Origin of the sequence: Exiguobacterium sp. RIT341, from assembly GCF_000632205.1 — a bacterium.
GTDB lineage: Bacteria > Bacillota > Bacilli > Exiguobacteriales > Exiguobacteriaceae > Exiguobacterium_A.
Genome location: NZ_JFYW01000008.1, coordinates 173,015 through 402,582, shown reverse-complemented (window position 1 = coordinate 402,582; position 229,568 = coordinate 173,015). Strand labels below are relative to the sequence as shown.

General features: G+C 46.9%; 225 protein-coding genes, 2 tRNA genes, 1 rRNA gene, 1 pseudogene and 4 riboswitches. Of the genes and pseudogenes, 166 read left to right on the top strand and 63 right to left on the bottom strand.

Annotated elements, in window-relative coordinates; translation table 11 throughout:
* Window positions 1–108: ribosomal RNA gene (rrf, locus tag BW42_RS10970) — 5S ribosomal RNA — on the top strand; the annotation flags it as partial.
* A 118-nt stretch (window positions 109–226) separates the two neighbouring features.
* Here rrf and BW42_RS10965 read toward each other — a convergent pair.
* Window positions 227–696, bottom strand: a pseudogene (locus BW42_RS10965) (NUDIX hydrolase).
* A gap of 129 nt (window positions 697–825) precedes the next feature.
* Here BW42_RS10965 and BW42_RS10960 point away from each other — a divergent pair.
* The 6 genes from BW42_RS10960 to BW42_RS10935 all read left to right on the top strand — a co-directional run bounded on the left by BW42_RS10960 (window position 826) and on the right by BW42_RS10935 (window position 4,171).
* Window positions 826–902, top strand: a tRNA-Met gene (locus BW42_RS10960).
* Between the two features lie 119 nt (window positions 903–1,021).
* Complete coding sequence (gene tsaE / locus BW42_RS10955; protein ID WP_035410846.1) at window positions 1,022–1,471, top strand: tRNA (adenosine(37)-N6)-threonylcarbamoyltransferase complex ATPase subunit type 1 TsaE; 450 nt, start codon at window positions 1,022–1,024, stop codon at window positions 1,469–1,471.
* On the top strand, window positions 1,468–2,121 hold the full coding sequence (tsaB, locus tag BW42_RS10950; RefSeq protein WP_035410843.1) for a tRNA (adenosine(37)-N6)-threonylcarbamoyltransferase complex dimerization subunit type 1 TsaB: 654 nt from the start codon (window positions 1,468–1,470) through the stop codon (window positions 2,119–2,121). The genes tsaE and tsaB overlap by 4 nt, the downstream gene beginning before the upstream one ends.
* A gap of 13 nt (window positions 2,122–2,134) precedes the next feature.
* A complete protein-coding gene (gene rimI / locus BW42_RS10945) occupies window positions 2,135–2,569 on the top strand; it encodes a ribosomal protein S18-alanine N-acetyltransferase (protein WP_035410841.1) in 435 nt (144 codons plus the stop codon).
* Window positions 2,566–3,573: a tRNA (adenosine(37)-N6)-threonylcarbamoyltransferase complex transferase subunit TsaD gene (tsaD, locus tag BW42_RS10940; RefSeq protein ID WP_035410838.1), complete on the top strand. Its 1,008-nt coding sequence runs from the start codon at window positions 2,566–2,568 to the stop codon at window positions 3,571–3,573. Before rimI ends, tsaD begins: the two co-directional genes overlap by 4 nt.
* Before the next feature lie 28 nt (window positions 3,574–3,601).
* Complete coding sequence (locus BW42_RS10935; protein WP_035410835.1) at window positions 3,602–4,171, top strand: hypothetical protein; 570 nt, start codon at window positions 3,602–3,604, stop codon at window positions 4,169–4,171.
* 46 nt (window positions 4,172–4,217) lie between these two features.
* On the opposite strand, the gene BW42_RS10930 is transcribed toward BW42_RS10935, so the two are convergent.
* From BW42_RS10930 to BW42_RS10920, 3 genes are all read right to left on the bottom strand, one after another.
* Window positions 4,218–4,877 carry a haloacid dehalogenase type II gene (locus tag BW42_RS10930; protein WP_035410831.1) on the bottom strand — a complete coding sequence of 220 codons (660 nt, stop codon included), beginning with the start codon at window positions 4,875–4,877 and terminating at the stop codon, window positions 4,218–4,220.
* Between the two features lie 69 nt (window positions 4,878–4,946).
* A complete protein-coding gene (locus BW42_RS10925; RefSeq protein WP_035410828.1) occupies window positions 4,947–5,402 on the bottom strand; it encodes a flavodoxin in 456 nt (151 codons plus the stop codon).
* Window positions 5,403–5,508: 106 nt separating this feature from the next.
* A complete protein-coding gene (locus BW42_RS10920; RefSeq protein ID WP_023469609.1) occupies window positions 5,509–5,829 on the bottom strand; it encodes a helix-turn-helix domain-containing protein in 321 nt (106 codons plus the stop codon).
* A gap of 183 nt (window positions 5,830–6,012) precedes the next feature.
* On the opposite strand from BW42_RS10920, the gene BW42_RS10915 reads away from it, so the two are divergent.
* Both BW42_RS10915 and BW42_RS10910 read left to right on the top strand, forming a co-directional pair.
* Window positions 6,013–6,411: a DoxX family protein gene (locus BW42_RS10915; protein WP_035410825.1), complete on the top strand. Its 399-nt coding sequence runs from the start codon at window positions 6,013–6,015 to the stop codon at window positions 6,409–6,411.
* A gap of 19 nt (window positions 6,412–6,430) precedes the next feature.
* A complete protein-coding gene (locus BW42_RS10910; RefSeq protein ID WP_035410823.1) occupies window positions 6,431–7,024 on the top strand; it encodes a flavin reductase family protein in 594 nt (197 codons plus the stop codon).
* A 145-nt stretch (window positions 7,025–7,169) separates the two neighbouring features.
* On the opposite strand, the gene BW42_RS10905 is transcribed toward BW42_RS10910, so the two are convergent.
* Together BW42_RS10905 and BW42_RS10900 are read right to left on the bottom strand one after the other, a co-directional pair.
* Window positions 7,170–7,592 (bottom strand): hypothetical protein, encoded by a 423-nt coding sequence (locus BW42_RS10905; RefSeq protein ID WP_035410820.1) that lies wholly within the window; start codon window positions 7,590–7,592, stop codon window positions 7,170–7,172.
* Window positions 7,592–9,493 (bottom strand): ABC-F family ATP-binding cassette domain-containing protein, encoded by a 1,902-nt coding sequence (locus tag BW42_RS10900; protein WP_035410903.1) that lies wholly within the window; start codon window positions 9,491–9,493, stop codon window positions 7,592–7,594. Before BW42_RS10900 ends, BW42_RS10905 begins: the two co-directional genes overlap by 1 nt.
* 167 nt (window positions 9,494–9,660) lie before the next feature.
* Here BW42_RS10900 and BW42_RS10895 point away from each other — a divergent pair, with 167 nt between their 5' ends.
* From BW42_RS10895 to BW42_RS10855, 9 genes are all read left to right on the top strand, one after another.
* A complete protein-coding gene (locus BW42_RS10895; RefSeq protein ID WP_023469604.1) occupies window positions 9,661–10,320 on the top strand; it encodes a redox-sensing transcriptional repressor Rex in 660 nt (219 codons plus the stop codon).
* A complete protein-coding gene (locus tag BW42_RS10890) occupies window positions 10,320–10,517 on the top strand; it encodes a twin-arginine translocase TatA/TatE family subunit (protein ID WP_029342825.1) in 198 nt (65 codons plus the stop codon). The genes BW42_RS10895 and BW42_RS10890 overlap by 1 nt, the downstream gene beginning before the upstream one ends.
* Before the next feature lie 7 nt (window positions 10,518–10,524).
* Window positions 10,525–11,304 (top strand): twin-arginine translocase subunit TatC, encoded by a 780-nt coding sequence (gene tatC / locus BW42_RS10885; protein WP_035410816.1) that lies wholly within the window; start codon window positions 10,525–10,527, stop codon window positions 11,302–11,304.
* Window positions 11,305–11,408: 104 nt separating this feature from the next.
* A tRNA-Ala gene (locus BW42_RS10880) sits at window positions 11,409–11,484 on the top strand.
* 224 nt (window positions 11,485–11,708) lie between these two features.
* Complete coding sequence (locus tag BW42_RS10875) at window positions 11,709–15,455, top strand: S8 family serine peptidase (protein WP_035410813.1); 3,747 nt, start codon at window positions 11,709–11,711, stop codon at window positions 15,453–15,455.
* 127 nt (window positions 15,456–15,582) lie between these two features.
* Entirely contained in the window at window positions 15,583–15,741 is a 159-nt protein-coding gene (locus BW42_RS16445; protein ID WP_034801002.1) for a hypothetical protein, read from the top strand.
* Window positions 15,742–15,861: 120 nt separating this feature from the next.
* Window positions 15,862–16,314: a hypothetical protein gene (locus tag BW42_RS10865; RefSeq protein WP_035410810.1), complete on the top strand. Its 453-nt coding sequence runs from the start codon at window positions 15,862–15,864 to the stop codon at window positions 16,312–16,314.
* Window positions 16,315–16,327: 13 nt separating this feature from the next.
* Window positions 16,328–16,837 carry a hypothetical protein gene (locus BW42_RS10860; RefSeq protein WP_052019116.1) on the top strand — a complete coding sequence of 170 codons (510 nt, stop codon included), beginning with the start codon at window positions 16,328–16,330 and terminating at the stop codon, window positions 16,835–16,837.
* Complete coding sequence (locus BW42_RS10855) at window positions 16,804–17,271, top strand: hypothetical protein (RefSeq protein ID WP_035410806.1); 468 nt, start codon at window positions 16,804–16,806, stop codon at window positions 17,269–17,271. The genes BW42_RS10860 and BW42_RS10855 overlap by 34 nt, the downstream gene beginning before the upstream one ends.
* A gap of 53 nt (window positions 17,272–17,324) precedes the next feature.
* On the opposite strand, the gene BW42_RS10850 is transcribed toward BW42_RS10855, so the two are convergent.
* The 4 genes from BW42_RS10850 to BW42_RS10835 form a co-directional block, all read right to left on the bottom strand.
* Window positions 17,325–18,329: an iron ABC transporter permease gene (locus BW42_RS10850; protein WP_197026239.1), complete on the bottom strand. Its 1,005-nt coding sequence runs from the start codon at window positions 18,327–18,329 to the stop codon at window positions 17,325–17,327.
* Window positions 18,329–19,330, bottom strand: a complete 1,002-nt coding sequence (locus BW42_RS10845; protein ID WP_035410802.1) for an iron ABC transporter permease — start codon at window positions 19,328–19,330, stop codon at window positions 18,329–18,331. The genes BW42_RS10850 and BW42_RS10845 overlap by 1 nt, the downstream gene beginning before the upstream one ends.
* 77 nt (window positions 19,331–19,407) lie before the next feature.
* A complete protein-coding gene (locus BW42_RS10840) occupies window positions 19,408–20,319 on the bottom strand; it encodes an iron-hydroxamate ABC transporter substrate-binding protein (protein WP_035410799.1) in 912 nt (303 codons plus the stop codon).
* A 3-nt stretch (window positions 20,320–20,322) separates the two neighbouring features.
* Window positions 20,323–21,114, bottom strand: a complete 792-nt coding sequence (locus BW42_RS10835; protein WP_023469594.1) for an ABC transporter ATP-binding protein — start codon at window positions 21,112–21,114, stop codon at window positions 20,323–20,325.
* 185 nt (window positions 21,115–21,299) lie between these two features.
* On the opposite strand from BW42_RS10835, the gene BW42_RS10830 reads away from it, so the two are divergent.
* From BW42_RS10830 to BW42_RS10820, 3 genes are all read left to right on the top strand, one after another.
* Entirely contained in the window at window positions 21,300–22,358 is a 1,059-nt protein-coding gene (locus tag BW42_RS10830) for an NAD(P)/FAD-dependent oxidoreductase (protein ID WP_035410794.1), read from the top strand.
* A 179-nt stretch (window positions 22,359–22,537) separates the two neighbouring features.
* Window positions 22,538–23,833 carry a cation:dicarboxylate symporter family transporter gene (locus tag BW42_RS10825; protein ID WP_035410792.1) on the top strand — a complete coding sequence of 432 codons (1,296 nt, stop codon included), beginning with the start codon at window positions 22,538–22,540 and terminating at the stop codon, window positions 23,831–23,833.
* A 236-nt stretch (window positions 23,834–24,069) separates the two neighbouring features.
* Complete coding sequence (locus BW42_RS10820) at window positions 24,070–24,366, top strand: DUF2089 family protein (RefSeq protein WP_035410791.1); 297 nt, start codon at window positions 24,070–24,072, stop codon at window positions 24,364–24,366.
* Between the two features lie 41 nt (window positions 24,367–24,407).
* Here the strand turns inward: BW42_RS10820 and BW42_RS10815 are convergent, their stop codons facing one another.
* Together BW42_RS10815 and BW42_RS10810 are read right to left on the bottom strand one after the other, a co-directional pair.
* Window positions 24,408–24,641 (bottom strand): DUF4305 domain-containing protein, encoded by a 234-nt coding sequence (locus BW42_RS10815; protein WP_023469589.1) that lies wholly within the window; start codon window positions 24,639–24,641, stop codon window positions 24,408–24,410.
* A gap of 21 nt (window positions 24,642–24,662) precedes the next feature.
* Window positions 24,663–25,355 carry a CPBP family intramembrane glutamic endopeptidase gene (locus BW42_RS10810; protein ID WP_035410790.1) on the bottom strand — a complete coding sequence of 231 codons (693 nt, stop codon included), beginning with the start codon at window positions 25,353–25,355 and terminating at the stop codon, window positions 24,663–24,665.
* 219 nt (window positions 25,356–25,574) lie between these two features.
* On the opposite strand from BW42_RS10810, the gene groES reads away from it, so the two are divergent.
* The 4 genes from groES to BW42_RS10790 all read left to right on the top strand — a co-directional run bounded on the left by groES (window position 25,575) and on the right by BW42_RS10790 (window position 29,352).
* The gene (gene groES, locus BW42_RS10805; RefSeq protein WP_023469587.1) at window positions 25,575–25,859 is read left to right on the top strand and encodes a co-chaperone GroES; all 285 of its coding nucleotides are present in this window, start codon (window positions 25,575–25,577) and stop codon (window positions 25,857–25,859) included.
* Window positions 25,860–25,892: 33 nt separating this feature from the next.
* Window positions 25,893–27,533 carry a chaperonin GroEL gene (gene groL / locus BW42_RS10800; RefSeq protein ID WP_029342811.1) on the top strand — a complete coding sequence of 547 codons (1,641 nt, stop codon included), beginning with the start codon at window positions 25,893–25,895 and terminating at the stop codon, window positions 27,531–27,533.
* 223 nt (window positions 27,534–27,756) lie between these two features.
* Complete coding sequence (locus BW42_RS10795; protein WP_035410789.1) at window positions 27,757–28,377, top strand: LysE/ArgO family amino acid transporter; 621 nt, start codon at window positions 27,757–27,759, stop codon at window positions 28,375–28,377.
* A 36-nt stretch (window positions 28,378–28,413) separates the two neighbouring features.
* Window positions 28,414–29,352 carry a HEAT repeat domain-containing protein gene (locus BW42_RS10790; RefSeq protein ID WP_035410788.1) on the top strand — a complete coding sequence of 313 codons (939 nt, stop codon included), beginning with the start codon at window positions 28,414–28,416 and terminating at the stop codon, window positions 29,350–29,352.
* 107 nt (window positions 29,353–29,459) lie between these two features.
* Here the strand turns inward: BW42_RS10790 and BW42_RS10785 are convergent, their stop codons facing one another.
* Window positions 29,460–31,250: an LTA synthase family protein gene (locus BW42_RS10785; protein ID WP_035410787.1), complete on the bottom strand. Its 1,791-nt coding sequence runs from the start codon at window positions 31,248–31,250 to the stop codon at window positions 29,460–29,462.
* A gap of 298 nt (window positions 31,251–31,548) precedes the next feature.
* Here BW42_RS10785 and wrbA point away from each other — a divergent pair, with 298 nt between their 5' ends.
* Window positions 31,549–32,151: an NAD(P)H:quinone oxidoreductase gene (wrbA, locus tag BW42_RS10780; protein WP_035410786.1), complete on the top strand. Its 603-nt coding sequence runs from the start codon at window positions 31,549–31,551 to the stop codon at window positions 32,149–32,151.
* Between the two features lie 61 nt (window positions 32,152–32,212).
* Here wrbA and BW42_RS10775 read toward each other — a convergent pair whose 3' ends face one another.
* Window positions 32,213–34,645: an ATP-binding protein gene (locus BW42_RS10775; protein WP_035410782.1), complete on the bottom strand. Its 2,433-nt coding sequence runs from the start codon at window positions 34,643–34,645 to the stop codon at window positions 32,213–32,215.
* A gap of 214 nt (window positions 34,646–34,859) precedes the next feature.
* Entirely contained in the window at window positions 34,860–35,882 is a 1,023-nt protein-coding gene (locus BW42_RS10770; RefSeq protein ID WP_035410780.1) for a zinc-binding alcohol dehydrogenase family protein, read from the bottom strand.
* Window positions 35,883–36,062: 180 nt separating this feature from the next.
* Here BW42_RS10770 and BW42_RS10765 point away from each other — a divergent pair, with 180 nt between their 5' ends.
* Window positions 36,063–36,488 (top strand): hypothetical protein, encoded by a 426-nt coding sequence (locus tag BW42_RS10765; protein ID WP_035410778.1) that lies wholly within the window; start codon window positions 36,063–36,065, stop codon window positions 36,486–36,488.
* 71 nt (window positions 36,489–36,559) lie between these two features.
* Here BW42_RS10765 and BW42_RS10760 read toward each other — a convergent pair whose 3' ends face one another.
* The 4 genes from BW42_RS10760 to BW42_RS10745 all read right to left on the bottom strand — a co-directional run bounded on the left by BW42_RS10760 (window position 36,560) and on the right by BW42_RS10745 (window position 39,642).
* On the bottom strand, window positions 36,560–37,072 hold the full coding sequence (locus tag BW42_RS10760; RefSeq protein ID WP_035410775.1) for a PCYCGC motif-containing (lipo)protein: 513 nt from the start codon (window positions 37,070–37,072) through the stop codon (window positions 36,560–36,562).
* Window positions 37,073–37,148: 76 nt separating this feature from the next.
* Window positions 37,149–38,066 carry a metal ABC transporter substrate-binding protein gene (locus BW42_RS10755; RefSeq protein ID WP_035410772.1) on the bottom strand — a complete coding sequence of 306 codons (918 nt, stop codon included), beginning with the start codon at window positions 38,064–38,066 and terminating at the stop codon, window positions 37,149–37,151.
* Window positions 38,063–38,908, bottom strand: a complete 846-nt coding sequence (locus BW42_RS10750; protein ID WP_035410769.1) for a metal ABC transporter permease — start codon at window positions 38,906–38,908, stop codon at window positions 38,063–38,065. The genes BW42_RS10755 and BW42_RS10750 overlap by 4 nt, the downstream gene beginning before the upstream one ends.
* Window positions 38,905–39,642, bottom strand: coding sequence for a metal ABC transporter ATP-binding protein (locus BW42_RS10745; RefSeq protein WP_035410766.1), 738 nt, complete (start codon window positions 39,640–39,642; stop codon window positions 38,905–38,907). The genes BW42_RS10750 and BW42_RS10745 overlap by 4 nt, the downstream gene beginning before the upstream one ends.
* A gap of 231 nt (window positions 39,643–39,873) precedes the next feature.
* Between BW42_RS10745 and mgtE the strand changes: the two genes are divergently transcribed.
* Window positions 39,874–41,226 carry a magnesium transporter gene (mgtE, locus tag BW42_RS10740; RefSeq protein ID WP_035410763.1) on the top strand — a complete coding sequence of 451 codons (1,353 nt, stop codon included), beginning with the start codon at window positions 39,874–39,876 and terminating at the stop codon, window positions 41,224–41,226.
* Window positions 41,227–41,281: 55 nt separating this feature from the next.
* Here the strand turns inward: mgtE and BW42_RS10735 are convergent, their stop codons facing one another.
* The 3 genes from BW42_RS10735 to BW42_RS10725 all read right to left on the bottom strand — a co-directional run bounded on the left by BW42_RS10735 (window position 41,282) and on the right by BW42_RS10725 (window position 43,490).
* Window positions 41,282–41,932 (bottom strand): hypothetical protein, encoded by a 651-nt coding sequence (locus BW42_RS10735; RefSeq protein WP_035410760.1) that lies wholly within the window; start codon window positions 41,930–41,932, stop codon window positions 41,282–41,284.
* A gap of 13 nt (window positions 41,933–41,945) precedes the next feature.
* Window positions 41,946–42,275 carry a potassium channel family protein gene (locus tag BW42_RS10730; RefSeq protein ID WP_035410757.1) on the bottom strand — a complete coding sequence of 110 codons (330 nt, stop codon included), beginning with the start codon at window positions 42,273–42,275 and terminating at the stop codon, window positions 41,946–41,948.
* A gap of 381 nt (window positions 42,276–42,656) precedes the next feature.
* Window positions 42,657–43,490, bottom strand: coding sequence for an SDR family oxidoreductase (locus BW42_RS10725; protein ID WP_035410754.1), 834 nt, complete (start codon window positions 43,488–43,490; stop codon window positions 42,657–42,659).
* 127 nt (window positions 43,491–43,617) lie between these two features.
* On the opposite strand from BW42_RS10725, the gene BW42_RS10720 reads away from it, so the two are divergent.
* The 3 genes from BW42_RS10720 to BW42_RS10710 are packed head-to-tail and all read left to right on the top strand — an operon-like array spanning window position 43,618 to window position 45,877.
* Window positions 43,618–44,373: a DeoR/GlpR family DNA-binding transcription regulator gene (locus BW42_RS10720; protein ID WP_035410751.1), complete on the top strand. Its 756-nt coding sequence runs from the start codon at window positions 43,618–43,620 to the stop codon at window positions 44,371–44,373.
* Window positions 44,370–45,419 carry a Gfo/Idh/MocA family oxidoreductase gene (locus BW42_RS10715; protein WP_035410748.1) on the top strand — a complete coding sequence of 350 codons (1,050 nt, stop codon included), beginning with the start codon at window positions 44,370–44,372 and terminating at the stop codon, window positions 45,417–45,419. Before BW42_RS10720 ends, BW42_RS10715 begins: the two co-directional genes overlap by 4 nt.
* The gene (locus BW42_RS10710) at window positions 45,407–45,877 is read left to right on the top strand and encodes a heme-degrading domain-containing protein (protein WP_035410746.1); all 471 of its coding nucleotides are present in this window, start codon (window positions 45,407–45,409) and stop codon (window positions 45,875–45,877) included. The genes BW42_RS10715 and BW42_RS10710 overlap by 13 nt, the downstream gene beginning before the upstream one ends.
* A gap of 387 nt (window positions 45,878–46,264) precedes the next feature.
* Here the strand turns inward: BW42_RS10710 and BW42_RS10705 are convergent, their stop codons facing one another.
* From BW42_RS10705 to BW42_RS10690, 4 genes are all read right to left on the bottom strand, one after another.
* Entirely contained in the window at window positions 46,265–46,744 is a 480-nt protein-coding gene (locus BW42_RS10705) for a DMT family transporter (RefSeq protein ID WP_035395771.1), read from the bottom strand.
* Window positions 46,745–46,756: 12 nt separating this feature from the next.
* Window positions 46,757–47,185 carry a DMT family transporter gene (locus tag BW42_RS10700; RefSeq protein WP_035410744.1) on the bottom strand — a complete coding sequence of 143 codons (429 nt, stop codon included), beginning with the start codon at window positions 47,183–47,185 and terminating at the stop codon, window positions 46,757–46,759.
* Between the two features lie 65 nt (window positions 47,186–47,250).
* Window positions 47,251–47,568, bottom strand: coding sequence for a helix-turn-helix transcriptional regulator (locus BW42_RS10695; protein ID WP_035410742.1), 318 nt, complete (start codon window positions 47,566–47,568; stop codon window positions 47,251–47,253).
* 45 nt (window positions 47,569–47,613) lie between these two features.
* Entirely contained in the window at window positions 47,614–48,057 is a 444-nt protein-coding gene (locus BW42_RS10690; protein WP_035410739.1) for a GNAT family N-acetyltransferase, read from the bottom strand.
* Window positions 48,058–48,227: 170 nt separating this feature from the next.
* Between BW42_RS10690 and rpoE the strand changes: the two genes are divergently transcribed.
* Both rpoE and BW42_RS10680 read left to right on the top strand, forming a co-directional pair.
* Complete coding sequence (gene rpoE, locus BW42_RS10685) at window positions 48,228–48,752, top strand: DNA-directed RNA polymerase subunit delta (RefSeq protein WP_035410737.1); 525 nt, start codon at window positions 48,228–48,230, stop codon at window positions 48,750–48,752.
* 267 nt (window positions 48,753–49,019) lie between these two features.
* Window positions 49,020–50,627, top strand: a complete 1,608-nt coding sequence (locus BW42_RS10680) for a CTP synthase (protein WP_035410734.1) — start codon at window positions 49,020–49,022, stop codon at window positions 50,625–50,627.
* Between the two features lie 90 nt (window positions 50,628–50,717).
* On the opposite strand, the gene BW42_RS10675 is transcribed toward BW42_RS10680, so the two are convergent.
* Complete coding sequence (locus BW42_RS10675) at window positions 50,718–51,227, bottom strand: DUF2529 family protein (protein WP_023469555.1); 510 nt, start codon at window positions 51,225–51,227, stop codon at window positions 50,718–50,720.
* 94 nt (window positions 51,228–51,321) lie between these two features.
* Here BW42_RS10675 and BW42_RS10670 point away from each other — a divergent pair, with 94 nt between their 5' ends.
* The 5 genes from BW42_RS10670 to glpX all read left to right on the top strand — a co-directional run bounded on the left by BW42_RS10670 (window position 51,322) and on the right by glpX (window position 55,759).
* Window positions 51,322–51,696, top strand: a complete 375-nt coding sequence (locus BW42_RS10670) for a response regulator (protein ID WP_035410731.1) — start codon at window positions 51,322–51,324, stop codon at window positions 51,694–51,696.
* Between the two features lie 132 nt (window positions 51,697–51,828).
* The gene (gene fba, locus BW42_RS10665; RefSeq protein ID WP_035410728.1) at window positions 51,829–52,683 is read left to right on the top strand and encodes a class II fructose-1,6-bisphosphate aldolase; all 855 of its coding nucleotides are present in this window, start codon (window positions 51,829–51,831) and stop codon (window positions 52,681–52,683) included.
* 154 nt (window positions 52,684–52,837) lie between these two features.
* The gene (fsa, locus tag BW42_RS10660; RefSeq protein WP_023469552.1) at window positions 52,838–53,485 is read left to right on the top strand and encodes a fructose-6-phosphate aldolase; all 648 of its coding nucleotides are present in this window, start codon (window positions 52,838–52,840) and stop codon (window positions 53,483–53,485) included.
* A gap of 28 nt (window positions 53,486–53,513) precedes the next feature.
* Entirely contained in the window at window positions 53,514–54,761 is a 1,248-nt protein-coding gene (gene murA / locus BW42_RS10655; protein ID WP_035410725.1) for a UDP-N-acetylglucosamine 1-carboxyvinyltransferase, read from the top strand.
* A gap of 32 nt (window positions 54,762–54,793) precedes the next feature.
* A complete protein-coding gene (gene glpX, locus BW42_RS10650) occupies window positions 54,794–55,759 on the top strand; it encodes a class II fructose-bisphosphatase (RefSeq protein WP_035410722.1) in 966 nt (321 codons plus the stop codon).
* Between the two features lie 399 nt (window positions 55,760–56,158).
* Here glpX and BW42_RS10645 read toward each other — a convergent pair whose 3' ends face one another.
* Window positions 56,159–56,836, bottom strand: a complete 678-nt coding sequence (locus BW42_RS10645; protein ID WP_035410719.1) for a C40 family peptidase — start codon at window positions 56,834–56,836, stop codon at window positions 56,159–56,161.
* Between the two features lie 355 nt (window positions 56,837–57,191).
* Here BW42_RS10645 and rho point away from each other — a divergent pair, with 355 nt between their 5' ends.
* Complete coding sequence (gene rho, locus BW42_RS10640; protein ID WP_035410716.1) at window positions 57,192–58,565, top strand: transcription termination factor Rho; 1,374 nt, start codon at window positions 57,192–57,194, stop codon at window positions 58,563–58,565.
* 91 nt (window positions 58,566–58,656) lie between these two features.
* The gene (locus tag BW42_RS10635) at window positions 58,657–58,902 is read left to right on the top strand and encodes a type B 50S ribosomal protein L31 (RefSeq protein WP_023469546.1); all 246 of its coding nucleotides are present in this window, start codon (window positions 58,657–58,659) and stop codon (window positions 58,900–58,902) included.
* Between the two features lie 35 nt (window positions 58,903–58,937).
* Here BW42_RS10635 and BW42_RS10630 read toward each other — a convergent pair whose 3' ends face one another.
* Window positions 58,938–59,588: a DedA family protein gene (locus tag BW42_RS10630; RefSeq protein WP_052019115.1), complete on the bottom strand. Its 651-nt coding sequence runs from the start codon at window positions 59,586–59,588 to the stop codon at window positions 58,938–58,940.
* 183 nt (window positions 59,589–59,771) lie between these two features.
* On the opposite strand from BW42_RS10630, the gene BW42_RS10625 reads away from it, so the two are divergent.
* A complete protein-coding gene (locus BW42_RS10625; protein WP_035410895.1) occupies window positions 59,772–60,386 on the top strand; it encodes a thymidine kinase in 615 nt (204 codons plus the stop codon).
* Window positions 60,387–60,468: 82 nt separating this feature from the next.
* On the opposite strand, the gene BW42_RS10620 is transcribed toward BW42_RS10625, so the two are convergent.
* The gene (locus BW42_RS10620) at window positions 60,469–61,227 is read right to left on the bottom strand and encodes a carboxylesterase (RefSeq protein WP_035410713.1); all 759 of its coding nucleotides are present in this window, start codon (window positions 61,225–61,227) and stop codon (window positions 60,469–60,471) included.
* A 67-nt stretch (window positions 61,228–61,294) separates the two neighbouring features.
* Window positions 61,295–61,396: riboswitch (SAM riboswitch) on the bottom strand.
* Between the two features lie 249 nt (window positions 61,397–61,645).
* Window positions 61,646–61,749: riboswitch (SAM riboswitch) on the top strand.
* An 86-nt stretch (window positions 61,750–61,835) separates the two neighbouring features.
* Here BW42_RS10620 and BW42_RS10615 point away from each other — a divergent pair.
* The 10 genes from BW42_RS10615 to BW42_RS10570 all read left to right on the top strand — a co-directional run bounded on the left by BW42_RS10615 (window position 61,836) and on the right by BW42_RS10570 (window position 72,224).
* Entirely contained in the window at window positions 61,836–62,864 is a 1,029-nt protein-coding gene (locus BW42_RS10615) for a methionine ABC transporter ATP-binding protein (protein WP_035410710.1), read from the top strand.
* A complete protein-coding gene (locus BW42_RS10610) occupies window positions 62,854–63,504 on the top strand; it encodes a methionine ABC transporter permease (protein WP_023469541.1) in 651 nt (216 codons plus the stop codon). Before BW42_RS10615 ends, BW42_RS10610 begins: the two co-directional genes overlap by 11 nt.
* A 19-nt stretch (window positions 63,505–63,523) precedes the next feature.
* A complete protein-coding gene (locus BW42_RS10605; protein WP_035410708.1) occupies window positions 63,524–64,342 on the top strand; it encodes a MetQ/NlpA family ABC transporter substrate-binding protein in 819 nt (272 codons plus the stop codon).
* A 22-nt stretch (window positions 64,343–64,364) separates the two neighbouring features.
* Window positions 64,365–65,570 (top strand): M20 family metallopeptidase, encoded by a 1,206-nt coding sequence (locus BW42_RS10600; RefSeq protein ID WP_035410705.1) that lies wholly within the window; start codon window positions 64,365–64,367, stop codon window positions 65,568–65,570.
* Window positions 65,571–65,753: 183 nt separating this feature from the next.
* A riboswitch (FMN riboswitch) is annotated at window positions 65,754–65,898 on the top strand.
* 158 nt (window positions 65,899–66,056) lie between these two features.
* Window positions 66,057–67,097 carry a bifunctional diaminohydroxyphosphoribosylaminopyrimidine deaminase/5-amino-6-(5-phosphoribosylamino)uracil reductase RibD gene (ribD, locus tag BW42_RS10595; protein WP_035410701.1) on the top strand — a complete coding sequence of 347 codons (1,041 nt, stop codon included), beginning with the start codon at window positions 66,057–66,059 and terminating at the stop codon, window positions 67,095–67,097.
* Window positions 67,082–67,708, top strand: a complete 627-nt coding sequence (ribE, locus tag BW42_RS10590) for a riboflavin synthase (RefSeq protein ID WP_035410699.1) — start codon at window positions 67,082–67,084, stop codon at window positions 67,706–67,708. The genes ribD and ribE (BW42_RS10590) overlap by 16 nt, the downstream gene beginning before the upstream one ends.
* Entirely contained in the window at window positions 67,708–68,898 is a 1,191-nt protein-coding gene (locus BW42_RS10585; protein WP_035410696.1) for a bifunctional 3,4-dihydroxy-2-butanone-4-phosphate synthase/GTP cyclohydrolase II, read from the top strand. The genes ribE (BW42_RS10590) and BW42_RS10585 overlap by 1 nt, the downstream gene beginning before the upstream one ends.
* Entirely contained in the window at window positions 68,895–69,353 is a 459-nt protein-coding gene (gene ribE, locus BW42_RS10580; protein WP_035395821.1) for a 6,7-dimethyl-8-ribityllumazine synthase, read from the top strand. Before BW42_RS10585 ends, ribE (BW42_RS10580) begins: the two co-directional genes overlap by 4 nt.
* A 212-nt stretch (window positions 69,354–69,565) precedes the next feature.
* Window positions 69,566–70,387 carry a DUF6612 family protein gene (locus BW42_RS10575; RefSeq protein ID WP_035410693.1) on the top strand — a complete coding sequence of 274 codons (822 nt, stop codon included), beginning with the start codon at window positions 69,566–69,568 and terminating at the stop codon, window positions 70,385–70,387.
* 478 nt (window positions 70,388–70,865) lie between these two features.
* Complete coding sequence (locus BW42_RS10570; RefSeq protein ID WP_035410691.1) at window positions 70,866–72,224, top strand: sodium:alanine symporter family protein; 1,359 nt, start codon at window positions 70,866–70,868, stop codon at window positions 72,222–72,224.
* A gap of 235 nt (window positions 72,225–72,459) precedes the next feature.
* Here BW42_RS10570 and treC read toward each other — a convergent pair whose 3' ends face one another.
* From treC to BW42_RS10530, 8 genes are all read right to left on the bottom strand, one after another.
* Window positions 72,460–74,100, bottom strand: coding sequence for an alpha,alpha-phosphotrehalase (gene treC / locus BW42_RS10565; RefSeq protein ID WP_197026234.1), 1,641 nt, complete (start codon window positions 74,098–74,100; stop codon window positions 72,460–72,462).
* 21 nt (window positions 74,101–74,121) lie between these two features.
* Complete coding sequence (gene treP / locus BW42_RS10560; RefSeq protein WP_035410688.1) at window positions 74,122–75,561, bottom strand: PTS system trehalose-specific EIIBC component; 1,440 nt, start codon at window positions 75,559–75,561, stop codon at window positions 74,122–74,124.
* A gap of 182 nt (window positions 75,562–75,743) precedes the next feature.
* Window positions 75,744–76,451 carry a trehalose operon repressor gene (gene treR / locus BW42_RS10555; protein ID WP_035410685.1) on the bottom strand — a complete coding sequence of 236 codons (708 nt, stop codon included), beginning with the start codon at window positions 76,449–76,451 and terminating at the stop codon, window positions 75,744–75,746.
* A gap of 128 nt (window positions 76,452–76,579) precedes the next feature.
* Window positions 76,580–77,227, bottom strand: coding sequence for a hypothetical protein (locus BW42_RS10550; protein ID WP_035410682.1), 648 nt, complete (start codon window positions 77,225–77,227; stop codon window positions 76,580–76,582).
* Between the two features lie 11 nt (window positions 77,228–77,238).
* Window positions 77,239–78,597: an alkaline phosphatase gene (locus BW42_RS10545; protein WP_035410679.1), complete on the bottom strand. Its 1,359-nt coding sequence runs from the start codon at window positions 78,595–78,597 to the stop codon at window positions 77,239–77,241.
* A gap of 169 nt (window positions 78,598–78,766) precedes the next feature.
* A complete protein-coding gene (locus BW42_RS10540; RefSeq protein WP_035410676.1) occupies window positions 78,767–79,744 on the bottom strand; it encodes a hypothetical protein in 978 nt (325 codons plus the stop codon).
* The gene (locus tag BW42_RS10535) at window positions 79,737–80,603 is read right to left on the bottom strand and encodes an ATP-binding cassette domain-containing protein (RefSeq protein ID WP_035410673.1); all 867 of its coding nucleotides are present in this window, start codon (window positions 80,601–80,603) and stop codon (window positions 79,737–79,739) included. Before BW42_RS10535 ends, BW42_RS10540 begins: the two co-directional genes overlap by 8 nt.
* Entirely contained in the window at window positions 80,597–80,965 is a 369-nt protein-coding gene (locus BW42_RS10530; RefSeq protein ID WP_035410669.1) for a GntR family transcriptional regulator, read from the bottom strand. The genes BW42_RS10535 and BW42_RS10530 overlap by 7 nt, the downstream gene beginning before the upstream one ends.
* Window positions 80,966–81,121: 156 nt before the next feature.
* On the opposite strand from BW42_RS10530, the gene prfA reads away from it, so the two are divergent.
* From prfA to mreB, 27 genes are all read left to right on the top strand, one after another.
* On the top strand, window positions 81,122–82,180 hold the full coding sequence (gene prfA, locus BW42_RS10525; protein WP_035410665.1) for a peptide chain release factor 1: 1,059 nt from the start codon (window positions 81,122–81,124) through the stop codon (window positions 82,178–82,180).
* Window positions 82,180–83,028, top strand: a complete 849-nt coding sequence (prmC, locus tag BW42_RS10520; RefSeq protein ID WP_035410661.1) for a peptide chain release factor N(5)-glutamine methyltransferase — start codon at window positions 82,180–82,182, stop codon at window positions 83,026–83,028. The genes prfA and prmC overlap by 1 nt, the downstream gene beginning before the upstream one ends.
* Window positions 83,025–84,023 (top strand): L-threonylcarbamoyladenylate synthase, encoded by a 999-nt coding sequence (locus tag BW42_RS10515; protein WP_035410658.1) that lies wholly within the window; start codon window positions 83,025–83,027, stop codon window positions 84,021–84,023. The genes prmC and BW42_RS10515 overlap by 4 nt, the downstream gene beginning before the upstream one ends.
* Before the next feature lie 17 nt (window positions 84,024–84,040).
* A complete protein-coding gene (locus tag BW42_RS10510) occupies window positions 84,041–84,556 on the top strand; it encodes a low molecular weight protein arginine phosphatase (RefSeq protein WP_035410655.1) in 516 nt (171 codons plus the stop codon).
* 5 nt (window positions 84,557–84,561) lie between these two features.
* On the top strand, window positions 84,562–85,002 hold the full coding sequence (gene rpiB, locus BW42_RS10505; protein WP_035410653.1) for a ribose 5-phosphate isomerase B: 441 nt from the start codon (window positions 84,562–84,564) through the stop codon (window positions 85,000–85,002).
* Window positions 85,002–85,541, top strand: a complete 540-nt coding sequence (locus BW42_RS10500; RefSeq protein WP_035410650.1) for a TIGR01440 family protein — start codon at window positions 85,002–85,004, stop codon at window positions 85,539–85,541. The genes rpiB and BW42_RS10500 overlap by 1 nt, the downstream gene beginning before the upstream one ends.
* A 111-nt stretch (window positions 85,542–85,652) precedes the next feature.
* Window positions 85,653–86,912 (top strand): serine hydroxymethyltransferase, encoded by a 1,260-nt coding sequence (glyA, locus tag BW42_RS10495; RefSeq protein WP_035410645.1) that lies wholly within the window; start codon window positions 85,653–85,655, stop codon window positions 86,910–86,912.
* Between the two features lie 77 nt (window positions 86,913–86,989).
* Complete coding sequence (locus tag BW42_RS10490) at window positions 86,990–87,658, top strand: response regulator transcription factor (protein WP_035410642.1); 669 nt, start codon at window positions 86,990–86,992, stop codon at window positions 87,656–87,658.
* Window positions 87,655–89,010: a HAMP domain-containing sensor histidine kinase gene (locus tag BW42_RS10485; protein ID WP_035410640.1), complete on the top strand. Its 1,356-nt coding sequence runs from the start codon at window positions 87,655–87,657 to the stop codon at window positions 89,008–89,010. The genes BW42_RS10490 and BW42_RS10485 overlap by 4 nt, the downstream gene beginning before the upstream one ends.
* Window positions 89,011–89,085: 75 nt before the next feature.
* Entirely contained in the window at window positions 89,086–90,114 is a 1,029-nt protein-coding gene (locus tag BW42_RS10480; protein ID WP_035410638.1) for an ABC transporter permease, read from the top strand.
* Window positions 90,111–90,779 (top strand): ABC transporter ATP-binding protein, encoded by a 669-nt coding sequence (locus tag BW42_RS10475; protein ID WP_035410636.1) that lies wholly within the window; start codon window positions 90,111–90,113, stop codon window positions 90,777–90,779. The genes BW42_RS10480 and BW42_RS10475 overlap by 4 nt, the downstream gene beginning before the upstream one ends.
* Before the next feature lie 154 nt (window positions 90,780–90,933).
* Window positions 90,934–91,890 (top strand): hypothetical protein, encoded by a 957-nt coding sequence (locus tag BW42_RS10470; protein ID WP_035410634.1) that lies wholly within the window; start codon window positions 90,934–90,936, stop codon window positions 91,888–91,890.
* Between the two features lie 72 nt (window positions 91,891–91,962).
* Window positions 91,963–92,592, top strand: a complete 630-nt coding sequence (upp, locus tag BW42_RS10465) for a uracil phosphoribosyltransferase (protein WP_023469504.1) — start codon at window positions 91,963–91,965, stop codon at window positions 92,590–92,592.
* A gap of 126 nt (window positions 92,593–92,718) precedes the next feature.
* On the top strand, window positions 92,719–93,852 hold the full coding sequence (wecB, locus tag BW42_RS10460; protein ID WP_035410633.1) for a non-hydrolyzing UDP-N-acetylglucosamine 2-epimerase: 1,134 nt from the start codon (window positions 92,719–92,721) through the stop codon (window positions 93,850–93,852).
* Window positions 93,853–94,625: 773 nt separating this feature from the next.
* A complete protein-coding gene (locus BW42_RS10455; RefSeq protein ID WP_023469502.1) occupies window positions 94,626–94,844 on the top strand; it encodes an AtpZ/AtpI family protein in 219 nt (72 codons plus the stop codon).
* Entirely contained in the window at window positions 94,841–95,227 is a 387-nt protein-coding gene (locus BW42_RS10450) for an ATP synthase subunit I (protein ID WP_035410631.1), read from the top strand. The genes BW42_RS10455 and BW42_RS10450 overlap by 4 nt, the downstream gene beginning before the upstream one ends.
* Window positions 95,228–95,235: 8 nt before the next feature.
* Window positions 95,236–95,979 carry a F0F1 ATP synthase subunit A gene (atpB, locus tag BW42_RS10445; RefSeq protein WP_035410629.1) on the top strand — a complete coding sequence of 248 codons (744 nt, stop codon included), beginning with the start codon at window positions 95,236–95,238 and terminating at the stop codon, window positions 95,977–95,979.
* 75 nt (window positions 95,980–96,054) lie between these two features.
* Window positions 96,055–96,267: a F0F1 ATP synthase subunit C gene (atpE, locus tag BW42_RS10440; protein WP_023469499.1), complete on the top strand. Its 213-nt coding sequence runs from the start codon at window positions 96,055–96,057 to the stop codon at window positions 96,265–96,267.
* A gap of 127 nt (window positions 96,268–96,394) precedes the next feature.
* The gene (gene atpF, locus BW42_RS10435) at window positions 96,395–96,928 is read left to right on the top strand and encodes a F0F1 ATP synthase subunit B (RefSeq protein ID WP_035410626.1); all 534 of its coding nucleotides are present in this window, start codon (window positions 96,395–96,397) and stop codon (window positions 96,926–96,928) included.
* Entirely contained in the window at window positions 96,928–97,461 is a 534-nt protein-coding gene (locus BW42_RS10430) for a F0F1 ATP synthase subunit delta (RefSeq protein WP_035410623.1), read from the top strand. The genes atpF and BW42_RS10430 overlap by 1 nt, the downstream gene beginning before the upstream one ends.
* 19 nt (window positions 97,462–97,480) lie before the next feature.
* Window positions 97,481–98,989, top strand: a complete 1,509-nt coding sequence (gene atpA / locus BW42_RS10425) for a F0F1 ATP synthase subunit alpha (RefSeq protein WP_023469496.1) — start codon at window positions 97,481–97,483, stop codon at window positions 98,987–98,989.
* Between the two features lie 42 nt (window positions 98,990–99,031).
* Window positions 99,032–99,883, top strand: a complete 852-nt coding sequence (gene atpG, locus BW42_RS10420; protein ID WP_035410620.1) for an ATP synthase F1 subunit gamma — start codon at window positions 99,032–99,034, stop codon at window positions 99,881–99,883.
* A 36-nt stretch (window positions 99,884–99,919) separates the two neighbouring features.
* Window positions 99,920–101,338 carry a F0F1 ATP synthase subunit beta gene (gene atpD, locus BW42_RS10415; RefSeq protein ID WP_023469494.1) on the top strand — a complete coding sequence of 473 codons (1,419 nt, stop codon included), beginning with the start codon at window positions 99,920–99,922 and terminating at the stop codon, window positions 101,336–101,338.
* Between the two features lie 26 nt (window positions 101,339–101,364).
* Window positions 101,365–101,778: a F0F1 ATP synthase subunit epsilon gene (locus BW42_RS10410; protein WP_023469493.1), complete on the top strand. Its 414-nt coding sequence runs from the start codon at window positions 101,365–101,367 to the stop codon at window positions 101,776–101,778.
* Between the two features lie 317 nt (window positions 101,779–102,095).
* Window positions 102,096–102,329 (top strand): DUF1146 family protein, encoded by a 234-nt coding sequence (locus BW42_RS10405; RefSeq protein WP_029342736.1) that lies wholly within the window; start codon window positions 102,096–102,098, stop codon window positions 102,327–102,329.
* Between the two features lie 251 nt (window positions 102,330–102,580).
* Window positions 102,581–103,885: a UDP-N-acetylglucosamine 1-carboxyvinyltransferase gene (murA, locus tag BW42_RS10400; protein WP_035410617.1), complete on the top strand. Its 1,305-nt coding sequence runs from the start codon at window positions 102,581–102,583 to the stop codon at window positions 103,883–103,885.
* A gap of 217 nt (window positions 103,886–104,102) precedes the next feature.
* On the top strand, window positions 104,103–105,083 hold the full coding sequence (mreB, locus tag BW42_RS10395; RefSeq protein WP_035410615.1) for a rod shape-determining protein MreB: 981 nt from the start codon (window positions 104,103–104,105) through the stop codon (window positions 105,081–105,083).
* A 480-nt stretch (window positions 105,084–105,563) separates the two neighbouring features.
* On the opposite strand, the gene BW42_RS10390 is transcribed toward mreB, so the two are convergent.
* Complete coding sequence (locus BW42_RS10390) at window positions 105,564–106,433, bottom strand: hypothetical protein (protein ID WP_035410612.1); 870 nt, start codon at window positions 106,431–106,433, stop codon at window positions 105,564–105,566.
* 180 nt (window positions 106,434–106,613) lie between these two features.
* Between BW42_RS10390 and BW42_RS10385 the strand changes: the two genes are divergently transcribed.
* From BW42_RS10385 to BW42_RS10375, 3 genes are all read left to right on the top strand, one after another.
* Window positions 106,614–107,813 (top strand): multidrug efflux MFS transporter, encoded by a 1,200-nt coding sequence (locus BW42_RS10385; protein WP_035410609.1) that lies wholly within the window; start codon window positions 106,614–106,616, stop codon window positions 107,811–107,813.
* Window positions 107,814–108,092: 279 nt separating this feature from the next.
* Window positions 108,093–108,881: a flagellar hook-basal body protein gene (locus BW42_RS10380; RefSeq protein ID WP_035410606.1), complete on the top strand. Its 789-nt coding sequence runs from the start codon at window positions 108,093–108,095 to the stop codon at window positions 108,879–108,881.
* A gap of 12 nt (window positions 108,882–108,893) precedes the next feature.
* Window positions 108,894–109,676, top strand: coding sequence for a flagellar hook-basal body protein (locus tag BW42_RS10375; protein ID WP_035410604.1), 783 nt, complete (start codon window positions 108,894–108,896; stop codon window positions 109,674–109,676).
* Between the two features lie 50 nt (window positions 109,677–109,726).
* Here the strand turns inward: BW42_RS10375 and BW42_RS10370 are convergent, their stop codons facing one another.
* Both BW42_RS10370 and BW42_RS10365 read right to left on the bottom strand, forming a co-directional pair.
* Window positions 109,727–110,575 (bottom strand): NAD(P)-dependent oxidoreductase, encoded by an 849-nt coding sequence (locus BW42_RS10370; RefSeq protein WP_035410601.1) that lies wholly within the window; start codon window positions 110,573–110,575, stop codon window positions 109,727–109,729.
* A 99-nt stretch (window positions 110,576–110,674) separates the two neighbouring features.
* A complete protein-coding gene (locus BW42_RS10365; RefSeq protein WP_035410598.1) occupies window positions 110,675–113,215 on the bottom strand; it encodes an ATP-binding protein in 2,541 nt (846 codons plus the stop codon).
* Window positions 113,216–113,465: 250 nt separating this feature from the next.
* Between BW42_RS10365 and BW42_RS10360 the strand changes: the two genes are divergently transcribed.
* Both BW42_RS10360 and BW42_RS10355 read left to right on the top strand, forming a co-directional pair.
* Window positions 113,466–114,623 (top strand): AI-2E family transporter, encoded by a 1,158-nt coding sequence (locus BW42_RS10360; protein WP_035410594.1) that lies wholly within the window; start codon window positions 113,466–113,468, stop codon window positions 114,621–114,623.
* 66 nt (window positions 114,624–114,689) lie between these two features.
* Window positions 114,690–115,013 (top strand): helix-turn-helix domain-containing protein, encoded by a 324-nt coding sequence (locus BW42_RS10355; protein WP_035410591.1) that lies wholly within the window; start codon window positions 114,690–114,692, stop codon window positions 115,011–115,013.
* A gap of 215 nt (window positions 115,014–115,228) precedes the next feature.
* On the opposite strand, the gene BW42_RS10350 is transcribed toward BW42_RS10355, so the two are convergent.
* Both BW42_RS10350 and BW42_RS10345 read right to left on the bottom strand, forming a co-directional pair.
* Complete coding sequence (locus BW42_RS10350; protein WP_035410588.1) at window positions 115,229–116,161, bottom strand: class F sortase; 933 nt, start codon at window positions 116,159–116,161, stop codon at window positions 115,229–115,231.
* Window positions 116,162–116,253: 92 nt separating this feature from the next.
* Window positions 116,254–117,624: a hypothetical protein gene (locus tag BW42_RS10345; RefSeq protein WP_035410585.1), complete on the bottom strand. Its 1,371-nt coding sequence runs from the start codon at window positions 117,622–117,624 to the stop codon at window positions 116,254–116,256.
* A 405-nt stretch (window positions 117,625–118,029) separates the two neighbouring features.
* Between BW42_RS10345 and BW42_RS10340 the strand changes: the two genes are divergently transcribed.
* The 6 genes from BW42_RS10340 to BW42_RS10315 all read left to right on the top strand — a co-directional run bounded on the left by BW42_RS10340 (window position 118,030) and on the right by BW42_RS10315 (window position 121,893).
* Window positions 118,030–118,323: a DNA-directed RNA polymerase subunit beta gene (locus BW42_RS10340; RefSeq protein ID WP_035410582.1), complete on the top strand. Its 294-nt coding sequence runs from the start codon at window positions 118,030–118,032 to the stop codon at window positions 118,321–118,323.
* Between the two features lie 28 nt (window positions 118,324–118,351).
* Entirely contained in the window at window positions 118,352–118,774 is a 423-nt protein-coding gene (gene fabZ, locus BW42_RS10335; RefSeq protein WP_029342716.1) for a 3-hydroxyacyl-ACP dehydratase FabZ, read from the top strand.
* Between the two features lie 7 nt (window positions 118,775–118,781).
* Window positions 118,782–119,204 carry a hypothetical protein gene (locus BW42_RS10330; RefSeq protein ID WP_035410579.1) on the top strand — a complete coding sequence of 141 codons (423 nt, stop codon included), beginning with the start codon at window positions 118,782–118,784 and terminating at the stop codon, window positions 119,202–119,204.
* A gap of 96 nt (window positions 119,205–119,300) precedes the next feature.
* Window positions 119,301–119,615: a four-helix bundle copper-binding protein gene (locus tag BW42_RS10325; RefSeq protein ID WP_035410576.1), complete on the top strand. Its 315-nt coding sequence runs from the start codon at window positions 119,301–119,303 to the stop codon at window positions 119,613–119,615.
* Window positions 119,616–119,750: 135 nt separating this feature from the next.
* Window positions 119,751–121,352, top strand: coding sequence for an SdrD B-like domain-containing protein (locus BW42_RS10320; protein ID WP_035410573.1), 1,602 nt, complete (start codon window positions 119,751–119,753; stop codon window positions 121,350–121,352).
* Between the two features lie 115 nt (window positions 121,353–121,467).
* Window positions 121,468–121,893 (top strand): helix-turn-helix domain-containing protein, encoded by a 426-nt coding sequence (locus BW42_RS10315; protein ID WP_035410570.1) that lies wholly within the window; start codon window positions 121,468–121,470, stop codon window positions 121,891–121,893.
* A gap of 68 nt (window positions 121,894–121,961) precedes the next feature.
* Here BW42_RS10315 and BW42_RS10310 read toward each other — a convergent pair whose 3' ends face one another.
* Window positions 121,962–122,213 carry a hypothetical protein gene (locus BW42_RS10310; RefSeq protein ID WP_231496907.1) on the bottom strand — a complete coding sequence of 84 codons (252 nt, stop codon included), beginning with the start codon at window positions 122,211–122,213 and terminating at the stop codon, window positions 121,962–121,964.
* 111 nt (window positions 122,214–122,324) lie between these two features.
* On the opposite strand from BW42_RS10310, the gene BW42_RS10305 reads away from it, so the two are divergent.
* The 12 genes from BW42_RS10305 (at window position 122,325) to BW42_RS10250 (ending at window position 138,806) form a co-directional block, all read left to right on the top strand.
* Window positions 122,325–123,566, top strand: coding sequence for a UDP-glucose/GDP-mannose dehydrogenase family protein (locus BW42_RS10305; RefSeq protein WP_035410567.1), 1,242 nt, complete (start codon window positions 122,325–122,327; stop codon window positions 123,564–123,566).
* A gap of 169 nt (window positions 123,567–123,735) precedes the next feature.
* Entirely contained in the window at window positions 123,736–124,044 is a 309-nt protein-coding gene (locus tag BW42_RS10300; RefSeq protein ID WP_231496904.1) for a hypothetical protein, read from the top strand.
* 497 nt (window positions 124,045–124,541) lie between these two features.
* A complete protein-coding gene (locus BW42_RS10295) occupies window positions 124,542–127,841 on the top strand; it encodes a hypothetical protein (RefSeq protein ID WP_035410564.1) in 3,300 nt (1,099 codons plus the stop codon).
* 202 nt (window positions 127,842–128,043) lie between these two features.
* Window positions 128,044–130,722 (top strand): glycoside hydrolase family 70 protein, encoded by a 2,679-nt coding sequence (locus BW42_RS10290; protein ID WP_035410561.1) that lies wholly within the window; start codon window positions 128,044–128,046, stop codon window positions 130,720–130,722.
* A 124-nt stretch (window positions 130,723–130,846) separates the two neighbouring features.
* The gene (locus BW42_RS10285; protein WP_035410559.1) at window positions 130,847–132,421 is read left to right on the top strand and encodes a S8 family peptidase; all 1,575 of its coding nucleotides are present in this window, start codon (window positions 130,847–130,849) and stop codon (window positions 132,419–132,421) included.
* A gap of 137 nt (window positions 132,422–132,558) precedes the next feature.
* Window positions 132,559–134,118 (top strand): S8 family peptidase, encoded by a 1,560-nt coding sequence (locus BW42_RS10280; RefSeq protein ID WP_035410556.1) that lies wholly within the window; start codon window positions 132,559–132,561, stop codon window positions 134,116–134,118.
* A 17-nt stretch (window positions 134,119–134,135) separates the two neighbouring features.
* Window positions 134,136–134,819: a hypothetical protein gene (locus BW42_RS10275; RefSeq protein ID WP_052019113.1), complete on the top strand. Its 684-nt coding sequence runs from the start codon at window positions 134,136–134,138 to the stop codon at window positions 134,817–134,819.
* Between the two features lie 44 nt (window positions 134,820–134,863).
* A complete protein-coding gene (locus BW42_RS10270; RefSeq protein ID WP_052019112.1) occupies window positions 134,864–135,562 on the top strand; it encodes a hypothetical protein in 699 nt (232 codons plus the stop codon).
* 30 nt (window positions 135,563–135,592) lie between these two features.
* Window positions 135,593–136,285, top strand: a complete 693-nt coding sequence (locus BW42_RS10265) for a hypothetical protein (RefSeq protein WP_052019111.1) — start codon at window positions 135,593–135,595, stop codon at window positions 136,283–136,285.
* Between the two features lie 15 nt (window positions 136,286–136,300).
* Window positions 136,301–136,990 carry a hypothetical protein gene (locus tag BW42_RS10260; protein ID WP_035410553.1) on the top strand — a complete coding sequence of 230 codons (690 nt, stop codon included), beginning with the start codon at window positions 136,301–136,303 and terminating at the stop codon, window positions 136,988–136,990.
* Between the two features lie 14 nt (window positions 136,991–137,004).
* Window positions 137,005–137,718, top strand: coding sequence for a hypothetical protein (locus BW42_RS10255; protein WP_035410550.1), 714 nt, complete (start codon window positions 137,005–137,007; stop codon window positions 137,716–137,718).
* Between the two features lie 161 nt (window positions 137,719–137,879).
* Complete coding sequence (locus BW42_RS10250) at window positions 137,880–138,806, top strand: LCP family protein (RefSeq protein WP_035410547.1); 927 nt, start codon at window positions 137,880–137,882, stop codon at window positions 138,804–138,806.
* A 37-nt stretch (window positions 138,807–138,843) separates the two neighbouring features.
* Here the strand turns inward: BW42_RS10250 and BW42_RS10245 are convergent, their stop codons facing one another.
* Window positions 138,844–140,004 carry a hypothetical protein gene (locus tag BW42_RS10245; RefSeq protein ID WP_035410544.1) on the bottom strand — a complete coding sequence of 387 codons (1,161 nt, stop codon included), beginning with the start codon at window positions 140,002–140,004 and terminating at the stop codon, window positions 138,844–138,846.
* Between the two features lie 199 nt (window positions 140,005–140,203).
* On the opposite strand from BW42_RS10245, the gene BW42_RS10240 reads away from it, so the two are divergent.
* The 16 genes from BW42_RS10240 (at window position 140,204) to BW42_RS10165 (ending at window position 157,267) form a co-directional block, all read left to right on the top strand.
* Complete coding sequence (locus tag BW42_RS10240) at window positions 140,204–140,935, top strand: YveK family protein (RefSeq protein WP_035410542.1); 732 nt, start codon at window positions 140,204–140,206, stop codon at window positions 140,933–140,935.
* The gene (locus BW42_RS10235) at window positions 140,928–141,623 is read left to right on the top strand and encodes a CpsD/CapB family tyrosine-protein kinase (protein WP_035410538.1); all 696 of its coding nucleotides are present in this window, start codon (window positions 140,928–140,930) and stop codon (window positions 141,621–141,623) included. The genes BW42_RS10240 and BW42_RS10235 overlap by 8 nt, the downstream gene beginning before the upstream one ends.
* 11 nt (window positions 141,624–141,634) lie before the next feature.
* Window positions 141,635–142,399 carry a tyrosine-protein phosphatase gene (locus BW42_RS10230; protein WP_035410535.1) on the top strand — a complete coding sequence of 255 codons (765 nt, stop codon included), beginning with the start codon at window positions 141,635–141,637 and terminating at the stop codon, window positions 142,397–142,399.
* A 191-nt stretch (window positions 142,400–142,590) separates the two neighbouring features.
* The gene (galU, locus tag BW42_RS10225) at window positions 142,591–143,478 is read left to right on the top strand and encodes a UTP--glucose-1-phosphate uridylyltransferase GalU (protein ID WP_035410532.1); all 888 of its coding nucleotides are present in this window, start codon (window positions 142,591–142,593) and stop codon (window positions 143,476–143,478) included.
* A gap of 40 nt (window positions 143,479–143,518) precedes the next feature.
* Window positions 143,519–145,369 (top strand): nucleoside-diphosphate sugar epimerase/dehydratase, encoded by a 1,851-nt coding sequence (locus BW42_RS10220; protein ID WP_035410529.1) that lies wholly within the window; start codon window positions 143,519–143,521, stop codon window positions 145,367–145,369.
* Between the two features lie 19 nt (window positions 145,370–145,388).
* On the top strand, window positions 145,389–146,015 hold the full coding sequence (locus BW42_RS10215) for a sugar transferase (RefSeq protein ID WP_035410526.1): 627 nt from the start codon (window positions 145,389–145,391) through the stop codon (window positions 146,013–146,015).
* 3 nt (window positions 146,016–146,018) lie between these two features.
* A complete protein-coding gene (locus BW42_RS10210) occupies window positions 146,019–146,858 on the top strand; it encodes an NAD-dependent epimerase/dehydratase family protein (RefSeq protein ID WP_035410522.1) in 840 nt (279 codons plus the stop codon).
* Between the two features lie 2 nt (window positions 146,859–146,860).
* The gene (locus BW42_RS10205) at window positions 146,861–147,625 is read left to right on the top strand and encodes a glycosyltransferase family A protein (RefSeq protein ID WP_035410518.1); all 765 of its coding nucleotides are present in this window, start codon (window positions 146,861–146,863) and stop codon (window positions 147,623–147,625) included.
* The gene (locus BW42_RS10200) at window positions 147,622–148,938 is read left to right on the top strand and encodes a nucleotide sugar dehydrogenase (RefSeq protein ID WP_035410513.1); all 1,317 of its coding nucleotides are present in this window, start codon (window positions 147,622–147,624) and stop codon (window positions 148,936–148,938) included. Before BW42_RS10205 ends, BW42_RS10200 begins: the two co-directional genes overlap by 4 nt.
* A gap of 25 nt (window positions 148,939–148,963) precedes the next feature.
* A complete protein-coding gene (locus BW42_RS10195; RefSeq protein WP_035410511.1) occupies window positions 148,964–150,073 on the top strand; it encodes a glycosyltransferase in 1,110 nt (369 codons plus the stop codon).
* The gene (locus tag BW42_RS10190) at window positions 150,070–151,212 is read left to right on the top strand and encodes a glycosyltransferase (RefSeq protein WP_035410508.1); all 1,143 of its coding nucleotides are present in this window, start codon (window positions 150,070–150,072) and stop codon (window positions 151,210–151,212) included. Before BW42_RS10195 ends, BW42_RS10190 begins: the two co-directional genes overlap by 4 nt.
* A 4-nt stretch (window positions 151,213–151,216) precedes the next feature.
* Window positions 151,217–152,530: a lipopolysaccharide biosynthesis protein gene (locus tag BW42_RS10185; RefSeq protein WP_035410505.1), complete on the top strand. Its 1,314-nt coding sequence runs from the start codon at window positions 151,217–151,219 to the stop codon at window positions 152,528–152,530.
* Complete coding sequence (locus tag BW42_RS10180; protein WP_035410502.1) at window positions 152,523–153,692, top strand: glycosyltransferase; 1,170 nt, start codon at window positions 152,523–152,525, stop codon at window positions 153,690–153,692. The genes BW42_RS10185 and BW42_RS10180 overlap by 8 nt, the downstream gene beginning before the upstream one ends.
* 17 nt (window positions 153,693–153,709) lie before the next feature.
* On the top strand, window positions 153,710–155,071 hold the full coding sequence (locus BW42_RS10175; protein ID WP_035410499.1) for an O-antigen polymerase: 1,362 nt from the start codon (window positions 153,710–153,712) through the stop codon (window positions 155,069–155,071).
* Window positions 155,064–156,086: an NAD-dependent epimerase gene (locus tag BW42_RS10170; protein ID WP_035410496.1), complete on the top strand. Its 1,023-nt coding sequence runs from the start codon at window positions 155,064–155,066 to the stop codon at window positions 156,084–156,086. Before BW42_RS10175 ends, BW42_RS10170 begins: the two co-directional genes overlap by 8 nt.
* Before the next feature lie 14 nt (window positions 156,087–156,100).
* Window positions 156,101–157,267: a nucleotide sugar dehydrogenase gene (locus BW42_RS10165; protein WP_035410493.1), complete on the top strand. Its 1,167-nt coding sequence runs from the start codon at window positions 156,101–156,103 to the stop codon at window positions 157,265–157,267.
* A 284-nt stretch (window positions 157,268–157,551) separates the two neighbouring features.
* Here BW42_RS10165 and BW42_RS10160 read toward each other — a convergent pair whose 3' ends face one another.
* Window positions 157,552–157,995 (bottom strand): hypothetical protein, encoded by a 444-nt coding sequence (locus BW42_RS10160; protein WP_035410491.1) that lies wholly within the window; start codon window positions 157,993–157,995, stop codon window positions 157,552–157,554.
* Window positions 157,996–158,234: 239 nt separating this feature from the next.
* Here BW42_RS10160 and BW42_RS10155 point away from each other — a divergent pair, with 239 nt between their 5' ends.
* Window positions 158,235–159,053 (top strand): tyrosine-type recombinase/integrase, encoded by an 819-nt coding sequence (locus tag BW42_RS10155; RefSeq protein ID WP_035410489.1) that lies wholly within the window; start codon window positions 158,235–158,237, stop codon window positions 159,051–159,053.
* Here BW42_RS10155 and BW42_RS10150 read toward each other — a convergent pair.
* Together BW42_RS10150 and BW42_RS10145 are read right to left on the bottom strand one after the other, a co-directional pair.
* On the bottom strand, window positions 159,034–159,864 hold the full coding sequence (locus tag BW42_RS10150; RefSeq protein WP_231496903.1) for a tyrosine-type recombinase/integrase: 831 nt from the start codon (window positions 159,862–159,864) through the stop codon (window positions 159,034–159,036). The two genes, BW42_RS10155 and BW42_RS10150, sit on opposite strands and share 20 nt — an antisense overlap.
* On the bottom strand, window positions 159,864–160,298 hold the full coding sequence (locus tag BW42_RS10145; RefSeq protein WP_029342674.1) for a sigma factor: 435 nt from the start codon (window positions 160,296–160,298) through the stop codon (window positions 159,864–159,866). The genes BW42_RS10150 and BW42_RS10145 overlap by 1 nt, the downstream gene beginning before the upstream one ends.
* Window positions 160,299–160,879: 581 nt before the next feature.
* On the opposite strand from BW42_RS10145, the gene BW42_RS16035 reads away from it, so the two are divergent.
* The 11 genes from BW42_RS16035 to uhpT all read left to right on the top strand — a co-directional run bounded on the left by BW42_RS16035 (window position 160,880) and on the right by uhpT (window position 174,535).
* Window positions 160,880–162,121, top strand: a complete 1,242-nt coding sequence (locus tag BW42_RS16035) for a transglutaminase domain-containing protein (protein WP_052019110.1) — start codon at window positions 160,880–160,882, stop codon at window positions 162,119–162,121.
* Between the two features lie 266 nt (window positions 162,122–162,387).
* Window positions 162,388–164,787, top strand: coding sequence for an Ig-like domain-containing protein (locus tag BW42_RS10135; protein ID WP_035410483.1), 2,400 nt, complete (start codon window positions 162,388–162,390; stop codon window positions 164,785–164,787).
* Between the two features lie 335 nt (window positions 164,788–165,122).
* Window positions 165,123–165,548 (top strand): hypothetical protein, encoded by a 426-nt coding sequence (locus tag BW42_RS10130; RefSeq protein WP_035410480.1) that lies wholly within the window; start codon window positions 165,123–165,125, stop codon window positions 165,546–165,548.
* A 71-nt stretch (window positions 165,549–165,619) separates the two neighbouring features.
* Window positions 165,620–167,077 carry a hypothetical protein gene (locus BW42_RS10125; RefSeq protein WP_035410476.1) on the top strand — a complete coding sequence of 486 codons (1,458 nt, stop codon included), beginning with the start codon at window positions 165,620–165,622 and terminating at the stop codon, window positions 167,075–167,077.
* Window positions 167,078–167,081: 4 nt separating this feature from the next.
* A complete protein-coding gene (locus BW42_RS10120) occupies window positions 167,082–167,732 on the top strand; it encodes an ATP-binding cassette domain-containing protein (RefSeq protein WP_035410473.1) in 651 nt (216 codons plus the stop codon).
* 35 nt (window positions 167,733–167,767) lie between these two features.
* Window positions 167,768–168,844 carry a hypothetical protein gene (locus BW42_RS10115; protein ID WP_231496902.1) on the top strand — a complete coding sequence of 359 codons (1,077 nt, stop codon included), beginning with the start codon at window positions 167,768–167,770 and terminating at the stop codon, window positions 168,842–168,844.
* Between the two features lie 334 nt (window positions 168,845–169,178).
* Complete coding sequence (locus tag BW42_RS10110; RefSeq protein WP_029342659.1) at window positions 169,179–169,850, top strand: response regulator transcription factor; 672 nt, start codon at window positions 169,179–169,181, stop codon at window positions 169,848–169,850.
* Window positions 169,847–171,232 (top strand): HAMP domain-containing sensor histidine kinase, encoded by a 1,386-nt coding sequence (locus tag BW42_RS10105; RefSeq protein WP_035410467.1) that lies wholly within the window; start codon window positions 169,847–169,849, stop codon window positions 171,230–171,232. Before BW42_RS10110 ends, BW42_RS10105 begins: the two co-directional genes overlap by 4 nt.
* 95 nt (window positions 171,233–171,327) lie before the next feature.
* A complete protein-coding gene (locus BW42_RS10100; protein ID WP_035410464.1) occupies window positions 171,328–172,104 on the top strand; it encodes a DUF3919 family protein in 777 nt (258 codons plus the stop codon).
* Entirely contained in the window at window positions 172,101–173,090 is a 990-nt protein-coding gene (locus BW42_RS10095) for an ABC transporter substrate-binding protein (RefSeq protein WP_052019109.1), read from the top strand. The genes BW42_RS10100 and BW42_RS10095 overlap by 4 nt, the downstream gene beginning before the upstream one ends.
* A 35-nt stretch (window positions 173,091–173,125) precedes the next feature.
* Window positions 173,126–174,535 (top strand): hexose-6-phosphate:phosphate antiporter, encoded by a 1,410-nt coding sequence (gene uhpT / locus BW42_RS10090; protein WP_035410461.1) that lies wholly within the window; start codon window positions 173,126–173,128, stop codon window positions 174,533–174,535.
* Between the two features lie 44 nt (window positions 174,536–174,579).
* Here uhpT and BW42_RS10085 read toward each other — a convergent pair whose 3' ends face one another.
* On the bottom strand, window positions 174,580–175,026 hold the full coding sequence (locus BW42_RS10085; protein ID WP_035410459.1) for a hypothetical protein: 447 nt from the start codon (window positions 175,024–175,026) through the stop codon (window positions 174,580–174,582).
* A 201-nt stretch (window positions 175,027–175,227) separates the two neighbouring features.
* Between BW42_RS10085 and BW42_RS10080 the strand changes: the two genes are divergently transcribed.
* The 3 genes from BW42_RS10080 (at window position 175,228) to BW42_RS10070 (ending at window position 178,676) form a co-directional block, all read left to right on the top strand.
* Entirely contained in the window at window positions 175,228–176,754 is a 1,527-nt protein-coding gene (locus BW42_RS10080; protein ID WP_035410456.1) for an FAD-dependent oxidoreductase, read from the top strand.
* A gap of 234 nt (window positions 176,755–176,988) precedes the next feature.
* Window positions 176,989–178,008, top strand: a complete 1,020-nt coding sequence (locus BW42_RS10075) for a fatty acid desaturase (protein WP_035410452.1) — start codon at window positions 176,989–176,991, stop codon at window positions 178,006–178,008.
* Window positions 178,009–178,163: 155 nt separating this feature from the next.
* Window positions 178,164–178,676, top strand: coding sequence for a VanZ family protein (locus BW42_RS10070; RefSeq protein ID WP_035410449.1), 513 nt, complete (start codon window positions 178,164–178,166; stop codon window positions 178,674–178,676).
* A 52-nt stretch (window positions 178,677–178,728) separates the two neighbouring features.
* Here the strand turns inward: BW42_RS10070 and BW42_RS10065 are convergent, their stop codons facing one another.
* Complete coding sequence (locus BW42_RS10065; protein ID WP_197026233.1) at window positions 178,729–178,923, bottom strand: hypothetical protein; 195 nt, start codon at window positions 178,921–178,923, stop codon at window positions 178,729–178,731.
* A 387-nt stretch (window positions 178,924–179,310) separates the two neighbouring features.
* Here BW42_RS10065 and BW42_RS10060 point away from each other — a divergent pair, with 387 nt between their 5' ends.
* The gene (locus BW42_RS10060; protein ID WP_035410444.1) at window positions 179,311–180,744 is read left to right on the top strand and encodes an ankyrin repeat domain-containing protein; all 1,434 of its coding nucleotides are present in this window, start codon (window positions 179,311–179,313) and stop codon (window positions 180,742–180,744) included.
* Window positions 180,745–180,806: 62 nt separating this feature from the next.
* Here the strand turns inward: BW42_RS10060 and BW42_RS10055 are convergent, their stop codons facing one another.
* Window positions 180,807–182,915 carry a 5'-nucleotidase C-terminal domain-containing protein gene (locus tag BW42_RS10055; protein ID WP_035410442.1) on the bottom strand — a complete coding sequence of 703 codons (2,109 nt, stop codon included), beginning with the start codon at window positions 182,913–182,915 and terminating at the stop codon, window positions 180,807–180,809.
* 371 nt (window positions 182,916–183,286) lie between these two features.
* Between BW42_RS10055 and BW42_RS16640 the strand changes: the two genes are divergently transcribed.
* From BW42_RS16640 to BW42_RS10045, 3 genes are all read left to right on the top strand, one after another.
* Window positions 183,287–183,409, top strand: a complete 123-nt coding sequence (locus BW42_RS16640; protein ID WP_255344369.1) for a hypothetical protein — start codon at window positions 183,287–183,289, stop codon at window positions 183,407–183,409.
* Window positions 183,410–183,731: 322 nt separating this feature from the next.
* Window positions 183,732–184,541, top strand: coding sequence for an ABC transporter permease (locus tag BW42_RS10050; protein WP_035410437.1), 810 nt, complete (start codon window positions 183,732–183,734; stop codon window positions 184,539–184,541).
* Between the two features lie 15 nt (window positions 184,542–184,556).
* Window positions 184,557–185,510: an ABC transporter ATP-binding protein gene (locus BW42_RS10045; RefSeq protein WP_035410435.1), complete on the top strand. Its 954-nt coding sequence runs from the start codon at window positions 184,557–184,559 to the stop codon at window positions 185,508–185,510.
* A 152-nt stretch (window positions 185,511–185,662) separates the two neighbouring features.
* Here the strand turns inward: BW42_RS10045 and BW42_RS10040 are convergent, their stop codons facing one another.
* Window positions 185,663–186,244, bottom strand: coding sequence for a TIGR00730 family Rossman fold protein (locus BW42_RS10040; protein WP_035410432.1), 582 nt, complete (start codon window positions 186,242–186,244; stop codon window positions 185,663–185,665).
* 78 nt (window positions 186,245–186,322) lie between these two features.
* Here BW42_RS10040 and BW42_RS16325 point away from each other — a divergent pair, with 78 nt between their 5' ends.
* The gene (locus tag BW42_RS16325; protein ID WP_155960186.1) at window positions 186,323–186,496 is read left to right on the top strand and encodes an LPXTG cell wall anchor domain-containing protein; all 174 of its coding nucleotides are present in this window, start codon (window positions 186,323–186,325) and stop codon (window positions 186,494–186,496) included.
* A gap of 293 nt (window positions 186,497–186,789) precedes the next feature.
* Complete coding sequence (locus tag BW42_RS10035) at window positions 186,790–187,053, top strand: hypothetical protein (RefSeq protein ID WP_035410428.1); 264 nt, start codon at window positions 186,790–186,792, stop codon at window positions 187,051–187,053.
* 3 nt (window positions 187,054–187,056) lie between these two features.
* Here BW42_RS10035 and BW42_RS10030 read toward each other — a convergent pair whose 3' ends face one another.
* On the bottom strand, window positions 187,057–187,935 hold the full coding sequence (locus BW42_RS10030; protein WP_035410425.1) for a helix-turn-helix domain-containing protein: 879 nt from the start codon (window positions 187,933–187,935) through the stop codon (window positions 187,057–187,059).
* 147 nt (window positions 187,936–188,082) lie between these two features.
* Here BW42_RS10030 and BW42_RS16320 point away from each other — a divergent pair, with 147 nt between their 5' ends.
* The 4 genes from BW42_RS16320 (at window position 188,083) to BW42_RS10015 (ending at window position 190,697) form a co-directional block, all read left to right on the top strand.
* Entirely contained in the window at window positions 188,083–188,229 is a 147-nt protein-coding gene (locus tag BW42_RS16320) for a hypothetical protein (RefSeq protein WP_155960184.1), read from the top strand.
* A 79-nt stretch (window positions 188,230–188,308) separates the two neighbouring features.
* A complete protein-coding gene (locus tag BW42_RS10025; protein ID WP_035410423.1) occupies window positions 188,309–189,514 on the top strand; it encodes a hypothetical protein in 1,206 nt (401 codons plus the stop codon).
* Window positions 189,507–190,244 carry a hypothetical protein gene (locus BW42_RS10020; RefSeq protein ID WP_035410420.1) on the top strand — a complete coding sequence of 246 codons (738 nt, stop codon included), beginning with the start codon at window positions 189,507–189,509 and terminating at the stop codon, window positions 190,242–190,244. Before BW42_RS10025 ends, BW42_RS10020 begins: the two co-directional genes overlap by 8 nt.
* A 141-nt stretch (window positions 190,245–190,385) precedes the next feature.
* Entirely contained in the window at window positions 190,386–190,697 is a 312-nt protein-coding gene (locus BW42_RS10015; protein ID WP_035410417.1) for a hypothetical protein, read from the top strand.
* A 37-nt stretch (window positions 190,698–190,734) separates the two neighbouring features.
* Here BW42_RS10015 and BW42_RS10010 read toward each other — a convergent pair whose 3' ends face one another.
* Window positions 190,735–191,154: a helix-turn-helix domain-containing protein gene (locus BW42_RS10010; RefSeq protein WP_035410414.1), complete on the bottom strand. Its 420-nt coding sequence runs from the start codon at window positions 191,152–191,154 to the stop codon at window positions 190,735–190,737.
* Between the two features lie 207 nt (window positions 191,155–191,361).
* Here BW42_RS10010 and BW42_RS10005 point away from each other — a divergent pair, with 207 nt between their 5' ends.
* Window positions 191,362–191,886, top strand: coding sequence for a VanZ family protein (locus BW42_RS10005; RefSeq protein WP_035410411.1), 525 nt, complete (start codon window positions 191,362–191,364; stop codon window positions 191,884–191,886).
* Window positions 191,887–191,903: 17 nt separating this feature from the next.
* On the top strand, window positions 191,904–192,899 hold the full coding sequence (locus BW42_RS10000; protein WP_035410409.1) for an ATP-grasp domain-containing protein: 996 nt from the start codon (window positions 191,904–191,906) through the stop codon (window positions 192,897–192,899).
* Between the two features lie 65 nt (window positions 192,900–192,964).
* On the opposite strand, the gene BW42_RS09995 is transcribed toward BW42_RS10000, so the two are convergent.
* A complete protein-coding gene (locus tag BW42_RS09995) occupies window positions 192,965–193,723 on the bottom strand; it encodes a homing endonuclease associated repeat-containing protein (protein ID WP_035410407.1) in 759 nt (252 codons plus the stop codon).
* 29 nt (window positions 193,724–193,752) lie between these two features.
* On the bottom strand, window positions 193,753–195,021 hold the full coding sequence (locus BW42_RS09990; RefSeq protein ID WP_035410403.1) for an O-antigen ligase: 1,269 nt from the start codon (window positions 195,019–195,021) through the stop codon (window positions 193,753–193,755).
* Between the two features lie 338 nt (window positions 195,022–195,359).
* Between BW42_RS09990 and BW42_RS09985 the strand changes: the two genes are divergently transcribed.
* From BW42_RS09985 to BW42_RS09925, 13 genes are read left to right on the top strand one after another with little or no spacing between them, the layout of a single operon-like run.
* Window positions 195,360–195,995: a YveK family protein gene (locus BW42_RS09985; RefSeq protein ID WP_231496901.1), complete on the top strand. Its 636-nt coding sequence runs from the start codon at window positions 195,360–195,362 to the stop codon at window positions 195,993–195,995.
* Between the two features lie 21 nt (window positions 195,996–196,016).
* Window positions 196,017–197,882 (top strand): nucleoside-diphosphate sugar epimerase/dehydratase, encoded by a 1,866-nt coding sequence (locus tag BW42_RS09980; protein WP_035410399.1) that lies wholly within the window; start codon window positions 196,017–196,019, stop codon window positions 197,880–197,882.
* 14 nt (window positions 197,883–197,896) lie between these two features.
* Window positions 197,897–199,156, top strand: coding sequence for an oligosaccharide flippase family protein (locus BW42_RS09975; RefSeq protein WP_035410397.1), 1,260 nt, complete (start codon window positions 197,897–197,899; stop codon window positions 199,154–199,156).
* 12 nt (window positions 199,157–199,168) lie between these two features.
* Window positions 199,169–200,455 carry a glycosyltransferase family 39 protein gene (locus tag BW42_RS09970; RefSeq protein ID WP_035410394.1) on the top strand — a complete coding sequence of 429 codons (1,287 nt, stop codon included), beginning with the start codon at window positions 199,169–199,171 and terminating at the stop codon, window positions 200,453–200,455.
* Window positions 200,445–201,479, top strand: coding sequence for an NAD-dependent epimerase (locus BW42_RS09965; RefSeq protein WP_035410391.1), 1,035 nt, complete (start codon window positions 200,445–200,447; stop codon window positions 201,477–201,479). Before BW42_RS09970 ends, BW42_RS09965 begins: the two co-directional genes overlap by 11 nt.
* Window positions 201,469–202,818: a phenylacetate--CoA ligase family protein gene (locus tag BW42_RS09960; RefSeq protein ID WP_035410388.1), complete on the top strand. Its 1,350-nt coding sequence runs from the start codon at window positions 201,469–201,471 to the stop codon at window positions 202,816–202,818. The genes BW42_RS09965 and BW42_RS09960 overlap by 11 nt, the downstream gene beginning before the upstream one ends.
* Window positions 202,819–202,830: 12 nt before the next feature.
* Window positions 202,831–204,174, top strand: a complete 1,344-nt coding sequence (locus BW42_RS09955; protein WP_035410385.1) for a nucleotide sugar dehydrogenase — start codon at window positions 202,831–202,833, stop codon at window positions 204,172–204,174.
* The gene (locus BW42_RS09950) at window positions 204,162–205,271 is read left to right on the top strand and encodes a glycosyltransferase family 4 protein (RefSeq protein ID WP_035410382.1); all 1,110 of its coding nucleotides are present in this window, start codon (window positions 204,162–204,164) and stop codon (window positions 205,269–205,271) included. The genes BW42_RS09955 and BW42_RS09950 overlap by 13 nt, the downstream gene beginning before the upstream one ends.
* Window positions 205,272–205,286: 15 nt before the next feature.
* Window positions 205,287–205,907 (top strand): sugar transferase, encoded by a 621-nt coding sequence (locus tag BW42_RS09945; protein ID WP_035410380.1) that lies wholly within the window; start codon window positions 205,287–205,289, stop codon window positions 205,905–205,907.
* Complete coding sequence (locus tag BW42_RS09940; RefSeq protein WP_035410377.1) at window positions 205,888–206,958, top strand: GNAT family N-acetyltransferase; 1,071 nt, start codon at window positions 205,888–205,890, stop codon at window positions 206,956–206,958. The genes BW42_RS09945 and BW42_RS09940 overlap by 20 nt, the downstream gene beginning before the upstream one ends.
* On the top strand, window positions 206,955–208,106 hold the full coding sequence (locus tag BW42_RS09935; protein WP_035410374.1) for an aminotransferase class I/II-fold pyridoxal phosphate-dependent enzyme: 1,152 nt from the start codon (window positions 206,955–206,957) through the stop codon (window positions 208,104–208,106). Before BW42_RS09940 ends, BW42_RS09935 begins: the two co-directional genes overlap by 4 nt.
* A 23-nt stretch (window positions 208,107–208,129) precedes the next feature.
* Window positions 208,130–208,873, top strand: coding sequence for a hypothetical protein (locus BW42_RS09930; protein ID WP_035410371.1), 744 nt, complete (start codon window positions 208,130–208,132; stop codon window positions 208,871–208,873).
* Window positions 208,874–208,902: 29 nt separating this feature from the next.
* Complete coding sequence (locus BW42_RS09925; RefSeq protein ID WP_035410368.1) at window positions 208,903–209,793, top strand: LCP family protein; 891 nt, start codon at window positions 208,903–208,905, stop codon at window positions 209,791–209,793.
* Between the two features lie 275 nt (window positions 209,794–210,068).
* Here BW42_RS09925 and BW42_RS09920 read toward each other — a convergent pair whose 3' ends face one another.
* The gene (locus tag BW42_RS09920; protein ID WP_035410364.1) at window positions 210,069–210,674 is read right to left on the bottom strand and encodes an AmiS/UreI family transporter; all 606 of its coding nucleotides are present in this window, start codon (window positions 210,672–210,674) and stop codon (window positions 210,069–210,071) included.
* Between the two features lie 145 nt (window positions 210,675–210,819).
* On the bottom strand, window positions 210,820–212,073 hold the full coding sequence (locus tag BW42_RS09915) for an SH3 domain-containing protein (protein WP_035410361.1): 1,254 nt from the start codon (window positions 212,071–212,073) through the stop codon (window positions 210,820–210,822).
* Window positions 212,074–212,245: 172 nt separating this feature from the next.
* Between BW42_RS09915 and BW42_RS09910 the strand changes: the two genes are divergently transcribed.
* Entirely contained in the window at window positions 212,246–213,157 is a 912-nt protein-coding gene (locus BW42_RS09910) for a Gfo/Idh/MocA family protein (protein ID WP_035410358.1), read from the top strand.
* Between the two features lie 67 nt (window positions 213,158–213,224).
* Here the strand turns inward: BW42_RS09910 and BW42_RS09905 are convergent, their stop codons facing one another.
* Both BW42_RS09905 and BW42_RS09900 read right to left on the bottom strand, forming a co-directional pair.
* Window positions 213,225–213,845 carry a hypothetical protein gene (locus BW42_RS09905; RefSeq protein WP_035410356.1) on the bottom strand — a complete coding sequence of 207 codons (621 nt, stop codon included), beginning with the start codon at window positions 213,843–213,845 and terminating at the stop codon, window positions 213,225–213,227.
* On the bottom strand, window positions 213,842–214,531 hold the full coding sequence (locus tag BW42_RS09900; RefSeq protein WP_035410353.1) for a hypothetical protein: 690 nt from the start codon (window positions 214,529–214,531) through the stop codon (window positions 213,842–213,844). Before BW42_RS09900 ends, BW42_RS09905 begins: the two co-directional genes overlap by 4 nt.
* 133 nt (window positions 214,532–214,664) lie before the next feature.
* Here BW42_RS09900 and BW42_RS09895 point away from each other — a divergent pair, with 133 nt between their 5' ends.
* Together BW42_RS09895 and BW42_RS09890 are read left to right on the top strand one after the other, a co-directional pair.
* Entirely contained in the window at window positions 214,665–215,738 is a 1,074-nt protein-coding gene (locus BW42_RS09895) for a glycerate kinase (RefSeq protein ID WP_052019108.1), read from the top strand.
* A 63-nt stretch (window positions 215,739–215,801) separates the two neighbouring features.
* Window positions 215,802–216,371, top strand: coding sequence for a hypothetical protein (locus BW42_RS09890; protein WP_035410350.1), 570 nt, complete (start codon window positions 215,802–215,804; stop codon window positions 216,369–216,371).
* A gap of 46 nt (window positions 216,372–216,417) precedes the next feature.
* Here the strand turns inward: BW42_RS09890 and BW42_RS09885 are convergent, their stop codons facing one another.
* Window positions 216,418–216,897 carry a glutathione peroxidase gene (locus BW42_RS09885; protein WP_035410348.1) on the bottom strand — a complete coding sequence of 160 codons (480 nt, stop codon included), beginning with the start codon at window positions 216,895–216,897 and terminating at the stop codon, window positions 216,418–216,420.
* 170 nt (window positions 216,898–217,067) lie between these two features.
* Between BW42_RS09885 and BW42_RS09880 the strand changes: the two genes are divergently transcribed.
* From BW42_RS09880 to BW42_RS09860, 6 genes are all read left to right on the top strand, one after another.
* On the top strand, window positions 217,068–217,262 hold the full coding sequence (locus BW42_RS09880) for a hypothetical protein (protein ID WP_023469379.1): 195 nt from the start codon (window positions 217,068–217,070) through the stop codon (window positions 217,260–217,262).
* A gap of 241 nt (window positions 217,263–217,503) precedes the next feature.
* Window positions 217,504–217,657: riboswitch (cyclic di-AMP (ydaO/yuaA leader) on the top strand.
* A gap of 221 nt (window positions 217,658–217,878) precedes the next feature.
* Window positions 217,879–217,959 (top strand): potassium-transporting ATPase subunit F, encoded by an 81-nt coding sequence (locus tag BW42_RS16695; protein ID WP_081780413.1) that lies wholly within the window; start codon window positions 217,879–217,881, stop codon window positions 217,957–217,959.
* A 23-nt stretch (window positions 217,960–217,982) separates the two neighbouring features.
* The gene (gene kdpA, locus BW42_RS09875; RefSeq protein WP_035410345.1) at window positions 217,983–219,623 is read left to right on the top strand and encodes a potassium-transporting ATPase subunit KdpA; all 1,641 of its coding nucleotides are present in this window, start codon (window positions 217,983–217,985) and stop codon (window positions 219,621–219,623) included.
* Between the two features lie 17 nt (window positions 219,624–219,640).
* Window positions 219,641–221,710: a potassium-transporting ATPase subunit KdpB gene (gene kdpB, locus BW42_RS09870; RefSeq protein ID WP_369792032.1), complete on the top strand. Its 2,070-nt coding sequence runs from the start codon at window positions 219,641–219,643 to the stop codon at window positions 221,708–221,710.
* Window positions 221,711–221,724: 14 nt separating this feature from the next.
* Window positions 221,725–222,246, top strand: a complete 522-nt coding sequence (gene kdpC, locus BW42_RS09865; RefSeq protein WP_035410343.1) for a K(+)-transporting ATPase subunit C — start codon at window positions 221,725–221,727, stop codon at window positions 222,244–222,246.
* On the top strand, window positions 222,243–223,331 hold the full coding sequence (locus BW42_RS09860; RefSeq protein WP_035410341.1) for a universal stress protein: 1,089 nt from the start codon (window positions 222,243–222,245) through the stop codon (window positions 223,329–223,331). Before kdpC ends, BW42_RS09860 begins: the two co-directional genes overlap by 4 nt.
* A gap of 331 nt (window positions 223,332–223,662) precedes the next feature.
* Here BW42_RS09860 and BW42_RS09855 read toward each other — a convergent pair whose 3' ends face one another.
* Both BW42_RS09855 and BW42_RS09850 read right to left on the bottom strand, forming a co-directional pair.
* Window positions 223,663–227,250, bottom strand: a complete 3,588-nt coding sequence (locus BW42_RS09855) for an SH3 domain-containing protein (RefSeq protein ID WP_035410339.1) — start codon at window positions 227,248–227,250, stop codon at window positions 223,663–223,665.
* A 201-nt stretch (window positions 227,251–227,451) separates the two neighbouring features.
* On the bottom strand, window positions 227,452–229,482 hold the full coding sequence (locus BW42_RS09850; protein ID WP_035410336.1) for a thioredoxin domain-containing protein: 2,031 nt from the start codon (window positions 229,480–229,482) through the stop codon (window positions 227,452–227,454).
* Between the last annotated feature and the right edge of the window lie 86 nt (window positions 229,483–229,568).

Below are 229,568 nucleotides of genomic sequence, written 5' to 3'. Positions count from 1 at the left end.
CGATAGCCAAGTGGTCACACCCGTTCCCATGCCGAACACGGAAGTTAAGCACTTGAACGCCGAAAGTAGTTGGGGGCTTCCCCCTGTGAGGATAGGACGTTGCCAGGCACTTGACCGATCTGCAGATTGCAGGTCGGTCTTTTTGTGTGTAGTCCCGAAAGAAATAGAAAAACTGACAAGTGAACGTCAATCCGTCATCAAGTCAGTTTTAAGACAAGCATCTAGATTAAAAAGAAGGTGTTGTATCAAGAAGGCGAGACTTGATTTGACGTAATAGCGCTGCAGCACGCGCTTCAAGAGGTGCTGGTAATTGATTTAAGGAGAAATATTGTAAGTCGAGACTCTCTCCATCTGTCATTTGTAATGTACCGGATACGTCTTTTGCTTGAAAGAGATGAATCACACTGTAGGTTTGGTCACCATTTGGATAACGGAAGAAGTAATCAGGACCAGAAAAGACGTCTAGCAGTTGAACGCTTTGTGCTTGAAGTCCGGTTTCTTCCTGCAACTCACGCATCGCGACTTCTTCAAGTGTCTCACCCGGTTCCATTGAACCACCGGGAGCCCCCAACTGTGCGTATCCGAACGATATTGAAATAGCAGTTCAAATTGTGAATTCATGACGAGTACGGTCGCGCCTACACTGATCAACGGTCGATTTCCTACGATTTTTCGTAAATCTAATAAGTATCCCATCTGTTCACTCCTTTCGTATCAGTATAGAAGAATATTCATTAGGACAGTTAGTAAAAAGAAATGAGGCAAAAAGACTTGCCAATTTAAAAAACACATGTTATATTAATATCTGTCGAAACGTTATATCATCGCGGGGTGGAGCAGTCTGGTAGCTCGTTGGGCTCATAACCCAAAGGTCGTCGGTTCAAATCCGGCCCCCGCAACCAATTTTAAACTTAACTTCAACTTTACTACGAAACGTTCAGCGTTTCGTATTTTTTTTTGCCTTTTTCGTCCGGTACAATAGAGAAGGACGAACAGTACGTATTAAAGGAGGAGACATCGTATGATAGAACTGGAAATGAACAGCTTGGAAGAAACGACTGCCTTAGCTCTTGAACTCGGACGACGTGCTGAAGCAGGGATGGTCATTACGCTTGACGGAGATTTAGGTGCTGGGAAAACGACCTTTACTCAAAGCTTTGCGAAAGGATTAGGTGTGACGCGTCATGTCAATAGCCCTACCTTTACGATCATGAAAGTCTATACGGGACGTCTCCCTCTCTATCATATGGATGTTTATCGCCTGGAAGGTTCCGGTGATGATATCGGACTTGAAGAATATTTGAATGGTGAAGGCGTCGCCGTCGTCGAGTGGTCTGAATTGATTGCGGACAGCCTTCCACCGGAACGGTTGGCAATCACGATTACACGAACGGGTGACGATAGCCGCCGTTTTGAGCTGACACCGATCGGAGAACGATACATTACATTATGTGAGGGATTGAGATCATGAAAATCGTAGCTATTGATACATCGACGAAACAATTATCGGTCGCTCTTTCAGACGGAAAACAGATCGTAGCAGAAGCTTCTTACGTCACGTCTTTGAATCATGCGACAAAACTCATGCCGTTACTTGAGCGCTTGATGGCGGAAGCGAAGTGGGCACCATCCCAACTGACACGCGTCGTCGTTGCTGACGGTCCTGGTTCTTATACGGGATTACGGATTGGAGCGACGACAGCGAAGACACTTGCCTATACACTCGGTATCGAGCTCGTTGCCATCTCGACACTTGAACTGATGGCAGCTTCGACAGGTCATACGGGACGCGTCGCAGCGATTCAAGATGCGCGACGTGGTGCAGGTTTTGTCGGAGTATACGACGCCGGGAAACGAATCGGTGAAGAACAACATGTCGAAATCGCCTCTTTTGTGAAGACGTTAGCGCCAGATACGCTCATCACAGGAGACGTCGATACATTTGAAGAACTTCTTCAACCATTTGAAAAGGCGGCTCCTGCGTTTCGGACGCCGCGTGCCGGAGTGCTCGCCTTACTCGGTGCAACACGCGAGACAGTCGAAGCGCATGCGTTTGAGCCACGTTACCTGCGTCTGGCTGAAGCAGAAGCGAAATGGATCGAGGCACAGCGTCATGAGTAAGGGGATTCGTCGCATGACCGTAAACGATGCTGCAGGTGTTCACGCCGTCGAACTCGAATCGTTTGCGACACCGTGGACACTGGATGCCTTCGAAGCAGAAATGACACAAAATCCGAATGCCTATTATGTCGTTGCCGATCAAGATGGTATCGTCGGGTTTGCTGGTCTGTGGCATATTGCGGATGAAGGACATATTACGAATATTGCCGTCAAGCAGTCGCACCGCGGACAAGGACTTGGGGAAGACTTGCTAACGGCATTGATCGCGGTCGGTCGTGCACTCGATTTGCGGGCGATGACACTTGAAGTACGTGTCTCGAACACACCGGCGCGAACCTTATATGAAAAACTCGGATTTCACTATGTTGGTATCCGAAAACGATATTATCAGGACAACAATGAAGATGCTGCCATCTATTGGCTGGAGCTGGAGGGAGAAGACTTATGACACAACCATTGATTCTAGCAATCGAATCGAGCTGCGACGAAACGGCGGCTGCCGTCGTTCGTGGAGGAACCAACGTCTTATCGAATGTCGTCTCGTCTCAAATTGAAAGTCATAAACGATTCGGTGGAGTCGTGCCTGAAGTGGCATCACGACATCATGTCGAACGAATCACATACGTCATCGATGATGCGTTGACGGAAGCAAACGTAACGATCGACGATATCGATGCGATCGCTGTCACGGAAGGTCCCGGACTGGTCGGGGCATTACTCGTTGGTGTCAGTGCGGCAAAGACACTTGCTTTTGCGCATAATAAGCCTTTGATCGGTGTTCATCATATCGCAGGTCATATCTACGCGAATCGTCTCGTACAAGAGCTTGAATTCCCGCTCGTCTGTTTGATTGCATCAGGTGGGCATACGGAACTGATTTACATGCCAGAAGACGGTGTATATGAAGTCATCGGTGAAACACGAGATGATGCAGCAGGGGAAGCCTATGATAAAGTCGCTCGAACATTGAAGTTACCGTATCCAGGTGGTCCACGAATCGATCAGTTGGCACAAACCGGTCAGGATACGTTCCATTTTCCACGCGTCTGGCTCGAGAAGGACTCGTATGACTTTAGCTTCAGCGGTTTAAAGTCAGCGGTCATCAATGCCGTGCATAACGCTGAGCAACGGGGAGAAGTGATCATCCCGGAGGATTTAGCTGCGAGTTTCCAAGCGAGCGTCGTCGAAGTCCTCGTGACGAAGGCGATCCGTGCCGTGAAGGATAAAGGGGGACGCCAACTGCTGCTTGCTGGTGGTGTCGCCGCCAACAAAGGATTACGTAACGGTCTCGAAGCAGCGTGTGCGAAGGAAGGAATCGATCTCGTCATTCCGCCGATGCACTTGTGTGGAGACAATGCGGCGATGATCGGAGCGGCTGCGATTCATCCATATCGCGCGTTACGCTATTCGACACTTGCCATGAATGCAGAACCTGGGCTAGATTTAAAGTAAGGAATCCGAACAACTTGGGGGAAATGGAATGAAAAAAGTCATCATCGCATTGTTAGCGGTACTGGTCATCGTCGCGATCGGACTTCAGGTCCGAGAAATCGTCAACGCATACCAAGTCGCCTATAAGGAAGAACTCGTACCCGATAAGAAAGCGGTCGAGACGAACACGAAACAACGTCCACTTTACGAAATCGGACGAGCAGAAGGGGAAAAAACCCGGATTCAAAAGTTGTACGCTTTTGATCAGACAATCAATGGGAAGCTCAGTAACGTCGTCATCGTCGATCGGAAGTACGGTTTAACGAACAAGGCGAGTGATGATTATTTCATGATTGCTCCCGGAACACCAGTGACGAATCAAGAGAAGAAGTCATTCGAACCGATGATTCAAAAGATGGATGCGGAACAAGTCCAAGCAGAAGTGATCTCGAAGCACGAGGTGACAGCTGTTGAAAACAATAAAAAACGGACTGTGACGTTATTTAAGGTCTTTTATAAAGATACGGATCAAAACGAATACCTCTTCTTCATCGAAAAAGAGGGCGGGCTGAAACTCGATCTATTCAAGAAGGGCTACTCACGTCTTTCCAATTACTAATCCATTAAAACAGCGGATTCCTAAAAAGGAGTCCGCTGTTGTTCGTTCATTGCCATTCAGTGATACCGGTCAAGTCATCATAGATGCGATCCGGATCAAGATTTAATTCTTCGACCGGAAGTCCGTTTCGATTGATCCATGCCGTTTTGAAGCCGAAACTCTTTGCCCCGGTGATGTCCCAACCGTTCGAGGACATGAAGAGGATCTCCTCGCGTTTTAAACCGAGTGTGTTCAACGCATGCATATAAGAAGCAGGTGCTGGTTTATAGTGTTTGATGTCATCAACACTGACGAGATGTTCGAACCGATCGGCTAAACCTGACTGTTCGATCAACGGATCGAGCATATCATGGGAACCATTCGAGAAGACGACCAAACGCTTATGCGCCATCGTCTCGAGAACAGAGCTAACTTCTGGGTACACATCAAGTGTCAGGTACGTCTCCATTAAAGTCGTGATTTGTTCCTCGGTCACATGGAGCTTCAGTTCGAGTAACGTATAACGGAGGGCATCTTGTGTCACTTGGCTGAACGGCACATATTGTCCGTTCAATTGTCGCAAGAAGGAGTACTCCAGTTGTTTCTCTCGCCAGCGTTTACTGATCGCTTCTCCGTGTCCCGGATACAGCTCCTCTGCTTGCTCTTTGACGGAATGGACATCGAATAATGTACCGTAGACGTCAAAGACGAGTGCTTGAATCGTCATAAAAACATTCATCTCACTTTCATAGAGTCTGTTTTAAGAATTCCCTTACATGACGGATTCAAACGATACTTATGAATGCACCTGCTGCAAAAAGCGATGAAACGTCTGTGCGAACGCGCGACAAGCGGCTTGTTTCTCCGGTGTGTTCGGATCAAACTCAATCTTCAAGCCATCCGTGACGATGGTCGCCCCAGCTTCTTTTAATGCGTCTTCAATCAAATCAACGGCTGCGCAGTACTTCGGATAATCAAGATCACCCGAGCCAAAAGCAGCAGCCGGCATCCCGTCTAAAAATTGTTCCCGTAGCTCCTCGACGAAATCTTCTGCTTCATACGGTAAATCACCGTCTCCCCATGTATATGAGCCGAGTAATAGACCATCAAAACGTGATAGATCCTCCCCGACGAATTGATCCAGTTCTGTGATCGTCACGTTGACATCGTGTTGCTCGAGCTCACGTTGAATGATCGAGACGATATCTTCTGTATTACCGGACATACTGACGAATCCAATTGCAATCTGCATGCATGTTCCTCCTTTCGCTGTACTTCCTTACTTTAATTGATAATGATTATCAATGTCAAAAGATCATATAAAAAAACACCTTCCGAAGAAGATGCTTTTTCATACATTAGTCTTGTAGTTCGGCCCATTCCTCAATGGAACGAATGACCGGTTCGAGTTGACGCCCTTTGTCGGTCAAACTGTATTGAATCTTAATCGGACGATCGGGAATGACAGTCCGGATGACGATGCCTTCCGCTTCGAGCTCCTTCATACGTTCCGTGAGCATACGACCTGATAATTCGGGGATGGCATCTTGAATCTCATTGAAACGACATGTCTTCGTCAACAAGTGACGTAAAATCAGACCTGTCCATTTCTTACCTAAGATTTCAAAGGCATGTTCGACTTTGGGACAAAGAGCCGGTTGGATTGCGACTTCTTCCATCAGCACTCATCCTTTCTATAGTTGTAGTATACCCGCTTCTGCTAAAAAAATCGAATCATTTTACTTAATGTAAAAAAAAGAACTAAAACAAATCTATTTACTTTTAGTAAGTGATAAGATATAGTCTGTTTATCGAGTTACTTAAAGTAACTTAAAAACATTAGGTAAAAGGAGAAGAGAGAAATGATGGATACAGGACTTTTAATCATTCGTTTAATCATCGGTTTAACATTTGCTGCACACGGTACACAAAAATTATTTGGTTGGTTTGGTGGACACGGCATCGCTGGAACAGGCGGTTGGTTCGAATCAATTGGCATGAAGCCAGGAAAAGCACTCGCGATTACAGCGGGTCTTGCTGAATTAATCGGTGGATTATTGTTTGCAGGCGGGGTATTCCTCTGGATCGCTGCAATCCTCATCATCGGTTCGATGCTTGTCGCGATCGTTAAAGTACACGGTGCGAATGGTTACTGGGTGACGCAGAACGGGTACGAATACAACATGGCATTGATCGTTATCGCCCTTGGAGTGGCGATGATTGGTGCTGGAGACTATTCACTCGCTGCACTCATCGGGTGAGGAAAAAGGTGGGTCATTCATGAAGTTCGAGGCATCAACGCTTAGCGCAAAAGACAATTATAAATTACTGATCGGAAGCATCATTCCGCGTCCGATTGCCTTCGTGACGACACTAGGGGAAGACGGGACGGTCAACGCCGCCCCCTTTTCCTTCTTTACGGTCGCATCAAGTAGTCCGCCACAACTGGTGATTGCCGTACAACGGACGGATCAGGGGCAAAAGGATACGGCACGTAATATCCTAGCAAAACAAAGCTATGTCATCCATATCGTCAGCGAAGAAATCGTCGACGCAGTCAATGAGACGGCTGCGCCACTCGCTTACGGTGAAAGTGAACTCGAACGGACGGATTTAACGCTCGTCGATAGCGATGCAATCGACGTGCCCGGAATCGCGGAAGCGAAAATCCGGTTCGAGATGCGCTTGACGCAGCATGTCGAGCTAGAAGGTGCCGATCTGTTGATCGGGGAAGTACTGCGCTATCACGTCGCGGATGAACTCGTAGAGTCGTTCCGGATCGATGCGGCAGGATTGAAGGCTGTCGCTCGTTTAGCGGGAAATGATTATGCGACGATCGGGAAGACGTTTACGATTGCTCGACCGACAAAATGATAGAAGTGTGAATGCTTGATTCACTGTACGATCCATGTTGACGACGAACGTTTCGATTCAAATAAAAAGGAGTGGAGAGACCGGTCTAGCTACCGGAATCTCCACTCCTTTTTTCATATCGCGCATCTAGTTCATCGATCGGACTTCAAGGTTGTGAATCGATTTCGTTCGAAGAACCTTCGAGACCGTGACGTTTACTATACTGATAACCATCGAGCAAATAAAAAATGATTGCCAGCGCCCAAACCCCGACACAACTGATCAAAAAGGCGGTCAATGGAGTGACGCTACCATAATAGGATATGATCAATGGATCATTGAGTTCGACGAACAGTTGTGTCGTTAGAAGCGTACAGCATAGTCCAGAGAGTAGACTGACGAGAAGACCGCTCCATGTCTGGATGACAAGTCCGATCATGCAAGAAATCAGAAGGAACAAAGGAAGCGCAGCATTAAAGGCATCCGGGCGGATGAAGGCGGACACGTAATCCGCATACATCGGAACGAAATAAAGAATACCGGATAACAGTCCTTGAATCAGGTTGATGAAAAAGCTTTTCGTTCGCATCAGTGTTGGTTCTCCCATCGTTCCATCAATTCGAGTAGATCGACATCGATCTGGTCCCGTTCCGCAGATAACGCTGTCGCTTTTGGAATATCATTAAAGACTTCCGGTTCGCAAAGCAACTGTTCGATTTCCGCTGAACGCTGTTCGAGCCGTTCAATATCTTGTTCGAGTTGTTCGATTTGCTGACGGCGTTTTTTTTCTTCTTTCTGTGCTTCTTTGTCGATCGTCTTCGATGCCGTGACTTTTGCCGCTTTTGCCTCTTCGGCTTCAAGGCGAGCGATTTCTTCTTGTTCGGCCTTCTTCTCTGTGTAGTACGAATAATCGCCGAGGTATTCTGTCACACCAGCTTCACTCATCTCGATGACGCGTGTCGCGATCCGATCGATGAAGTAGCGGTCATGGGAGACGAAGAGTAGCGTACCTTCATAGTCGACGAGAGCGTTCTCAAGGACCATCTTCGAATCAAGATCCAAGTGGTTCGTTGGCTCGTCAAGGATGAGGACGTTAGTCTTCCGGAGTTTCAGTTTTGCGAGCGCGAGACGTCCGCGTTCGCCACCAGACAATTCATGAACGATTTTGAAGACATCGTCGCCGCTGAACAGGAATTGTCCGAGCACAGAACGGACTTCTTGTTCGCGCATCAGTGGCCATTCGTTCCAAATCTCATCGATGACACGGTTCCGGTCATTGAGTTCCGCTTGCTCTTGATCGTAATACCCGATCGAGACGCCGGTGCCGAAACGGAAATCACCGAAGAGAGGACGTAAACGACCGACGAGGACTTTTAAGAGCGTCGACTTCCCGATTCCGTTCGGTCCGACGAGTGCCAGTGATTCACCGCGTTGCAAGCGGAACGTGATGTCTTTTGAGACAGCTTCTTCGTAACCGATTGCCAATTGATTGACTTGAAGAACGTCATTCCCGCTCTGTTTTTCGATTGGGAAGGACAGGACCGTACTGCGTTCATCTCCATCTGGTCGATCGAGCCGGTCGACCTTCTCGAGCCGTTTTCGAACGCTTTGAGCACGCTTTGTCGTCGTCGCCCGAGCGATGTTTCGTTGAATGAAGTCCTGCATCTTTGCGATTTCTTCTTGCTGCTGTTCGAACTGTTTCATTTCTTGATCGTACAATGCCGCTTTTTGCTCGAGGTACTTCGTATAGTTCCCCGTGAACTTACGACAGACATTACGAGAGAGCTCATAGACGACATTGACGACTTGATCGAGGAAGTACCGATCGTGCGAGACGATCAGAACGGCACCACGATAACCACCGAGGTAACTTTCAAGCCAAGCAAGCGTATCGATATCCAGGTGGTTTGTCGGCTCATCGAGAATGAGAAGCTCTGGTGCTTGCAGGAGCATCTTCGCTAAGGCGAGCCGTGTCCGTTGACCTCCGGACAATGTCTGGATCCGGCGTGAGTAATCGTCTGGATAAAAGCGCATGCCGTGCAGGACGGAGCGAATATTCGCCTCAAACTGATAACCACCTGCTTCAGAGAAGTCATGTTGCGCTTGATCGTACGTCTTCAGAAGTCGATCGTAAGCGACCGGGTCGTTCAAGATGTGCTCCATGCCCATCTCGATTTCCATCCGGCGCAGTGTCCGTTCTTGTTCTTGCAGATGTTCAAAGACGGTCAGCATCTCGTTCCAGATCGTCTCATTCGATTCGAGACCACTGTCTTGCGCGAGATAGCCGATTTTGACATCTTTACCTTTCATGATATCGCCCGAGTCATGACTGAGTTCACCAGCGATGATTTTGAGCAAGGTTGATTTACCGGCACCATTGCGACCGACGAGCGCAATCCGGTCGCGCTCTTGTACTTCCAATTTGATATTTTCTAAAATCGGCTCGACGCCGAATGATTTCGAGAGTTGGTTGACTTGTAAGAGTATCATTTCCATCCATCCTTCCACCCTTTAGTCTATCACGAACAAAAGCGCGAGGTCCTGCGGAATATATTATTTGTGACTCTATGTGAAGTGGTTTACAATCAAGGAGAGTAGAAAGCTTTTTGCAAAGATTTGGGTGCCACGATGGATGTGGCCGAAGGGGGAACTGCAGGATGAATGGACCAGACACAAAAATTCCACAAGCGACAGCAAAACGGTTGCCGCTATATTATCGTTTCATCCAAAGTTTATACAATTCAGGTAAGCTCCGCGTCTCTTCTGCTGAGTTAAGCGAGGCGGTGAAGGTTGATTCAGCAACGATTCGTCGCGACTTTTCCTACTTTGGGGCACTAGGGAAGAAGGGGTATGGATATAACGTTCAACATCTCTTAACGTTTTTCCGGAAAACCTTGAATCAAGATGAGGTGACGAATGTCGCCTTGATCGGGGTCGGTCATCTCGGAACAGCGTTTGCAAATTATAACTTTTTAAAGAATAATAGTACTCGGATAGTCGTTGCGTTTGATGCGGACGAAGAGAAGGTCGGAACAACGACGCATGACGTTCCAATCTATCATGTTTCGGACATGAAAGAACAAATCGAAGCGAATCAGGTCGATGTCGCCATCTTGACGGTTCCATCCCAGTTCGCACAGTCAGTAGCGGATGAGTTAGTCGAGTATGGTGTGACAGGCATTCTGAACTTCACGCCTGCACGGTTGAACGTGCCAGCGAGCGTTCGGGTTCATCACATCGATTTATCGATCGAGTTGCAGTCGTTAGTTTATTTCATGAAGCATTATTCGCAATCAGCTGAAGGAGTGAAATCATAATGGAAAACCTTATCCCGCTCACGTTAGGTATCGGACCTGCGAGTATCGGATTAATTGCTGTCGTCGCGTTGATCATCTTTGGACCGAAGAAGTTACCGGAATTCGGTCGTGCTGCCGGTCAAACATTGAAAGAGTTCAAGAATGCCACGAACGGCATCATGGACGACGATAAAAAGGACGAACCGAAAGAGAAGTGATTGAATCATGACGGTTGATCAAGAACAAAGCATGACGTCGCACCTAGACGAACTGCGTAAGCGGATTGTCTGGTCGCTCCTCATCGTCGTCGTCCTGTTCGCTGTCGCATTTCCGCTCGTCCGACCGCTCGTCCGTTTTCTGCAAGCGGACTTAAAAGAGCTCGGTATCGGATTAAATGCCTTCAACGTCGCCGATCCTTTAATGTTGTATTTGAATCTTGCGTTCATCATCGCGCTGATTTTAGCGTCACCGTTCTGGATGTATCAACTGTGGGCATTCGTCCGACCAGGGCTTTATGAAAAGGAACAAAAAGCAACACTGACATATATTCCAGTCATCTTCTTTCTATTTTTGGCTGGTGTAGCCTTCTCGTATTTCTGGTTGCTTCCTTTCTTGCTCGAAGTCTCAACGGATCTCGGGAAAGAATTGGGGATCGAGCAAGTCATCGGGGTCGAAAACTACTTCAGTTTCTTGATCCGGTTGACGATGCCGTTTGGTCTTCTCTTCCAATTGCCGGTCGTGACGATGTTCCTGACACGTCTTGGTCTTGTGACGCCATATTTCATGCGAAAGAATCGGAAATATGCGTATTTCGCGCTGTTCGTCGTTGCGGCATTGATCGCACCGCCGGACGTGACGTCACACTTGATGATCTCAGTGCCGTTGTTCGTTCTCTATGAAATCAGTATCTTGATTTCTGCGCGGACTTATAAAAAGGTCTTGATCCTCGAGCAACAGGCAGAGCTTGAACGACAGGCGGATTTGATGCGTGAATTGAATAAATGAATCGTGAATTCCTTCCAGCAATTTCGGGAGGAATTCTTTTTTATGAAAGCGTTATGTTTATATTGATAAAGCAGTTAGCGGTGCGTATACTAAAGATAATTCATGGGGGCTTAGCTCAGCTGGGAGAGCGTTTGGCTGGCAGCCAAAAGGTCGTCGGTTCGATCCCGATAGTCTCCACCAAGTTCATACGTTCAACTCCTCGAGTGCTCGAGGAGTTTTTTTTTATGTTCCCAGTTAAATTCCTTCCAAATATAAAATGTCACCAAAAAGAAATAAATTTAAAAAATAGACAAATATAAATTGTTTATTTCCATTAACTTCATTAAACTAAAAATACAGAATTTTCTTTAAACTGTTTTATTAGTATTACTACTATGGTTTTACAGAAAAGGGGAAACGAACGCATGAAGAAGAAGATTGCACTTATGGCAGCCGTCTTAATGACGTCTTCCAATCTAGTCAGTGCGCAAGGTGCACTGTCCTCGCAAGATAAAGCGACGGGTCAAAAACCGCAGGCGCTCTCACTGAAGAAATCGGGGCAAGAAAAGAACTACAAACAATCGGATAAAGTTCGAGTCGTCATCGAGATGGAACAAAAACCGGCGATTCAAATCGCCCAAGCTCAAAACAAGCGGTATAGCACATTGAGTAATGCCGAAAAGGAATCGATCAAGGATCGACTCGTCAGCGTCCAAAAATCAGTCAAGTCAGCTATCGCTAAAAAGGCGATTCCTGTTACATATAAAGAAAGCTTCACAACCGTCATCAATGGATTCAGTGGTGAAGTGAAGTTCGGTGACATCGAAGATATCAAACAACTCGACGGAGTCAAAAGTGTACATATCGCGCACGAATATGCGCGCCCAACCGTCGATAAAGGTGCCAAGCCAGACATGCTGTACAGCAAGGACATGGTCAATGCGAAGGAAACGTGGCAGGACTATGGCTTTAAAGGGGAAGGAACCGTCGTCGCGGTCATCGATACGGGGATTGATCCATCGCACAAGGACATGGTCTTGAGTCCAGAGACAAAGGTGGATTTAACCTCTTCGAAGGTCGAGAGTACGAAAGAAACAAAAGGCTTAAAAGGAAAGTACTTCACGGAAAAAGTACCGTACGGCTATAACTATGCCGATCACGACAGCGAAATCCGTGACTTAGGTGCGGGGGCATCGATGCACGGGATGCACGTCGCAGGTACGGTCGGAGCAAACGGGGATGAAGCGAACGGCGGCATTAAAGGGGTCGCTCCAGAAACACAGCTCCTTGCGATGAAGGTCTTCGGTAACGATCCAGGGATGCCATCGACATTTAGTGATATCTACATCAAAGCAATCGATGATGCCATCGCACTTGGAGCGGACGTCATCAACATGAGTCTCGGTTCGACGGCATCGTTCGTCAACGCAGATGATCCGGAGCAACGCGCGATCGTCAACGCGATGAACAACGGTATCTTGTGTGCGATCTCTGCTGGTAACTCGGCGTTTGCAGGTCATGGTGCGGGTAATCCATATACAGCAAACCCGGATATCGGTGTCGTTGGTGCACCAGGATTGACGAGCCAGGCGCTCCAAGTCGCGTCACTCGAAAATACGAAATTGACGCTTGAAGGCATGGCGCTGACGATCGACGGTCAGGATGTCGGTTATTTGGCATACCAAAAACAAGATTCGCCGAATCCGATTGCCGTCTTCGATAAAGAGAAGAAGGATGTCGTGTATGTCGGTGACGGTCAAGCTTCGAACTATGAAGGTAAAGACGTCAAAGGGAAAGTCGTCTTCGTCGTGCGAACAGGTGATTTTAACTACAGCATGATTCAAGCAGAAGCTGAGAAGCAAGGCGCAGCAGGTGTCATCGTCCGTGGTAAAGTCGATCACGGGGATTACGTCAGCATGGCGCTCAACAATCCGACGATTCCACTCGTGACGCTTAGCATCGCGGACGGGAATGATCTCGAAGCAAAAGCAAAAGAAGGCAAGGCAATCGCAGTGACATTTGACGGAAAAGCGGTCTCAACCGATAACCCGGTCGCAGGACAAATGTCTGACTTCACGTCATGGGGTGTCACGCCAAGCCTTGACTTCAAGCCGGAAATCACGGCACCAGGTGGGAAAATCTATTCGACGCTTAATGATAACGAGTATGGCGTCATGAGCGGTACATCGATGGCAGCACCACACGTCGCTGGAGGAACAGCACTCGTCATGCAACGGATTGCGAAGGACTTCAAAGTCACTGGTGCAACACGCGTTAAACTCGCCAAAAACATCTTGATGAATACATCGCGTCCGCAACTCGATCAAGGAAAATACAACGCACAATTGAAAACAGGCAACTTCTACTCCCCACGTCGTGAGGGAGCTGGACTGATGGATCTTCGTGCTGCGATGAAGACACCAGTCGTCATCACAGAGACAAAGTCAGGTGAAGGCAAGGCATCCTTGAAGGAAGTCGGCGAGAAGTTCACATTCACGCTTGATTTAAAAAACTACAGCAATGAAAAAGTGACGTATAAGCTAGCGGGAACGGTTCAATCAGATCTCGGTGCAAAAGGATCGAACTTCCTTGAAGCAAATGGAATCTTCAAAAAAGGAACGATCGGTACGGTAGATGCCAACACAGGCACATACCCGATCTCATTTGCAGTCGGCTCGAAGAAAGCGAGTTCAGTCTCGATTAATCCGAAGAGCTCAACGAAAGTCAGCGTGTCAGTCGATTTGAAGAACACAACTGACTGGGCGAACGAGCTTCCGCTTGAACAAGTCTTTAAAAACGGCTACTTCGTCGAAGGATTCGTCCGTCTGATCGATACGAAGAGCAAAAATCCAGAACTGACAGTTCCTTATGTTGGGTTCAAAGGAAAATGGGATCAAGCTCCGATTTTAGATGCACCATTGTACGATAAAAACAACACGTTCTATGGATTGACAGGTCTAGCGACTGAAGTGAAGGATGATTTCGAATTCCTTGGTACGAATGCCGCTGGAAAAGTTGTCGCGAACAAAGTCTCGTTCTCACCGAACAACGACGGTAGCGCAGATGAAGCTTTCCCGATCATCTCATTCCTTCGCAATGCGAAAAAAGTCGAGTATTCGATTCTTGACCGGAATAAAACAACACTTCAGAAGCTTGATATGCAAACGGACGTCGTCAAGAACTACTACGACAGCGGTTCAGAGGACGGCTACACACCAGTCACAAGCGCTGCTTGGGACGGAACGATCAACGGGAAACCGGTCAAAGATGGTCTTTACTACTACAAAGTCAAATCGGTGATCGATTATCCGAACGCAAAATGGCAGACGAATCTCTTCCCAGTCTATGTCGATACGAAAAAACCAGCAGCTACTGTGAAATGGGATGCTGCGAAATCAACACTTTCATGGACAGCAGGCGACCAAGGAACAGGAGTTGCGTCATACGATATCCTCGTCAATGGCAAGAGTGTCTTAAAGCAACCACTTGCCGCAACAGAAAAAGCGTACACGTTGACGGATCTGCCGGAGCGCGCGAAGATTGCCTTCGTCGTCAAAGACTATGCTGGAAACAGTGTGAAAAAAGACGTCAACACGACAGGCGTTGATAAAGCCGTACCAAATGTTCAAATCGATACACCGGTCGCTCTTGGTCTTGCAACATCAAAAGTCATCAACATCGCGGGTCATGTCTCTGATGAGTCAGGTATCAAATCGTTCAAGATCAACGGAAAAACTGTTAAACTGCGTTTCGATGCAGCCCAACAAAACTATGCGTTCAGCCATGACGTGACGTACACGACAGATGGCGTCAAGTCATTCAAGGTCGAAGCATACGATGGAAAAGGAAATCGTGTGGCGTTCAACCGTCAAGTCATCATCGACACAGAATTACCAACGATTCGCGTCACAGCACCAAAAACCGTCTCAAGTAAAACAAAAACAGCTGAGATGAAGATCGTACTTCGCGATAACTACAGCGAATTACGCTTCGACTTCAATGGTAGCGCGGAATACCGCCGGACGTTCAAAGAACCGTACGTCATGAAAGCCTTCAAAAAGACGATCACGAAAAAAGTGACGCTCAAAAAAGGAAAAAACACGTACAACTTGAAACTGAAGGATCTGGGTGGACACGTCGTTACGAAAACAGTCGTCATCACGAAAAAATAAGTTAACAATGAACAAGCCAGGCGGAAATCCGTCTGGCTTTTCGTTGTGTGTCGAAGCGCCTTGAAGGGTTTATGAGACGAGTGGAGGGGGAAATTTAAGAGCAGAAACAATTAGAGGGGGAACGACCATGAATCCGTTTACGACATTAATCGCCTTCATCGTAGGGTGTCTCGTTTTATATCTCGGTATCCGTGACAAAAATGGCTGGCTGATCGGTGTCGCGTTGATACCGCTCGCGATCGTTGCTTATAGTGTCATCTATCTGATCATCCAGGTCAGTGCATAGTCTCTAATGAAAGATGTCTTGTCCGAAGCGACAGGACATCTTTTTTTTGAAAAATCGCACTACAGGTGAAACCGATACAGTAAAATGTAAGTATATGACAGTATAGAGAGGTGGGAGATCATGGAACACGTACATACACAAACGGAAGCATTAGCGACGTTATACGAAGAGATGCACCAAAAGACAAAGACCGGCATATGGGTCATGCTTGCAGCATTTTTAGCACTCAGTAACACACTGGAGAAGCCGGTTTATGCGATGATCGTCCCATTATTGTATTTTGGCTATGACATGCTCGTACAACGCAAGCGGTTCGCGCTTGTCGCGAAATATTCATCAGAGGCATCAGCAAGACGTCTCTATCAGGTGCATGTCTTGATCGGCATCTTACAATACGGAGCGCTTGCCGCCCTGATTGTCTGGGCAGCTGATCGCCCGAACATGTCTTTCTTAATCGGTCTGATCATCGTCGTCATTCCGTTTTACTGGATCTGCCGAAAAACGCTAGAGTTCGTCTCACGAAAGATCGATCCAACGTATGTGACGGAAAAAGAAATTCATCAAGCTTGCTAAAGGAGACGATGTCATGCAAACGGATCGAGAAGAACGTCTACAAAAACTTGCCCTCGCGTACCGGGACGTCGAATGGCTCGGTACACGCTGGTATTGGAACATGTTTCTGTTCATAACAGTCGGTATCTTGATTGAATGGAAGGATCTCCCGATGCTGATTTTGGCGATTCCAGCCATTTTTCTCGCCTCCGATTTTCGTTATCAACTAAAAAAACGAGAAATTTTAGAAGACTATCTCTCAAACGCACAAGTTCGCCGGCAATTTCTACTCCGTATCGGTAGTCATGTTCTGTTGTACGCCGTCTTGACGGTCGTCATCATTCAGACGATCGATAGACCATTCTGGCAGATGTTTGTTGCGATATTTGCGATCTTAACACCGCTCTACTTCATCAGCGAATGGATCATCCGACGTGACGGAAAGCGTGATCCAGATTATATCAGTGACGTTGAAGTTGCCCGCTTCGTCAGACAGAAAGGAACATCGCAATGGAACACCTATTCGAGCGACAAGCACGTCTGAACCTATTGGTACGTCCTGTGCGTTCCGTCGCCTATTTCTTTTTGGTCCCTGGATTGATTTTTGCGTTACCTGCTTGGTTTATGCCGACAATTACATCCGTCTTTCTTCAGATCATGCTCTTTTGTCTTTGCGCGACAGCAGTCTCTCGAGAAATTGTCCGTCTACGGCTCATGAAGTCATATTTAACACCAACTATGTATCAACAAACCGTTCAAAAGGTCGCTCGTCTGACAATCATCGGGTATGTCGTTGCATGGCTGATCGCCGTCGTCATGCTGTCGATTCCAAGTGCTCCTGGTTATTTATTCGTCGTCTTCCTCTTTTGGATTGGTGGGTTTAGTCTTGGTGTCACTCGAATGAATCGGTTAGCCAAACAAATCGATCCAGCCTACGTCTCGATGGGGGAAATCGAACGTGCGTGGTGGAAACGATAAAGCAAAAAATCCGCATCAATCAGCGAAAGACGCTGTTTGATGCGGATTTTTGATTATTTCTTCAACAAGAGATAGATAAAATAAGGTGCTCCGATCAAGGCGACGACGATTCCAGCTGGCACGCCGTCCGGTCCCGCAATGTTGCGTCCGATCGTATCAGCGAACGCAAGCAACCATCCGCCGAGCAAGAGGGCAATCGGCAAGAAGAACTGATGCCGTGGTCCAACGAGCGCGCGGGCGATATGTGGCGCCATCAGACCGATGAAGGAAATCCCACCGGTGACAGAGACGGCAGCAGCGGCAAGTGCGACGGCTGTCAACAAGAGTTGGATCCGTTCTTTTTCAAGCGCGACGCCGACACCGATTGCGACCGGTTCATTCAAGGCAAGGAGATTGAGTTTATTCGCCTTATAGAACGTCAGCGGAATCAAGACGAGTAACCACGGTAACAGTGAGTAGACGAAGATCCAGTCCGTCCCCCAGATGTTACCAGCGAGCCACTTAGCGATGAAGTCGACCTTTTCACGACGCGTCGACGAAATCAGAATGACCATGATTCCGGAAAGCGCCATCGAGAAGCCAACACCAGTCAAAATCAAGCGAATCGGTTGCAGTCCTTGCACACGATCGTATGAGAATAGATAAATCGCCATCGCGGTCACGAGTGCACCGAGAAAGGCAGCGATCGGTAACAGATAAATGAATGATCCGACATCGACCGGGAAGTACAGGAAAAACAAGGCGACGGCGACACCAGCTCCGGTATTGATGCCGATGATACCAGGATCAGCGAGTTCATTGCGCGTGATCCCTTGGAGGATCGAACCGGATAAAGCGAGTGCCATTCCTGCCATGACGGTGATGAGCAGTCGTGGTAAGCGGAGCGAATAGAGGACGAACTCCTCTTTGAACGAGCCGTTTCCAAGTAACGTCGGCAACAAACGATCATAGGATAGGGAAGCAGGTCCGAGACCGATGCTGACGACGAGTGTTGCGATCAATAGTGCCAGTAACGTCCAAAACGTCAGTTGCTGGCGACGACGTAAACGAGATTCCATCATGAGAAAGCACGCCCTCCTTTCCGAACGATCAAGAGGAAGAATGGTAGTCCGAGCATTGAGACGATCGCGATGACCGGAGTCTCGTAGGGAGCATACAATGTCCGACCGATCGTATCGGCAAGTAACATGAACGTCGCACCAAAGATCGCGGTCATTGGCAGGATGAACCGATAGTCCGTCCCGACGATCGCGCGGACGATATGTGGAATCATCAGCCCGATGAACGCCATGTTACCGACGAGTGCAACAGCAGCACCTGCAAGCAGAATGACGACAACATAAAGTACTGCTTTGATCCGCTGGATGTTCTGCCCGAGTCCGAGCGCGACTTCTTCCGATAGACTGAGAATCGTCAATTGTCGGGAGAAGATGAAGGCAATCACAATCCCGATCGCGATGACCGGAGTGATGACTTGCAGTTGTCCCCATGTCGACCCGACGAGTCCACCGGACGTCCATTGTGAGACATCTTGAGCGATCTTGAAGTAGATGCCGATGCCTTCCGCAATCGCATACAGAAAGGCTGAGATTGCAGAACCGGCAAGGACGATCCGGAGTGGCGAAAAACCACCTTTTTTCGAAGCACCGATTCCAAAGACAAGTGCTGCCCCAAGTGCTGCTCCGAAGAAACAAGCAATCATGATACCGAAGTACTCAATTTTCGGGAACAGGACGATGACGAGTGCAAGTGCTGCGTTCGCACCCGCCGTCAGACCGAGCAGACCAGGATCGGCGAGGGGATTGCGTGTCATCGCCTGCATGATGGCACCAGAGACACCGAGTGCCGCTCCGACGAGGATTGCTGCTAATTCCCGTGGCAGGCGGATTTCCTGGACAATTTTTGCTTTTTCATTCAACGGTCCGAACGTCAAGGCGTTCCAGACTTCGCGGATCGTCGTATCGGCAGCGCCGAACGTCATCGCGATCCAGAACATCCCGAAAAAGAGGACAAGACCGAGTGTGATTTTTATGCCGAACGGAATTCGACCAGCTGACATGAATGTCGCCTCCATTTCTGATTCAGGGAGTGAGCCGCAAAAAAGGAAGGGATCCCGCAGGTTCCCTCCCTTATTTATTATGCACCAAGGAAACTTTTCTTGAAGAACTCGAGTTGACGTTCGAGTGTGAGAGGATCATTGAAGTAGAACTCCTTCGAATCGACTTCGAAGACATGATCGTTTTTGACGGCTGGAATGTTTTTAAACGTATCCGTTTTCGTGAATGAGTTGTCCGCTTCTGCGCTCTTGCTGAAGACGAGGTAGTCGCCTGCATATTCAGGGAGGACTTCTGGTGACAACGCATAGTAACCATCTTTTAATGCCATCTTCGTGACTTTATCCGGCATTTTTAATTTCATTTCTTGATAGAGAATCTCTGTTCCACGACCCCAGTTGTTGCCGAAGACGTAGAGTTGTTTATCGAAACTTTCGATGACAGAAACAGTAGCATCTTCACCGATTTTTGCTTTGATGTCTTTACCGGCAGCAGCGGCACGTGTTTTGAAGTCTTTGACCCAATCGCGTGCTTCCTGTTCTTTGTTGAGCAATTTACCGATTTCGATATGTTGCGTCAAGTAGTCGACTTTTCCGTATGTGTACGTGACCGTCGGAGCGATTTTTTTGATTTTGTCGAGGTTTTTCGTTGTCGAGTAGCCGATGATCAAGTCAGGATCGAGTTCGATGATTTTTTCAACGTTCTCTTCCGAAACTTCCGTGACATCTTTTAGTTTATCGAACTTCGGATTCGCTTTTGACCACGAATCAACACCAACGACAGGAACGCCGAGTGCCATGACGTTGCCGGCAAAACCAGCGAGGACCACGACTCGTTTTGGATGAGCTGGAACTTTAATGTTTCCATTTTCTGATTTATATGTGATCGTTTCGTTTTTCGAACCAGATGCTGCGTCGTCTTTTTTCTCTGTATTGCCACACGCTGCGATGACGAGCGTGAGAATGAGTAGAACCGGTACAAGTAGTTTCTTCATGATTTAATCTCCCTTGATTAAGTTGTAGGTGATACACATCGGCTTGTTCGTCCGCGGATCGCGTCCGATTTCAGCATCGATATGGAATACTTCTTGTAAGACATCTTTTGCGATGACTTCCTCACACGTTCCGGCTTTGACGACTTCGCCGTTTTTCATGGCGATGATATAGTCGGCGAAGCGTGCCGCTTGATTCAAGTCATGCAGGACCATGACGATCGTCCGTCCTTCGGTCCGGTTGAGGTGTTCGAGCAGTTCGAGCACCTCGAGTTGGTGGGCGAGATCAAGATAAGTCGTCGGTTCATCGAGAAAGATGATATCCGTCTCTTGGGCGAGTGCCATCGCAATCCAGACCCGTTGACGTTGACCACCAGACAGCGCATCGACCGGACGATGTTTGAACGCCATCGTATCCGTTGCTTCGAGTGCCCAATCGATGATTTCATAATCGTGTTTCGTCAAGCGTCCGAATCCTTTTTGATAAGGAAAACGACCGTATGAGACGAGCTCTGCGACCGTTAGACCACTTGCACTTTCCGGAGTTTGTGGCAGGATAGCCATCTTCCGAGCAAGCAGCTTCGTGCTTTCCTTCGCGATATCAAGACCATCGAGCAACGCCCGCCCCGATTGATGGGGAATGATCCGTGTCATCGCTTTCAGCAAAGTTGATTTGCCGCATCCGTTCGCGCCAATGATCGTTGTGATTTGACGATCGGGAATTTGGACGGACAAGTCTTTGACGATGGGACGATCACCGTAGCCGATATTGATTTCTTCTGTTGCTAGACGTACCATACGCGACGACTCCTTCGTTGTTCTCTCCATTTTTCAATGATAATGATTATCACTATCGTCTCATTAACCATACCAGTCTCATAAAAACGCTGTCAACATTTTTTCTTGTGTTCAAGAGATGTTCACGTTATCATGAGAGAGTGAGAATGATAATCAATAACAATCAAGGATGAGGAGTGAGTGAGATGAGGGAACAGGAGTTGTTCGACGTAACGATCATCGGTGGAGGACCAGCAGGGTTATATTCGACGTTCTATAGTGGTCTTCGAGGTATGAAGACGAAATTGATCGAGTATCAAGCAGAACTCGGAGGAAAACTGCACGTCTATCCGGAAAAGATGATCTGGGACGTCGGTGGACAGCCGCCGATCACTGGTGAAAAACTCATGGCTCAACTCGTCGAACAAGGACTGACATTTCAACCGACTGTTCAATTGAATGAAAAGATCATCTCGATCGCAAAAGACGTCTTCGGTAACTTCGTCTTAGAAGCGGAATCGGGGCAGATTCATTATTCGAAGACGGTCATCGTCGCGGTCGGCGGTGGCATCCTCAATCCACAAAAATTAAAAGTCGAAGGCGCGGAACGTTTCGAAGTGTCAAACTTGAACTATACGGTTAAATCGATTGAACGCTTTAAAGGAAAGACCGTCATCGTCTCAGGTGGTGGGAACTCAGCGATCGATTGGGCAAACGAACTCGAACCGGTCGCGAAAAAGGTCTACGTCACGTATCGGCGAGATTGTTTTTCAGGGCACGAGGCGCAAGTTGATCAACTTGTCAAAAGTTCGGCGGTCTGCCTCCTCAATACGACGATTCACAAATTAATCGCCAGTCCCGATCACCAACGGATCGCGTCGGTTGAATTGATCGACTGTCAAACAGATGAGGTCGTCGAGATTCCAATTGATGAAGTCATCATTAATCATGGGTATGAACAAAATGCGGCGCTACTTGACGCGTGTGACCTCGATATTGCACGGGTCGATGACTTCTACATCGCCGGGAATGCCGCGAGTGAATCGAGTGTACCGGGACTATATGCAGCAGGAGATATTCTTTCGCACGACGGGAAGGTCCATTTGATCTCGGGTGCGTTCCAAGATGCGGCAAACGCCGTCAACCGGGCGAAACGCTTCATTGAGCCGGAAGCGCCAAAAGTGGCGATGGTGTCGTCACACAATGAGGTCTTCAAAAAACGCAATCGTGCGTTGATTGAGGAACGCGTTAATCAACAATCTTAAAAATTATGAAAACGTCCAAAATGCTTGAAAACAAGCGGATTTTGGACGTTTTTTCGTACAGAATTCGGTTTTGTACTATAACAGATGGATTTGACAATGTGCTGTATTTAGGACAAAATTCTATTTATGTTCCACTACATGTAGGATACAAGTAAGACGGATGTATAAGGAGGAAGCGTATGACAACTACGAAACGTAAGCCCATTGGCCTTGCCTGGCAGATTTTAATCGGCTTGATTCTCGGGATCACAGTCGGTGGTGTATTTTATGGGAATCCCCATGTCGCGGAGTGGCTCAAGCCAATCGGTGATATCTTTATCCGGATGATGAAAATGATCGTCGTCCCAATCGTCTTTACGACGATCGTCCTCGGTGTCTCATCGGTCGGTAGTCCGAAGAGTCTCGGACGTCTCGGCGTCAAAACACTGGGTTACTTCACGATCGTGACGATGATCGCCATCTTCACGGGGCTATTTGCAGCCAATCTGATTGAACCAGGTGCTGGCATTAATATGTCGACACTGGATAAAACGGATATCTCATCATATGTCGCAACGGAAGAGACGACAAAAGACGAAGGACTCGTCGAAAAAATCGTCAATATCGTACCGACGAACATTCTCGATGCGATGGTTCGCGGTGATATGCTCGCTATTATTTTCTTCTCAGTCTTATTCGGACTCGGTGTCGGTTTTGCAGGAGAGAAGGGTCAACCGGTCATTCGTTTCTTCGAAGGTGTCGCAGCAGCAATGTTCAATCTCGTCAACATCGTCATGAAGTTCGCACCAATCGGTGTCTTCGCCTTGATTGGTGTGACGGTCTCGACGTTCGGGATTGACTCGCTTGGTTCGTTATTCAAGCTCATCGCGACATTGTATGTCACAGCGCTTCTCTTCATGATCATCGTCTTCGGCGGCATCATGAAGTGGGTTGGTGTTCGGGTCTCAGACTTCGTCCGCGTCTTCAAGGATGAATTGCTCTTGACGTATTCGACAGCCTCTTCAGAAACGGTTCTTCCACGGATCATGGAAAAACTCGAGAAGATGGGCGTGCCGAAATCAATCGTCAGCTTCGTCGTACCGACGGGTTATTCGTTTAACCTCGATGGATCAGCACTCTATCAAGCACTTGCTGCCTTGTTCATCGCACAGATGTACGGGATCGACCTCTCGATCGGGACGCAGATCACACTTGTCTTCGTCTTGATGCTGACATCAAAAGGAATGGCTGCCGTTCCAGGCGTTTCGTTCGTCGTATTGCTCGCAACACTCGGTACGGTCGGTATCCCGGCGGAAGGACTTGCCTTCATCGCGGGGATTGACCGAATCATGGATATGATGCGTTCCGTCGTCAACGTTACAGGAAACACGCTCGCTTCACTCGTCATCGCGAAGTGGGAAGGTGTTCTTGATGAAGACCAACTCGATACGTTCATGTCGACAGAAAATAAGAAAGACGACATCCGCAGTGCGTGATTGTCGTAAGTATGGGGAAGGACTGAATCATCAGTCCTTCTTTTTCGTTTGCGAAAATGTATTAGGGTAGTTACTCGTCATTGGTATTGTTGCAGTCTGTATCGTACAATTTTACTTAGCAAGATTTGAAAGAGCTTAGAGTCCCACGATTGGACTCTGGATTTATGGCTATTAAGAAACAGTACATACACCGTGGTCGAGATTTAGTATTTATTAGAGAGAGGTGAGGGAACACGATGGAACGACAAGACGTACCCGCTTGGGTACTGGCACTCGAACAGGAGCATCTCGAGTTCATCCGAAAGTTCGTCTTGAGCTCCGGTTCGTTGAAGGACATGGCAACGGCCTATCAAGTATCCTATCCGACCGTCCGGGCGAAGTTGAACCAGTTGATCGAGCGGATTGATTCGGTGCAGCAGGAAGATGTCGAATTCATCAACATGATCAAGAACTTGGTCTTAGATGAACGGTTGAGTCTCGATGTGGCGAAGACGATCATCGATTCCTACCGCAAGGGTCAAGCGAAAGAATAAACCAAAAAACGAGATTCCCGCTTGACGGAAATCTCGTTTTTTTATTGTTTATCGTTCTTTTTATCCTGTTCCTTCTTGATCATCTTCTTTGCTGCTGCACGGAAGCGGAAGATCAAGTAGAGACGGTAGAAGTCGATTGCGGCGAACAACGTCAGCAGGATCGTCCAGAAGTTGAAGACCGTTCCCGCCTCGACTGAGTTATTGTAGGCAAGGAACATGAAGAGAATACCGAATATGGCATAGAACACTGCCATGAAGTTCGAGCTTTGACGCATGAAAACACGACCTTTCGTAAATTAAGACATCGCGTAGATGGCGAGTACGACGATTCCGTTGTTAAAAACATGGATGGCGATCGGAGCAAGGATCCGGCGCGTCTTGACGAAGACGAGCGAGAAGACGAAACTCATCGCGACATAGATTAAAAATTTGTTGTCTTGGTGAATCAGTCCGAACAAGGCACCCGTCAAGATGAAGCTGAAGAAGAAACCAAGCTTCGATGAGAGATTGCCGAACATGATATGCCGGAACAAGAACTCTTCCATGATCGGTCCAAGCAAGACGACCATGACTTGCAGGAGCGGGATGACTTGAATCGCTTGAATGATTTGATCCGTATTTTGCGATTTCGCGACATTTTCGATCCCGCCTGCCATCCAGGCATCGATCAAATTGACGCTGATCAAGAGTGCATACAAAAGCGCAATCCCGATCCCGATCCATTTTAGTGTATCCATCGGATCGGTTTGACGTCCTTCTGCCTTCCATTTCTGCCAATCAGGACGCAGACAGTAGTAGGAGACGATGACGGCGACCGTGAAGCCGATCGCGAGCCACCAACCGGCGACGTCAGCAATGACGTTCTTCGGAAGGAAATACTGGAACGAACCCGGAACCAATTGGACGATCAAATAGATGATGATCGGGATGACGTGACGCTTTTGCCACTTCTCCGCCATCAGAAAAGGCAGACTGATTGGATTTTTCATCGTACAGGACACAACTCCTTTGTAATGAAGGTACTGTCCCGATTGTAACAAACAAACGGTCTTGGCGCACGATTGACGATGATTCAAAGGTGTCGATTTCGGGAAAACGGATAAAGGTTCAGGCTTGAATTCAGGAGAGAAAGCGTATAAGATAAAAATATGTTAGCACTCAACGAAAGTGAGTGCTAAAAACAATCATTTTCAAGGAGGATGTTTCGCATGTTAAAACCACTTGGTGATCGCATCGTGATCGAAGTCGTTAAAAAAGAAGAAACAACACTCGGAGGAATCGTTCTTCCTGGGTCAGCGAAAGAAAAACCACAAGAGGGTAAAGTCGTCGCTGTCGGTACTGGCCGTGTGACAGAGCAAGGCGTACGTGTACCACTTGAAGTGAGTGTCGGAGATCACGTCATCTATGCACAATATGCCGGTTCGGAAGTCAAAGTCGACGGCAATGAATACTTAATTTTACGCGAAAGCGATATTTTGGCAGTAGCCGAGTAATTCAGTCAATCATCTATAAGGGGGATTTCAGTCATGGCAAAAGAGATTTTATTCAGTGAAGAAGCACGTCGGGCAATGCTCCGCGGGGTCGACGCATTAGCGGATGCAGTCAAAGTCACGATCGGACCAAAAGGACGCAACGTCGTCCTCGAGCGAAAGTTCGGTTCACCACTCATCACGAATGATGGCGTGACGATCGCGAAAGAAATCGAACTCGAAGATCACTTCGAGAACATGGGTGCAAAACTCGTCGCAGAAGTTGCCTCAAAAACGAATGAAATCGCAGGGGATGGTACGACAACAGCGACAGTCCTCGCACAAGCGATGATTCGGGAAGGTCTCAAAAACGTCACAGCGGGCGCAAACCCGATGGTCATCCGTAAAGGAATCGAAAAAGCAGTCCGTCGTGCTGTCGAAGAGTTGCACACGATTGCAAAACCAATTGAAGGTAAAGAAGCGATCGCCCAAGTCGCAGCGATCTCAGCAGCGGACGAAGAAGTTGGTCAATTGATCGCAGAAGCAATGGAACGTGTCGGTCAAGATGGTGTCATCACGATCGAAGAATCACGTGGCTTCACGACAGAACTCGACGTCGTTGAAGGAATGCAGTTCGACCGTGGTTACGCGTCACCATACATGATCACGGATTCAGACAAGATGGAAGCGGTCCTTGAAAACCCGTACATCCTTGTCACGGACAAAAAAATCTCGAACATCCAAGAGATTCTTCCAGTCCTCGAGCAAGTCGTTCAGCAAAACAAACCACTCCTCATCATCGCAGAAGACGTCGAAGGCGAAGCACTTGCGACCCTCGTCGTCAATAAACTCCGTGGTACGTTCAACGCGGTAGCAGTCAAAGCACCAGGCTTTGGTGATCGCCGGAAAGCGATGCTTGAGGACATCTCGATCGTCACAGGCGCAGAGTTGATCACAGAAGACCTCGGTCTTGATCTGAAAGAAACACAAATCACGCAACTCGGTCGTGCGTCGAAGGTCGTCGTCTCAAAAGACAACACGACGATCGTCGAAGGACATGGACACGGAGATTCGATCGAAGCACGCGTCGGTACGATCCGTGCACAAATCGAAGAGACGACAAGCGACTTCGATCGCGAGAAATTACAAGAGCGTCTTGCGAAACTCGCAGGTGGCGTAGCGGTCGTCAAAGTCGGAGCAGCAACCGAGACTGAGCTCAAAGAACGTAAGCTCCGGATTGAAGATGCACTCAACGCGACACGCGCAGCAGTCGAAGAAGGCATCGTAGCAGGTGGGGGAACAGCTCTCATTCACGTCACGAAAGCTGTCGAATCGATTCTGTCGGTCTCAACAGGCGATGAAGCAACAGGTGTCAACATCGTTCTTCGTGCACTTGAAGCACCACTTCGTCAAATTGCGGAAAACGCAGGTCAAGAAGGCTCAGTCATCGTCGAGCGTCTCAAGCATGAAGCACCAGGAATGGGCTACAATGCGGCGACAGACGAGTATGTCGACATGATCGAGACAGGAATCGTCGACCCAGCGAAGGTAACGCGTTCAGCACTTCAAAACGCGGCGTCCGTTTCAGCGATGTTCTTGACGACGGAAGCTGTCATCGCCGATAAACCAGAACCAGCTGGATCTGCTCCTGCAATGCCTGATATGGGCGGCATGGGTGGAATGGGCGGAATGATGTAAGGCATTTCATCTCTAAGTACCGAATCCTAGTAAATAGGGTTTGGTACTTTTTTATACTTCATACTTTCAGAATGATTTGAATAATTATTCTTTTATTTGTAATATTATACTTAATGTTTAAGCGATATACATATATAGAATTAACTAGAAGTGAATGAGGGGAGATTTAACATTTAATCGTCGCCTTACGTTCATAGATCAAAAGAGAGATAGGTGTCATCAAATGAATGAAATTTTAAAAGGTATAATAACGTCCGGGACGCTCATTATCGCTATTGGAGCACAAAATGCATTCGTTTTAAAACAAGGCTTATTAAAAAATAATATTTTCTGGGTAGCCTTGGTGTGTTTCTTATGTGATGTGTTACTGATGTGCACGGGCGTATTAGGGGTCGGTACTGTTATTAAAAACAATACGTTTGCGAATGTTGGTCTTGCGATTGTCGGAGGACTATTTCTGCTATTATACGGATTCAAATCTTTTCGAAGTGCGTTTTCATCGTCAAGTGCAATCGATATTTCAACCGATGTTAAAATCATTCCCATTCATAAAACAATTTTAGTTACATTAGCAATTACACTTTTAAATCCACATGTATACCTAGATACGGTCGTTGTCATCGGTGGTATAGCTGGGACTTTGACATTTGATCAAAAAGTCAATTTCTTAATTGGAGCCTTAATTGCCTCGTTTGTCTGGTTTTTTGGCTTAGGGTATGGATTGAGATGGCTCATTCCTGTATTTAAACAACCAAAAGCGTGGAAAGTATTAGATTTTGGAATAGGATGCTTAATGTTCTGGCTATCGTATCAATTGATTCAGTTTGCTTTAGAAAAAAGTTAAAAAGATCTTTAAAGGACTAAGGAGCAACTGCAAAATATGAAGGACGATGAGATTTTATATTTAGTTGAGCAGATGTCTGAGGAAAAGTACTTCTATCAGGAAGAATCGAAGTGCTATACGAACGAAGGCTCACCATCAGACACCGCTTATGAAAAAGTTCGTCATTTTAGGGACGCGAATATGCTTCCGAGATTGAACACGTTACTCGACAAAGTGAAACAAGCAGAACAAAAACAACATCTTTATTTTATGATTGGAACGATTGGTGAGAATTCGGGAGATGTTCGTGCAGGGATGTTATTGCTTGAGAAACTGGAGCAAGAAACAAAGCCGAGTCTTCTCGAAAGTATCTTAGAAGAAATAGCAAAACAACGATGCATTCATAATACAGAACGAATTGTAAAATACATAGACGATTCTCGGTCGTCTGTTCGAGAGGCTGCGATTCAAGCATTGCGAGTCTGTCGAGATGAGATAGCAGAGGATGCATTAATTCGTTTGATTACGACATCAAATAACTCTTTTGATATCATGAGTGCTAATTTTGTTTTAGCCACGATTGGAACAGAGCGAGCAATTTCTTATTTGATTCCTTTGTTGGACCATTCGCGAGGAGACGTTAGGCATTCGGCTTTAGCTGCACTGAGTGAACTTGGAAATGGATCAGATCTTTCAATATTTTTGCATGGACTAAAAGATCGATCTAGCAATGTGAGAGAGTATGCGTTAGTCGCAATCGAGCGACATGGTGATGAAGTAGCGATTGAACCGGTAATCAAACGTTTACAAATATTATTGAAGCGAAAGCGACAGATACAGACAGATGAAGTCATAATCGCTCTTCGATTTTTATATCGATACCAGCATTCCTCTCAGGCGATTCCTAAATTATTTCATTGGATCATTCAAACAAAAAGAGAACTTTTGTTTGACGAAGAATGGCAATGGATCGAAGACCATTTTACTTTCTACTGATGGGCTCGAGGGTAGGTGGAGATAACGATCAATAAACAAGCCTGACTTCTCACTAGACGTGAAGAAGGTCAGGCTTGTTTATTTTAAGAAAATTAGATGCTCTTTAATTACTCCAGTTCATTCTCCTCAATAATCTTATCCGACAGCTTTAACTGCTTACTCACATCCTTCACTTGATTTCGACAGAACTTCAGCTCGACCTTTTTCTCAGTCGATACATCATAACAAGTGCCTTCGCCTGATGCTTTCGTCAAATCCGCTTCATAGTAATAGTCCTTGTAGCGGAACGAACCATCACGGAAGCCCGTCAGATTCGGTTTGTCGTCGATGAGGGATTGCCCCATCATATAGGACGTTTTGAGGTTTAATAGATCAATGATCGTTGGTGCGATATCAATCTGTCCGCCATTCTCTCTCATGACCCGACCGGTTTGCTGGTCGGGTTTTTTGATGAAGAGCGGGATGCGGCGCTCGAGTTCAAAGGCAGCAACGGGAGACGATACATCCGCCTTTTTGCGCATCTCACTGCCTTCATTGACGAGTCCACTATCGTGATCGCCATAAAAGATGACGAGCGACTGATCCCAAAGATCCCGTTGTTTCAACTCATCAATCATCTTTCCGACACCGGTGTCGACGTAATGGACGGTCTGGTAATACCGTTTCAACATTGGATCCTCATATCCGGACAGATCAAGCGTCTGATCTTCCTTGTCGATTTCATACGGTGTATGACTCGTCAACGCGACTAAAAACGAGAAGAACGGTTCTTGCAGCGTCTCCATGTGATCAATCGATTCGAGGAAGAACTGCTGATCGTTCAGCGCCATGCCGATCTTTTTTTCTTTTGAATAATCATTTTGGCTGAAGAAGTGCTTAAAACCGATGTTCTTGTAAACATCGTCACGATTCCAGAAACCTTTTTCGTAAGCGTGCATTGCTGCCGTATCGTATCCGTTCTTCTCAAGTAACGCAGGTAGCGGCTCAAATTCATTCGTCGGATATTGCGTATAAACGGAACCTGATTTCAACGGGTAAAGCGATGTGTTCGTGATGAACTCAGCGTCCGAAGTTCGTCCTTCATGTGTCTGGTGGTAAAACGACGAGAAGTAGAGCGATTCCTTCTTCAACTGATTCAGGTTCGGCGTTACTTCTTCGCCATTAATGGTCTGGTCGATGACAGAAGCCTGGAACGACTCGAGTTGCACCAAAATGATGTTCGGTGTCTTTTTCGCACCGGTTGGATTCGTCTGCTCCTTTTGGTTGATGCGCTGTTGTTCCTGAGCCGTCAATCCGTCGCTCGGTCGCCCGGTCACGCCTTTGAAAGCGTCCCACCCGTGATAACCCCAAAAGCCGAACAGGTAGTAGTCACGCATATCGGAGATTGTTGCCGTCGGTTGACGATCTTCCGTTAGCGTCCGGTACGTCAGCAGCGAGGCAGACAAAATAATGCCACTGACTGCAAGAAGTCCAGCTGTCCGGCGTCGTGTTTGCGCTGTCGTTACTTCCGGTCGTTTGCGGAAGACAAAGAGCAGTACCATGAAAATCAAACTATCAGCGAACAAGAGGAAGTCTTGCGGTACGATCAAGGCAGTGAAGCCGCTACTGACGTCACTCATCTGCGTCATCTGTGAGAGGAGCGAGACGGAGAGGAAGTCCTCGAAGTAACGGTAGTACCACATGTCGGAAGCCAGCAGAAAACTGTGCGCCAGCAGTAGACCGAGCCAGACCCAGCGGCGTTTATTCCACGGAATCAGTAACGTCCAGCTCGATAGGATCAGCATGCCAGCAAGATTCATCAGTGTTAAATGAAGCGAAAGGTCGGTTTTTGTAAAATAACTAAATAGCATGAACTTCAGCATGCCAAGTAACAGATAAAGGGTGTAGCGAATCGCCATGGTCAGTACTCCTTACGTGTGTCGTCAATCGGTCTTTACCCTAAACGGCAAATCGAGGAACGCATAGATGTGGGAAGTATACAATCTGAAGGTGAAATGGCGATTGTTTCTGAATCAGGCAAAAATAGAACTATTACCAAGACAGGAAGTCATGTTCGCTCGTTTCATGAATTAATCGAGGAATTGGTTTGAATTTCCTCTTGAATTCAAACAATTGACGTTAATTTGCGCGGAAAGCGGGAATAGAAAGCGTGTACGTCCATCGTCCGTCACTGTCTTTTAAAAAAGGAGCGAAGTCATGTCAAACGTGAAACTAGCGGTCATCTATTACAGCGCAACCGGAACGAACCATCAACTTGCCTCATGGGCAAAAGAAGCGGGAGAAGCAGCAGGGGCGGAAGTCCGTCTTGCGAAAATCAAGGAGACAGCCCCAGCAGAAGCGATCGCTTCGAACCCATTGTGGCAAAAGCATGCGGAAGCCACACGTGATATCGAAGAAGCGACACCGGATCTACTCGACTGGGCAGATGCGATTATCTTTAGCGTCCCGACACGTTACGGTCATGTCCCAGGACAATTCCAACAGTTCCTCGACACGACAGGCGGACTGTGGGCACAAGGCAAACTCGTCAATAAAGTCGTCAGTGCGATGTCGTCGGCACAGAATCCGCATGGCGGTCAGGAAGCGACTGTTCTCGCAGTTTATACGACGATGTTCCACTGGGGTGCAATCGTTGCGGCACCAGGTTATTCGGATCCTGTCTTGTTCGCAGCGGGCGGAAATCCATATGGTACATCGGTCACTGTCGACCAAGACGGTAACATGGTTGAATCAGTCGAACCAGCCGTGCGCCATCAAGCGAAACGGACGGTTGAAGTGGCAAGCCGTCTTAACTCATAACATTACCTAATTCAAAAAGCGCCGGAATGCTGATTCGCATTCTGGCGCTTTTTCGTATGCATCATGTATGTTGTGTCAACGGAAGTTCGACTGTGAACGTCGAGCCTTGTCCTTCGATCGACTCGACATGGATTTCTCCATCATGTCCACGCGCAATTTCGCGACAGATCGAGAGCCCAAGACCAGTACCGCCGATTTGACGGGTGTCCGAATTGTCAACACGATAGAATTTTTGGAACAGGTTACTCATCGCAGAAGCTGGGATCCCGATACCCTCATCTTGAATCGCGACCGTGACCCGTGACGCGTGTCGCGTCAGTTGAATATCGATCGTTCCACCAGCTGGTGAGTATTTGATCGCATTGTTGATCAGGTTACTGAATAATTGGCGAATCTTCTTCGCATCCCCTTCGACGATCAATGGTTCGACGTTTCGGAATATTTCAATCGCGTGGGAAGAAGACGACAGACTATGCAACTGTTTCAAATCCCGAATCATCGCGACGATATCGAACGGTGCCATCTCATATTCCTGACGGTTTGCTTCCATCCGTTGCAAGTCGAGGAAGTCATTGATCAACAGCGACAGGCGTTCTGTTTCCGAATGGACCGCTTCGAGATACTTCTTCTGTCGCTTCGGTGGCAGGTCCCGCTGAATCATCAGCTCAGTAAAGCCATAGATCGACGAGAGTGGTGTCCGTAGTTCGTGTGAGATCGTCGAGACGAGTTCGTTTTTGATCCGGTCAATCTCGACTTCATTCGTCACGTCACGTAAGACGAGTAGAATCCCGCGGAACTGTCCACCATAATGAATGCTCTCGGAGTACGTCTTGATGAAGCGTCGCTCTTGATCGATCGAGAAGGTGGTTCCTTCACCGATTTCTCGTTTCACGAACGTCTTTTTCAAGTAACGTTCGAATTCCGGTAGTTGGTCGACGCGATGCTTGAGTTGAACGACAGACGGAGTGATGTTCATCAGCCCATTCTCATCGAGACTGTCATCAACCGGATGGTCAAACAGATCGAGCAATGGTCGGTTGATTAACTGAATGTTGCCGTCGGGCTCGATATACACGATCGATTCACGGATCGAGTTCAACAGTCGCGCTGTTTTTTCCCGTTCGCGTTCAATCTCGTCGAACGTCCGCATCCGTAGGAGTGACAACGCTAGCTGACGCGCGAAGGCAGCGAGTTCTTCCTGCTCGTAACGATCAAACCGATCCTGATTACGGGACAAGAAGATATAGGCGATGATCTCATTTTGACTCGGATCAAGAACCGGTGTGACAGCGCGCGCGACTTCATCTTTGAACTGCGTATGCGGTCGTTTGTCTTGTCGCGACTCACGTAATAACGGCTCAATCGTTGGCATCCAATCTTCGACTGTGAGCGGTGTCTGCGGATAAAAGACGATATCGATCACTTTCGTACCATCTTTGAAAATCAAGGCACCTTGCGTCGCATTCGTGATTTCAACCATCTTTTGAATGACGGCAGGATAGGCACTGATGCTATCACGCGACGCAAGTGTCTCCGTCAATTGATTACGTAGCCGTAAATGGGACTCGTTCCGTTGCGTCAGTTTCAACGCATCTTCGAGATTAACGTTCGTCGACATCAATTGGTGTTTGTTTTCAATCAAGGCTGTCGCCATCTGATGGAACGATTTACTCAATTCACCGATCTCGTCAGCACGGTTCAGCGGAATCAACGGTAACGTATGCTCACCACTTGCAAGGAGCTTGCTCTCCTTGCTGAGAAGGTGGATTTGTCGCGTCGTCCGTTCGATGAACGGGCGGACGATCAGCAAGATGACGAGGAACAACACGATCAGGTTGACGAGCCAAATCCACTCAGCGTACTTCGTCTGCGTGACAAGCTGTTCTTTTGCACCGAGTTCTTTCGCGCGGAGACTACTCCGGTAGTTCGTGAACGTACTCTCCATCGTGTTGACACTTTTACGCATCGTTTCACTGTTCGAGGCATTCATCTTGAACTTCCGATTCGGGTCCCGAGGTACTTGTGGCATCATCGCTTTTAGACTCGGCATCTGCAGGAAACGCTCGTCAATCATGCCCGATTGCTTTGCTTGGACGTATTTAATCAAGCTGGGCATGACGAAATTTGTATAAGAATTATAGAGCGACCGGATATCAGACGCATAGATTTGATCCGCTTTATATAAGCGATTCTTTTCAAACCAAGCCGTCTGTTGTTCGAGTGATGCCTTCTTTTCATCAATCACGTCGAGCACGGCGTCATCTCCGAAGACGATATAGCCCCGCATCTCGTATTGAAGGGACTGCCAATCGTCCCAGAGTTTCGTCGCCCGATCTTCGCGCATGCTGATCGCATCGAGCTCTTGTTTGGCATCCATGACTTGGTGGTTCGTATAAAAATAAGCAGCCAAAGAGGAGACGGATAAGGTAATAAGAATGAGATAAAATGACGACATGATCTGTCGACTGATCTTTTGATTGAACCATTTTCGCATATGGATTATGGATGCTCCTTTGTATATGTGAGTCGAGGGTCGATTAGATGTATTACATTGGAATATTTGTTACCGTAATCGTACATTTTTTAGACGGATAAATATAGTCATAATGTATAAAATATCTTCAAAATAAGAGATTCACGTTCACAAGAAAATAAAGAACGACAAAAAAGCAGGACGAGAGCCTAGTCTCATCCTGCTTCGATACCTATTAATGATGTTCAACGACAATCTTTCCAATCGTTTTTCCACTTTCGACGAGACGGTGTGCTTCTTTTAGATTGTCGGCGTTCATGCCGATCAATGTCTGTGTCACCGTCGTCTCGAGCGTATGCTCTTCGATCCATGCTGCGACTTGCGTCAGAATCTCATGTTGGCGAATCATATCATCTGTCGTAAACAGCGGGCGCGTGAACATGAATTCCCAGACGAACGTCGCACTCTTTTGTTGGAGCGCACTTAAATCGAGTTTTTGATTCGTCTCGACGATGCTACAGATTTTCCCTTGCGGTGCGATCACATCGACCATCGTCTCGAAATGTTGGTCCGTCGCATTGAGACAGAAGATATAGTCAACGTATTTGTAACCGAGGGCTTCGAGCTGAGGACGGAATGCGTCGTGGTGATTGATCGTATGATGCGCACCGTGTTCCTTCGCCCAATCAATCGTCTCGTCGCGTGACGCGGTACCGATGACCGTCAATCCAGCGTGATTCGCAAGTTGTGTCGCAATCGAACCGACACCGCCAGCGGCTCCGATGATGAGGATTGTCTTCTTAAGATTCGACTTAGCATCAAACGTCAATCCGAGACGATCGGTCAATGCTTCATAGGCTGTCAGCGTCGTCAACGGGAGAGCAGCCGCTTCACTGAACGTCAACCGTTCCGGTTTTTTAGCGACAATTCGTTCATCGACGAGTTGGAAGTCGCTGTTTGATCCAGGGCGCTGAATTGCACCAGCGTAATACACTTCATCACCGACTTGGAAGAGGGAGGCATCATCGCCGACTTCAACGACGACTCCCGCTGCATCATAACCGATGACCCTCGGGGCGTCTTCGTCTTTCCCGTGGGCACGGACTTTCGTATCGACTGGGTTGACGGAGACAGCTTTGATCTCAACTAAGAGATCGTGTCCTGTTGCTTCTGGTCGTGGTAGTTCCAGATCAATCAGACTATCTTGTTCCGTTAAAGGTAAGTGTCGGTGGAAACCGACAGCGGACATATTCGACATCAACAATCATCCTTTCCAGATAGGAATCGTTTCTCTCCATCTGTTCCACGCCCGCTCGGTCTTAAAACCAGTTGCGAAACTTTGAAAACGGATTCCCCTTCTGTCATCAACGGAAGAATGCTGGATAGATATGGTAGCATATGAGAGTAGCTATCCATTTTCGAGAAGGAGCGATTTTGTATGTATGACGTCATCTCTCTACCGGCAGGAACGACTCAAGTCACGATTGAACGTTACCTCGTCCATGCTCATCCGCACCCCCGTCCGTATCGACCCGCGCGTTTGATTGCCTTACGTCAAAGTGGTGGCGTCATGCATCGACTGTATCGCACGGAGCGGGAAATCGTGCTCTCTCCGCACGAGGCACTCGCCCCACAAGTCCAGCGCCTCTCGTTCTCGCAACAGGAGCGTGTCCTTGCGTATATCGAAGAACGTCGCGCAAGCTTTGGTTTTGATGAAGGGGAGGAATACAAATTTTACTTACTCGAAGTAGCATATGAACTTCGTCACTTACCACGAACGGATCGACCGATTCGGGCACATACGTACTATCAACTGGATGAGCTGTTGTCGGGTCGACCGCTCGTCTTGCGAGCTAGAAGTTAAGAACGCTCCACATGAGATAAAAAAACAGTCCGCCTTTCCTTACGTTCATCGCGAGGAGGGCGGACTGTTTATTAAAGTGCTGGCGTTGGCGTCGGTGTGACACCGGTCTTCGCATAAGTTTGATCGATTGCAGTCCGAATTTCCTTGACGGAGCTACCTTTTTGATAAGCGACGATCGACTGTGCCGCGATATCGAGACACGTACCACACGTAATGCCGTGCGTCGTCCAGGTCGTTGACGTAGCGTTCTGTTCTTCGATGAAGCAGTCATAGTTGCTCGTATGACCCGCAGATTCACCACAACCGCAATAACATGGCATTTTCTTCAATAAATCGGAATGTTTAGCGACGGAGCGATAGATTGTTTGAATCGATTGATCCTGCTCATCGAGAAAAGCAGGTAACGTGTCCGGTCCCGCGGTCTTCTCGAGTTGATCATCGGCACCGTGACTGGCATGGTCAGCGTGATCTTCGTGATTCGTGTGTTCTGTTTTTGGAGTATCCGTCTGTTCAGCCGTCCCGCATGCAGCGAGCAACAGGCTGAGACTAAGTGGAAGTCCAAAACGATACAGTCGTCTTTGCATAGTCGGCCTCTCTTTCATTGTCTTACCTTCATTATAAGGAAAGTAAAACGATGAAAGCATGACGATTTATTGACGCTTATTTCGTGAGTGCTTGTGTGATCGTCTTGATGTTCGCTTGCATCATACTGTAGTACGTGTCGCCGTCTTTACCCGGTGCCCCGAGCGAGTCGGTGAAAAGTGTACCAGCGATCGGAACGCCGGTCTCACGAGAGACAGTCTCCATACTCCGCCGGTCGACGCTTGTTTCGACGAATAGGACAGGGATGTCTTGCTCCTTGATCGTATCGACGATCCGGCGGACTTGTGCCGGCGTTCCTTGATTATCCGAGTTGATCTCCCAAATATAATCCGCTTTGACGTCATAGGCAGTTCCGAAGTATTTGAAGGCACCTTCACTCGTGACGAGGTGACGTTCTGCTTTCGGAATGTCGGCAAACTGCTTTTTCGCTTCCTGATCAAGCGTCTGCAGTTGTTTGATGTAAGCCTCGGCATTTTTCTCGTAGTCCGCTTTGTGCTTCGGATCTTCCTTGATCAATGCCTGCTTGACGTTTTCGACGTATTGAATGCCGTTACTCACATCGAGCCACGCGTGCGGATCGGTTTCTGATTCCTTGCCTTTCGTCGTCAGGTACTTTGGTTCGACGCCTTGACTTAAACGATAGACTGGCGCGTCAGACGCGTCTTTGCCAGTCGTTGCCCGAAGTTTGTCGAACCAAGCACCGCCGGCTTCAAGATTCAGACCGTTATAGAAAACGACATCCGCATCCGCCATCGCTTGTACGTCTGCCGGAAGTGGATCATACTCATGCGGATTTGCCCCAATCTTAACCATGCTGTGAACATCAACGTGTTCACGACCAACTTCGCGGGCGAGATCAGCGAGAATTGAATACGTCGCAACGACCTTCAGCTTTCCGTTATCTTCTGCTGGTGTCGAACAAGCAGCAAGCAAGACTGTGCTGAGGAGGACGAACAGGAAAAATTTTAATTTCATACCGTAGACTCCTTTCGTTTCCGGTGACGCATCAGACCGTGACGTGGTGAAAAGATGAAGACGAGTGCGAACAGCGTCGTCGCGACGAGGACGATCGATGCACCAGAGGATAAATTGTAGGTGAAGCTGAAATACAGTCCGACGATGGCGGACAGCGTACCGAAGCCTGCTGCTAGGAACAGCATCCGCGAGAGACGGTTCGTCAGTAAATACGCTGTCGCAGCTGGTGTGATCAGCATCGCAACGACGAGGATGATGCCGACCGTCTGAAGGGAAGCGACGGTGACGAGTGTCAGCAATGTCATCAATCCATAGTGAATCCAGCGTGTCGATAGTCCATAGGCTTGCGCCATTGTCGGGTCAAAGGAACTGATCAGCAACTCTTTGTAGAACAAGAAGATTCCCCCGAGGACGATCAATCCGATGATGACGGTCATCCACATATCGCTCGGACGGACCGCGAGGACGTTGCCGAACAAAATGTGATAGAGATCGCTACTGCTGCGCAAGAACGAAATCAAGATGATCCCGAGGGCGAAGGCGGACGTGAAGAGGATGCCGATCGCTGTGTCGTTCTTGATGCGACTGTTTTGGCTGACGAAGCCGATTCCAATTGCCGTCACGAGACCTGTGACGATGGCACCGATCAAGAAGTTGATCCCGAGTAGATAAGAAATCGCGACACCAGGTAAAACGGCGTGCGAGATCGCATCACCCATTAACGACATCCCGCGTAAGATGATGAAACAGCCGATCACGCCGCAGATGATGCCGACCATGACGGCGGTGATCATCGCTTTTTGTAAGAACTCATACTGAAATAATGCCTCGATGAACGTCATCCTTGTCCCTCCTTACGTCGTTCGAATAGCGGTAAGCCATACGCTGGTTCGAGCCACTCCGGCGTCAAGATATCAGACGGAGGACCGACAGCGATTAGTCGTTTGTTCAACAGCATCAACGTGTCGAAATAGTCCTCTGCTTTATGCAGATCATGGTGGACGACGACAATCGTCCGCCCTTCGGCTCGGAGTGTCCGTAAGAGTTCGATGATCATCTGCTCACTGGCGACATCGATACCGACGAACGGTTCGTCCAGCAACAGTAGTTCTGCTTCTTGGGCAAGGGCACGCGCCAGAAAGACCCGTTGTTGTTGTCCGCCTGACAGTTCACCGATTTGCCGTTCGGCATGATCGGACATACCGACGCGTTCGAGACATTCCATGGCGAACGCTTTTTGTGCTTTCGATGGTCGTTTGAATAAGCCGAGCTTCGGATAACAGCCCATCAACACGACATCCTGCACACGAACCGGGAAGTCCCAATCAATTGCACTTCGTTGCGGGACGTATGCGACACGTGACCGGACAGCTTCGATTGGTTGATCGAGTACGCGTAACTGCTCGATCCGAGCCGGGATCAGACCGAGGATGGCTTTTAAGAAAGTGGATTTACCGGCACCATTCGGTCCGATGATACCAATCAGCGAAGCGACCGGAAGACGGACGGATACATCGGCGAGTGCATGGGTATCAAAATAGGAGACCGTGAGACGGTTAACATCAAGGGCGTACATGAATGCTCACTCCTTTGGTTTTATGGTATAGAGAAGGAAAGTTTCCTTAGGGCAAAAAGTAGATTAAAAATTTTTGATGATTCATTACTAGAGAAAGATTCGGTCTACTAATAATGTTTCCTTAAGGCAAACTTTAAAGCCGTGAGAAACAGTTGTCAACTGTTTTTCGATATCGATCGCGAATCAACTCGTGCTAAGATGAAAAGGCAGAATCGTATGGGGGTGAGGAGATTGCGTCAGACAGCAGAACAACAATGGAAGTGGCTATTGCTCGATGCGCTTGCGAAGGAAAAGCGAGAGCAAGCACAGCAAGTCATCGAAGAAGTCTATCCGTATGACATCGCGCAAGTGTATGAAGAATTAGGAGAAGACGATCAAGCACGACTCCTCGATTATCTCGATCACGAACGATTGGCAGATGTGCTTGAGGAGCTCGAAGGAGAGCAACGTCTTGCCGTCTTGCGTCGTTTAGACGTCGAGCGCGCCGGGCATGTCCTCGATTTAATGGAAAACGATGATGTCGCGGATTTACTGGAGGAACTGGGACCAGAAGAAACTGACCGTTTGCTTGGTAGCATGCGGACAGACGAGGCACTGATCGTCCGCAATCTCTTGACGTATCCACCGGAGACGGCAGGGCGTTTGATGACGAACCGGTTCATCTGGGTGGGAGAGGATTTCACGGTCGGTGAGACGGTCGAGAAGATGCGTGACTACATCGAATACTCGGAGACGATCAATTACGTGTACGTCGTCAATCAACTCAGTGAACTCGTCGGTGTCATCTCATACCGGGACGTCATCTTAGCTGAAAATACGGAACGAATCAGCGATGTCATGGAGACGAAGGTGATTCGGGTCGCAGCAGAGACCGATCAGGAAGAGGTCGCGCAATTGTTCGAACGCTACGATCTCGTTTCGCTACCGGTCGTCGAAGGCGATGTTCTCGTCGGATTGATTACGGTCGATGATGCACTCGATGTCTTACGGGAAGAAGCGAATGAAGACATCGAGAAACTCTCAGCATCCGGTAAATCAATTGATTTCGAGACGAAGCCGTGGATTGCTGCAACCCGGCGCTTGCCATGGCTCGTCTTGTTACTGTTCATCGGGCTCGTCTCCGGATCGATCATCAGTCAGTTCGAAGAGACGCTTTCAAAAGTTGTCGCGCTCGCCTTTTTCATGCCAATGATTGCTGGGATGACCGGAAATACCGGTACCCAATCGCTCGCGGTCGTCGTCCGTGGATTGATCACGCGTGAAGTCGATAAGCGGGTCGCGACGCGATTAATCCTACGAGAACTTTGGGTTGGTTTGATCATTGGTGTCATTTGTGGCGTCTTGATTGCTATCATTGCGTACGTCTGGCAAGGAAGTGCCGTCTTAGGTCTTGTCGTCGGCAGCTCACTCGTCATCACGCTGATTTTTGGAACACTGGCTGGAACGATCATTCCGCTCATCTTACATCGCTTAAAGATCGACCCGGCGATTGCGTCCGGACCGCTGATCACGACGTTAAACGATATCTTGTCGCTCCTCGTCTACTTCGGGATCGCGACCGCGTTCATCAGTCGCTTGATGTAAAAAAACCGAACCGATTCGCCTTCTCTTCAAGAGAAAGGGAATTGGTTCGGTTTTTTCATGCATTCTCATGCGTCGTGCGAATCCAGACCGCCAGTGGACCGATGTCGTCAAAGCCTGCTTCGAGCGCCGTGATCAGGTGATCACCGTATTCGTATCCGACGAGTGGTTGACCGGGGAAGTGTGCGGAGCACAAGCGTGCGATATCATCCCATAAGCGTTCATCAAGATAGTCGGAACTAACGTACATCAATCCGGTCGTCGTTTGGTTCGAGTAGGCGATGCAACTTGCCTGTTGTGCTTCGCAATAGAAAAAGCGGACGTCCGGATGTTGCCATAACGATTCCGGTAACTCCAGTGTCGCTTGGATTGCTTGGAAGCGAGTAAACTGCGTGGCATCCGTGACGACAGACCAATCGACGGGAAGAGCGCGACGATCGAGTATGGCGGGACGGGTCATCCATTCCGCTGTGAACAGGTGACTGAGACCAGCGCTTGAGAAATCATAGCTCGCCGTACAGTCCTTGATGCTGTACACGTCGGTTGCATTAATTCGCTGATGAGGAAGGCGAACCATCAGTTCCGGATAATAACTTGGAACGCTTCCTTTAGCGAGCCAGGTCGATTCGGTTTCTGTCACCTGGCATCCGACTTGTTCACAAACAAGGCGACACCAATCGAAATTGTTTTGGATGGCAGATTGACGCATATTTGATTCCCCCTTAATCCTCTTCCGGTTGTTTAATCAAAACGTATGACAAGGTAGCAATTAACGTCAAGAACAACCCGCAGCCGATTGTGATATACGCCATCGTGAAGACCTTACCGAGCGTCGTCGTCGGGATGAATGTCGGATGCCCGACCGTACTCAGTGTCGTGATGCAAAAGTAAAGCGCATCGATGACCGAAAGGTTTTCTTCCGTACTGTAGAAGATCGTCCCAGAGACGAGTGTCAACAAACAAAGGATCAGTAGTCCGCGGAAGTAAGACAAGTGAAAGGCGCGGCGCAATCCCTTGAATAGGCGTGAAAAAATCGTCAGTACAGATATCATCGAATCTCTCCTTTAAGATCGGTGCGTCGAGTCCATCGTATCATGAATGAGATAATCATTCTTTCCGGCATGTTTGACACCATCTATCACCTGATCAACCTGTAAGTTCAAGCGAAGAGGCATTTTTCTTGAATGGAGGAAGAACATCCCATAAGTAAGCGAACGTGAATAAGCTGAGCAGTTAGTGTTGCGGATGTGATGGAGTGCGTAAAAATATATCAATCGACATATAGAACATGATGAAGGTCGGAATCAGATAGACGATCGTAAAAAGAAACAAGGATGGCATGCGTTCCGCTCTTCGAGATGATTTTTAGATAGATAGTCTCAGTATAGTGGGCGCAGATTGCTTAGGCGGATTGAAATTTTAAAAAAAGGGAATCAGTCGAGATTCAATGTCAGCCGTCGTATTTTAGCGACACCTTCGAGTCCTGACGGATCATGATGCGTCTTATGGGCGACGAAATGTTCATCGGCTTCCGTCGTCCGGATTCGTAACGGACGTTCGTCACGGTGGACGACCTCGAAGATCACCTCAGCCAGAGCTTCTGCCGATTGGCGGTCGGCATGTCGCGTTCGGTACGTCTGCAAATAAGCCGTGATGATCGGTTTGAAGTCGTCTTCGTGTAAGCCACCCGTCCGTTCAAGTTGATCGAGAACATTTGCGGTAAAGTTCGTCTCGACGGCGGCCGGTTCAATCAGGGTGACGTCGATATTGAAGTACGGTTTATAGTAGGTCGCAAGACTTTCGAACAGTCCTTCGATCGCAAACTTACTGGCACAATACAATTCATTCATCGGTTGACCGACGAGACCACTGACGCTTGAAGTCGCGAGTAAGTGACTACCTTCCGGTGCTTGTTTGAGTAAGGGGAGGCAGGCTTCAATCGTTCGGATGACACCGAAGACATTCGTTTCGAAGAGTTGCTTGATTTCATAACTTGTCGCTTGACCGAGTGCGCGCAGTAAACCATGACCGGCGTTGCAGAATACAACGTCCAGGTGATCGACCTCTTGTTCGATTTGCCGGATGGCTGCCTTCACGCTTGTTTCATCTGTGACATCGAGCGACAAGAAGGTGAGCGTCGGTAACGACACAGTCATCTCACCCGGACTCCGAACACCAGCGTAGACAGACCAGCCGGCTTCCGCAAACCGCTGCGCCGTCGCTAGACCGATACCGGAAGAAGCACCCGTGATCAATATCGTTTGCATATCAATTCCTCCGTTCTGAAAGTAGTTGTCTTCTATTATTTACCCGAATTATCGTCGAATTATTTGCAATAAAATTGCATATAGTAATGAAAAAACTTAATATAAAGAAAAAAGGAGGTAGGAATCGATGGGGCAAATCGAACGGCTGCAACAGATGCGGGAATGGATCAAGACGAGTCCTGAAATTTCGCTGGATCAACTGATGCAGGAGTATCAGATTTCACGAGATACCGCACGTCGTGACGTCATCGTCCTCGAACAAGAAGGGGAGATCATTCGTGTTAAGAATGGATTAGTCCGTGCTGGTGGGACGCTTGCATATGAACAGCGGACAGAGAAACCGGAAAAACGGCGAATCGGACAGCGCGCGGCGCGTCACGTCCAAGCGAATGATCGCTTATTGCTCGACGCTGCAACGACGGTATCTGAGATGGCACGGGCACTTCCACCGTATTCACTACAGGTCATCACGAACTCACTCGATATCGCCGATCACGTCGGAGCGCGGAGGGATATTGAGCTGTACGTCACGGGAGGGCGTTTCGACCGGCATGCACGGAGCTTGAGTGGAATCAAGACGGCAGACGACATCCTGAATTATCAAGTCGATTGTGTTTTTCTTGGAGCATGTGGGTTGACGGAAGAAGGACTTTTTGCGGAACAACTCGAAGAAGCGGTCGTAAAGAAAGCGATGATTCGAAGTGCGACCCGTGTCATCGTCCTCGCGGATCATACGAAATTCAATAAACGCTTTTTGCATAAAGTCTGTGATTGGGGACAAATCGATGTGCTCGTCACCGATCAAGTACCAGACGCAACGTGGCAAGAACGATTAGATCATTATCATGTCGATCTCGACGTGACAGAGGAGGAAACAACATGAACCCGATTCAAACGACGCTCGTCGGATTTGGTTTTTCAGCGGTGACGTTTCACGTTCCGTTCTTACAGGCATTACCGGCATTTGAAGTGACGCAAGTCGTCTCGAGTCGACCGGAGCAGGTGGCACAACATTTCAGTGAGGCGATAGTCGTCGCGACACTCGCTGATGCGTTGCAAGATGAGAATACGGAACTTGTCGTCATCACGACACCAACGCCACTGCATTTCGAAATGGCAAAACAAGCGATCGAAGCAAAAAAGCACGTCTTACTCGAAAAGCCGGCCGTCGTGACGATCGAAGAAGCACTGGCGCTACAAACGTTAGCAAAACAATACGGGGTTCAAATCGCCGTCTATCAAAACCGTCGCTTTGACGGGGACTTCCTGACACTTGAACAATTGATGGAGATGAACGAAATTGGGGACTGGCAAGTCATTGAGTCACGCTTTGATCGCTATCGCCCGGTTGTTCGGGAGCGCTGGCGGGAACAAGCGGGTGATGGTGCCGGCATCCTGTTTGATCTCGGCTCACACTTACTCGATCAAGCACTTGCCTTGTTTGGAGAACCGGATGCTCTGACGGGCGATGTTTACCTGCAACGTGACGGTGCTGTTGTCGATGACGGTTTCCATGTCACGCTACATTACGGTACGCGGCGTGTCATTCTTCGCTCGGCATCCTTCATCCAAGGACCAGCACCGCGTTTTGAGTTCCATGCGACACGCGGCAGTTACATCAAATACGGAATGGACCCACAAGAAGGACGGCTTGCGAAAGGTCATGCTGTCGATGGACAGCTCGGCGAAGATGAAGTGGACTCCTATGGCTATCTCCAGATCGCCGATCAGCCAGTTGAGCGCCTCGCGACACTTCCAGGCAGTTATGCGACGTTTTACGAACAGTTGGCAGAAGGACTTCGCGGTGGACGGGTACCTGTCGATTTACGCGACGCTGAAAAAACAATGCGCTTGATTGAAGCAGTGCGCATCAGCAGTGATGAAGGGCGACGCCTCTTACGAAAGGAATGGGATGCATGGAAGAATTGAAAGTGCTGCTTGCGGAAGAGGAAGAACTCGTCCTGACGTCACTGACGAATACGGAAGCGATCGGGATGGGACATGAGTTGATCGGACGGGCGATGAAGAAAAACTTGTCGATTGCCGTTGAAATCAAACGGAATGGGCAGCGTTTATATTACGCGGCGCTCGATGGTACGGCACCGGATCAAGAAGAGTGGATCCGCCGGAAATCGAACGTCGTCTTGCGACATGGCTATAGCTCGCTGTACATGCGTCGGTATAATGAGAGCAAACATCGCTCGTATCATACGATGTATGCTGTTTCTCCAGCCGATTATGTCGATGCCGGTGGGTCGTTCCCGATCCGGATCGAAGGAGTCGGTGTCGTTGGTACGATCACCGTTTCCGGTCTATCGCAGGAAGCAGACCATCGTCTTGCGACGGAAGCGTTGCGTTTACTTAAGAGACAACAGCTGGAACAGTGATATAGATTCATTCGATGTCCTCGCGATGTTCCATTCGCTTTCCTTGGGCGAGACACAAACTGGTCTCGGCTGCCACAGACAGCCGACTCTGGTCTTGTTCGTCTCTGACAGCACGATAAATTGTGCTTTTTCCTGTCGAAGTCGTGTGGAGAAGTGAGGACACAGAACAAAATAATGGAACCAAAAAAGTCCGAACGGGTGAGAAAGAACTCGTTCGGACTTTTCGTATATGAGGATTGATGGATCTCTGTTGATGGACGTGCAAGACGAAGACTCCTACGGGACAGCGGAATAGGTGAGACCCCGCAGACGCATAAGCGGCGAGGCGGCTCGCCTTCCGCCCGAGGAAAGCGGAGTCTTGCACGGGAATCAACGCTGAAACTTCGGTCACGATGCCATCGAATCAGATGAAGCGGACACGTCTTTGCGTGTGTTCCCGCGATAGACGAAGTAAAGCGCAGCAAGCATCGCAAGCAGACCGAGCAGACGTTTTCCGTCGAGCGGCACGACGACGCCACCGAATGCACCGATGTGGTCGATGACCATACCTGCTGCGAGTTGACCGATGACGGTCGCGATACTAGCTGCCGTGACACCAATCTGCGGAACGGCAAGAATCGTCAGGAAGAGATAACTGACGCCGAACAGGACAGCACTTAGTTGCCAACGAGGTGCTTCGAGCAAGAGTAGGACGTTTCCTTGTCCGAAGAAGAGGATGGCTAAAGCGAGAATCAGCATCCCCGTGAAGAAGGTCAGAAACGTACTTTCAAGGGCACCAGCCTTTTGACTGAAGGCACCGTTGATGGACGACTGTGCGCTCAGCATGACGCCACCGAGTAATGTAAAACCAAGTAATAGAATATTCACGAGCGAACCTCCTTAAAAGATAAGAAATAGGGCGACGAGCATCAGAGCAGAAGCCATTAGCTTGTCGCGATTGATCGGACGTTTCGGACTACCAAGCCAACCGTTATGTTCGATGACCATACTAGCGACCATTTGACCGAGAATGACACTGATCATGGCGAGACCGACACCGACGAGCGGGATGCTGATGATCAGGATCGTCAAGTAGATGCTACCGAGTAGACCACCGAGTAAGGTCCATTTCGGTGCGCGGAACGTATAGCCGAGTGAACCCCTTCCGAAGAAGAGGACGATCAATCCGATGATGATCGTACCGGCGAAGAAATTATAAAAGCTACTTTCGAGTTTTCCGACGAAGTTCCCGAGCTCACCATAGATTGCTCCTTCGACACTTAAAGCGATACCCGCAAGTAACGCGAGTGCGTAATACACGATTTTCAACAGAATTCATCCTTTCACGAATCTAAATATCGAGAAATGTCGATATGTAAGGCGAGGAGAACGGATCAAAGTTCTCCTTTGAGGTACGCTGCAAGCTCCTGGATTTTTTCTTCATTTCGCCGGTAATACGTCCATTTGCCGTGACGTTCGGATTCGAGCAATCCGACTTTTTGCAACATCGTAAGATATTGGGAGACGGTCGATTGAGATAAGTTCGCCTTCTCTTGGATATCTCCGACGCAAATGCCTCCCTTGTCCGACAAATTCGTCGCGAGATGGGCCGTCGGCTTATTGAAATGAGTCTCGGGATCCTTGAGCCAGCGTAAGATATCAAGACGTACCTCGTTCGATAATGCCTTGAATAGATCCACTTGATTTGTCATACGCTTAAACTAATCGATGATTCTCGATATGTCAATTCAAGACACTTATGGTTGAACGAATGCATGCTTGAGAAGGCGATGTGTCACTTTAGTTGCTGTATACGGCTCAAAACCGAATCGTTCATAAAAGGTACTGGCATCGTCCGTATAGAGCCAGAGCTCGGAATACGTCAAAAGTGCTTCCGGGATGATTTTCTCAAGTAGTTGCGTACCAACACGGTGGTGTCGTATTTCTGGTAAGACATAGACATGACGAATCCGACCGACGTCGTTCGTGCCGGTTTGTTTCATATACCCCCCGCACGCGATGACGTGTCCGGAAAGAGATAAAGCGACGAACAATGCCTCACCATCCTCTTGGAACGTTTCATTTCGCCGTTCGCGTAGCATCCGTTCGATGAAGGGATAGCCTTCCTGTGTACTCTTTGATAAGATTGGTAACCAGTTGAAGGCATCAAAATCGTTGACCCGTTCGATTGTCATCTCCATCTGTCATTCCTCCTTCTTCTCTCTTGGATATTCCTTTTTCGGGAGCGGGAAAAACACGAATCGAGAATCAATTCGAGCTTTTTTTAAATAGAGACTGGATTTTTAAAAGCCATTTTGCGTATAATGAGAAGTAATGGATTGAACGCAAATGAAAGGAAGTGGCCGTCACAATGAGCCTCAGCCGTTTAAGTAAAGAAGAGATTACTGATCTTTCGCTGATCGAATTCGTCAATGAAATGTTGCAAGAAGCTGGCGAACAGCCAATCACGTTCGATGACATCACGTCAGAAATCGAAAAGTACCATACGTTTACAGATGAAGAAGACAAGTTCGAGAAACTTGCTCAACTCTATACAGACATGAACATCGACGGAAACTTCGTTAACGTCGGAGCGAACCGTTGGTCACTCCGCGCTTGGTATCCGTTTGATAAGTCGGATGAGGATCTCGTCATCGAAGCGCGTCAACGTGGAGAACTTGATGAGTTTGAAGAAGAGTTCAACTATGATGCAGAAGAAGATGAGTTCGAGACGATCGAAGACGATCTCGATACATTCGCGAAGACAGCGGACTATGATTCAGCTGACGACAGCGAAGACGAGGATACGTTCAAAAAAGTCGCAGCCATCGATGATCTCGATGACGATCTCGACGAAGAAGACTTAGAAGACTTCGAAGAAGAAGAGGAAGTCTAAGCACGATCAACTACAACTGTACAGCTGCTATTTCCCTATAGAAATGGCAGTTTTTTCGTTGACGGCTGACGAACGAGCGCGAAAATTTTTCTCTGAAAAATTAGGCTTGACGAAGTTTTCCGAATGACGTAAGTTAGTCATGGGCTTCTTTAAGCAACGTGCTTATTTCAGCAAAAGTGTCTCCTATTATGGGGGCACTTTTGCTTTTTTGTTTTTACCACCTCTGTTTTGTTGAGATGTGAATTAGAGAAGGGAGCAATATTTAACATGACAAAGTATATTTTCGTAACAGGTGGCGTCGTATCGTCACTCGGTAAAGGGATCACCGCTGCATCGCTCGCTCGTCTCTTGAAAAACCGTGGCCTTAACGTCACGATCCAAAAATTTGACCCGTACATCAACATCGACCCGGGTACAATGAGCCCGTACCAACACGGGGAAGTTTTCGTCACAGATGATGGCGCAGAGACGGACCTTGACCTTGGTCACTACGAGCGCTTCATCGACATCAACTTGAGCCAGAACGCGAACGTCACGTCTGGTCGTATTTACTCGACGATCCTCAAGAAGGAACGCCGTGGAGACTACAACGGTGGAACAGTTCAAGTCATTCCGCACATCACGAACGAAATCAAAGACCGTGTCTTCCGTGCTGGAAAAGAAACGGGCGCAGACGTCGTCATCACGGAGATTGGTGGAACAGTAGGGGATATTGAGTCGCTTCCGTTCATCGAAGCCATTCGCCAAGTGAAAAACGATATCGGAAAAGAAAACGTCATGTACGTCCACTGTACGCTTGTTCCGTATCTTGCAGCAGCAGGTGAGCTCAAGACGAAACCGACACAACACAGTGTCAAAGAACTCCGTAGCTATGGTATCCAGCCAGACATCATCGTCTTACGTGCAGAGCACCCAGTCCCACAAGAGATGAAAGATAAAATCGCTCTCTTCTGTGACACACGTCCGGAAGCAGTCATCGAAGCACAAGATGCATCGACGCTCTACGAAGTACCGCTCAACTTGCAACGTCAAGGCATGGACCAACTCGTCTGTGACTACTTCAAGTTCGACACACCAGTTGCTGACATGACGGCTTGGAAACAACTCGTCCACACAGTGACGCACCTCGAGAAGACGACGAAGATCGCACTCGTCGGGAAATACGTCGAATTGCGTGATGCGTACATCTCAGTTGCAGAAGCACTGAAACACGCTGGATTCGCCTTCAACAGTGATATCGAAATCGACTGGATCAACGCAGAAGACGTGACGCGCGAAAACGTCAACGAATTGCTCGGTTCAGCAGACGGAATCCTCGTTCCTGGTGGATTTGGAGAACGCGGAATCGAAGGGAAAATCGAAGCGACACGTTTTGCACGTGAAAACAACGTACCGTTCTTCGGTATCTGTCTCGGTATGCAACTCGCGACAGTTGAATTCGCACGTAACGTACTCAATCTTGAAGGCGCACACTCAGCGGAAATCGACCCAGCGACACCATACCCAATCATTGACTTGTTGCCAGAACAAAAAGACATCGAGGATCTCGGTGGTACACTCCGTCTCGGACTTTACCCATGTAAACTCGAAGATGGAACGAAAGCACGTGCCGCGTATTCAAGCGAGCTCGTCTACGAACGTCACCGTCACCGTTATGAGTTCGGTAACGAATTCCGTGAGCAGTTCGAAGCGAACGGCATGGTCTTCTCAGGTACGAGCCCAGACGGTCGTCTCGTTGAGATCATCGAGATTCCAGAACACAAATGGTTCGTCGCGTGTCAGTTCCACCCAGAATTGATCTCGCGTCCCGAACGTCCACAAGCACTCTTCCATGACTTCATCCAAGCTTCACTTGGTGAATGCAAAGAAAGATAATCAAAGACGCGGTAACCTTCAGCATCTTGAAGTTTACCGCGTCTTTTTTGATTAGTTATATTCAGAACTACATATTATAGAAGAAAAGTGTTAATCCCACTCTTCCGTCATCTCTTGTAGTTGCGTCAAGATATGTGTCAAGAGGAACGCGCAAAGGGCAAGACTCGGCAGTCCGTGACGTGAACCGTCCTCTGCCGGAAGCAATCCTTTATTAAACTTCAATGCGAGCGGTGCAATCGAACGCTCGAGCGTTTCTGTCACGTCACTGAGTGTGACGATCGCATAAGGCGTATGCCATGCGTCATAGCGGGCAAGAGAAGCGAGAAGGTCGGAGCGTTCCGTATCTGGCGTAAAGATTAAGATGCGATCGACAGCGTGCAGTGTCTTTCGATCCTTGATTTTCGTAACCCGTTTCATCTGATCCGGACCTTCTGAGAGCATTGGATAGAGTCCTTCACATTCACCGTAAGCGTCGACGTAGACCGTGCCTTCTCCGACGAGCGCCTGTGCGAGCAGACGGACGACATCGAATAGTTCGTCTTCCTGTTTTGCGAGCGTTTGCAATTTTCCGTTGAATTGTGTAGCTAAGATTTTCATCATTTTTCTTCATCCTTTCTGTATTTCTCTCAAGGACAGTATAAAGCAAGTTTTGCTTTAGTGTAGAATGGAAATAACTAGAGGGGGAGTGGCAGAGATGAAAGGCAGATTGTTGATCGTCGAGGATGAGCCGGGAATCCGGAACTTACTTGCACAATTGTTCCGGACAGAAGGGTATGAAACGGACGTCGCCGTCGATGGAGAGGAAGCGATCGTCTATTTACAAGAAGCGGCATATGATTTGCTGTTGATGGATGTCAACATGCCGGGGCGGACCGGGATCGAGGTTTTACGTCATCAGGACCGGATCGGACGACGTGTCCGGACGATTTTAATGACGGCACTCGGTGAAAAAGAAGCGATGGAAGAAGCGAAACGATTAGGGGTCGTCGCCTTCTTCGGGAAGCCATTTGACATCTTCGAATTAAAAAAAGAAGTGACTGTGCAAATTTCTCACGATGTAAGCGGTTAATCCTTCACGTCGCCGTCACAAACCAAAAAACCAAGCGAAATGCTGTACGTTCCGATGAATCAGTATGTTATAATCAGTCTGAAATTGCACGAGTTCGTGTAAGCAGCGATCAAAACAGAGGAGGATGTCATTATGCCATTAGTATCTATGACAGACATGTTAAACAAAGCTCTCGAAGGTAAGTATGCAGTAGGTCAATTCAACATCAACAACCTCGAGTGGACACAAGCGATTCTCGGTGCGGCTCAAGAAGAGCAGTCACCAGTTATCCTTGGAGTATCTGAAGGTGCAGCACGCCACATGGGCGGATTCTACACTGTCGTGAAAATGGTTGAAGGTCTCGTACACGACATGAAAGTAACAGTTCCAGTCGCAATCCACCTCGACCACGGTTCGAGCGTTGAAAAATGTAAAGAAGCGATCGACGCTGGATTTACATCTGTCATGATCGATGATTCGCACAGCCCGATCGACACAAACATCGAAACAACTAAAGCAGTCGTTGAATACGCTCACGCTAAAGGCGTTTCAGTTGAAGCGGAAGTTGGTACAGTTGGTGGACAAGAAGACGACGTCATCGGTGATGTCATGTACGCGAAACTTGACGAGTGTGTACGCATTGTTAAAGAAACTGGAATCGACACGCTTGCTCCTGCACTCGGTTCTGTTCACGGACCATACAAAGGTGAACCAAACCTCGGATTCAAAGAGATGGAAGAAATCCGTGACGCTACAAACCTCCCACTCGTTCTTCACGGTGGAACTGGAATTCCGACACACGATATCGAAAAAGCGATCTCACTCGGAACTTCAAAAATCAACGTTAACACAGAGAACCAAATCTCATTCGCGAAAGTCGTTCGTGAAGTGTTGGCTGAGAAACCAGAAGCATATGACCCACGCGTATTCATCGCACCAGGTCGTGAAGCAATCAAACAAACTGTCATCGGTAAGATGCGTGAGTTCGGTTCAAGCAACAAAGCTTAATCGACTCCTCTTTAAAGTGCGGTAGACTTCGGTCTACCGTGCTTTTTTCATATCATATGAACGTGTATTCGATGGAAAACAGTAGGACTTCTCGTGAAAAAAACCTATAATAGAGTCGTAAGCGATTTCAAGGGATGAAAGGGGAACGAGAAAGATGAGATTTTTCATTGACACAGCAAACGTAGAGGACATCAAGAAAGCACATAAAATGGGGATTTTAGATGGTGTCACGACGAATCCATCGCTCGTCGCTAAGGAGGGCGTCGATTTCCATACAAGACTTCGTGAAATCTGTGAAATCGTCGGAGATGTCTCTGTCAGCGCTGAAGTCATCGCGCTTGATGCAGAAGGAATGATTCGCGAAGGGAAGGAACTTGCCCAGATCGCACCGAACATTACGGTTAAGGTTCCAATGACTCCGGCCGGACTCGAAGCGGTCGCAGCACTTTCAAAAGAGAAGATCACGACGAACGTCACATTGATCTTCAATCCGAACCAAGCATTACTCGCAGCCCGTGCTGGTGCGACATACGTATCACCATTCCTCGGTCGTCTAGATGACATCGGTCAAGATGGAATGGGCCTCGTCGAGACGATTGCTCAAATTTTCGTCGTACATGATATTCCGACACAAATCATTGCGGCATCGGTCCGGAACCCGGTTCACGTGACGAACGCTGCTCTTGCGGGCGCAGACATCGCGACGATTCCATTCTCGGTCATCGAGTCACTCACACACCACCCACTCACGACGCAAGGAATTGAAAAGTTCCTCGCGGACTGGGAAAAAACGCAGCAATAATCGTAGCGAAGAGAAAGGTTGATGGAACGTGGACATTTTGCATATCGTAGGGCAACAACGCCTAGAAGGAACCGTATCAATCAGTGGTTCGAAGCAAAGCGCCATTCCGTGTCTTGCTGCAGCTCTACTGACGGATCAGATGGTCGTTCTAGAAGGCGTGCCGGAAATTGGCGACGTCGCGACAATGATCGAGATTTTGGAGACGCTCGGCACGGTCGTGACACGTCAAGGCGATATGGTGACGATTGATCCAAGTCGGGTTGAATCGATGCCGTTAACTGGTGCGGAGACGCGCAAGTTACGCGGATCGATCTACCTTATGAGCGTTCTGGCGGCCAGATTCAAACAAGGAGTCGTCGGTCTGCCTGGGGGTTATGCCATCGGACCACGACCGATTGATTTACACATCAAAGCACTGGAGCGTCTCGGTGTTTCCGTACGTAACGAGCAGGGCGTCCATTACATGCGCGTCAACCGTCTCGTCGGAAACCGAATCTATCTCGATCTTCCGTCATTCGGAGCGACGATCAGTGCTTTACTCGTCGCGGTCTTCGCTGAAGGAACGACTGTCATCGAAAACGCTGCCTATGATCCAGAAGTCATCGACGTCAGTACGATGCTGACGAACATGGGGGCAAGTGTCAAAGGGGCAGGAACGGATGAGATTCGAATCAAAGGCGTCTCACGCCTGAGTGGTTGCCGGCATACCTTGATTCCAGACCGGATGGAAGCAGGAACGTTTTTGACGATGGGCGCGGCACTTGGGCGCGTCACCGTCGATAACGTCATTCCGCTTCATCTCGAGAGCGTTATCCAAAAACTCGAGCGGTATGGTGCGTTGATCGAAGTGACAGATGATTCCGTCACGGCGACATTTCATGAGGCGAAGCCGGTCGATATTCGTGTCTTCCACTACGGTGGATTTCCAAGCGATCTACAACCTGTCATCTCGGCAGCGTTGTTGCAAGCGAAAGGAGCGAGTATCGTTGTCGATAAGTTGTACCCGCAACGTTTCCGACATGTACAGGAGTTGCGGCGCTTAAACGCCCGAATCACGCATGAAGACGCTTCGATCATCATTCGTGGTGGCGAATCCTTACTTGGTACGGAAATCGAGGCACCAGATCCACGCGGTGGCGCAGCACTTGTCTTGGCGGGACTTCTCGCTTCAGGGGAGACGACATTGCACCACGCAGAAGTGCTTGACCAGAGTTACGAACGATTTGATCAGAAGTTGAAGGAACTAGGCGCCCTCGTATGGCGTGAAACGATTTGACCGATTTGTAACAAGGGAGAGGGGACATACACATGGAGAGAAGTCTATCAATGGAACTTGTACGCGTCACGGAGGCGGCAGCACTTGCCTCTGCACGCTGGATGGGAAAAGGATTGAAGAATGAAGCGGATGATGCGGCAACAAGCGCGATGCGTGATGTCTTCGATACGATTCCGATGAAAGGAACCGTCGTCATCGGGGAAGGCGAGATGGATGAAGCACCGATGCTTTACATTGGAGAAAAGCTAGGAAATGGGTATGGACCACGACTTGACGTCGCTGTCGATCCGCTCGAAGGAACGAATATCGTCGCAAAAGGAACATGGGGCGCACTTGCTGTCCTCGCTGTTGCGGATGCGGGAGATTTACTCCATGCACCGGACATGTACATGGATAAGATTGCAGTTGGTCCAGAAGCAGCAGGACACATCAGTCTGGATGCGACGATTGAAGAAAACATCGCAGCCGTCGCAAAGGCGAAGAACAAGGAAATCGAAGACGTCGTCGTCTCGATCCTTGATCGCGAACGTCATGAAGAAATCATTCAACGGATTCGGGCAACAGGGGCACGGATTCGCTTGATTGGTGACGGTGACGTTGCTGGTGCGATCAATACGGCGTTCCCGCATACAGGGATTGATATCTTGCTCGGTTCAGGTGGCGCACCGGAAGGCGTTCTTGCTGCCGTTGCCTTGAAGTGTCTCGGTGGAGAGCTCCAAGGGCGCTTGTTACCAGCAGACGATGCCGAGATCGAACGTTGTAAGAAGATGGGCATCGAAGATCCATCGAAGATTCTCATGATGGACGATCTCGTCGCAGGAGACGACTGTATCTTTGCTGCGACAGGGGTCACGGACAGTGAGTTGATGAAAGGTGTCCAGTTCACGGCACAAGGCGGTCAGACACACTCTGTCGTCATGCGTGCGAAATCCGGAACGGTTCGCTTCGTTGAAGGCATTCACTCGTTTAAGAAAAAACCGAAGCTTGTCATTAAGTAAAAGAGACGGACTCATACGTGAGGACTTGATCGATAAAAAAGAGTTGGTGTTTCGGATAATTTCCGAAACACCAACTCTTTTTGCTATGTTTCTAGGAATCAAGACGTTCATCCTCAATTCCTAGAGGAAAAGGAAATGTGCTAACGTTTTCCGCTTCGTTAAATCGTATGGGAAGATTGCAGTACCTCCAAATCGCTCGACATGAAATTTCGTTTTGAAGAGCATTGCCTCACGTTTGACGAGCAAGATGTGATCTCCTGATCGTGCAGATAAGCGAATTCACGACCAAGACCTCTTGAAGCACCTGTGATGAAGACATGCATCCTATTTCCTTCTTATGAATTGAATGAGATGAAAAAAAGCGATCGAGCCAATGCTCAACCGCTTTGAGATGATGAATTAAAGGTAAGATCCTGCGCCGACAAGGCGTGAACCCCAGTACCCTGATTTGAAGCTTGAGTATTTAACGCCACCTGTTTCTGAGTTAACCATGCTTGACTTACTTGTTGCGATCCCGACGTGTTGAATGCCGCTACCGTGTGAGAAGAAGACAAGATCTCCTGGTTGTACGCTTGAAACACTGACTTTCTTAGAAGAAGAATATTGTGAAGAAGACGTACGTGGCAATGTTTTACCAGCCGCTTTCTTGTAAACGTAGCTTGTGAAACCAGAGCAGTCGAATCCACGAGTCGTTGTTCCGCCCCATACGTATGGTGTACCTTTATGTTTTGCTGCTTCGTTCAGGATTTTTGTCCGTTTAGAAGATGTGCTTGTTGATTTTTTAGCGCTTGAAGATGATTTGTATGTCTTTGTGTATTGTGAGAAGACATAACGTGTTTTACCGCCGTATGAGATTTTTGTCCAGCTGCCTGATTTGCCTTTGTATGTAAAGACTTGACCAGCGTTGACTTTCCCGACGATGCTTGCTTTCGTAGAAGGAGCTGTCCGAACACGAAGACCGTTGTCCGTGATCTTGACTTTCGTGACTGTTGCTGCTTCAACTTTACCTGTACCCACTGATGTAAAACCTGAAACCACTAAGGCTGCTGTCGCGATCGATGCTAGAAAACGTTTCATGTTAAGAATTCCTCCGTTTTAATGTAGTGTGTTGCGTCCGTAAGTTATATGATGAAATCATTAAGTGTGTGATTAAGCAGTGAACCTTACAACTGTGTAAGAATTTTGTCTGCAGGAATATCTTAGCATGTGCGCCCTTAAAAACGTTTTTTCAGTTAGAAGACAAAATAGATGCTTTTGTAACATAACTGAAATAATATCCTTGAATATTACAAAGTAAGAAACGCAAAGGATTGTTGACGACGAATTTAAAAAAATATGATACCTTTAGTTCACGAAAGAAATTACATACCTCCTGATGTATGTATGGAAGTATGCTGAATGCAGTTGAATTTATAAAGAATAGGTGAAAAACATGCCAACAACTGATAAAAAAGATAAACCTGAACGTTCCTATACTTTGGCTCAATTGAGCCAGCTGACATTAAAAGAATTATATGAAATCGCAAAGACGAAGAATGTCCCGCAATATCGGGAAGCCCGTAAGCGTGAGTTGATGTTCAAGATTCTAAAAGCACAGGCGGAATCAACAGGTCTTTATTTCCTCGAAGGGGTACTTGAAGTCATCCCTGGTAATCCACAAATGCAAAACGATGGTGGCTTCGGCTTCCTTCGCCCTATCAATTATTCCCAATCCTCTGAAGATATCTATATCGCCGCTTCTCAAATCCGACGCTTCAATCTACGTAATGGTGATGTCGTCACAGGTAAAGTACGCCCACCGAAGGAAAACGAACGTTTCCAAGGGTTACTTAGTGTGGAAGCCGTCAACGGCGAAGCACCGGATACAGCGCGTAACCGTTTGTTCTTCCCGGCGCTGACACCGATCTATCCGGATCGTTTAATGCGTCTTGAGACAGAGCCACGTCATTTATCGGTTCGTGTCATGGATATGATTGCACCAGTTGGGTTTGGACAACGCGGTTTGATCGTCGCACCACCAAAAGCAGGGAAGACGTCACTCCTCAAAGAAATCGCGAACTCGATTCAAGAGAATCATCCGGATGTCGAGCTGATCATTCTATTGATCGATGAGCGACCAGAGGAAGTAACTGACATCGAGCGTTCGGTTCCGGGAGCAGACGTCGTCAGTTCAACGTTCGACGAAACACCGGACAACCATGTGCGGATTTCTGAACTTGTCCTTGAACGGGCGATGCGACTTGTCGAACATAAAAAAGATGTCGTCATCTTGATGGATTCGATCACGCGTTTGACTCGTGCGTATAACTTAACAGTGCCGCAAAGCGGACGGACGCTTTCAGGGGGGATTGACCCAGCAGCGTTCCACAAACCAAAACGGTTCTTTGGTGCGGCGCGAAACATCGAACATGGTGGCAGTTTGACGATTCTTGCGACGGCACTCGTCGAGACGGGATCCCGCATGGATGACGTCATCTATGAGGAATTCAAAGGAACAGGAAACATGGAGCTACATCTCGATCGTAAGCTGTCGGAACGCCGAATCTTCCCGGCAATCGACATTCGCAAATCAGGTACGCGGAAGGAAGAACTCTTGCTTCCGAAAGAGCAACTCGATGCGCTCTGGACGATTCGTCGGACGATGAACGAGTCGAACGAGTTCGTCGATACGTTCCTGCGTAAGATTCGCGACACGAAAAATAATGAAGAATTTTTTGCTGAACTTGAGAAAGAAAAGAAGAAGACGGTTCGACGTGCACCTGCTAAACCGCGTACCGTCAAGAAGGAAACGACGACGGAAAAATAACTATTGCGACGCGTAAAAAAATCGTTTAGTATAGGAAGGTAACTTACTCTGGCTCAGCAAATGGACCAGGGCGGAAGGAGAGAAATCAACCATGAAACAAGGAATTCACCCTAACTACAACAAAGTAGTATTTATGGATTCAACGACTGAGTACAAATTCTTAAGCGGTTCTACTCGTTCTTCGAACGAAACGATCACTTGGGAAGATGGTAACGAGTACCCACTCATCCGTGTGGATGTGTCTTCAGACTCGCACCCATTCTACACAGGTCGTCAAAAGTTCAACGCGGCAGATGGTCGTGTCGATCGCTTCAACAAAAAATACGGCCGCAAGTAATTACTTGCCGGTTCTTAAAAAACAGCCTGCCTCCATTACGGAAGCAGGCTGTTTTTGTATAGGCTGAATTGCGAACGGTACGTAAGGTACGTCTTTAAGACGAACGAGAAAGCAATCCCGCCGACGATCCCGATCAAGTACGGCATAGCATCTGGATGTGCCAAGATGTAGTCGACGACTTTATGGAACGAGATATGACGACCAACAAAGTAGCCGGCGCCCAAGAACACACTGACCCAAATCAAAGCACCTGTATACGCGTAACTCGCAAAAATGCGAAACGGCATTTTTGAAACACCTGCAAAAAAGGCAGAGAGTTGGCGAAGACCAGGTATGTAGTAACCGATGATCAAGACCGATTTGCCGTAACGACGAAATCCGGCTTCAGCGGAGAGAATGTGTTTTTCTGAGATGCGCATCTTTGGTCCGACGCGATGCAACAGGGGCATGCCGAGTTTTAAGCCCAGCACGTAGCTAATCGTCATTCCAATGCAACTGCCAGCGTAAGCGGCAAGAATCGTACCGAACAGCGGTAGATTGCCTTGATGCATCCAAAAACCGGACAGGACGAGCAAGGTCTCATCAGGAACCGGCAATCCCACGATACCACCTGCGAGAAGGACGGAAAGACCAAGGGCGCCATATTGGTGCAGAATGTCATGTAAGAGATGATGAATCGGGGACACCTTCTTTCGCGAGAATCTTCTTCTTTAGTGTACAGGAAATGGATGAAGGTTGGAATGAAAGGACAAAAATTCTAGGTAAAGAAAAAATGAATTTTGATTTCCGGAAGTCAACCCTTTTTCTCAATACCGTTTCGAGCTATACTCGTTAAAGTGACTATTTTTAGAGGACGGTGTCGGACGATGATGCATGTAATAAATCAGTACGGCTGGATCGAAGTAATTTGTGGCAGTATGTTTTCCGGGAAATCGGAAGAGTTGATTCGTCGTGTCAGACGGGCACAGTACGGCAAACTGCCCGTTCAAGTATTCAAGCCGGCAATCGATGACCGGTACCATGAAGAGCATGTCGTCTCTCACATCGGAAATTCCGTCGTGGCGATTCCAATGGCGACGAGTCGTGATCTCTATGCAGCAGTAGCGGAAGAAACACAAATTGTCGGAATTGATGAAGTTCAATTCTTTGATGATGAGATCGTTCAAGTCATCGAAGCACTTGCGCAAGACGGAAAACGCGTCATTTGTGCAGGACTCGATCAGGATTTCCGGGCAGAGCCATTTGGCAAGATGCCGGAATTACTGGCGCGCGCAGAATTTGTGACGAAACTTCAGGCGATCTGTCTCTCATGTGGCGATCCGGCTTCCCGGACACAACGTTTGATTGATGGAAAACCAGCGAACTATGATGATCCGATCATTTTAGTCGGCGCTTCAGAATCGTATGAGCCACGGTGCCGCCACTGCCATGAAGTGCCAGGAAAGCCGAAGCCGCTCCAAACGATGCAGCACCAAAAAGGATAAACAAAAAAGACGAACCGATGATGGTCGTCCTTTGATGTAACAGCTGTTCGCTTCTAAGTGAAGACGAATAGCTGTTTTTTTATTATCCCGTTTCCTGTGAGAAACGACTCGAGCGTTCGATGAAACGAATCGTCTCACGCACGATCAAATCCTGATCATGATCGAGGGTCGCGACGTGGTACGAGTTGAGGAGACAGTAGATTCGTTTATCATTCGTCCCGATATGCTGATGCAGATAATCCGAGCTCGACGGCGGAACGACGTGATCGGTTGCCGAGTAAAGAATCAATGTCGGTAGAAGGATCGATCCAAGGCGTCCTTTCGTCTCATCCATCAAGCGGACGAGTTCGAATGCACAACGACTCGGAACGAGGTCATAGATGATTTCGAAAGCAGACCGTTTGATATCCGGTGCCCCTTCTGGTAAGTACTGTGGACCATCTTCAAACGACAATGCTTCATAAGACGGAACGGAGAGAGCGGCATTGATCGTAATGATGCCTGAAAATGGAATCCCGTCAGCGGCGAGCGATAGTGCGAGCGTCGCGCCCATCGATTGACCGATGACGAAGACTTGATCGCATGTTTCTTGTAAACATGCATAGCCGTCTTGCAGGCTCTGCTTCCAACATCGAGCAGTCGATTGTTCGAACTCACGGACGTTCGTCCCGTGACCACGCAAACGTGGAGCATAGACAGTGAATCCTTTAGCAGCAAATGCCTCACCGACGTCCCGAACACTTTGCGGGGTCGCATTAAAACCATGACAGATTAAAATGCCAATCGGTCCACCTTGAAGATAAAATGCTTCAGCACCAGTCAATACAGGATAGTTCATCATTACTATTTTTCCTCCATTCGTGAAAAAAACTCGTCAACGTCACTGCTTGGACGCCCACGAGTTTTTCACCGTATCATCCAAAGCCGCGCTTTGCTGGTCGGAGCACCTTACAGATTGCAGGTTGCCGTGAAGTCATAGAGCCAGGTCTCTCGTTCACTCTTGATAAATATCATATTGGAATTGTCGGATTAATCATTGAAACGATGGTAGCACGACCGAAAATGCCTTGTCAAATCGTTCTGGACGAATCGTGATTTGTTCTTTCAGCTAACTCATAACTTATGACTCAATCGATATGCGACAAATGGATTATTTTTGCAAAGTTGGTTGACTTTTAAAGGTTCGACCCGTAATGTAAAAATTAGTTTTACGACATAAGCAACAACGCAACAACACACATACGAATTTCATACCGCAATACTTATCCAGAGAGGTGGAGGGACTGGCCCTACGAAACCTCGGCAACAGACTCATTATGAGCACTGTGCCAATTCCATCAGACAGATGTCTGAGAGATGAGTGGAGTGGATTCTGCCACTGTGCGGATCCAGGTCTCTTCTTGTTTCTCAAGAAGGGACCTTTTTTGTTGAATGAAGGGGGAAAACGGAATGATTGCATTTCATCAAGTCAAAAAAACGTACGTCACGAAGGATCAGACGATCGCAGCACTCGACGGTGTCGACCTGACGATCGAGAAAGGCGAAATCTTCGGTGTCATCGGCTTTAGCGGTGCCGGGAAAAGTTCATTGCTCCGCTGCGTCAACCTGTTAGAACGACCGACGTCAGGAACAGTGACGGTCGACGGGGAAGATTTAACACAACTATCACCAAAAAAATTACGCCAAGCGAAACAGCGGATCGGGATGATCTTTCAACACTTCAATCTATTGAATGCAAACACGGTCTTTACGAACGTTGCGAAACCACTCGTTCTCGCAGGTGTCAAGAAAGACGAGATTCGTCGCCGGGTGACGGAATTACTCGAATTCGTCGATCTTGCGGACAAGGCGGATCATTACCCGGATCAATTATCCGGCGGACAAAAGCAACGTGTCGGCATCGCCCGGGCACTAGCGACGCAACCATCCGTGCTCTTATGTGACGAAGCGACGTCAGCACTCGATCCTCAGACGACACATCATATTCTCCAGTTATTAAAACGCATCAATGCGGAATACGGGATCACCATTCTCTTGATCACCCATGAGATGGGCGTCATCCGGGAGATTTGTGACCGGGTCGCCGTCATCGAAGCCGGGAAGCTGATCGAGTCAGGAACAGTCTTTGATGTCTTTTCGAATCCGCAGACCGAGACAGCGAAAAACTTCGTCCGCTCCGTCATGCATGATGAAATTCCGGCATCAATTCGTCAGTTGATCGAGTCACGGAATGCGCATCCGATCTATAAGATTCATTTTCTCGGACATCACACCGGACAACCACTCTTATCGCAAGTCGCAAAACGCTTCGACGTCGATGTCAACATCCTGCACGGTAGCATCACGGAGTTACAGGAAACACCGTTCGGTACATTACTTGTTGAACTGATCGGTGAAACAATCGAAGTAAAACGGGCCTTACAGTACATCGATCAGGCACAGGTGACCGTCGAGGAGGTGCTTGCTGATGCTAGTTAACTACAGTGATATCTGGACAGCATTTTTGCAGACGATGACGATGGTGTCAGTGTCGTTATTATTTTCGACTTTGATCGGTTTACCACTCGGCATCCTGCTCGTCGTCACCCGAAAAGGGGCATTGCTCGAGAACGTCCCGCTGTTCACATTCTTCAACAGTATCGTCAATATCTTCCGTTCAATTCCGTTCATCATCTTACTTGTTGCGATCATCCCGTTGACACGGTTGATCGTCCAGACGTCGATCGGAACAGAAGCCGCCATCGTTCCACTCGTCTTTTATGCCGCCCCGTATATGGCACGGCTGATCGAGAGTTCCTTACTTGAAGTCGACAAAGGTGTCCTTGAGGCAGCAGAAGCGATGGGGGCGACGCCATTCCAAACGATTTTCCGCTTCCTTCTGCCGGAAGCACTCGGTTCACTAATCCTTAATTTAACGATTGCAACAGTCGGCTTGATCGGGGCGTCGGCGATGGCAGGCGCCATCGGTGGTGGTGGACTGGGTGACTTAGCAATTACGTACGGTTATCAACGGTTCGACACGAAAGTCATGATCATCACGGTCGGGATTCTCGTTATCTTAGTCCAAGGCTTACAGACGACAGGCAACATCGTCGCACGAAAAATCAGAAGACATTAATCAAGGGAGCGATTCAGCCATGAAAAAAGCAGTAGCGATTGGAGCAACATTAACGACGATTTTATTTGCCGGGTGCTCAGCATCAGGAGAAGAAGAAAAGACGATCAAGCTCGGGGTCAGCGGTTCAGATACTCAAGTGTGGGATTACGTCGCGAAAAAAGCGGAAAAGGAGGGCATCAAAATCGAACTCGTCAAGTTCTCCGATTATGTCCAGCCGAACATGGCACTGGCTGAGGGTGAGATCGACGCCAATGCCTTCCAGACGATTTCCTACTTCAACGCCTTCAAGAAGGAACATAAGTTGAAGCTGTCGCCGATTGCGACGACCGTCATTGCACCGATGGGCATTTACTCAGATAAATATAAGGACGTCAAAGATATTCCAGTCGGTGGCAAAATCGCTGTTCCGAACGAAGCGACGAACATGGGACGTGCCTTCTTGTTACTACAAGAAGCAGGTTTGATCAAATTACCGGACGACTTCGACGGCAATGGATCGGTCGATAAGATCGTTGAAAATCCGAAGAAACTGAAAATCGTTCCGATCGTCGCGGGACAAACGCCACGCGTCTTACCGGACGTCGCTGCATCGATCATCAATAACGGTATTGCTGTTGACGCAGGACTAAATCCGATCAAAGACTCGATCGTCCATGAGAACGAGACAGCAAAACCATACATCAACATCATCGCGACACGGACGGAAGACAAGAACAAAAAAGAACTGAAAAAGATCGCGTCGCTTTACCAACAAAAAGATGTCGCGGCTTTCATCAAAAAAGAATATAAAGGTAGCTCGATCCCGACGTTCGTTCCACTAAGCGACATCGGCGAATAAATTCTAAAGGAGAGTGGATAGCATGACGACACCAGTACGCACGACATGGGTAGAGACGATTGAGCAGGACATCGAACAAAAACGGGAATCGTATCTTGAGACGAGCCACCGGATTCATGCGACGCCGGAAATCGGTAACGAGGAATTCTTTGCTTCGCGACTACATGCAGAGCGTTTGACGGCAGAAGGCTTTACAGTAGAACTCGGCGTCGCAGGGCACGAGACCGCATTCTTCGCGAAGAAGTCAAGCGACCGACCTGGCGCGACAATTGCCTTTCTCGCTGAGTACGATGCGTTGCCGGGCATCGGACACGCATGCGGTCATAATATCATCGGAACGACGAGTGTCGCAGCGGCGATTGCGCTCAGCAAAGTGCTTGATGAAGTCGGTGGGAGTGTCGTCGTGCTTGGAACGCCAGCCGAAGAAGGTGGGCCGAACGGAAGTGCGAAAGGCAGTTTCGTCAAACACCAGTTGCTTGAAGGAATCGATGCGGCCTTGATGGTCCATCCGTCCGGACAAACGCGGATCACGGGATCCTCTCTTGCGGTCGATCCGCTCGATTTTGCCTTTACGGGTCGTCCCGCGCACGCAGCGGCGACACCGGAAGAAGGTATCAACGCTCTCGACGCTGTCATTCAGCTCTTCAATGGGATCAACGCCTTACGTCAGCAGTTACCGGATGATGTCCGGATCCACGGGATCATCACGCATGGTGGCGATGCGCCGAATATCATTCCGGAATACGCAAAAGCACGTTTCTTCATTCGGGCGACGACACGGGAACGGCTGAATGCCGTCACGGAGAAAGTCAAAGCGGTCGCGCAAGGTGCGGCACTTGCGACCGGGGCGACGCTTGACGTCATCGCTTTCCAAAATGAAGTCGACAATCTCGTCTTCAACCGGACGTTTGATCGTCTCTTCCAAGAAGAAGCAGAGGCGCTTGGGCAAATCGTGCACCTCGACGAACGACCGGGTCTTGGATCGACGGACGCGGGTAACATCAGTCAAGTCATCCCGACAATCCATCCGTATATCAAGATTGGTCCGGACGATCTCGTCGCCCATACAGAAGCATTCAAAGAAGCAGCCCGTTCGGAAGCGGGGGATGAAGCGTTGATCGCAGGCGCTAAAATCCTCGCACGGACAGCGCTTCGCGTCCTCGCTGATGAACGGACACGCGGAGCGATTGCCCAAGAATTCCACGACCGGAAGAACGGGTATTTGTAACCGGAACACAATGACTGGACGCACTGATATCAGGTGCTCCAGTCATTTTTAGTATCCAATAGATCACGAATTGGGGAGGGGTAACAGAAGTGGAACGAAATCATAAAAGAGCCAATACCGAAACATTTGCGCTTTGTTTTCTTGAAAAAGATATGCTAGGCTAAAGTTGTATAACTCAATAATCCAGTTCTTCGGGGTAGGGTGAAAATCCCAACCGGCGGTGATGCGATCGATCGATCGACGAGCCCGCGACCCGTGATGTACGCATCATGGCTGACTTGGTGAGATTCCAGGGCCGACGGTAAAGTCCGGATGGGAGAAGAACGAAACGACGCGATTCAAGCTGTTTTCTGAAAAAATGTTTTCAGGAGATGGTCTCTTTCTGCATGCGAAAAAGCAGAAGGCGAACCGTGTATTTCGTGAACCCTTCTATACAGACGCCCCTTTTTCAAGGGGCGTCTTTTTTATTTGAAAGGAGCGAACGCGATGTCACAGATGATGAGTTATGCCATGCAATTAGCACATATGTTAAACGGACAAACAAGTCCGAATCCAAGTGTCGGCTGTGTCATCGTCAAACAAGGACGCATCATCGGTTTTGGTGCGCACCGGTTTGCCGGTGGTCCGCACGCAGAAGTCGAAGCCTTGCGAATGGCAGGAGAGGCCGCCCGTGGTGCTGATCTCTACGTGACGCTTGAGCCATGCAACCATCATGGTAAGACACCACCATGTACGGAAGCGATTCTACAAGCCGGGATCAAACGGGTTTTCGTCGCAACGGAAGACAAACATGCGATTGTCGCTGGTTCAGGGATCAAACGGCTTCAAGACGCGGGAATCGAAGTCGAAGTCGGCTTGTTACGGCATGAAGCGGAAGTCCTCTACGAGACATTTTGGAAAACGATCGAACGGAAACGTCCGACCGTGACCGTCAAAATCGCTCAGACGATGAACGGGATCGCGGCAACGGGGGAACAGCGCTGGATCACGTCAGAAGAAGCACGCGCGAATGGTCGCGCCCTGCGTGGTCGCCATGATGCGATCCTCGTCGGAAGTGAAACGGTGCTCGTCGATGATCCAGCACTGACTTTACGCGCAGTGTCAGGCATCGAGCCGATTCGAGTAATCGTCGATCGCCGTGGTCGGGTGCCAGAGACCGCGCAAGTCTTTTGCGATGGAAAAAATCCAACGTACTGGCTGACGAGTGTTCCTCGGATAAGTCATGATCAAGTGACGGTGCTCGTCGGTGAATATGAGACGCCGGAAGCGATTCTTAAACGCTTATACGAACAAGACATCCGCAGCGTTTTGATTGAAGGTGGACCGACGATTCAAGCCACATTCTTTGAAGCAGATCTCGTCGACCAGATTGAAGTCTACCAAGCCCCGTCGATTTTTGAAGGGACTGCCTGGAACGGACGACATGATATCGAAGAACGTTTTCAAATCGATCAGATTGAAACGGTCGGACCGGATCTCCATCTGACGTACATCCGAAAGGAGGAGACGATATGTTCACCGGATTGATTGAGGAAGTCGGGACCTTAAAACGAAAGATTCCGCGACCGAATGGATTAGCACTTGAAATTGAAGCGCACCGGGTGCTCGAAGGAACGAAGATTGGTGACAGCATCGCCGTCGACGGGATTTGTTTGACGGTCACGTCAATGAGCCCAACCGGTTTTACGGCGGATGCTGTCCATGACACGATTCGTTCGACAGCACTCGGCACGTACCGGGTCGGAAACCCGTTGCAACTCGAACGGGCGATGCCGGCAGACGGTCGGTTCGGTGGACATTTCGTCAGTGGGCACATCGACGGGACGGCACGACTAATCAGTCGGCGACCGGACGGAGAAGCGATGGTGTATACGTTTGATGTCGGATCGTGGCAAAAGTATTGCATTCCAAAAGGATCAATCGCGATCAACGGCACAAGCCTGACCTTGCAACGCGTCACCTCGGAAACGATCTCGATTTCATTGATTCCGCATTCCCGTCAAGTGACGACGTTTGATCGATTGGCAAGCGGCGCAGTCGTCAATATCGAGTGTGACATGATGGCGAAACATCTCTATCATTTCACGCAACATGAGAAACAGACGGACTGGGTAGCATTCTTAGGAGGCGACATGTAATGAACGGATTCGACTTGATTGAAGACGCGATAGAAGATTTGAAGAACGGACGACCGATCATCGTCTGTGATGACGAGGATCGTGAGAATGAGGGCGATCTCGTCATGCTCGCAGAACACGCGACACCAGAAAACATCAACTTCATGATTACGTATGGAAAAGGACTCGTCTGTGTTCCGGTTGGTCCATATGTGGCAGAGCGATTACATCTCTCGCCGATGACGGACAATAATACGGACCCGCACGGTACGGCATTCACGCTCAGCATTGATCATGAAGAAGCGAAGACCGGCATCAGTGCCGAAGAGCGTTCGCTAACGATCCAGCGGATGCTGACGGATGGACCGGAGCGCTTCAAACGACCGGGTCACATCTTCCCGTTGATCGCAAAAGAGGGCGGTGTTCGGGAACGACGCGGACATACGGAAGCAGGTGTTGACCTTGCCCGTCTTGCCGGTAGCGATGAGATTGCCGTCATTTGTGAAATCATCAAGGAAGATGGCACGATGGCACGGGTGGATGATTTGCTTCTCTATAAGGAAGAACACGACTTAAAACTGATCACGATCGAGGCACTCGTCGCGTATCTCGAGCGTCCATTGACGCGGGAAGCGGAAGTGTTGCTTCCGACGACATTCGGAGCTTTCCGGATGGTCGGCTATACGACGCAAGATAAGAAAGAACATGTCGCCGTCTTATCCGGTGAAGCGCACGATGGGATGCTCGTCCGTCTGCACTCGGAATGTCTGACAGGGGATGTCTTCGGTTCGAAACGTTGCGATTGTGGTCCACAACTCGATTCGGCACTTGAGCGAATCGAACGAGAAGGTGGAGCCGTCTTGTATCTACGTCAGGAAGGACGCGGCATCGGTCTGATGGCGAAGTTGAAAGCGTACGAGTTGCAGGAACAAGGACTCGATACAGTCGAAGCGAACCATGCACTCGGTTATCCGACAGACATGCGTGATTATACGGTCGCGGCCAACATGTTGCGTGATCTTGGCGTGACGAAGATTCGCTTGATGACGAACAATCCAGACAAACAACGGGTGCTCGAGCAAGAGGGGATTGAAGTCATCGAACGTGTTCCCCATCAAGTACCCGTTGAACCGGAAAATCAGCGTTATCTGAAAACAAAACAAACGAAACTCGGGCACTGGCTCGATATCCAAGGAGGACACACATCATGATTTACGAAGGTTTCTTAACAGGAGAAGGACTACGCGTCGCAATCGTCGCAGCACGTTTTAATGAATTGATCACATCAAAACTCGTCGGAGGAGCAAACGACGCGTTCCGTCGTCACGGTGTTGCGGCGGATGCTGTCGATACGGCGTGGGTTCCTGGAGCATTTGAAATTCCACTCGTTGCGGAAAAGTTAGCGAAAAGCGGTAAGTATGATGCGGTCATCACACTGGGTGCCGTCATCCGCGGAGCAACATCACACTATGACTATGTCTGTAACGAAGTCGCGAAAGGTGTCGCGAGTGCGTCGCGTGATACAGGCGTACCCATCATCTTCGGTGTCCTGACGACGGATTCGATCGAGCAAGCGGTCGAACGTGCCGGTACGAAAGCTGGAAATAAAGGCTACGAAGCTGCCGTTTCCGCGATTGAGATGGCGAATCTTTTACGCACGATCTAACGAAATAAGGATAGGGTGACGGAAGTTTCCGTCATCCTATTTTTTTGTGGACATTTTGCAGGTGATAAATCAAATTTCAAAAAAAGAATAGTAGATTTGAAATATGAGGATTTGTTTTGAAGAAGAACGGTAATGAGGTAATAAAGAAACTTTGAAACATTTTCCAATGTTTTTCGTAAATCAGGGTAACGCGTATAAAGGAGGAAATGAATATGAAGAAAACAAGGTGGGTAGCAGCTGGGATCGTCGCAGCATCGATTGGACTAGCTGGATGTCAAGATGGGCAGACGGATTCGGGTAGTGGCAGTGGGTCTGGTTCGACGAAGTCGGGGGAACTCTCGAATACGGAATTACTGAATAAAGCGACAGCCGCTCAAAAAGATATTAAATCGTTCCACATGGAAGGGACAGTCAATTCAAAAGCAGGTGAGATGGCAGTAGATCAGAAGGTATCAGCCGATATCATCCAGAAGCCGCTTACGATGCATCAGACGATGACGATGAAAAATCCACAGGACGGTAAGGACATGTCGATCGAGAGCTATATCGTCGACGATAAGATGTATCTATCGCAAAACGGACAATGGCTCGTTCAAGATGTCTCGGAGCTAGGTGATATGGTCGAGGCGATGGAGTCATCGGCATCGACGGATCAAAATCTCAAGCTACTGAAAAAGTACAAAGACAACTGGACCGCCAAAAAAGAGGGTGACGTTTATCAAATCGACGTCAAACTAAAAGGGGACGACCTCAAAGCATTCATGAAGGATTCGCTCGAGCAGACAGGACAGATGGCACAGATGAAAGATGCGATGGACAGCATCGATTACAAGAAAATGAATTACACGATGACGTATGATGCGAAAACATTCTATCCGAAATCACTCGATATGGACATGGTGTTTGCGATTGAAAAAGATACCGAGTTCAATATGAAGAACGAGTCGACGTTCTCAAAATTCAATGAGATCAGCGAAATCAAATTACCTGCGGAAGCAAAAGATGCACAACCGCTCACAGGTGCAGCACAATAAACGTCGAAGTCCCCTCTCTTCCATGAAGATGAGGGGACTTTTTTGAGACTTGGAACTGACGAAGAACTTCTTTTAGTGCTTCCGTCTGTTTTTGACTGACGGAAATCTGTTCGTGCATATCGCGGAATGCTTGAGCGTCATCCTAGTATTGAATCGAGATAGCTTCGAATAAATCATTGTCATTGACGACTTTCGTATCGATGAAGGACAGCACCCCACCGGACGCGGCATTCAAATGTTCGATCGTCTTGAGTGGCAAGTTCGTAGGTTTTGCCTGCAGTTGGCGAAGAGGACCGAAGATCGATTATAAAATCAAGATAATAAAGATTACACTGAACACTCCGATGACAACGATCGTAGTGAATTATTGAAATGAAGAAGTATCAAAATAGTTTCATAAAAAAATAGTTTGACAATTATCAGTAAATTCTGAAAAAATGGTAAAGAACTACATATTTCATAAAGGGAGGTAACACGAATGGGAAATTCATTTAGTGACTGGATCAGTACGGTGTCCGATCTTGTTTGGGGACCACCGTTACTTATTCTGTTGGTCGGTACGGGGATTTACTTGACGATTCGCTTAGGATTCATTCAAATTACCAAACTACCGTATGCGCTGAAGCTCGCGTTTTCAAAGCATCAGGACGATAAGTCGGAAGGCGACATCAGTCACTTTCAAGCATTGATGACGGCACTGGCTGCGACCGTCGGTACGGGGAATATCGTTGGTGTCGCAACCGCCGTCGTCCTCGGCGGACCGGGTGCGATCGTTTGGATGTGGTTGTCCGGTCTATTCGGGATGGCGACGAAGTATGCGGAAGCAATCCTTGCCGTCAAGTACCGTGTCGTTGATGAAAATGGACAGATGGCAGGGGGGCCAATGTATTATCTCGAGCGTGGGCTGAAGCAGAAATGGCTGGGTGTCTTGTTTGCCGCATTCGCTTCAATCGCTGCGTTCGGGATCGGGAACGGGGTCCAGACGAATTCGGTCGCCCTCGCGATGAAATCAACGTTCGATGTGCCACTTTACGTGACGGGGATCGTATTGATGGTACTGACAGGCGTCGTCATTCTTGGTGGGGTCAAATCAATCGGAAAAGTTGTCAGTTTGTTTGTTCCGTTTATGATTTTCTTCTATGTTGGAAGTGGATTACTGATTCTCGTCATGAACTATGACTTGATTCCAGGTGCGATTTCGACGATCTTCAGCAGCACGTTCTCAAGCGAAGCAATTACGGGTGGCGCGATCGGGGCGGCGATTCGTTATGGTGTCGCGCGTGGTGTCTTCTCAAATGAAGCGGGTCTTGGTTCAGCACCGATTGCAGCCGCTGCAGCGAAAACGGACTTCCCAGGACGTCAAGCGCTCGTTTCGATGACGCAGGTGTTTTTAGATACATTGGTCGTCTGTTCGATCACAGGTTTGACGCTCGTCATGGGAGGACAACTTGATACGAAGTTACAAGGCGTTGAATTGACGACAGCAAGCTTCGAGGTCTTCCTCGGTCCTGCCGGAAAATACATCGTCACGATTGGACTCGTCATGTTTGCTTATTCGACTGTTCTTGGCTGGTCGTATTATGGCGAAAAATCAATCTATTATCTATTCGGTCAAAAATCGATCCTCCCATACCGTATCCTGTTCGTCTTAGTCGCCGGAGCGGGTGCGATGACGACGAACTTGAACATGGTCTGGGCGATTTCCGATGTCTTCAATGGATTGATGGCGATTCCGAACTTAATCGGTTTGATTGGATTGTCCGGTGTCGTCATTGCTGAGACACGACTGTTCCGCGAACAGTTGAGACGAGAAGAAGCGAATCGGAAAGTTTCGTAGAACATGCGAAAATGAAAGACTCGGAAGGAACTAGTGCTTAAAAATCATTTTTGAAAACGAATGACTCTGCCATCCTCGCTTTCCCTGACAAAAGCATGTACCATGCTTTCTTTTCCTGTAGGAGTCGAGGGATAGGCATTCACATTCTATATCTATTCAACAAAAGAGAAGATTGGCTTCTAGGATATGCTAGAAACCAATCTTCTCTTTTTTGCATGTGCTCCGTCTCATTCAATCACTTTTTACGATAAAGCATCAGTGATTCATAAGGTCGTAACGTTAAAGTGTACCCCTCTGTCTGCATCTGCTGATAATTATGAAGCAACACCGTATAGTCCGATCCGTCATGAGGTAACGTGAACGTCGTGTCCGTTCCGTAGAAATTCGAGACGACGAGTAATTCTTCTTCACTCGTTGCGCGTTCGTACGCCCAGAGTGATGGATCGTCCGGTGTCAACAGCCGGTATGAACCGTCCGTCAGCACGTCATACTGTTTGCGGAGCTGAATCAACTGTTTGTAATGATGATAGACCGAGTTTGGATCTGCGACAGCCGACTCGACATTGATCTGATTATACGTCGGCGAGACCGGGATCCACGGTTCCTCTGTACTAAAGCCACCGTTACGTGCAGTCGACCACGGCATCGGTGTCCGCGCATTATCACGCGATTTTTGACGAATCGCAGCGAGAATCTCTTCTTCCGGAACTCCTTTTTCTCGTGCTTCTTGATAGGCATTCAATGTCTCGACATCACGGTAGTCGGACAGATTCGTGAAGTCCGGATTCGGCATTCCGATCTCTTCTCCTTGATAAATATACGGTGTACCTTGCAAGCCATGAAGCGTTGTCGCGAGCATCTTTGCACTCTCGACACGATACGCGACGTCGTCACCAAACCGGCTGACGACGCGGGGTTGGTCATGGTTACACCAAAATATCGCGTTCCATGCTTGTCCGTTCATGCCAGTTTGCCAGTCGGAGAAAATTTGTTTCAACTGCTTGAAGTCAAACGGTGCAGCCGTCCATTTCTCACCGTTCGGATAATCGACCTTCAAGTGATGGAAGTTGAACGTCATCTTCAGTTCTTGATTTTCGAGCGAAGAATATTGAAGACAATGTTCAAGCGACGTCGACGACATCTCACCGACCGTCAAGAGATCGTGTCCGGCAAAAACGGCTGCGTTCATCTCTTGCAAGTAGTCATGAATGTTTGGTCCGTCCGTATAGTACGCACGTCCGTCTCCCTCGGGATCATTGGGAAGCCCTGGCGTCTTCGAGATCAAGTTAATGACGTCGAGTCGGAAGCCGCTGACCCCTTTATCGCGCCAAAAGCGCATCATTGCGTAAACGTCTTCCCGGAGTCGGGGATTTTCCCAGTTCAGGTCCGCTTGCGTCTTGTCGAATAGGTGCAAGTAATACTTACCAGCTACCTCATCGAATGACCAAGCAGGACCGCCGAACTTCGATACCCAGTCGTTCGGTGTCTCGCGCCAAATGAAGTAGTCATGATAGGGACTGTCCGGATGACGTCCTTCTTCGAACCAAGCGTGTGACGTCGAGCAGTGATTGACGACGATATCCATCATGACCGACAGACCACGTCGTTTTGTTTCTGCGAGTAACGTCTCGAAATCATCCATCGTTCCATACGAGGGATCGATCGCGTAATAGTCACTGACATCATATCCATTATCGTTTTGCGGTGAGGCATAGACCGGCGTCAACCACAGGTAATCGACACCAAGATCCGCCAGATAATCGAGTTTGGCCGTGACCCCGCGCAACGTACCGGTCGCTTTGCCCTCCGGACTATAAAAACTCTTCGGATAGATTTGATAAACGGCGGATTTGCGCCAATCGGTTGTCGTGATCATCAGATACACACCTTTCTGAAATTACGCCGCTTTGTTCAGTGCGGCTTTTTTTGCGCGTTTCGTTGAGACATAGTGGAACAGGAACGTACAGGCAATAGGAACGATAATTGCGATTACCATGCCGACAATGAACGATAGAATCGACCCGGGTACGATCGAGATGAAAGCAGGTAAGCCACCGACACCGATTGCAGGAGCAAGGACACCGCTGACTGCGATGAAGGCAGACGCGATTGCTGATCCGACGAGTGCCGCATAAAACGGATATTTGAATCGAAGATTAACCCCGAACATCGCTGGTTCCGTGATCCCAAAGTAAGCGGATAGTGCCGACGTCGACGCCATGTTCTTATCGTTGACGTTTTTCGCGAGGAAGAGCATCGCAAGCGTTGCTGAACCTTGGGCGATGTTCGAGATCGCGATCATCGGCCAGATAAACGTCGTTCCATTTTGTCCGATCAACTGTAAGTCGACGGCGATGAACATGTGATGCATGCCGGTGATGACGAGCGGTGCGTAGAGTGCACCGAATAATAAGGCACCGAGTAACGGAACGGCTTCGAACGTATTGACGACACCAATCGTGATCCAGTCACCGACTTGACGCGTGACCGGTCCGATGACGGCAAGGGCAAGGAAGCCCGTTAATGTGATTGTCGTAATCGGTACGACGAGTAATTGAATCGCATTCGGTACGCGTTTTTTGAGCCAGCGTTCAATCGTACTAAGGACATAAGCAGCGGCGAGCACAGGGAGTATTTGTCCCTGATAACCGACTTTTTCGATTTCAAACAGACCGAGAATGTTGAACGTCGGGATTTCACCTTTTAGAGCACTTTGTCCGTAGTTCCATGCGTTTAAGAGATCTGGATGAACAAGCATCAGACCCATGACGATCCCGAGGATCTCACTTCCACCGAAGCGTTTCGTTGCCGACCAGCCGACGAGTGCCGGGAGGAAGACGAAAGCGGTATTTGCCATCATATTGATCAGGTCCCATAATCCTTGTAGATTCGGATAACGATCAATCATCGTCTTGCCACCGAATTCGATACCGAACAGATTATTGATCCCCATTAAGAGACCAGCGACGATGATCGCCGGGATGATGGGCATGAAGACGTCGGAAAAGACTTTGATCAACTTTTGGAACGGGTTCATTTTCGCCGCTCCTGACGATTTAACATCTGCGATCGTTGTCGCCTGCAAACCAGTCAGTTGAATGAATTCAGCATAGACCCGGTCGACGTCTCCGGCACCAATGACGATTTGATAGACACCCGCGTTCAAGAACGCGCCTTTGACGAGCGGAACTTCAAGTAAGGCTTCTTGATCGACAAGCTCTTGATTCTTAAGCGTTAAACGAAGACGGGTGACACAGTGAGCTGCCTGCTCAACGTTCTCCTTACCTCCGATGTTCTCAATGATTTGCTCTGCAATCTGACGATAGTTTGGTTTCATCTCGATGCTCCTTTTTGGAAGTGACATACTCGACCACTTTTGAAATGAAAACGTTTTCTTATCTGCGCACACTTATCTTAACTTATCTATATAAGTTGGTCAAGAACTTATATAGATAAGTTAGGGAGAATAAAAAAGAGAGAATCCGTCATCTACGAATTCCCTCATCTTGCAGCCTATATTCAACGCCGTGCAATATCAGTGAACTGAAACTTATCGAGCCGGTGACGCGATTCCGTCCGTTCGAAATGTTGTCCTTCATAGAAATACGTATCGTTCGTGACGACGATGACGTGTGTCATGTCGTGAAGATCAAGTCGTTCTTGGTCTTCCCGTGTCGCAGGGCGCGCTTCAATCTTTCGTTTCGCATAGCTGATCTGCCGGTCGAGTGTCTCTTCGATGTAATGATAGATGGACCCTTTAGCAATGTCAGCGGTTAGGCCGGGCACGAGTGCGGTTACGAAATGATTAATGTCACGGATGACGCGTTCGCCATCAATCTGACGAATCCGCTCAATACGGGTTATGTCTGTTCCTTGTGCCACATGCAATAACGAAGCGAGCTCAGGACAGGCGGAGAGCACTTCGCACGATAGTACATCCGTCTCGACGGTATGACGCCCCATCCGGCGATGTGCTTCCGAGAAGCTGACGATGCCGTTGAATTGGAACTCGATCGCTTCTTGCGACAGGACGAAGACACCTTTCCCCTGGTGTTTACGGACGAAGCCTTTTTCTTGCAGGGCATCAATCGCTTTTCGAACCGTTCCGCGGCTCGCCTCGAATTCATGCATCAATTCCGTTTCAGAAGGTAATTTCGTTTCGGCCGGGAGCGTTCCTTCCTGAATCCGCTGTGCGAGCTCGTGATAGATGTTTAAATACTTCGGCATATGATCCGTCCTTTACACTCAAATAATGTCTTTAGTGTAGCATGGAACGATTACAGGCATCAAAATAGCTCCACCTATGATCCGGATATGACCGGAAAATAGATAGAGCGTAGAAGTGTGAATGTCAGTCAACGAAGAGACATCGAAAACGTCGTTCCTTTTTTGAGGACATCTTGTTTTTCATCGAGAACATCACTCGTCAAGAGTTCAATCGAGTCAACCGGATGTTCCAAGATGAAGCCGAAGTTACCACTCCGTGACTCGGACGGGGCATAAGTCTTCGCAAGCGACTCCAAATAGACGTCGTCCTCGAGCGTCTTTTCTGCCGCAGCATCGAGTTTGAAGTGGGCGACAGGATTGAACGTGACCGGTTCATTACTTGTGTTCTTGATCGTGACCCGTGTCTTGATCAAATCAAAGGATTCATCGTGCGTAAAGCCATGGAAGAAATCAATCATGCCATAGCTTGGACGAGCATGGAATACTTTGATCTCTTCGATCGTCATCTCGATCGGACCAATCTTCCGTGTTTCGTTCACTCGTTTGAATTGTTTAAGCGTCAGGTCGCCCTTATCATCCGTGACGGTCTGATCGATTTTTGTCAAATCGCGATCGTCTGGAATTTGCGGGTTTGGAACGTAGGCGCTTGTTTTTTCAAGCGATACCGGCTGCTCCTGTTTCGCAGACGCTGGTTCTTTTGGTGTGTCTTGTGATGCTGAAGTGCCACAACCAGCGAGCACCGTCCCGAGCATCAAAGTAGCAAGTATCTGTCTCATGAACATTCTCCTTATTTCTTCGATTTCAAGAGATCGAAGATGATTTTCGCGTGATCCGTGTTGTCGACTTGACCAGCGAATCGGTCTTTCGCAGGACCGAACGCATAGACGGGTACGTCTTCACCCGTATGACCACCTGTCGTCCAGCCCGTATGCGAGCGTTCGTTGAAGATCTCTTCGATGGCATTATCGATGTCGAGTAATGTTTTCGATTCAGCAGCGCGAGAGACGCTGTCGATTTCTTGATCCGTCAAGGCGAGTTTGTCTTGGTCGATGTACTTCATTAACGTTTTCCGTACGTCCGCGCCTTCGACGATTTGCTGCGCCATGAAGTCAGGTGTCTTCTTCGCTGCTTTGATTGGCTCAGCGAACCAGTTGTAAATGCCATCCGCACCAATCGAGTAACCGCCAGTCGAGTGGTCGGCTGTTGCGACGACGAGTGTATGCTTATCCTTCTTCGCGAAAGCGATCGCGGCTTTAAAAGCACGTTCGAAATCTTCCATCTCACTCATCGCACCGACAATATCATTGTCGTGTCCTGCCCAGTCAATTTGACTGCCTTCGACCATCAGGAAGAAGCCTTTTTTATTCGAATCAAGTCGCTTGATTGCGGCGTTCGTCATTTGAGCAAGTGACGGGACTGAGTTTTCGCGATCGATTCGTTTAGGTAATCCACCGTCTGCGAACAATCCGAGCACTTGTTTATTTTTATCCGCTTGCAATTGATCCAGATCCGTGACGTAACTGTAACCGTCTTTTTTGAATGCTTTCGTCAAATCAACATCCGGACGGACGAAGTTCGACTTACCGCCACCGAGCATGACGTCAATTTTATGCTTCCCATTGACGCGTTCCTTGAAGTAATCGTCTGCGATCGCGTTCATGTTCTTTCGGCTCTCATCATGAGCACCGAACGAAGCAGGTGTCGCATGCGTGATTTCCGATGTTGCAACGAGTCCTGTTGACTTACCACGTTCTTTCGCTGCTTCAAGGACGGTCTTGACTTCCGATTTATCGTTATCAACGGCAATCGCTGCATTGTACGTCTTCACACCAGAGGACATCGCTGTCGCGGCAGAGGCGGAATCGGTGATATTCTCCTTCGCATCTTCCGGATATGTCATCTGTTGACCGACGAGATAGGGATCAAAGGCTGTTTTTTCAGCCGTCGTCGTCGAAGGATCGTTCTTTAAGTAACGGTGTGCAGACGTGTATGAGACACCCATGCCGTCACCAATCAGGAAGATGACGTTCCGGATTTCGGGTGAGTGAGTATGTTTGGCTTTCGCTTCGGCTTCCGGCGTCGAAATCATCGTACTCAGGGAAAGGGTCGATAAGGCAAAAATCGGGATCAGACGTTTTAGTTTCATAGGGATTCCTCCTCGAAAGGTAATGGGTTATGGCGCTATGACCTACAAACACAACCTTACGCAGAAAATATGAAATCCATATGGACCGTCTGTAAAGGTTTGTGAAGAAACGATGACAAACGAATAGCCCTTCTGAAAAATCATCTCAGAAGGGCTACTTGTGTATAGATTAGCGACTCCACCCGATCATCCGACGGTAGGAACTGAACGTCGGCCATGCGAGAATGACGATCGCGAGCCAGTACAGGAACTGGTTCTCGGACGAAATCAGACCAATGATTCCTGCGAGCAGGATCGTCGTGTAGATCGAGAACGTGATGATCAGTGCTGGATGTAGTTTTGGGAAAATGGTGAACCGACCGAGTCGTTCGTTCGCTCCGCGGATATATAGGCGGCTACCAAAGAAGAGTAAGGCAATCGTCAAAGCTAAACAGAACAAGACGGGATATGTTAGATTCAGATCGACATTACTTTCGAAAAAGAGTGCGAAGGGTGTCGTGATCGTCATCAGGAAACTTGTCGGCTTGTCTAATTCCTCGTAGGTCACACCGAAACCGAGCAGGGCGACAGCGTAGATGCTGAAATACGTGAAGTAGTTCAAGAACAAGAAGAACGTGCCGAGCAACAGTTGTCCGATGATATCACCAGCGATTGTTCCGGCGAATAAGAAGATCGTCAAAATCGTCACATCAAATAGAAGGAAAAGACCAAAATCTTGGAAGAGTGACGACCACGTGACGTAATCAAACGGATTGATACCGCCGAACGCTTGCAGCAACAACCAGCTGACGAAGAAGCCGATGATCGGAAACAAGATCAGTGTTACGACGCCAATCGCCCATTTGATCCAGAACAACCAGACCTTCGGAAACGGTAACGCGTGCAAAATCAGGCTGCGACCACTCCCGCGCTCGGAACCGAGCATCAGGATCGCGAAGACAGCAATGAGAATCGCTGCGAATCCGGCGAAAAAGGGACTGACGAGTACGGTGTTGAGTAGAGCAGGTTGCTGAGAGGCCTCGTAATTCTCGAACTCATTGATGACGGTATAACTGCCGAACCCATAGCTGAAGATCGCAAGCAGAATGAAACAAGCGAGCGGCCAGATGCCTTGTTTGATATGATAACGGATCAATTGCTTAACCATGTCGTTTCCCTCCAAATGTCCCTAAGAAGTAATCTTCCATCTGCACTGGCAAAGCATCTTTTAACAAGGGGTTCGTCGTTTCAAGATACTGCGCGCCTGCATCGGATAAGACGAGCAATGTCACGACCCGACCTGTTTGGGATAAGACGTGAAGATCAGCATGTGACAATTCCGGAACGTCCTCATAGACGACTTGCCATTTCTGCATGCTGGCTTTGGCGTCGTCGAGTGCCTTTGGTTCGCGGACGAGATGCTTTTCGATCGTCATGACACGGTCAGCGAGTGAATCAAGCTCTTCGAGTTGGTGTGAGGCGATCAAGACGGCAGTTTGGCGCTCCGCAAGTAACGAGACAAGCTGCTTTAAGTAATCTCGTTTGTTGATTCGATCGAGTCCGTCTGTTGGTTCATCCAGTAAGAGGACCGGAGCGTTCGTCGCGAACGCAAGTTGAAGAAGGAACAACTGGGCTTGTCCTTTGGATAATGACGTCACGCGACGTCCGCGATCGAGGTTTGACGAACGACAATAGTTTTCGATGTACGTTTTCTCGAAGTTCGGATAGAACGCATTGTAGAAGTTGATCAGTTCGCCGAGTGTCATCTGGCGATAGACGGAAACAGAATCCGGAACGAGGAAAAGGTGCTCACGTGTCTTCGGGACGTGGTGGATCGACTCGCCATTCCATTCAACTTTTCCGCGCGTTGGCTCAAGAGCACCGACAAGTGTTTTCAGTAATGTCGTTTTTCCGGCACCATTACGCCCGATCAACGCAGTAATCGTTCCTGCTGGTAGAGTAAAGGATGCATTTTCATAAATCATGGTACGGTCAATTTGTTTCGTTAGATGAGAAACGGTCAACATGAGGAATCCTCCCTAATGTGTAAGATGAGTTGATAGAGTTCTTCGTTTGAAATGGAGAGTTCGTCGGCGACGGAACAAAGACGAATGAGTGGATCTTGAATGGCGGCTTTCTTGACTTCATGAAGTGGAATATCTGAGATGAAGGAGCCTTTGCCGCGCATCGTGACGATGAAGTTGCGGCTCTCGAGTTCCTGATAGGCGCGGGAGACAGTGTTCGGATTGACAAGGAGTGTACCAGCAAGTTCACGGACGGATGGCATCTGTTCGCCGGAGCGGAGTAGACCACGGGCAATCGAGCGGATGATTTGAGCGACCAACTGTTCATAGATCGGTAACGGACTTTTCGGATCAACGGTGAACATTTCTTCACCTCCTTAAGTGTACTAATTCAATTAATACACCAATTATAGGAATTTAAAACCCGTCTGTCAACGTTTCTTTTCAAGAAGACGATGACGCCATCGATCGCAATATTTGCTATACTGACGACAGAAGAATCGCCAGGAAGGATGACCGAGATGTTGGATCGATTGAGTGCGTTAGAGGACCGTTATGAAAAACTGAATGATATGTTGGCTGATCCAGCCATCATCAATGATACGAATCAATTGCGAGAGGTCTCAAAAGAGCAGTCACAACTTGCGCCGACTGTCGAGACATACCGTGTCTACCGCGAGAAGATGGAAGCTTATCAAGAGGCACGTCAAATGTTGACGGATCCGGAGATGCGCGACCTTGCGAAGGAAGAAGTCGCGATGCTTGACCCGGAGATCAAAGAGCTCGAAGCCAAGCTGAAAGCTTTATTATTACCGAAGGATCCAAATGACGATAAGAACGTCATCGTCGAGATTCGTGGTGCGGCAGGCGGAGACGAGGCAGCTTTATTTGCGGGTGACCTTTTCAAGATGTACTCGAAGTTTGCTGAGAAACAGAGCTGGAAGATTGAGATCATCGATGCAAGCTACACGGAACTCGGTGGCTACAAAGAGATCATCTTCATTGTCAAAGGAACGGGTGCTTATTCGAAGTTGAAGTACGAGAACGGGGCACACCGCGTCCAACGCGTTCCGTCAACGGAATCCGGCGGACGGATTCATACATCGACTGCAACGGTTGCGGTGTTGCCGGAAGCAGAAGACGTCGAAGTCGAAATCCATGATAAGGATGTCCGAGTCGATACGTTCACGTCGAGTGGACCGGGTGGCCAGTCCGTCAATACGACACAGTCCGCTGTCCGTGTCACGCACGTGCCGACGGGAATCGTCGCCAGCTGTCAGGATGAGAAGTCGCAAATCAAGAACAAGGAAAAAGCGATGAAGGTCTTGCGCGCGCGTGTCTACGATAAGATTCAACGCGAACAGCAAGCTGAATATGATGAAAAACGAAAGTCGGCAGTGGGTACGGGTGACCGTTCGGAACGAATCCGGACGTATAATTTCGCACAAAATCGGGTGACGGACCATCGCATCGGATTGACGATTCAAAAGCTTGACCGAATCTTGCAAGGCGAGATGGATGAAGTCATCGATACGCTCGTCATGGAACATCAGGCACGGGCATCGGAGGCGGCAAACTGATGCGGATCGCAAAACGTCTAAATGAGGCAAAAACGATGATGGAACAAGCAGGACGCGAGGGTTCAAGTGCCGAATGGTTACTCATGCACGTCTTGGATGTCGACCGGATCGGACTCCTTGTCCGTCTATCAGATGAATTGACGCCGGAGCAAGATTTACGTTTCAGTGAATACTTGCTTGCTCATGTTCACGGCGTGCCCGTTCAGCATTTAATCGGCTATCAGCCGTTTTATGGACGGGATTTCCGTGTCACACCGGATGTCTTGATTCCACGACCGGAAACGGAAGAGTTGATCGTCTTCGTCACGGAGCGTCTCAAACGTGAGTCGTTCACCGCGGGACAGATCGTCGACATCGGAACTGGGAGTGGAGCGATCGGAATCACGCTCGCCCTCGAACTCGAACAACCGGTCACGACTGTCGATATTTCACCGGCCGCGATTGCGGTCGCGAAGCAGAATCAAGCGACGCTTGGTGGGGACGTGACGTTTCTCGAAGGGGATCTACTGGCACCACTTGCGGACGATTCCGTGCGGGTGCTCGTCTCGAACCCTCCTTATATCGAGGAAGAAGAATTGCTAAGTGAGGTCGTATTCGACCATGAACCGCATCTCGCTCTGTTTGGTGGAAAAGACGGTCTCGTCTTTTACCGACGTCTAGTCGAGGAGAGTGGACGGGTTCTACGCGACGATTTCCGACTGATTGCGTTTGAAATTGGACACAATCAAGGACTAGAAGTGCAAATGATGTTAAAAGAACGTTATCCAAGTGCGGAAACGGGTATTTTAAAAGATATAAACGGTAAAGACCGTATCGTGTATGCGGAACGAAAGGATTGTACAGCGTGAAGACGGAAATGATTGATTTACAGACAATGGATGAAGCAGTTCGGTTATTGCAGGAAGGAGAGGTCGTGGCGATGCCGACCGAGACCGTCTATGGTCTCGCAGGGGACGCAACGAACGAAGCGGCTGTTCGGCGAATCTTCGCCGCGAAGGGTCGACCTTCCGACAATCCGCTGATTGTCCATGTCGCATCCGTAGAACAGGCACATCAGTTCGTCACGCACATTCCCGATGTTGCAACACGTTTGATGGAGGCGTTTTGGCCAGGAGCCTTGACGATCATCCTCGAATCGAACGGCACCGCATCCACACTCGTCACAGCAGGACTAGATACGATCGGATTACGGATGCCAGATCATCCGCTCGCGCTTCAATTGATTGAAGCGACAGGGCTGGGTCTCGCAGCACCGAGTGCCAACCGTTCTGGAAAACCTTCACCGACGTCATCTGCGCATGTCGCACATGACCTCTCGGGACGCATCGCTGCGATCGTCGATGGAGGGGAGACGGGCATCGGGGTCGAATCGACTGTCATCGATTGTACGATGACGCCACCGGCGATTTTACGACCGGGTGGCGTGACACGCGAACAAGTCGAGGCAATCATCGGTCCTGTCACACTCGATCCTGCCTTATCGATGAAAGATGTTACACCGAAGGCACCCGGGATGAAATATACCCATTATGCGCCGGAAGCGACACTGTCCGTCGTCGAAGGGGATCTTTCATTCTTACAGCAACTCATCGATGATGCACGACAAACCGGACACAAGACGGGCGTTCTTCTGTTCGATGGAGAGGATGTCGACGCAGATGTTCGCTGCTCCCTTGGTAATTCGATGGAGACGGCGGCACAACGTCTTTACGATTGTTTACGGCGATTTGATCAGACGACGGTGGATCAGATTTTTGTACGAGACCTATCAGAAGAAGGGGTGGGGCTTGCGGTCCGCAACCGCCTCCATAAAGCAGCAGGTGGTCGGGTCATTCGCCCTTGAAGAAGGAGGATACGGAGATGAGCACACGTCGCGTTTTATTCATCTGTACAGGAAATACATGCCGTAGCCCGATGGCGATGGCGTTACTACGCTCGAAAGTCGCTGATCAGGAATTCGATGTCCGTTCAGCAGGACTACGTTCGATGCAAGGATTCGATGCGTCCGAGAACGCATTACAAGTGTTACGCGAACGCGGCATCGAACTCGAGCACTATACGCAAGTCTTTGATGATGTACTCGGACGCTGGTCTGACATCATCTTGACGATGACGCGTCAGCACAAGCAGGAAGTCGGTGAACGCTATCCGGAACTGAAGGAACGGACGTTCACCTTGTACGAATATGTGACTGGGCTTGAACGGGATATCAACGATCCGTACGGTGGATCGATGAACGTCTATCGCCAAGTACGTAATGAACTCGAACCCCTCGTCAATCGTCTTGTGTTAAAATTAACGCAGAACGGAAACGGAAGAAAAACTCCGGACACACGGAAGCTTCCGAAAAAACAACCTAAACAAACGGGGGAATAGTAAAGATGAAAGTAGCAATCGGCGCGGATCATGGCGGTTTTAAGTTAAAGGCAGAAATCAACGATCTCCTACAAGAGCTTGGCATCGACTATACGGACTTCGGTACGCATTCGTCCGACTCGATCGATTATCCGGATGTCGCGATTCCAGTCGCGGAGGCAGTCGCGAACGGAGAGTTTGACCGTGGCATCTTGATTTGTGGCACAGGCATTGGGATCGGTATCGCAGCGAACAAGGTCAAGGGCATCCGAGCAGCGCTCGTCCATGATACGTTCAGCGCGAAAGCGACGCGGCAGCACAACAACTCGAACATCTTGACGATGGGCGAACGCGTTATCGGTCCAGGACTGGCTCGTGAGATCGCGCAGCTTTGGCTTGAGACGGAATTCGAAGGTGGACGTCATGAGAACCGCGTTTGCAAAATCTCGGATTATGAGGTGAAGTAATGGACGTGACACGCATCCAGCACGATTTAGAAGAAACACTGAACGCTCTGGATGAACGATTTTCCTTAAAAGGAAAATTGCTCGTGATCGGCTGTTCGACGAGTGAAGTGATTGGCAAACAAATCGGCAAGGCAGGTTCACCAGAAGTGGCGGACGCCTTGTTCGATGTCTTCGATGCCTTTCGTCGATCGCATCAAGTCGATCTCGCCTTCCAAGGCTGTGAGCATATCAACCGAGCGCTGACACTTGAACGGCAAACGGCCGAACGTCTCGGGCTTGATCCGGTGACGGTCGTTCCCGTTCCAGAAGCGGGTGGATCGATGGCGAGTGCTGCGTACCAGCGCTTCTCGGCACCTGTCGTCGTCGAAGCGATTCAGGCTGATGCCGGAATCGATATCGGTGATACATTCATCGGGATGCACTTGAAAGCTGTTGCGATTCCAGTGCGCTTGCCGCATAAGGAAATCGGTGAGGCACACGTGACGGCAGCCGTGACACGACCAAAATTAATCGGTGGGGCACGTGCTAAATACGAATAATTCATGCAAGGGGTTGCGCACCCCTTGCTTTTTTGATGTTGTTTTGGGGGATGCCGGGAAGGAAACATTCGTGTTAAGATAGGTTTATCGAAATGAAATGGGGGAATTCAGATGGAACAAACACCGCTTACGTATCTGAAACAACAAGATGAGGCACTCTTTTCGGCAATGCGCCAGGAACTAGGTCGTCAACGGGATAACATCGAATTGATCGCATCCGAGAACTTCGTCTCGCAAGCTGTCATGGAAGCACAAGGCAGCGTCTTAACGAACAAGTACGCAGAAGGTTACCCAGGTCGTCGTTATTATGGTGGCTGTGAGTATGTCGATCTCGCTGAGAATCTCGCACGCGACCGCGCGAAGGAAATCTTCGGGGCAGAGCACGCGAACGTGCAGCCGCACTCCGGTGCACAAGCGAACATGGCGGTCTACTTCACGATTCTCGAACAGGGCGATACGGTCCTCGGGATGAACCTATCGCACGGTGGCCATCTGACGCACGGTAGTCCCGTCAATTTCTCCGGTGTCCAGTACAACTTCGTGGAATACGGTGTCGATCAAGAGACAGAGATGATTGACTACGACGTCGTCGCGAAATTAGCAGAAGAGCACAAACCAAAATTAATCGTAGCGGGCGCATCGGCGTATCCGCGCGTCATCGACTTCAAACGGTTCCGTGAAATCGCAGACAGCGTCGGTGCTTACTTGATGGTCGACATGGCACACATCGCTGGACTCGTCGCAGCAGGTCAGCATCCGAACCCAGTCGAGCATGCACACTTCGTCACGACGACGACGCATAAGACGTTGCGTGGTCCACGTGGTGGGATGATTCTCTGTAAAGAAGAGCATGCGAAAGCAATTGATAAAGCAATCTTCCCAGGGATCCAAGGTGGTCCACTCATGCATGTCATCGCCGCGAAAGCTGTTGCATTTGGTGAAGCCCTTGCACCAGAGTTCAAGGACTACATCGGTCAAGTCGTCACGAACGCCAAAGTCCTCGGTGAGGAATTGACGAATCGTGGACTCCGGATCGTTTCAGGCGGAACAGACAATCACTTGCTCCTCGTTGACTTGCAACCACTCGGTATCACAGGTAAACTCGCCGAGCATGCGCTTGACGAAGCTGGCATTACGGTCAACAAGAACACGATTCCGTTCGACCCAGCGAGCCCGTTCGTCACGAGCGGTATCCGGATCGGAACGGCAGCGATGACATCTCGCGGATTCAAGGAAGCTGAGATGAAAGAAATCGCAGAGTTGATCGAACTCGTCTTGAACCACCCAGAAGAAGCAGACGTTCTCGCACAAGCACGTGAGCGTGTCGTTGCTTTGACAGGTCGTTTCCCACTCTACCCAGAGCGCGGATGATCGTCATCCCCTTCATCCTTTTCATTTTGAGAAGGGGGAAGGGGATTTTTTTGTTTGTCTAAAAAAGGAGGAGTACGATGTATATTCTAGTCGCAGAAGATGATCCTCATATCCAAGCCCTTGTCGTGTCAACGTTACAAGCCGACGGGCATTCCATCCGAGCGACAGCAGACGGAAACGAAGCGCTTGCTTGGATCGAGAAGATGACGTTCGAAGCAGCCGTACTTGATGTCCTGCTCCCCGGACAGACCGGTCTCGTCTTATGCGAGCGATTACGGCAACACGGGGACATCCCGATCTTGATGCTGACGGCACTCGGGGAGCTGACAGATAAACGGGACGGTTTCGCAGCAGGTGCCGATGATTACATCACAAAACCGTTTGATCCGGAAGAATTAGTATTTCGCCTCCACGCTGTGGCTCGGCGCTATCAAAAAGCGGCGCAACCTGTTTTGCATCTTGGAGATGTCACGATCGATAAACGTAGTCAGCTCGTGACGATTCAGTCGACCGAGTGGACACTCCCGCGACGTGAATTCGAATTGTTGCATCAGTTGGCGAGTTTCCCGGGACGGGTCTTCAGCCGCGAGGAATTGATCGAACACGTCTGGGGACTCGATTTCATGGGGGATGACCGGACGATTGATGTTCACATTAAACGCCTCCGTGGACGCTTAAAGGAAACGAATCAGGTGAAGATTGAGACAGTCCGCGGACTCGGATACCGGTTGGAGGTCGACGCATGAGATCCCTCTATACGAAAATCGTCGGACTCGTCTGCGTTGTCTTACTCGTGTCGGCACTACTGGCGCTCCTGATTAGTAATATTGCCTATTATTCCTTTTGGCAGGACAGCTACAGCCAAAAAGTCGAGGAAGCGGTCGAGACGGCGATCGATTATTATGAAACGCACGGGGACGGCAAGACGGAGTCGTTTTACCGGATGTTACAAGCGACCGGCTTTCAACTTTATGTGCGCACGGACGACGCAATCGAGCGTTACGGAAACCCGTTTCGTGATGAAGCGCTCTCGAATCGGGTCGTCGAGCAAGTGAAGAGTGGTCAACCGTATTACGGAATGCGTGAATATCCGTTCCATCTCTTCTTGCTCGGTCTGTTCGATAACGAAGTCATCAATACGTACGGCACGTCGGTCAAGACGGTGCAAGGCACGGACGCGATCTTCGTCCGACCGGACTTGAGTCGTCAGATCCGTGAGTTGCATCTGTTCGTCGGTCTGTTCCTTGGACTGCTTGTCGTGATCAGTTTCCTTTTGCTTGTCTTTTCAATCCGCTATCTCGTTCGTCCGATCCGGCGCCTGACAAAAGCGACGGAACAGATGGCAGACGGTGACTACGGAATCCGCGTCGGAACGAAGGCACGCGATGAAATTGGTGAGCTGTCCCGGCGGTTTGACGAAATGGCAACGGCAGTCGAAGCGTCTGATACGGAACGGCGCCGATTCGTTGCGAACGTCTCGCATGAATTCCAGTCGCCGCTGACGACGATTGCTGGTTACGCGGGACAACTCGATGTGACGGGAGAAGACGTCAGGAAACGGACGGTCATCCGTCAAGAGGCGGAGCGAATGTCGGAGCTGACGCGTCAACTGTTGATCTTAGCGAAGCTCGATGAAGGACGACGCTTCAAACGACAAGCACTTAATCTGCGGACGAATCTTGAGGCGACACTCACGACACTTGCCTTCCAGCTGGATGAGCAAGGAATCGCTGTCGCACTCGATGTTCCGACGGTGATACAAATACAAGCGGATGTCAGTGCGTTGGAACATGTCTTCCAAAATGTCATCCGAAACGCTGTCTCGGTCTCAAAAGACGGAGCGACGATCCAGATTCAAGCAGAGGAACAAGCGGATCAGATCATTATCCGAATCAAGGATGAAGGACCAGGCATGACTGATGAACAGATGAAACATGCCTTTGAACGCTTTTATCAAGGCGATGCATCCCGGACGACGCGCGGAACGGGTCTTGGTTTAGCGATTGTCAAAGAGACGATGCGTCAACTCGGCGGGGATGCGAGCTTGTCGTCCGCTTCATCGGGTCTAACCGTAATGTTAACTTTTTTACGCGCGTGACACCTGCGTTCATGTTCCGTTCATATTGCGGCTGTATCATCAATCCTGTAGCGAACATACAGGAGGGATCACATAATGAAACTAGGATGGAAAGAACTCGTCCGGATGAAAGGGCGATTCAGTTGGATGACGATTGTGACGATGTTGATCGTCTTATTGATCTTGATGATCACCGGTCTTGCAGATGGACTAGCTTATGACAATGGGGCAGCCGTCCGTAATCTGCCGGTCGAACAGTTTGCGCTAAGTAAAGATGCAGAAGGGCAGCTGACCCGTTCATTCTTAGAGGCGGATGAGACACCAAAGGGCGCGGAAGCACTCGGTGTCCAGAACATGGTGCTTGAGAAGAAGAATAAAACGAAGGACGACGTAACGGTCTTTGCGTTACCACAGACTACGAAATATGGTCCCAAACAGCTGCAATCGTTGCAAAAAGGGGAGGTACTTGTTGATGCTGCGTATGCGGAGCAACGCGGAACGCGCGTCGGCGATACGATCACGGATTTTCGAACGAAGGAGACGTTCCAGATTGCCGGTACAGTGACGGACGGTCGTTATAGTCATGCACCCGTTCTCTGGATGACGGATGAATCGTGGCAAGCGTGGCAATCGAAAATGGGCACGTCATACGTATCGGCGTACATCGGTCAGTCGTTGCAAACGGATCAAGCGCTCTTTTCGAAACAAACGGTTGTCGAGAACGTTCCGGGTTATGCGGCAGAACAAAACTCCTTTCAGATGATGCGGGTCGCGCTCGTCGTCATCGGAGCATTGATCCTGACAGCCTTCTTCTATATTTTAACGATGCAGAAGATGAAACAGCTTGGTGTCTTAAAGGCCATCGGTATCCGGACACGGACGATGGGTGCGAGTCTGCTCGTTCAAGTCGTCATTTTGACGAGTCTTGCCTTTGGTGTCAGCGTCGCCATCACCTATCTGACGAGTCGTTTCCTGCCAACGGATCTTCCCTTTCGATTTGAATGGTCGACGAGTCTGATGTACGGCGGCATTCTACTCGTAACGGCGATCCTCGGTGCGCTCGTTCCCTTACGGATGGTCAAGAAACTCGAGGCGGCAGATGCGATGGGAGGAATGAACGGATGATTCGATTAGAACAGATTGAGCAAAGTTATGGTGAGATGACGGTGTTGCATGACATTAACTTACAAGCAGAAGCGGGTGAGTTGATTGCTCTCGTCGGACCGAGCGGTAGTGGGAAAAGTACACTGCTCCAGTTGCTTGGATTGTTACAGACACCAACGAATGGTGCCGTCTACTTTGATCATACGTGTGTTAGTGAAGCAGTGGACGAAGAACGCCGTCGCTTACGTCTCGAAGAAGTCGGATTCATCTTTCAAGAATCGCATCTCGTGCCGTTTTTGACGGCAGGTGAGCAACTGGAGCTAGTCGCGAAGGAAGCCGGTCGATCGGTTGACGCGACGGCGGCACTCGCTGTGTTCGGACTCGAGCACCGGAAAGACCATTTGCCGCACGCCTTATCGGGTGGGGAACGTCAACGTGTCGCAATTGCCCGGGCTTTCGTCAATGACCCACGACTTGTACTCGCGGATGAACCGACGGCGAGTCTCGATTACCCAAATGGACGCCGGGTGATGGAGTTATTGCAACAGCAAGCGCATGATGCGAACAAGACCGTCATCGTCATCACCCATGACGAACGGATGCTAGATGTCTGTGACCGGATTTGGCGAATTGAAGACGGACGGATTACGGAAGCGACAGCATCCCGGTCCTATTCTCATAGTTGAACGAGTTCCCCTTTTGTTTTCGTGCCTCAGTGCATGTGAAAACAAAAGGGTTTTTTGCTGATTCATCAAGAAGATAGGGGAAACGGACCATTTGCTGAAGCGTTATCTTTGATATACTTAACCGTAGTAAAAAAAGATAAGGGTGGAAATAAATGTGAATTTAACAACCTTGATTCAAAGCGAATTACAAGCCATTCAGACTGAGCGACTAACGGAATGGTTTACACATAAAAGCCACGAGCGCCGGGAATATCAACGGATGCTCGAAGATTTCAAAGCAATCGTCATCATGCAACAGGCCGGATTTTATGAACAAGCGGATGCTCGTTTTGAACAGTGGAAGACGTTACCGATGCCGGCAGAGGTTTATCGTTACCGTCTAGCGATCGCAGGAAAAGCAGGCGGGAAACGTCTTGTTCAGAAACGGCTGGCATCGTTTCCTATGACCGTTCAGAATCATCCACAACTGAAAAATTGGAAGCGACTCGGAAAACTAAACCCGTGGTGGCTCGGTGGAGCTGTAGCTGTCGTTTGTCTCGGTCTAATCTGGACACAGTTGGACGACGAATCGGCGACAGCGGTCGCGACGAAACAGACAGAGGTCGAGCAACAACTCGCAGCGCTGCAAACAGAAGTCGAACAGTTAAAAGAAAAAAACGAACAGTTGGCAAGTGAGCAAGAGAGAGCGAAAGCGATCAAGCCAGAGAAGAAGGAAACAAAAACGGAAACGCAGAAGCCGAAAGTGTCTGCGAAAGAATCGCTCGAGCAAGGGGTCGCTGCCGTTCAGGCGAAGGACTACAAACGAGCAGACAGTGTCTTGACCGGATCCGTCTTGACGAACAAAGAGACAGCAGGCATGGCCCGCTTTTATAAGTTGATTGCTGCTGGAAAGTTGAAGAACACGACACAAGCGGATTACATCGCCTATCGGGAAGATTTTCCGAAGTCCGGTTACATAAGTGATGTCCTCTGGATGCAAGCCGTTTATGAACAAAAATATAAAAAAGGCGACTATCGAGCGACCTTACAAGAACTCGCGAAACAACCGGAAAATGAATGGTCTTATGCGGCAAAAGCGATTCTATCGGGTAAGAGTACGCTCGGGAACTGACGAAAAAACAGTTCCCAAGCAGTACGCTTATAGAGTACAATGCGAAAAGAGAATGGAGAGGAGATGCAAACAATGAGTAAAGTACATGTATTTGATCACCCATTGATTCAGCACAAGATGACGATCATGCGTAAAGTCGAAACAGGAACGAAACAATTCCGGGAACTTGTCGACGAGGTGGCTTCATTGATGGCATATGAAATCACACGTGACCTTCCACTCACAGATGTCGCGATCGAGACACCGGTCACGAAGACGACGCAGAAGATGATCGAAGGCAAGAAACTCGGGATCGTCCCGATTCTCCGCGCCGGTCTCGGTATGGTCGACGGCATGCTCCGCATGATGCCGAACGTCAAAGTCGGTCACATCGGTTTGTACCGTGATCCGGAGACACTCGAGCCAACGGAATACTACCTCAAGCTCCCAACAGACGTCGCAGAACGTGATTTCGTCGTCGTTGACCCGATGCTTGCGACAGGTGGTTCGGCGGCAGACGCCATCTCCTCCTTAAAGAAACAAGGGGCGAAGAGCATCAAGCTCGCATGTCTCTGTGCAGCACCTGAAGGCGTTAAACGCGTTCAAGAAGAACACCCAGACGTCGACATCTATCTCGCGGCACTCGACGAGAAGTTGAACGACCACGGATACATCGTCCCAGGACTCGGTGATGCAGGAGACCGTCTCTTCGGAACGAAGTAAAAAGACAGCAAGATATACGAAAAGACCGCAGACGATGATCTGCGGTCTTTTCGTTGCTATTTCGTAAACTGCGCAAGATTGCTGAAATATGCTTTAATGAAAAAAGGAAAAAAGGAGGAAGTCACCATGCCGATTACAGTCATGCCGATTTTCGGGACACGACCGGAAGCCATCAAGATGGCACCGCTCGTCAACGCCCTAAAGCAACACCCTGCTTTTGATGTTCATGTTACGATCACTGCCCAACACCGCGAGATGCTCGATCAAGTGCTCGATCTGTTTGAGATCGAACCGGATCATGATTTGAATATCATGAAGCAACGTCAAACACTCGTCGACATTACGACGCGTGGTCTTGAAGGACTTGATGCCATCATGAAGGACATCAAACCGGATCTCGTCCTCGTCCATGGGGACACGACGACGACGTTCGTTGGAAGCCTGGCTGCCTATTACAATCAGATCGCGGTCGGTCACGTCGAGGCGGGACTGCGGACCTATAATAAGTATTCACCCTTCCCGGAAGAGGTCAATCGTCAGTTGACGTCGACGCTCGCGGACTTACATTTCGCTCCGACAGCGCAAGCGGCAGCGAATCTCGCATCCGAAAATCGTCACGCCGGTGTTTACATTACAGGAAACACGGCAATCGATGCCCTGCAAACGACCGTCCAATCGGATTACGTCCATCCGATGCTTGAGACGGTCGGGGACCGGAAGTTGATCTTGATGACAGCGCACCGTCGTGAGAACCAAGGCGAGAAAATGCACCAAATGTTCCGGGCGATTCGTCGCCTCGTCGATGCGTTCCCGGAGACGCACGTCGTCTATCCGGTCCACCTCAATCCAGTCGTTCAAGAAGCGGCGAAGACGGTTTTTGAAGGGCATGATCGGATTTCGTTGATCGCCCCACTCGACGTCTTCGATTTCCATAACTTCGCGAGCCGTGCCCATTTGATCTTAACTGACTCGGGTGGCGTACAAGAAGAAGCACCATCACTCGGTGTTCCTGTTCTTGTCTTACGCGATACGACGGAACGTCCGGAAGGGATTACTGCCGGAACGTTGAAGCTTGCTGGAACGGAAGAAGAGACGATCTATCAGATGGCAACAGAACTCTTGACGAACAAAACACTTTATCAGGAGATGGCACATGCCTCAAACCCGTATGGAGACGGTCACGCGTCCGAACGCATCGTCCAAGCAATCCTGCATCACTTCGGTCAAGGCGAAGCTCCGGCACCGTTACTCACACAATAAAAAACGATCATCCTCGAATCGCTTGCATTCACTTGCTTTCCTCAGGCGAGACGTGAGCCGCGCCTCCTTCGTCTTTAGACGAGGAGTCGGATCTCACTTGTCTCTGACAGCACGAAAACTCGTGCTTTTTCCTGTAGGAGTCGCGTGATGTGAGCGATTCTTTGTTATGTCTTGAATTTCGTGTAATCGCAATAGTTGATTTAGGAGGATAATATCTTTAATTCTTACAATTTCCACTAAAATCAGCCCATTTGTTTAGAAAATGTAAAACCAGATGACCTTGAAACTGGAAGGGAAGTGATGACGATTCAAGCTGTGACGTAGCGCACGATTAAAAAAATGGAAATCGCTGAAATGTATTGTTACAAACAGATGTCAGAGCTGTTTTTATGTCCTGATTCGGAAGCGTTTTCAATTGTGAACGAAAAATGTTTTTTCACAAAATCGACACAAATCAATTTTAGAGGTCTTGTTTCGGTTTACCGGGCACGATATAACGTTACTGTTCAACGGTTTTGTTCACCATATGAACAATCTCTTTAACCGTTGATAGCACTACATATTTTCTTCACATCTTCGTGAAATGACTTGCATGTAAGACATCTGTGAAAACCTTATCAATCGTTGATATGTATAGGTTTTTCGGCTCTGTTTTTATTGTGAATTCATTTGACTATGAAAGCTGCTTCATTGTATTCTTGACTAGTATGAAAATCCGCAAATTGTGGGAAAGAAAAAGAACTCACAATTGGGAAAAAAGGGGGTCGTCTCTAGTGCGCCAAAGTGGGCTCGCAAAGAGTATGGTCATGGCCTCGCAAATTTCGACGGCACTGGCTGCACCGATCGTCATTGGCTTTTTGGTTGGGAACTATGGGGAACAACAACAATGGTGGGAAAAAATGGGTGCGACATTCGCCGTGTTCATCGGGATTTTCATCGGCATTCTTTGCATGATCGCCATGATCAGGCACTTGTTAGGGGAGAAGACATGAACATCATCCTTCAAGATGCGTTGTATCGTGCGTACTTACGATGGTTTGGACTCTTTTACGGGATCCTGGCTGTCCTGCTGCTCATCGGACGCCCGAGTGAATCGGTCATTTATGGACTGGCGCTTGGTGGAACTGGCAGCTTTCTGATCTTGACGCTTCAACGACTCAGCGTCGATCGGATGTATCGTGTAATCGAGACGGGGCGTAAGCCGATGTCTCGTGGGACCGTTTCACGCATGGCGGTCGCGGTACTTTGTGTGATGATCGGTTTGAAATATCAAACTGAATTGTCATTAACTGCGGTGGTAATAGGCCTTCTCGCCGGCCACGTCATACAATTTTGTGAGTTCTTGACTCACGAACTCAAGCGGGAAAAGAGGTGAATAGTCAAATGAACCACGAAATGCCACTTTACGAAATCCCACTCTGGGGTGACTTCGTTCTGTACGGTAGCTGGACGAACTTGATCACAGTATTGATTGCTGCTGCTCTCGTCTTCTTGATTGCCGTGGCCGGTACGCGACGTCTTGTGATGAAGCCAACCGGTGCTCAAAACGTGATGGAGATGTTCCTCGAATTCGTTCGCGGTATCATCAGCAGCACGATGGACTGGAAAACAGGGGGTCGCTTCCTTACGTTCGGAATGACATTATTCCTGTTCATCCTTGTGTCCAACATCATGGGTCTTCCATTCAACGTCGTGACGGGACACTACATTTGGTTCAACTCACCAACTGCAGATCCTTACGTGACACTGGCACTTTCATCTATGGTAGTGGTCATGAGCCATTACTACGGTGTGAAGATGCGCGGCTTCGGTGCTTATGCGAAAACATTCATGACGCCGATGTTTATCATTACCATCATCGAGGAGTTTGCAAACACGTTGACGCTCGGTCTTCGTCTTTACGGAAACATCTTCGCTGGTGAGATCATGATCGGAATCATTCTTTCGATCGGTATCGTCTCTGGTACGAACGATTTCCAATTCCTCGGACCAATCGGCGCGATCATCTCGGGTATCCCGATGTTGATCTGGCAAGGATTCTCACTCTTCATCGGTGGTATCCAAGCGTACATCTTCCTTATCCTGACGATGGTTTACATCGGACATAAGGCAGCGCACGACCATTAATTCGAAGGTAAAGCATCCGCTTTTCCGATAACAGCACGACAAATCAATGAACATACTCTAGGGAGGCAATTTATCATGAATCTTATTGCAACAGCGATCATCATCGGACTCGGCGCACTCGGCGCAGGTATCGGTAACGGTCTTATCGTAAACGGTACAGTATTAGGTCAAGCACGTCAGCCAGAACTCAAAAACGAACTTCGTCAAACAATGTTCATCGGTATCGGTCTTGTTGAGGCACTTCCAATCATCGGTGTAGCGGTCGGTTTCCTTCTTCTCAACTCTTAATCCACGATTAACGAGAACGGACTACATAGGGCGCTATTCGTTCAACGTTTGAGTGAACCGTCACGGGAGCTTAGGCTCCCTTATGTAGATATTGAAGTTGAACCAACCACGAGGGGAGTGTAATCGAATGAATCTAACGTATCTTGCGGCAGAGGGCGTTGCGGAAGCAAGTAAGCCTCTTATCGCCAACATGATCGTCACGATCGTCGTTTTCCTCTTGCTCCTCATCCTCTTGAAGAAATTCGCATGGGGCCCGCTCGTCAACATGATGAAAGCGCGGGAAGAGCATGTGGCTAGCGAGATCAACTCGGCTGAAAAGAGCCGTAAAGACGCTGAAGTCTACGTAGAACAACAACGCGAAGAATTAAACAAGGCGCGTACGGAAGCACGCGACCTTTTAGAAGCATCACGCCGTCAGGCAGAAGCAGAGCAAGCACGTGCGATGGAGCAGGCACGTCTTGAATCCGAAATGAGTAAGGAAGAAGCTCGCCGTGCGATCGAACGTGAACGCGCTGAAGCACAAGCTGCTTTGAAGAACGATGTCGCTCTTCAAGCAATCGCTGCAGCACGCCACGTCATGAAAACACAGCTTGCGACGGACGAAGCCGCTCAAAAGGCACTCGTCGATCAATTCCTTGCTGATACTAAGGGCACGAACTAATGCGTGATCACGTAGCGGGACGCTACGCAAAAGCGCTCTTCGATCTTGCGCTTGAGCACCATGTGCTCGAGCAAGCAGAAGCTGATGTGCGGACGCTCGGCGAAGTGCTCCACGCAACACCAGAGCTCGCTTCGGTTTTAGATAACCCATCGATTTCTGCTGAAGAGCTCAAGCAAGTTCTTCAAACAAGCTTCACTGGCTTCAACTCGATCGTCTTGAACACGTTGCTCGTCATGGTCGAAAACGACCGGGCAGCAGAAATCGTCACGTTACCGGAACACTTCATTGCATTGTTGAATGAACACCGCAATGTCGCGACGGCAATCGTCACGAGTGCATACAAATTGTCAGACGAGGAACTCACGAAAGTGAAAGAGACGTTTGGCCAAAAATCAGGTAAAACGCTTGAAGTCGAGAACGTCGTCGACACGGGTGTCATCGGAGGACTTCGCGTTCAAATCGGTTACACGACATATGACGGTACGATCGAAACTAAACTAACGCGCCTTGAGCGTGAGCTGTTAAAAGCGTAAGAAAATAGGGGTGAAACGCATGAGCATTAGAGCTGAAGAAATCAGCGCCCTGCTTAAAGCGCGTATCGCGCAGTACGGTTCTACGATGGAAGTGAACGAGACAGGTACGGTCATCCAAATTGGTGATGGTATCGCTCGTGCACACGGACTCGACAACGTCATGTCGGGAGAGCTCGTAGAATTCGCTAACGGCACAATGGGCTTGGCGCAAAACTTAGAAGAAGGCAACGTCGGTATCATCATCCTCGGTGACTACCTTGAAATCAAAGAAGGCGACTCTGTTCGCCGTACGGGCCGCATCATGGAAGTACCAACTGGAGACGCACTTCTCGGACGTGTCGTTAACCCACTCGGTATGCCAATCGATGGTCTTGGTCCAATCGAAACAGAACACTACAACCCGATCGAGCGTAAGGCGTCTGGCGTCATGGCGCGTAAATCGGTACACGAACCACTTCAGACAGGAATCAAGGCGATCGATGCCCTCGTTCCAATCGGTCGTGGACAGCGTGAGTTGATCATCGGTGACCGTCAGACGGGTAAGACGTCGATCGCAATCGATACGATCATCAACCAAAAAGAAGAAAACATGATCTGTATCTACGTCGCAATCGGACAAAAAGAATCAACAGTCCGTGGCGTCGTCGAGACGCTCCGTAAAAACGGTGCCCTCGATTACACGATCGTCGTTTCGGCAGCGGCTTCACAGCCGGCTCCACTTCTTTACCTCGCACCATTCGCAGGTGTCGCGATGGGTGAACACTTCATGGACCAAGGCAAACACGTTCTTGTCATCTATGATGATCTTTCAAAACAAGCAGCTGCTTACCGTGAGCTTTCACTTCTCTTGAAACGCCCACCAGGCCGCGAAGCTTACCCAGGGGATGTCTTCTACCTCCATTCACGCCTTCTTGAGCGTGCGGCGAAGTTGAACGACGAGCTTGGCGCAGGTAGCTTGACTGCCCTTCCGTTCATCGAGACGCAAGCGTCGGATATCTCAGCTTATATCCCGACGAACGTTATTTCGATCACGGATGGTCAAATCTTCCTTCAATCGGATCTCTTCTTCTCAGGTGTCCGTCCCGCGATCAACCCGGGTCTCTCGGTATCGCGTGTAGGTGGTTCGGCTCAAGTAAAAGCGATGAAGAAGGTAGCGGGTACGCTCCGTCTTGACCTCGCATCTTACCGCGAGCTTGAAGCATTCGCTCAGTTCGGATCTGACCTTGATAAAGCGACTCAATCGAAGCTTAACCGTGGTGAGCGGACAGTTGAAGTCTTGAAACAAGACTTGAACCAACCCCTTACTGTCGATAAGCAAGTCATCATCATCTATGCCTTGACTCGTGGTCACCTTGATGATGTTGCTGTAACGGATATTCGTCGTTTTGAAAAGGAACTCAACCTCTGGCTCGATCAAAACCGCAAACAACTTTGCGATGAGATCCGTAAGACAGGTAACCTTCCAGCAGACGAAGAGATCGTAGCAGCAATCTCAGAATTTAAGAAAACGTTCCAAGCGACGGTTTAATCCGGCGGAACGCTCTTGATACTAACAAGGTGGTGAATCGAAATGGCATCGTTGCGCGAGATACAAACGCGGATCAACTCGACGAAAAGTACGAAACAGATCACGAAAGCGATGAACATGGTTTCGGCGTCGAAACTGAACCGCGCTCAAGCACATAGCGCGAAGTTCCAACCTTACATGCTGAAAATGCAAGAGGTACTCGGAACCATTGCGAATGGCACGACAGGTGCGAGCCATCCGATGCTCGAGAAACGTCCCGTCAAAAAGACAGGATATATCGTCATCACATCGGATCGCGGCTTAGCTGGTGCATATAACGCCAACGTGCTGCGTGAAGTCTACCGGGAAATCAAAGAAAAGCATACTACGGACAGTTACGTTCTCTTCGTGGTCGGTAAAGTCGGTGTCCAGTTCTTCCGTTCGCGCGGAATCACGGTCACGGATGCGATCACAGGTTTGAACGATTCTCCTTCGTATGTCGACGTCGCTGAGATCGTGAAGCGCACAGTGAGTGCGTTCACGGTCGGCGAAATCGACGAGCTCAAGCTGTGCTACAACCACTTCCTATCTGTCATCAGCCAGGAAGTGAAAGTCGAAACCCTTCTCCCACTCGGAGAAATCGAAGCTTCATCTTCGACGACTTATGAGTACGAGCCAAGCGAGGAACAAATCCTTGCGGAACTCCTCCCGCGTTATGCGGAGAGCTTGATCTTCGGTGCGCTTCTTGACGCGAAAGTAGCAGAACATGCGTCACGTATGACAGCAATGCAAAGTGCGACAGATAACGCAGATGACTTGATCGGTCGATTGACTCTCGTCTACAACCGAGCTCGACAAGCTGCGATCACGCAAGAAATCACAGAGATCGTCAGTGGGGCTGCTGCGCAGCAGTAATCCCGACTGGCGTAACGATAGGTAGGAGGAAACACGATGAACGAACTCGGTTTAAAAGGCCGCGTCGTCGCGGTCATGGGACCTGTCATCGACGTTAAGTTCGAAGGACACTTACCGAACATCTACAACGCGCTCCGTATTCAATATACGCCGCAAACTGTAGAAGAAGTGGCTATCGACTTGACGCTTGAGGTCGCCCTGCACCTTGGTGACGACGTCGTCCGTACCATTGCGATGGACTCTACGGATGGAGTACGCCGTGGAATGGAAGTACTCGATACGAATGCTCCAATCTCGGTACCCGTCGGAGAAGCGACACTTGGTCGCGTCTTCAACGTACTCGGTAACCCAATTGATGAAAAAGAAATCGCTGCTGACGTGGAACGTCTTCCAATCCACAAAAAAGCACCGACTTTCGATAACCTTTCAACGAAAGTTGAAATCCTCGAAACTGGAATTAAAGTCGTCGACTTGCTCGCTCCTTACATCAAGGGTGGTAAGATCGGTCTCTTCGGTGGTGCCGGTGTAGGTAAGACCGTCCTCATCCAGGAATTGATCAACAACATCGCGCAAGAGCACAGCGGTATCTCGGTATTCGCAGGTGTTGGTGAGCGGACGCGTGAAGGAAATGACTTGTTCCACGAGATGACGGATTCAGGCGTTATCAAACAAACAGCGATGGTCTTCGGTCAGATGAACGAACCACCGGGTGCACGTCTCCGTGTTGCCTTGACTGGTTTGACGATGGCAGAATACTTCCGTGATGAGCAAGGACAAGACGTTCTTCTCTTCGTTGATAACATCTTCCGTTACACACAAGCGGGTTCTGAGGTATCGGCCCTTCTCGGTCGTATGCCATCTGCCGTTGGTTACCAGCCGACACTCGCAACAGAGATGGGTATGCTCCAAGAGCGAATCACATCAACAAACAAAGGTTCGGTTACATCGATCCAAGCGGTTTATGTACCAGCCGATGACTATACTGACCCGGCTCCTGCAACGACGTTTGCTCACTTAGATGCAACGACGAACCTTGAGCGCCGTCTCTCTGAGATGGGGATCTATCCTGCCGTGGATCCACTTGCTTCGACATCACGCGCCCTTTCACCGGAAATCGTCGGCGAAGAGCACTACGGTGTTGCACGTCAAGTTCAGGAAACACTTCAGCGTTATAAAGAACTTCAAGATATCATCGCGATCCTCGGTATGGACGAGTTGTCAGAAGACGACAAATTGACTGTACACCGTGCGCGTCGTATCCAGTTCTTCTTGTCGCAGAACTTCCACGTAGCTGAGCAGTTCACAGGACAAAAAGGATCGTACGTCCCAGTTAAGGACACGATCCGCGGCTTCAAAGAAATCCTCGAAGGTAAACACGATGATCTAACGGAAGAAGCATTCCGTCTCGTCGGTCCGATCGAAGATGCGATTGAAAAAGCGAAGGCGCTTGTCTAAGTGACAAAGCATAAGGGGGACTTGAGATGAACACACTTCATGTCAATATCGTCACCCCGGATGGCGAAGTGTATGATGGCGATATCCGTATGGTCGTTGCGAAGACGATTTCTGGTGAGATCGGGGTTCTCCCGCACCACGTCCCACTCGTGACACCACTCGATATCAGCATCTTGAAGTTGCGCCACGAAGATGGCGGACGCACGTTGATCGCTATCAGCGGTGGCTTTATGGAAGTGCGCCAGGATACTGTAACGGTTCTTGCGGAAACTGCGGAGCAAGCAGACAAGGTCGACTATGACCGTGCTGCAGCTGCGAAGGTTCGTGCAGAACGTCGTCTCCAGGACACGAAATTATCAGAACTCGAATTCAAGCGTGCTGAACTTTCACTGAAACGAGCAGTTAACCGTCTCAGCTTGAAAGACTACGGTCGCGATTGATTCGACCAAAGACCCGAATTCCTTTGCGGAATCGGGTCTTTTTTTGTACGATACGTCAATGATTTTTCTAAAGACAAACGTTTTCGCAAGAGGGAGAACGATACAGGTTTAAAACGCCGTAAAAATGTAAAAGTACATTATATGCCTCGTCTTCACAATTTCTTCAACATTTTTTCTTTGGAAGACTAAATTTATCTTCAATAAATATATTTTATACGCTAAAATTAATTCAGCGTGTTCTTTTTTGTTTGCGCAATCATTCATTTTATGAAATCATAGTAAAGTTGGAGAAACTATGAAGAAGAGGTGCAACGAAAGTGACATCTATTGGTGTGAGTGCGTTAGTTAGTATGCTGGTCTACATCGTAGCGATTCTACTCGCTTGGTGGTCCTTATTACCAGTCAAATGGGAGAAAATCCTGCAACATCCTAAAGGACCGCATGCGGTAGCCTTGCGAACGATTCTAGCCATTGCACTCGGATCGATCGTCGCTCGCTTTTTATTGGATTATGCCGGTTTTGCACAGCGTCTTCAGTTTTTAATTGGGTGAACTTGTAACTGCATTGTAAACCCTGAAATGGTAATTTGTTTTAACATGGAACAGGACACTGCTCTTTCAATGAAGGAACACAGTCATTTAGCAATTATCTAACATTACAATCGAAACGTCGTATTGGCTTTGGAGTAAGAGATCAACTATAGGGAAGTTTCTTTTCTAACATTCGTTGAATTCCAACTATGATCCTCACCAATCACGAATTGAACATACTAGAACAGAAACGAAGCAGAGGAGTAGGGAGAATGGAAAAAATCGTTGTCCGTGGCGGACGTAAATTAGCTGGAACAGTCAAAGTAGAAGGTGCAAAGAACGCGGTCTTAAAAACACTCGTCGCGACATTGCTTGCATCAGAGGGCCAATCGGTTCTTCAAAACGTACCACGTCTAGCAGACGTCTATACAATCAATAACGTCTTACGCAACTTGAATGCGGAAGTCGAGTTCGACGCTGAAGCAAACACGGTGACGGTCAATGCCGAACCGAATCTTAAAGATGAAGCGCCACTCGAATACGTCCGTAAGATGCGGGCTTCGATCCTCGTCATGGGTCCATTACTTGCACGACTCGGTCGCGCACGTGTCGCGATGCCAGGTGGCTGTGCGATTGGTTCACGTCCAATCGATCTTCACTTAAAAGGTTTCGAAGCGATGGGCGCGAAGACGATCATCGGAAACGGATTCGTTGAAGCACATGTTGACGGTCGTCTCAAAGGTGCGAAAATCTACCTCGACTTCCCATCAGTCGGTGCGACAGAAAACATCATGATGGCTGCGACACTCGCAGAAGGAACGACAGTGATTGAGAACGTCGCAAAAGAACCAGAAATCGTTGATCTTGCGAACTTCTTGAACGCAATGGGCGCAAAAGTCCGCGGTGCAGGTACAGAAACGATCCGCATCGAAGGCGTCGAGAAGTTACATGGTGCAACACACTACGTCATTCCGGACCGGATTGAAGCAGGTACGTTCATGATCGCAGCAGCAATCACAGAAGGTGACGTCGAAGTCATCGGTGCAGAACGTGAACACCTTCGTCCTCTCATCTCGAAGATGGAAGAGATGGGCGTTAAGATCACGGATACAGAAGAAGGTCTCCGTGTCGTCGGTCCAGAAAAACTCGAAGCAGTCGACGTCAAGACAATGCCACACCCAGGGTTCCCGACAGACGTTCAAGCACAAATGATGGCGCTTGTTCTCAAAGCAGGTGGCACATCGGTCATCACGGAAACTGTTTTCGAGAACCGCTTCATGCACGTTGAAGAATTCCGTCGTATGAACGCGGACATTAAAATCGAAGGTCGTTCATCGATCATCAATGGTGGCGTTCAATTACAAGGTGCAGAAGTGCTCTCAACAGACCTTCGCTCAGGTGCGGCACTCGTCACAGCAGGATTGATCGCTGAAGGCGAAACGCGCGTTGGCGCACTTCACCACATCGACCGTGGATACGTCGACTTCCACTTGAAGTTACAAGCACTTGGTGCAGACGTAGAACGTGTGACAGAAGAAGCGGCAGTCGTTGAAGAAACAGCTGCAACAAAACTCTAAGCACTCATTCAAGAGCATTCTCTCGTTTTCGGGGGAATGCTCTTTTTGTCATCTTTTTAAAAAGATGACAATGAAATCAGAAAAGCCAAAAAAGAAAGTCGTTTCACGATGGGGCATATGCTAGAATTGAAAGGTATGTATACATAAATGGGTTAGACGTCCAAACGACGTTCTATATTTTGGAAGAATAGCCAGTGGGTAAAGGAGAGCACACGAGATGTTTTCAAGAGATATCGGAATCGACTTAGGGACGGCGAATGTCGTCATTCATGTAAAAGGTAGAGGCATTGTCCTCGATGAGCCATCGGTCGTCGCGATCGATAAGGCGACAGGCAAGATTCATGCGGTAGGGACAGAAGCACACTTGATGGTGGGCCGAACACCGGGAAACATTGTGGCCATTCGACCGCTTCAAGACGGCGTCATTGCTGATTTCGAAATGACAGAAGCGATGCTACGCCATTTCATCGATAAGATTGAGGTCCGTAAGATGTTCGGTGGAGTCCGCATGTTGATTTGTACACCAGCAAGCATCACAACGGTCGAAGCAAAAGCGATTCGCCAAGCTGGTGAAAAATCAGGCGCGAAGACGGTCTTCCTCGAAGTCGAGCCGAAGGTCGCAGCAGTCGGTGCCGGTATGGACATTTGGATGCCAGCAGGGCACATGGTTATTGATATCGGTGGTGGAACGACGGATGTTGCCGTACTTTCAATGGGTGACATCGTCTGCGGCGAAACGATTAAAGTCGCAGGCGACCGGTTTGATCACGACATCATCCGCTCGATCAAGGATACGCATAAGTTGATCATCGGGGAACGGACAGCGCAAGCCGTCAAGACGACGGTCGCGACGGTCTCAGAAGACGGACGTCGTGAACAGATGGATATTCGCGGACGTAATCTCGTGACGGGCTTACCGCACAACATCACGGTGACATCAGAAGAGATGCATGAAGCACTCGCAGAAGCAGCGATGGAGATCGTCGAAGCCACGAAGCGTGTGCTCGAGAAGACACCACCAGAGCTTGCAGCGGACATCATCGATCGTGGTATCATCCTGACGGGTGGGGGCGCACTTCTTGACGGAATCGACCAGTTACTTGCAAAAGAACTCGGCCTACCGGTTCTGATTGCAGAAGATCCGATGTTATGTGTCGCACGCGGTACAGGGATCATGCTCGACAACCTTGGGAAGTAAGAGCGTGTAAGCATAAAGGATATGATCTTTCGTAAAAGTTCATTCCTATAACGACTGTCTTGTCCTTCTCGCTTTCCACAGGAGGGAGGTAAGCCGCGACAGCCCGCATTTCATGCGAGTTGTCGGGTCTTACCTATCCCTGACGAAAGTGCTGTTTGCACTTTCTTTTCCTGCAGGAGTCGAGAATGGACAAGTTCGTTCGATATGAATCAAACCAATAGGGAGTCCGGTTTCCGAAGTACGTATCGGAAACTGGACTCCCCTTGTTTTAAACATAATGCTTAGGCTACAATGCCATGGTACTAAATGATCATTTGCCTCCTTGTGCTTCACCCGACTCCTACAGGAAAAAGCGCAAATTTTTGCGCTGTCAGAGACAAACAAGACCCAGGTTCACTGTTATACGAACAGTGAAGACTGGCTTGTGTCTCGCCTGAGGAAAGCGGATGAAAAGCAAAGGGGCAGACAGGTGGAGATGGCTCACTGTGTACTACGCATGAAAGCCTGGTACGCTTCAAAATCATGATAGACGATGGCACTTGGTGGCAACGAACTTGCCATCGTCTGATTAACGAGCTGATTCAGCTGCGTCCGCGTTTTGCCATAGAACGTAATGTCTGGTGTTTCCGGAAGCTCCGTGAATTCGATGGCATACGATAAACGATATCCGTTACTCGCCGCATACAGTGCATCCGTCATCGTGATAGCACCAAGTCCGTTACCACCACCGTAAACGGTCCGGTAACTCATCAACGTGACTTCGTCAGCGAGATCCATCGCCCACTCGCTGAGGGAACGTCCGCCTGCATCCTGAACGGTATGGAACCAGAACGGGAGAAACAGTTGCAGCGGTAATCCTTCAGCAGACGCTTTCTCGCGGAAGGCGAGTAAGATGCGTTCATAGGAGGCGATGACACGTGGCTGGTCTGTCTCCCATTCCGGTAAGGCATACGGTTCGAGATCGACACTGATGCCGTCCGGATGACTGATCGTCTCCTTCTGATAGCTCGAGATCCAGGCTAACGGATCCTCGACGTTCGGTCGAGCTGTCGTTCCTTCGTTTGTAATCCAGCGCGGCTGTCCGAACAGAAAGTAGACTTCGATTCCGACAGCATGCGCTTTTTCAACGAACGTTCGGTAGAGAGTACGGTCACCCTCGACAGCGACATGCAGATAGACACGTTTCATCTGTCTGTTTGCCAGCTGATTGATCTTCGTTGAAATGGATTTGGCCTCTGGAATGGACCAGATGACCGTGTGACGAGTGACGGAAACGGCAGCTGAACTCTTGAGTGGTAGTCCGAATTGAAGCAACGACAGGCAGACTACGCTAATCAAAAAGCGTTTCATTTCAATTTCACTCCTTCGTGTGGATTACCTTACTATCGGTCGTTGCGCATTCACTTATATGCATCAAAGGTCCTGTTCTACACTTTGACAGTTCAAATCCTAGACATTTCACATTGTGAAGTGTATATTGAAAGTTGTTATATTGAAACGAATTGTCAAATAAAAGGAAGTGATGCCACAATGCCATTGTGGAAAAGAAATTTAGTAGTCGTCTGGTTCGGTAGTTTTTTGACTGCCGCCGCTCTTAGTCTCGTTTTACCGTTTTTGCCCTTATTCATTGAAGAGCTCGGTGTCGACGGCCGACAAGATATTACGACGTGGTCCGGGATCGCCTTTGGTGCTACTTTCCTCGTCGCTGCGATCGTCTCACCGATTTGGGGACGTCTTGCCGATCGAAAAGGGCGTAAGCTCATGCTACTCCGAGCAAGTCTTGGTATGTCGATCGTCATGTTCTTGATCAGTTTCGTCCAAGATGTGTATCAACTTGTATTCTTACGTCTTGTCATGGGAGCCGTCTCCGGATTCATCTCAGCCGGAATTACAATGGTTGCTTCCCAAACCCCAAAAGAGAAAAGTGGCTGGGCGCTCGGCACCCTGTCGACCGGTGGGATTGCTGGTGGATTGCTAGGACCTCTTATCGGAGGATTCCTCGCCGACGTTGTTGGGCTTCGACCCGTTTTTCTCTTTACGAGCGTTCCGCTCTTCATGACCTTCCTCGTGACCTACTTCTTCGTCAAAGAAGAATTCGTCCCACTGGAAGTCAAAAAGATGGCGTCTGCGAAGGAAATCATCCAGTCACTTCGCCATCCAGAACTCATTTTAAGCCTCTTCTTGACGACGTTCCTGATTCAGTTCGCGGCACAATCAATTAGTCCGATTCTGTCGCTGTACGTCCGGGAACTCAGTCCCGGTACCGAACGACTCGCCTTGTTATCTGGAATTGTTGCTTCGGCACCAGGGATTGCGGCACTGATCGCGGCGCAACGACTGGGTCGTCTATCCGATAAGATTGGCGCTGAGCGTGTCTTATTCTTTGCGTTACTCGTCTTTGCAGCTTTCTTGATTCCGCAAGCATTCGTCACGGATACAAGTCAATTGATCGTCTTACGGATGGGGATCGGTTTTGCGACAGCAGCACTGCTACCATCTGTCCAAACCTTGTTACGGAAGAATACGCCAGCGAATGCATCGGGACGGATCTTTGGATATAACCAGTCCGCGCAGTTCATGGGGAACTTCCTTGGACCACTCGCAGGTGGACAGATTGCCGGTCACTTTGGTTTTGAAGCGCTGTTCCTCTTTACTGGCTTGATCGTCATCACGAATGCGGTGCTAGAGCGAACACAAACGGCTGTTTTAAAGAAAAATCCGAATAACTAATGAGAAGCTTCCATTTCCTAGACTGTGTTTGGGGAACGGAAGCTTTTTTTCATAGGATTCACCTTAAGTATCTTTAAATTATTATCTAAAGTATAACAAAATTTGTCAATTTTCAATATGTAAACTATGGAAAAGCGAATTATGTAATTGAGGTAGGTCTTTCGATGCATCTCTGCTGGATATTACCGTTTTGTTCAAAAAAGTTCATAATTCCTCTTCGGTCGACCGATATACTGAAAGGAAAGAATTGAACATGAAGTCAATGAGGAGATGGAACGCATGCTACGAGGAATGTACACGGCGTCGAATGCGATGCAGGCATTACAACGTCAACAGGAAATGCTCAGTAACAACTTGGCGAATGCGCGGACGCCGGGCTTCCGCGCTGATCAAGCGTCACTCCGGACGTTTCCAGAGATGCTGATCCAGCAAACAGCAAACAATGAACGGACGGGTGTGCGAGGAGTCGCGACGGTCGGGAAACTCGCGACCGGTGTCTTCATGCAGGCAGCGACCCCGAACTTCACGCAAGGTTCGATCACGGAGACAGGCAATGCGACCGATCTACAAATCAGTTCACTTGAAGGAGCACCGCTGTTCACGATTCGTCACCGGGATCCGTTGACAGAAGAGGAAGAGACGCTTTATACGACGAACGGACAGTTTGCCGTCGGACAAGACGGTCTACTCCGGACGACAGAAAATGATCTCGTTCTTGATACGAACGGGCAACCACTCGACGTCGTCAATGAGGACTTCAAAGTTGACGCGGACGGAGCCGTTACGGATGGAAATGGTCAAGCGATCGGCAATCTCGGTCTCGTCGTAACGGATCAACCGGAGACGCTCGAACGGACAGGGAATGGTCTATTCCGGTCAACCAATCCATTGAATGCCGGAAACGTCCGAGTCGATCAAGGTGTACTCGAACTCGGAAATGTCGAGATTGAACAGACGATGGCGGAGATGAATGCTGGTCTGCGTCAGTTCGAAGCCAATCAAAAAGTCATTCAAGCGTACGACCGGACAGCGGAAAAAGCTGTTTCCGAAATCGGACGCGTTCGCTAATAGGAGGATATGATGCAATCAATCTATACATCCGCAAGTACGATGGGACAACTGCAAAAACAGCTTGATACGACCGGGCAAAACCTTGCCAATGTGGATACGAACGGCTATAAACGGCGGGATGCTCAGTTCAATGAATTGCTCGTCCGTAACATCAATAACCAAGCGACAGGCTTCACACCAGGTCCCTTGACGACGCCAGAGGGTCTTCGACTCGGCGTTGGTGGTTATGTCGCGAACGAAGCGACACGTTTTGGCGTCGGAACATTCCGGACGACGGATCGAAAACTCGATGCGGCACTCGGAAACCCGCACCATTTCTTCGGTGTCATCGATACGGATGGCGTGACGAAGTTTACGCGGGACGGAAACTTCCAGTTGTCGCCGCAAGCGAACGGACAAGTTCTGTTGACGGACGATGCCGGGCGCTCCGTCATCAACCAGGCGAATGATCCAATCGTCTTACCGGCGAACGCGACCGAGATTGAACTGAACAAGGACGGCAACATCACCGGCATCTTAAACGGGGATCGTCGTGTCCTCGCTCGAGTGGGTGTCGCGGACATCCCGAACTACGGAGAGCTGACGGAAGTCGGGGGTGGCTTGTTCACAGCAACCGGACAATACCAGAATGCGACAGGGAATCCGTTGACGGTCGGTCGGCTTGAGACATCGAACGTCGATATGGCGCTTGAGATGACGAACTTGACGCAGCTCCAGCGGGCGTATCAGTTTAACTCGAAAGCGTTGATGACGAGTGATCAGATGATGGGGATCGTCACGTCACTGAAATAAAACATCACAAAAGGGTGATGCTTCTCGCAAGAGAGGTATCACCCTTTTCATTATTTTTCCTGTAACGCAAGATAGATCGCAGCCATGTCCTCGTCGCCGTAAGCGGGTTTCGCATCAGTGTAGCTAGCGTCCGTTGCTTGCGCAAGTGGTAGCTCAAGCTGTTGGCGTCTCGCTTCTGCCGTAATCAGTCCGAGATCCTTTGCCATCAGGCGGAGCGGGAAAGCAGACGGGAAGTCGTTCTTCCGGTACATGTCACGTTTACCACTGAAGAGCGGAGTGTTCATCCCGGAAGCACTGATCATCTGGATCAGCTTCTCTTTTTCGAGCCCGGCACCTTCTCCAAGCAGTAATGTCTCCGCGACCCCTTGACCGACGACTGCGAGCAATAAATTGATGGCGAGCTTCGCCGCACTGCCTGAGCCATGTGGTCCAAAATGAATCGTTTCCTTGCCAAGTAGCTCAAGATACGGCTGACAAGTCGCGACGACGTTCGCGTCACCACCGGCAAGCAGGACGAGCTGACCGTTTTCTGCGACCGGAACGGAGCCCGAGACAGGCGATTCCAGATACGTGCCGTCATTCTTTTCGACGAGACGAGCCATCTCCTTCGTTTCTTCTGGGGAGATTGTACTTAAGTTAACGATCGTCTTACCTGTGAGGTTCTCTTGGATACTTTCGAGAACGGACGCGACGGCAGGTCCGTCCGCTAACATGACGAAGAGAATGTCGCTCTGACGTACCACGTCCTGTATTTCTTTGACAGCTGTTGCTCCTAATTCTGTCAACGGAGCAGTCTTTTCATACGTCCGGTTATAGACGAGCAAATCATGACCGCCGTCAATTAAACGTTTTGCCATCGGTACACCCATATGTCCTAAGCCAATCCATCCGAGTTGCATGTCGATTCCTCCTTATCATGATGCGCTTTTGACTATACCCCGCGCTTCGCCAAATCTAACGAAAAAAAGACCGTCCACATGATGTGAACGGTCGCGTGATTAATCTTCATACGTGAGGATGGTCGAGATGACGGCGATCGGGAAACGAATCGTAAAGGTCGATCCGACACCAACGACAGATTCGACATCAATCGTTCCGTTGTGGTGCTTGACGATCTCCTTACAGATCGACAGACCAAGACCGGTTCCGCCAATTTTGCGTGTCTCGGAGTTATCGACACGATAGAACTTATCGAACAATTTTGGAAGGGCATCTTGCGGAATCCCGATGCCTTCATCTTGGATACGGATTTGAGCGAAACCAAGTTCATTTGTAATCCGTATCAAGACTGTACCACCGCTCGGCGAGTACTTGACGGCGTTACTGAGCAGGTTGTTCAGCAACTGTTTCATCTTTTCCGCATCCCCGTCAATCATGATCGGTCCACGGGCCTCAAAATCAATCGTATGCGTCTCATGCGAGACATTATAGAACTCGATCAAGTCCTGAGCAAGTTCGACGACATCAAACGTCGTCATCTCATACCGGTGTTCACTCGACTCCATGCGCTGGACGTCGAGGAAGTCGTTGACGAGTGTCGTCAGGCGACCGGTCTCGGAGTGGATCGTTTGGAGGTACTTCCGTTGCCGTTCCTCCTCGAACCGTTTGTTGAGCATCAGCTCCGTGAAGCCATAGATCGAAGAGAGCGGTGTCCGTAACTCATGCGAGACGGTCGAGACGAACTCTTCCTTCATCCGCTCGGCTTCCGTTTCTTTCGTCACGTCGCGGAGAACGAGCATCGTACCGACCCACAGGCCATCGACCTCGATTTTCTCAGCGTAGATCTGGATGTAAGTACTATGCTTGCGGATCGAGACGATCAAGCTGTCTTTCGGTAAATCGAGTTCGACGATCTGTTCAATGTAACGTTCGAACGCTGCCGGTTCGTCAATGATGTCAGCGAGTGCCTGCATCGCTTGTTCGAAGGCAGAGCGTTCTTCGTCTTCGAACGTTGTTGGGACTTCCGGAAACAACGTCATGAGGGGTTCGTTGACGAGCAACTCATCCGTCTCATGTTCGATGTAGACGACAGCTTCCCGAATCGAGTTCAACAGTTGCGTCGTCTTGTTCTTCTCGCGAATCATTTCTTCATAGATTCCCATCCGTAGGAGGGAGAGCGACAATTGATGCGAGAACGACAAGATGTCGCTCATCTGCTCCGTCGTGAAGGCATCACGATAACGAACGAGATAGATGCAGGCGATCATATGCTCTTTTGACGGATCAAGGACCGGAACCGCGACTTCATACATATAGTACGGGTACGGAAGCGGGCTTTCGTGCGCGACCTGTTTCGATGAGTGCACAGGACGCTTCAGAAGACGTGCCCGGTGCAGGAGTGACTGATCATCAGAGACGAGACGACCGACCATCTCTTCTGTCATCCCGTAATCGATTGTCGAGCGGACTTCCTGTTGATCGAGGAACAAGAGGGCACCGATTTCAGAATGCGTGATCGAGACGAGTTTCTCGATGATTTCCGGATAAGCCGTCAACGTCTCACGAGAAGCAAGCGTCTCAGTCAGTTCGTTACGATACTTGAGGTGTTGTTCACTCCGAAGTGTGATATCAAGTGCTTCCTCGAGTTCTTCCTGCTGCGCTTGCAATTCTTCTTGCTGCGCGACGAGTTCTTCCTGTTGCGCTTGGAGTTCTTCGTTCTTCGCGAGCATATGGACTTTATTGTCCGCGATCGAAGCTGCCATCTGATTGAAAGATGCCGTTAGCGTATGCAGTTCATCCTTACGTTTCGGTAACGGAATCGCTTGGATATCTTCTCCTGATGCAAGTAAAGCACTATCGCGAGACAACGTATTGACCTGCTTCGTGACGCGGCTGATGAATGGGCGAACGAGCGAGAGGAGGACGAGAATCAAGACAACGAGATTCGACAGCCAGATGAACTGCGCGACACGCATCTCGCTTAAGAGATCATTTTTCGCGTCCACTTCCTTCTTTTCGATCAACGTCAGATAATCTGAAAGCAACGTATCAATCCGTGTCATATCGACGTCTGCTTCTGATAAACTGACCGACCCGCGTAATGTCCCATTTTCGGTGAATAAATCTTTCCCGTTGGAAAGAGCAGCGAGCGTGTCAGGAGTCACAAAGTCTTCATTGATCTTCCCGTCCTTTTTTCCTTCAACGTATTCGTTGAGAAGTGGAAGAGATGTGCCAAAATAATCGTCATAAATGCGACGAGTCGCTGTCGCATATTCTTTCCCTTGCTCATAAATTGCATACTTTTCGAACCATGTCGTCAGGCGATTGATTTCCTGCTGATTCGTCTTCACCTGATCAAGTGTTTCCTGTGAACCAGTCAATAAGTAAGATTTGACGTTACTTTGAGCGACGGTCCATTCGCTAGCGAGTGCATTCGCATTCGTCCGTCGTTCACGTAAATCATCGAACGTCATATTCGCTTGATCGATCTTCTGTTCCGTATAGAAATAGACGATCGCAGATGTGATGCTAAGAGCGACGAACACCATATAGAAGGCGAACATCAATTGACGACCGATGGTACGATTAATCCATTTCACTGGGGTATCCTCCGTATTCTGTTTTACATGTATGAAAAAGATTGCTTAAATGCCGAATATATTCATCTTACGTAGTTTTAAAGGTCTCGGCAAATTTGAATCTGCAAAAACCACTAAAACAAATATATCATATATTTGTTAATTGATATTAAATGATACATTTTTTAAGAATAAGGATTAAGAAGCAATGTTTTAAGGAAAAACCATAGAAGATATTGAACTTCATCATTTTAAGTAGGGAAGTGGTCAGATGCAAAAAATGTTTGAAAATAAATGGTATCGATTCGCATGGTGGGTCATGACATTGCTCATCATCGTCTGGATTGGCGATCATGTTACGTTCCTTTTCCGACCGATCGCAATTCTGCTTCAAATGGTCGTACCACCCCTTGCAATCGCTGGGATTCTCTACTATGTCCTGTTGCCAATCGTCGAGTTGCTCGAGAAAAAGATGAAGCGGCGACCTGCTGTCTCAATCGTGCTCGTCGGTTTAATCGGTATTTTAACGACACTCGGCTTCATCTTTGGTCCGATGTTGTCGGAGCAGGTCACGCAGTTCGTCAATTCGATACCGACGCTCGCGACACAGTTCCAGCGCCAATTGATTGACGTCCGGGATCAACTCGAAAACAGTGCAGCCTTTTCACGCTTCCTATCAGGACCAGATAACTTGTTCAATAAGTTCTCAGGGAACATCTCGGAATACGCATCGACGTTCCTGAAGAACATCGGTACGGGTGTCGGTGGGTTCGTCAGTGTCCTGACGACAGCGGTCGTGACGATCATCATCATTCCAATCATGTTGATCTATATGCTGCTTGACGGTGATAAGCTTAAAGGCAATCTCGTTAAGCTGATGCCGTATGAGTACCATAAGGAAACGCAAAAAATCCTCGGGGACGTCCACGTGACGATCATGAGCTACATCCGCGGGCAAGTCATCGTCAGTATTGGTGTCGGGATCATCGCCTATATCGGATATCTCATCATCGGAATCGATTATGCGTTGTTACTCGCCTTATTTGCGACACTGACGAATATCATTCCGTTTCTCGGTCCGGTTCTCGGTGTCATTCCGGCATTGATCGTTGGGTTCATCCAGGATCCGATCCTTGCGATTTATGCAATCATCGTCATGACGGTCGCGCAACAGATCGATTCGCACATCATGTCACCACTTGTACAAGGGAAGACACTCGATGTCCACCCGTTGACAATCATCATCGTCTTGCTTGTCGCGGGGAACATCGCCGGTTTCTTCGGAGTCTTGCTCGGTGTACCGTTCTACGCTGTCATGAAGGTCGTCATTCTAAACATCCGTCGTCTCTATCACCTCCGATCGCAGAAGAAGATGGTCATTACGGAGGAAGAAAAGACGTTCGATACGATCATCACGGAGCGCGATTGAGTTTTGAAATTCATGTAAAAGTGCGTCATACTGAAGAGGTAGCTAAGAGAAGGGGGCAAGAATCAGATGGATTCACGTCATACCGAAGAACAAGCCGATCTACTGGCGTTGCAAAAATTTCAACACAACTTCGAGAACAGTTTGAAGTCGAGCATCATTTATCTCTTGCGTGATGGCGCATTGACGATCGGGGAACTCGAGCAACGGATTGATCAGTCGCACGGGCAGATCCTCGAGCAACTGCAGGAGCTGATTGAAGACGGACTCGTCATCCAGCAGATGTCTGAAAAAGTGCATGGACTGGCCTATTATTTGACGGCACCTGCAGAAGACCTCGTTCGACAATTCACGGAATCGATCCGGTGGAGTAAACAGCACATCCGATATTAAACAGCAGGATTCTAGACCTCCGAGCAGCTGCTCAGAGGTCTTTTTTGCGTTTTTTGAAGCAATCCTCCTAAAAAAATGGCATGCGCAGGAAAGAACCGGGTCAAAACAAGGCGATGCATGTCTTCTTCAATGCTTCTGAACGAGCGAACGAACTTGAAGAGTAGTAGATAAAAGTAAAGCAGGAACCAAATCATCCGTTGGTTCCTGCTCTACTATCATTTTTGGACGGCGCTGAACGCGTCCTCTGATTCGATTCCGGCTTTACTGACGGCTGTGACGATGAAACGACCTGTTGCATCTTTAGGGAGCGGGAATGCTTTACGCTCGATTGATTCCGTTGTACCGAGTTTTTTGCGTTTTCCGTCCTTCTCTTGATAGATGTTGTATTTGACGACATCCTCATCTGTTGAGGCGTACCAGTTGATGAATCCACCACTGACACGGATGTTCGTCGCTGGTTTTGGTGGTGTCTTGACGGGATCTGATGCCTTTTCGTCTAATTCCGTGAAAACGACGAGGCGGTTATCATACGTTCCTTGATTCTGATCGTACGTTCCGATACACGTGATTAAGTTCAAATTCCGCGTATTGGCTGGACCGAAGATTTTTTTCAGCGGTGCTTTTAAGTGATCGTACTGGATGAGCTCTTTGACACGAAAGACGAGCTTGCGTCCGGAAGCATCCGTCACTTCGACCGGATCACCCTTTTTTAGTTCATGCAGTTTATAGAAGATGGCAGGACCGGTCTTCGTATCGGTATGTCCGTCAATGACGGCGTTCCCGACATCACCTGGACGCGGACCAAACTTATACCAACCGGCTTGTTGTTCGTTTTTAGGTGTCGCCATCGCGCCATCTTGATCGAGTCCGACTTGTTCGACCTTCGTCTTGATGTCATGTTTCGGAATGAAGAGTTGTTTTGGGAGCTCGACCTCCGTAGTCGAGAGATCCTTGAACTCCTTCTTAAAGATTTCTGACGGCTTGAGCGGATCTTCCTTCGTCTCGGAAGAGGCCGCGGATTCTGTTTTAGGATCACCTTGCGTGATGTTCGACGTGTCCGGCTTTGATTGACCGAACAAAAGGAACAGCAATGTTCCGACTGATGCGACCATCAAAAGAATGCTCGCCGGTAATAACCAACGTTTCATGTGCGCGTAGCTCCTTTCCGAGAGAAGGGGTTCCCTCTATGTAAAAAACAGGATAGCGGATCGCTATCCTGTTATTGAGTATACCCAATTTCTTAGGCGTTTTGACGTTTACGTGCGAGGACAAGACCAACTGCTCCGAGTGCAAGACCGAATACTGCGATCGCACCAGTTGTTGCAGCTGTATTGTTGTTATCGCTCATACCACCGTTACCTGTGTTCGGCATTGATCCTGGAGTACCATCCATGAATTTCTCTGGTGATTGTTTGACGATAGCATCACCGAGGTTAGCCCCTACGCCGTACATGTAAGCGTAAGACTCACGGAATGTGTCGACAGAACCTTTGTAGTCGCCTTCCACATACTGCATGAATGTGTCTTGGACGTACGTCTCGTGACCAGATACGGCTTCTTGTGCTGCTTTTGTTGGAAGGTTTTCTTCTGTAGCTGCACCAAGGAATGCGCCGAAGTCGTTCGAGAACATTTTGAGCATGTCTTGCGCGTCACCCATCAATTTCTTATCATCATTGACGGCTGCTGTGACAAGGTTCGCTTGTGCTTCGATGTGGTTTTTCGTCCAAACTTGTTCGAATTGATCTGCACCGGCTTGACCATAGATTGATTTGATGGCTGCTTTGAAGTCAGCTGTGTGCATATCTTCAGCCCAGTTTGCTGCATCGTAGTCTTTCGCTTGGTCAACGCCAGCAGTCATGCTGAGGTTGGCAAGAGCAACGTGTTCAGCGGCGAGGCTGTTGAGTGTTGAACGAAGATCGGCTGCTTTTGAGTCAGCTTTCGTGTTGTCGAATTTCTCAGGCATCTGTGTTGTGATCGCGACAGAGAGTGCTTTAGAGATATCATACATGCGGCTGTATCCTTCGCGGAACGTGTTGTACGATCCTTCGTAGTCACCAGCTGCGTATTGTTGGAAAGTCTTGTAGACGTCTGCCTCATGAGCACGAAGGACTTCTTCAGCTGCTGCTTTCGGGAGTTTACCTTCCGTTGCTGTATCGAGGAAGCTTGAGAGATCTTGTACGAACTCTTCTGTTTCTTTCTTCGAAGCGTTGATACCGTCTTGGTCGTCCGCTTTTACGGCTTTTACGAGGTCAGTCGTATATTTGTTGTGAGCAACGAAGATCTTCTCGAATTGTTTCGCGCCTTCATCACCATAGACAGAAGCAATTGCTGGTGTCATGTCGAGTGCGTTTTGTTTAAGTGCTGCTTCGTAGTACTGTGCGTCTTTTGAACCGTCATATTGTTTCTTCATGTCCATGACGGCAAGAACGAAGTGCTCAGAGAGTAATTGATCGAGTGTGGCACGAAGGTCAGCGGCTTTCGTTTTGACCGTGACGTTTTTCGGTGCATCTTGTTTCATGTCTTCTCCGCCACCGGAAGCGAATGCTGCCGTTCCTGGTAGTACGAGTGCTGCTGCCATTGCTGATGCTGCGAATTTTTTCGTGTGTTTCATCTGAAATCATTCCTCTCATTTTTTGGTTTATTTGGTAGGTGTTTCTTGCCTGTTCTGAATAGCTTACGCATCACTGGTCGATTTGGATTGCATGAAGTTTTATTTTTTTCAAAAGACTGTTGAAGTGATGTTTCATGCCATCCGGTGGACCGTTGCTGCGTCGTTCTGGAAAGCTTACGCCGAGCAGTTCATTTTGGATTTAAAAAAATCATAAAAACCCGCAGATCGTGGGAAACTGTTTTTCTGCTTCCTTATATACACAAACTAAAATTTTTTAGAGAAATTGCCTGTCTGGTCGTGTTACACTAATTGCGGAACACGTTTTGTAGCGAATTTGGAACTATTTAATACCAGGTACTAATATGCTATACTGTTCTCAGACTGAATCAATGAAAGGTGATCAAGATGGTACAAAACCAAACAGGCACGGATCAGCCAACGCGTGAACGCCTGAAGAAGCAACAGCCTTCGAACCAGGAAACCGGCAATCCGGAGCACAAATCAGAGCGACGTTTTCGTGCGTACTCGACACGCCGAGTTCCGATCATCGTACGCGTACTGATCGTTCTCATTCTCATCGTCGTAGCACTGATCGTCGGTGCAATGGTGGGTTATGCGACGTTTGGTGGTGGCGAGGCAATGGATGTGTTAAAGCTCGACACATGGACCCGCATCACCGATTTTTGGATGAAATCTTAATTTTAATCAGTGATGGGAGCTGTCGAATATGTATACAATCGAACAAATCAAGGAAGTCATTCCGCACCGGTATCCGTTTTTACTCGTTGACCGCATTTTAGAAGTCGAAGAGGGAAAACGTGCCGTTGGAATCAAGAACGTGACGGCGAACGAAGAATTCTTCAATGGCCATTTCCCAGAATACAATGTCATGCCTGGCGTCTTGATCGTCGAAGCACTCGCACAAGTCGGTGCCTTCGCTGTGCTGAAGATGGAAGAAAACCAAGGGAAGCTTGCCTTCTTCGCAGGAATTGAAGGATGTCGCTTCAAACGTCAAGTCGTTCCCGGGGATCAGCTCCGCCTCGAAGTCGAATTGACGAAGGTCCGTGGACCAATCGGTAAAGGTCGTGCCACAGCCACAGTCGATGGGGAAGTCGCCTGTGTCGCTGAACTGACGTTTGCTATGAAGTGAAGCCAACATGAAACGCTGGCTGATCCCTCTTGCGATTTCCTTACTTGTCATTCCGGGTTGTCAGCGCGCGGAACAAGCGAAGACCGCTTCCCCGACGGTCATCGTGGATCCCGTTAAGCGTGCGGGGCAGACCGAGAACATTTCCGCACAGGTCACGCTGACGGAAAATGACCGGATGCGTCTCGTCATCCGGACAGCGAATGACATTCGGCTCGATGACCAACAGGTCGATATCCGTCTCGATGTCGCCAATCAATCGATTCCGTTTCCGTTCGTCTCCTTCCAAGCGAAGAAGATGGGGGAAATTCGGACCTATACATCCGATACGACGATTGAAAAAGAAGTCTTCGATGACCAGCGTCTTCCGGTCCTCATCATTGATGCAGGAGCAGGGCGTGGGATCGAGATTCCGCTTGAGATCGTTAAATAAGACAGCAGGGTGAGCGTTTTGCTCCAAATGCTGTCTTATTTTTGTTTTGTTTCAAGTCATCAGGGTAATCAAAACTTATACAAAGGAGGAATCAATATGGATCACGCAGTACAGCAACGACTGACGGATTGTATTCTCGCATGTAATCATTGTTTTGATGCCTGCCTGAACGAGGAACATGTCGGACATATGTCAGATTGTATTCGACTCGACCGCGATTGTGCCGATATTTGTAGCTTATTACTACAAGCGATCACTCGAAACAGCGCAAATGTCGCGGTCCTTGCGAAGGCATGCCAAGAAATCTGTGAGGCATGCGCTGCTGAGTGTAGCAAACACGATCATGACCACTGCCAAGCTTGTGCGAAAGCTTGTACGGAATGTGCAGAAGCGTGTCGCCAGCTTATCTAAAACCTTGTCCTTGGACGAGGTTTTTTTATTATAAAAAAATAGCAGGAATTCAAGAATTCTTCTGGTTATTTTTGGCGGATTTGTTTACTATTTAGGGAGGTAATATTAAATCACGATAGGAGCATACATACACTTATGAAAAAACTTAGCTTACTTTTGATGGCACTCGTCGTTGCATTTGGTCTGAAGTTACCGGTCTATGCGGAAACAGTCGAGTGGGACGTCACAGGAACGGGCACAGGTCCGTATACGTTGACGTTTGAAGGCACAGGCATCGTCGATATCACGTCTGAGACGGCACTTGTCTTTGAAGACGGCGTAACAGGTGAAGATGTCAACATCGAAGAGACACCGGTCGTGACGTTCACGGCAGAGACGGCACCTGTCGTCAAGGTCGTCTCAGCAGATGGGCAGCGGACGGTTCTCGTCCAGTTCGGTAAAGTCGTTACACCAGATGAGCCGACGACAGACGAACCGACGACAGACGAACCGACGACAGAGACACCAAAGACGGATGAGCCAGTCACAGAAGATCCAGCGACAGACGAACCCGTCAAGGAAGAACCAACACCGGAAGAGCCTGTGAAAGAAGACCCGGTCAAGGAAGAGCCGACATCGGAAGAACCAACGACCGAAAAACCAGAGACAGGTGATGACGCGACACCGACACCAGTCGAAACACCGACGACGGCAACGATCGAAGGAACGATCTGGTTCGATGAGAACGAGGACGGGATCCGTCAAGAGAAGGAAACACGTCTCGATGATATCCTCGTCTCTTTGATGAATCGGAACGAAGATGTCATCGATGAAGCCTACACGAAGAACGGCACATACAGCTTCAAGAATTTGAAGCCAGGAACGTATGAAGTGGAAGTCGACGGATATGATATGGGTTACTACTTCTATTCCGAGCAAAACGTCGGTGACGATCGGACGATCGATTCCGATGTCGACGAAGACATGGGAACGAAAAAAGTTCGTCTCGTCGCAGGACAAACGGAAGTGATCGACGCTGGTCTCTACGGCGACGAAGAGCTTGACGGTATGTTCGAGCATTGGTTAGCTGTCGTCAACTTCTTTGATGCGAACGGCAACCAAAAGCCAGATTATGACGAAGGAACAGTTCCTGCGACATATACGGTGACGGATGCAATCACAGGAAAAGACGTCTATCAAGAGAAGATTTCGAAAGATGATCTAATGATGATCCAGCTCGATCCAGGAACATACACAGTCAAGACGGAAGTCGCAGAAGGCTATACGATCAAAGCGATGCACCATCTTGACATGGATGACTTAATGATGGATATGGATGAAGAAATGTATGAAGATTATGAGTCATTCGCTCAGCAAGCAAAAGCGATGAAATTGATGGCGAACGATGAAGAAGCCTTGACGCCAGAAGAACAAGAAATGGTCGATGAGTTGTTGAAGTACTTTGAGCGGAAATCACCGGAAGCGGGTGTGACGATCGAAGAAGGTAGCCTCGGTACGATCTTGCTCGCAGAAATTGCGAAAGTAGAACCGGTCGCGAAGCCGACGCCAAAACCAACAACAACACCAACGTCAACAAAAACGCCGGTCAAAGCAGTCGATGCTGCGACAAAACAGTCGACGACAACAGCAACGGAGACATTACCACAAGCTGGCGAAGATAAGCCATTCCCATACGCAGCAACAGGAGCAGGTCTTGCTGTCGTAGGTCTTTGGTTACTCGTTCGTCGTGGAGCTTAATCATTACAGGGGGACCTTCTACAAGGAGGTCTCTTTTTTGATGTGTGTATTCTTTGACACACACGCACACATGTGTGTATAGTGAAGATACTACTAGAAGAAAAGAGGGATGACGATGTTAACGACAAAACAGATTAGTGAATTGTTACGCGTCTCAGAAGAAACGGTCCGTCGCTGGATCCGGACAGGTGAATTACATGCTGAACAGGACGGAAAAGGGTACCTTGTCGATGAGTTGGCACTGAAACGTCTCGTTGATCAGAAGTCGCAAATTCCAGGTACAGCGATGAATAAGATTCTCCCGCTCATCCAAGACATGTTCGGACCGGAAGCAGCGCAGTTCGCAAAATCGAACCTGTTCGATCCACTCCGTCAATCGATGGAACAGGCACCACCGAAACCGGAAGCGTCGACAGAGTCACTCGCAGAAGAACTCGATCGCCTGAAACGGAAAAAACGTCGTCTTGAACTCGAGCATGAACTGAAGTTACTAGAGATTGAAGAAAAAATTGCGGCGGTTGAACGGAAAGTTCAATCGTAAAGACAAAAAGCGATGTTCCCGATATAGGAGACATCGCTTTTTTCGTTTCGCTACAAGAAAAACCCACTTCACGAGGCGGAAGGGGTTTTGTCGTTTGTTTGTTTCTTTTTTCGTTGCCAGTACCAGTAAGCAAGTCCCAGTCCAATCGGGATTGCAGCCAGATACGGATTGGCTTCGATGAAGCCGATCATCTCAAAGAGCGCGAACCATCCACTGAGTAAACCGAGGATGAGTAAAATCGTCCGTAGTGCTTCGGGAAGCTTGCGGATCCGATACGCAATGAGACAGACGAGGCAAAAGATAATGATAGCCACGAGCATTCCTCCCATTCCCGTAATCCAGTATAGCGTATTCGGAAAGCTTTTTCGATGCACAAATCTTCTCCTCTCCCGTATAGTGGAGACAGAGAAACTATCGAAGGACGTGATGGAATGCAACTGACAGTGATTGGAACAGGATATGTCGGTCTTGTGACCGCCATCGGACTGGCTGAAAATGGACATAACGTGACATGTGTCGACTTGAACGCTGATCGGATGGTCCAACTGACACGAGGAATCCCACCGATTAAGGAAGAGGGAATCGAAGAAGCGTTAATCGCGAATCAACAACGAATGACGTTCACGACGGAATATCCAGTCGCAAAGACATATCTTGTCGCTGTCGGAACACCAGAGAAAGCGGACGGCAGTTGCGACTTATCAGCGGTAGAAGCCGTCGTCGCCCATATTGAACGAATCGCACCAAGTGCGGCTGTCGTCATTAAATCAACAGTGCCGCCTGGTACGACGATGCAACTGGCGATGCAGTATCCGACGTTACGCTTTGCAATGGTGCCTGAATTTTTACGGGAGGGTACAGCACTCGCTGATATGCGACAGCCTCACCGTGTTGTCATTGGAACGAATGATGAAGACTTATCAAACGAGCTTGCGACACTTTTTGCGACGACCGCTCCTCTCGTCGCAGTCGATCCGACAACGGCAGAGTTGACGAAGTATGCAGCGAATAGTTTTTTAGCAGTGAAAATCAGTTTTATCAATGAAATCGCGCGACTAGCGGATGCAGTTGGTGCTGATGTCTCTGATGTTGCAAAAGGCATCGGTCTCGATCCACGGATTGGCTCCTCGTTCTTACGAGCTGGAGCTGGATATGGTGGATCTTGTTTCCCGAAAGACATCGCAGCACTCACGACGCTCGCTCGTCAGCATGATCAGCAACTTCACGTCATCGAAGCAGCTGATAAGACGAATGAAGCACAACTGGACTATGTGTTACAAAAAATCCAACCGCGGACAGGAATGCGCGTGGCGCTACTCGGTCTCGCCTTTAAACCGGGAACGGATGATTTACGAGATGCGCCGGCATTACGATTGGCGACACGTCTTGAGCAATTCGGCGTCATCGTAACCGGATATGATCCTGTTGCGCGGACGCTACTCGATCAAAAGCAAACGGTCGAAGAGGCGTTACAGGACGCAGATGTTGCCGTCATCATGACGGAGTGGGAAGAACTCCGTCGTATCACACCAGAGCACTTCATTCGTCAGATGCGTCAGCCACGTGTCGTCGATGGACGTAACTGTTGGTCGTTTACGGATCATCCGGGTGGTGTTCAATACGAAAGTATCGGACGCCCTTCTAAATCATTTTCGAACAATCGAACCATTTGACCTGTCATGATAGGTGAGCCCCACGCGGACTCACCTATTTTTTGATGAAAAGGAGCAGACGAATGGTCATTGATTATTTCGCAGTCTTACCGAGTGGTAAAAAAGGAGCGTTAGAGCCGCACTGTCTGACGCAAGGTACCTGGTATCAGCTCAGCGTATCAATGAGGAGTTGTTCCGGGCAATTCATTACGGGGCGGGCATCATCCGGATACGAGACAAGGGAGCGGAGCTGCGGATTCCGATTGAGTTTGGGTTCGGTTATGTCCTCCAGTACTTGCGCCAGTTTACGGAAGCGGAGCGACAGGACGGACGAAAGCGTCATGTCTTGCAACGTCAACTTGATTGGATTGGTCGTGGATTACCGATTGAACTCAAGCGACGTGGATCAAAAATCGAGATGTGGGCCGATGATGTGCATCGGCTACATCGTGAATCATTTCTTCGGGCGATCGAAAAAGCAGATCATTTCATCTCATGAAATCAAACTTTATTTTAGTAAAACGAAAACAAGACAAAAATTTAATATAATGTAATCGTTTTCTTTAAAGGGGTAAATCCAAAAATTAATTTCCATGCACAGCCTATGTAAATATATTTTACCTTACTACTATTCACCTATTTTTTACAAAAAATCTATTGTGGCGTCTTTCCCATTTTTGTATATTTGACGTGTAGCATTCTTACCGATTCTCAAAAACGAAATGGTGGAGTGCACGAATCTACAATAAAAATGGCTTTTTGAAGCGGTTTTGGCAGTGTCTTTAGTTCATCCCAATCGGATACATATGAATCACGGATAGATCGTCTTGATGATAGACGAATGATCGCACGTGAAACAGAACGTACTCCTCCTAAGACGACTAAAGAATTTTTTTACTGCTATAAAGTAAAATATTTCTATATTTTACTTATATTGTAGATTTAAAATTGGGATTTTCGCTTTTGATTTGTTAGAAAAGAGGAGGAATAGTAAACATGGGTTATTCGAAGAAAACGAACAAATTGTACGCTGCTGCAGCTGCGCTTGCAGTCACGGCGTCTGTCGTAGCTCCGGTTGCTGCTGATGCAGCATCGAAGGTCTCGGTTAAATACATCTCTCCAATCTTGATGAAACATGCAGGTGGTTCGAAATACGCAGTCAAGAAATTGACGCTTCCGACGAAAGTCAAAGTCAAACTTTCGAACGGTAAGTATGAGATGCGCTCAGTCAAGTGGAGCGGTTCTGTCAAATTCGAAAAGAAATACATCAACAAATACCAAGTTCTCTACGGTAAGGTAGCCGGTACGACGAAGAAAGCAGTTCTTAAAGTCGAACTTCAAAACTATGTCGTAGATATCATCGAACCAGTCCTCGAACCGGTTGCTGTTGGCGGAAAAGTTCAATTGCCAAGCACAATCAACGTTCAATACAAATCAGGTATCATCGTCAAGCGCCCAATTAGCAAGTTCAACCTCAAAACTCCATCGACTTCAAAAGCAGGCAAATATAAATTAGCTTACACGTACAAAGGTGCTAACTCTGTCGTAACAGGTTACATCAACTACGAAGTTAAGGCAGCAAACATCTCGAACGTCATGGGAAGCGTTGATGATCAGAAGCTTTCAGTCAAAGCAGACGTTATGTACCCAGCAGTGGGCGCGAAGGCAGAACTCTTGATCTACCCAGGCAAAAACATGTCAGCTACACCAATCGTAGCGAAAGGAACGCTCTCGAAAGGGAAGTTCATGGCATCGCAAGGTGGTATTCCAGAAGGAACACACAGCTATGTCGTCAAAGTCGGCTCTGTCAAATCAGCTGCGATGGACTTCACGATTGCAAGCACAGTCCTCGCTTCAGCAAAAGCAATTGGCAAAGAGAGAGTCGAAGTTTCATTCTCGCGTGCCGTTGACTCTGTCACAGCAGATAACTTCAAAATCGCAGGTGCGACAGTTAAATCCGCGACACTTAGCCCAGACAAGAAGTCAGCAGTTCTTGAAGTGGAAGGACTCGAGTATGGCAAAGACTACTCAGTTGACGCGAAAGGGATCATGGTCGGTGGCGTCGCGAAGGATCTCGGTTCGCTCAGCTTCATGACACAAAGTGTTGAAGATATCTGGATGCTGGAAGTATCACCAAAAGCTTCGACAATCGTTGCGAACGGAGCAGATAACACGGAAGTGACATTCGCTCTTAAAAACAAAGCGACTGGTGAAGTCGATAAAAATGCAGATGATATCGTCTTGAAATTGTCGACATCATTCGGTGCTCTCGCGAAAGATCGTGTCACGATCCAGGACGGTAAAGCGACGGTTCTGTTGACGTCTGAATTCAGTAACACAGATATCGAAGCAATCATCAAAGCAGAAATCATTGAAACGGCAGCTGGCGATTACAAAAACCTAATCGGTAAGATTGCTGGAGAAACGAAAGTCAAGTTCAGCACGATCGCTGTGACGCCTGCTCCAATTGAGATGATCAATGTTCTTGCAGCTGAGTCGAACCAAGCAGATCGCGTAACGATCTTCCTTGATAAAGCGGTCTCACGTGAACTTCTGCTTAAATCATTTGGACTCGATAAAGTCATGCAAGGTCTTCATGAAGAAGATTACCTCGCAAACGATAACATCCAAATCGAACAATTTGAGGGAACAAAACGTGTCATCGGTGTCAAAGCAGTTCCTTCTAATCCAAAAGCATTCGAGTTGATCTTGGACAAAGAAACACCACTCCAAGATAACGCAGTCGTTAAGCTGACAGCGAAAATCACGAGCAACACGGATACAGAAGTCAAATCAAAAGCAAGCTTCAAGTTAACAGATGCTCGTCAGCCTGAAGTCACTTCTGTTAAGGCTGTAGGGTTGAATCAACTCGAAGTGAAATTCTCTGAATCTGTTGCTACAGCTGATTTCAAAATCGATGGTCAGTACGGCGAGAAGTACTTCGACGTCCTCCATTATGGATTTGATAATAAAATGGGTGTCGATCGCCGCGATACAGTCAAAATCACTTTAAAAGATAACTATCCAGGTCTTAAACAAGGTTACTTCGCAGCGGGTAAACACTCACTTCAAGTATCAAGCATTTACGACTATGCAGCGCTTTCTGATGAAACGAATATCGGTACGACTCAAAACCTTGACTTCACTGTTGCAGCAGACACGGTTAAACCGACAGCTGGTGTTGTAGTTGAGTCGCCTGAACAATTCCGCATCATGTTCAGTAAAGGTCTTAAAAAAGCGAATATCTTAGCATTGCTTGATAATGAATTGAAGTTTGAGCGTTACAACTCGAATACGAAGAAATATGAAGACTTCAGCAAATATGTGGACGTCACGTCCTATAACAAAGAGACTGGCGAAGCAGTCATCGAGTTGATGAAGGACTGGACGGAAATCTATGATACCGTCAATACGAAAGAAAACTACTACAACGATAAATTCCGAATCACACTCGCGAAAGATGCGATTCAGGCTGAAGCGAATGGAGAGAAAAATGACGCACTCGTGCTTGATTTGAACTATGATGGTTCTCCTCTTAATTCACCAGATCTGAAGAGTGCTGAGATTAACACGATTGATCGCTTAGCACCAAGTAATGATTTCGTTGTTATGATGAGTGAGCCTGTTAAAATCCGCGATCTCGATGAGTACAACACGCCACTCATTAATAGTGATGGTGTAGTCTTACCTCCGAAGACAACTGTTGAATTCATTGGTAAAAATAAAGACGGAAAAATCGTTACAATCGATGGTTCGGTCCTTAATTACACGGATACAACAGACAAAAACTTCCGCGTCGCAGCAAACGAGAATCTACAAAAGCTTGTTGACATGGAAGGTTACGGTGAAGAGTGGAAAGTCGTCGTCAAATCACTTTCGGATGATGTCGGTAACACAGTTGCGACAGCGACACATGATTTCAAACTCATGAAAACACCACCAACACCAGTCTTATCACCATTTGAAATCCTTAAGGTCACTGCTAATGAGAAAAACGAGAAAGATGTCATTCGCATCAAATTCACAGAGGGCGTTCAGTACTCTGGTATGTACGATGCGACAAGTACAGCGAATTATGTCTTAAACGGAAAAGCACTTCCGGTTGGAACAACGATTTCGCTTGCTGACTCAGATGACATCGTATCGAACGGACTGGACATCGTGAAGATCAAAGTCCCAGCTGGTACGCTGAAAACGTTGTCGAACGTCATCGTCGTCAACAAAGATCTTCAGTCGTATGACAACTCTGTCTTGACTGGTGGTTACGAGAAAGCTGTTCTTCTCGGATTGAACTAAGGAATGTGAACCTCTTTCTACTTCGGTAGGAGGAGGTTTTTTCGAGGAATTAGCGCAATCGATTGCATTTTGGAAAATCTATTTACTTAATTTGAAAAATCAGGCTTATATTCATCGTAATAAAATGTTAAATTATGTGATGTTATTTGGAAATTCAGGTGGAAATATTAAAAAACATATATAGATAAAGGAGATTTAATCCATGAGAAGAACGAAAAAAGTATCTGTTGGATTGTTAGCAGCAGTCGTCGCAACAAGTGGACTCACCTATGCACCAGAACGCGCACAAGCATTCACAGCAGGTGAGAAACTCGACAACCGTGTCATCTTCCAAAGCTTTAGCCTTTTCCAACCGTACGAAAGTAACATGTACCGGACGCTTGCGAAAAAAGGAGATTTACTAAACGCATGGGGCGTGACGGATGTCTGGCTTCCACCTGCCTATCGTTCATTTGACATGGCTCGTTATTTAGAAGGCTATGCGATTGCCGATCGATATGATCTCGGTGAGTTCCCGCAAGGACCGGGTGGTACGATTCCGACGAAGTACGGAAAAGCCTCACAACTCGAGATGATGGTCGATATGTTGCATGACGATCACATCAAAGTCCAAATGGATCTCGTACCGAACCAAATGCTTGGTCTAAGTCAACGGGAAGCAGTTTACGTTCGTCGTGCGACGGGTTCAGGTAAACCGTTCGCAAATCCATTCACAGGTGGCGAAACGACGAAGACCCTTGCGACTCCTTACCTCGCTTACACAAAAGGTGGTGGTATGGGACAAGCGAAATACGGCTACATCAAAGAATGGAACAAGTCGTATCTCAACGGAACCTCTCTTCAAGGGCAGGGGCTTGGACGGATCATGACGGATCAAGACGGGAAAGCGTATCGTTTCTTTGGTGTCGATCACGCGGACAACTACTTGCCAGAATGGTTGCTTGAAGCGGCAAAAACGGGACACATCAACACGGTCGATTCGTATCTTGCGACAGATGGCTGGTATGAAGTATCACCAGATAACTGGAAACCGATGTTGACGCAATATACAAAAGACACAGGTTATCTGCCGTTCATGCTGAAGAATGGCTTTGCATCAAAAGAAGCATTGTTAGCATCTGGAGATAATGGAAAAATTGCAGACTTAACAAATCAATACATGAATACAAAAGCGGAATATGGTTATGGTTCAGAAGAACGTTCGTTCCAAAACGATAACTCTGGTATCGACACAGAAGATCAGTTCCTCTTCGTCGACGAAAAGGGCACGCCGACGCAGACGATCAACAACACGATGGCAAGAAATGATGAATTCCTCGTCGGCGTTGACCTCGCGAACTCGAACCCAGAAGTCATCAAAGAACAGAAGAACTGGATGAAGTGGATGCTTGAAACGTATAAGTTCGACGGATTCCGAATCGATGCGGCGTCGCACTATGATAAAGCGATTCTAAAAGCAGAAGCAGAAATCTCGAAAGCTCATTTCGGAAAACAAGATTACTTGAGCTATATCGAAAGCTATAAAGCATCTCAACGTTCGTACATGAAAGCAAACAACAACGAACAACTCATCATGGACTCTGATTTGTACTTCACATTGCGTTCAGCTCTAAAAGCTTCGCAAAAACGTCCACTTCGTGATCTTGCGAAACTTTCAGTCGTCGACCGTGAAGGGTATGGCGCGACGGATGTTCAACCAAACTGGTCGTTCGTCAATAACCATGACCAAGAGAAAAACCGCGTCAACCAAATCATGCTCGATATGTACGGCATCAAGGCGGGTGCTCAGTACAGTAAAACGGATCAGCCGAAGTCGTTTGAGAGACTCTACAATAAAAAAGATGAAGCCAAGGCACTTGCGATTTATAATCAAGAGCTTGCTAGTCCGACGAAGAAATACTCGACGGAAAACATCGTCGCTCAGTATGCGTTCCTTCTTTCGAACAAAAACACGGTTCCAACCGTCTATTACGGTGATCTCTACCACACTGATGCATCGTATATGTCAAAAACGACACCGTACTATGATGAGATCACGAATCTCTTAAAAGTACGTAAAAAATATGCGTACGGTAAACAGTTCGTGGCTTACCATACATCGAACACATCAAAAGAAGCCGGGAAAGATTTGATCTCAAGCGTTCGCTTCGGGAAGAACCGTAACACGGGTGTCGCGACCGTCATCGGGAAAAATGCAGGTCTAAATACGACGATTCCAGTCAACATGGGTAAAACACACGCAAACCAAGTATTCGTCGATGCAAGTGGCGTCACGAACACGAAACTCGTCACAGATAAGAACGGTGTCTTGACTGTACCGGTCAAAGGAATTAAGACGGCGGAAGTCAACGGATATGTCGGCGTCTTCGTTCCGCAAGCAACAAAAGCACCAGTCGCGACGGTTAAAGCCGGTGCAGTCTATCAAGGAAAAGTATTGAACTTGAAAACGACAATCGCAAACTCAAAAGCAGCGATCGCTTCGACACGCTACCGTGTCCTCGATACAAAAAAAGCGACAGTTGATTCAAAAGGTCGTCTGACAGGTAAAGCAACAGGCAAGACGACAGTGGAAGCAACGGTTACGTTAAAAGACGGTTTTGTCTTAAAAACAGTTTTACCGATCGAAACAAAAGCGAACAGCGTCACGCTGAAAGCAACAAAAGCAACACTGAAGAAGAACCAGACGACACGTATCTCTTATACGTCAGCAACGGATAAAATCAAATCCGTTCAGTATACGTCAGCGAACAAAAAAGTCGCACAAGTCTCGTCACGCGGTAACGTTAGAGGTATTAAAGCAGGCAAAACGACGATTCGTGTCACGTACACGACAGTTGGAAACTATAAAGTCGTCAAAACATTTACAGTCACAGTCAAGTAATATCAAGCGCCACTCTCAACACGAGAGTGGTGTTTTTTATGATTTGCGTCAATGTTTCACTATATTCCACATAATTCCATCTAATCTGGGTATTAGTAAGAAAGACCTAGAGGGAGGAACGATGATGCGAACATGGATAGCGGGAAGCCTAGCACTTGGTTTGATCTTTAGTACAGTACCAGTCAATGCGATCGAGAAAAAAGAGGCGATTCGTCCTGCGACATTGGCGAAAGCAAAAGAAGTACCAGCCTTCTCGAAACAAGCGGGGAGTGCCTTAACCGGACGATTTGATTCAAAAGGATTAGCAGTCTGGTATTTTGACGCGAAGGATTTTGTCGCGAAAGGTACACACTTCGAGTTCGAGCTTGATTACAACACGTACGGGACGATGTTCGCGAGCAAAGCGGACGCTGAAGCGGGACGGGTCTACAATCGCTATTACCAAGTCACGGATGATACGCTCTACTTCCCGCTCAGTTGGAGTGGACGACAGTACTTAGTGCTCGAAGGGTACCCGGGCGACCGCTACTCCGTTCCTGCCTATATCTCGCGTTATGAACCCATCGAGGAATCGATGACGGCAGCCGTTCAATCCGTTAAACCGGCACTGCTCGTGCAGACGCGCCCAGGTGCAATGCGAGCGCAAGCCTTCGGCGCCGCAAAAGTCGAGTCGATCGCGTCCGAGCTTCGAATCGAGCGACTCGTCTATGCTTCCTATGCGGAAGCGAAAGCGGCACAACAGAAATTCGAACGTTCATCAGCGGTCGCGTTCGCGGAGTTCGACGCACCAATTCAAGCATTCGGCGTCGATGCCTATCAGAAATATCAATGGTCTCTGCAGAATACGGGGCAAAAGAAAGGTCTCAAAGGGGCGGATATCGGTTTCGTCGCCATGCAAAAACGGATCAAAGGTAAAAAGTTATCTGCAACCAAAGTCGCAGTCCTTGATTCTGGTATCAATCCGAGTTACGCCGACTTCGCAGGGAAAGTCCGCATGGATCTTGGCTATGATTTCATCAATGGCGATAAGAGCGCCTGGGATGATAACGGACATGGTTCACATGTGGCGGGAATCATTGCGGCGGGTGGAAATAACACATATGGGATGACAGGCATCAATCCGATGGCGACGTTGATTCCGATCAAGGTCCTCGATGACTCAGGCGCTGGTTCAGTGTCAGGACTCGTCAAAGGCATTCAGCATGCGACGAAACAAGGTGCCCGAGTCATCAACATGAGTCTCGGGGGTAGTTCTTCTTCGAAATCGATCGAGTCGGCATTAGCAGCGGCGGTCAAGAAGAATATCCTGATTGTCGCCGCTTCCGGGAACGAAGGACGGGGGACGGTCGCATATCCGGCCCGTTCGAAATATGTCTTGTCGGTCGGGGCGACTGGACGAAAAGATACGAAAGCGTCGTTCTCGAACTACGGAACGGGACTAGACCTCGTCGCACCCGGAGTCTCGATTCCAAGTTACCTCGCAGATGGGGAGTTGTTATATGGAAGCGGAACCTCGATGGCGACGCCACACGTCGCTGGTGTCGCGAGTCTCTTGATCAGTTTGAAGCCGTCTTTGAAGGCAAGCAGTGTCGAAAGCATCCTTAAGAAATCGGCAAAAGATCTTGGGAAAAAAGGCTATGATACGAGCTATGGTGCTGGTCGGTTGAACGCCGATAGCGCCGTCAAACTGATTCCTTAAATCATTAAAGAAGTCCTGTGCTGACTGGGCTTCTTTTTTTCGGTCCATTCATTGATTGATGGAGGTAAAAAGAACTAGAAAAATCAATTTTTTCCATTATAATGAAAAAGGATACATGAATGAAGGAGTGAAATCATATGAAAAAGATCATCGTCAGCGCTCTCCTCGTGAGTGCGTTTAATACATATACGTTGGATACAACGGAAGCGGCGACAACGGCTAAAAAAGTGCCAGCCATCGAAGCAAAAACGAAAAAAGGCTATATCAAAGGAAAATTCGATGCAAGTGGGAAAGCGTTGTTCTATTTCGATACCAAAACCTATCTTGCCGGCGGAACACACTTGAAGTTCGCCTTCGATGCTTCAAAAAAAGCGACGGTCTATACGTCGCAGACCGAATACAAACAAAAAGACCCGTATGCGCGGTATGCGAATAGTAAAAAGACACTCTTTTTCCCACTGACGTGGAGTGGGCGACAATACATCGAAGTGACGGGAGCGAAGAATAAGGCGTTCACGATTCCCTATAAGCTCGAACGTCTCGAACCCATTCGGGAATACGCGACCAAATCGACGACGACCGGACAAGCGACGAGTCTCGTCATCCGTCTGAATGGGGCGACGAAAGCGAGCACGTTATCACGGACGTCGCGCGCCGCTCATCACGAAACGATCGACAGTACGTTACGACTCGAGAAGTTCTCCTACAACAGCTTCATTCAAGCCATAGCAGCCAAACGTCAACTTGAACAAACGAAGGGCGTCCGGTACGTCGAACTCGATCAACCGATGAAGTTACTCAGTACGGATCCTTTCCAGTCCGTCCAGTGGGCGTTAAAAAATACCGGACAACGCGGTGGTGTCAAAGGAGCCGATATCGGTTATCAAGCGATGGTCAAGCGGATTGCGAATAAGTCACGTTCGACTGTCCGTGTAGCGGTCGTCGATACCGGCATCAATCCAACCTATGCGGATTTCGCTGGACGCGTCCGGATGGATCTCGGATACGATTTCGTTCATAAGCGCCAGCTTGCTTATGACGATCATGGACACGGTACACACGTCGCTGGTGTCATTGCCGCAGCATCGAACAATGGTTACGGGATGACGGGAATCAATGATCGGGCGAGCATCATTCCGATTAAAGTCATCTCACGCAATAACTACGCTTCGAACTCGAATATCGCCAAAGGCATTCTGTTTGCCGTAAAACAAAAGGCGAAAGTCATCAACTTGAGTCTTGGCGGTGGCGGTGTTTCCCTCGCGATTGAAGATGCCTTGGCGGAAGCACGTAAGAAAGGAATCTTCGTCGCAGCAGCAACTGGCAATGAAGGCGCACCAAAACTGTCCTATCCGGCACGCTCGAAATATGTTTTCTCAGTCGGGGCGACGAATCGATTCGATAAACGAGCATCGTTCTCGAACTACGGCGAAGGACTGGATCTCGTCGCACCAGGGCAAGACATCGCGAGCTACTTACAAGACGGCGAATCCATCTTCTGGAGCGGGACATCGATGGCGACACCGCATGTCGCGGGTGTAGCGAGTGTCCTCTATAGCTTGAAGCCAAGTATCAAAGTGACGGACGTCGAATCGATTCTTCGTAAGTCAGCGAAGGACCTCGGCAAAAAAGGTCGCGATACGACGTACGGGTATGGGCGCTTGAATGCTGATCGTGCCGTTCAGCTCGTGAAATAAGGAAAGTGGGTTAAAAGATGAAACGTATTCTATGTGTCCTTCTGATTGGTGTCCTCTGTATAAGCGGAACACTCGAAGGACAAGCAGCATCAAAAGAAGCACTGCAAATCAAACAAGAGTACAAAGCACTCAAGTTCGGTATGACGCTGACGGAAGTCGCGAAAACGATGTACGGAAAAGAGTACCGGAAATACATCAAGAAACAAAATGGCAGCGTCGTCTTTACGAAAAAACCGGGAACGACCGATAACGAACAAGGGTATCGGTCCCTCGGATACATACTTGATCGCCCCTCCAAAAACCTTCCAACGACAACGCTTCTTGAATTTAGTACGAAACAGCACCAGAAGACATATTATCTGACACAAAAAGCGCTGTACTACCAAGCCAATACGGAAAATGGCTTGTATGAAAATAGCCGGACACTCATGAAGCCGGCGTCATTACGCCACGGGATGACGGAGAAACAACTCGATCAACTGGTGTCCGGCAAAAAGCTCGGACGGGTGTCGATGTATTGGAGTTGGAACGTTTCGCCCGTCATTAAAAAAAGTCCGATGAAAACGGGACGCTATAAGATCTATCAATTCCATCGACCACATTCGAAAAAAATTGAAGTCATCACCTTGTCCTATAACACGCAGAAAAAGCGATATGAGGTGGATACAGAAATCGGGATTTCATTGAAGTACGAAAAATGAATAATGATGATTCATAGAGTCATCAAGGAGAGAGGGAAGCAGGTATGAAGCGCATCATCACGTGGTCACTCTGTTTAGTACTGTTACTTGGTTTGTTTGTTCCAGGAACAGTATCTGCAGCAACAAAAGCAGAAACGCTTGCGACGACACAGTACAAGGGCTTGAAAAATGGAATGACGATGGAACAAGTCGCGCAAGTCTTGTATGGCAAGTCGTATCAGAAACACCTGAAGAAAAGAAACGGATCGACTGTCTTGAAACTTTCAATCAACTTCGAAGGGGATGAAGACGGACATAAGCAATTGATCCACGTCCTCTCCGATTCGACAACAAAAAATCCCTCGACCGAACTGGTCTTACAATTCATGACGAAACAGAAGAGTACGAAGTATCGGTTGGTGACGAAAGCCTTGTTCGTCGAACGGAAGACGAAGACAGGATATCGTGAAAGTACACGGACGCTCGTCAAAGGTGCTGTACTCCAGAACGGGATGACGGAAAAAGAGCTCGATGCGAAATTGACGGGGAAGGGTCTCGGTAACTGGACGATGCTCGGTCATATGGATACAGCGTCTGCTTATACGCTAGATGAACAAAAACGAGGATTTGCTGAAGTGTCTCGGATCAAGGAATACGTCTTTAAATCGACGACGAACAAGTGGAAACATGTCGAGTTGACGTATAACGAACAAGCGAAAACCTACGAAATCAGTGACATGCGGACGATTAAGACAAAAAACTAAAGTACGTGTAACAGAAAGTGAGTGAACGGGATGCAGAAGTGGAACATCAAACGATGGCTTCTCATGGTACTGATCGCAATAGTTTGTCTCAATCCAGTAACGGCGGATGCGGCAACGAAAGCCGAGGCGATTGCGACAAAACAATATCGTGCTTTAAAACCGGGGATGACAGTGGAGCAAGTCGCCAAAGTCCTCTATGGAAAGACATATAAGAAGCAGTTGAAGATGAAAAACGGTTCACAAGTCTTACGATTGAACACAGAGATTGAGATGGAAGAATGGGATAGGAACGTCCTTCTCTATGATCTCGTGAATCGAAAAGTAGAATTCCCGTCAGCAATCGGTGTCCTGATGTTCATGACAGAGACGGGCGGAACGAAGTACCGGCTGACGATGAAACAAATGGAGTTTAAGCGTGACACGGCAGCCGGATTCCGGACGAGTGATCGTAAATTGATCAAAGGTGCGAAAATCAAAAACGGAATGACGGAACAACAAGTCGATCGAGTATTGACTGGGAAAGGACTCGGAGCATTCGGAACACTTGGTCAAGCTGATACGACATCTGTTCTTCGGAAAACAGAAGTCAAAGCAGGGAAAGCGACGATCATTCATACGAAATCATACGTTTTTCCGACAGCAACGAATCAGTGGCAGTATGTCTTTTTCATCTATGACGCCAAAAAGAAAACGTATCGTGTCGAAAGTCACGATCGGTATTAAAAAGGAGCTTGGAATATGAACACGACATTCATGAAAATCACGGTAGTGACAATCATCGCGGGATCAACACTCTTTAGTGGAACAGCATCTGCTGCGTCGAAAGTCGAGACAGCGGCAACGAATCAATACACAGCACTCAAAGCGGGTATGACGATGGAGCAAGTCTCAAAAGTCTTATACGGTAAAGATTACAAAAAGCAATTAACGACTAAAAATGGTTCACAAGTATTGAAGACAAAAGAAGAGTTAAAAGACGTTGAAGATAAACATAAGGAAATTTATTACGAAATCTACGATCGGGAGGCAAAAATTCCTCCGACGTTAATGTCACTCGGTTTCATGACGAAAAAGAATGATTCCGTATATCGTCTTATTTCAAAACAAGTCGAAATGGGACGGAATACATATTCCGAGTATCGTGAGAGTACACGGAAGTTAAACGCGGGAGCTAAAATCAAGACGGGAATGACGGAGAAACAACTCGATGGTCTGCTCTCGGGTTCTGGTCTTGGTGATTGGGCTGGATTGCTTGAAGAAGATGCACGAAGCGCCTTCAGTGCAAAAGAAATCAAAGCCTATGAGATTGAAGCGTTTAAAGGAAAATTCTATGTCTTCCAAAAATCGACTAAATCACGCGTTTACGTTGAGATGAGCTATGACACGAAAAAGAAAACCTACATTATTGAAAATCACGAAACATTCTAAAAGGGGATAGGAAGATGAAAACGACATTTACGAAACTGGCTGTAGCAGCAGTCATCGCAGGATCGACACTTTTTAGTGGGACAGCATCTGCTGCAACAAAAGTCGAGACGACAGCAACGAATCAATATATGGAACTTAAAGCGGGTATGACGATGGAGCAAGCAGCAAAGGTCTTGTATGGAAAAAGTTATAAAACACAACTCATCAAAAAAAATGGTTCCACGATGCTGAAGAAAAAAGCAACAACGAGTTCAAATGGAGAAGGACAGAAAATCGCTAACTATCAGTTTTTTGATACAAAAGCAAAAGTGCCACCAGTGACGACGGATTTGACGTTTGTGACAAAAAAGAAGGATCCCGTTTATCGCTTGACGATGAAGATCATCAATATCACGGCAGATACAAAGCTTGAGGCGCGTGAAAGTAAGATGCAACTCGTAAAAGGCGCGAAACTAAAAGAAGGCATGACGGAAAAACAGTTAGATGCTGTTCTGACAGGAAAGGGTCTCGGAGACTGGATGACTTTGATGACATTCGATTTCACAAGTATTGCTACGAAGAAAGAAATTAAAGACGGCATAGCGGGTCCGGAATCGATAAAAGCCTACGTCTTCCAAACAACGGATCCTAAAAAACGAATGGTTGTGAATCTCGACTATAACAGCAAGAAAAAAGTTTTTGAAGTATTCGATTTTGAAAAGGTTTCGGCTAATTCACCACTCTATTAAGTCTTTTCAGAGGTAAAGAGTCTACTTTGTAGTAGGCTCTTTTTTTCATCTTTTCCCGTTTTTGACAAATCGATCTCAAATTTCGTTATACTCAGACTGTAAGTCTTGTCATACACAACCGATATTAACGAGAAGCAAAACACAGAAGGGAATGGACGCAGTTGGAACGAGTAAAGAAAAAACGTAAGGTGAAAAAACGCTGGACGCCACTGAAAATCATGCTATTAATTGCACTTGTCCTCATCGTTGGTGTCGGCGGATTCATCGGCTATACATATTATCAAGTCGACCAAACGGTCAAAAAAATTCAGTCACCAGTTAAGAATACGGGAGACAAGGTCGTTGAAGATCAAAAGCCAGTCTCGGTACTATTACTCGGTGTCGACCAACGGCCAGGAGAGCGCGGACGCAGTGACTCGATCATGGTCATGACACTGAACCCGACACGAAACGAAAGTCGATTGATCAGTATTCCCCGGGACACGAAGGTTGATATCGTCGGAAAAGGAACAAATGATAAGATCAACCATGCGTATTCATTTGGTGGACCGGAAATGGCGATCAAGACTGTCGAAAAGTTTCTTAATATCCCAATCAACTACTATGCGGAAATCAATATGGAAGGCTTCACGTCCCTGGTTGATGCAGTCGGTGGTGTGACGGTCAATAATGATATCGACTTTACTGTCAGTGGAACACATTTCCCGGTTGGTAAAGTCAACTTAGATGGAAAATCAGCGTTAAAATTCACACGCATGCGTTATGAAGATCCACGTGGTGACTTTGGTCGCCAGATGCGTCAACGAGAAGTCATCGCCCAGGTTGCGAATAAATTGTCATCCGATGTGTCAGTCAGTAACTTCAATGCGATCATGGACGTCGTCGGGAAGAACGCGCAGACGAACGTTTCATTCAAACCGATGCGTACTTTAGCATTTGATTACATGGATGCCTTCCGTAACCAAAAGAACTTGAAACTCGAAGGAACGGGTGGAAAAGAAGGCGACGGAATCTATTACTGGCACCCGACAGAAGATTCATTAAAAGAAACACAAACGGCATTACGCTATTCACTCGATATGGAATGAACAAAAGCACCGAATCCGTGAGATTCGGTGCTTTTGTTTAGAACGATTGTTCCGCTAGACGGATCCGGCTGATTGTCCCATCTTTCGCAAAACGTTGGAGACGATACGAGTTACTTGTGACGAGCCCTGTCGATTCTGTTTCGAGTTGAAGGGGAGCAAGTGAGGCTAATTGCTCATTCGTAATGGTTGTATTCGTCCAGTCGATGGCGGTTACTTTGTTGTCTTTTAGGATAAAGAAATGATTACCGTAAAACCAGTACTGGTGAAGGTTATCAGGGTATCTTCCGTTGACCGGGTAAGTTCGATCGGGTGGTCCATAAAGACTATTTAGTTCTTCGCCACTTTTGCCGATAAGGTCAATGAGCGTACCTGTTACAAAACTTGTATCGAGATTATCGTTCGCCCACGTCAAGAGTGTCTCGTCAGCAAGCGGTTCACCTTCGAGTCGTTTTGTCGTGTCGGACGTTTTGATGAATCCTGTTAAATTATCCGACAATTCGATTTCAGTCACACCGTCTCTGTTCTTGACGATGCGATATCCGTCACCAAAGTCAGCTTCATAGAGTAATGTCGTCATCGCTTCTTCCCCATAGATATTACTGGATCGCGTTTTGACATATAGGACATCTTCGATAGCCGTAGTCGCTTTTGGTTTCTTTTCTTTCGTTTTTTCAACCGTGACTGGTTTTTCGACAGTGGCTTTTGGTGTTGTATCTGCAGAATCTGCGAAGTATGTCGAGTAGACATAGGTTCCGCTAGCGCCAAGTAAGAAACAAAGAATCAACAGAGCGATCCAGCCCCAAGGTAATGGTCGTTTCGCTCTGGCATGCTTGATGCTTTTTTCTTTTTTACGTCTTTTCGGTTCCGGTTCACGATGACTTCGTGAAAGAGTTGGAAGTGGTTCTTTTTCCTCGTCCGGAAGTGGACCATCTTCATCGAGAATGGGACGAGCGACCAACGTACCGTAAAAGTCAGCTAATGTCGCATGGTGTTTTCCAGCGAGGAATGCATTCCATTCGTCGACCGTCACGGTGTCTTCATCATATGGAATCAGTGGCGGTTGCCCGGTGATTCGGATCATTGTATCCGTCAATGATTCAGTCGAAGCCAGACTCGAACGAATTCGTTCATGAAGTCGTGCGATGTCTTCTTTCGAGTGAGAAGTGTAGAACTGAAGCGCTTGAAGCGAGCGATGCATAAAGAAATTCCTCCTATGTCGAGATACGGAAATGAATGTAAAAAGTAACAATTCATCTTTTATTATACGCAATGTTTTTCAATAAACGTATGACATTTCCTAAAAAAACATCAACCATTTCCCAAAATTTTGTTATACTGAGTCCTAGTTGATGTAGGAAAGTCACTGAATTAGACAAATAAAGGAGAATAATTAGACCATGAATGAAACGATTAGCTTGCAGGAATTATTTTCGATTTTACGTAAATCGTTCTGGCGCATCTTGGCGTTGACGATCGTCGCCGCTCTCATCTCATTTGCCGTCAGTAGCTTTTTAATCAAACCGACGTATCAAGCGGGGACACAAATTCTAGTCACACCGCAGAAACAAGAAAATCAAGTTATCGATGCATCACAAGTCCAGTCATCCGTCACATTGGTTAATACATATCGGGTCATCATCAAGAGCCCGGCGATTTTAGAGCAGGTTCAAAAAGAGGTAGCAAATGCACCAACAAGTATTAAATCACTAAATGATATGGTCACTGTCGAAAGTGAACAAAATTCACAGGTCATCAACGTTTCGGTCCAAAGTACGGATGCGGCACTTGCATCTAATTTGGCAAATTCGATCGCAGAAATCTTTAGTACGGATGTCCAAAAATTGATGAGTGTCGATAACGTCAAAGTCTTATCAACATCTAGTATTCCGACGTCACCAATCAGTCCGAACATCTTATTGAATACGGCAATCGCAGCAGTCGTCGGGTTCTTACTTGGTGTCGGTCTTGCGTTCTTACGTGAAGTACTCGATCGTCGCATCCGGACAGAAGACCAAGTCCAACAGATTCTTGATCTCCCAGTTCTCGGTAGTATCCCAGACATCGATAGCAAAGTATTTAAGTCATCGTCAAAAGCAGCAAAACGAGAGGTGGTCCAACAACATGGCTAAGAAGAGCAAAATGAATAAAGACGCACGAAAGCTAATTACAGTCACACAGCCCAAGTCACCTGTCGCTGAGCAATATCGGACGATCCGGACGAATATCGAGTTCATGGCCGTCGATCGTGAGATTCAAGCGATTCTCGTTACCTCTGCAACACAAGGGGAGGGCAAATCAACGACGTCTTCGAACTTAGCCGTCACTTATGCGCAACAAGGTAAAAAGGTTTTAATCGTCGATACCGATATGCGTCGTCCGACGGTCCACTATACGTTCCGTGTTGCGAATGGTCTTGGACTTTCAAGTCTTTTGACACGTCAGGCAGAAAAAGAAAAAGCGATCTTACCAACGAAAGTCGATAACCTATCGATTTTGACAGCGGGTCCGATTCCACCGAACCCAGCGGAGCTCTTGTCGTCACGTGCGATGGAACATCTTGTTGCACAACTCCGTGAAGAGTTCGACGTCATCATTTTTGACGCACCACCACTCTTACAAGTCGCCGATAGTCGGATTACTTCGAAACTAACAGACGGTGTCGTTCTTGTCGTCGGTTGTACGACATCTGATCGTCAACGGGTATTGAAAGCAAAAGAACAACTTGAACTGGCGGAGGCAAAAATCCTCGGTGTCGTCTTGAACCGTCGTGAACTGACGGATGATTCAGCATATCAATACTACTATTCCTATGAGTGAGGGACATCTATATGGTTGATATCCATTGTCATATCTTGCCGCTCGTCGATGACGGTCCGGCTAGTGTCGAACATGCTTTGCAGTTAGCTGAACAAGCCGTCGCAGAGGGAGTGTCGCGGATCATCGCGACACCACACATCTATCATCCACAATTCGAAACAGAAGATGTCGATGTCCAGTTGACGGTCGATGAGTTCAATGTTTTGTTGAAACAACGTGATATTCCGTTAACCGTCTATCCAGGTCATGAGATCCGGTTGATCGGTGAGTTGATGGAAGCATTAGAAGCAGGACAAGCGCTGACGTTGAACGATTCACGCTATATTTTGATCGAGTTTCCGTCAAGCGGAATTCCATCGTATGCGCGCCAAGTCTTTGCAGAATTGATTTCTGATGGTTATATCCCGGTCGTTGCCCATCCGGAAAAGAATAAAGCAATCATTCAAAATCCATCGTTACTGTTTGAATTGATTTCAAACGGTGCGATCAGTCAGGTGACATGTGCCAGTTTGATTGGGAAGTACGGAAAGGATGTCCAGCGGTTTGCGATCGCCTTGCTTGAGAATGGGCTAGCCCATCTTGTGGCAAGTGATGCGCATCACCTAGAGAAACGTCCATTCTACTGGAAGCAATGCGAACGGATGCTTGAGAAAACATTCGAAGATTGGTTGATCGATGAGATTTATGAAAACAATGAAGCAGTTCTCTTGAACCAACTCGTGACAATCAATCCCCCGAGTCCTGTCAAGAAGAATTGGAAAGGGCAATGGGTATAACATTTTTTGTCAAGGTAAGGGAAAGAGAGTGAATTGTCACTCTCTTTTTTCTATGTTAACGCTTACATTATGAAGTTATGGAAAACTTTATGGAAAATGGCACATGTCCTATGGTATTGTATTTTACATAAAGAATGGAATGAAGAATATAATTTTCCAACTTAAAACTACCTCAAGGAGTGTGTTACATAATGAGAGTAAAAAAAGCAGTCATTCCAGCAGCAGGACTTGGTACACGTTTTTTACCAGCGACAAAGGCCATGCCGAAGGAAATGTTACCAATCGTTGATAAACCCACGATTCAATACATCATTGAAGAAGCAATTGAATCAGGAATTGAAGATATCTTGATTATCACTGGTAAAGGAAAACGCGCGATTGAAGATCATTTTGATTCCGTACCTGAGCTCGAAGCGAACTTAATTTCAAAAAATAAATCGGAATTGTTATATCTCGTTGAAGCAACGACGAATATCAACATCCATTTCATTCGTCAATCAAAACCAAAGGGTTTAGGAGATGCGATTCTTCAAGCAAAAGCATTCATCGGGAACGAACCATTCGTTGTCATGCTTGGTGATGATATTGTTCAAGCAGATGTACCGTGTACACGACAATTAATCGAGCAGTATGAAATCACGAATAGTTCAATCATTGGTGTGCAACCAGTTCCGGAAAAAGACACACATCGTTACGGGATCGTTGATCCGAGTACGAGCATCTCAGAGCAATTACATAAGGTGAAATCATTCGTTGAAAAGCCAGCACCTGGAACTGCCCCATCGAACTTAGCGATTTTAGGGCGTTATCTACTCACACCAGAAATTTTTAAGTATCTCGAAACACAAGAAGTCGGATCAGGTGGCGAAATTCAATTGACGGACGCGATTACACGACTCAACGAGATGCAACGTGTCTTTGCCTACGAATTTGATGGTAAACGCTACGATGTCGGTGAAAAACTAGGGTTCATTCGGACAACGCTTGAGTTTGCGTTGAATCGTGAAGATTTAGGTCAAGACGTGGCAGAAATCATGCAAGAGCTACTTGATGCGCATAAAGAACGATCGCTTGTTTAAAAAATAGCACTTTAAATATTAGTTGAAAGGAGTTGTCGTCTTGAAGAAGTACTATTACTATCGGACCTTTTTATTAGCATGTATGGATGCGTTCGCATTGATTGTCGCAATGAGCTTTACATATTTTTTCTTGTATCCGAAGGAATTATTTTTATTGATTGACAGTCGTGCACTGATCCAGTCCGCTGCAGTATTTGCTCTACTCTTCATCACGGTAGCTTTCTTAATGAAGCTATATCGTGTCAATTGGAAATATGCGAGTGTGCAGGAGGCCATGACGTTGTCATTGTCTCTTGCATTGAGCTCAATCGGCTTAATAGTGTATCAAGTTCTATTCTTCGGACAAGTTTTAGAACGCATCACGCTATTAAGTTTTTGTATTTCCTTACTGTTACTCGGAGCAATTCGAGTTGGATTACGTCTGCTTGGAATTGGACAGCACTGGCGGAAGTATGCTCTACCACGACGTATGATTAAGTCGCGTAAGCGTACGTTAGTTATTGGGGCAGGTCGTGCCGGGCGAGCATTGGTTCGTCAACTCTATGCATCACCATTTCATGAATTGAAACCAGTTGCATTCGTTGATGATGATCCGAAACATATGCACTTTGTGATTCAAGGACTCGAAGTCGCAGGGACGACGGAAGATTTAAAAGCAGTCATTGAACGTTACAAGATTGAAGCAATCGTTTTAGCGATTCCATCGTTATCGCAACAACGGCGGATTGAATTAATTACAGAAGCGAAGACACTTTGTAAAAATGTCCAGACATTACCGATGATCGAAGAACTTGTGACAGGAAAAGTGTCAGTCAATGCGATTCGTGATGTCTCGATTGAAGACTTACTTGGACGAGAAGCAGTCGAACTGAATATTTCAGGAATTCGGAGTGAGATTGAAGGACGGACGGTTCTTGTCACAGGAGCCGGTGGATCGATTGGATCTGAAATTTGTCGTCAAATCATTCAGTTTAATCCGACGACATTGTTACTACTCGGTCATGGTGAGAATAGTATTTATTTAATTGAACGAGAACTACGTGGTTTACAGACAGCAATCAATTTGATTCCTGTCATAGCAGATGTACAAGATCGGATGCGACTTGAAGAAGTGTTTGCACAACATCGTCCGGATGTCGTTTTCCACGCAGCAGCTCATAAACACGTTCCTTTAATGGAAGCAAATCCATACGAGTCTGTGAAAAATAATGTTTATGGTACAAAAAATGTTGCAGAGGTAGCTGATCGTCATCAGGTCGAACGGTTTGTCATGATCTCAACGGATAAAGCGGTCAATCCGACGAACGTCATGGGTTCAACGAAACGCATTGCCGAGATGATCATCCAGGATCTAGGGAAACGGAGTCAGACGAAGTTTGCTGTCGTTCGCTTTGGTAACGTTCTTGGTAGCCGGGGATCAGTCATCCCACTTTTTAAATCACAGATTGAAGCGGGTGGACCAGTCACGGTCACTCATCCAGAGATGACTCGATTCTTCATGACGATTCCAGAAGCAAGTCGTTTGGTCATCCAAGCGGGAATACTAGCTGACGGGGGAGAAGTTTTCGTTCTGGATATGGGCGAACCTGTTAAAATCGTCGATCTTGCGAAAAATATGATTGAGTTGAGCGGTTTCACAGAAGATGAGATGCCAATCGTATTTTCAGGCATTCGACCAGGAGAAAAGATGTACGAAGAGTTATTAAAAGACGGAGAAGTCGATCCAGAAGCGATATATCCTAAGATTTTCGTAGGGCGAACGAAACAAGCAGAACCAGTTGAAGAAATTTTACGGATGGTTGAAAATCATCAACTTAATCCGGTGCAATTACGAAATATCTTACTCGATATCGCAAACGATGTCGCGATGAAAAAACAAAAACTAGTATAAACATAAGGAGCTAAAGCAAATGAGTTATATGGCGTTTAAACGTTCGCTAGGATTTTTCTTAGCACTGGTAGCGTGTATCGTATTAATCCCGGTCTTCCTCTTCATCATGGGGGCAATCAAATTTGAATCTCATGGACCTGTCTTCTTTAAACAAAAACGAGTAGGTCTTAAAAAGAGTCATTTCAATATTTTGAAGTTCCGGACGATGTATATCGAGACGCCTCAGGATACGCCGACTCATTTGCTTGCTGATCCGGATGTCTATATTACGCGCGTCGGGAAGTTCTTACGTAAGACGAGTCTCGATGAGTTACCGCAACTGTTTAATATCTTGAAGGGTGAGATGAGCTTTGTCGGACCACGCCCTGCACTTTGGAATCAATATGACTTGATTGACGAACGCGATAAATATGGTGCGAATGATACATTACCAGGTTTGACAGGATGGGCACAAATCAACGGACGAGATGAACTGCCAATCGAAATCAAAGCAAAGTTAGATGGAGATTATGTAAAGCGTATGGGAATCATCATGGATACACGCTGTTTCATTACAACAATCTTCAGTGTATTGAAAAGTGATGGTGTAGTAGAAGGTGGAACTGGAGCAATAGCTACAAAAGAAGCTGCAAGTACGAAGGAGTAAAACATGAAAAAAGTGTTGATAACTGGAGAAAACGGTTATGTTTCAAAAAACCTTGTATCAAAATTTAAAGCAGAAAATATTAAATGTGAATCTAAATCTGTTCGTGAAACAGAGTATGAGAAAATTGATTTTACAAGCTATTCGACCGTTATACATACTGCTGCTGTAGTGCATCGTAAAGGCTCTGAGAAAGAGTATATAAATGTGAACAGAGACTTAACTATAAAAATCGCTAAAGATTGTAAAAAAAATGGGGTTAGTCATTTTATTTTTCTTAGTACTATGAATGTATTTGGTAAAACTAAAGGACCTATTGATAGAAATACCCCATTAAATCCTAAAACACTATATGGAAAATCTAAATTAGCAGCAGAAATAAAATTAAAGGAATTAGAAGATAAGAATTTTAAAATTGCAATAATTAGGCCACCTATGGTTTACGGAAAGAATTCGCCCGGAAATTACAGAACCTTATCTAAATTATCAAGATATTTGTATGTAGTACCTTTAATTGAAAATAAAAGAAGTATGATCTTTATTGATAATTTATCTCAATTTATATTATATGTGTATGATAATCATAAATCTGGGTTATTCCATCCACAAAATGATGAATACATCTGTACTTCTAATTTAATTATGAACATAAGAAAAGTGAATAAACAAAAGACTTTTAAAATAAAACTCTTTAATAATCTTATAATCAAACAAGTGAACAACAATCCTTTGTTCGAGAAAATATTTGGAGACCTATACTATGTAAAACAAGAATTCGAAGATAACTGTTATAAAAATAAAATAAAGTTTAAAGACTCTATTATCTTAGCTGAGGAAGATAAGTGATTATGAAAAATAATGAAGAATTAGTATCTATAATAATGCCTACATATAACGATATGGAATTTATTGATAAGTCTATTGAGTCAGTTTTAAATCAAACATATCAAAATATTGAATTATTGATAGTTGATGATTGTTCAACAGATGGAACTGAGAAATATATAGAAAAAATAATATCAAAAGATTTTAGAGTTAAATATTTTAAAAATGAGAAAAATTCAGGAGCTGCAGTTTCGAGAAACTTGGGTGTTAAATTTGCTAGAGGTGAATTTATAGCATTTATTGATAGCGATGACGTCTGGTTTAGAGATAAATTAGAAAAACAAATAATATTTATGACTAACAGTAATTATCATTTTACATGTACTTTTTATAACAAAATTGATGTCTTAGGCAATGATTTGGATAACATAATAAAATATCCAAAAGAAGTAGATTATGATTATTTGTTAAAAAATAATTGTGGTAATTCTACAGTTATTTATAATTCGAAAAAACTGGGGAAGGTATTTATTGAAGATATAAAAAAAAGAAATGATTATCTAATGTGGTTGAAAGTAATTAAGAAAAGTACAAAATTATATTGTTTGGAAGAGGTTTTATCTAGCCATAGAATAAGACCAGGTTCGATTTCAAGTAATAAATTTGATTTAATTAAGTACCATTGGAAAGTGTATAGAGATTACGAAAAACTCAATTATGCAAAATCTATATACTTAGTTTATTTTTGGATAAAAAAATCACTATTGAATAAGAGGAGTAAAAAATGAAAAATTTAGTTTCTAGTATTAATAATAAGACAGTTAGTATTTCAGTTGTTGGCTTAGGTTATGTAGGAATGCCTATTGCAGTTGAATTTTCTAAACATGTAAATGTAATTGGATTTGATATAAGCGAAGAAAAAATTGAATTGTACAAATCGGGTGTTGATCCAACAAACGAAGTTGGAGATTTAAAAATCAGAGAGTCGAATGTTAAGTTTACAAATGATCCTTCATCGTTGTTAGAGTCTAAATTCCATATTGTTGCAGTTCCTACTCCAATTAATCAAGATAAAACACCAAACCTTGAACCAGTAATCGGTGCTTCAAAAATAATTGGTGAAAATTTATCCAAGGGTTCAATCGTAGTTTATGAATCAACAGTTTATCCAGGAGTGACTGAAGATATTTGCATTCCAATCTTAGAACAAAATTCTGGGTTGAAATGCGGTGTTGATTTTAAAGTTGGTTATTCACCAGAGCGAATTAATCCAGGAGATAAAATACATACATTAGAGAATATCGTTAAAATCGTCTCAGGAATGGATGAAGAGTCGCTAAACATTATTGAAGAAGTCTATAAAATAGTAATAAAAGCAGGAGTTCATAGAGCCTCGTCAATTAAGGTGGCCGAAGCGGCTAAAGTTGTAGAAAACAGTCAGCGAGATATAAACATAGCGTTTATGAATGAATTAGCTATGGTTTTTAATAAGATGGGGATAAATACAAATGATGTAATTCAAGCGATGAACACAAAGTGGAATGCATTAGGTTTTTATCCTGGTTTAGTTGGCGGACATTGTATAGGTGTAGATCCGTATTATTTTGTATATGAAGCAGAAAAATTAGGTTATCATAGCCAAATAATTTTATCAGGAAGAAAAATAAATGATACTATGGGTAAGTTTGTTGCTGAAAATGCTATAAAAAACCTTATATTAGCTGATAAAAATATAAAAAAATCAAAAATAGGGATTTTCGGTCTTACTTTTAAAGAGGATTGCCCAGATATTAGAAATTCTAAGGTTATTGATATAATTGATACTTTAAATGAGTACGGTGTAGAGCCAATATTAGTTGATTATAATGTTAACAATAGAGAGTTTATTAATGAATATAAAAAAGAAATCTCATCTATTGAAGATGTAAGAGATCTAGATTGTATAATTTTAGCTGTTGGACATGAAAAATATAAGAGCATGTTAGCTAGTGATTGGAAAAAAATCTCTTCATCTAAAGGTGGAAATGTTTTTATTGATGTAAAATCTATTTTAAATGAAAATGAAATAATTAATAATGGATTTATTTATTGGAATCTTTAATAAATAATTTTTAAGGGAGATAGATATGAAAATTGCAATGCTAGCAGCAGCTTCTGATATTCATGCCATAAGGTGGGCTAATAAATTTGCTGAATTGGGGAATAAAGTATACTTGATTTGTCAGCAAGATCATGATGTAAAACAAGACATTCCAAATGAAAATGTAGAAATTCATAAATTAAGATTCAAAGGGAAAATTGGATATTATCTGAATGCGATGGAACTAAAAAAACTGTTTGAAAGTATTAGACCAGATATATTAAACGTTCATTATGCAAGTGGCTATGGTACATTGGCAAGATTAACTAAATTTCATCCTTGTGTGATTTCTGTATATGGTAGTGATGTTTATGATTTTCCAAAAAAATCTAAAATTAATCTATCAATAATAAGAAAAAATTTAAATTATGCTGATGCAATCGCTTCTACAAGTTTCGCTATGGCAAAGCAAACAGTTAGCTTAAAGATAAATCATGAGCTGAGTGATATTAAAATAACACCTTTTGGAGTAGATACAAAAAAATTCTTTAATAAAAAATTAGATAAGAAAGACAAACCTCTTATTTTAGGTAGTATAAAAAAACTAGCTCCTAAATATGGTATTTTTGATGGGATTAGAGCTATAGAATATATTATAAAAAATAATTTAATAGATATAAATAAAAATCCTATAGAATATCATATTTATGGTGAAGGTGAACAAAGAAATGAATTTGAAAGATATATAAAGAATAACAAACTTAGTGATGCAGTTTTTTTAAAAAGTAGAATACCAAATGAAAAAGTACCAGAAGCTCTTAACAATTTTGATATATTCATAGGAACAAGTGTTTTGAACAGTGAAAGTTTTGGCGTAGCTATTGTTGAAGCAATGTCATGTGAAGTGCCTGTTATTGTGTCAGATGTAGACGGTTTTAGTGAGGTTACTTCGAAAGGTAAATATGGTGCAATTTTCTCAAAAGGAGACTATATTGATTTAGCTGAGAAGATTATAAGTTATATTGAAAATCCTACTAAAAGAGAATTAATGGGTATTAACGGAAGAGAAAAGGTTTTACTAGATTACAATTGGGACGATAATGCAAACACTTTATATAGTTTTCTTCAAGGTGTAAAAAAGGATTCAATTTTATGAGAAATAAGAAAATAGTATTCTTTTCGACTAGTGAATTATTTGGGAATAGAAAAACTGGAGGTTTGAAAAGATTTTTAGAGTTATATAAGTATTATAAATGTAAGTCCTCTGTAGATACTTTACTTTACACTGGCGATCCTCAAAAGGTTCTATCTAAAGAAATAAAAGAAAATTTTATTTCTTTAGATAGAAGGACTAATAAACATTATTTAGTACCAAATGAAATCTTAATTTTTATTAGTAACTTCAAAGAAATTTTAAAATTAAAAAACAGTGAATATGATGAATTAATTGTATTTGATGTTCCAACAGCTATTTCATTGAGTCTTTTAAACTTAAAAAATATAAATTTATTTATTAGACAAGATTTAATTGGTTACAAAAAAATTTATCTTTCTGATAAAAAGACAAGTAATTTAAGTAAAAAGATTTATATAAATCTTTTAAAATTCGCTGAGACAATTTGTATAATTAAATCAAAAAAAATATTTGTTCAATGCGAGTATGATTTAAATGAGCTAATTAAAAGGCATAAATACTTGAAAAAAATGATAAAGAATAAAACAATTGTACAGATAAATAATATTAATCCAAGTTGGGTTACAACTTCAGGATATTCAACAAGCTATCGAAAAAATGAATCAATCAAAAAAATTGGTTTTATAGGTGATTTTTCAAATGAGAGAAAAGGTCACAAACTATTTTTAGAGTCTATGTCAAAAATTAAAAACAAAAAAATTGAAGTAACTGTAATTGGGGATGGAATTAAATTAGATCTATATAAAGAAAAATTTGCTGATGAGAGAATTACTTTTACTGGTAGAGTAGAAAACGTTAGTAAATATTTAAATCAATTTGATCTTTTAGTAGTACCATCTATAGCTGATTCCTGCCCTAATACGGTTTTAGAAGCTTTATACAATAACGTGTTAGTTATTGGCTCAAATGCTGGCGGCATTCCAGAAATACTAAATTATAAAGAAGCAATATTTAATCTGGATGAGAAAAGTCTAGTTCACAAAATAAATGAATTAGAAAAAAATGAGAACATAGAAACTTTATCAAAATTACAGATGATAAGGAAAAAAGATCTTTTATTTAATTGGCCTGAGAAAATTAATGATTTTATTGAGGAATAATAAGATGAAAAATAAAAAAGAAGAATTTTGGAAGAAATTAGCAAAAAATATGTTTGTTGCTCTATCCGGCGATTCAATTTCTTCTGTAATTAATGTAATTGTATTAATTAGTTCTATAAAGGTATTAGGGAATACTGACTACGGTTTGTTTGTTCTAGCACAAGCTTATATGCTTGTGCTAGATACTATATTTAACTTTCAAACTTGGCAAGCTATTATTAAGTACGGTACAGATGCTTTGTTTAAAAAAGAAAATTATAAGTTTGCAGCTTACGTTAAAGCAGGCGCTATCGTAGATATCTTTAGTGCTATATTAGGATTTACTATTTCGATTTGTGTCGTTTCTATAGTTATAAAATTATTAAATTGGCCAGATTATATCAAAGGAATAATTATTATAAGTTGTTTAGAAATTTTATTTCGATTTATCAATACACCTACCGGAGTACTAAGGCTAATCAATAAATTTGAATTAGTGGCATATCAAAAAATAATTACATCAATTTTACGACTTGCATCAGTCGGTATTTTCTATCTAACTAATCAAGATTCTTTAATTATATTTACAGCTTTTTATCTTACTTCGAATATAATAGGTAACATTATTTTGATCATATTCTCGATTAAAGAAGTTTCAAAAATTGTACCTTTTAGAGATATTTTAAAATCAAAAATAAATTTAGTTGAAAAAGATTTTTATAAATTTTTAGGATGGACAAATATAAGTTCTACAGTTGATTTACCAGCCAAACAACTTGATATATTCTTAGTATCAACTTTTTCAATAGATTTAGTAGCGGTATACAAGCTATTTAAACAAATAGTGGAAATATTAGGTAAACTAACAAGTCCTTTAACTCAAGTTATAATGCCTCAATTCTCTAAGTTGGTAGCGGAAAATAATAAAACTCAAGGATATGAAGTAGTAAAAAAATTAAAAAATATAATTATAATTACAATGATTCCATTAGGAATAATATTTAATATTGTCGGAGCTATCATGTTAAATAAATACTTTGAAAAAATCTATATTGAAAATATTTTTTTGTTAAGTCTCTTAATGTTAAGTCGAATTTATTCGTTGTCATATGCAGCAATACATCCATTTTTTATTTCATTAGGGGAAGTGAAAAAGAACTTTAAAATTGTATTAATAGCTAATTTATTTTATATCATGTGTGTTATGGTACTTTCAAATTTTTTGGGTCTTTATGGAATAGTTCTATCGTACTTGTTGGAGGTAATAATTATTGTTAACTTAAAAAAACAAGTTATAAATAAAATTTTATTAAAAAAAGAGGTATCATTCAGTGCATAAAAAAAATATCGCGATACTAATTCCTTGCTTATCTAAAGGAGGAGCTGAGAGAGCTGCTGGACTATTATCAACTTATTTAAATGATGATAATAACGTATATATAATACTTCTTGATAGTTCTGAAATTGTTTATGATCACTCAGGGGAAGTTATTTACTTAAATCAAGAAAATAAATTCAAAAATAAATTTCTTCGCAAAATAAATTATTTCAAAAATCAATTAAAAAAGGTCAGAAAACTTGATGAATTGAAAGAAAAACTAAAAATTGATATTACTATAAGCTTTTTAGAAACTCCAAATATTATTAATTTGTTGACTAAAACGAAAGATAAAAAAATAGTCTCGGTTCGAAGTACTAGATCATTACAAAACGAAAAAGTTATTAGTAGAATAGAAAATTATCTTATAAAGAAAATGTACAACAAAGCACACCAAGTAATAGCAATTTCAGATGGAGTAAAAGACGATTTAGTTAAAAAATTTGGAATAAAGTCAAACAAAATACAAACAATATATAATTTTTATGATTTCCAAAAAATTAATGTATTAAAAGAAGAAGAATTAAATGACGAAATGAAATTATTTTTTAAAGATAGTGACGTAATATTAAACGTAGGTAGATTAATTCCTGCTAAAAATCAAAGTCATATAATTGATAGTTTTAAAAAGGTAAGTGAGAATAATGATAAGGTCAAGCTTCTTATATTAGGAGATGGTATTTTAAAACAAAAACTAAAAAATTTGATTAAAGATTTAAATTTAGAAGGAAAAGTAAAGATATTACCATTTGATAATAACCCTTTTAAATATATGAAGAATTCAAAGCTATTTGTTTTAAATTCTGAAAGAGAAGGTTTTGCAAATGTAATTATTGAATCTATGGCTTGCGAAACACCAGTTGTTTCAATTGATTGCTTATCAGGCCCTAGAGAAATTATTGCAGGCGAAAGTGACTATTCTAAAGAGTTGCCGTCGGTATTGATAGCAGAAAGAGGCATTTTGTTTTCTAAATCAAATAAAGATAATATGGTGATAGCTATTGAGGCTATTTTAAATGATCACAATTTAACTGATTCTTTAATAAATAGAAGTAAAAAGTATATTAAAGAATATGATTCAAAAAATATTTATAATAAATGGAAAAAAGTATTTTCTGAATAAATTAAGGAGAATTATCTATGTGGTTTTTATATTTATTATTAACTGTAATAGTTATTGTGATTGAGTTATATAGAAAAAAAGAGTTTTTTTTTGATTATCTAACTGTATTTAATCTTTATTTTATAGGGTATTATTTATTTCCTGCGATAATGTATAATGCGAGTTTTATTGAATATCATGGAAGATATGAAAAATATATAGGTTCATCATTTAATGGAACATTTAAGGCATACATATTGATATTGATGTTTTATTTATTTGTTCTTTACGGTTACTTATATTTAGCAGAAAAAATAAAAATTACAAGAAAAAATACTAATTTCTTAGTATCGGAAAGTGAAAATAAAATATACTTTTTGGTGATTATATGTATATCTTTGTGGATCATCGGCTTAATTTCACTCTATATATATAGTAAGTCATTTGGAGGTATTGTAAATTTAATTCTAAATTCAGCTCAAATTAGAGATGGTTTGATAGAAAGCGAAGGAAATAGCTCTATAGAATTTATAAAAAGGTTTATTATTGCGTTGACTTATCCATCCTACATACTATTTGTAGTTTATCTCAAACGAAAAAAATTATTGAGCTTGTTTATTATCAGTATATTCGTTTCTATGTTGTGGTTTTTTATTAATGCAGGACGTGGTGCGATTTTACAGTATGTATTAATTCTTTTCTTGATTTATACCTATGTAAAGCAAAAAAGAATTAATTTATTTAAAACAATATTAATTTCTTTAATACTGTTTATGGGCATTAATTATTTAAGACCTCTTTTTAGTAATTTAATCTATTTGAGAGATGGATGGGATGTATTTAAAAATCAGTTTATTATCTCGGCTAGTAGTGGAAGATATTCAATTGAAGGAATTAAAGATGTTATTTTTACTTTCTCATATTACTTTGAACATAAATATATTTCTCTAGAAACTGCAATAAACGCTGTAGATTCTGGAAGACATAATATTAATTTCTTTAATGAATTTTTTATTGCTCTAATTAGTATAGTTCCATCAAGCTTTTTATTTTTTGAGAAACCAGATTCGATTATATTTTACAATACTTCTTATATTACTGGTATCTATGAATCGTCTATCCCTCCTGGAAGTATAGCATTAGGCTACTATTCTCTGAATTTTGTAGGTGTAGTCATTTTTGCAATATTATTTGGGTATTTCGGAAAAAAAATTAGTGATTATTTCAAATTCAATTCGAATTTGAGCTCTGAAGCATTTTATATAATTTCTATGTTTGTTTGGATTGATTTTTTTGTGGCAGGTGATTTGAGACAATCACTTCAAAGATATTTTGTTTACTTTGTATTAATTATTACCATGATTGTAATAAAGAAAGTTAGGGTGGGTAGTAATGAATAATTTTAAAATATTGATTACTGGATCCTATGGTTTTATAGGATCACAACTAGTGAAGAAATTATTGGGAATGGGCATTAAAGTAATTGGGATTGACAACTGTAACGAGTATTATGATACTGACTTAAAAATAAATAGATTAAAGCCTCACTTAAATAATTCAATGTACAAGCATTACAATTGTGATTTAAAGGATAAAATGAACGTTAATCAAATCTTTGAAGAAAATTCAGTAGATGTTGTTATTAATTTAGCTGCCCAAGCGGGTGTTCGCTATTCGATCGAAAATCCGTATGCTTACTTAGACTCAAATCTAACAGGATTCTTAAATATTTTAGAAGCGTGCCGTCATTATCCCGTAAAACATCTTTTATATGCTTCATCTAGTTCCGTTTATGGTGGAAACAAAGTGGCACCTTTCTCAACTAATCATAATGTAGATCACCCAGTCAGTCTTTATGCAGCAACAAAGAAATCGAATGAATTAATGGCGCATACATATAGTCATTTATATGGTATTCCAACGACAGGTCTACGTTTCTTCACCGTCTATGGTCCATGGGGACGACCAGACATGGCATACTTCTCGTTTACAAAAGACATCATCGAAGGTAATCCGATCAAAGTTTTCAATCACGGGAAGATGGAGCGCGATTTTACTTACATTGATGACATCGTCGAAGGAATCGTCAAATTGATTCCGCGTGCTCCGGAACCAAATCCGGAGTGGGATGAAAGTACGGATGAATTAGGTGCAAGCTTTGCTCCATATCGTGTCTATAATATCGGAAATAACCAACCGGTCCAACTGATGAAATTCATCAACGTCTTAGAAGAGAAGATTGGTAAGGAAGCCAATAAGCAATACATGGAGATGCAGCCAGGTGATGTTCTACGGACGTATGCTGATGTATCAGAATTAGAACGAGATATCGACTTTAAACCGAGTACGAGTATCGAAGAAGGGCTTGGGAAGTTCGTCGATTGGTATAAAGAATACTATAATATTACAGACTGAAAAGGATGAGACACTTGAAAATCACAGTAGCAGGAACAGGGTACGTTGGTCTATCAATGGCTGTATTACTTGCACAACATAATGAAGTCACATCAATCGATATCATTAAAGAACGGGTCGAAATGGTCAACAACCGTAAATCACCAATCGTTGACGCAGAAATTGAAAACTTCCTTCAACATAAGGAATTGAACTTACACGCGACGACAGATAACTTCGAAGCCTACAAAGAAGCAGAATTCGTCGTCATCGCAACGCCAACGGATTACGATCCAACACGGAACTACTTCAATACGCGTACGGTTGAGAGTGTCGTCGCAACAGTACTTGCGATTAATCCAGATGCAACGATGATCATCAAGTCGACGGTACCAGTCGGTTATACACAAGAGTTGAAAGAAAAGTTCGATACGCCGAACATCGTCTTCTCACCAGAGTTTTTGCGTGAAGGGCAAGCATTGCATGACAATCTCTATCCATCGCGTATCGTCGTTGGGGAACGATCAGAACGTGCACAACAGTTTGCTGATTTATTATTGCAAGGGGCAGTGAAGAAAGACGTTCCTGTCTTATTGACAGACTCGACGGAAGCAGAAGCGATCAAGCTCTTCTCGAACACCTATCTTGCTATGCGTGTCGCGTTCTTTAATGAACTTGATACGTATGCGGAAGTGCGTAATTTAGATACGAAGCAAATCATCGAAGGTGTTGGTCTCGATAGCCGGATTGGGAATCACTATAACAACCCGTCATTCGGTTATGGTGGATACTGCTTACCGAAAGATACGAAGCAGCTACTTGCGAACTACGAGGATGTTCCGAACAACATCATCGGTGCAATCGTGGAAGCGAACCGGACACGGAAAGACTACATCGCAGATACAATCATTAAACAAAATCCGAAAGTCGTCGGTGTCTATCGTTTGACGATGAAGACAGATTCGGACAACTTCCGTGCGTCATCGATCCAAGGTATCATGAAGCGGATCAAGGCAAAAGGAATTGAAGTGACTGTCTTTGAGCCAGTCTTAACTGAAGATACGTTCTACAACTCACGTGTCATTCGTGACATTGAAGCGTTCAAACAAGAATCGGATATCATTATTTCAAATCGGATGCATCCAGAGTTGAGTGATGTGGAAGAGAAGGTTTATACGCGAGATTTGTATAGCAGGGATTAAGAAATAATTGAAAGAGTGCATCTGGGTGAAATGAACAGTTCACCCAGATGCACTCTTTTTGTATGAAGTTTTAAAATTAGTCTGAAAAGCAGATAGTTCATCGTTTTTGAATACGTAATACGACGCCTATGCGCTTAGCTTTTGTCCAGTCATCAAATTCACTTAGAGCTTGCTATTTTGTACTTTCATGCAAGTCAATCATATGATCAGTTTCAATGATAAATAGTTCGTCTGCATTTTTTCAAGTAACATCTGAGTGCTGGGAAAAATTTAAAGTTTATCGATTATAGGTGAAGACCTACGAGAATTTTATGATCGAGTAGTTTCGTATACTGGAGTGTATGGAAGAATTCATTGCCGAAGTCACACGGTAAGAGATGGATATGAATCATGTGGTAGCTGTAAGACACGTTCGGATGTGCCTTTAGTATGTCCAGGATTGTTTTCTCTTGTGAAGCTGGACTTATGTCGTAGATGTGAAACGAGATGATGTTATGACGGATGCGAAACGGGGCAATCGTGAGGGTGAACGGTTTATGATGAGCGAATCGATATTCCGTTGAAACAGTCGAACCAGTGATGACGAGCTCATGTGGGGTGATGCGTAGTTTCGGGTGCCAGAAGTCTCTGAATTCGATTGCGATGATGTCGCGTAAGTACTCTTCCGTCACATACGTCGTGACGAGAATATCTGATGGATTGCCAAGATAGTCATTATCCGTATTCATATGTAAGCTCCTTTGCTTGTGAGTGAATGGAATCAATGCTCCGTCGTTCAGGGTAAAGAAAGGTATGTTTTCTTTCCTACTCTACAGAACATAGATTCAATACGATTGTAACTTTTTTCCTTATTTTTGTTTTTCGTGCATTGATCGTTTAGGGAAAGCGATTCTTGATAATTCATCGAAAATCAATCGTGTACTTCATCAGCTGTCACGTCAGTCCCTATAAGAAGGAGGAACCACCTATGACCTACTATGACTATCTCGATCAATATTTATTGACCGACTGCTCGCGGTCAGCCCATACGATCAAGGCATACCGGAGTGATCTTCGACAAATGCGCTTGCATCAAATCGACTGGTCAGTCGCGTCCTTACGACGCTACTTTCACTGGATGAAAGCACATTATAAGCCTTCGACGATTTTGCGACGGTATCACGTCTTACACCGGCTCGGAAATGTCCTCGTCGAGCGACGACGGATCAAAAAGAATCCGATGATTGAGATCCGTCCGATCGTTCATCAACGTCTCCAAGATGAGACCTATCATGATAGTGAAGAGTTGATCCCCGTGATTCGACAGATTCAAGATCCAACTTATCGCCTCTTCTTCGAGGTGCTCAGCCAAACGGGCCTCCGCTTCATGGAGGCCCGTTTGTTGACGGTGCAGGATTTTGATTTAGCAAAGAATGAACTGTACGTTCGTCACGGAAAAGGCGGGCGGACACGGACGGTTCCGATCGGGGAGACCCTTTGCGATAAGATCGTTTTGTTTCTAGCAGGTTGCACGGCCGGCTACTTGTTTCAGTCCGTCACGGGACGGATGATCAATGAACATGCGGCGAGAAAAACACTACGCGAGGTTGGATTTACGTCCTTAAAGCGTCACGTCCGTCCGCATATGTTACGGATCGCCTATGCGACCTATCTCTATCAGCAGGCAGGGTTGAAGTTGCTCGATATAAAGCGTCTGCTTGGTCACGCCAGCATCTCGACGACGGAAGGATACATCCGTAGCCAGACGAATCACGTCCGGGACGTTCTTAATCGTCTGTCCGCTTGAGGCGATTGACTGATGTATGGGCAATGTCGTGCAACGGTAGGACGTAGTGCTGAGTCGTCCGAACATCGCTGTGACCGAGTAAGCGCATGATCGTTAGAATGTCCGTCTGATACACGTGATAGAGCGTCGTCGCGAACGTGACTCGGATGTCATGCGGTCGCAGAATCCGTCCGAGACATCGTTCACTTGCTTCTCTTAAGACACGGCGAAACTTTGCCGGGTTGACCGGTCGTCCGCTGTCTTCGCAAAACAGTGGAAGGGCATCAGGACGAATCGTCTCGATGTAACGCATCAGGACATCACGCAACACATGATGCAGCGGAACTTGACGTGATTGATCGCCTTTACCACTCCGGACGAGTACCTGATCGCGCGCAAAGTCGACATCTGCGAGCTGTAAGTCACGGGCTTCTGAAAACCGCAGTCCCGTGTGCAGGAGAAGAAAGCTAAAGGCGTAGACAGTCTCGTCACGAATCGTCTCGAGGACACGGTGGACGTCGTCATACGTGAAGGCAAGTCGTCGGTAAGGTGCGGGAACTGGTTTTTTGACACGCACCAATGGATTCGTCTGGAGCGAACGTTCAGCGACCAGTTGATCGAACAGGATTGAGAGAGCATGCAGTCGTCGAGCGGCAGTTGCTGGAGCGTAAGTGTCGCGTAGAAACTTACCATAGCATTGGAGCGACGGAAAATCGATTCGTTCGACGTGGCGACAGAGATGCCGTACGTCGGAGCGATAGGCTTTTTTCGTCAAGGGACGGTAGTCCGCCTGTTCGATGATCGCGAGTAAGCGTTCTTGATAATAGGTCATCATCCGAGGAGAAACTGGACTTTCTGCCGGAGTTCCGACTTCAATGAGCGCAGTCGCGCCGGTGAGTAACCGAGTGTCTCTTCCGTTCCGTGCATCAAGGCTTCTAGAAACGTGTACTCCTTATTTGATAGATCACGCTTGAGTTCACTGAGGAGATAATGAAAGGAGACGTTCGGGGTCCGAGGGAGCTCCGGCATCGTCTCGACCGCGACTTCAGTCGCAAGCGTCCGATTCCGAGTCGCTAAGTAGTCGAGCATCGCGCCTTTTGCTCGGATCCGTGCGAAGGTGACGGTCATGACCTTTCCTTCCTCAATCGATTTCCAAAGTCGGAGTAGGGCAGCTTGCCGGCATTCATCATGTTCGTTCGGGTGGATCGAGAGGCGGGACAGGAGGGAGTTGACGAGGGGAATCCAGTTACGTAGTAAGTCGTTCATGGGTATCCGTTTCTTCAGATATGCATATCTGTTATGTATTCCGCGGTAGTTTTAGTATAAGTAGAGTTATCCAGAAAGCGATCGCGCTAGAATGCGGGTTTATCTGAAGCGAATCGACAAAATGAAGGGGAATTACACTACTTACGCTCTTTAAAAGTTGAAGAAACCGTTGGCATGATTGAAGAAATGGAGCGTTGCGCCCAGCGGATAACTCTACTTATCCGCTGGGGTGTTCGGAAAGTATTTAATCCATCACTAAAAAACACAAAAACCACGTACTGAGAGGATCTCTCGGCATGTGGTCCTGATAATTCATTTTTATAAAAGGAGTTAATGCTTCTAATCAATTATTAAAATAAAACTAATAGGGTGACACTTGAAAACTAAATGCTTTCATAATGTATAAAATGTATAATGAGTTAATATATGGATTAAGAATCGTTATGGTCCATTCGATTTAATCTGCGTGATGCCTTCGAGCGCTGAACTTCTCGCGATTGTGGAATCGATGGATAGGAAAGGAGCGATATCGAATAACAACCTTCATTATCTTACTCATCATACTTATAGTGATTGCGATGATGACATACCGATCTGTTCAAAAACTGAAAATGGATGCGATCATTCATTTCCAGTTACGACGAGATATTCGGCAAGTCAGAAAAAAGCTTTTATTGTGGAAGGACCACCCAGGTAAACAATTCGAGGTCCTTCAACCGATTTATCAGAACATGGTCTATCAGACACGTAAGCGGACGAAGCGATCGGCAGTAGAAGTGGAAGCATTGATCGATCGTATATTGAACCGGTTGATTAAAAGCCGATGGTCCGTACTTGTCGCATTCGGGAAGTTAGGAATTCGGGCTGGTTTATGTCTAATTGGTCTTTTCATTAGCATCGTTACCTTGTTCGCAGTCTTCGAAGAATTCGACAAGACGTCGTTTACGGTCGAACCAATAAAGGAATCGATTGCTAGTTTTAGTGAAACGACAGGGCAATGGTTGGATGGTGTTGAGTGGGAAACAGAAACGGAAGCTACACCAGAAATCGTTCCACCATCCAATGCTAAAAAGATGAATCCGCATTCGAAGCATTATCGATTACCTGAACAAATCACGACGGCTGAAGAATTAGGCGAAGCGATGGCGTACCATATGAATCGTCAGGAGCAGGAGTTTACGGTCCAGTTCATTGGTGATATCAATCAGTTTAGTCGTGCTTCAGACGGTGCATGGAAGTGGTTAGAAAAGAATGAACCGTATGTATTTAGCATGTATGACGGTGGAGAATCAGAGTATCTCGATTATGATTATTATGTAGATTATACGTTTCGCTTTAAGTACGAGGTAACACCTGAGCAAGCGCAGCAAGTGCGGCGCAAGGTTAATCAAATCGTTAAAAAGATACCCGTCGATTGGTCGGACGAGCAGAAGATTCGATACGTAAACGACTATGTCGTCCGACATACCACTTATCGACTTAAAAGTAAGGAAAGTCCGTATACGCCATACTCAATTTTAATGAATGGAGAGGGCGTCTGTGACGGCTATGCCTTAACAACACTCCTGTTGCTAGAAGCTGCTGGTGTAGAGGTCCGGTATATTGATGGAAAAGTATCGAGTGGCTTGCATGCATGGAACATGGTGAAAGTGAAAGGGAACTGGTATCACTTAGATACGACTTGGAACGATCCGATTCCTAATCGACCGGATGAAGTACAAGAAGACTACTTGATGGTTTCGGACAAAACCTTGTTGAAAGATCATTCGTGGATTAAATCGAAATACCCAAAAACTGCGCTGGTCGATTATGCTGAAAACTAAATAGATAATTTCTCAAGTAAAGCAAGTTTTTCCTTACTTCGGTCATACGATTAAGGAAAGACATGCTTTTTTATATTGTGGTACGGATTCCAACTAGAATACTGACTTTTATTTAAAAAGTCAGAAAATAAATGACTTATATATCCATTAAAATACATAAGGAGTGAAATTATGTTTATATTTATAAAATAAATAGAACATGCACAAAATCAGATGAAGAGTCTGAATAGAACTCACGAGTTTTTTTACGAAGAGGAGAAGGCAGAATGAACCTACGAAATAAAATTGGATTGACGACAATCGGATTACTTGGTTTGGGAGTTTATTACACACATATCGATGTTCAAGCAGCAGAAGATGCGACGAGAGTCATCGTTCAGACGAAGAATCCCGATATTTTAGAGAAGTTCGCATACGAAACAATGATCAGAAAGTCTTCCGAGCATAATGCCGTAGTAACGGTGGATGTACCAAAAGGGGAGAGCGCGATATCTTTTGCGCAGACGTTAAAAAGTCAAAATGGCATCTTACGAGCAGAGCCAGATTATATAGAAAAACGAGCATACACACCAAACGACAGTATGTATTCTTTGCAATATCATCATACGAATATCCAAGCGGAAAAAGCATGGGAGCGGACGATGGGAGAAAACTCGGTCGTCGTGGCAGTGATTGATGATGGTATCGATGCCTATCATACTGATTTAAAAGATAAGATCGTCGATCCATATGATGTCGTCAATCGATCTCCATATACATTGACGCGCGGTGAGCATGGTACTCACGTCGCAGGTATCATTGGTGGAGCGATGGATAATTCTTTTGCGGGAACTGGTGTTGCACCGAAAACGTCTATCATGCCATTGGATGTTTTTGTAGGAGATGGTGCTTACGCATCAGATGTCATTTCGGCAATTTATCGTGCTGTTGATCATGGTGCGACAATCATCAATATGAGTTTAGGAAGTTATAATTACAGCTCGATCTATCAATCTGCAATCAATTATGCGCATGATCATGGTGTTGTTGTCATTGCAGCAGCAGGGAATGATGCAACATCCCGTCGCCACTATCCTTCATCCTACGATCACGTCGTTTCAGTTGCGTCGACGACTTCACGGGACAGCTCATCCTATTTCTCCAACTATGGTAGCGATATCGATATCGCTGCGCCTGGAAGCTCCATCTATTCTACACTTCCTTACAATGGATTTGGTGGCATGAGTGGTACTTCGATGGCTTCCCCTGTGGTTGCAGGAGTAGCAGCACTTGTAAAAGCAAATGATCCGACCTTAACAAATGACGAGATTGTCGAACGTTTGGAAGGAACGGCAGATGACTTAGGAACAGGGGGATGGGATATCGAATATGGCCATGGTCGTGTCAATGCGGCTGCTGCACTTCTGATTAAGGAATACGGACTTCTTCAGATTGATGAGTTGACAGACGCCATGACAGCGGTAAAAGGAGAAATTTCTGATTCAATCACGGACGGTACGCTACGTATTTGGAATGAAAGCGGAGATCTCATCGGAGAGAAGGCCGGATTAGCGACTGGTCGTTTTGAAGTGAACATTGAAAAGCAACGTGCAAATCAGCAACTTTCTATCCAAATCGAAGATGCCAAAGGGAACAAGAGTCAAAAGCAGCAGGTCATAGTGATTGATCGTACGGCACCGAAACAACCGCAAATAGCTGAGTTCACAGATACTTCTAGCCGATTATCTGGTCAAGGAGAGGCGGGAACTACAGTATCCATTCAGACGGAAAGTGGACGAACGTTAGGGGAATCTCTAGTCGATGAAAAAGGAAAATTCTCGGTCTCTCTTTCACGTCAAAAAGCCGGTACCTCACTATGGGTATCTTTGACCGATTCATCGGGAAATCAAAGTGAGAAAATTCGTGTCATCGTGAAAGATGTCACACCGCCTGTTGTTTATGAAATAGCAGAGTTCACAGATAAATCGAAGTATTTATTTGGTCGAGCTGAACCCTATACAACCATTTTGATTAAGAAAAAAGGAACGATTGTTGCGGAAACGACAATGGATGAAGAAACAAATTTTTCGATTCCTCTTTCCTCTCAATCGGCAGGTACTGTCTTATCAATATATGCAGTAGATCGATCTGGAAATCAAAGTATTGAGCGAAAGATTATTGTACTAGATCGTACTGCACCGGATGTTCCGAAGATGAAATCGTTCTCGGACGCGATGACAATTTTATCGGGTACGGTAGAAAAGAATAGTACAGTCGTAGTCTTGCAGGGAACACGGAAAATTGGACAAATGCGTACGAATGGAAGTACGTTTTCGATTAACATACCGAAGCAAAAAGCGGGTACACGTTTGAATATTTATGCTCTAGATGCTGCGAATAACAAAAGTAAAATCGTGACGATTACTGTATTAGATCGAACGGCGCCCTCTGCTTTAAGCATCAACAAGGTGACGACACAATCAACCAAAATCATAGGGAAGACAGAACCAAAAGTAAGCGTGTATGCTTATGTTGGAAAGCAAAAATTAGGAAGTGCTACTGCTGATTCGAAAGGAAACTTTACTATTAAGATTAAAAAACTAAAAAAATCTATACTGATTGATGTATATGCTATTGATGCAGCTAAAAATAAGAGTAAAGTAAAGCGGTTTAAAGTTACTGGCTAATCCATCGATAATCACGTATAGAGAAATGAAGCAAGTCTTTCGAAATGAAATGAATCAAACGATTGATCAAAAATGAGATTGCACTTATCGAAAAGTATTCTTCCGAGACTGGATGAATACTTTTTTGAATTCATATTAGGAGTTTTATCACGTTGTTGAAGACTCTTTCGAAATAATATACAAAATTAAATAAATTATAAAGTGAAAAATGTTGATAGAAAAATGAAAAATGGAAATTTTTTTCTAAATTGACGGTTGTTATCTGAAAATTTATGATAGGATTTTTACGAAAGGGTAAGTGTAAAAGGAAATGAAAATTTAGGAGGAAATGTAAAATGAAAAAAGTACTTACGTTAACTGCAGTATCGACACTCGCTTGTACGCTTGCTTTCGCACCTCAAGCAGATGCTTACCGAGCGACCAAAACTGTGAGCAGTGTCACGTCAAAAGCAGATTTACCTTACTTCTCTGATTTTAGTGGCTGCGGAAATTATAAAGCCTATAGCTCTACTACACGGACAGGCTTTAAAAGTTTAAAGCACCACGTCACATTTACGACAGTTGGAGGAAGTGTTTCATTCTCAGGTGCCGGCGTTAGCGGTAGCGGAACAAGCCCAGGGTACACGAAATCAACAAAAAGTAAATCATACTATAGTTCAGGAAATGTGTGTGGTAGCGGATTGACACTCTATTTAGGGATGAACACGACTACACATGTGGATTATAGCAACCGAACGTATACAGCTACTGCAAAGATTTGATCATTCGAACATAATTTAATCATTCTTTTTACACTAACCTTTCGTATTATGAACAGGAGTATCGAAACCATATGAAAAAAATAATCCTTATTTGTATCAGTTTTTTATTCATATTAGCTGGTTGTAGCCAAGGTGAAACGTTCATCAATCGAGATATACATAATTCAAACTTAGTGAAGACTGCATCTTCTTATCTAAAAACATCAGATGGTGGCTCTGTCTTTGAAGTAGATAGTCAGTTTAGTGAATCTTCAGCTATTAAAAATAACAGTACTTATCGTTTTCTAGAAAAGAAGTCAAAGAACTATTCGATTCAAAAATGTAATGAGAAAAGGAACAAGTTTTATTGTGACTTGATCGTCATGCAACTTAACGGTGAAGCTACATTGAATAGCGAACAAATTTCAAAAATTGATTCATTTTTTGATCTCTATTTTTTATACGAAACTGCAAATTCCATTAAAGAAGTCGGCATGATTCAAGATATAAAAGAGCATCTTCACCAAATGAGACAACCCGTTCAAGGCGATCAAATTGAATATTTATACTTTACACTTCTATCGCTTGAACTTGATTCTAATATAAGCACTTCTCCGACAAAAGAAACGATAAAAACAATCATTGACGAATACTCTAACCAAGATTTGATGGATCCAAACCGTCCTATCTTGTTGTATGCAGCGTTAAAATTAAACGATAGTCATAAATGGGGAATAAATTTAGAACGTCTTCAATCTCTCTATCAGAATGAACAAAACCAAATCACATTACTATTTTGTGATGAAATCACATACTGGATACAATTAAATATTGTCGAGATGGTTATGGAGAACGATGCAGGAAAAAAAGCATTCGTAAACTTATTGAATCAAAATAAACCTTACACTAGTTTTTATCATTCTTTAGACAGTATTCGAAATCTGTATCTGATGTCTAACTTATTTGCTAGTAATAAATTGAAACATACAGAACAATACATCGAGGTGATTAATTCCCGCCTCGATACCCTCTTAGGAAGCGAAAAGAAGACGCAACAAAATTTGTACTTCATATCTGTCATAGATCAAATTTTAAAAAATGAAAATCGAGATTTGAGTGAGTTTCCAGATGTGAATTGTAACGATTTGAACAATCTATCGGAGAGATATTATTGTGGGAAAAACCAAGATGAAAATGATCTTTTTAATGAAAAGAATTTATTAGAAGAAAACAAATTATTAACAAAATTGTTGATTTATGATAGCGTTACATTGACCTCTTCACAGAAAAAAGAAGTGAAGTCATTATTTCCAACTGTCTTGAAATATGATGGGAAAGATGATTATGTCGTTTTGAATGTGTATAGCAGTATGATCACGGAGCATGAATTAAAAGTGGATACTGAGAAGATCAAAGAGCGTATAAAAGAGAAAGAATGCGGTCTTGGTTATTGTGAGAAAGCAGGAAACTATTCATTCGAAATGAGTGTCTATCTGAATAATATCTTAAATATTTTAGAGGGTGACGAAATTGCTAGGAGGTTTCGATGATTCGATGATGTCAATAAACGTAAATAACGTAAGTTTCGGCTATGGAAATCAAGAAATTTTAAATGACTTTTCTTTAGAAATTCAAAAGCCAGGCATTTATTCACTATTTGGTAAAAGTGGTTGCGGTAAAACGACTTTGATTAACATCTTGTCGTTGATACAGGCTCCTACGCATGGAGAAGTAGTATTGTTCAATCAAACGCTAGATTTTTCGAATAAAGAAAAGATTGATGAGGCGCGTAAACAAATCGCTTATTTCTTTCAGGATTTAAATCTCATTGAAGCATTAACCGTGCGTGAAAATCTCGAAATCATATCGTTGATTAATCATCAAAATATTGATGAAGAAAGATTAAAGCGATACAGTGAAAAAATCGGAATGTCGAAGAAATTAGATGTACCTGTCAACAATCTTTCAGGAGGAGAACGGCAACGGGCTGCTTTCCTAAAAGTAATGATTTTTGAATACAAATTGATTTTGCTAGATGAGCCAACAAATAATCTAGACAAAGAAAACATTGAAATGATCATGGATTTATTAAAGGAAATTAAGTCTGATAAAATCATCTTAATCGTTACGCATTCTAATTATGTAGTTGGCCAATCGGATCAAACATTTAACTTCAATGAATTGAATAGAGGAATTGCAGTATGAAAATGACCGTTTTTCATTACATGAAGAAGAAGTATATGAAACAGCTAAAAAAATTGACTACATTAAATTTTCTCCTCATCGTTTTACTGTTATTTTCTGTTTTTACAATTTTTATCTCAACAGAAAATATTCGAAATAACATTTTAAACAATGAGCGGCTTTCCATGGTACTCATTAACGGATACACTAAAAACGGTGAGTTTACGTACGATACAGAAAAGATAAAAAAGATGGATAATGTTAAAGATTTGTCGTACGAATATGAGATTCCATTATCGTATTCAAATGGCGACGGTGAACAGGATTTCATGAACTGTCTGACGCTAAATCCAACGACACGAGATGCTATCAACTATCATAAACCGGTCAAAGGAAACGAAATCATTCTACCTGATTCATTTAAAGGGAACACGTTGAAGTTCACGGATATGGAGAACAAACCGTTATCCTTAAAACAATCCTACTACGAAGGGTCAGGTATTTTCTTTTTAAAGGATAAATGTTATCTAGCACCTCAAACTAGCGCGAAACTAGCTGAAGAAATAAGTAAATCAGATAATTATTCTAGCGCTAAGTCGTTGTTAGTCAATATTACGAAAACAGAGTATATCTACGATTTCGTACAAGATTTTAATAACATGTTTGATGAAGAAAAAGCATATGTATACTATCAAGCGGAAGGATTAGAAAAACTTGTAACAGGTTCTAAAATGTCGATGTATCTGTTGATACTCTTCCAAGTAGTGTTGCTTGCTATCGTCTTTATCTTCTATAGAAATAGTTTAAATGCACTGATCAAAACACTAAATAGAGACTTGTTGTCGTTGTATATCAACGGGTTATCGAGTAAAGAAATTTCTCGACAATTTTATTCAACCATCGAATCCATGAATAAAAAAATATATATGTATTCCTATGCTCTGATTGCATTATTTGCAGTAGGAATGTGGAAATACATGGGAATGCAGCCGCTTCTGATAATGGTCGCTGGATTAGTCGTTCTATTGTCACTCTTGATTGTGTTGAACAAACGATTCGTGAAGCTATTGATTACTCGGAAAATGAAGAAAGAGTTGTCTAACGACAACATCGTTTCCCAGTTGAGAAACTAACGTTGTTCCACATGCCGTAAGAGATAGAGTAGTTTAACACTTTATTTTGTAATGAAATAAGAAGGTTTTTTGATACCCTTTGGTCATTTAATGATCAAGGGGTATTTTTTTATGCTGATACAGTCATTTAGGATGGATGTCATCAAAATTCGATTCTGTAGCTAAAGTTCTTTTGTCATAATCTGATAAGAATAAATCTCGAATCGCTTCAAATGACAGATTCATTGTCTGTAATATTGTTTGTTATTTTTGCATTTGTTCTCTCGGTGTGATTGCAAACGATTTCATGATACGCTAGGGGACAGAAAAACCTGCCTAGAAAGAAGGAATTCCTATGCATATTCTTGTCATCGATGATGAGGCGAGCATCCGGCATCTCGTCAAACTGCAACTCGAGCTTGATGGTCAGACGGTCGAGACGGCAGCCGATGGAGCAGCAGCACTCGCCTTGCAGGCAACACAGACCTTTGATTTGATCGTCCTCGATTTGATGCTACCGGATACGACCGGTTTCGATTTGATTCCAAAACTTCGACAGACGACGCCTGACTTACCGATCTTGATGCTGACAGCACGTGATCAGATGAACGATAAAATCATCGGGCTGCAGCTCGGAGCGGATGACTATATGACCAAACCGTTTAATGGAACGGAGCTCGTCTTGCGTGTCAAAAATTTATTGAAACGCACGAAGGCGGTCGCGCCACCGGTACCTGTCGCAAGTGATCCATTCTTATCTGTTGATCCCGAAGAACGAGTCATTCGGCTCGACGGTCACCCGTTACCACTGACATACCGGGAGTATGCATTGCTCGCACTTTTCCTAACGCATCCGAAACGGGTCTTCGAGCGAGATGAACTGCTCGAACAAGTCTGGGGCTTTGACTTCTCCGGTCAGACCCGCGCCGTCGATATCATGGTCCAGCGCTTACGGAAGAAACTCGGAGCACAAGGCGAACGGATCAAGACGATTTACGGTGTCGGCTACAAGTGGGTCGACGCATGAAACTACGCCAGGTCATCACGGAAAACTTCGTCTTGCTTCTCGTTCCGGCATTGCTCGTCCTCTTCTTGATTCTCTATGCCTTCATCCAATCGAACCTATACGAGAACGCCGTCGATTCTGTCCAAAAACTGAGTCGGGAAGCGGAACTCTACACGACGAATTACCTCGCAAGTGAAGAGACAGACTCGCTCGCTGATACAGCAGTCCCGATCGCTTCTTACTTAGCAGACCGGTTCGACGCGCGTGTCCAGCTGTTTGGGCCAAACGCGGAACTACTCGCTGATTCCGAGCGCGATCAATTACCGCTTCTCGCAGGAGATATCGATCAAGCGTTAAAAGGAAAATCGAGTTATCTGTTCCTGAAGGAGACCGATGTTCCCGTACTGTTCTTCTCAAGCCCACTGTACGGCAAGACGGACGTCATCGGCTCGGTCCGTTTTCTCGTCGACCTGCGGACGGAAGCCGAACTGCTGCGGCAATTTACCTATGTCTTCACTGGCGTCTTTCTGATCTTGATTATAATTGCCGTTTGGACAGCGCGTCGGATGGCAAAGACGTTAATCGGACCGATCGATGATTTACGGAGTGTCTCGCACGCCTTGACGAAAGGACACTATGCGCACGCGCTACCGGCCTATCCATATGAGGAATTGAACCGACTGGCAGCGGACTTCTCGACGCTTGCTGACGCAATTCAGCACAACATCGGACAGCTCGAACAACAACGAAGCGACCAACAGACATTCATCGATCACATCACCCACGAACTCCGGACACCGATGACAGCCATCATGGGCTATGTCGAATTGATCCCGAAGCTGCCGCCGGATGAAGCGGCGCACTGTTATCACTACATCGAAGTCGAGAGCCAGCGCTTGTTACGACTCGTCTCGCATAATCTCGAACAGGCGAAACAACAACGCAACGAACGCCACGTGACGTCGACGATGTTCGCGCTCGATGCCTTGCTTGCCGACGCCTTATTCATCATGCAGTTGCGTCTTGATGGACAAGGAATTGAAGTTGAACAGGATGTTCCGCCAATCTACGTGCTCGGGCAACCCGACCAGACGAAACAAGTCTTATTGAACCTTCTCGAGAATGCCGTCAAGTACAGTGACGCGATGACGATGACGTTTTCGACCGTCAGTACGGATACGACCCTCCGACTCCTCATGACGGATGACGGAATCGGCGTTGATCCAGCAGTGCTTGCCGAATGGAAGAAGGAGCAACATAGTCTGACGACGGCGAGTGGGAATGGACTCGGTCTACCGCTATGCCGACGTCTGATGCAGGAACAAGGTGGCGATTTTGTACTGGAAAGCGATGTAAGCGGCACACGTATCACATTAACTTTCCGATTAGCGAATCAGACTTAATGTAATCGCTTACAAATGATACATTTACGAAACAATTCGACCGGATTTACGAAACAATTGCCCCGTAATCTAAGAATCAAGCAAGGAGAGGAATCATGAAAGCATCGACCATCGCTTATCTTTTCCTAATGGGCATCTTGTTTGCCCTCGGTCTTCTTTTGCTTCAGCAGACGGTCTTCGGACGCTTACACGTCCTCGATGGACCGAAACGACTGAATGCTTCCGATGACTCGCTCCCGACTGAGTTGACGTTACGTCACCGGGCATGGGGGGAGCAGACGGTAGAAGATGGAACGGAAGTCCAGCGTATCACGACGCTATTGAAGCAAATGAAGACGGTGACAAACGAGACTTGTCCGGCGGGTACGGCGACGTTTACCGGAACGCTCCGTTTCTTGAACGGAACGACATGGACGTTCTCGCTCGGAGAAAGTATGACGCTAAATGGAAAATGTGTCGCACAACGTCCTAGCACTCAGACGACGACATTAAAAGCACGTTTCTTGAACGCCTATCACGAACCAGAACAGCTCGCGCGTCAGTTCGCTGAGGCGGAAGTCGTGACCGTGTATGCAGCAGGACGATCTCGTTCTTTGACTGCACGTGAGCGAGAAGACGTTAAGCGTCGCCTGACGCAGGCAGAGCCGATGACGGACTATGAAGAAGTCGGTCAGGCACTCGATGCCAGTCAGGGGCAGCCGCGTATTCTCAAGCTTCAGCGGTTCAAGAATAAGCAGAATACGCGTGCCAACTTAATGAATATTACTGTGTATGAGACATTGTTCAGCGTCCAGTACATGGATGATGACAATGGAAACACTTTCTATTTAAAAGGACAACTCCTGCCGACCGGGAAGGAGGCAGATCGATGAGAAAAGGAATACTCTTCTTGCTGAGTATCATTTGTCTCATGAGCATTTGGATCGTCCGCAACAATGAACAGACGAAGCAAGGAACCGCCGCGCGGGAGACGATTCCGCATTTGACGGCGTATGTCTCTGCGAAAGAGGATATCGGGCGGGCCTTACTGTCATCGTACTGTGAACAAGCGGGTTGTACGTATGAGTTCGTTCGCCTCTCGACAGAAGAACTCGTCCGGCGGGTGACGAAGGAAGCGGATCATCCGCGCGCTGACGTCATTATCGGCGGGACGTGGGATGCCCACCAGACGCTCAAGCAACGCGGCTTGTCGACACCGTTCCCGACTGATCTGGATCAAGCGGAACTACAAGATCCGGCTCGCTACTGGATCGGCTATGAAGTCGAACGTCTTGCGATCGTCATCAATACCGATGTCTGGAATGACCGATTCGGGGCAGCACCGTATCCGAAGACGCTCGCTGACTTGACGGCGAAGCGGTATCAGGATGACTTGATTTTACCGGATCCGAACCATTCCGGTACCGGGGCGACGATCCTGCAAGCGGTCTTTGACGGATACGGGACGAAAGCGGAAAGTGTCTTACGCGAGCTAATCGAGCGAACGCGACTATTCACGGCGAACGGCTTTGCGCCGACATCGTACGTCGCAAGCGGAGAAGCAATGCTTGGGGTCAATTTCATCGGCGATCAACAATCACTGCGCGAAAAGTATTATCCGGTCAAAAGCATCCCGCTCGATACGTACTCGATCAACGCGATTTCAAAGCTGAAAGGACGGACGCAACAGAAACAGGCGAATGCCTTCATGCGTTTCGTACTCTCAGCGGACGGTCAGGCGATTCTACGGAAAGTCTCGTTTGGTACGCCGACCTATGCGATCGCGAAGACACAACCGATCCAGCAAAACGTCGGGCAGGATATCGTCGCCGATTACCGAGACTATCTCCGTCGATTCAATCAGCTCCAGGACAAATGATGCGAAGACTCTGATTCAGATAGGGGAAATGGAAGATGGGCTTCTTCAGCATCAAAAAATTGCCGAATGCCGGCATACCAATCGAAGTACAACGTAAACAATGGTTACAACAGTTCTTAAAGGCATTCTTAGTCGTCTTCTTCTCATATATGGCGATGTATCTCATCCGAAACAACTTCAAAGCAGCGCAACCGCTCTTGAAAGAGGAACTTGGCTTTACGACGACGGAACTTGGTTATATCGGCTTCGCCTTCTCGATTACATACGGAATCGGGAAAACGTTGCTCGGCTACTTCGTCGACGGGAAAAATACGAAACGCGTCATCTCGTTCTTATTAATTCTCTCGTCCTTGATCGTCACGGCGATGGGGCTCTTGATGAGTGCCGGTGGAAGTCCGGTCGGTCTCTTGATGGTTTTATGGGGACTCAGTGGGTTCTTCCAATCGGTCGGAGGACCGTCGTCGTACTCGACGATCGCCCGCTGGACACCGTTTGAAAAACGCGGACGCTACCTAGGCTTCTGGAACGTCTCGCACAACATCGGTGGAGCGATTGCTGGTGGTCTCGCGCTTTGGGGAGCGAACGTCTTCTTCAACGGGAGTGTCGTCGGGATGTTCATCTTCCCTGCTGTGATCGCCCTTGCCATCGGGATCGTCGGTCTGTTCATCGGGAAGGATGATCCGGAAGAACTTGGCTGGAATCGGAGTGAGGAAATCTTTGAGGAACCGATCGAACCGGAGAATATCGCCGCTGACAGCATGACGAAATGGCAAGTCTTCAAGACGTATGTCATCTCAAACCCGTGGATCTGGACGCTCTGTATCGCGAACGTCTTCGTCTATATCGTCCGGATCGGAATCGATAACTGGGCACCGCTCTATGTCACTGAACACTTGCATTTCAGCACGGAGAGCGCCGTCAATACGATCTTCTTCTTTGAGATCGGTGCGTTGTGCGGCAGTATGATTTGGGGATATGTATCCGACTTGCTCAAAGGACGCCGGGCGCTCGTCGCGGCAATCTGTCTTTTGCTGACGGCAGTCGCGGTCCTCGGTTATCGTTACGGTACGAGTGAACTTATGATTTACGCGTCACTATTTGCACTCGGTGCCCTCATCTACGGACCACAACTCTTGATCGGGGTCTCGGTCATCAGCTTCGCACCAAAACAAGCAACGACGGTCACGAACGGGATGGTCGGGACATTCGGTTACTTGTTCGGTGATTCGATCGCAAAAGTCGGTCTAGCAAAAATCGCTGACCCGGAAACGAATGGTCTAACGATTGGTTCGGTTACGTTACATGGGTGGAGCGATACGTTCATCATCTTTAATGCGGCATTACTATTCGGTTTGATCGCCCTTGCGATCGTTGCCGTCGTCGAGGAGAAAAAAATTCGTCGCCTCGGACTTCTGGAGCGTCAAGCGGATAAATTGAGTTCGTAACAGACACGAGCACCCTCGCCTTATTTAGGAGAGGGTGCCCTTTTTTAATGAGACAAATAAGTAAGCAGAAAACCTTCTTTAAGTTTGACGTGACGAATTGAGCGGTAACGGGCATGACGGAAAGGGAAATAGAAGGAAAGATCAACGGTCAGGAGTCGGTATGCGTAATGCAGGTAAGGTGGGCGAATGAGGTAGGTTTCATTAAAGGACTCGGTATCTTGAGGACAGACATCAAAGACTTCGAACGTGATGGTACGTTTATCGACGGATCGCATTTGGAGCGTCAACTCGACCGGTAAGTCGCGTTCTAAACCATAACGGGTCAACGGTACAGCGGCTTGAAGGTGAAGATGTGTCGGTCGAATCGTGACGCAGATATCTGTCAACTCTGGAATCTCCTTTGTTAGTACGCTTGCTAAGTCATACTCATCCATACTCGCTGCCAGGGTAAAACGTCGAAAAGTTTCGATGATATGGCGGCTCAGTTTCATAAAATGGACTCCTTTCATAGGATTCTTAGTCTTAGTATAAAGGATTTTAATCCCAATTATTCCATTTTATTTTTGTTAAAGTAAATTAATCCCTCTTAATTAGAGCTTCTTTTTAAAACTATACGATTCACGCATGTTTTCGTATCGTTCAGGGAACTTTTAACATGTCGACCTATCGTGTTTTCCGAAAGGAGTTTTATGATGTCTGACTTATCCGGATTTCCGTCATCTTATTGGAAGCAAAGTACACCTGCCACTTCTTATCCCCCTTTGGATCAAGATGCGAAGCATGATGTCGTCATCATTGGGGCTGGTATTGCTGGGCTCGTCACGGCCATGCAACTGACTGAACGGGGGTATGATGTCGCCGTGATCGAAGCCGGTGACGTCGCTGCTGGTACGACGGGTTATACGACGGCGAAAGTTTCCTCGCAGCACGGTTTAATTTATGACATGTTAATCAAAACGGTCGGTGAAGAATCGGCGCGACTGTATTATGAAGCAAATGAAGAAGCAATCACGTTTTTACGTCATCAGGTGGAACGACTCGACATTGCGTGTGAACTTGAAACGCAGGACGCGTATCTCTACGCTGCGACATCAAAAGAGCAAGCGATGGAACGAGAAGTAAAAGCCTATGAACGATTGGGATTGAACGGTGGAGAAGCGACGCAAGAAGTTCAGGATAAGTTGCCGTACGATGTAAAAAAAGCTGTCGTCTTGCGCGATCAAGCGCAGTTCCATCCCGTCAAATATCTTCAAGGACTCGCCCGACAAATCGTCCACCAAGGGGGAGCCTTATACGAACAGACACGTGCCGTATCGCTCGAATCGAACCGGACGCCGACAGTCATCCTTGAGAACGGTCACCGGATTGAGGCAAAAAAAATTGTCATCGCGACCCATTTTCCGTTCCATGATTTTAAAGGATTGTATTTCTCAAAACTTGAAGTCCATCGCTCGTATATCGTATCGGGTCAGGTCGATGAGACGTTTCCGGACGGGATGTTCATGAGTGCCGATCAACCGAGTCGTTCTCTGCGTCACACACGGACAGAAGACGGTCGTCTGCTTGGACTGTTTGGAGGCGAGAATCATCTATCTGGTCACGAGACAGAGACGATGCAGCGGTATCAGCACCTTGCGGATTTTGCAAAGCGTGAATTCCACGTCGAGTCGTTTGGACAATTTTGGTCAGCGCAAGACTTGATCACGCTCGACAAGATCCCCTACATCGGACAGATGACGCCAAATGATCCGAACGTGTTCGTCGCGACCGGTTTTGCGAAGTGGGGGATGACGAATGGTATCGCGGCCGGACTGTTGCTCAGCGACTTATTGACGGGAACACCCAACCGTTTTCGGCATCTGTTTGACCCAAACCGTTCAAAGCTAAAAACGAAGGATGCGACGCAGTTCGTCAAGAACAATGCGGACGTCGCGATCGAACTGGTCAAAGGAAAGCTGACGAAAGCGCGTCGCAGTGCCGACGAGTTACAACCGGACGAAGGTGGACTCGTCACGCATCACGGGAAAACGGTCGGTGGTTACCGGGATCCGGAAGGAAAGCTTCATCTCGTCTCGACGATCTGTACCCACATGGGGTGTGATACGAAATGGAATGAGGCGGAACGGTCGTGGGATTGTCCGTGTCATGGTTCACGATTCGGTCCAACAGGAGAGGTGCTAGAAGGACCAGCCGTCAACCCACTCAAATCGATCGAGTAAGCAGAGACGCTTGTCTCTGCTTTTTTAATTTTAAAAATAAACCGTGGACGAATTATGATATGTGATATAATTACCTGGTAACAAAAATATTTTAGCGCTAAACAATTAGAGTGCCGCTTTTGAATCGTGTTGTAGAGGCACCGTCACGACCACCGCTCACTGGTTTCATATTTTAGTTTCACTATTTTACTTAGCGTCGTGAACGCTGAAACAACCCGAGGAGGAAGCACCACTATGAGTAAAGAAAAGATTGCCCAGCTGCGCAAACATGTATCGCCGTTTGAGAAGGCGGACATCAAAGCCAGTGTCCGGCAGATGATCAACACGATCCTGCCATTTCTCGTCCTATGGTTTCTGGCATATGAGGCCCTGAAACTATCTGTGTTTCTCGCGATCCCGTTGGCGATCCTCGCTGCAGGATTCGTCGTCCGGATGTTCATCATCTTCCATGATTGTACCCATGGATCATTCTTCAAAAATAAGAAGGCGAACGCGATCGTCGGGACGATCACGGGGATTTTGACGTTATTCCCGTATGAGAAATGGAAACGGGAGCACTCGATCCACCACGCATCAAGTGGGAATCTCGATAAGCGCGGTGTCGGTGACATCTGGGTCATGACGATTGAGGAGTATATCGAAGCATCACGTTTCACACGTCTCAAGTATCGTCTGTACCGGAATCCACTCGTCATGTTTGGTCTTGGACCACTCTTGTTGATTCTTGTCTCGAGCCGCTTCAACCGGAAGGATGCTCGCAAAAAAGAACGTATCAACACACACGTCATCAATGCGTCGCTCGTCGTCTTATACGGTATCCTGATCTACTTCATCGGCTGGCAGGCCTTCCTGATCATCCAAGGCACGACGATGTTCACAGCAGGTGTCCTCGGAATTTGGTTATTCTACGTCCAACATACGTTCGAAGACTCGTACTTTGAGGATGAGAGCGAATGGGATTATGTCAAGGCAGCAATCGAAGGCAGTTCGTATTACGAGCTACCGAAGGTCTTACAATGGGTGACCGGAAACATTGGATTCCATCATGTTCACCATCTCAGTCCACGTGTACCAAATTATCATCTTGAAAAAGCACATGTCTCGACGCCACCGCTTCAGAAGGCGACGAAAATCGGTCTCTTCTCAAGTCTGAAATCGCTTCGGTATAAGCTATACGATGCGAAAAACAAAACGTTCGTGACGTTCCAAGATATCAAACACCTCTTACGCGAGCCGAAACCGTCATCGTTGTAAGCTTTTCACCTCATCCATATGGATGGGGTGTTTTTGTTGTATCAGTTGTAAAAGAGGGAATGAAAAGTAAATGAGAGCAGTGTATGTACGTCTTTTGGCGTATGTTCACGATAAGCATCCATGGTAGGATGTACAAAGAGAAAGGAGCGTGCATGATGCGCCGTATACCCATTGCTGCTTATGTAGGAGGAGCCATCTTACTTTCCTTATTCGTTTTCAGTTCGATGACCTATCAGCAACAATCCCTGATTCCATTTTTGACACAACATATGCCGCTCGACTGGGTCTATGCGTTTTCGTTCGTGTCGTTCCATTATGAAGTTCCGATCAGCGTCGCGTCACTCGGACCTGCAGCCTTCCTTGAATTCTTCATTCGGAAAGGCATGCATGCCAGTCTGTTCTTCGTCCTCGGGGTCAGTCTCGTTCATTTTTTGCGCGGTCGAGGGTACGCAGCGTTACCAGCTGCTTTCTTTGCCTTCACGACAGCGATGACGATCGGTGTGTTGGATGAGTTCCATCAATTGTTGACGGGCGGACGAACACCACTCGTTGGAGACGTACTGATCGATGGTAGTGGTGCACTCGTCGGCATCGTCTTATACACTGTCATCCGTCTCTATTTGAAAGCCGATCGGATCGTTCGCGAACAAGAACAACAGCACGCATGAAAATAACCCATCGTCCCAATCCTAGGATTGAGGCGATGGGTTATTTTAGCGATTAGAACCGTTGTACCCACTCGATTTTGTACTGAGTGCGTCCGTATTCTCTTCTTAACATGTTGTCGGCTTTTTTTCGTGCTGTCTTATGATCGCCTGCTCGAACATTCAATCGATCCGTGTCGATGATCTCATCTCCGCGTAATACGTGATACTGGACGGTATAGTCCTTTTTCATGAAATTAAATAATCCCAAGTTCTTCACTCCCATATTCTTCTTCCTGTTAGTTATTATATGGGATTCCAAATTTTTCTGCAATATAAAAGAGTGACTATTGTACCACCTATCAATAAATAGTTAGTGGTTCGAATGACAGGTTGCTTTATTGTGTGAATTGCGTATAAATGCTGAAAAATCAACAAAAATCACTCTAAAATAGAATTTTAGAAATTTTATTACATAAATAATGAATATTCAGGAAAAAAAGTTACGTTATCAAGATATGTTTGAAAATATAATTTGTCTGAATATTCTTTTGGTATGTCAGGAAAGGATTCCCTTGGAACTTTGATGGAATAACCGTTAAGATAAGAAGGGATAAAAAAATACAATGAACCAAACGATAAATGAAGGAGATGACGTATGGAGCAGGAGACGAATGAACGAATCGATCCCGCACAACGGATCAGGAAAGCAGTGACACGAAAAGAGACCGCTTATTTCAGTTTGTTATTAGGCGTCGCTATTTTGACAGTGGGTGGCATCATCGGCTTAGTATTTGAAACAGGCGAGAGCGGTATTTATGCTATGTTCGCGCTAGTGATCCTGCTGTTATTACTCTGGTTACGTCAGTGGCGACGAGTATCGCGGATTCGAAGTGAAGGGGTTCGCTTGAGTGCGAAGCAGTTCCCGGAGTTATTCGAGCAAATCGGCATGCATACAGAACAATTGCAGCTGTGGCGGATTCCAGAAATCTATTTCCAGAACGATGTGAAACGACCATATGTCATCGGATTATTTCAAAAATATTTGATCGTCCTTCCGACGTCATATTTGGAATTGACAGAGGTACGACGGTTCCAGTTACTGCTTGAACTTGCACGCATTAAACGAAATCATCAAGAAAAGCAGGTGTTGCTTTGGATCGGAAGCTGGGTTCCATTTTTACGTCCGGCTTACACGCGGGCATGCGAACGGACTCGTTATCAGATGGTTCTACCGCTTGTATCCAACCAATGTGCCCGGCAAGCGATCTTTGAGGATATTCTCAGTCCAATACTTCTTGCGACGACGGATATCGTTTCCTATACAGCGGAGAAGCGTCAACAACGGACGTTTTCTGTCTTATTGTATGAAAAGCTACAGACCAATCTATCGATGCTGGAACGGCTTCGCTTGACGGGTGAACCGCTCGATCAACCCCGTCCTTTCCTACGTTATAGTCAAGGAATCGTCATCGGTCTTAGTGTTCTGACGGTCATGTTCTTCGTCAGTGCAGGGGCAGGGGTCTTGCTCAACGAAGCGGGAACGCGAACGGTAGCCAGTAACGACACGGCGACGGCAAAAACGAACGATCAGGATTTAAATGAGACGGAATTAATGGCAGCGATTCAAAAAGGAAAGCTTGAAGATATCCATCGCTTGATTCCGGAAAGTGATATGAAAGCGGTCGATGCAGATGGAGATACAGCATTGCATTATCTCGGTTACCGGAAGTCGAGCAAGGGGCTTGAATCGATCTTCAAGGAACTGCTAGAAGCAGGGAGTGATGTCAATGCCGTCAATGACTTTGGCGAGCGACCATTCATTACAGCTGTCTTCAGCAATAACGATGAACTCGTCGATCTGTATTTGAAACGAGGCGAGAAAATCAACCAACAAGATGACGATCAGTTCACGCCGCTTCATCATGCTGTCGAGGGCGAAGGGAAACAGACAGTCAAGCTATTGCTCGAGCGTGGTGCCGACCCGTCGATCAAAAATGCGGATGGCTTCACACCACTGATGATGGCACAGGAGTATGAGCTCGATGAAATCATTGATCTGTTGAAACAGCACTCAGCGCAAACGTTATAAAACAACAACCGCAGGCTCTCTCGAATGGATCGAGAAGACCTGCGGTTGTTTGTTGTATTGAATTAGTTTGGTAATTTTGATGTGTCGACGATACGACCTTCGATCTTGTAATTGACTTCACCGAGTGATTTCGTGAAATCACGTAGGTTTTCCCAGTCAGAGAGACCGAGGTCCGTGACACGGCCTTCTTCATAAGCCGTTGCGAATGGTGTGAGACCATCGCCGCCTTTAGCTGTGAAGGCATTTGTTGCGAGAACATAAGTCTTCGCTGGATCAATAAGATCGTACGTGTCACCATTTTTGACTTCCATCTTCGTGACGCGTTCACCTGCAGCTTTTGTGCTGTCGTACTCGAACTTCATACCCGAGACGTGGAGGAAACCACCGTTTTCTTTTGGCGCAACCCCAACACTGATTTCAAGAAGATTCTTGATTTCTTCACCTGTCATCTTCGCTGTCGCAAGTGTGTTACCGAATGGAAGCGTCGTTAAAACTTCTCCGACAGTGAGTGGACCAGCATCGATTGCTTCACGGATTCCGCCACCATTTTGCATTGCGATAACTGTTTCAGGGTTGTATTCCTTCGCTTTTTTGAGCATACCATCTGTGATCAAGTTTCCAAGAGCTGTTTCGCTGTTGCGAACACTAATTACATTCTCATCTTTGACACGAGGGTTTGGTAAAGCATTGACGATGTTCGCGCCAACTTCTTCATTTCTTAACTCGGCGATTTGATCCGCGTAAGGTTGAAGAATTTTTGTAGCCTCAACGTCAGCTTCTGCTTTTCCAACTTCGATTAATGAACCTTTATAGTCCGTGATATGACCCTTGTAATCAAAGGTTAAGTTTAAGTTACCTAGGTATTTTCCGTATTGGAATGCCTGTGTAACTAAAGTGGAGTCCGTCTTTCCTGGTGTGTTTTTACTGTTGAAAATGACTGGCTCATCCAATTGTGTATGTGAGTGTCCACCAATAATAACATCAATTCCTTCAACATTTGCGGCTAACAATTTATCGTTATCAATTGCTTCATTGTCATCATAACCGATGTGTGTCAACGCAACGATTTTGTTGACGCCACGATCTTCAAGCTTTTTGACAGCGGCTTTAGCACTAGCGATATAGTTCGCGAACGCCACCGTACCTGGGCTTGCAATATCTTTCGTTTCTTCTGTCGTCAGACCGAAGAAACCGATTTTTTGACCTTTGTATTCCTTGATAATCCCTTGATAAATCTTACCGCGCTCTGGTCCTGCAGTTATGGTTTTCTTTTGCAGACCGTTGAATAGTTCGTTTTTGCTGAAGTCGACGTTCGCTGTGATGAACGGGAATTTCGCAGCTGTGACGAAGTTTTTCAATGCGAGGTTATTGTCAGTGTCTCCAAGATCGAACTCGTGATTACCGAATGTCATCATGTCGTATTTCATGTAGTTCATTAATTCAAGGTCGGCTTGACCGAGGAACTTGTTAAAGTAAAGTGACCCAGAGAAAACATCGCCAGCATCGAGAAGTAGAGAAGGAATACCTTCTGCTCTATATGATGCTCTTAATTGCTTAATTACAGTCGCTCTTTTTGGTGCATCATCAATGTGAGCATGCGTATCGTTCGTATGCATCAAACCTATTGAGAAATCGTCTGTATTAATATCAAGCACCGTGATTTTTACTTTTAATGTGATTGTCTTCCCAAGACGTGTATAACTTGCGACCGCATATTTCACACCCGCTTCGCTCGTATCAACTTTCGACCAACGGACTGGTTTGTCATAGATACGACCTGTCGCGTAGAGAACAGCCAATGTTTTTGGCAATTCTGGCTTTTGATCAACGTAAATCGTTTGATCCGCGACTTTCTCGACGAACTTCACTGCATAGTTCTGGATGTAGATCTTGACTTCGATTGGATTCTTTTTCTTACCGTATGTGCCTTTGACCGTTTGGTAACGGTTGAACGCATGGCGATCGTAAGATTTCCATGTGATCTTCTCACCTTTATATGTAGCAGGGAGTTTGACCGGAGCACCTTTCGTGAAGACGAGTGACTTGAGTTTGACCGTTTTGACTTTGACATGCGTTGCAGCCGAAACTGTCGTTTGGGCAACCGGCACGATTGCCGATGTCGTCAGGGCGACAGCAACAGCTGCCGCGTAAAGCGGTTTTGATTTGTACATACGTAAAAATCCTCCTTCAAGAGTGGGGTATGAATGCAAGGTCGAGCTGCGATCGTTGACCTCTTCTTCTACTATAAAGGGTTCGGAAAGCTTCGTGGGATGAACCTTTTGTAAATAACGTAAATTCTTAGGTCCGACAACATGACAACCCACGGGAGTCGTTCGTTCGATGTAATTTAAATCCGAACGTTCGCTTTCTTGATTAAATGGTAACGCTTTCATTATATCTTGTCTCGAATAAAAATGAAACGAAAGAATATGAACAATCGTTAAACATTCCCATTAAATGTCGATTTTTTAGTAGTCGGAAATTGCTAAATATTGTATGATGTCAATATACAAGCAGTTCGGATGAAAAGGGGCAACGCTGGATGAATGATAAGATTCGAGGAGGCGTTCTTGTCGGCATTATTTGTGTGATTACGGTTCTCCTCGTATGGGGACTCGCTTCTCCACCGACGACGATCGAATTTCCACATTTTAATCATGCGTAAAGGAAACAAACTAGGAGATGACCGGTGGTTACCCGCCGGTTTTTTCGTGCCTGAAAAACTACAGTTTGGTGTCGGTTCGTCCAATACATTGACACGCTTTTTCCCGATGGCTAGAATTGATTAAGTGTATACAGGAAGTATTGCTTCTATCATGCACGAGTAAGCGAAGAAGGAGGCGAGTCAGAATCGACCGGGCAAGGTCCCGTTCACGCGGAGGGAGCGTTCGTTTGAGCAATCGCGGACGGCATCCGTCTTTTTTGAGTGGAATCAACGAATATGAAAATAAAATACATGTATCATGAATCGGAAGGAACTTACACTTATGCTGAAAGAAATGAGAAGTATCATCCGGGAACAGGTCGATAATTTCCCCCTGATTCGCCGGTTGGCGCGATATGAAATCAAATCAGCGCATGCAGAGCAGCGCCTTGGTCTTTTATGGGAGCTCCTCAATCCGGGTCTCCAAATCTTCATCTACTGGTTCGTCTTCGGAGTCGGTCTGCGCGGAAATAAAGACGTCGACGGAAACATTCCATTCATCGTCTGGCTCCTTTGCGGGATTGTCGTTTGGTTCTTCATCAACGATGCGTTGCTTCGGGGGTCGAATTCGATCAACAGCCGTCTCGCGATGGTAACGAAGATGCGTTTCCCGATGAGTGCGATTCCATCGTATGTCATCTTGTCACGGATGTATCAACATTTTGCGATGCTTGCTATCGTCATCGTCGTCATCATTGCAAACGGCATCCCGATCACATGGAAACTGCTTCAATTGCCGTATTATATGATTGCCACATACATTTTCGTCTATGCATTCTCGCTTTGCTTTTCGACACTCGTCACACTCGTCAAGGACATCCAGCTCTTCTTGCAATCGATGATGCGGATGCTCTTTTATATGACACCGATCCTTTGGAACATCGAGCGGTTCCCGGACGTCTTGCATGGTGTCCTCCGCTTGAATCCGGTCTACTATCTGGTCGAGGGATACCGGGCGAGCTTGCTCGGCGGACATTGGGTCTGGCAAGAATGGCCAACGGGTCTGTACTTCTGGAGTATCACGCTCCTCTTATTCTCAGCCGGAACGTTCTTGCACATCAAGTTCCGTAAATCATTCACTGAGCTCGTTTAAGGGAAGGAAATCGCCATGTCTATGATTAAACTCGACCATGTCACGAAACGCTTCGACATGGTCACGACTACGAAAGAAAAATTCAAGCTCTTGTTCAAAAATCAAAGCAAGAGCGTTAAAACATTTACAGCTTTACGCGATATCTCACTTGAGATCGGAAAAGGAGAAGTCGTCGGTCTCGTCGGAATCAACGGTTCGGGTAAATCGACGCTCTCGAACCTGATTTCAGGGATCATCTACGCGAACGAAGGAAACGTCGCGATCAACGGAGAAGTCGCGATCATCGCCGTATCCCAAGGATTGAAGAACGTGCTGACAGGACGCGAGAACATTCGCTTGAAATGTCTCCTGCTTGGGATGGACGATGCGGAAATCGAACGTCGGATGCCTGGAATCATCGATTTCGCGGATATCGGTGACTTCATTGATCAGCCAATCAAGAAATACTCGAGTGGGATGAAGTCACGACTTGGCTTCGCAATCGCTGTCAATGTCGATGCCGACATCTTGATCGTCGATGAAGCATTATCGGTCGGTGACCAAACCTTCTATAACCGTTGTATCGATAAGATGAACGAATTCAAGGACGAAGGCAAGACCATCATCTTCGTCAGTCACTCGCTCTCGCAAATCAAGAGTTTCTGTGAGCGTGTCGTCTGGCTCGAATACGGTCAAGTTCGACTCGACGGGACGACGAAGGATGTCTTACCAGAATATAAGAAGTTCCTCGCAGAATATAAGAAATGGTCAAAAGAGGAACAACATCAGTACCGTCGCGATCGCTTGAAGGAACAAGCAGCAAATGCGCGGTCCGGAAAAGAAAACGTCGATGCTGACGTCAACGTAAAACATCCTGGCTGGATTTTATCAGGTCTCGGATTACTCGCGATTGCAGCAGGTAGTTTGATGGTCATTGACGAGACACCGTCTTTGACGAATCTTAGCGACGCAATCATGAAGTTCTTCTAACGTTTTACCAGATGCCTCTGTGCATCTGGTTTTTTTGTGCCCAAAGAGTAGGAATCCTGAAACGGAGTGGAGAAAACTAGTAAGTGAGAGAAGAAATATCGGAAGAGTATGCGAATTCATCAAAAAAAACGGAGTCGAGGACTCCGTTTTCATCAGGTTTGTGAGCGATCCATATACGTTTTGACGCGTGGCGCTTCATATGTGGCGAAGCGTTCTAAGAGACGATCCGGATCCGATTCGACGATCAGCATCGCTCGGTGTTCGGGAATCAAGAATCCTTGACATTCCATCGTGTCGAACAGGGCAATCAAGGGGTCATAATACCCGTCAATGTTGAGTACACCACACGGTTTTTCATGCAGACCGAGTTGAGCCCATGTGAAGACTTCGAAAAACTCTTCCATCGTTCCGGGTCCGCCAGGAAGAATAATGAAGCCATCAGCAAGCTCTGACATCTTTGCTTTCCGCTCGTGCATTGAGTGGACGAGATGCAATTCAGTCAGTCCCGGGTGTGCTAATTCCTTCTCTTGTAGAAAGTGGGGGAGGACACCGATCGCTTGACCTTGAGCCGCAAGCGTAGCGTCCGCGACAGCTCCCATCGTTCCAACGCGGGAACCGCCGTATACGAGTCCGATGTCGCGTGCGGCGAGCGCTTGACCAAGCTTCCCGGCAGCCTCGCGAAAGACTGGATGCGCACCATCTTTAGAACCACAAAATACTGCAAGTCTATTCATGAACAGAACCTCCTTTGTTATTGTCACCATAGCATATTTGGTGAGCGGACGGCAGAGGAGACCAGGAAGGAGATCGGTATGCGACCACGTACGATCGTTTGGCTCGTCCTAATTATCGCAGCGATTAATTTAGGACTTGGGATATGGATGCCGGATACGTCGACTCGGACGACAATTAGTTCGATACTACTAGGTGTGATTCTCATACTCGGTATATTTTATGTCATCGCGTTACGACGATCATCAAAATAAAGAGAGCTGGTTCGACTCGTGTGAGTTGGACTAGCTCTCTTTTTTGTTTGTTAGGAAATTTCATCATGATGGAATATTCAAAAAAATCTATTTTCATACACAAGTTCGACATATTGATGGATGATTTGTAAAAAAAATGCAGTATTCAGGACATATGACCCGCGTCAAAAGTAATAGAAAGTGAAAATAATGTGTAAAATACCATAAATATTCGTATTCGAATATTCAGAGGGGGTCTAAGGTTATATGATGTTGTTACGAAGCCATACGAAAAATAATAGGAGGTTAACTATATGAAATTGAGTAACAAAATAGTTATAGGATTAGGGGCACTCCTATTGAGTGTCGGCGTTGCGAATACTAACCTTACAAATGATCAAAATCAATTTGCTAAAAAAGATTTACCGTACGAATACTCTGTAAAGCAAGTAGCAAAAGATTTGCCATATGAATATTCTGTAAAACGAGTAGCGAAAGATTTACCGTATGAATACTCTGTAAAGCAAGTAGCAAAAGATTTGCCATATGAATATAGAATCGTTAGCAATAAAGCATAAAATTTAGACTAGATATTCTGATTTGTTTTCTAGTATGAAATACTGATATTCCTTCATCTTTAGTAAATCGAAAAAAACGAGAGCACGCTGATATGAAAGTTTTATTCGTTGATGATGTTCATGCGCATTAAAGCGCTCTAAACAAGCGCCTTGTTGATAATAAAGCTGTCCAAGCATTGACATGTCTTTATATTTCAAACTTTGTTCAATGCCTTCTTCAATGACTTTTAAAGCGTAGTTAGGTTCTTTCAATTGTAAAAGTGTTTTAGAGAAGTTATATAAAATACGAATACGATCTAAAACTAATTCTTCATTTTCAAAGTCTAAATCAATTAATTCTTCATAAACTTTCCTGCTATGAGTGAAGTTTTTATTTTCAGAATATAGATTCGCAATTGCTGATTTTATTCGAATTATCATACTTGGTGAATAAAAAATTGAAGAGTATTTTTCAGACAGTTGACGTAAGACTACAATACAAGTTCTGTAGTCAGTCATATTTAACTTATGAGCTGAAATACTATTATAGTAGTTAAGCAACAATATGACTTCTTCATCTATATTTGGTTGCTCTAACTTAGATTTGGTCTCATAGTAAATTTTATCAAATTCGTTATTTCGAAACTTTTTTAATAATTGTTCATCTAATTGATAAAACGCTTCACGATAATTGGCATGATCAAAGAATGAAGAAAAAGGAACTTGTAGTTTTTTAGATAGTGCAAAGAGAAGCTCAACCGTTGGTGAATGGGTACCACTCTCGATCTTACTGATCTCTGCTTGACTGCAAATTCCGTTTGCTAAATCTTTTTGTGTCAGATTATGTTTCTTTCGCAGTCGGCGTAATGCTAAGCCGATTTGCGGTGACATGAATTGATCCATCGGCTCCTCGTCCTTTCGTGAAGATTGAACTGGTACAGGGTACCAATTTCTATTATAGAAGCGAATGGAACGGGATACCACTGATTTACTTGATTTCGTATCAATGTTTCAACGACCATCTCACTTGATTCAGAAAGGGGTACAACCATGACACTCATATTAAAAGAAACGCGACGTAACATGACTTCTTGCGCTTGGTGTCTCAATCCTGCTACCGTCTCCGTCGCCCCCCTCGCTCATCGGGAAATGGACCGGACTAATACGAAACAAAAAGCAACTATCAAATCGGCTTAATACACAAAAAAAGGACTTCATTCGGATCGTAGAGAATGAAGCCCTTTTTTCAATCACTTGAAGAGAAAGGAGAGAGGACATGATCGGATTATCACTTTTATCGGAACAAGACGGCTGGTTACAACGTTCCTTGCCATCCCTCGCGATGCAGACTTTTTGTGAGGCACATCGTATTTCAATCGATGCCTTTGATTATGATACGCATACGTTTCATGATTTACTCGATTACATGGATTTTCAGGAATATGAGCACTACGTCTTCGTCCTCCAAGGAGAAGGGGAGCGTACGTTGCGTCTCGTCGCGTATTTGCAACACGAGATGCTACACGTCCAGTTTCATTTGATCCGGCAGAACGGGGAGGTTCTGTTCGGTCAACCGGATTTCCTGAACGGTCTCTTCTTACCGCAGGAAGAGATACGGGTTTCGGCATCCGTTCCAGCAGTCCATCATGCTCTCCTTTCGTTGATGACGGGTGTCTATCCGGCATCCGTGCCGCACCATCCGCAACCGCTGCGTCATATCTATATCGAGGACAGCTCATTGTTGGACCGGATTCCAGTAGACAGTTTTCAATTGATGACGATCAATAGTGTCATCTATTTTGACCATCCGATGCGGCACGATCTGCCAATCATCGAACTGATGAGTCGGACTCCGATTTTGTTGACGTTCTCAGACAGTTTATCTCCGTCACTTGCGTCACAGCTGACGGTTTTATCTCGCGACGCACTTGCCGAGTGGTTACAAGACTGGCAGCAAACGGGGTGCATTCAAAACGATCAATCGATGGGGATTCTCGATTATGCGACATTAAGCGGATTACGCGTCTCGCATCGCCTGTTCTTTTTTGCGGATGGGATTTACGCTGATCGACAAAAAACGATTCAGTTGAGTGCGGATATTTCAAGCGATATTGAATGTCTTCGAGAACAGCAATCTCAACCGGAGGCGCTCGCGTCGCAAACGGAACTGGAATTGTTTCCGTTGTTGTATCAACTGGCAGGATCGTTTAAAGGGACGAGCCGTTTCATCACCCCTTACTCGGATCTTGAATTACCCCGTACGTCTGGACGGATTGGACCGTTAACATTGATCGGCATTCAAAATGAGGAAGGGTGTTTTGCGTTCGATCGAACGACGTTACGCCTGTTCGAGACGAACGAAGCATTCCTCTGGATTTTAGAAGCGGATCAAAAGGAACAATTCGACGTGTTGCCAGAGCGACTCGGCGCAGACTATGCGGAAGCGATTCAGCATTACAAGGAGTTGATGTATCATGGGTGAGGTCTTATTTGGTCCGTTTTTGCGTAAAGGTAGCTACTCCCGCGTCCAAGTGCTCGATCATGTCCAAGGAGATGAACGATTTGGTCGATTGTACCAAGAAGCACAACAGTTAAATGAAGTCGATGAGTTGATGCTCTATCGACGTTATCTACAAAAAGGAGAGCGGATCCTGTTTCATGGAACGTTTGATCCATCCCTCTTTAATCTTTTATCGGACGAGGGGTATGACCTTTATCTGATCGAACCGGAAGCTTCGCGGACGAAGCAAATCGCGGAGGCGTATCAGCATAAGGTTTATGGATGGAGTCATGACGTGACGGACGTCGTCGGACCTGAGTATTTTGACCGGATCATCTTACCGGGAACGACGATTTTACGTTATACGCGTGGGGAACTGCTGTTGTTCTTCCGCAACATCCGTCAGTTGCTACGACCGAGCGGACGCTTGCTCGTGTCCTTGTATCGCATCGATCATCTGAAATCAATTGTCCATCCGATTGCGACACGACGCTTTCAAAAGACATTACTTTTCTATGGCTATCACATCGATGGGGAGCGTCTTTTGTTCAACGCTTATCTCAAATCCGGACAAGAGGAAAAAGTCAGTTATGCGGTCGAATATCTATACGAACCAAAAACGCTGTTTGAATTTGCGATGTTATCGCGTTATCATGGACAATTTCTATATGAAGGAAAGACAATGATGGTATTGGAGTTCGAAAAACAATAAATGCAAAATATAATGTAATAATAAAATAAAAAATATATGTAATATATTGGTTTGAATAGGTCTAAAGACTGGGTAATGAGATACAGTAGTTTCCTTTGCACGATTCAAAGTACATCATAAGAAAGAGGAGCCGGATGTATCATGGAAAATCAGAGCGGAAGTACCTTTCAACAAAGTTGTCTATCGTTCATTGAGACCTTGTTTCCAGACGAACCTTTTCATTTCTTAGAAGAATCGAAAGCGATGGACGCCTTTGGTTATCCCGGCCGTCAATTGTTTTTCTCTTCATCTGCCCGTACTTTGAAATTCACTGTACTCGAGCAGGCGCATAAGCATTACGCACGTGTATTCGTATCCGAGAAAACAAGCGAAAATATGTTTTTTCGTCAGTTATTAGAAGCAACATATGACGACAATCAATTATACATCGATCATATCGTCCAAACAGAATAAAAAAAGAGATCAAAATCAGCTGATTTTGATCTCTTTTTTACGCTTCGATAGAAGAAAGACCCCGCTTTAATGCTTGATCAATGGACGTTGCCATCTCATCCCGGACAGGTGATGAGACGAGTCGACCATCAAAATAGATTTCCTTCGATAGACTGAGATGAACCAATAAATCTTCAAGAATGAGCTTTAGATCAAGCGGTTGCGATGGTTCAAGCGCTTGTTGCATGAATTCACTCAATGAAGGATGCTGTACATACTTCGGATCGATGAGATCAATGATCGTCGTGTCTAAAGCAAGAGCCAATCGTTCCAAAACTTGAGCAGAGGGAATGCGCTGACCACGTTCGTAAGCGGAAATGTCCGTTGCTGATTCACCACACCGTTCACCTAAAAATTTTTGAGTATACTTGTGTTGTTTGCGCAATTGCATGATTTTTTTACCTAGTGCACGATTCATGGCACTCCACTCCTATTCTTCAGCTCATTCTTTATAGTACTAATTAACCACTTTCATTATAAAAGAAACCTGATAAATGTAAAATATCGTTTTTCAAGGAAACTAAAAAAATGAACTGGGTTAAAATAGAAATTGATTTTCGGAGATAATCGCCTATCGTTTCTGTCCGTGCTATTCTAAAGTGATATCACATAAGGGAGTGTCTTCATGAAAAAAATCACCTGGTCCGGCTATGTCGTCCTTGCCGTCCTATTGATCCTCTTCATCTCAAGTTCGATGCCCTATCAGGAGCAATCGATCAAACCTGGTCTATCTCGCTATATCCCATTAGGATTCGTCGATCATCTGCGATTCATCTCCTTCTCGTATCATGGAGAAGTCAGTGTAGCGGCGCTCGGACGCAGTGGATTCATTGAATTTTTCATTCGTAAAGCAGCGCACGTCTCGACGTTTCTCGTATTAGGTATCGGCTTGATTGATTTGACGCGTCGTCGTTTGACACCGGGTCTTGACGTCTTGTTCGCTTACTCATTAGCAATCACCATCGCTGTGTTTGATGAGTTTCATCAAATTTTAACGGGTGACCGGACTGGTCTTGTCCAAGATGTGCTACTCGATGGAACCGGAGCATTGATCGGAATCGGATGTTATCTGCTCGTTCGTAGGAAAAAAGTACAGCGCCAAGCAGGAAGTCTTTCTTTCTGGCACGAAAAGAAAAGGCATCACTTTTAACGAAGGAGATTGCCACTATGAAGACTTCCCATTTGTTGATGACAAGCGTCGGTCGCCGGACGAAACTGGTCGAGTACTTCGTCCGTGAGATGTCGGACGGTCGCGTCAGTACTGCGGATTGTAATCCACTTGCACCGGGTCTTTATATGACGGAACGTCATCATCTTGTTCCGCGCATCGACGCACCGGGGTATATCGATCATCTACTGAAGTTGTGTCAGCGGGAAGGCGTAACGGCGCTGTTGTCATTGATCGATCCCGAATTGGAGTTGCTCGCAGCGGCAACAGAACGATTTGAAGCGATCGGTGTCACGGTCCTTGTCTCACCGATGGATGCGTGCCAGTTATGCTTTGATAAATACGCTATGTATACGTATTGTGTCACGGAAGGGATTGCCCATGCACGAACATATGCGACACTCGACGCATTTAAAAATGCGCTCGCGCAAGGGGAAGTCGCATTTCCAGTCTTCGTAAAACCACGTAACGGCAGTGCTAGTCTTCATGTCCAGGTTGTCTCCTCCCTTCAGGTCGTCGAAGGATTGTTCGCTGTCCATCCGAATTTATTGATTCAGGAATACTTAAGAGGACAAGAACTTGGCGTTGATGTGTATGTCGATTGGCTGACGCATGAAGTGACGGATATCTTCATTAAGGAGAAACTCGTCATGCGCGCAGGAGAAACGGATAAGAGTCGCTCCGTCAAACGCGACGACGTCTTTGAATTGATTGAGCAGGTCTTAGCGGGAACTCGTCTCGTCGGTCCACTAGATTTTGATCTGTTCGATGTTGACGGAACGCTCTACTTATCGGAAATCAATCCACGATTTGGTGGGGGGTATCTTCATGCCTATGAATGTGGGGTCAATTTTCCGAAAGCGATCCGAAACAATCTCCACGGGCAACGCAATCCTCGACGAATCGGGGCGTATACGGAAGACATCTATTTGTTGAAGCACGATACGGTGACACTATTGCCGGCATCTCTACTTGAGCAGATCGAAAAATCATGATACGCACGAAAAAGGAGTGATCCGGTAACGTACCGGGTCACTCTTTTTTAGATGGAAGAAAAGGATTAGGAAAGAGAAACGCGTGCACGCTTGAGGCATTGCACGGCGGAGGTCCAGCTGCCGAAGAGGGCGTTGATCGTCGAGGTGCTCGGAACCGAGCGACCTTCTGCCCATTTTCGGTAATGGATGATGCTGAGAGAAGGTAATTCTTCTTGTGCCTGCCGCAGTGCTTCAAGGACGTCTTCTTCGACCCATTTCCGGCGAGGTGGAGCGATGTCAAGGCAAGCGAGAGCATCTGCCCACGAACCATATTTACGGGCAATCGTCGCGACTGTCGGATGTCCATTTTCCTGTGCCCAAATCGCATACGTCTGTGTTGTCAGACGCGAAAGGACATCGGAAGCTTCAAGTAAAGCAGTGATGATCCGTTCTTCCGTCATCGAGATGGAGCGTGTCATCTCGATCTGTGCTTCTTCAAGCGCACGTGACCAAGAACCGAAACGTAAGTTGATCAGCGTCAAGGATGGTCCGTGTTTGGCTTTTGCCCACTCCCGGTAGCTATTACTATGGAAGGGATGTAAACGTGTCGATGCTTCCTTGATGAAAGTAAGAATCTCTTCATCTGAAAAATACGGACGGATCGATGAGAGACCAGCAGCTTGGAGTGCTTCACGCCAAGAGCCGAATACATTGATAATCGTCGTGATCGATGGAATGTCTTTTCCGGCCGACCAGCGCGCATATGTCTTTGCGTCGAGAGAGGGATATTCGATACTAGCTTCGATCAGGCTATCGATGACTTGTTGTTCTGTCCATTTCTTCATGATGTCATACCCCTTTCGTGTAGGTGCGTCTAGGTGTGGGTACTGTCGTGAGGTGGAAGTCGACGAAGCGACGCATAAGCAAGAAGGCTGAGCCAAATGAAATAAAATCCACTCGGTCTGACGAGAACACTTTCCGTGAATTGGAGTAACCCGAGCCAGCTGGCTAGCAAGAGCGCGAGGAAAGCGAGATCCGTCGTCTGAATGCGAAGCAGTCGATAAAACAGATACAGAAAGACTGCACCGTACAGCAGACAACCGATGAGACCGAATTCGTAGAGAAACGTGATCGGTGTGCTGTGAAATGTATAAAGAATCCGTTCCCCGAGTTGTTCCTGCAGTCCACGTGGGGCACTTCCAATCCCGTGACCGAACCAGAGCGCGTCAGCGGAAGCGTGCCATCCTGCTTGCCAAAGCGTAAATCGTCCGTTAAGACTGAGAAGACGGGGAAGCAGACCTTGAAATGCGAAGACGGCACATAAGATCAGGCTTCCTGTCACATAACAGGCAGCTACCTGCATCCGGCGTCTCGTTCCCGGAACCATTCGAATACTCGTCAAGAGTGCCAGGAGGACGAAGGAGTAGATTCCTGTCTGCGAACCGCTCCTTAGCAAAGCAATGACGATCAGGAGTAAGAAAACAGCGTGCAGAAGACTTTGCCAACGTGGAAACTGTCGCAGTAGATAGACCCAAGCAAGCAGTCCTCCCGGAACGAGCCACGCTGCGAACGTATTCGGATTGTTCATCAGTCCAGCAAGGCGAAGGAATGAACCTTGCTCTCCGACATACAGCTGAGGAAACGACAAAGGACCGATTCGAAGCCATTGTAGGTTTTCGACCGGAACATACTCTGTGCCAAACGAGACGATGAGTGCGTAGGAAGCGAGAAAGACGGCTTGTCCGTAAAGGAAGTAATACAGAAGACGATGCCATTGATCGATCGATGTACGTGAGAGCGAAGAGACGATGCCGACGAAAAGCCAAGTCGAAATGAGGTAAAGCGAAGCAAGGACACGATCCGTATTCGCGTTAAAAAAGAAAAATACGATATGAAATGTCAGATAAATCAGAAAAATAAATCCGATTTGATGTCCAGTTGTGCGATTGACGCGATAGAACGGTCGTAAGATGAACCAACAGACGCTGAACAGAACGATGTAGGCAGGAAGCAACCAAAGTGACCACTGTTTCGGTAACACTTCGTCCGTAAAGGATAGAGGACGAATCCAAGCATCGAGCATGATCCAAATGACTAGGATGGATAAGGCAAACGATGTGGGTATATTGGCTGATTTTAACATGATTTCTAAAGACTATCCACCCTTCATATAGGACTTATTACCGATTCAAATACTTTTTAATCGTCAAATTTGTATTTACCCTCATCTTTTAAAAAATCATGCATACCAATGAAAAAATATTAAGAAAAACGCAATCATTTTTTCGTGAATCGCGTTTTTTTTGTGACATGAATTCCTGCTGTGAACTCGCGTCACGCAAACGAGATAGCTACCGAAAAAAATATAATCATTTTCACCAAGCTCTAATTGTTTTGGAATTCGATTGGAAATAAGGTGTAGACATAACCAATGTCCATCCATTCGGTCAAGCTAGAAAGAGGTGAACAACAGTGAGCTCGATGCATCAAAGAAAAACCTTTGGAGATCATCTGACGACACTCCGACGCGGCTGGTGGCTACTGGCACTCTTCACGATGCTCTTCGCAGGTGCCGGATATGCACTCAGCACGTATGTCATTCCGAAGACATATGAAGCGACGGCCTACATCCTCGTCGTTCCTCAAGCAAACGCAGAGGCGACATCGACGCCGACACTCGTCAGTACCTATCAAGATATCTTGCGAAGCCCAGAGGTCGTCGATCAGGTCGCCCAAAAGATGAACGTCACCGACAAGCGATTATTCGATTTGACGGATCGTCTGACGGTCTCGAGCAATCTCGATTCGCAAGTCATCGCCTTATCCATCACGGATCGTTCAGCGGAGCAGGCAGCCATTCAGGCAAATACGATGACGGAAGTCTTCCAGGATTATCTCCCGCAACTGATTAACACGAGTAAGACGGAAGTCTTCTCCAGTGCACGAATTCCAACGAAGCCCGTATCCCCGAACATTTTGATGAATACGGGAATCGGTGGTGTCCTTGGTTTAATGCTCGGACTCCTGATCGTCTATTCGCGCTCGTTAAGCAAAAAAGAAGTGACACGTGAAGCGACCGACAGTTATCCGAAAGTCATTCCCCGGACGCACTCATGAGAGAGGAGAGGAGACACCATCATGCAGCATTCCCCGCTTACCCCGTATCGTCGGCAGTTGAAGATTGGACTCCTTCGCCTGATCGACGCCGGAGTCATCGCACTCGCAACCGTAGTAACGTTCTACTTCTTTAATCCGCTCCATCTCACCGTCAATTTCGAGTTACAGGATGCGCTCGAAATCGCACTCATACAGTGGATTGCCCTCACCTTCGTCGCTCATTGGATGCGTTTCTATCAAATCATCTGGCGCTACGCGAGTTTACGTGATCTCGCCGTTCTCCTCGTCGTCGTCCTTGCCAGCAGTTTCGTTTTACTTGGTCTTGAATATGCGTTGTTCGACTTTGCGGTCGAACGGGCGATCTTCTTACAGACAGGACTCGTCTTGAACGGTGTCTTATTCGTCCGGTTGTTAATTCGTGGACGTAGTCTCAGACTCGTTCCGGAGCATAAGACGCTCGGCAAACGGACGCTAATCATCGGTGCCGGAGCTTCCGGACAGATGATCACGAAAGAACTGAAACAAAAGAAATCGCATATCTTAAACGTCGTCGGATTACTCGATGACTCGCTTGAACTACGCGGGATGCGAATTCACGGTGTTCCTGTCATCGGAGCGATCGAGCAACTTGAATGCATCATCGAGGAACAAAAGATTGAAGCGGTCGTCCTCGCAATCCCGTCCTTATCGTATCCGCGACGAATCGAACTGTTGAATCGAATTAAACAGACGCAAGTCGAGGCGCATACGTTACCGATGCTCGTCGAACTCGCTTCCGGTAAGGTCTCGATTCAACAAATCCGTGAAGTCTCAATCGCTGATTTACTCGGACGGGAACCAGTCGAGCTTGATATCACGGAAATCGAACGAAGCGTGCATGGAGCGACGGTCCTCGTCACCGGTGCCGGTGGATCAATCGGTTCCGAGATTTGCCGGCAACTGATTCGTTTTCGTCCTGAACGACTTGTTCTTCTCGGACACGGTGAAAACAGTATCTACCTGATTCGCCGGGAACTCGAGTGTCTCAGCCAGGACATCCAGTTCGAATCCGTCATCGCCGATGTACAGGACAGTGACCGGATGCTTGAAGTCATGCGACGCTTCGAACCGGACCTCGTCTATCATGCGGCAGCCCATAAGCACGTCCCGCTGATGGAGGATAATCCGAGCGAAGCCGTCAAGAATAATATCTACGGAACACGTAACGTCGCCCGAGCAGCAGAAGCGGCTGGAGTCAAACGCTTCGTCATGATCTCGACCGATAAGGCAGTCAACCCGACGAGCGTGATGGGCGCGACGAAACGAATCGCTGAGATGGTCATCCAACAGATGGCAAGAAATAGCGAAACGACGTTCGCCGTCGTCCGGTTCGGCAACGTCCTCGGAAGCCGCGGTTCCGTCATCCCACTTTTCAAGGAACAAATCGCGAAAGGTGGACCGATCACGATCACCGATCCCCGGATGACACGTTACTTCATGACGATTCCGGAAGCGAGTCGTCTCGTCATTCAAGCGAGTGTCCTCGCAAAAGGAGGCGAAGTGTTCGTCCTTGATATGGGTGAACCGGTCCACATTACGACACTTGCGAAAAACTTGATTCACTTGAGTGGATTTACAGAAGAACAGATCCCGATCGTCTACAGCGGGATTCGAAAAGGGGAGAAACTCTACGAGGAACTGCTCGCTCGTGATGAGGTGCATGACGAACTCGTCTTCGATAAGATCCTCGTCGGAAAGACACGCCCCTTCGGCTCCGTCGATCCGTACTTGCGTGAGATCGCCCAAGCGCTCGATCGGGATGATACACTTCGCCAGTATTTATTAGAAGCGACGAACGAGACCGATGCCGATCCAGTCGCACCAACGATGCGGATCGCTCGTAAATAGAGAGGGGGAGAACGATGAAAACGGTCCGGCTGTCTCGCTTCAATCTCATCTTCATTGCGGATACAGCATATTCGTTGCATCAATGGATGATTTTGACGCTCCTGATCAAATGGAGTACGCCGCTCAATATCGGCTACTTCAATTATGCCCTTGCCATCACTGCACCAATCGTCATGTTCTGTTGGCTGAATGCCAGTACGATCCTGACGGCAGAACGGGCTGGACTGACGAACTTCTGGCTCTTCATCAAGACCCGTTTTTCGCTCCTCTCGGCAGGTGTTTTCGTCCTCCTTGGTGTCTATTATTTCTTCGGTGAAGCGAACATCTTACTGCTGACGTTACTCGTCTATCTCAATAAATACATGGAGTCGTTCGCTGATCTCGGATACGGCTTCTTACAGGGACACACTGCCTTCAAGGAAGTTGCCATCTCGAAGATTTTTCGCAGTCTCCTGAATGTCTCAGGCGCAGCACTCGTCCTCTTTACGACCCATTCGATCCAGGGATTCGTCATCGCCTTGATCACTGGTAACTTGATCATGTTACTCGTCTACGATCTCCCGACGATTCGCCGGGTCGGTCGTGGTTTTGACAATCAAGCGCTCGACTTACGATATCGATCCGGTAAGGAGCTGTTCCTTAAAGCGATGCCACTCGGGTTCGTCGCTCTCCTGATCGCCTTGAACGCAAACATCCCACGATTATTCGTTGGACATGCGATCGGAACGGAAGAGCTCGGATATTATGCAAGCATTGCCTATCTACTCGTACTCGGTAGTCTGTTCATCCACTCCTTGATTGCTGTCTTATTGCCGAACTTCTCGTCAGAGACTGGAGAACGCCAAAGTTTACCGGAACTGCGCAAGCTGACACGGTCGATGTTACTGATGACGAACATTGTCGGGATCCTCCTGATTCTTGGAGCAATCTTCTTCGGAAAGTGGGGTTTGACGATTTTCTACAATACGTCGTTCGTCAAATATCATCTGATTTTCGTCTTGATGATGGTCGCGTCGTTGTTCTTCTATAATTCGACCGTCATTCAGGCACTACTGACCGGCTTCCAGCAGTTTCGAATCCAGACACTCTCGATCTTCGGCAGTGTCGTCGTCAATCTCGTCGCTTGTAGCCTCTTGATTCCGTTGTACGGACTATACGGGGCGACGATTGCATACACCCTTTGCGCGGTCACTCAGATTGTCTTACTGTTACCCGCGCTCTATCGCTCCTTGTATCCACGAAACGTCACCCTCGTCGTCGAACAAAGCAGTTAAGGAGGGAAGAAGATGCGACCCATTCTCTTACTCATCGTCATTGAAGCGCTCGTTTGTCAATTCGCCCGGTCGCTCTTCCCGGACACGTACGTGACCGCCTTGCTGCTCATCAACTCGGTGCTGTTTCTTTATTATCTACTCCGCCAAGCCGAGACGACGCCGCTTTATCTTGTCTTCATCACCGCTTTCTTCGTCCGATTGGTTTTGATGTTCATCGATCTCGAATTGTTCCGCTTACCACCGCACAGTGGGGACGATACGGAAGCCTTTCATCTCGAAGGCGTCCAAATCTTCACCGACCCGTCGACCTTCAATGATGTCGTCCGCGGCACCTATTCCAAGTTTCTAGGAATCTTCTATCTAATGTTCGGACCGGAACGAATCCTAGCTCAGTTCTTCAACGTCATCCTTGGCGTCGTCGCCGTAGTCATTCTAGCAAAGACATTACAGCGATTACGTTTACCGGAACGATACGTCTTCGGTGCAACACTCATCTTCGCGTTCTTCCCGCAAGGATTGTTGCTCTCACCGATTCTCTTACGGGATCAGATCGTCGCCCTTGGAATCGTCTATACGCTTTATTACATGGTCCGCTGGACGGAAGAGAAGTCCAGCAGACATATGGTTCTCGCGTATCTCGGCTACTTCGTCAGTACGATGTTCCACTCCGGTCTTGCCGTTGGAATCGTCGTCTTACTCGTCTACTTCTCGTTTTATAGCCATGAGACACGACGCATGGACTTTGAACCGACGAAGGTACAGCGACTGATTTTCCAAGTACTCGTCGTCGGCTTCATCGTCTACAGCTTCCAAGACGTCTTGTTCGCGAAGTTCACCCACGTATCGGAAAACGGACAGTTGTTCAGCGGGATGAGCTATGACCGTGGCGGCTCCGCTTACTTGAATGGATTGACGGTGACAGGTCCAGGCGACATGATTCTCTACTCACCGATCCGGATGATCTACTTCCTGTTCTCACCATTCCCGTGGCAATGGTCGAGTGTCATGAACATCCTGATTTTCTTCCTTGACGCCATCTTCTACTTCATCGGTTGTTTTGCCATCATTCGGTCGTTCAAACTGATTCGTCAGCATCCGTTCGGCAGCGTCCTCTTCTTCTTTTTCCTTCTTTTTGCACTCAACGCGTTGATCTTCGGTCTTGGAACCGGCAACGTCGGAACGGCCATTCGACACCGGTATAAGTTGTTCCCGATGTTACTCATCGTCTATACATCCGTTCACTACATGCGCCTGCAAGCGCGCCACTACTTCGAGGAGGTCGAACACCGTGCCGAATAAAACGATCTTAATCACTGGTATCGCAGGCTTCATTGGATTTCATGCCGCACGCCGTTTCATCCGGGAGGGTTACCGGGTCATCGGACTCGATGAAGTGAACGACTATTACGACCCGACGTTAAAAGAAGCCCGGCTCGCTGAACTCGGCACGAATTATACATTTTACCGGGTCTCACTCGAAGAGACGGAAGTCGTCGCGCGAATCTTTGAACAAGAATCAATCGATCTCGTTCTGCATCTGGCAGCACAAGCAGGCGTACGCTATAGCATCGACCGACCCGATGTCTACATGACATCCAACATCGTCGGTTTTCTCTCGATTCTAGAAGCCTGCCGCCATCATCCCGTCGAGCAGTTGATCTACGCTTCTTCGAGTTCCGTCTATGGATCGAATACGAAGATGCCATTCGCGACGACGGATGCCGTCGACCATCCGCTAAGTCTTTACGCCGCCTCGAAAAAAGCGAACGAACTGATGGCGCACACGTATAGCAGCCTTTACGGCATCAAGACGACAGGGCTTCGCTTCTTTAGCGTCTACGGTCCATGGGGGCGCCCGGATATGGCACTGTTCAAATTCACGGAGGCAATTGCGAAGGGCGAACCAATCGATCTCTACAACTACGGCGAGATGGGACGAGACTTCACCTACGTCGACGATATCATCGAAAGCATCTATCGTCTGTTCCAGACTGAACCGGAAGTCGACGCGACGTTTGACGCGTCAAATCCCTTACCGGATCGTAGCAACGTCCCGTATCGCGTCTACAACATCGGTAGTCATAGCCCGATTCGCTTAAGTGAATTCGTCGCCTTGATTGAACGACGCCTCGGTAAGACGGCGATCAAGAACGGGATGCCGTTACAGCCGGGTGACGTCCCGGAAAGTTTCGCCGATGTCTCCTCACTATTCGAGACAATCGGCTACCGACCACAGACGACGGTCGAAGCTGGTGTCCATGCATTCATCGACTGGTACGAGAGCCATTACTTGATGAAGGAGGAAATCCAAGATGGCGCTTAAAGAGAATATCTACTATCGCTCTCCAATTTTCATCCAAAATTGGCTGACCTCGTTATACGGTCGGAAGTTGATGCAAGAACGCTACGGTCGCTTCTATGAGCAAAAGATGAAGGAGCTCCGGATGAAGGACCGGACGCGGGATTACCAAGCGGAACAGCTCGAACGTCTGAATGCCTTTCTCGCGTTTGTTGTGGCGCATACACCGTATTACAGACAACTCTTTCACGAACATGATATCCAGTTACCGTTTACGTCACTTGAGCAGCTGAAGACGATTCCGATCCTTGAAAAAGAGACGCTTCGCCAAAACAATGATGCATTCATGTCCCGTGTCGATGCGCCGGTCCGAGGACGGACAGGAGGAACGAGCGGAAAGTCACTCCAAGTCGCCTTCATGCGAGAGGATGTTCAGGAACGGATGGCACACCTTGATTACTTCAAGGAACTTCATGGCTTCCGTGCCGGGATGCGTCGGGCAAGCTTTACCGGGCGGACGCTGACAGCCGTCGATCAGACGAAACCCATCTTCTGGCGGATGAATCGACCACTCAATCAGTTATTACTCTCGATTTTTCATTTGAAAGAAGAGAACTTCCTGGCCTATCTCGAAGAACTGAATCGTTTTCAACCGCGAGCACTCGACGGAACACCGACGGCGATGGTCGAAATCGCTCACTACATGCTAAAACACCATATTCGACTAGATATTCCACTGATCGCTATTTTTCCGACATCCGAAACAGTGACGGAGGAGATGCGCTCCATTCTTGAGGAAGCGTTCGGTGTCCCGGTCTTCGATCAGTACGGTTCCTCAGAAGGAGCACCCATCATCTCGGAGTGCCGCCATCATAAACTGCATCTGCATTACGAAACCGGCATCATCGAACCGTATGGAGAGGACGGAGAAGTCATCGTCACCTGTTTTACGACACGCGGAACACCGCTGATTCGCTACCGGATTGGTGATCGGATGACACTTAGTGACGAGACATGCACTTGCGGCTTGAATGGTCCCGTCATCGCTTCGATCGACGGACGGGGAACGAGCTACATCGTCAGTGAGAAGCGCGGCAAAGTCTTCGAAGGAGATATCACGACCATCGCACGGGAACTGCCAAACTCAGTCTTACGGCTCCAAGTCGAGCAGCACGCGTTGAATCATGTGACGCTTCGCTATATTCCGGACGTCAAGCGATTCCAGCCAAGACACGAACAGATTCTCTTGAACGAGATGCGCAAGTTACTCGGCTCCGACATGAAAATCGTCCTTGAACCAGTCGAACACGTCAAACAAGAGCCAAACGGAAAAACGTTGATCGTCAAACAGTCGATGAAATAGGAGGAACCCAACATGAACAAGGCAGTCAAACACATCGTAGATACGACAGCAGCCCATACTGGTGCACTTCCCATTGCCAACCGTTCGATTGCCGTCGTCGGACTCGGCTACGTCGGACTTCCCGTTGCCGTCGCGTTCGGTGAAAAGACGGGCGTGATCGGCTTTGACATCAAGGAACAACGAATTCAAGAACTTCAAGAAGGCATCGACGCGACACTCGAACTGAGTCCCTTCACGTTGAAGAACGCAACCGTCGATTATGTCTCAGATCCATCGGCACTGCAGGCGAGCGACTTCATCATCATCGCCGTTCCGACCCCGATCAATGCACAGAACCAGCCGGACCTGACACCACTCTTACGAGCGTCGCACCTCGTGGGTCGCCAGCTCAATAAAGGCGACATCGTCGTCTACGAGTCGACCGTCTACCCAGGAGCTACGGAAGAAGATTGTATCCCGGTTCTTGAAGAAGCGTCCGGCTTATGCGCTGGTGTCGACTTCTTCGTCGGCTACTCACCGGAGCGAATCAACCCGGGTGACCATGAGCACACGTTTAAAACGATTAAAAAAATCGTCTCCGCCCAAGATGAACAGACACTGGATATCGTCGCGGAAGTTTATGAAGCCGTCGTCGAAGCCGGTGTCCACCGTGCCTCATCGATCAAGGTCGCGGAAGCAGCAAAAATCATCGAAAACACACAACGCGACCTCAACATCGCCTTGATGAACGAACTCGCAATCATCTTCGACCGGATGAACATCGATACGCTCGAAGTCCTCGAAGCAGCCGGTACGAAATGGAACTTCCTCCCGTTCCGTCCGGGTCTCGTCGGTGGTCACTGTATCGGTGTCGATCCGTTCTATCTGACGATGAAGGCGGAGTCACTTGGATACCATCCGGAAGTCATCCTTGCCGGTCGCCGGATCAACGATACGATGGGGCGTTTCATCGCAACAGCGCTCGTTAAGAACTTGATCAAACAGAACATGCCGGTGCTCGGCGCCCGGGTCACAATTCTTGGATTATCGTTCAAAGAAAACGTCAGCGACATCCGCAACTCGAAAGTTGCGAACCTCGTTCATGAAATCGAAGAGTTCGGAATCGACGTCCAAGTGACGGACCGACTCGTCGAAAAGAGTGAGGCAAAACGTGAGTACGGGATCGACTTACTCGAGATGAGTGAACTCAAACCAGCCGACGTCGTCATCTTTGCCGTCTCACACGAAGAATACGTTGAAGGTGGTTGGAATCTGGCACAACACTTACTGAAGGTCGGTCGCGGCATCGTCGTCGACATCAAAGGCATGTTGCCACGAGCAGAACAACCGGAGGGGGTCCACGTATGGCGCCTCTAAAAATCCTTCAAGTCTGTGCTCTCGATACGACGGCAGAGACGATGTTGCAGCCGCTCTTACTCGCTTTGCAAAATGCGGGGCACGACGTCGGCATCGCCTGTGCCGACACGGGTGCCTCGGTGAAACTGGCAGCAAAGGGATTCCGGATGCATGACATTCCGATCGAGCGGCGAATCGACTGGACGAGTAACTGGCGGACGATCCGTGAAATCACGCGAATCTTGAAAGAGGATGGTTACGACGCCGTCCATGTCCACACACCAGTCGCCGCTGCCCTTGGACGGGTCGCCGCCAAACGTGCCGGCACGAAGCATATCGTCTATACGGCACACGGTTTTTACTTCCACGAGAAGATGGGGCGGATGACGTATCAGCTAACGTATTCAGTCGAAAAGTGGTTGGCACGTCTCGCGACCGATTATCTGCTCCTTCAAAGCGAGGAAGATTATCAACTCGCCCAGCGCAAACGCTTTAAAGCGAATACCCGGCTGATGCATCTCGGAAATGGAATCGACTTGACCCGCTTCTACCCACGACCACGTGAAGCCGGAGCTCCGTTTACGTTCTTATTCATCGGTCGGATCGTCGAAGAGAAAGGAATTCTCGAACTGCTCGATGCATTCGAGGATGTCGTCTATCGTCACCCGGAAGCCCGTCTCGTCATTGCCGGTGAGATGATGGCAAGCGAGCGCGATCAGACGACGAAACACTTATTCTTACGGCGGATCCGCGAGATTCCAAACGTCGACTACCTTGGATTCGTCGAAGACGTACCGGGTTTGTTCCAACAAGTCGATGCCTTCGTCTTACCGTCGCATCGTGAAGGCGTACCACGATCAATCATCGAAGCGATGGCGAGCGCAAAACCGGTCATCGCGACAAACATCCGCGGCTGTCGTGAGGAAGTCGTCGAGGGGAAGACAGGCTATCTCATCGAAGTCCGCGATATCACGAAGCTTGCCAAACGGATGAACACACTCGTCGAACATCCTGACCGTGCCAACGAGATGGGACGGAACGGATTTGACCGTGCCATGAAACATTTCAACGAAGCCGACGTCATCAAACGACAACTTGATCTCTTTTCAGCTATGTAAAAGGAGGACGTCATCATGAAACGCACATTCGACTTCACGGTTAGTCTTATCGCTATCCTCATCCTGATTCCCGTCTACGCCCTCGTCGCCTTAGTCATCTATACGAAGCTCGGTCGTCCGATTTTCTTCAATCAAGTCCGCCCAGGTTACAAGGGGGAGTTGTTCAAAATCTACAAATTCCGCACGATGACGAACGAAATGGATACTGAGGGAAAACTTCTCCCGGATGCAGACCGGATTCCCGCATCACTCGAGTGGATTCGTCGCTTAAGCCTTGATGAGATTCCGCAGTTCTTTAACATTCTTCGCGGACAGATGAGCTTCGTCGGGCCGCGTCCGTTACTCGTCAGTTACTTGAACCACTATACGAAGGAGCAGATGACACGGCATGATGTCCTTCCTGGTCTGACGGGCTGGGCGCAGATTCATGGACGGAACGCGACGACGTGGCAACAACGACTCGAGCAAGATCAATGGTACGCAGCGAATCAGACATTCCGACTCGATCTCTATATCTTGTTCAAGACGTTCAAGATGGTCATCTCGTCAGAGGGGAACTCGACGGCTCATCAGACTGGAATGGGTGAGTTCAAGGGTCTCGACGGAGGTGTTCCCCATGATGTCGTTAAGCGATGAACGGTTGATCCGGGATCCGCGCGAATGGGATGCACTCGTTGCGACCTATCAGCTCGATTGTTACTACGAACATGCTTACTTCGAACTCGCGAAGGAACACGACGAGATTCCTGAGTTATTTTATTATCCGACGGAGTTTGGGACGTTGATCTATCCGTACTTGCGGCGACGGATTCCAGGCACACTCTTTGAAGATATCACGACACCTTACGGCTACGGTGGTCCTTCCTTCAAAGGCATCTGGTCACTCGATCAGATTCGCGAAGCGCGCGAGCGATTCGAACGCTATTGCAATGAGACGGGAATCGTCACAGAGACGGTTCGCTTCCATCCACTCTTGCACAATCAAGAACTGGGTCAATACTGGTGCCATCAAACGGAGATCCTGCAGCCGACCGTGACACTGGAACTAACGGACCCGTTCGAGATGATCGAAAGCGACTTTTCGCAAATGACGCGACGCAACATCCGGAAGGCGCGTCGCGAAGGCGTCACGATTCGTCTGGGACGCCCGGAAGAATACCGGGACTTCGCGCGTCTCTATCAGATGACGATGGACAAACATCAAGCCGATGCCCGGTATTACTTTGATCAGACCTACTTCGATCACTTCGCGGACGGACGAATCAAAAATGTCCTGTTGCTTGCTGAACATGACGGACGGATCATCGCCGGATGTATCGTCTTGACCGGTCGCCAGTTCGCGCATTATCATCTCGGTGCTTCCGATCCCGCGTCGTTAGCACTTCGACCCAACCACCTATTATTCGCGGAGATGATTCGTTGGGCAAAACAAGCCGGTTTTCAAGCGCTTCATCTCGGTGGAGGCACGACACGATCGAATACGGATAGCTTGCTTGCCTACAAACGATCCTTTAGTGCGAATCAAACGTTTTTTGGACTCGGTACGTCGATTCTGGATGCCACGATCTATGAGCGTCTAACGCGACAATTCGAACGACAACATCCGGAAACTCAAATGGGTCACTGGTTCCCGCTCTACCGAACACCGATTCGTCATCTGTCATCTCGAAGGGAGGAAACATCATGAAACACATCCCACTCTCCATCCCGCATTTAAGTGGTCAAGAAGCCCGTTACGTCAACGAGGCACTCGAGACGAACTGGGTCGCCCCTCTTGGACCAAATGTCGATGCCTTTGAACGAGATATGCAAGCGTACACGGGTGCTGGTGCAACGCTTGCGACGAGCAGTGGGACAGCAGCGATTCATCTGGCGCTCGCGACACTTGGTGTCACGACGGGGGATGATGTCATCTGTCAGTCCTTGACGTTCATTGCTTCGACGAATCCGATTCGGTATGTCGGAGCGCGACCTGTATTGATCGACTCGGAAGAAGAGACCTGGAACATGTCGCCCGTCGCACTCCGTCGGGCCTTGATCCAGGCGGCAACGCGTGGTCGACTTCCGAAGGCTGTCATCGTCGTTCATCTGTACGGTGTCGCCGCGCAAATCGAGGAGATTGCTGCGATCTGTGAAGAGTACGATGTTCCGTTGATCGAGGATGCTGCAGAATCACTCGGGACTCGTGTCAACGGGCGGATGACCGGAACGTTCGGAACGTTCGGTATCTATTCGTTCAATGGCAACAAAATCATCACGACGTCAGGCGGCGGGATGCTCGTCGCAAATGATCCGGCTCTGATCGAACGTGCCTTTTATCTCGGAACACAGGCGCGACAGCAGGTCTTGCATTATGAGCATACGGAAGTCGGCTACAATTACCGAATGAGTAATGTCGCTGCTGGGATCGGACGGGGACAGCTTGAGGTTCTCGATCAACGCGTCGATGCACGGCGGAAAATTTTTGATCGCTACGACCGTGCCTTTGCCACGGACGGCGTCACGTCGCAAGTCGAGCAGCCTGGAACGTTCGCCAACCGCTGGCTCAGTGCCTTTCTTTTACCGGGTGGTCAAGCGCAACGCGATGCGATGATTCAGACACTGCAACAAGCGAATGCCGAGTCTCGCCCGGTCTGGAAACCGATGCACTTACAACCCGTCTATCGCGACGTACCATTCGTCACAGCAGAAGGGGTTGACGTCAGCCGTCGCTTGTTTGAAGACGGTATCTGTCTTCCGTCTGCTTCACAAATGACGTTCACTGAACAAGCCGTCGTCATCCGAAACGTTCGTCATGCTTTACAGACGACCGTACGCCGGAACGTCCAGTCATGAATATATGGGAAGGGGACATCGTCATGCGCGATATGGAGGAAGCGATCCACGCACTCCGTCTCGCTGCGAACGGGAAGAATGAATTGACAGCCAATACCTATTTCCGCTGGCAACTCCACACCACTCATCCAAGCGTCGCGGAAATCCTGATGCTGTTTGGATCGTGGCAAATCGCCTTGGAACGAGCAGGCATCGGGCATGCCCGCTTGACGTTCACGAAATCGGAAATCATTGACGCCTTGCGTCAGGCACGGGAGGAACTCCATCCTTTCACGAGTGCGACGTACCGCGAATGGGCACAACAGAAACAAGCACCAAGCCTGACGGATATCGTCCATCAATTCAACTCGTGGCAGCAGGCATTGTCAGAAGCGGATATCTTAAAGGAACGCGTCCAGGAAATGGAACAACGGATCATCGAGTCATTACTGGAAGCGCAAGGGGTCTTGCCGGTCTTGACGAGTCAGACCTACACGAAGTGGGCGGCTGGTCAAAATCGTCCGACCGTCGCAACGATTGCCCGCCGGTACGGCTCTTGGTCAAACGCACTTGAAATCATCGGCATCGAATTCCCGCGTAAACGCTGGCGGGAAGAAGAAGTGCTCGACGTACTTGCTGAAGCCGCACAAGAAACGGAGCATCTGACGATCGCAAGTTATCAACGGTTCAGTATCGGACGTGATGCGCCAAGCATCGGAGTCATCACTGCCTTGTTCGGTAGCTGGCGCAATGCTTTACTGGTACTCGAAGCACAACGACCGTCCTGAATTGAAATTGAAGAAAAGGAGAATGGGTGATGAAGAAATGGAAATGGATCGTACTGACACTTACGGGGATTTGCCTGCTCCTTCTCTTCGGTTCAGGCGGATATGTGTATCATAAAGCGAGTCAGACACTCGAAGAAGTCCAGATACCGGTCAAAGCAAGCGTTGAGACGGAAAAAACCGTCGAGCAGAAAAAAGGACTCTCGTTTCTCTTACTCGGCGTCGATCAACGAAAAAATGAGACAGGACGGAGTGATACGATCATCGTCGTGACGATTGATCCGAAAACGAATACCAGTCAGATGATCAGCATTCCGCGCGACTTAAAGACAGACATCATCGGCAATGGTTCGAATGATAAAATCAACCATGCCTATGCCTTCGGTGGTCCACAGATGGCGCTTGATACGGTCAGTCATCTGTTAAAGATCCAGATCGACTATTTCGCTGAGATCAATCTAGCGGGCTTTACGGATCTCGTCAATGCGGTGGATGGGGTCAGAGTCAAGAACGATATCAATTTTTCGTACTATGAGATGCAGTTCCCAAAAGGAGAACTATTACTGAACGGGAAGGAAGCACTCGCCTATGCCCGTATGCGGCACGATGATCCACGTGGGGACTTCGGACGACAAATCCGCCAACGGCAAGTCGTTCAGGCAGTCGCCGATAAGATGACAGAAGACTTCTCGATTCGTCGTTTCAACGCTATCCTCGATGCCCTCGGGAAAAACGTCAAGACGAACGTACCGTTTTCCGTTGCCCGGACGGTCGCGACGGACTACCGGGATGCCTTACGCAACGTCAAGACCTTGTCGCTTTACGGATCAGGAGGCATCGAATCGGACGGCATCTATTACTGGCATCCGACGGATAAGTCGTTAAAAGAAGTTCAAGCTCAACTGCAGGAAGCGCTCAAATGATTGGAATGGAGAGGAAATTGCGATATCAGGACTGATTGATAACGAAACGAACGCTACTCTCATCCGCGCTTTCCTCAGGCGGGAAATCAGCCGCGGCAACCAACATTTCATGCTGTTTGCCGGGTCTGATTCATCCCTGACGAAAGTACCGATGGCACTTTCTTTTCCTGTAGGAGTCGCGGATGAACGATAGCGTTCTCCATCAATCAAAAAAGATGCCCATCTCCGATTCATAACTGGAAATAGACATCTTTTTTGATGAATCGATTAGCATGTCACGACGAGCGGATCGTCCGAAGCATCGAGAATTTCATCATCGTATAGAGGAAATAGACAACAGTCAGAACGGCAGCAACGCTCCATAACCATTGATATGCCGTACTAAAGTAGCCGAATCGAAGACCGATCAGTGCCGGTACGATCAACGTCAACCAACTCAAGACGAGAGCGACGCGGGCAGTAATCGCGTCAATCGGACGATTCATTCCCATCCCGAGGAAAAACAGGCTCCAGAGCAATACCCAGAACAACCATGTCACCCCGCCGATGATGTCTGCTGTCGTGAAGCTGACAAATGCATAAAACAAAGCGGCGATCGCAACGAACAAGGAAAACCAACCGACACCGCTTCCGTCGAGGTTAAATAAGAACGTGATCCCGACATAAACATACGTAAAGGCAAACAAATAAATACTCGCGTACCCGAACGTCAATGCCGGATCACCTGCAGCACCGATGACAAGATACGTTGCGATGAACGTTTGCAGTAGACCCGTGATGAGACTGAAGACACCAGCGCTACGGAGATCGACTTTTCCGAACAAGGTCAAACTATTTAAAAAGAGCGCAACGCCCCCAAATAATAAACTGACATTTCCCACGTAAAAACTCTCCTTCATTAAGACGTCAGACGTCTGATTCTAATTTCAACTCTAAGATGAATTCGTTTTCAGCGCAAGTATAATTTGAAGGAAAAAGAAAACAGTCTGGCTCCCGAAACGGAAAACCAGACTGTTGATGAGTCGATTATTGATTTAAGACGGAGCGAAGTGTCGTCTCGGTTTGGGACAACGTTCCTTTCAGTGTGACGAGACCATATCGTGTCGATCCTTTTTTGATGAAGAAGACGCGTGTGTAGCCAGATTCCGGTGTGTAACCAGTCTTGCTCGCATAAACACGTGTATCTCCTGGAAGCGACGTATTCGTATGATACCACGTCAATGTCCGTGCATACGGTCCTTTAACGGTCGTCTGATACGATTTGCGTCCGCTGATCGTCATCAAGGCGCTGTACTTCGCATATGTATTCGCGAGTTTTTGCATATCAGCAGCTGTCGTGTAATGACTTGGATGATAGAAGCCGTGTGGGTTCATGAAATGGCTCGCACTCATTCCGATTGAACGGGCGCGGTTATTCATGTACGAGACGAACTTCGATTCAGAACCTGCTGTCCGGACGGCGATCGCTTTTGCTGCATCGTTGCCAGAGCGGATCAGCATCCCGTTCAAGAGTTGGCGCATCGTCACTTTGTCGCCAACACGGAAACCCGCTACGCTACTGCCAGCAGGGACAGATAACATCGCAGACGTCAGGGTGAACGTTTGATCGAGTGTGCCTTTACGCGCTGCTTCGTCATAAGCGACGATCCCCGTCAATAGTTTCGTTGTACTCGCTGGGTAACGGCGAACGAAACTTTCTTTCGTCAATTGATAACTTGACGATCCAAGCTTAAAATACCGCATCGACGCAACAGGATAACTACCACTCGATGGTTTTGGACTGCTCGTCGTCACTTTTCTAGCAACTTGGTTCGACACATAGTAGTAATTGGTCGTACCTTTGACCTTATACCAACCGTTCGAATACGAAACCGCATTGAACTTCGAGTTGTAAGGTGCGAGTCGCTTGATATTCTTTGACGATGCCGTGCTTGGGGATGTTCGGACGTTCGCTCCAGCTTTCGAGTAGACGACGATTTTGTACGTCTTCACTGAACTACTTGATACTTTTTGAGCGACCTGGTTCGATAGATAACGATATGTACCTCCGTCCTTGATCTTGTACCAGCCATTCGTATACGAGACGGCTGTGAATTTTGCCTTGTACGCAGCACGTCTTACAATCGTTGCGGACGAGGCGGTACTCGGCTTCGAGCGGATGTTCGCTCCAATCGTCGAAGTGACGACGACTTGGTAACTGGCTGCCTGAGCCGGAATGGCGGGAAGACACAAAGCGAACAATAATAAGAGCGTAAGACTAGTACGGAGCAAGCGCTTCATAAAAACTCATTCCCTCCTTGTTCAAATATGGTTTTATCATAAAACAAAAAAAGGAAATTCACTTCTTTTCAAAAAAAGGAATTTGATGCCTGTAAAGGGCTGTTTCTCATCTTTTCGTGTCAATTAACGTATCATAGGGAATGTAAGCAACAGTGGAAAAGGAGGAGTTCATATGAAATTAGCCGTCATTGGCTTAGGGGATATCGCTCAAAAAGCCTATTTACCGGTCTATGCTGAACGATCTGATATCGAGGTATATTTGATTTCACGAGATGAAGAGAAAGCAAAACGATTGCAAGCAGACTATCGCTTTGCGGGGACATACGCGACGTTTACTGATGCTGTACAAGAAGGAATCGACGCGGTCATGATCCATTCAGCGACCGTCGTCCATGCCGAGCAAGCGCGACAAGCGCTAGAAGCAGGAATCGCCGTCTACGTTGATAAACCAGTCTCGATGGAAATTGAAGAAATTCGTGAACTGACTCGTCTATCGGAAGAGAAGCAGTTACCGTTCATCACGGGATTCAATCGTCGCTTTGCGTCAGCACACCAGCGCTTACTTGAAGTGAACGATCCGAATCTCGTCCTCATGCAAAAGAATCGGACGTCGTTCATCGAAGACGCCAAGCCATTTCTGTTCGATGATTTCATCCATGTCGCGGACACGCTTCGCTTTTTGACGGGACGTGGTGAGATTGAAGACTTACACGTCAAGAGTAAGCAAGACGAAAGCGGGCTACATCACGTGACGATTCAATTCGTCTCAAACGGCATCACGGCAATCGGTGTCATGAACCGCGATAACGGTATGACGGAAGAACGCGTCGAAGTGATGGGACCGGAGGAAAAACGGGTCGCAACCGACGTGACGACACTCGATCAATTGACGAAGCAAGGAACGCTCCGGTATCCGCTCGATAACTGGGAAGCGACGTTAAAGCGACGCGGGTTCGTCGATATGTTAGACGCGTTCCTTCGGACGATCAAAGGGGAACATTCCGAATCGGTCGTAGCGTCTGATAGCCTCGCGACACATGAATTATGCCAACAGGTGTATGAACACGTTCAAGCTGCGCGTTGAGTAGGAATCGTCAAAAATGCCGCTTCACTCGAGGAGATTCTCTCAGAGTGGAGCGGCATTTTAGCGTTTACTTCTTTGATAGTTGTTTGAGTTGATAGATTCGCTTACCACTCGGTCCTTCGAACGTCACACGAAGTGTCGAGCGGGCGAAGCGGTAACTGACTTGTCCTTCGGATAAGTTGATACGAGCAGAGAAATCCGGTTCAAAACGAATGATCTCTTCGTCGTTTCGCAGTGCGTCCGGGAGACCGAACTGCTCAAAGCGAATCATCGCGATGAATGTGTCCTGCTCGTCAAAAGACACATGAATACGTCCGGTTCCATCGAACGGCTCGTCTTCGAGTATACTTCGTTCGACTTCATACGTACCTTCGAACTGTTTGACTTGCTTCAACATCTCTTTTGCACTGATGGCAATGGCTTCTGCCCTTTTTCGAACAGGATGATCTGTTGTGAGTTGAAGACGTTCGATTGCTTCCGCTGTTTTTAAGACATCACGCAGTTGATAACCAGCAAGCTGTCGTTCAAGCTGAACCATCAGCTGAGCAGCCGGTTCATCGATATCTTGTTCCGATCGTTCGACGGCACGGGTGTAGGTTTGCTGCTCGAGCTGTTCTTGAATCCTAGATGTTTCTGGCGAACACGCCATCAGAAGACAAAGAGGCAGACAAAGGAGCACTCGTTTCATGAAGTCACCTCCGTTCGATTAACATCAATGATTTGAAGATGATCCGTATGCACTTTCAGACGATAATGGACGCGATACGTCACAGGCTCTGAACCGTTTGCTGTCGCAATTTGGTACGTTTCTTGTGTACGTAAATGATACGTAACTCCCTTTGACGTGAATTTTTGGAATGTCACGGCGAGAACACTTGGAGCGACAGGGGCATCAACGGCATTCGTTATACGATGGAGATGCTTGAACTCTGATTCAAAGACGTTCAAAGTCGTGAACTGGATCGCAGAAAACGTCTCGATGGAATCGTATTTCTTCGAGAATGTCGCAAGCTCCGGGATCGTCCGAGTATATTGACGGACGAAGCGAAGGACATCATAGGACGTTGGAGGACGGTCTTTCGAGTACGTTTGATTGTACGCTGTTTGTTCATCGGACCATTCCGAAAGCGCGAGTGCTTCGACACTAGGTGTCGGACCCGCTTCAGGGGAAACGGGATCTTGTAGCGAATACCACAGGAAACCGGCTCCTCCGACGAGAAAGAGCAAAAGGCAGGTACTGATGAGCCAAGTCCGTGAAGTGGACGAAGTGGGTGGTTCGGCGAGTTGTTCTTTCTTGATAACAGGATGTTGGCAATGCGAACAAGTCGTATCGTGTTGACGAAGTGGTGTTCCGCATAACGAACAGCGTTCCATGGGATAAGACCTCCTGTGTATGTAAAATGAAATGTCAGATAAGGGAATGGTAATTTGAAATTAGTATCATCGTAACATTAATTGGAAACGCAATCAAAACTTGATATGAGATTTTTGAAGGGAGAGCTTACAGATGGAACGTCACTTGATTTTAATGGATGCGTTCAAAGGTAGTATTTCTTCGAAGGAGGCAGCAGAAGCCGTCACGTCTGGAATACTGGCACATGATCCAACCGCGATCATCGATTCCTCACCTGTCGCGGACGGTGGGGAAGGAACGCTTGAAGTCTATCTCGCGCTTGGATATGAGGAAAAGACGATCATGACGATTGATCTAGCAGGTCGTCCGTGTGAAGTACAGTATGCCGTAAAAGATTCAGACGCCGTCATCGAAGTCGCGCGTATTTGTGGACTGCCGATGCGACAAAGCGGAGATAATCCTGTTCGAGTGAATACGCGTGGTGTCGGGCGTTTGATGGAACAGTTACGCGATCAAGGAATAACAAGTATCCGACTGGCGTTAGGGGGGACAGGTACGACGGATGGGGGACTTGGATTACTCGCGGAAGTCGGTTGTCGTCTTCAAGATGCCTCGGGTAAGCCGATTTTGTTCCATACGAATCCATTACTTGAGACGCAGACCATTCATTGTTCAACGTATCCGGTTCAGCTGGAAGCCCTCGTAGATGTGACAGCTCCCTATCATGGTCTAGATGGTCCGGCTTATCTGTTTGGTCCACAAAAAGGGCTACTTGCGGATGACATCACAAAACTCGATCAACGACTCGAACAGATCGGAAAGTTACTTGGATTAGAGGGCGTCAAAGGAGCAGGGGCAGCCGGCGGACTCGGTGGAGCCGTGTATGCGCTTGGTGGACGGATCGTTCCGGGCGCATCGACGATCTTGCAACACCTTCGTGTAGCAGAGCGGATGCAACAAGCGGATTATGTCTGGACAGGGGAAGGACGGGTCGACCGTCAAAGCCAAATCGGTAAGTTGCCAGGTGAGGTCACGCGGATGGCGAGAACAGCTGGCGTTCCTTGTCTGATCCTTGCAGGAATCGTCGAAGAAAACATCCCGCAGGCACTTGATTGTCGATCGATTCATGTCGATCAGCCGATCACACTCGACCCGGAACAGACGAAAACGCGCCTACAGGAGCAAACACGTAAATGGCTCGAGGAACTTTCACTGAAACAGGGATGAAGTCGGAAAAGTTTGGGTAAATAACTGTATATTGCCATACTTTTAGAGAAAGTAGGTCATCCTATGATCAATCAATCGATCCAATTATCGTTTCGCCAAGTCCGAGCGCTTGTCGAACATACTTTGCTGTTATTCAAAGAGCTCGATCAACAATTAGCGAACCGTGGATACGAACCAGTCCTACCGGATGTCGTCCAAACGGAACATGGTTTGAGCATCCATCAGACGAAAGAGAGTGCTGAGTCACTCGTTCCACATTTCCTGACGCGGACGTATGTCCGACAACAGGAAAAAACGAACCAACATGGATTACTGATCTCTGTTCAATATACGCATCCTCTCCATGAACGATTCGATCCCGTCGTCCTCGTCGGCGATGTGACGTTCAAGCAGGTGAAGCATGCCCACAAAATCTTGAGTGAGAAACCGTGGCTCCTAAAGTATGCTGCCTTTGAATCGACGATTGCGCAAGAGTTCGTCGCCGATGGTACACGATACACGACGCAACCGATTGAAGAAATCGAAGAGCTGATCGTCTGGGGGCATCCGTTCACGGAAATGCGCAATATCGATGATGTCAAACGATTGGCGGAAGAGATGATCAGTCGTCACCTTGAGCCGGGGACAACATAAAAATAAGCTTCCGTTCCTTCAAGGGAGAAGGAGGGAAGCTTACCTTTTAGACTTGAACGAGCAATCGTTCGATCGCTGCCGTCAAATCCGTTGGATTCGTTTTTGGAGAGAACCGCGTCACTTCTCCATCACGAGTCACGAGGAATTTCGTGAAATTCCACTCGATGTCTGTTGTACCGTCCGTCGTCGGTGCTTGTGCTTTCAGTTCTTCGAATAACGGATGTGCTTGCTCACCGTTGACATCGATTTTTGAGAAGACGGGGAACGTCACGCCGTAGTTGACTTGGCAGAACGACTGAATCTCCTCGTCCGTTCCGGGGTCTTGGTTCGCGAACTGATTACATGGGAAACCAAGTACGGTCAATCCTTGCGAACGATAGTCTTGATGCAATTGCTCGAGTCCTTCGAACTGTGGCGTCAAGCCGCATTTACTGGCTGTATTGACGATCAGCCATGCTTGAGCTGGGTAGTCACTTAAGGATGCCGACGTTCCGTCGACGCGTTGAAATGAATGATCTTGTAACATATCAATTCCCCCTTTTTAAGTACTTCTCTAGTGTAACAAATCCGTTTTCCTGTCGTCTGCTATCATTACTTGCGTGATGACAGAAACATCACAATCAAGTATCAACGACGCATTTGATGTCAATCTTTGTTACGATGAAAAGGAATATGGAAGGAAAGGAGAGATGCCACATGAGAAAAATGTTGAAACAATCGCGGTTCGTCATGATCGCGACGCTTTGTCTCGTCCTCGTCGGAAGTTGTATTACCTTACTGACGCTTGGATTCGAACGCGATATTGTGATTCTTGTTTCTGGAGTGGTTGCCCTATGGGTGACGATGCTAGCTCCTTTGACGGTCCATGCCAAAATGAATCAGCAATCATAATTCTGATTTGCTTATGAAACCGCAGAGCGATTCGATCTAAAAAGGAGCTCCTCCACTTTAGATGAAAGAATCGATTTCTGTGGTTTTTTTTCTTCTATAGCATAGAGTCAAAAAACACTATTTTTCGAAAGTAAGTCATTAAAAAATCAGACTATTTTTTTTTCATTTTTTCTATTTACAACCTTAAAAAATCGGAGTAATATCCATCTCATCAACGAACACTAACATGTTAATGCTTCGATCTCAAAGTACGCCGAATTCATGATTGAAGCGGGGGACCCAATCGTCACGACATGTGACACGGGGTGAATCCTTTCCGAACGGGAAAGGTAGGGCGAAATCCTAGGTATGCCCGAATCCGACAGCTAACCTCGCAGGCGTTTTTAGGAGGGAACGACTCTTTTTCAGTATGCCAAGTTATAAAGGCGATGCTGGGGCCGTTTTTCGCCTCACATCGTCTTTTTGTCGTGCTTAATTGTAAAAATATTGAATAATATGGGGGTAATTTCATAATGGGAGAACTATGGAGTATCGTACTGCTCGTCTTCTTCTTCGGTACGACGTTCGGAATGATTCGACTGATCGAACGTGTCCAGTGGAGAGCGGGTGACCGGAAATGACGTGGTTTTTACTAGCAATGGGATGTCTCGTCTTTTTGTATCTCGGTTATTGTCTGATCTATCCAGAAAAATTCTAATCGCATAGGGAGAAAAGAAAAACATGTGGACTCAATTCCTGATCCAATTTTGGATCCTACTCGTCATTGCACTTTGTGCAGCGGTCTTGCTCGGTCGCTACATCGGGATGTACTTTGCGCCGATCGCAGAGCGTCGGGTCGATACAATCGGTAAGGTCGAACGACGCCTTCTATCGTTACTCGGTGTCGATGAAAAGAAACAAGATCAATCGTGGGTCGGCTATTCAAAAAGTCTATTAGTCGTCAATCTACTGTTTTTCATCGGTGGGTATTTGTTGCTTCGCTTTCAAGGAAGTCTACCGCTCAATCCGAACGGCGCCGCTAATCTTGACTGGTCGACAGCGCTCCATACGACGATCAGCTTCATGACGAACACCGATCAACAACACTATTCGGGTGAAGCTTTATCGTATCTCTCACAAACGTTCGTCCTTGGAACGATGTTATTCGTTGCACCGACGATGGCATTCACGGTCTGTATCGCTGTCATCCGTGGTCTTGCGAATAAACCGCTCGGTAACTTCTACGCCGACTTCGTTCGCTTCATCTTCCGCATCCTGCTTCCGATTTCATTGTTCTTCGGGATGTTGATGATTTTACTCGGCGTACCACAGACGTTTAGTGGCGCAATCAGCGTCACGACGCTTGAAGGGGCGAAGCAGTTGATTTACCGTGGACCGGTCGCAGCGTTTGAGGTCATCAAACAGCTTGGTAACAACGGCGGTGGTTTCTTCGGAGCAAACGGTGCCCATCCGTTTGAGAACCCGAACCAGTTCGTTAACTTCATCCAGATGTTCTTAATGTTATTGATTCCGATGTCACTTCCTGTCGCGTATGGAAAAATCATCGGTTCTGCGAAACAAGGACGTCTTTTCCTTGGCGTCATGACGATTTTGTTCGTCATGATGACGTTCGGCATGGCAGGTAGCTTATTTGCGAACCCGACCGCGCACGGTCAGGAATTACGCTTCGGTCAAGTCGGTACAGCGCTCTACAGCTCGATTACGACAGCAGCCGAGACGGGTGCCGTCAACGCGATGCATGACTCACTCCATCCGCTTGCTGGTTTGATCCAGCTCGGAAACATGATGCTGAACGTCGTGTACGGCGGTGCCGGCGCTGGATTCTTGAATGTCTTGCTTTATGCTTTTGTCGCAGTCTTCCTGACAGGTCTCTTGATCGGTCGGACACCAACGTTCCTTGGTAAGAAAATCGAGACGTTCGAAGTGAAGATGATCGCTATCGCACTTCTTGTGCCTCCTTTCTTGATTCTCGTCGGAACGGCAATCTCGATGTACGTCGCACCAGGCGTCGCTGGCATCTCGAATCCAGGCTATCACGGGCTATCACAAGTCTTGTACGAATTCACGTCAGCGACAGCCAATAATGGTTCCGGATTTGAAGGGCTCGGGGACGCGAATGTCTACTGGAACGTCTCGACATCGTTTGCGTTATTTTTCGGACGTTACATCCCATTGATTTTAATGCTTGCGATCGTTGGTTCGCTGAAGGCGAAGCCATCCGTGCCGCAAGATGAGTTCTCATTCAAAACAGACACACTACTCTTCGGAACAGTCTTCCTCGGTACGGTCGTACTCGTCGGTGCATTGACATTCTTGCCAGTGCTCGTACTTGGACCGGTCGCGGACTGGCTGACGATGTGAACAGGAGATAAAAGCATATGATGGAACGTATCATGCATCCGACGTCCGACGAACACCAACCGAATGGGCAGCCGGAACACCAATCCAAATCAGCAATCAACGGCTCGATTGTCCGCCAGGCGACAATGGACGCCTTTAAAAAAATGAATCCCGTCAACATGATCAAACAACCAATCATGTTCGTCGTCTGGATCGGTTGTTTGCTCGCAATCGGCTATACGATCTTCATTGATGAGATGCGTGGTTTTAACTTGACGGTCAGCATCATCCTCTTCTTGACGGTCTTGTTCGCGAACTTCGCAGAATCGATCGCCGAAGGACGCGGGAAAGCACAAGCAGACTCGCTAAAAGCGTCGAAAGCGGACGTCATGGCACGTAAACGTGTCGGACAATTGATTGAGAGTGTCTCGTCCACGACACTCCGGAAAGGCGACATCGTCTTCGTCCGGGCCGGTGAATATGTACCAGGTGACGGTGAGATCATCAAAGGTCTTGCTTCGATTGATGAATCGGCGATCACAGGGGAATCGGCACCAGTCATCAAGGAAGCGGGCGGTGATTTCTCGTCGGTCATCGGTGGAACACTCGTCGTTAGTGATGAGATTGAAGTCCGAATCACGAGTAATCCAGGGGAATCGTTCCTCGATCAGATGATTGCGCTTGTCGAAGGAGCAAGCCGTCAAAAGACACCGAACGAGCTCGCTTTATCAACACTGTTGACGAGCTTGACATTGATTTTCTTACTCGTCGTCATGACGTTACCAGTCTTTACGAACTATCTTGGATTCAATCTTTCTGGTCCAATCTTGATCGCCTTGCTCGTCTGTTTGATTCCGACGACGATCGGTGGCTTGCTGTCCGCGATCGGCATCGCCGGGATGGACCGTGTCACCCGTTTTAACGTCATCGCGATGAGCGGGAAGGCGGTCGAAGCAGCAGGGGATATCCAAACGATCATCTTAGATAAAACGGGAACGATCACGTTCGGGAACCGGATGGCGTCAGAGATCACGCCGGTCGGTGGACGCTCTGTCGAGCAAGCATTCGAAGGGGCGATCATCGCTTCTTTAGCCGATGAGACACCGGAAGGACGATCCGTCTTAGAACTCGCAGAACTACGAGACATGCCAGTCGAGCGCCAGTGGTTAGATGGCGCAGAAATCATTCCGTTTCGCGCGGAAACACGGATGTCAGGTCTTGATTTGACGGATGGTCGCCGGGTACGGAAAGGAGCGGGACAAGCGATCCAAGAATGGGTGACAGAACAAGGTGGAACGATTCCGAATGATTTGCAAGAAACGATCGATTCCGTCTCACGCTTAGGTGGAACCCCACTTGTCGTTGCGATGGATGCGACGATTCTTGGAGTCATTTACTTGAAAGACACCGTCAAACCAGGAATGCGGGAACGGTTTGATCGGTTGCGTGAGATGGGGATCAAAACGATCATGTGTACCGGCGACAACCCGTTGACGGCAGCAACGATCGCTCGCGAAGCAGGCGTTGATGACTTCGTCGCAGAATGTAAACCGGAAGATAAAATTCGTGTCATTCAGCAAGAACAAGCAGCTGGTCACCTCGTCGCCATGACAGGGGACGGTACGAATGATGCACCAGCACTCGCTCAAGCGGACGTAGGTCTAGCGATGAACAGTGGGACACAAGCTGCGAAAGAAGCAGCGAACATGATTGATCTTGATTCGAACCCAACGAAGATCATCGAAGTCGTCGAAATCGGAAAGCAGCTCTTGATGACACGGGGAGCGTTGACGACGTTCTCGATCGCAAACGATGTAGCAAAATATTTTGCGATCATCCCGGCGATGTTCATGGTCGCGATTCCGCAGATGGAAGTACTCAACATCATGCGACTCGATTCCCCGACGACAGCAATTTTGTCGGCTCTAATCTTTAACGCAATCATCATCCCGATGCTGATCCCGCTCGCGATGAAAGGTGTCTCGTATAAACCGATGACAGCCGATCAATTGCTCGGGCGTAACTTACTCATCTACGGTCTTGGTGGTGTCATCGTACCGTTCATTGGGATTAAAATCATCGATGTCTTGCTTGCAAGCATCCTTTAAGGAGAAAACGAATCATGAAACAAGCCATTCGTGTGACGATCTTCATCACAGCATTATGCGGGATCGTCTTTCCCGCCTTGTTGACGCTGTTCGGTCAGATTCTCGTACCGGATAAAGCAGCCGGTTCACTCGTACAGGAAAACGGAAAATTCATTGGATCGGAATTGATTGCCCAACCGTTCACGTCGAAACAGTATTTTCACGGACGTCCATCAGCGGTCGATCAATTAGCGGGATCATCTGCTGGGGATAACTTGGCAGCATCGAACCCGGAGCTTGGTACGAAGATAGCGGCATTTCAGAAACAGAATCGAGAGGACGGCGCTTCGCTTCCGGACGATGCCCTCGTGACATCCGGTTCTGGTTTCGATCCGCACATCTCAGTCGCTTATGCTTTGGATCAAGCGAAGCGTATCGCAACCGCACGCGACCTATCGCGTGACGAGGTACGCAAGCTAATCACGAAAGAAGCCGGGACGCATGATTACGTCAATGTCCTCCTTTTGAACCTAGCACTTGATCGGAGCAAATCATGACACGGGGAAAGCTGAAGCTTTATATCGGCTCAGCTCCCGGTGTCGGAAAAACGTATAAGATGCTTGCCGATGCACGAACCTTGACGCTTGAAGGCAAGGATGTCGTCATCGGTCTGATCGAGACGCACGGTCGAAAAGAGACGGCGGAGATGGTCGGACAGCTCGAACAAGTCCCGTTACTTGAAGTTGTCTATAAAGAGAAAGTGTTTCCTGAGGTGAACGTGGACGCGATCATTGCCCGTCACCCGGATATTGTCCTGATCGATGAACTGGCGCATACGAATGCTCCCGGATCAGAACGGAAAAAACGCTATCAAGATGTCGCGGCACTCCTTGACGCCGGGATCAACGTTTACTCGGCCGTCAACATCCAGCACTTCGAAAGCTTACTCTTTAAAGTCAAAGAAGTGACAGGTGTCGAGGTCCGGGAGCGAATCCCGGATCCATTTCTAGGAGAGGCCGATGAGATCTTACTCGTCGACGTGACGCCGCAAACGTTACGGGAGAGACTCGAGCAAGGGAAAATCTACAAGAAAGAAAAGATTGAACAGAGTCTGAATTCGTTTTTCTCGCTTCAGAATCTCGCGAGCTTACGGGAGTTATCGTTACGACAAGTCGCGGACGAAGTCGACGATCAAGTCTATCAATCACGTTTGTTGATTGAAAAAGACCCAGCGACGTTACAAGAACGGATTCTTGTCTGCATCCAGCTTAATGATAACGCGCGAAAGTTGATCTATCGCGGATTTCGCATGGCAAGTCGATTAAAGGCGGAACTGTATGTTCTGACGATTTTACCGGCAGCGGAAAATCAATTGAATGCGAAACAGAAGGAAGTGCTTGTGATGGTGCGAGAGAGTGGTGCCTTGTTCGGAGCAGAAGTGCTGATCCGGATTCAAGGCGAACGTTCGATTGCTCAAGCGATTACCGCCGCTGCCAAACATCATCGCATCACGCAAATCGTCCTCGGTCAATCCGCGCGGACCCGCTGGCAGGAAATCCGACGCGGATCGATCATCAATGAAATCATGCGTCATGTCCGCGGAATCGATATCCAAATCGTCGCCGATGACATGGAACGCTAGGGGAGCCCTTCCGCGTAAATGCAGGGGTTTTCTTCGCACCATCATCAGTCTATCGTTTCATAAGACGAACGAGTCAGTTGGTCATCCTCCCTTTCCGCAGGCGGGAGGTAAGCTGCGACATCCTCGCATTTCATGCGGTCTACCGGGTCTTACCTATCCCTGTCGAAAGCGTCGAGCGCGCTTTCTTTTCCTGCAGGAGTTGAGGATGATCCTGCTCGTTCGCTACTAATGAAAAAGGAAAGACCGTTCCGGTGGGATCACCAGAACGGTCTTTCCTTTTTTTGATGTTGGAACACATTCATTGATTTAAAGACGTTGGTTCATCGTCTCCTTAACGAGCGAAGACTGGAATATCAAAGACAGCTGTGTAGCTATCCATCTGTTGATAGAGTGAATAGATCCGAGACGTTTGCTTAACGGCCCATCCCATGTCTGTTGCGTATTGATGGCTACCAGGACGCATCGGACTCCAACGCATCTTGTAGAGCGTGTTTTGTCCGTATTCATTATGGATGTACTTCGTGCTGATGAATTCAGCACCACCGACGATTGCCGCTTCTGGTGTAAACCAGCCCATTTTATAGGCATAAGCAGCGCCGGTGTTAATCGCATCATAATCATACGCACCGATTCCATACATGTTATAGACTTTACGTCCATTCCATGTCACACCCATTGCGAGTGTCGATTGTCCATTGCCTGTCTCAAGTAAAGCGTGTGAGATCAAGTAAGCTTCGTTGACGCTGTATTTTTGACCAGCATCGATGAACGCTTGTCCACAACTACCGTTGCTACACTTGTTGAAGATCCCGAGTCCTTTCGTTACGTTCGCTAACATCTTATCAAGTGTCGCAGCCGATGCTCCTGTCGTTTTCGAGAGATCGAGGAACTGATAGAAGGCAGAAGAGTTGCGGTCGACTTTCAGTGGATCGGCAACATCACGGACGTCCGTTTCCAGTGCATTCAACCATTGGATCGTTGAGTAACCACTTGTCGCACTCGTGTAGACACGTGGCTTTGTCGTATAGAAGCCACTGACTGATTGATAGACGCGAATCATTCGACCAGGTTGGAACTGACCGTAGACGTGACTCGCCGTCGAAGCACCAGAGCGGATGTTAAGTGGTGTCGTCGCTGTGACAGTCGCAATTGTTCCATTGACTGGATCAAGTGCGCCGCCGAGACGGACGTAACCCGTACTGACATACATCAATTTATCTTTATAGATATCCGTTTGTGGTGGTGGATTTAGTTTCATCTGGGCGCTGATGAAGGTATCGAACGTATACGGTGTCGCGACAGAGTTATAGACGTTTAATTTCGAAGAAGTCGTCACGAACGCCCCCTTATACGCGTACCCACTTTTTCCATCATAAGAAATCTTATACCAATCACCGATTTGACCGGAGACAGTAACGACGAGGTTTTTCGGAATCGTCTTGATGACATTATAGGAGCTACCAACGTAAGACCGTAAGGCAGCGTCTGATGTTGCCCGTACATACATTTTGTCCTTTGATTCATATTTGATCGATGACGTATTTTGTCCGGTACGGATATAACCCGTTTTCCCGTCGATCGTTACTTTATGCCATGACGTGTTCGTGTACGACGTGATCAAAGCAGAAGTGTAATAGACATTTCCGAACGCGAGTGTCGTGACATTCGATGCTTGATCGTCCGGTGCTTGTTTGACGACGAGCGATTCATTCGCCAAGAAGCGTGCACCTGTGATCTTTTTCGTTTCGGTATACGGTGTCAGTGTTGATTTTAAGACATAGCCATTTTTCCCAGCGTAGCTGATCTTTAACCACTGATCGAGACTGCCTGTTACTTGAACGACGGCTGCTTTTGGTAGCTTCGTCACTGTCGCATAGGCTGAACCGGCATCCGACTGGAGTGTCGTATCCGTCGTTGCTTGATAGCGGTGGTTATTAACGCTCTCATAGGTGACCGGTGAACCTTGATTGATTTGAACGTAGCCGGTCTTCCCATCGACTGTCAGGCGATGCCATTGCTCGGAATGACCATTCGTGACGACTTGATTCGTCGTGTAGACGTCTCCAGAAGAAAGGCGAACGACGGTTTCTGCTGTCGCATGGTGCGATGCTTTCACTTCGACGGTACGTTCAAGGCGATAATAAGAAGAAGGAATCGATTGCGTCATGACTTTTTCCTTGGCGTAACGTGAAGCGATATAACCCGTCTTCCCGCTGTACGTCACGCGATACCAGTCATCGATCATTCCAGTGACGGTGATGCTTGTACCAGAAGGAATCGTTTTAACGGTCGCGTAAGTGTTTCCGGCATACGAGCGAAGTGGAGTCGAAGCCGTCGTCTGCATGACGATCCGGTCCGATTGGTACTGCACACTCTTGCCTTGGTTGACAGGAATGTAGCCCGTCTTTCCATCCTTACTGACACGATGCCATTGCTGTCCGTTTGACGTGACGAGCTGTGTCGTGTAATAGATGTCACCGCTCTGCAGTGTTGCAAGTGTCGATGCTTGTGCGTCGGGTGAAGATTTGATGGAAACCGTGTTTTCCAGTTCGAAGCGGGCGCCTGAAATCGTTTGTTTCGTCGCAAGTGTCGTAAACGTGTTTGATGCGGCATATCCCGTTTTACCGTTATAACTGACACGGTACCAATTCCCGATCCGTCCAGAAATTTTGATGACGGTATTGCTCGGAATCGTTTGTACTGTTGCATACGATGGACCAGCATACGAACGAATCGCCGTCGATGCCGTCGTTTTTAAAGAGAGGTTTGATTCAGTTTCGTATGCAATCGCTGTCCCTTGATTGGCTGGTACGAATCCGATTTTACCTTCCTTCGATACTTGATGCCATGTTTCGCCGAGCGGATTCGTCACACGTGTTTTCGTATAATAGACGTTTCCGGCACTCAGTGTCGCAAGTGCTTCTCCATTCGCAGCAGGTGTCGTTTTGATGACGAGTGGTGATGTCAACAAGAAGCGTGAAGATGGAAGCTTTGTTTTTTCTGTGTATTCTGCCAACGTAGCGGATAAGACATACCCTGTCTTTCCGGCATATGTGACTTGGTGATAGATTGCCGTCTTAGCATTCGAGGTGACGACCGTACCTTTTGGTAGACTCGCTAGACTTTGTTTTGCCTCGGCTTGACTGTAAAGTGGTGTCACACTTTTCGTCTGATACCGTGTTTGTGGAATTAATGTCACATTTTGCTTTTCAGAAGAGGCGAACGCATCTTGATGCATGTAGCCTGTCTTCCCGTCGTACTGGATACTGACCCATTTTTCGATCCGACCGACGACTTTGACGTCTTTTCCAGATGGAATGGTCTGAACTTTGGGATAACCTGTTCCGGCGTACTGACGCAAGATGTAAGCATCGATCGTTTTTAACGTCGTGTTCGTCACCTTTTTATACGCGACCGCTTTTGCGCCAGCTGCGACATAGCCTGTCTTGCCGTCATATTTGACGCGGTACCATGTCTCGCCATATGGATTCGTCACACGTTGTGACGTGTAGTACACATCCTCTTCGTTCAACGTGCCGATCGTCGTTGCAGTATCTACTGCTGTCTTTTTGATCGGTGTCTTTTTGAGGACGAGGTAGCGCTGTCCTGAAACGGTTTGTTTCTTTTCATACAGCGTGAGGTATTTCGACGCGACATATCCCGTTTTTCCAGCATATGTGACCCTTCTGAACGAGCCAGAAGCATACGTGGATGAAACGACAGTTCCGGTCTTGATCGTCAACAAGCGTTTCCGAGAAGATGCCGTCTTATCGTACAGATAACTATCGGTAGACAGACGGTAGGTCGTCACTTTCGTCGTTGCTGCTTCAGCCATCGGAAGAGATGTCAAAACGATGCTAAAAACGATGAGAAAGCTTGCGAACACCTTCAAGGTCTTCGAGAATGATGTCGTGTTCAAAGTATCTTTCCTCCTAGTAGATATTCGTCCGGATGGACGGAATCGGCTTCTAGGATGTCTAAGTCTAAGTTGTAAAATCTATTGCCTATCCTTACTATCGACAATATCGGATTTTTATGAACAAAAGATTGAATAATTTTGAAAAAAGGGGTCTGGTTTTTTGAAAAACCCTCCTGTTTTTTTAAACAAGAGGGGATATGGTTAGATATGGAGACGTGCGAGGATTTCCGTTAAACGCGTCGTCGGACGTTCACAGGAAAAATCATGACAGAGATAAGCCGTTGGTGCGTCTGGTTCTGGATACTCCGCAAGCAGTGGGACGTGCGGAAGAAGGTCGCGCTTCGTACCGATCAACAAAGCAACTTCCGGTAAGCGTAACTGGTGCAGTTGCTTGATTTCGAGCGGGATGTCTACTTCTTCCGGAAGCAAGATAATCAATTCCTTCGGTTCCATCTGCTGGTAGGTGAAGGTACTGACAAGTGAGGCGAATCCGGTCGGTTGTTGCTCGACTTCCTCTATTAAGGTTGCGAGAGCCCGTTCAGCACTCTCTTGATAAACGAGACGACCAGTAAGACGACTGAGCGTGAAAAGGGCGTTCAAGGCAACGCTATTTCCGGCAGGTGTGACGCCATCATACAGATCGAGTGGACGAACAAGTAGTTTGTCGGAGCGTGAGGACGTCAAATAAAAATAACCATTCGCGGTCTGGAATTGGTCCTGCAGCACATCTGCGAAAGCTAAAGCTTCCTTTAGATGGAGAGCATGGTGTGTAGACTGGAATAGTTCGAGATGTGCATCAATCATGTACGCATAGTCATCGAGGAAACCGTGACCGGTTGCTTGTCCATCGCGGTAATGGACTGCAAGATGCTGTTCAGTACGAACAAATCGTTCGAGGGACGTCATCGCAAGCGTTGCGACATGCGTATAATGCGGTTCGCCAAGGACACGGCCGGCTTTAGCGAACGTCGAGATCATCATCGCATTCCACGATGTCAACCGTTTATCATCACGGAACGGTCGCATGCGTTCATTTCGCGCACGAAGAAGAATTTGGCGCTCGTGTTCGAGTTGCGACGCTGTTTCAGCAAGCGACAAGTGAATAGAACGTGCGAATGCCTCGAGTGTTCGTCCTGTCCGGTAAAAGACGTTCCGTCCCTCAAAGTTTCCCGATGATGAAGCATGATAGAAGCGGGGGAACAGCGCGTTTGGTCCGAGCAAGTCGGTCAGCTCACGCTCCGTGAACGTATAAAAATGTCCTTCGCCCCCTTCGCTATCTGCATCCAGTGCGGCATAAAAGGTGCCGTCCGGTGCGGTCAATTCCTGTTCTACAAACGTCAGCACTTCTTCTGCATAGCGACGGAAGCGAGTTTGACCCGATGCTTGATACGTTTCGATGCATGCTGTCGCAAACCAGGCATTGTCATAGAGCATCTTCTCGAAATGAGGAATTTCCCACTTGGCATCGACCGTGTAGCGGAATAGACCGTAGCCGACTTGATCCGTCATCCCGCCGTCACGCATCGCGATCAGCGATCGCATGACCATATGAAGTGCCGTCTCGTCTTCCGCGAACTGATAATAATCGAGCAAGAAACGGAGCAGGGCAGGCGACGGGAACTTCGGTGCCTCTCCGAATCCGCCATGTTGACGATCAAATTGTCGCATCGCTTGATCAAAAGTGTCATGAATGATCGATTCATTCCAAGTACGGGTAGACGTCGCAGGCTGCAATACGTCGCGAAGCGTCTGCGACATATTCTGACCGACTTGTGCGATTTTCTCTGGTGAACGGCGGAATTGTTCGCTGAGCTGGAGTGTCACTTGACGAAAACTCGGACGATTGAACTGAGGCGTTTTTGGAAAATACGTGCCGATATAAAATGGCTGTTGATCCGCTGTCATGAAGACGCTCAGCGGCCAGCCGCCTTGTCCGTTCATGACTTGAGCAGCCGTCATGTACAAATGATCGATATCGGGACGTTCTTCTCGGTCGACTTTGATCGAGATATAGCGTTCATTTAAGAGTCGTGCCGTTTCTTCATCTTCGAAACTTTCGTGTGCCAGCACATGGCACCAGTGACACGTCGAATACCCGATTGATAAAAAGATTGGCTTACCAGTCTCGCGCGCGGCAGTGAAGGCATCCTCACCCCAGGGATACCAATCGACAGGGTGGTGGGCATGTTGCAATAGATAGGGACTCGTTTCATGAATAAGTCGATTCGACATGATGGATTTCCCTCGTTTCTTCTATAGTAATGAGTCCTCTTCACGATACTCGGCTTTTGTAGCAGGTGCAACTCTGATTCCAAGAC

Bases quoted from the DNA above. Each gene is read 5' to 3' on its own strand.
- BW42_RS10270 (WP_052019112.1), top strand. From the start codon at position 134,864: ATGAAGCGCATCATCACGTGGTCACTCTGTTTAGTACTGTTACTTGGT.
- BW42_RS10720 (WP_035410751.1), top strand. From the start codon at position 43,618: ATGGGGCAAATCGAACGGCTGCAACAGATGCGGGAATGGATCAAGACG.
- BW42_RS10200 (WP_035410513.1), top strand. From the start codon at position 147,622: ATGAAAAATTTAGTTTCTAGTATTAATAATAAGACAGTTAGTATTTCA.
- BW42_RS10050 (WP_035410437.1), top strand. From the start codon at position 183,732: ATGCTGAAAGAAATGAGAAGTATCATCCGGGAACAGGTCGATAATTTC.
- BW42_RS10195 (WP_035410511.1), top strand. From the start codon at position 148,964: ATGAAAATTGCAATGCTAGCAGCAGCTTCTGATATTCATGCCATAAGG.
- BW42_RS10775 (WP_035410782.1), bottom strand. From the start codon at position 34,645: ATGCGAAAATGGTTCAATCAAAAGATCAGTCGACAGATCATGTCGTCA.
- BW42_RS10265 (WP_052019111.1), top strand. From the start codon at position 135,593: ATGCAGAAGTGGAACATCAAACGATGGCTTCTCATGGTACTGATCGCA.
- wrbA (WP_035410786.1), top strand. From the start codon at position 31,549: ATGTCAAACGTGAAACTAGCGGTCATCTATTACAGCGCAACCGGAACG.
- BW42_RS10330 (WP_035410579.1), top strand. From the start codon at position 118,782: ATGAAACGCTGGCTGATCCCTCTTGCGATTTCCTTACTTGTCATTCCG.
- glpX (WP_035410722.1), top strand. From the start codon at position 54,794: ATGGAGAGAAGTCTATCAATGGAACTTGTACGCGTCACGGAGGCGGCA.
- BW42_RS10730 (WP_035410757.1), bottom strand. From the start codon at position 42,275: ATGATATCTGTACTGACGATTTTTTCACGCCTATTCAAGGGATTGCGC.
- BW42_RS10150 (WP_231496903.1), bottom strand. From the start codon at position 159,864: ATGACCTATTATCAAGAACGCTTACTCGCGATCATCGAACAGGCGGAC.
- BW42_RS10005 (WP_035410411.1), top strand. From the start codon at position 191,362: ATGAAAAAAATCACCTGGTCCGGCTATGTCGTCCTTGCCGTCCTATTG.
- BW42_RS10110 (WP_029342659.1), top strand. From the start codon at position 169,179: ATGCATATTCTTGTCATCGATGATGAGGCGAGCATCCGGCATCTCGTC.
- BW42_RS10280 (WP_035410556.1), top strand. From the start codon at position 132,559: ATGAAAAAGATCATCGTCAGCGCTCTCCTCGTGAGTGCGTTTAATACA.
- BW42_RS16035 (WP_052019110.1), top strand. From the start codon at position 160,880: ATGACATACCGATCTGTTCAAAAACTGAAAATGGATGCGATCATTCAT.
- BW42_RS10865 (WP_035410810.1), top strand. From the start codon at position 15,862: ATGGAACACGTACATACACAAACGGAAGCATTAGCGACGTTATACGAA.
- BW42_RS10605 (WP_035410708.1), top strand. From the start codon at position 63,524: ATGAAAAAAGCAGTAGCGATTGGAGCAACATTAACGACGATTTTATTT.
- upp (WP_023469504.1), top strand. From the start codon at position 91,963: ATGAGTAAAGTACATGTATTTGATCACCCATTGATTCAGCACAAGATG.
- BW42_RS10060 (WP_035410444.1), top strand. From the start codon at position 179,311: ATGGAGCAGGAGACGAATGAACGAATCGATCCCGCACAACGGATCAGG.
- BW42_RS10600 (WP_035410705.1), top strand. From the start codon at position 64,365: ATGACGACACCAGTACGCACGACATGGGTAGAGACGATTGAGCAGGAC.
- BW42_RS10725 (WP_035410754.1), bottom strand. From the start codon at position 43,490: ATGCAAACGATATTGATCACGGGTGCTTCTTCCGGTATCGGTCTAGCG.
- kdpA (WP_035410345.1), top strand. From the start codon at position 217,983: ATGTGGACTCAATTCCTGATCCAATTTTGGATCCTACTCGTCATTGCA.
- BW42_RS10875 (WP_035410813.1), top strand. From the start codon at position 11,709: ATGAAGAAGAAGATTGCACTTATGGCAGCCGTCTTAATGACGTCTTCC.
- BW42_RS10850 (WP_197026239.1), bottom strand. From the start codon at position 18,329: ATGGAATCTCGTTTACGTCGTCGCCAGCAACTGACGTTTTGGACGTTA.
- atpE (WP_023469499.1), top strand. From the start codon at position 96,055: ATGAATCTTATTGCAACAGCGATCATCATCGGACTCGGCGCACTCGGC.
- BW42_RS10635 (WP_023469546.1), top strand. From the start codon at position 58,657: ATGAAACAAGGAATTCACCCTAACTACAACAAAGTAGTATTTATGGAT.
- BW42_RS10030 (WP_035410425.1), bottom strand. From the start codon at position 187,935: ATGGATCAATTCATGTCACCGCAAATCGGCTTAGCATTACGCCGACTG.
- BW42_RS10625 (WP_035410895.1), top strand. From the start codon at position 59,772: ATGCATGTAATAAATCAGTACGGCTGGATCGAAGTAATTTGTGGCAGT.
- fba (WP_035410728.1), top strand. From the start codon at position 51,829: ATGCCATTAGTATCTATGACAGACATGTTAAACAAAGCTCTCGAAGGT.
- BW42_RS10010 (WP_035410414.1), bottom strand. From the start codon at position 191,154: ATGAATCGTGCACTAGGTAAAAAAATCATGCAATTGCGCAAACAACAC.
- treP (WP_035410688.1), bottom strand. From the start codon at position 75,561: ATGAAACCAAACTATCGTCAGATTGCAGAGCAAATCATTGAGAACATC.
- BW42_RS10510 (WP_035410655.1), top strand. From the start codon at position 84,041: ATGAGCACACGTCGCGTTTTATTCATCTGTACAGGAAATACATGCCGT.
- tatC (WP_035410816.1), top strand. From the start codon at position 10,525: ATGACGGTTGATCAAGAACAAAGCATGACGTCGCACCTAGACGAACTG.
- rho (WP_035410716.1), top strand. From the start codon at position 57,192: ATGCCAACAACTGATAAAAAAGATAAACCTGAACGTTCCTATACTTTG.
- BW42_RS09905 (WP_035410356.1), bottom strand. From the start codon at position 213,845: ATGAAACGAGTGCTCCTTTGTCTGCCTCTTTGTCTTCTGATGGCGTGT.
- BW42_RS10760 (WP_035410775.1), bottom strand. From the start codon at position 37,072: ATGCAAAGACGACTGTATCGTTTTGGACTTCCACTTAGTCTCAGCCTG.
- BW42_RS10145 (WP_029342674.1), bottom strand. From the start codon at position 160,298: ATGAACGACTTACTACGTAACTGGATTCCCCTCGTCAACTCCCTCCTG.
- BW42_RS16640 (WP_255344369.1), top strand. From the start codon at position 183,287: ATGAATGATAAGATTCGAGGAGGCGTTCTTGTCGGCATTATTTGTGTG.
- BW42_RS09950 (WP_035410382.1), top strand. From the start codon at position 204,162: ATGGCGCCTCTAAAAATCCTTCAAGTCTGTGCTCTCGATACGACGGCA.
- BW42_RS10255 (WP_035410550.1), top strand. From the start codon at position 137,005: ATGAAAACGACATTTACGAAACTGGCTGTAGCAGCAGTCATCGCAGGA.
- BW42_RS10130 (WP_035410480.1), top strand. From the start codon at position 165,123: ATGAAAAAAGTACTTACGTTAACTGCAGTATCGACACTCGCTTGTACG.
- BW42_RS10215 (WP_035410526.1), top strand. From the start codon at position 145,389: ATGAGTTATATGGCGTTTAAACGTTCGCTAGGATTTTTCTTAGCACTG.
- BW42_RS16320 (WP_155960184.1), top strand. From the start codon at position 188,083: ATGACACTCATATTAAAAGAAACGCGACGTAACATGACTTCTTGCGCT.
- BW42_RS10305 (WP_035410567.1), top strand. From the start codon at position 122,325: ATGCAACTGACAGTGATTGGAACAGGATATGTCGGTCTTGTGACCGCC.
- atpD (WP_023469494.1), top strand. From the start codon at position 99,920: ATGAACGAACTCGGTTTAAAAGGCCGCGTCGTCGCGGTCATGGGACCT.
- BW42_RS10645 (WP_035410719.1), bottom strand. From the start codon at position 56,836: ATGAAACGTTTTCTAGCATCGATCGCGACAGCAGCCTTAGTGGTTTCA.
- BW42_RS10190 (WP_035410508.1), top strand. From the start codon at position 150,070: ATGAGAAATAAGAAAATAGTATTCTTTTCGACTAGTGAATTATTTGGG.
- BW42_RS10380 (WP_035410606.1), top strand. From the start codon at position 108,093: ATGCTACGAGGAATGTACACGGCGTCGAATGCGATGCAGGCATTACAA.
- BW42_RS10585 (WP_035410696.1), top strand. From the start codon at position 67,708: ATGAACGGATTCGACTTGATTGAAGACGCGATAGAAGATTTGAAGAAC.
- BW42_RS09860 (WP_035410341.1), top strand. From the start codon at position 222,243: ATGACACGGGGAAAGCTGAAGCTTTATATCGGCTCAGCTCCCGGTGTC.
- BW42_RS10925 (WP_035410828.1), bottom strand. From the start codon at position 5,402: ATGCAGATTGCAATTGGATTCGTCAGTATGTCCGGTAATACAGAAGAT.
- BW42_RS10045 (WP_035410435.1), top strand. From the start codon at position 184,557: ATGTCTATGATTAAACTCGACCATGTCACGAAACGCTTCGACATGGTC.
- BW42_RS10845 (WP_035410802.1), bottom strand. From the start codon at position 19,330: ATGTCAGCTGGTCGAATTCCGTTCGGCATAAAAATCACACTCGGTCTT.
- BW42_RS10745 (WP_035410766.1), bottom strand. From the start codon at position 39,642: ATGTACGCCCTTGATGTTAACCGTCTCACGGTCTCCTATTTTGATACC.
- BW42_RS10695 (WP_035410742.1), bottom strand. From the start codon at position 47,568: ATGACAAATCAAGTGGATCTATTCAAGGCATTATCGAACGAGGTACGT.
- BW42_RS10905 (WP_035410820.1), bottom strand. From the start codon at position 7,592: ATGCGAACGAAAAGCTTTTTCATCAACCTGATTCAAGGACTGTTATCC.
- BW42_RS09995 (WP_035410407.1), bottom strand. From the start codon at position 193,723: ATGAAGAAATGGACAGAACAACAAGTCATCGATAGCCTGATCGAAGCT.
- BW42_RS10810 (WP_035410790.1), bottom strand. From the start codon at position 25,355: ATGAAAAATCCAATCAGTCTGCCTTTTCTGATGGCGGAGAAGTGGCAA.
- BW42_RS10390 (WP_035410612.1), bottom strand. From the start codon at position 106,433: ATGAAACGCTTTTTGATTAGCGTAGTCTGCCTGTCGTTGCTTCAATTC.
- BW42_RS10795 (WP_035410789.1), top strand. From the start codon at position 27,757: ATGAATGAAATTTTAAAAGGTATAATAACGTCCGGGACGCTCATTATC.
- BW42_RS10830 (WP_035410794.1), top strand. From the start codon at position 21,300: ATGAGGGAACAGGAGTTGTTCGACGTAACGATCATCGGTGGAGGACCA.
- BW42_RS10135 (WP_035410483.1), top strand. From the start codon at position 162,388: ATGAACCTACGAAATAAAATTGGATTGACGACAATCGGATTACTTGGT.
- BW42_RS09910 (WP_035410358.1), top strand. From the start codon at position 212,246: ATGAAATTAGCCGTCATTGGCTTAGGGGATATCGCTCAAAAAGCCTAT.
- BW42_RS10920 (WP_023469609.1), bottom strand. From the start codon at position 5,829: ATGGAAGAAGTCGCAATCCAACCGGCTCTTTGTCCCAAAGTCGAACAT.
- BW42_RS10750 (WP_035410769.1), bottom strand. From the start codon at position 38,908: ATGACGTTCATCGAGGCATTATTTCAGTATGAGTTCTTACAAAAAGCG.
- prmC (WP_035410661.1), top strand. From the start codon at position 82,180: ATGCGGATCGCAAAACGTCTAAATGAGGCAAAAACGATGATGGAACAA.
- BW42_RS10025 (WP_035410423.1), top strand. From the start codon at position 188,309: ATGATCGGATTATCACTTTTATCGGAACAAGACGGCTGGTTACAACGT.
- prfA (WP_035410665.1), top strand. From the start codon at position 81,122: ATGTTGGATCGATTGAGTGCGTTAGAGGACCGTTATGAAAAACTGAAT.
- tsaB (WP_035410843.1), top strand. From the start codon at position 1,468: ATGAAAATCGTAGCTATTGATACATCGACGAAACAATTATCGGTCGCT.
- rimI (WP_035410841.1), top strand. From the start codon at position 2,135: ATGACCGTAAACGATGCTGCAGGTGTTCACGCCGTCGAACTCGAATCG.
- BW42_RS10910 (WP_035410823.1), top strand. From the start codon at position 6,431: ATGAAGTTCGAGGCATCAACGCTTAGCGCAAAAGACAATTATAAATTA.
- BW42_RS10160 (WP_035410491.1), bottom strand. From the start codon at position 157,995: ATGAATACGGATAATGACTATCTTGGCAATCCATCAGATATTCTCGTC.
- kdpC (WP_035410343.1), top strand. From the start codon at position 221,725: ATGAAACAAGCCATTCGTGTGACGATCTTCATCACAGCATTATGCGGG.
- BW42_RS10385 (WP_035410609.1), top strand. From the start codon at position 106,614: ATGCCATTGTGGAAAAGAAATTTAGTAGTCGTCTGGTTCGGTAGTTTT.
- BW42_RS09935 (WP_035410374.1), top strand. From the start codon at position 206,955: ATGAAACACATCCCACTCTCCATCCCGCATTTAAGTGGTCAAGAAGCC.
- BW42_RS10450 (WP_035410631.1), top strand. From the start codon at position 94,841: ATGAACATCATCCTTCAAGATGCGTTGTATCGTGCGTACTTACGATGG.
- BW42_RS16695 (WP_081780413.1), top strand. From the start codon at position 217,879: ATGACGTGGTTTTTACTAGCAATGGGATGTCTCGTCTTTTTGTATCTC.
- BW42_RS10680 (WP_035410734.1), top strand. From the start codon at position 49,020: ATGACAAAGTATATTTTCGTAACAGGTGGCGTCGTATCGTCACTCGGT.
- BW42_RS10540 (WP_035410676.1), bottom strand. From the start codon at position 79,744: ATGGTTAAGCAATTGATCCGTTATCATATCAAACAAGGCATCTGGCCG.
- BW42_RS10185 (WP_035410505.1), top strand. From the start codon at position 151,217: ATGAAAAATAAAAAAGAAGAATTTTGGAAGAAATTAGCAAAAAATATG.
- BW42_RS10320 (WP_035410573.1), top strand. From the start codon at position 119,751: ATGAAAAAACTTAGCTTACTTTTGATGGCACTCGTCGTTGCATTTGGT.
- BW42_RS10120 (WP_035410473.1), top strand. From the start codon at position 167,082: ATGATGTCAATAAACGTAAATAACGTAAGTTTCGGCTATGGAAATCAA.
- wecB (WP_035410633.1), top strand. From the start codon at position 92,719: ATGCCGATTACAGTCATGCCGATTTTCGGGACACGACCGGAAGCCATC.
- BW42_RS10895 (WP_023469604.1), top strand. From the start codon at position 9,661: ATGAATGGACCAGACACAAAAATTCCACAAGCGACAGCAAAACGGTTG.
- BW42_RS10550 (WP_035410682.1), bottom strand. From the start codon at position 77,227: ATGAGACAGATACTTGCTACTTTGATGCTCGGGACGGTGCTCGCTGGT.
- atpG (WP_035410620.1), top strand. From the start codon at position 99,032: ATGGCATCGTTGCGCGAGATACAAACGCGGATCAACTCGACGAAAAGT.
- BW42_RS10915 (WP_035410825.1), top strand. From the start codon at position 6,013: ATGATGGATACAGGACTTTTAATCATTCGTTTAATCATCGGTTTAACA.
- BW42_RS10285 (WP_035410559.1), top strand. From the start codon at position 130,847: ATGCGAACATGGATAGCGGGAAGCCTAGCACTTGGTTTGATCTTTAGT.
- BW42_RS10355 (WP_035410591.1), top strand. From the start codon at position 114,690: ATGGATTCACGTCATACCGAAGAACAAGCCGATCTACTGGCGTTGCAA.
- rpiB (WP_035410653.1), top strand. From the start codon at position 84,562: ATGAAAGTAGCAATCGGCGCGGATCATGGCGGTTTTAAGTTAAAGGCA.
- BW42_RS10000 (WP_035410409.1), top strand. From the start codon at position 191,904: ATGAAGACTTCCCATTTGTTGATGACAAGCGTCGGTCGCCGGACGAAA.
- BW42_RS10930 (WP_035410831.1), bottom strand. From the start codon at position 4,877: ATGACGATTCAAGCACTCGTCTTTGACGTCTACGGTACATTATTCGAT.
- BW42_RS10575 (WP_035410693.1), top strand. From the start codon at position 69,566: ATGAAGAAAACAAGGTGGGTAGCAGCTGGGATCGTCGCAGCATCGATT.
- BW42_RS10755 (WP_035410772.1), bottom strand. From the start codon at position 38,066: ATGAAATTAAAATTTTTCCTGTTCGTCCTCCTCAGCACAGTCTTGCTT.
- atpF (WP_035410626.1), top strand. From the start codon at position 96,395: ATGAATCTAACGTATCTTGCGGCAGAGGGCGTTGCGGAAGCAAGTAAG.
- BW42_RS10205 (WP_035410518.1), top strand. From the start codon at position 146,861: ATGAAAAATAATGAAGAATTAGTATCTATAATAATGCCTACATATAAC.
- BW42_RS10475 (WP_035410636.1), top strand. From the start codon at position 90,111: ATGATTCGATTAGAACAGATTGAGCAAAGTTATGGTGAGATGACGGTG.
- BW42_RS10485 (WP_035410640.1), top strand. From the start codon at position 87,655: ATGAGATCCCTCTATACGAAAATCGTCGGACTCGTCTGCGTTGTCTTA.
- BW42_RS09940 (WP_035410377.1), top strand. From the start codon at position 205,888: ATGATGTCGTTAAGCGATGAACGGTTGATCCGGGATCCGCGCGAATGG.
- BW42_RS10040 (WP_035410432.1), bottom strand. From the start codon at position 186,244: ATGAATAGACTTGCAGTATTTTGTGGTTCTAAAGATGGTGCGCATCCA.
- BW42_RS10315 (WP_035410570.1), top strand. From the start codon at position 121,468: ATGTTAACGACAAAACAGATTAGTGAATTGTTACGCGTCTCAGAAGAA.
- BW42_RS10710 (WP_035410746.1), top strand. From the start codon at position 45,407: ATGGAAGAATTGAAAGTGCTGCTTGCGGAAGAGGAAGAACTCGTCCTG.
- BW42_RS10230 (WP_035410535.1), top strand. From the start codon at position 141,635: ATGGTTGATATCCATTGTCATATCTTGCCGCTCGTCGATGACGGTCCG.
- BW42_RS10490 (WP_035410642.1), top strand. From the start codon at position 86,990: ATGTATATTCTAGTCGCAGAAGATGATCCTCATATCCAAGCCCTTGTC.
- BW42_RS10020 (WP_035410420.1), top strand. From the start codon at position 189,507: ATGGGTGAGGTCTTATTTGGTCCGTTTTTGCGTAAAGGTAGCTACTCC.
- BW42_RS10825 (WP_035410792.1), top strand. From the start codon at position 22,538: ATGACAACTACGAAACGTAAGCCCATTGGCCTTGCCTGGCAGATTTTA.
- BW42_RS10085 (WP_035410459.1), bottom strand. From the start codon at position 175,026: ATGAAACTGAGCCGCCATATCATCGAAACTTTTCGACGTTTTACCCTG.
- BW42_RS09985 (WP_231496901.1), top strand. From the start codon at position 195,360: ATGCATCAAAGAAAAACCTTTGGAGATCATCTGACGACACTCCGACGC.
- BW42_RS10035 (WP_035410428.1), top strand. From the start codon at position 186,790: ATGAAATTGAGTAACAAAATAGTTATAGGATTAGGGGCACTCCTATTG.
- BW42_RS10080 (WP_035410456.1), top strand. From the start codon at position 175,228: ATGTCTGACTTATCCGGATTTCCGTCATCTTATTGGAAGCAAAGTACA.
- BW42_RS16445 (WP_034801002.1), top strand. From the start codon at position 15,583: ATGAATCCGTTTACGACATTAATCGCCTTCATCGTAGGGTGTCTCGTT.
- BW42_RS10840 (WP_035410799.1), bottom strand. From the start codon at position 20,319: ATGAAGAAACTACTTGTACCGGTTCTACTCATTCTCACGCTCGTCATC.
- rpoE (WP_035410737.1), top strand. From the start codon at position 48,228: ATGAGCCTCAGCCGTTTAAGTAAAGAAGAGATTACTGATCTTTCGCTG.
- BW42_RS09915 (WP_035410361.1), bottom strand. From the start codon at position 212,073: ATGAAGCGCTTGCTCCGTACTAGTCTTACGCTCTTATTATTGTTCGCT.
- BW42_RS10260 (WP_035410553.1), top strand. From the start codon at position 136,301: ATGAACACGACATTCATGAAAATCACGGTAGTGACAATCATCGCGGGA.
- BW42_RS10785 (WP_035410787.1), bottom strand. From the start codon at position 31,250: ATGGCGATTCGCTACACCCTTTATCTGTTACTTGGCATGCTGAAGTTC.
- BW42_RS09975 (WP_035410397.1), top strand. From the start codon at position 197,897: ATGAAAACGGTCCGGCTGTCTCGCTTCAATCTCATCTTCATTGCGGAT.
- BW42_RS10855 (WP_035410806.1), top strand. From the start codon at position 16,804: ATGGAACACCTATTCGAGCGACAAGCACGTCTGAACCTATTGGTACGT.
- BW42_RS09890 (WP_035410350.1), top strand. From the start codon at position 215,802: ATGATCAATCAATCGATCCAATTATCGTTTCGCCAAGTCCGAGCGCTT.
- atpA (WP_023469496.1), top strand. From the start codon at position 97,481: ATGAGCATTAGAGCTGAAGAAATCAGCGCCCTGCTTAAAGCGCGTATC.
- BW42_RS16325 (WP_155960186.1), top strand. From the start codon at position 186,323: ATGCGACCACGTACGATCGTTTGGCTCGTCCTAATTATCGCAGCGATT.
- BW42_RS09900 (WP_035410353.1), bottom strand. From the start codon at position 214,531: ATGGAACGCTGTTCGTTATGCGGAACACCACTTCGTCAACACGATACG.
- murA (WP_035410617.1), top strand. From the start codon at position 102,581: ATGGAAAAAATCGTTGTCCGTGGCGGACGTAAATTAGCTGGAACAGTC.
- BW42_RS10290 (WP_035410561.1), top strand. From the start codon at position 128,044: ATGAGAAGAACGAAAAAAGTATCTGTTGGATTGTTAGCAGCAGTCGTC.
- mreB (WP_035410615.1), top strand. From the start codon at position 104,103: ATGTTTTCAAGAGATATCGGAATCGACTTAGGGACGGCGAATGTCGTC.
- BW42_RS10170 (WP_035410496.1), top strand. From the start codon at position 155,064: ATGAATAATTTTAAAATATTGATTACTGGATCCTATGGTTTTATAGGA.
- atpB (WP_035410629.1), top strand. From the start codon at position 95,236: ATGAACCACGAAATGCCACTTTACGAAATCCCACTCTGGGGTGACTTC.
- BW42_RS10790 (WP_035410788.1), top strand. From the start codon at position 28,414: ATGAAGGACGATGAGATTTTATATTTAGTTGAGCAGATGTCTGAGGAA.
- BW42_RS10765 (WP_035410778.1), top strand. From the start codon at position 36,063: ATGTATGACGTCATCTCTCTACCGGCAGGAACGACTCAAGTCACGATT.
- BW42_RS10350 (WP_035410588.1), bottom strand. From the start codon at position 116,161: ATGAAACGTTGGTTATTACCGGCGAGCATTCTTTTGATGGTCGCATCA.
- tsaE (WP_035410846.1), top strand. From the start codon at position 1,022: ATGATAGAACTGGAAATGAACAGCTTGGAAGAAACGACTGCCTTAGCT.
- BW42_RS10500 (WP_035410650.1), top strand. From the start codon at position 85,002: ATGGACGTGACACGCATCCAGCACGATTTAGAAGAAACACTGAACGCT.
- BW42_RS09955 (WP_035410385.1), top strand. From the start codon at position 202,831: ATGAACAAGGCAGTCAAACACATCGTAGATACGACAGCAGCCCATACT.
- BW42_RS10115 (WP_231496902.1), top strand. From the start codon at position 167,768: ATGAAACAGCTAAAAAAATTGACTACATTAAATTTTCTCCTCATCGTT.
- treR (WP_035410685.1), bottom strand. From the start codon at position 76,451: ATGCCGAAGTATTTAAACATCTATCACGAGCTCGCACAGCGGATTCAG.
- BW42_RS10295 (WP_035410564.1), top strand. From the start codon at position 124,542: ATGGGTTATTCGAAGAAAACGAACAAATTGTACGCTGCTGCAGCTGCG.
- BW42_RS10770 (WP_035410780.1), bottom strand. From the start codon at position 35,882: ATGTCGAATATGTCCGCTGTCGGTTTCCACCGACACTTACCTTTAACG.
- BW42_RS10480 (WP_035410638.1), top strand. From the start codon at position 89,086: ATGAAACTAGGATGGAAAGAACTCGTCCGGATGAAAGGGCGATTCAGT.
- BW42_RS10360 (WP_035410594.1), top strand. From the start codon at position 113,466: ATGCAAAAAATGTTTGAAAATAAATGGTATCGATTCGCATGGTGGGTC.
- BW42_RS10240 (WP_035410542.1), top strand. From the start codon at position 140,204: ATGAATGAAACGATTAGCTTGCAGGAATTATTTTCGATTTTACGTAAA.
- BW42_RS10835 (WP_023469594.1), bottom strand. From the start codon at position 21,114: ATGGTACGTCTAGCAACAGAAGAAATCAATATCGGCTACGGTGATCGT.
- BW42_RS10325 (WP_035410576.1), top strand. From the start codon at position 119,301: ATGGATCACGCAGTACAGCAACGACTGACGGATTGTATTCTCGCATGT.
- fsa (WP_023469552.1), top strand. From the start codon at position 52,838: ATGAGATTTTTCATTGACACAGCAAACGTAGAGGACATCAAGAAAGCA.
- BW42_RS10715 (WP_035410748.1), top strand. From the start codon at position 44,370: ATGAACCCGATTCAAACGACGCTCGTCGGATTTGGTTTTTCAGCGGTG.
- BW42_RS10535 (WP_035410673.1), bottom strand. From the start codon at position 80,603: ATGTTGACCGTTTCTCATCTAACGAAACAAATTGACCGTACCATGATT.
- BW42_RS09980 (WP_035410399.1), top strand. From the start codon at position 196,017: ATGCAGCATTCCCCGCTTACCCCGTATCGTCGGCAGTTGAAGATTGGA.
- BW42_RS10675 (WP_023469555.1), bottom strand. From the start codon at position 51,227: ATGATGAAAATCTTAGCTACACAATTCAACGGAAAATTGCAAACGCTC.
- BW42_RS10235 (WP_035410538.1), top strand. From the start codon at position 140,928: ATGGCTAAGAAGAGCAAAATGAATAAAGACGCACGAAAGCTAATTACA.
- BW42_RS09895 (WP_052019108.1), top strand. From the start codon at position 214,665: ATGGAACGTCACTTGATTTTAATGGATGCGTTCAAAGGTAGTATTTCT.
- BW42_RS10310 (WP_231496907.1), bottom strand. From the start codon at position 122,213: ATGCTCGTGGCTATCATTATCTTTTGCCTCGTCTGTCTCATTGCGTAT.
- BW42_RS09885 (WP_035410348.1), bottom strand. From the start codon at position 216,897: ATGTTACAAGATCATTCATTTCAACGCGTCGACGGAACGTCGGCATCC.
- tsaD (WP_035410838.1), top strand. From the start codon at position 2,566: ATGACACAACCATTGATTCTAGCAATCGAATCGAGCTGCGACGAAACG.
- ribE (WP_035410699.1), top strand. From the start codon at position 67,082: ATGTTCACCGGATTGATTGAGGAAGTCGGGACCTTAAAACGAAAGATT.
- ribE (WP_035395821.1), top strand. From the start codon at position 68,895: ATGATTTACGAAGGTTTCTTAACAGGAGAAGGACTACGCGTCGCAATC.
- fabZ (WP_029342716.1), top strand. From the start codon at position 118,352: ATGTATACAATCGAACAAATCAAGGAAGTCATTCCGCACCGGTATCCG.
- BW42_RS10070 (WP_035410449.1), top strand. From the start codon at position 178,164: ATGCGCCGTATACCCATTGCTGCTTATGTAGGAGGAGCCATCTTACTT.
- groES (WP_023469587.1), top strand. From the start codon at position 25,575: ATGTTAAAACCACTTGGTGATCGCATCGTGATCGAAGTCGTTAAAAAA.
- BW42_RS10815 (WP_023469589.1), bottom strand. From the start codon at position 24,641: ATGCGTCAAAGCTCGAACTTCATGGCAGTGTTCTATGCCATATTCGGT.
- BW42_RS10620 (WP_035410713.1), bottom strand. From the start codon at position 61,227: ATGATGAACTATCCTGTATTGACTGGTGCTGAAGCATTTTATCTTCAA.
- BW42_RS10735 (WP_035410760.1), bottom strand. From the start codon at position 41,932: ATGCGTCAATCTGCCATCCAAAACAATTTCGATTGGTGTCGCCTTGTT.
- BW42_RS10055 (WP_035410442.1), bottom strand. From the start codon at position 182,915: ATGTACAAATCAAAACCGCTTTACGCGGCAGCTGTTGCTGTCGCCCTG.
- BW42_RS09925 (WP_035410368.1), top strand. From the start codon at position 208,903: ATGAAGAAATGGAAATGGATCGTACTGACACTTACGGGGATTTGCCTG.
- BW42_RS10370 (WP_035410601.1), bottom strand. From the start codon at position 110,575: ATGCAACTCGGATGGATTGGCTTAGGACATATGGGTGTACCGATGGCA.
- BW42_RS10345 (WP_035410585.1), bottom strand. From the start codon at position 117,624: ATGAAACACACGAAAAAATTCGCAGCATCAGCAATGGCAGCAGCACTC.
- BW42_RS09970 (WP_035410394.1), top strand. From the start codon at position 199,169: ATGCGACCCATTCTCTTACTCATCGTCATTGAAGCGCTCGTTTGTCAA.
- BW42_RS10860 (WP_052019116.1), top strand. From the start codon at position 16,328: ATGCAAACGGATCGAGAAGAACGTCTACAAAAACTTGCCCTCGCGTAC.
- groL (WP_029342811.1), top strand. From the start codon at position 25,893: ATGGCAAAAGAGATTTTATTCAGTGAAGAAGCACGTCGGGCAATGCTC.
- BW42_RS10095 (WP_052019109.1), top strand. From the start codon at position 172,101: ATGAGAAAAGGAATACTCTTCTTGCTGAGTATCATTTGTCTCATGAGC.
- BW42_RS10670 (WP_035410731.1), top strand. From the start codon at position 51,322: ATGAAAGGCAGATTGTTGATCGTCGAGGATGAGCCGGGAATCCGGAAC.
- BW42_RS09960 (WP_035410388.1), top strand. From the start codon at position 201,469: ATGGCGCTTAAAGAGAATATCTACTATCGCTCTCCAATTTTCATCCAA.
- BW42_RS10900 (WP_035410903.1), bottom strand. From the start codon at position 9,493: ATGATACTCTTACAAGTCAACCAACTCTCGAAATCATTCGGCGTCGAG.
- kdpB (WP_369792032.1), top strand. From the start codon at position 219,641: ATGATGGAACGTATCATGCATCCGACGTCCGACGAACACCAACCGAAT.
- treC (WP_197026234.1), bottom strand. From the start codon at position 74,100: ATGATCACGACAACCGATTGGCGCAAATCCGCCGTTTATCAAATCTAT.
- BW42_RS10615 (WP_035410710.1), top strand. From the start codon at position 61,836: ATGATTGCATTTCATCAAGTCAAAAAAACGTACGTCACGAAGGATCAG.
- glyA (WP_035410645.1), top strand. From the start codon at position 85,653: ATGGAACAAACACCGCTTACGTATCTGAAACAACAAGATGAGGCACTC.
- BW42_RS09990 (WP_035410403.1), bottom strand. From the start codon at position 195,021: ATGTTAAAATCAGCCAATATACCCACATCGTTTGCCTTATCCATCCTA.
- BW42_RS09945 (WP_035410380.1), top strand. From the start codon at position 205,287: ATGAAACGCACATTCGACTTCACGGTTAGTCTTATCGCTATCCTCATC.
- BW42_RS09880 (WP_023469379.1), top strand. From the start codon at position 217,068: ATGAGAAAAATGTTGAAACAATCGCGGTTCGTCATGATCGCGACGCTT.
- BW42_RS10075 (WP_035410452.1), top strand. From the start codon at position 176,989: ATGAGTAAAGAAAAGATTGCCCAGCTGCGCAAACATGTATCGCCGTTT.
- BW42_RS10530 (WP_035410669.1), bottom strand. From the start codon at position 80,965: ATGTTCACCGTTGATCCGAAAAGTCCGTTACCGATCTATGAACAGTTG.
- BW42_RS10890 (WP_029342825.1), top strand. From the start codon at position 10,320: ATGGAAAACCTTATCCCGCTCACGTTAGGTATCGGACCTGCGAGTATC.
- BW42_RS10430 (WP_035410623.1), top strand. From the start codon at position 96,928: ATGCGTGATCACGTAGCGGGACGCTACGCAAAAGCGCTCTTCGATCTT.
- BW42_RS09930 (WP_035410371.1), top strand. From the start codon at position 208,130: ATGCGCGATATGGAGGAAGCGATCCACGCACTCCGTCTCGCTGCGAAC.
- BW42_RS10935 (WP_035410835.1), top strand. From the start codon at position 3,602: ATGAAAAAAGTCATCATCGCATTGTTAGCGGTACTGGTCATCGTCGCG.
- BW42_RS10275 (WP_052019113.1), top strand. From the start codon at position 134,136: ATGAAACGTATTCTATGTGTCCTTCTGATTGGTGTCCTCTGTATAAGC.
- BW42_RS10105 (WP_035410467.1), top strand. From the start codon at position 169,847: ATGAAACTACGCCAGGTCATCACGGAAAACTTCGTCTTGCTTCTCGTT.
- BW42_RS10610 (WP_023469541.1), top strand. From the start codon at position 62,854: ATGCTAGTTAACTACAGTGATATCTGGACAGCATTTTTGCAGACGATG.
- ribD (WP_035410701.1), top strand. From the start codon at position 66,057: ATGTCACAGATGATGAGTTATGCCATGCAATTAGCACATATGTTAAAC.
- BW42_RS10210 (WP_035410522.1), top strand. From the start codon at position 146,019: ATGAAAAAAGTGTTGATAACTGGAGAAAACGGTTATGTTTCAAAAAAC.
- BW42_RS10375 (WP_035410604.1), top strand. From the start codon at position 108,894: ATGCAATCAATCTATACATCCGCAAGTACGATGGGACAACTGCAAAAA.
- BW42_RS10125 (WP_035410476.1), top strand. From the start codon at position 165,620: ATGAAAAAAATAATCCTTATTTGTATCAGTTTTTTATTCATATTAGCT.
- uhpT (WP_035410461.1), top strand. From the start codon at position 173,126: ATGGGCTTCTTCAGCATCAAAAAATTGCCGAATGCCGGCATACCAATC.
- BW42_RS09850 (WP_035410336.1), bottom strand. From the start codon at position 229,482: ATGTCGAATCGACTTATTCATGAAACGAGTCCCTATCTATTGCAACAT.
- BW42_RS10340 (WP_035410582.1), top strand. From the start codon at position 118,030: ATGGTACAAAACCAAACAGGCACGGATCAGCCAACGCGTGAACGCCTG.
- BW42_RS10015 (WP_035410417.1), top strand. From the start codon at position 190,386: ATGGAAAATCAGAGCGGAAGTACCTTTCAACAAAGTTGTCTATCGTTC.
- BW42_RS10100 (WP_035410464.1), top strand. From the start codon at position 171,328: ATGAAAGCATCGACCATCGCTTATCTTTTCCTAATGGGCATCTTGTTT.
- BW42_RS10820 (WP_035410791.1), top strand. From the start codon at position 24,070: ATGGAACGACAAGACGTACCCGCTTGGGTACTGGCACTCGAACAGGAG.
- BW42_RS10245 (WP_035410544.1), bottom strand. From the start codon at position 140,004: ATGCATCGCTCGCTTCAAGCGCTTCAGTTCTACACTTCTCACTCGAAA.
- BW42_RS10690 (WP_035410739.1), bottom strand. From the start codon at position 48,057: ATGGAGATGACAATCGAACGGGTCAACGATTTTGATGCCTTCAACTGG.
- galU (WP_035410532.1), top strand. From the start codon at position 142,591: ATGAGAGTAAAAAAAGCAGTCATTCCAGCAGCAGGACTTGGTACACGT.
- BW42_RS10570 (WP_035410691.1), top strand. From the start codon at position 70,866: ATGGGAAATTCATTTAGTGACTGGATCAGTACGGTGTCCGATCTTGTT.
- BW42_RS10410 (WP_023469493.1), top strand. From the start codon at position 101,365: ATGAACACACTTCATGTCAATATCGTCACCCCGGATGGCGAAGTGTAT.
- BW42_RS10155 (WP_035410489.1), top strand. From the start codon at position 158,235: ATGACCTACTATGACTATCTCGATCAATATTTATTGACCGACTGCTCG.
- BW42_RS10175 (WP_035410499.1), top strand. From the start codon at position 153,710: ATGTGGTTTTTATATTTATTATTAACTGTAATAGTTATTGTGATTGAG.
- BW42_RS10545 (WP_035410679.1), bottom strand. From the start codon at position 78,597: ATGAAACTAAAACGTCTGATCCCGATTTTTGCCTTATCGACCCTTTCC.